Annotated in this window: 208 protein-coding genes, 5 tRNA genes, 2 pseudogenes, 1 riboswitch and 5 other annotated features (2 of these 221 cut by a window edge); of the genes and pseudogenes, 181 read left to right on the plus strand and 34 right to left on the minus strand. The window is 29.9% G+C overall.

What is annotated here, in order from left to right; genetic code table 11:
- The 4 genes from dcuC to AC4PG3_RS04410 all read left to right on the plus strand — a co-directional run.
- A protein-coding gene (gene dcuC / locus AC4PG3_RS04395) for a C4-dicarboxylate transporter DcuC (RefSeq protein ID WP_492197856.1) crosses the window boundary here: on the plus strand, positions 1–266 show its 3' end. 1,096 nt of this gene lie to the left of the window's left edge; the window shows 266 of its 1,362 coding nt (coding positions 1,097–1,362); the start codon falls outside the window, past its left edge; it ends in the stop codon at positions 264–266.
- 29 nt (positions 267–295) lie between these two features.
- Complete coding sequence (locus AC4PG3_RS04400; protein ID WP_492197857.1) at positions 296–1,603, plus strand: amidohydrolase; 1,308 nt, start codon at positions 296–298, stop codon at positions 1,601–1,603.
- A gap of 1 nt (position 1,604) precedes the next feature.
- Positions 1,605–2,750, plus strand: coding sequence for a M20 family metallopeptidase (locus tag AC4PG3_RS04405; RefSeq protein ID WP_492197858.1), 1,146 nt, complete (start codon positions 1,605–1,607; stop codon positions 2,748–2,750).
- Between the two features lie 76 nt (positions 2,751–2,826).
- On the plus strand, positions 2,827–4,050 hold the full coding sequence (locus AC4PG3_RS04410; protein WP_492197859.1) for a M20 metallopeptidase family protein: 1,224 nt from the start codon (positions 2,827–2,829) through the stop codon (positions 4,048–4,050).
- On the opposite strand, the gene AC4PG3_RS04415 is transcribed toward AC4PG3_RS04410, so the two are convergent.
- Entirely contained in the window at positions 4,024–5,046 is a 1,023-nt protein-coding gene (locus tag AC4PG3_RS04415; RefSeq protein ID WP_492197860.1) for a PLP-dependent cysteine synthase family protein, read from the minus strand. The genes AC4PG3_RS04410 and AC4PG3_RS04415 overlap by 27 nt on opposite strands.
- A gap of 242 nt (positions 5,047–5,288) precedes the next feature.
- Here AC4PG3_RS04415 and AC4PG3_RS04420 point away from each other — a divergent pair, with 242 nt between their 5' ends.
- Both AC4PG3_RS04420 and AC4PG3_RS04425 read left to right on the plus strand, forming a co-directional pair.
- Positions 5,289–5,657, plus strand: coding sequence for a hypothetical protein (locus AC4PG3_RS04420; RefSeq protein ID WP_492197861.1), 369 nt, complete (start codon positions 5,289–5,291; stop codon positions 5,655–5,657).
- A gap of 139 nt (positions 5,658–5,796) precedes the next feature.
- On the plus strand, positions 5,797–6,897 hold the full coding sequence (locus AC4PG3_RS04425) for an HD-GYP domain-containing protein (protein ID WP_492197862.1): 1,101 nt from the start codon (positions 5,797–5,799) through the stop codon (positions 6,895–6,897).
- 340 nt (positions 6,898–7,237) lie between these two features.
- Here AC4PG3_RS04425 and AC4PG3_RS04430 read toward each other — a convergent pair whose 3' ends face one another.
- The 3 genes from AC4PG3_RS04430 to AC4PG3_RS04440 form a co-directional block, all read right to left on the minus strand.
- Positions 7,238–9,223, minus strand: a complete 1,986-nt coding sequence (locus AC4PG3_RS04430) for a sigma 54-interacting transcriptional regulator (RefSeq protein ID WP_492197863.1) — start codon at positions 9,221–9,223, stop codon at positions 7,238–7,240.
- A 165-nt stretch (positions 9,224–9,388) separates the two neighbouring features.
- Positions 9,389–10,813 carry a YfcC family protein gene (locus AC4PG3_RS04435; RefSeq protein ID WP_492197864.1) on the minus strand — a complete coding sequence of 475 codons (1,425 nt, stop codon included), beginning with the start codon at positions 10,811–10,813 and terminating at the stop codon, positions 9,389–9,391.
- Positions 10,814–10,828: 15 nt separating this feature from the next.
- On the minus strand, positions 10,829–12,016 hold the full coding sequence (locus tag AC4PG3_RS04440; RefSeq protein ID WP_492197865.1) for a M20 metallopeptidase family protein: 1,188 nt from the start codon (positions 12,014–12,016) through the stop codon (positions 10,829–10,831).
- A 560-nt stretch (positions 12,017–12,576) separates the two neighbouring features.
- Between AC4PG3_RS04440 and AC4PG3_RS04445 the strand changes: the two genes are divergently transcribed.
- From AC4PG3_RS04445 to AC4PG3_RS04465, 5 genes are all read left to right on the plus strand, one after another.
- Positions 12,577–14,214, plus strand: coding sequence for an McrB family protein (locus tag AC4PG3_RS04445; RefSeq protein ID WP_492197866.1), 1,638 nt, complete (start codon positions 12,577–12,579; stop codon positions 14,212–14,214).
- Positions 14,192–16,567, plus strand: coding sequence for a DUF2357 domain-containing protein (locus AC4PG3_RS04450; protein ID WP_492197867.1), 2,376 nt, complete (start codon positions 14,192–14,194; stop codon positions 16,565–16,567). The genes AC4PG3_RS04445 and AC4PG3_RS04450 overlap by 23 nt, the downstream gene beginning before the upstream one ends.
- Positions 16,568–16,822: 255 nt before the next feature.
- Positions 16,823–17,566 (plus strand): hypothetical protein, encoded by a 744-nt coding sequence (locus tag AC4PG3_RS04455; protein ID WP_492197868.1) that lies wholly within the window; start codon positions 16,823–16,825, stop codon positions 17,564–17,566.
- Positions 17,524–17,979, plus strand: a complete 456-nt coding sequence (locus tag AC4PG3_RS04460; RefSeq protein ID WP_492197869.1) for a protein-export chaperone SecB — start codon at positions 17,524–17,526, stop codon at positions 17,977–17,979. Before AC4PG3_RS04455 ends, AC4PG3_RS04460 begins: the two co-directional genes overlap by 43 nt.
- Positions 17,972–18,706, plus strand: coding sequence for a hypothetical protein (locus AC4PG3_RS04465; RefSeq protein WP_492197870.1), 735 nt, complete (start codon positions 17,972–17,974; stop codon positions 18,704–18,706). Before AC4PG3_RS04460 ends, AC4PG3_RS04465 begins: the two co-directional genes overlap by 8 nt.
- A 161-nt stretch (positions 18,707–18,867) precedes the next feature.
- On the opposite strand, the gene tnpC (AC4PG3_RS04470) is transcribed toward AC4PG3_RS04465, so the two are convergent.
- Entirely contained in the window at positions 18,868–20,427 is a 1,560-nt protein-coding gene (gene tnpC / locus AC4PG3_RS04470; protein ID WP_492198183.1) for an IS66 family transposase, read from the minus strand.
- Positions 20,428–20,781: 354 nt separating this feature from the next.
- Between tnpC (AC4PG3_RS04470) and tnpA (AC4PG3_RS04475) the strand changes: the two genes are divergently transcribed.
- The 3 genes from tnpA (AC4PG3_RS04475) to tnpC (AC4PG3_RS04485) all read left to right on the plus strand — a co-directional run bounded on the left by tnpA (AC4PG3_RS04475) (position 20,782) and on the right by tnpC (AC4PG3_RS04485) (position 23,210).
- A complete protein-coding gene (gene tnpA, locus AC4PG3_RS04475) occupies positions 20,782–21,162 on the plus strand; it encodes an IS66 family insertion sequence element accessory protein TnpA (RefSeq protein WP_492196142.1) in 381 nt (126 codons plus the stop codon).
- A gap of 2 nt (positions 21,163–21,164) precedes the next feature.
- Positions 21,165–21,521, plus strand: a complete 357-nt coding sequence (gene tnpB / locus AC4PG3_RS04480) for an IS66 family insertion sequence element accessory protein TnpB (RefSeq protein WP_492196141.1) — start codon at positions 21,165–21,167, stop codon at positions 21,519–21,521.
- A 129-nt stretch (positions 21,522–21,650) separates the two neighbouring features.
- The gene (gene tnpC / locus AC4PG3_RS04485; RefSeq protein ID WP_492198183.1) at positions 21,651–23,210 is read left to right on the plus strand and encodes an IS66 family transposase; all 1,560 of its coding nucleotides are present in this window, start codon (positions 21,651–21,653) and stop codon (positions 23,208–23,210) included.
- 57 nt (positions 23,211–23,267) lie between these two features.
- On the opposite strand, the gene tnpB (AC4PG3_RS04490) is transcribed toward tnpC (AC4PG3_RS04485), so the two are convergent.
- Positions 23,268–23,534 (minus strand): IS66 family insertion sequence element accessory protein TnpB, encoded by a 267-nt coding sequence (tnpB, locus tag AC4PG3_RS04490; RefSeq protein WP_492197871.1) that lies wholly within the window; start codon positions 23,532–23,534, stop codon positions 23,268–23,270.
- A gap of 2 nt (positions 23,535–23,536) precedes the next feature.
- Positions 23,537–23,917: an IS66 family insertion sequence element accessory protein TnpA gene (tnpA, locus tag AC4PG3_RS04495; RefSeq protein ID WP_492196142.1), complete on the minus strand. Its 381-nt coding sequence runs from the start codon at positions 23,915–23,917 to the stop codon at positions 23,537–23,539.
- Positions 23,918–24,192: 275 nt separating this feature from the next.
- Between tnpA (AC4PG3_RS04495) and AC4PG3_RS04500 the strand changes: the two genes are divergently transcribed.
- The 9 genes from AC4PG3_RS04500 to brxL all read left to right on the plus strand — a co-directional run bounded on the left by AC4PG3_RS04500 (position 24,193) and on the right by brxL (position 38,873).
- Positions 24,193–24,402, plus strand: a complete 210-nt coding sequence (locus tag AC4PG3_RS04500; RefSeq protein ID WP_492197872.1) for a helix-turn-helix domain-containing protein — start codon at positions 24,193–24,195, stop codon at positions 24,400–24,402.
- A 10-nt stretch (positions 24,403–24,412) separates the two neighbouring features.
- On the plus strand, positions 24,413–25,012 hold the full coding sequence (locus AC4PG3_RS04505; RefSeq protein WP_492197873.1) for a DUF1819 family protein: 600 nt from the start codon (positions 24,413–24,415) through the stop codon (positions 25,010–25,012).
- A 1-nt stretch (position 25,013) separates the two neighbouring features.
- Positions 25,014–25,592 carry a DUF1788 domain-containing protein gene (locus tag AC4PG3_RS04510; RefSeq protein ID WP_492197874.1) on the plus strand — a complete coding sequence of 193 codons (579 nt, stop codon included), beginning with the start codon at positions 25,014–25,016 and terminating at the stop codon, positions 25,590–25,592.
- Positions 25,593–25,604: 12 nt separating this feature from the next.
- Positions 25,605–29,198, plus strand: a complete 3,594-nt coding sequence (gene brxC / locus AC4PG3_RS04515; protein WP_492197875.1) for a BREX system P-loop protein BrxC — start codon at positions 25,605–25,607, stop codon at positions 29,196–29,198.
- Between the two features lie 10 nt (positions 29,199–29,208).
- Positions 29,209–32,907 (plus strand): BREX-1 system adenine-specific DNA-methyltransferase PglX, encoded by a 3,699-nt coding sequence (gene pglX, locus AC4PG3_RS04520; RefSeq protein WP_492197876.1) that lies wholly within the window; start codon positions 29,209–29,211, stop codon positions 32,905–32,907.
- A 139-nt stretch (positions 32,908–33,046) separates the two neighbouring features.
- Entirely contained in the window at positions 33,047–33,715 is a 669-nt protein-coding gene (locus tag AC4PG3_RS04525; protein WP_492197877.1) for a SatD family protein, read from the plus strand.
- Positions 33,712–34,254, plus strand: coding sequence for a hypothetical protein (locus AC4PG3_RS04530; RefSeq protein ID WP_492197878.1), 543 nt, complete (start codon positions 33,712–33,714; stop codon positions 34,252–34,254). The genes AC4PG3_RS04525 and AC4PG3_RS04530 overlap by 4 nt, the downstream gene beginning before the upstream one ends.
- Positions 34,255–34,290: 36 nt before the next feature.
- Positions 34,291–36,813, plus strand: a complete 2,523-nt coding sequence (pglZ, locus tag AC4PG3_RS04535) for a BREX-1 system phosphatase PglZ type A (protein WP_492197879.1) — start codon at positions 34,291–34,293, stop codon at positions 36,811–36,813.
- A gap of 11 nt (positions 36,814–36,824) precedes the next feature.
- On the plus strand, positions 36,825–38,873 hold the full coding sequence (brxL, locus tag AC4PG3_RS04540; RefSeq protein ID WP_492197880.1) for a protease Lon-related BREX system protein BrxL: 2,049 nt from the start codon (positions 36,825–36,827) through the stop codon (positions 38,871–38,873).
- 102 nt (positions 38,874–38,975) lie between these two features.
- Here brxL and AC4PG3_RS04545 read toward each other — a convergent pair whose 3' ends face one another.
- On the minus strand, positions 38,976–39,416 hold the full coding sequence (locus AC4PG3_RS04545; protein WP_492197881.1) for a hypothetical protein: 441 nt from the start codon (positions 39,414–39,416) through the stop codon (positions 38,976–38,978).
- Positions 39,417–39,488: 72 nt separating this feature from the next.
- Between AC4PG3_RS04545 and AC4PG3_RS04550 the strand changes: the two genes are divergently transcribed.
- From AC4PG3_RS04550 to AC4PG3_RS04570, 5 genes are all read left to right on the plus strand, one after another.
- On the plus strand, positions 39,489–40,541 hold the full coding sequence (locus AC4PG3_RS04550) for a serine/threonine-protein kinase (RefSeq protein ID WP_492197882.1): 1,053 nt from the start codon (positions 39,489–39,491) through the stop codon (positions 40,539–40,541).
- Between the two features lie 88 nt (positions 40,542–40,629).
- Positions 40,630–40,986, plus strand: a complete 357-nt coding sequence (locus AC4PG3_RS04555; protein WP_492197883.1) for a hypothetical protein — start codon at positions 40,630–40,632, stop codon at positions 40,984–40,986.
- Positions 40,987–41,020: 34 nt separating this feature from the next.
- Positions 41,021–41,941 (plus strand): hypothetical protein, encoded by a 921-nt coding sequence (locus tag AC4PG3_RS04560; protein ID WP_492197884.1) that lies wholly within the window; start codon positions 41,021–41,023, stop codon positions 41,939–41,941.
- A gap of 357 nt (positions 41,942–42,298) precedes the next feature.
- The gene (locus AC4PG3_RS04565; protein ID WP_492197885.1) at positions 42,299–42,556 is read left to right on the plus strand and encodes an MFS transporter; all 258 of its coding nucleotides are present in this window, start codon (positions 42,299–42,301) and stop codon (positions 42,554–42,556) included.
- Positions 42,557–42,654: 98 nt separating this feature from the next.
- Positions 42,655–42,993 carry a cytoplasmic protein gene (locus AC4PG3_RS04570; protein WP_492197886.1) on the plus strand — a complete coding sequence of 113 codons (339 nt, stop codon included), beginning with the start codon at positions 42,655–42,657 and terminating at the stop codon, positions 42,991–42,993.
- A gap of 56 nt (positions 42,994–43,049) precedes the next feature.
- Here AC4PG3_RS04570 and AC4PG3_RS04575 read toward each other — a convergent pair whose 3' ends face one another.
- The 3 genes from AC4PG3_RS04575 to AC4PG3_RS04585 all read right to left on the minus strand — a co-directional run bounded on the left by AC4PG3_RS04575 (position 43,050) and on the right by AC4PG3_RS04585 (position 46,761).
- Positions 43,050–44,459 carry a sodium-dependent transporter gene (locus AC4PG3_RS04575; RefSeq protein WP_492197887.1) on the minus strand — a complete coding sequence of 470 codons (1,410 nt, stop codon included), beginning with the start codon at positions 44,457–44,459 and terminating at the stop codon, positions 43,050–43,052.
- 240 nt (positions 44,460–44,699) lie between these two features.
- Positions 44,700–45,602: a selenium metabolism-associated LysR family transcriptional regulator gene (locus AC4PG3_RS04580; RefSeq protein WP_492197888.1), complete on the minus strand. Its 903-nt coding sequence runs from the start codon at positions 45,600–45,602 to the stop codon at positions 44,700–44,702.
- 4 nt (positions 45,603–45,606) lie between these two features.
- Positions 45,607–46,761 (minus strand): aminotransferase class V-fold PLP-dependent enzyme, encoded by a 1,155-nt coding sequence (locus AC4PG3_RS04585; RefSeq protein WP_492197889.1) that lies wholly within the window; start codon positions 46,759–46,761, stop codon positions 45,607–45,609.
- Between the two features lie 194 nt (positions 46,762–46,955).
- Here AC4PG3_RS04585 and yedE point away from each other — a divergent pair, with 194 nt between their 5' ends.
- The 8 genes from yedE to AC4PG3_RS04625 all read left to right on the plus strand — a co-directional run bounded on the left by yedE (position 46,956) and on the right by AC4PG3_RS04625 (position 53,649).
- Positions 46,956–48,038, plus strand: coding sequence for a YedE family putative selenium transporter (gene yedE / locus AC4PG3_RS04590; protein ID WP_492197890.1), 1,083 nt, complete (start codon positions 46,956–46,958; stop codon positions 48,036–48,038).
- Positions 48,035–48,241, plus strand: a complete 207-nt coding sequence (locus AC4PG3_RS04595; RefSeq protein WP_492197891.1) for a sulfurtransferase TusA family protein — start codon at positions 48,035–48,037, stop codon at positions 48,239–48,241. Before yedE ends, AC4PG3_RS04595 begins: the two co-directional genes overlap by 4 nt.
- A gap of 2 nt (positions 48,242–48,243) precedes the next feature.
- Complete coding sequence (locus tag AC4PG3_RS04600) at positions 48,244–48,480, plus strand: putative Se/S carrier protein (protein WP_492197892.1); 237 nt, start codon at positions 48,244–48,246, stop codon at positions 48,478–48,480.
- Between the two features lie 154 nt (positions 48,481–48,634).
- A complete protein-coding gene (locus AC4PG3_RS04605; RefSeq protein WP_492197893.1) occupies positions 48,635–49,171 on the plus strand; it encodes an RNA polymerase sigma factor in 537 nt (178 codons plus the stop codon).
- Positions 49,161–49,472, plus strand: coding sequence for a hypothetical protein (locus AC4PG3_RS04610; protein ID WP_492197894.1), 312 nt, complete (start codon positions 49,161–49,163; stop codon positions 49,470–49,472). Before AC4PG3_RS04605 ends, AC4PG3_RS04610 begins: the two co-directional genes overlap by 11 nt.
- On the plus strand, positions 49,469–51,658 hold the full coding sequence (locus AC4PG3_RS04615; protein ID WP_492197895.1) for a tetratricopeptide repeat protein: 2,190 nt from the start codon (positions 49,469–49,471) through the stop codon (positions 51,656–51,658). The genes AC4PG3_RS04610 and AC4PG3_RS04615 overlap by 4 nt, the downstream gene beginning before the upstream one ends.
- 94 nt (positions 51,659–51,752) lie before the next feature.
- Entirely contained in the window at positions 51,753–52,343 is a 591-nt protein-coding gene (locus AC4PG3_RS04620; protein ID WP_492197896.1) for a PepSY domain-containing protein, read from the plus strand.
- Between the two features lie 178 nt (positions 52,344–52,521).
- A complete protein-coding gene (locus tag AC4PG3_RS04625) occupies positions 52,522–53,649 on the plus strand; it encodes a site-2 protease family protein (RefSeq protein WP_492197897.1) in 1,128 nt (375 codons plus the stop codon).
- 8 nt (positions 53,650–53,657) lie between these two features.
- Here AC4PG3_RS04625 and AC4PG3_RS04630 read toward each other — a convergent pair whose 3' ends face one another.
- Positions 53,658–54,176: a nitroreductase family protein gene (locus tag AC4PG3_RS04630; RefSeq protein ID WP_492197898.1), complete on the minus strand. Its 519-nt coding sequence runs from the start codon at positions 54,174–54,176 to the stop codon at positions 53,658–53,660.
- 271 nt (positions 54,177–54,447) lie between these two features.
- Here AC4PG3_RS04630 and AC4PG3_RS04635 point away from each other — a divergent pair, with 271 nt between their 5' ends.
- Both AC4PG3_RS04635 and AC4PG3_RS04640 read left to right on the plus strand, forming a co-directional pair.
- Positions 54,448–55,626, plus strand: a complete 1,179-nt coding sequence (locus AC4PG3_RS04635) for an IS110 family RNA-guided transposase (protein ID WP_492196428.1) — start codon at positions 54,448–54,450, stop codon at positions 55,624–55,626.
- Between the two features lie 388 nt (positions 55,627–56,014).
- Positions 56,015–57,442, plus strand: coding sequence for an NAD(P)/FAD-dependent oxidoreductase (locus AC4PG3_RS04640; RefSeq protein WP_492197899.1), 1,428 nt, complete (start codon positions 56,015–56,017; stop codon positions 57,440–57,442).
- Positions 57,443–57,473: 31 nt separating this feature from the next.
- Here AC4PG3_RS04640 and AC4PG3_RS04645 read toward each other — a convergent pair whose 3' ends face one another.
- Both AC4PG3_RS04645 and AC4PG3_RS04650 read right to left on the minus strand, forming a co-directional pair.
- Positions 57,474–59,276 carry a heme NO-binding domain-containing protein gene (locus AC4PG3_RS04645; RefSeq protein ID WP_492197900.1) on the minus strand — a complete coding sequence of 601 codons (1,803 nt, stop codon included), beginning with the start codon at positions 59,274–59,276 and terminating at the stop codon, positions 57,474–57,476.
- A gap of 241 nt (positions 59,277–59,517) precedes the next feature.
- Positions 59,518–59,709 carry an H-type small acid-soluble spore protein gene (locus tag AC4PG3_RS04650; RefSeq protein ID WP_492197901.1) on the minus strand — a complete coding sequence of 64 codons (192 nt, stop codon included), beginning with the start codon at positions 59,707–59,709 and terminating at the stop codon, positions 59,518–59,520.
- A gap of 234 nt (positions 59,710–59,943) precedes the next feature.
- Positions 59,944–60,117, plus strand: a riboswitch (cobalamin riboswitch).
- A gap of 133 nt (positions 60,118–60,250) precedes the next feature.
- Between AC4PG3_RS04650 and AC4PG3_RS04655 the strand changes: the two genes are divergently transcribed.
- The 3 genes from AC4PG3_RS04655 to AC4PG3_RS04665 are packed head-to-tail and all read left to right on the plus strand — an operon-like array spanning position 60,251 to position 63,670.
- Complete coding sequence (locus AC4PG3_RS04655; RefSeq protein WP_492197902.1) at positions 60,251–61,465, plus strand: ABC transporter substrate-binding protein; 1,215 nt, start codon at positions 60,251–60,253, stop codon at positions 61,463–61,465.
- A gap of 28 nt (positions 61,466–61,493) precedes the next feature.
- A complete protein-coding gene (locus tag AC4PG3_RS04660; protein ID WP_492197903.1) occupies positions 61,494–62,507 on the plus strand; it encodes a FecCD family ABC transporter permease in 1,014 nt (337 codons plus the stop codon).
- Positions 62,504–63,670: an ABC transporter ATP-binding protein gene (locus AC4PG3_RS04665; protein ID WP_492197904.1), complete on the plus strand. Its 1,167-nt coding sequence runs from the start codon at positions 62,504–62,506 to the stop codon at positions 63,668–63,670. The genes AC4PG3_RS04660 and AC4PG3_RS04665 overlap by 4 nt, the downstream gene beginning before the upstream one ends.
- A 77-nt stretch (positions 63,671–63,747) precedes the next feature.
- Here AC4PG3_RS04665 and AC4PG3_RS04670 read toward each other — a convergent pair whose 3' ends face one another.
- Positions 63,748–64,905, minus strand: coding sequence for an iron-containing alcohol dehydrogenase (locus AC4PG3_RS04670; RefSeq protein WP_492197905.1), 1,158 nt, complete (start codon positions 64,903–64,905; stop codon positions 63,748–63,750).
- Positions 64,906–65,153: 248 nt separating this feature from the next.
- On the opposite strand from AC4PG3_RS04670, the gene AC4PG3_RS04675 reads away from it, so the two are divergent.
- The 19 genes from AC4PG3_RS04675 (at position 65,154) to AC4PG3_RS04765 (ending at position 83,309) form a co-directional block, all read left to right on the plus strand.
- A complete protein-coding gene (locus AC4PG3_RS04675; protein WP_492197906.1) occupies positions 65,154–65,759 on the plus strand; it encodes a DNA-3-methyladenine glycosylase family protein in 606 nt (201 codons plus the stop codon).
- Between the two features lie 135 nt (positions 65,760–65,894).
- On the plus strand, positions 65,895–66,227 hold the full coding sequence (locus AC4PG3_RS04680) for a PadR family transcriptional regulator (protein WP_492197907.1): 333 nt from the start codon (positions 65,895–65,897) through the stop codon (positions 66,225–66,227).
- Positions 66,220–66,879 (plus strand): DUF2812 domain-containing protein, encoded by a 660-nt coding sequence (locus tag AC4PG3_RS04685; protein WP_492197908.1) that lies wholly within the window; start codon positions 66,220–66,222, stop codon positions 66,877–66,879. The genes AC4PG3_RS04680 and AC4PG3_RS04685 overlap by 8 nt, the downstream gene beginning before the upstream one ends.
- A gap of 69 nt (positions 66,880–66,948) precedes the next feature.
- Positions 66,949–67,197: a binding site (T-box leader), on the plus strand.
- A 59-nt stretch (positions 67,198–67,256) separates the two neighbouring features.
- Positions 67,257–68,792, plus strand: a complete 1,536-nt coding sequence (locus tag AC4PG3_RS04690) for a Na+/H+ antiporter NhaC family protein (protein ID WP_492197909.1) — start codon at positions 67,257–67,259, stop codon at positions 68,790–68,792.
- A 9-nt stretch (positions 68,793–68,801) separates the two neighbouring features.
- Positions 68,802–70,184: an argininosuccinate lyase gene (argH, locus tag AC4PG3_RS04695; RefSeq protein WP_492197910.1), complete on the plus strand. Its 1,383-nt coding sequence runs from the start codon at positions 68,802–68,804 to the stop codon at positions 70,182–70,184.
- Between the two features lie 80 nt (positions 70,185–70,264).
- Positions 70,265–71,173 carry a purine-nucleoside phosphorylase gene (locus AC4PG3_RS04700; RefSeq protein WP_492197911.1) on the plus strand — a complete coding sequence of 303 codons (909 nt, stop codon included), beginning with the start codon at positions 70,265–70,267 and terminating at the stop codon, positions 71,171–71,173.
- A 44-nt stretch (positions 71,174–71,217) separates the two neighbouring features.
- Positions 71,218–72,507, plus strand: coding sequence for an amidohydrolase (locus tag AC4PG3_RS04705; protein WP_492197912.1), 1,290 nt, complete (start codon positions 71,218–71,220; stop codon positions 72,505–72,507).
- Positions 72,508–72,545: 38 nt separating this feature from the next.
- Positions 72,546–73,598, plus strand: coding sequence for an S-methyl-5-thioribose-1-phosphate isomerase (locus tag AC4PG3_RS04710; protein WP_492197913.1), 1,053 nt, complete (start codon positions 72,546–72,548; stop codon positions 73,596–73,598).
- A 40-nt stretch (positions 73,599–73,638) separates the two neighbouring features.
- The gene (locus tag AC4PG3_RS04715; protein WP_492197914.1) at positions 73,639–74,280 is read left to right on the plus strand and encodes an L-fuculose-phosphate aldolase; all 642 of its coding nucleotides are present in this window, start codon (positions 73,639–73,641) and stop codon (positions 74,278–74,280) included.
- A gap of 241 nt (positions 74,281–74,521) precedes the next feature.
- On the plus strand, positions 74,522–75,496 hold the full coding sequence (locus AC4PG3_RS04720) for a D-2-hydroxyacid dehydrogenase (RefSeq protein WP_492197915.1): 975 nt from the start codon (positions 74,522–74,524) through the stop codon (positions 75,494–75,496).
- A gap of 75 nt (positions 75,497–75,571) precedes the next feature.
- On the plus strand, positions 75,572–77,560 hold the full coding sequence (locus tag AC4PG3_RS04725; RefSeq protein WP_492197916.1) for a methyl-accepting chemotaxis protein: 1,989 nt from the start codon (positions 75,572–75,574) through the stop codon (positions 77,558–77,560).
- Positions 77,561–78,010: 450 nt separating this feature from the next.
- Positions 78,011–79,099 carry a group II intron reverse transcriptase/maturase gene (gene ltrA, locus AC4PG3_RS04730; RefSeq protein WP_492197917.1) on the plus strand — a complete coding sequence of 363 codons (1,089 nt, stop codon included), beginning with the start codon at positions 78,011–78,013 and terminating at the stop codon, positions 79,097–79,099.
- Positions 79,029–79,322, plus strand: a complete 294-nt coding sequence (locus tag AC4PG3_RS04735) for a group II intron maturase-specific domain-containing protein (RefSeq protein WP_492197918.1) — start codon at positions 79,029–79,031, stop codon at positions 79,320–79,322. Before ltrA ends, AC4PG3_RS04735 begins: the two co-directional genes overlap by 71 nt.
- Positions 79,323–79,447: 125 nt before the next feature.
- A complete protein-coding gene (locus AC4PG3_RS04740; RefSeq protein ID WP_492197919.1) occupies positions 79,448–79,699 on the plus strand; it encodes a sugar diacid recognition domain-containing protein in 252 nt (83 codons plus the stop codon).
- Positions 79,635–79,853 (plus strand): glycerate kinase, encoded by a 219-nt coding sequence (locus tag AC4PG3_RS04745; RefSeq protein WP_492197920.1) that lies wholly within the window; start codon positions 79,635–79,637, stop codon positions 79,851–79,853. Before AC4PG3_RS04740 ends, AC4PG3_RS04745 begins: the two co-directional genes overlap by 65 nt.
- Positions 79,854–79,988: 135 nt before the next feature.
- Positions 79,989–80,411 carry a PPC domain-containing DNA-binding protein gene (locus AC4PG3_RS04750; RefSeq protein WP_492197921.1) on the plus strand — a complete coding sequence of 141 codons (423 nt, stop codon included), beginning with the start codon at positions 79,989–79,991 and terminating at the stop codon, positions 80,409–80,411.
- Positions 80,412–80,700: 289 nt separating this feature from the next.
- Positions 80,701–81,984, plus strand: coding sequence for a copper amine oxidase N-terminal domain-containing protein (locus tag AC4PG3_RS04755; protein WP_492197922.1), 1,284 nt, complete (start codon positions 80,701–80,703; stop codon positions 81,982–81,984).
- Between the two features lie 129 nt (positions 81,985–82,113).
- On the plus strand, positions 82,114–82,590 hold the full coding sequence (locus tag AC4PG3_RS04760) for a YdcF family protein (RefSeq protein ID WP_492197923.1): 477 nt from the start codon (positions 82,114–82,116) through the stop codon (positions 82,588–82,590).
- Positions 82,591–82,658: 68 nt separating this feature from the next.
- Positions 82,659–83,309 carry an HAD family hydrolase gene (locus AC4PG3_RS04765; protein WP_492197924.1) on the plus strand — a complete coding sequence of 217 codons (651 nt, stop codon included), beginning with the start codon at positions 82,659–82,661 and terminating at the stop codon, positions 83,307–83,309.
- Positions 83,310–83,347: 38 nt separating this feature from the next.
- Here AC4PG3_RS04765 and AC4PG3_RS04770 read toward each other — a convergent pair whose 3' ends face one another.
- Positions 83,348–83,716 carry a hypothetical protein gene (locus AC4PG3_RS04770; RefSeq protein WP_492197925.1) on the minus strand — a complete coding sequence of 123 codons (369 nt, stop codon included), beginning with the start codon at positions 83,714–83,716 and terminating at the stop codon, positions 83,348–83,350.
- A gap of 253 nt (positions 83,717–83,969) precedes the next feature.
- Here AC4PG3_RS04770 and AC4PG3_RS04775 point away from each other — a divergent pair, with 253 nt between their 5' ends.
- The 29 genes from AC4PG3_RS04775 to ftcD (AC4PG3_RS04915) all read left to right on the plus strand — a co-directional run bounded on the left by AC4PG3_RS04775 (position 83,970) and on the right by ftcD (AC4PG3_RS04915) (position 122,047).
- Positions 83,970–85,538, plus strand: coding sequence for a PTS transporter subunit EIIC (locus tag AC4PG3_RS04775; protein ID WP_492197926.1), 1,569 nt, complete (start codon positions 83,970–83,972; stop codon positions 85,536–85,538).
- A 2-nt stretch (positions 85,539–85,540) separates the two neighbouring features.
- Complete coding sequence (locus tag AC4PG3_RS04780) at positions 85,541–86,299, plus strand: MurR/RpiR family transcriptional regulator (RefSeq protein ID WP_492197927.1); 759 nt, start codon at positions 85,541–85,543, stop codon at positions 86,297–86,299.
- Position 86,300: 1 nt separating this feature from the next.
- Entirely contained in the window at positions 86,301–87,635 is a 1,335-nt protein-coding gene (locus AC4PG3_RS04785; RefSeq protein WP_492197928.1) for a family 4 glycosyl hydrolase, read from the plus strand.
- A gap of 11 nt (positions 87,636–87,646) precedes the next feature.
- Complete coding sequence (nagA, locus tag AC4PG3_RS04790) at positions 87,647–88,834, plus strand: N-acetylglucosamine-6-phosphate deacetylase (RefSeq protein ID WP_492197929.1); 1,188 nt, start codon at positions 87,647–87,649, stop codon at positions 88,832–88,834.
- Between the two features lie 137 nt (positions 88,835–88,971).
- Positions 88,972–90,621 (plus strand): PucR family transcriptional regulator, encoded by a 1,650-nt coding sequence (locus tag AC4PG3_RS04795; protein WP_492197930.1) that lies wholly within the window; start codon positions 88,972–88,974, stop codon positions 90,619–90,621.
- A 148-nt stretch (positions 90,622–90,769) separates the two neighbouring features.
- On the plus strand, positions 90,770–92,353 hold the full coding sequence (locus AC4PG3_RS04800; protein ID WP_492197931.1) for an OPT/YSL family transporter: 1,584 nt from the start codon (positions 90,770–90,772) through the stop codon (positions 92,351–92,353).
- 25 nt (positions 92,354–92,378) lie between these two features.
- Positions 92,379–93,452: an S-methyl thiohydantoin desulfurase family protein gene (locus tag AC4PG3_RS04805; protein ID WP_492197932.1), complete on the plus strand. Its 1,074-nt coding sequence runs from the start codon at positions 92,379–92,381 to the stop codon at positions 93,450–93,452.
- Positions 93,453–93,465: 13 nt separating this feature from the next.
- Positions 93,466–94,398 carry a DUF1177 domain-containing protein gene (locus AC4PG3_RS04810; protein WP_492197933.1) on the plus strand — a complete coding sequence of 311 codons (933 nt, stop codon included), beginning with the start codon at positions 93,466–93,468 and terminating at the stop codon, positions 94,396–94,398.
- Positions 94,399–94,408: 10 nt separating this feature from the next.
- Positions 94,409–95,125 (plus strand): AroM family protein, encoded by a 717-nt coding sequence (locus tag AC4PG3_RS04815; RefSeq protein ID WP_492197934.1) that lies wholly within the window; start codon positions 94,409–94,411, stop codon positions 95,123–95,125.
- A gap of 174 nt (positions 95,126–95,299) precedes the next feature.
- Positions 95,300–97,030: a sigma-54 interaction domain-containing protein gene (locus AC4PG3_RS04820; RefSeq protein WP_492197935.1), complete on the plus strand. Its 1,731-nt coding sequence runs from the start codon at positions 95,300–95,302 to the stop codon at positions 97,028–97,030.
- 337 nt (positions 97,031–97,367) lie between these two features.
- A complete protein-coding gene (locus AC4PG3_RS04825) occupies positions 97,368–98,768 on the plus strand; it encodes an alanine/glycine:cation symporter family protein (RefSeq protein ID WP_492197936.1) in 1,401 nt (466 codons plus the stop codon).
- Positions 98,769–98,967: 199 nt separating this feature from the next.
- On the plus strand, positions 98,968–100,029 hold the full coding sequence (locus AC4PG3_RS04830; protein WP_492197937.1) for an alanine racemase: 1,062 nt from the start codon (positions 98,968–98,970) through the stop codon (positions 100,027–100,029).
- A 30-nt stretch (positions 100,030–100,059) separates the two neighbouring features.
- On the plus strand, positions 100,060–100,959 hold the full coding sequence (gene glsA, locus AC4PG3_RS04835) for a glutaminase A (protein ID WP_492197938.1): 900 nt from the start codon (positions 100,060–100,062) through the stop codon (positions 100,957–100,959).
- Positions 100,960–101,127: 168 nt separating this feature from the next.
- Entirely contained in the window at positions 101,128–102,729 is a 1,602-nt protein-coding gene (locus AC4PG3_RS04840) for an ATP-binding protein (protein WP_492197939.1), read from the plus strand.
- On the plus strand, positions 102,722–103,396 hold the full coding sequence (locus tag AC4PG3_RS04845; protein WP_492197940.1) for a response regulator: 675 nt from the start codon (positions 102,722–102,724) through the stop codon (positions 103,394–103,396). Before AC4PG3_RS04840 ends, AC4PG3_RS04845 begins: the two co-directional genes overlap by 8 nt.
- A 160-nt stretch (positions 103,397–103,556) precedes the next feature.
- Positions 103,557–104,855, plus strand: a complete 1,299-nt coding sequence (locus AC4PG3_RS04850) for a 2-hydroxycarboxylate transporter family protein (protein ID WP_492197941.1) — start codon at positions 103,557–103,559, stop codon at positions 104,853–104,855.
- A 98-nt stretch (positions 104,856–104,953) separates the two neighbouring features.
- On the plus strand, positions 104,954–105,889 hold the full coding sequence (locus AC4PG3_RS04855; RefSeq protein ID WP_492197942.1) for an AEC family transporter: 936 nt from the start codon (positions 104,954–104,956) through the stop codon (positions 105,887–105,889).
- A 63-nt stretch (positions 105,890–105,952) separates the two neighbouring features.
- Positions 105,953–106,078, plus strand: a complete 126-nt coding sequence (locus tag AC4PG3_RS04860) for a hypothetical protein (RefSeq protein WP_492197943.1) — start codon at positions 105,953–105,955, stop codon at positions 106,076–106,078.
- Positions 106,079–106,294: 216 nt separating this feature from the next.
- A complete protein-coding gene (locus AC4PG3_RS04865; protein WP_492197944.1) occupies positions 106,295–107,671 on the plus strand; it encodes a M20 family metallopeptidase in 1,377 nt (458 codons plus the stop codon).
- 125 nt (positions 107,672–107,796) lie between these two features.
- Positions 107,797–109,056, plus strand: coding sequence for a dihydroorotase (locus AC4PG3_RS04870; RefSeq protein ID WP_492197945.1), 1,260 nt, complete (start codon positions 107,797–107,799; stop codon positions 109,054–109,056).
- A 66-nt stretch (positions 109,057–109,122) separates the two neighbouring features.
- Positions 109,123–110,052: a carbamate kinase gene (gene arcC, locus AC4PG3_RS04875; protein ID WP_492197946.1), complete on the plus strand. Its 930-nt coding sequence runs from the start codon at positions 109,123–109,125 to the stop codon at positions 110,050–110,052.
- Between the two features lie 282 nt (positions 110,053–110,334).
- Positions 110,335–111,780, plus strand: a complete 1,446-nt coding sequence (locus AC4PG3_RS04880) for a sensor domain-containing diguanylate cyclase (protein ID WP_492197947.1) — start codon at positions 110,335–110,337, stop codon at positions 111,778–111,780.
- Between the two features lie 24 nt (positions 111,781–111,804).
- Positions 111,805–113,442: an amidohydrolase gene (locus tag AC4PG3_RS04885; protein WP_492197948.1), complete on the plus strand. Its 1,638-nt coding sequence runs from the start codon at positions 111,805–111,807 to the stop codon at positions 113,440–113,442.
- Between the two features lie 182 nt (positions 113,443–113,624).
- Complete coding sequence (locus AC4PG3_RS04890; RefSeq protein ID WP_492197949.1) at positions 113,625–115,208, plus strand: N-acyl-D-amino-acid deacylase family protein; 1,584 nt, start codon at positions 113,625–113,627, stop codon at positions 115,206–115,208.
- Between the two features lie 17 nt (positions 115,209–115,225).
- The gene (locus AC4PG3_RS04895) at positions 115,226–116,548 is read left to right on the plus strand and encodes a TRAP transporter large permease subunit (RefSeq protein WP_492197950.1); all 1,323 of its coding nucleotides are present in this window, start codon (positions 115,226–115,228) and stop codon (positions 116,546–116,548) included.
- Positions 116,549–116,688: 140 nt separating this feature from the next.
- Positions 116,689–118,269, plus strand: coding sequence for a transporter substrate-binding domain-containing protein (locus tag AC4PG3_RS04900; RefSeq protein WP_492197951.1), 1,581 nt, complete (start codon positions 116,689–116,691; stop codon positions 118,267–118,269).
- A complete protein-coding gene (locus AC4PG3_RS04905; protein WP_492197952.1) occupies positions 118,259–119,602 on the plus strand; it encodes a sigma-54-dependent transcriptional regulator in 1,344 nt (447 codons plus the stop codon). The genes AC4PG3_RS04900 and AC4PG3_RS04905 overlap by 11 nt, the downstream gene beginning before the upstream one ends.
- Positions 119,603–119,892: 290 nt before the next feature.
- Positions 119,893–121,131, plus strand: a complete 1,239-nt coding sequence (gene gltS / locus AC4PG3_RS04910) for a sodium/glutamate symporter (protein WP_492197953.1) — start codon at positions 119,893–119,895, stop codon at positions 121,129–121,131.
- 16 nt (positions 121,132–121,147) lie between these two features.
- Entirely contained in the window at positions 121,148–122,047 is a 900-nt protein-coding gene (gene ftcD, locus AC4PG3_RS04915; RefSeq protein ID WP_492197954.1) for a glutamate formimidoyltransferase, read from the plus strand.
- A gap of 48 nt (positions 122,048–122,095) precedes the next feature.
- Here ftcD (AC4PG3_RS04915) and hutG read toward each other — a convergent pair whose 3' ends face one another.
- On the minus strand, positions 122,096–123,097 hold the full coding sequence (gene hutG, locus AC4PG3_RS04920; RefSeq protein WP_492197955.1) for a formimidoylglutamase: 1,002 nt from the start codon (positions 123,095–123,097) through the stop codon (positions 122,096–122,098).
- Between the two features lie 23 nt (positions 123,098–123,120).
- Entirely contained in the window at positions 123,121–123,948 is an 828-nt protein-coding gene (locus AC4PG3_RS04925) for a histidine racemase CntK family protein (protein WP_492197956.1), read from the minus strand.
- Between the two features lie 435 nt (positions 123,949–124,383).
- Between AC4PG3_RS04925 and AC4PG3_RS04930 the strand changes: the two genes are divergently transcribed.
- From AC4PG3_RS04930 to ftcD (AC4PG3_RS04950), 5 genes are all read left to right on the plus strand, one after another.
- The gene (locus AC4PG3_RS04930) at positions 124,384–125,688 is read left to right on the plus strand and encodes a Na+/H+ antiporter family protein (RefSeq protein WP_492197957.1); all 1,305 of its coding nucleotides are present in this window, start codon (positions 124,384–124,386) and stop codon (positions 125,686–125,688) included.
- Positions 125,689–125,955: 267 nt separating this feature from the next.
- The gene (hutH, locus tag AC4PG3_RS04935; RefSeq protein ID WP_492197958.1) at positions 125,956–127,485 is read left to right on the plus strand and encodes a histidine ammonia-lyase; all 1,530 of its coding nucleotides are present in this window, start codon (positions 125,956–125,958) and stop codon (positions 127,483–127,485) included.
- Between the two features lie 31 nt (positions 127,486–127,516).
- On the plus strand, positions 127,517–129,544 hold the full coding sequence (gene hutU, locus AC4PG3_RS04940) for a urocanate hydratase (RefSeq protein ID WP_492197959.1): 2,028 nt from the start codon (positions 127,517–127,519) through the stop codon (positions 129,542–129,544).
- A gap of 15 nt (positions 129,545–129,559) precedes the next feature.
- Complete coding sequence (gene hutI, locus AC4PG3_RS04945; protein WP_492197960.1) at positions 129,560–130,831, plus strand: imidazolonepropionase; 1,272 nt, start codon at positions 129,560–129,562, stop codon at positions 130,829–130,831.
- Positions 130,832–130,843: 12 nt separating this feature from the next.
- A complete protein-coding gene (gene ftcD / locus AC4PG3_RS04950; protein ID WP_492197961.1) occupies positions 130,844–131,722 on the plus strand; it encodes a glutamate formimidoyltransferase in 879 nt (292 codons plus the stop codon).
- A gap of 118 nt (positions 131,723–131,840) precedes the next feature.
- Here the strand turns inward: ftcD (AC4PG3_RS04950) and AC4PG3_RS04955 are convergent, their stop codons facing one another.
- Positions 131,841–133,511, minus strand: a complete 1,671-nt coding sequence (locus AC4PG3_RS04955) for a M14 family metallopeptidase (RefSeq protein ID WP_492197962.1) — start codon at positions 133,509–133,511, stop codon at positions 131,841–131,843.
- A 203-nt stretch (positions 133,512–133,714) separates the two neighbouring features.
- Between AC4PG3_RS04955 and AC4PG3_RS04960 the strand changes: the two genes are divergently transcribed.
- The 7 genes from AC4PG3_RS04960 (at position 133,715) to AC4PG3_RS04990 (ending at position 142,887) form a co-directional block, all read left to right on the plus strand.
- Complete coding sequence (locus AC4PG3_RS04960; protein ID WP_492197963.1) at positions 133,715–133,930, plus strand: YdbC family protein; 216 nt, start codon at positions 133,715–133,717, stop codon at positions 133,928–133,930.
- A 143-nt stretch (positions 133,931–134,073) separates the two neighbouring features.
- Positions 134,074–136,260 (plus strand): DNA helicase PcrA, encoded by a 2,187-nt coding sequence (pcrA, locus tag AC4PG3_RS04965; protein ID WP_492197964.1) that lies wholly within the window; start codon positions 134,074–134,076, stop codon positions 136,258–136,260.
- 2 nt (positions 136,261–136,262) lie between these two features.
- Complete coding sequence (gene ligA, locus AC4PG3_RS04970; RefSeq protein WP_492197965.1) at positions 136,263–138,254, plus strand: NAD-dependent DNA ligase LigA; 1,992 nt, start codon at positions 136,263–136,265, stop codon at positions 138,252–138,254.
- A 2-nt stretch (positions 138,255–138,256) separates the two neighbouring features.
- Complete coding sequence (gatC, locus tag AC4PG3_RS04975; protein WP_492197966.1) at positions 138,257–138,541, plus strand: Asp-tRNA(Asn)/Glu-tRNA(Gln) amidotransferase subunit GatC; 285 nt, start codon at positions 138,257–138,259, stop codon at positions 138,539–138,541.
- Between the two features lie 10 nt (positions 138,542–138,551).
- Complete coding sequence (gatA, locus tag AC4PG3_RS04980) at positions 138,552–139,973, plus strand: Asp-tRNA(Asn)/Glu-tRNA(Gln) amidotransferase subunit GatA (protein WP_492197967.1); 1,422 nt, start codon at positions 138,552–138,554, stop codon at positions 139,971–139,973.
- Positions 139,973–141,403 carry an Asp-tRNA(Asn)/Glu-tRNA(Gln) amidotransferase subunit GatB gene (gene gatB, locus AC4PG3_RS04985; protein ID WP_492197968.1) on the plus strand — a complete coding sequence of 477 codons (1,431 nt, stop codon included), beginning with the start codon at positions 139,973–139,975 and terminating at the stop codon, positions 141,401–141,403. The genes gatA and gatB overlap by 1 nt, the downstream gene beginning before the upstream one ends.
- A 206-nt stretch (positions 141,404–141,609) precedes the next feature.
- Positions 141,610–142,887, plus strand: a complete 1,278-nt coding sequence (locus AC4PG3_RS04990) for a dicarboxylate/amino acid:cation symporter (protein WP_492197969.1) — start codon at positions 141,610–141,612, stop codon at positions 142,885–142,887.
- Here the strand turns inward: AC4PG3_RS04990 and AC4PG3_RS04995 are convergent.
- Positions 142,874–143,035 carry a hypothetical protein gene (locus tag AC4PG3_RS04995; RefSeq protein ID WP_492197970.1) on the minus strand — a complete coding sequence of 54 codons (162 nt, stop codon included), beginning with the start codon at positions 143,033–143,035 and terminating at the stop codon, positions 142,874–142,876. The genes AC4PG3_RS04990 and AC4PG3_RS04995 overlap by 14 nt on opposite strands.
- 184 nt (positions 143,036–143,219) lie before the next feature.
- Between AC4PG3_RS04995 and AC4PG3_RS05000 the strand changes: the two genes are divergently transcribed.
- The 29 genes from AC4PG3_RS05000 (at position 143,220) to AC4PG3_RS05140 (ending at position 168,764) form a co-directional block, all read left to right on the plus strand.
- The gene (locus AC4PG3_RS05000) at positions 143,220–145,025 is read left to right on the plus strand and encodes an N-acetylmuramoyl-L-alanine amidase family protein (RefSeq protein ID WP_492197971.1); all 1,806 of its coding nucleotides are present in this window, start codon (positions 143,220–143,222) and stop codon (positions 145,023–145,025) included.
- A 46-nt stretch (positions 145,026–145,071) separates the two neighbouring features.
- On the plus strand, positions 145,072–145,596 hold the full coding sequence (locus AC4PG3_RS05005; RefSeq protein WP_492197972.1) for a DUF2179 domain-containing protein: 525 nt from the start codon (positions 145,072–145,074) through the stop codon (positions 145,594–145,596).
- Between the two features lie 67 nt (positions 145,597–145,663).
- A complete protein-coding gene (locus tag AC4PG3_RS05010; protein ID WP_492197973.1) occupies positions 145,664–146,647 on the plus strand; it encodes a GerMN domain-containing protein in 984 nt (327 codons plus the stop codon).
- Positions 146,648–146,755: 108 nt separating this feature from the next.
- Positions 146,756–147,481 (plus strand): ribonuclease PH, encoded by a 726-nt coding sequence (rph, locus tag AC4PG3_RS05015; protein ID WP_492197974.1) that lies wholly within the window; start codon positions 146,756–146,758, stop codon positions 147,479–147,481.
- Entirely contained in the window at positions 147,474–148,082 is a 609-nt protein-coding gene (locus tag AC4PG3_RS05020) for an XTP/dITP diphosphatase (RefSeq protein ID WP_492197975.1), read from the plus strand. Before rph ends, AC4PG3_RS05020 begins: the two co-directional genes overlap by 8 nt.
- A gap of 1 nt (position 148,083) precedes the next feature.
- On the plus strand, positions 148,084–148,560 hold the full coding sequence (locus AC4PG3_RS05025; RefSeq protein ID WP_492197976.1) for a metallophosphoesterase family protein: 477 nt from the start codon (positions 148,084–148,086) through the stop codon (positions 148,558–148,560).
- An 87-nt stretch (positions 148,561–148,647) separates the two neighbouring features.
- Positions 148,648–148,721: transfer RNA gene (locus AC4PG3_RS05030), tRNA-Gly, on the plus strand.
- A 24-nt stretch (positions 148,722–148,745) separates the two neighbouring features.
- Positions 148,746–148,822: transfer RNA gene (locus tag AC4PG3_RS05035), tRNA-His, on the plus strand.
- Between the two features lie 35 nt (positions 148,823–148,857).
- Positions 148,858–148,933, plus strand: a tRNA-Lys gene (locus tag AC4PG3_RS05040).
- Between the two features lie 3 nt (positions 148,934–148,936).
- A tRNA-Leu gene (locus AC4PG3_RS05045) sits at positions 148,937–149,020 on the plus strand.
- A gap of 449 nt (positions 149,021–149,469) precedes the next feature.
- Positions 149,470–150,861: an ISLre2 family transposase gene (locus AC4PG3_RS05050; protein ID WP_492196315.1), complete on the plus strand. Its 1,392-nt coding sequence runs from the start codon at positions 149,470–149,472 to the stop codon at positions 150,859–150,861.
- 79 nt (positions 150,862–150,940) lie between these two features.
- Positions 150,941–151,363, plus strand: a complete 423-nt coding sequence (locus tag AC4PG3_RS05055; RefSeq protein ID WP_492197977.1) for a hypothetical protein — start codon at positions 150,941–150,943, stop codon at positions 151,361–151,363.
- A gap of 34 nt (positions 151,364–151,397) precedes the next feature.
- Positions 151,398–151,474: transfer RNA gene (locus AC4PG3_RS05060), tRNA-Arg, on the plus strand.
- Positions 151,475–151,764: 290 nt separating this feature from the next.
- A complete protein-coding gene (locus tag AC4PG3_RS05065) occupies positions 151,765–152,970 on the plus strand; it encodes a cation:proton antiporter (protein WP_492197978.1) in 1,206 nt (401 codons plus the stop codon).
- Between the two features lie 138 nt (positions 152,971–153,108).
- On the plus strand, positions 153,109–154,284 hold the full coding sequence (locus AC4PG3_RS05070; protein ID WP_492198198.1) for a cation:proton antiporter: 1,176 nt from the start codon (positions 153,109–153,111) through the stop codon (positions 154,282–154,284).
- A 34-nt stretch (positions 154,285–154,318) separates the two neighbouring features.
- A complete protein-coding gene (locus AC4PG3_RS05075) occupies positions 154,319–154,660 on the plus strand; it encodes a P-II family nitrogen regulator (protein ID WP_492197979.1) in 342 nt (113 codons plus the stop codon).
- Positions 154,661–154,726: 66 nt separating this feature from the next.
- The gene (locus AC4PG3_RS05080) at positions 154,727–155,023 is read left to right on the plus strand and encodes a hypothetical protein (protein WP_492197980.1); all 297 of its coding nucleotides are present in this window, start codon (positions 154,727–154,729) and stop codon (positions 155,021–155,023) included.
- 85 nt (positions 155,024–155,108) lie between these two features.
- Positions 155,109–156,890, plus strand: a complete 1,782-nt coding sequence (locus AC4PG3_RS05085; protein ID WP_492197981.1) for a sigma-54-dependent Fis family transcriptional regulator — start codon at positions 155,109–155,111, stop codon at positions 156,888–156,890.
- 178 nt (positions 156,891–157,068) lie between these two features.
- Positions 157,069–158,373 (plus strand): L-cysteine desulfidase family protein, encoded by a 1,305-nt coding sequence (locus tag AC4PG3_RS05090; protein WP_492197982.1) that lies wholly within the window; start codon positions 157,069–157,071, stop codon positions 158,371–158,373.
- A 12-nt stretch (positions 158,374–158,385) separates the two neighbouring features.
- Complete coding sequence (locus AC4PG3_RS05095) at positions 158,386–159,138, plus strand: L-2-amino-thiazoline-4-carboxylic acid hydrolase (RefSeq protein ID WP_492197983.1); 753 nt, start codon at positions 158,386–158,388, stop codon at positions 159,136–159,138.
- Between the two features lie 19 nt (positions 159,139–159,157).
- Positions 159,158–160,420, plus strand: a complete 1,263-nt coding sequence (locus AC4PG3_RS05100; protein WP_492197984.1) for an NRAMP family divalent metal transporter — start codon at positions 159,158–159,160, stop codon at positions 160,418–160,420.
- Between the two features lie 57 nt (positions 160,421–160,477).
- Complete coding sequence (locus AC4PG3_RS05105) at positions 160,478–162,289, plus strand: FAD-binding protein (RefSeq protein WP_492197985.1); 1,812 nt, start codon at positions 160,478–160,480, stop codon at positions 162,287–162,289.
- An 18-nt stretch (positions 162,290–162,307) separates the two neighbouring features.
- Positions 162,308–162,625 (plus strand): 2Fe-2S iron-sulfur cluster-binding protein, encoded by a 318-nt coding sequence (locus AC4PG3_RS05110; protein ID WP_492197986.1) that lies wholly within the window; start codon positions 162,308–162,310, stop codon positions 162,623–162,625.
- A 16-nt stretch (positions 162,626–162,641) separates the two neighbouring features.
- Positions 162,642–163,808: an amidohydrolase gene (locus AC4PG3_RS05115; protein WP_492197987.1), complete on the plus strand. Its 1,167-nt coding sequence runs from the start codon at positions 162,642–162,644 to the stop codon at positions 163,806–163,808.
- A 774-nt stretch (positions 163,809–164,582) separates the two neighbouring features.
- The gene (gene proC, locus AC4PG3_RS05120) at positions 164,583–165,389 is read left to right on the plus strand and encodes a pyrroline-5-carboxylate reductase (protein WP_492197988.1); all 807 of its coding nucleotides are present in this window, start codon (positions 164,583–164,585) and stop codon (positions 165,387–165,389) included.
- Between the two features lie 101 nt (positions 165,390–165,490).
- Positions 165,491–165,847, plus strand: coding sequence for a GntR family transcriptional regulator (locus tag AC4PG3_RS05125; protein WP_492197989.1), 357 nt, complete (start codon positions 165,491–165,493; stop codon positions 165,845–165,847).
- Between the two features lie 3 nt (positions 165,848–165,850).
- On the plus strand, positions 165,851–166,546 hold the full coding sequence (locus AC4PG3_RS05130; protein ID WP_492197990.1) for an ABC transporter ATP-binding protein: 696 nt from the start codon (positions 165,851–165,853) through the stop codon (positions 166,544–166,546).
- Positions 166,547–166,557: 11 nt separating this feature from the next.
- Positions 166,558–167,418, plus strand: a complete 861-nt coding sequence (locus AC4PG3_RS05135; RefSeq protein ID WP_492197991.1) for a hypothetical protein — start codon at positions 166,558–166,560, stop codon at positions 167,416–167,418.
- Positions 167,419–167,534: 116 nt separating this feature from the next.
- Positions 167,535–168,764 carry a M48 family metallopeptidase gene (locus AC4PG3_RS05140; protein WP_492197992.1) on the plus strand — a complete coding sequence of 410 codons (1,230 nt, stop codon included), beginning with the start codon at positions 167,535–167,537 and terminating at the stop codon, positions 168,762–168,764.
- A gap of 18 nt (positions 168,765–168,782) precedes the next feature.
- On the opposite strand, the gene AC4PG3_RS05145 is transcribed toward AC4PG3_RS05140, so the two are convergent.
- The 3 genes from AC4PG3_RS05145 to AC4PG3_RS05155 form a co-directional block, all read right to left on the minus strand.
- Positions 168,783–169,019 (minus strand): hypothetical protein, encoded by a 237-nt coding sequence (locus AC4PG3_RS05145; protein ID WP_492197993.1) that lies wholly within the window; start codon positions 169,017–169,019, stop codon positions 168,783–168,785.
- An 84-nt stretch (positions 169,020–169,103) separates the two neighbouring features.
- Complete coding sequence (locus AC4PG3_RS05150; protein WP_492197994.1) at positions 169,104–169,406, minus strand: CDIF630_02480 family spore surface protein; 303 nt, start codon at positions 169,404–169,406, stop codon at positions 169,104–169,106.
- 83 nt (positions 169,407–169,489) lie between these two features.
- Positions 169,490–170,407, minus strand: a complete 918-nt coding sequence (locus AC4PG3_RS05155) for a VanW family protein (protein ID WP_492197995.1) — start codon at positions 170,405–170,407, stop codon at positions 169,490–169,492.
- A 205-nt stretch (positions 170,408–170,612) separates the two neighbouring features.
- Between AC4PG3_RS05155 and AC4PG3_RS05160 the strand changes: the two genes are divergently transcribed.
- From AC4PG3_RS05160 to AC4PG3_RS05175, 4 genes and pseudogenes are all read left to right on the plus strand, one after another.
- Positions 170,613–171,050 (plus strand): general stress protein, encoded by a 438-nt coding sequence (locus AC4PG3_RS05160; protein WP_492197996.1) that lies wholly within the window; start codon positions 170,613–170,615, stop codon positions 171,048–171,050.
- Between the two features lie 91 nt (positions 171,051–171,141).
- Complete coding sequence (locus AC4PG3_RS05165; RefSeq protein WP_492197997.1) at positions 171,142–171,624, plus strand: AI-2E family transporter; 483 nt, start codon at positions 171,142–171,144, stop codon at positions 171,622–171,624.
- A 4-nt stretch (positions 171,625–171,628) separates the two neighbouring features.
- Positions 171,629–172,222, plus strand: a complete 594-nt coding sequence (locus AC4PG3_RS05170; protein WP_492197998.1) for an HD domain-containing protein — start codon at positions 171,629–171,631, stop codon at positions 172,220–172,222.
- A 62-nt stretch (positions 172,223–172,284) separates the two neighbouring features.
- A pseudogene (locus AC4PG3_RS05175) lies at positions 172,285–172,494 on the plus strand (glutaredoxin domain-containing protein); the annotation flags it as partial.
- A gap of 62 nt (positions 172,495–172,556) precedes the next feature.
- Here AC4PG3_RS05175 and AC4PG3_RS05180 read toward each other — a convergent pair.
- Genes AC4PG3_RS05180 through AC4PG3_RS05190 form a run of 3 tightly spaced genes read right to left on the minus strand, consistent with a single transcriptional unit; the run spans position 172,557 to position 175,208 of the window.
- Positions 172,557–173,318, minus strand: coding sequence for an ABC transporter ATP-binding protein (locus AC4PG3_RS05180; protein WP_492197999.1), 762 nt, complete (start codon positions 173,316–173,318; stop codon positions 172,557–172,559).
- Complete coding sequence (locus tag AC4PG3_RS05185; protein WP_492198000.1) at positions 173,305–174,183, minus strand: ABC transporter permease; 879 nt, start codon at positions 174,181–174,183, stop codon at positions 173,305–173,307. The genes AC4PG3_RS05180 and AC4PG3_RS05185 overlap by 14 nt, the downstream gene beginning before the upstream one ends.
- A 26-nt stretch (positions 174,184–174,209) precedes the next feature.
- Entirely contained in the window at positions 174,210–175,208 is a 999-nt protein-coding gene (locus AC4PG3_RS05190) for an ABC transporter substrate-binding protein (RefSeq protein ID WP_492198001.1), read from the minus strand.
- Positions 175,209–175,297: 89 nt separating this feature from the next.
- Positions 175,298–175,532 (minus strand) — a binding site (T-box leader).
- 123 nt (positions 175,533–175,655) lie between these two features.
- On the opposite strand from AC4PG3_RS05190, the gene AC4PG3_RS05195 reads away from it, so the two are divergent.
- Complete coding sequence (locus tag AC4PG3_RS05195; protein ID WP_492198002.1) at positions 175,656–175,949, plus strand: hypothetical protein; 294 nt, start codon at positions 175,656–175,658, stop codon at positions 175,947–175,949.
- 6 nt (positions 175,950–175,955) lie between these two features.
- On the opposite strand, the gene AC4PG3_RS05200 is transcribed toward AC4PG3_RS05195, so the two are convergent.
- Positions 175,956–176,957: an ABC transporter substrate-binding protein gene (locus tag AC4PG3_RS05200; RefSeq protein WP_492198003.1), complete on the minus strand. Its 1,002-nt coding sequence runs from the start codon at positions 176,955–176,957 to the stop codon at positions 175,956–175,958.
- An 89-nt stretch (positions 176,958–177,046) separates the two neighbouring features.
- Positions 177,047–177,277: a binding site (T-box leader), on the minus strand.
- A 131-nt stretch (positions 177,278–177,408) separates the two neighbouring features.
- Between AC4PG3_RS05200 and AC4PG3_RS05205 the strand changes: the two genes are divergently transcribed.
- The 8 genes from AC4PG3_RS05205 (at position 177,409) to AC4PG3_RS05240 (ending at position 188,663) form a co-directional block, all read left to right on the plus strand.
- Positions 177,409–178,749: an ISNCY family transposase gene (locus AC4PG3_RS05205; protein WP_492196949.1), complete on the plus strand. Its 1,341-nt coding sequence runs from the start codon at positions 177,409–177,411 to the stop codon at positions 178,747–178,749.
- Between the two features lie 549 nt (positions 178,750–179,298).
- On the plus strand, positions 179,299–180,042 hold the full coding sequence (locus AC4PG3_RS05210) for a hypothetical protein (RefSeq protein ID WP_492198004.1): 744 nt from the start codon (positions 179,299–179,301) through the stop codon (positions 180,040–180,042).
- Positions 180,043–180,260: 218 nt separating this feature from the next.
- On the plus strand, positions 180,261–181,595 hold the full coding sequence (locus tag AC4PG3_RS05215; protein WP_492198005.1) for an amidohydrolase: 1,335 nt from the start codon (positions 180,261–180,263) through the stop codon (positions 181,593–181,595).
- A 69-nt stretch (positions 181,596–181,664) separates the two neighbouring features.
- Complete coding sequence (locus tag AC4PG3_RS05220; RefSeq protein WP_492198006.1) at positions 181,665–183,023, plus strand: DUF3100 domain-containing protein; 1,359 nt, start codon at positions 181,665–181,667, stop codon at positions 183,021–183,023.
- A gap of 108 nt (positions 183,024–183,131) precedes the next feature.
- A complete protein-coding gene (locus AC4PG3_RS05225) occupies positions 183,132–184,397 on the plus strand; it encodes an MFS transporter (protein ID WP_492198007.1) in 1,266 nt (421 codons plus the stop codon).
- Between the two features lie 123 nt (positions 184,398–184,520).
- Positions 184,521–185,912 (plus strand): ISLre2 family transposase, encoded by a 1,392-nt coding sequence (locus tag AC4PG3_RS05230; protein ID WP_492196315.1) that lies wholly within the window; start codon positions 184,521–184,523, stop codon positions 185,910–185,912.
- 301 nt (positions 185,913–186,213) lie between these two features.
- A complete protein-coding gene (locus AC4PG3_RS05235) occupies positions 186,214–186,753 on the plus strand; it encodes a DUF5698 domain-containing protein (protein WP_492198008.1) in 540 nt (179 codons plus the stop codon).
- A gap of 182 nt (positions 186,754–186,935) precedes the next feature.
- Entirely contained in the window at positions 186,936–188,663 is a 1,728-nt protein-coding gene (locus tag AC4PG3_RS05240; protein ID WP_492198009.1) for an ABC transporter ATP-binding protein, read from the plus strand.
- Between the two features lie 112 nt (positions 188,664–188,775).
- On the opposite strand, the gene AC4PG3_RS05245 is transcribed toward AC4PG3_RS05240, so the two are convergent.
- Complete coding sequence (locus tag AC4PG3_RS05245) at positions 188,776–189,702, minus strand: TDT family transporter (protein WP_492198010.1); 927 nt, start codon at positions 189,700–189,702, stop codon at positions 188,776–188,778.
- Positions 189,703–189,716: 14 nt separating this feature from the next.
- Complete coding sequence (locus AC4PG3_RS05250) at positions 189,717–190,187, minus strand: C-GCAxxG-C-C family (seleno)protein (protein WP_492198011.1); 471 nt, start codon at positions 190,185–190,187, stop codon at positions 189,717–189,719.
- Between the two features lie 506 nt (positions 190,188–190,693).
- On the opposite strand from AC4PG3_RS05250, the gene AC4PG3_RS05255 reads away from it, so the two are divergent.
- The 5 genes from AC4PG3_RS05255 (at position 190,694) to AC4PG3_RS05275 (ending at position 196,426) form a co-directional block, all read left to right on the plus strand.
- Positions 190,694–191,374 (plus strand): response regulator transcription factor, encoded by a 681-nt coding sequence (locus AC4PG3_RS05255; protein ID WP_492198012.1) that lies wholly within the window; start codon positions 190,694–190,696, stop codon positions 191,372–191,374.
- A complete protein-coding gene (locus AC4PG3_RS05260; RefSeq protein ID WP_492198013.1) occupies positions 191,375–192,376 on the plus strand; it encodes a sensor histidine kinase in 1,002 nt (333 codons plus the stop codon).
- Between the two features lie 111 nt (positions 192,377–192,487).
- Positions 192,488–193,255 (plus strand): ABC transporter ATP-binding protein, encoded by a 768-nt coding sequence (locus AC4PG3_RS05265; protein WP_492198014.1) that lies wholly within the window; start codon positions 192,488–192,490, stop codon positions 193,253–193,255.
- Positions 193,248–195,218: an ABC transporter permease gene (locus AC4PG3_RS05270; protein WP_492198015.1), complete on the plus strand. Its 1,971-nt coding sequence runs from the start codon at positions 193,248–193,250 to the stop codon at positions 195,216–195,218. The genes AC4PG3_RS05265 and AC4PG3_RS05270 overlap by 8 nt, the downstream gene beginning before the upstream one ends.
- A gap of 236 nt (positions 195,219–195,454) precedes the next feature.
- Positions 195,455–196,426: a hypothetical protein gene (locus AC4PG3_RS05275; RefSeq protein ID WP_492198016.1), complete on the plus strand. Its 972-nt coding sequence runs from the start codon at positions 195,455–195,457 to the stop codon at positions 196,424–196,426.
- On the opposite strand, the gene AC4PG3_RS05280 is transcribed toward AC4PG3_RS05275, so the two are convergent.
- Positions 196,423–197,088, minus strand: coding sequence for a YetF domain-containing protein (locus AC4PG3_RS05280; protein ID WP_492198017.1), 666 nt, complete (start codon positions 197,086–197,088; stop codon positions 196,423–196,425). The two genes, AC4PG3_RS05275 and AC4PG3_RS05280, sit on opposite strands and share 4 nt — an antisense overlap.
- A gap of 101 nt (positions 197,089–197,189) precedes the next feature.
- Between AC4PG3_RS05280 and thpR the strand changes: the two genes are divergently transcribed.
- The 11 genes from thpR to AC4PG3_RS05335 all read left to right on the plus strand — a co-directional run bounded on the left by thpR (position 197,190) and on the right by AC4PG3_RS05335 (position 207,302).
- On the plus strand, positions 197,190–197,720 hold the full coding sequence (gene thpR, locus AC4PG3_RS05285; protein ID WP_492198018.1) for an RNA 2',3'-cyclic phosphodiesterase: 531 nt from the start codon (positions 197,190–197,192) through the stop codon (positions 197,718–197,720).
- A gap of 194 nt (positions 197,721–197,914) precedes the next feature.
- Positions 197,915–198,838 (plus strand): aspartate carbamoyltransferase, encoded by a 924-nt coding sequence (gene pyrB / locus AC4PG3_RS05290; RefSeq protein WP_492198019.1) that lies wholly within the window; start codon positions 197,915–197,917, stop codon positions 198,836–198,838.
- Positions 198,838–199,266 (plus strand): aspartate carbamoyltransferase regulatory subunit, encoded by a 429-nt coding sequence (locus AC4PG3_RS05295; RefSeq protein ID WP_492198020.1) that lies wholly within the window; start codon positions 198,838–198,840, stop codon positions 199,264–199,266. The genes pyrB and AC4PG3_RS05295 overlap by 1 nt, the downstream gene beginning before the upstream one ends.
- Positions 199,267–199,288: 22 nt before the next feature.
- The gene (locus AC4PG3_RS05300) at positions 199,289–200,017 is read left to right on the plus strand and encodes a dihydroorotate dehydrogenase electron transfer subunit (RefSeq protein WP_492198021.1); all 729 of its coding nucleotides are present in this window, start codon (positions 199,289–199,291) and stop codon (positions 200,015–200,017) included.
- Positions 200,014–200,910, plus strand: a complete 897-nt coding sequence (locus AC4PG3_RS05305) for a dihydroorotate dehydrogenase (protein ID WP_492198022.1) — start codon at positions 200,014–200,016, stop codon at positions 200,908–200,910. Before AC4PG3_RS05300 ends, AC4PG3_RS05305 begins: the two co-directional genes overlap by 4 nt.
- 113 nt (positions 200,911–201,023) lie before the next feature.
- Positions 201,024–201,212, plus strand: a binding site (T-box leader).
- Positions 201,213–201,258: 46 nt separating this feature from the next.
- Positions 201,259–202,575, plus strand: coding sequence for a cyclic 2,3-diphosphoglycerate synthase (locus AC4PG3_RS05310; RefSeq protein ID WP_492198023.1), 1,317 nt, complete (start codon positions 201,259–201,261; stop codon positions 202,573–202,575).
- 3 nt (positions 202,576–202,578) lie between these two features.
- Positions 202,579–202,767: a binding site (T-box leader), on the plus strand.
- 42 nt (positions 202,768–202,809) lie between these two features.
- A complete protein-coding gene (locus AC4PG3_RS05315; protein ID WP_492198024.1) occupies positions 202,810–203,997 on the plus strand; it encodes a M20 metallopeptidase family protein in 1,188 nt (395 codons plus the stop codon).
- Positions 203,998–204,015: 18 nt separating this feature from the next.
- Complete coding sequence (locus AC4PG3_RS05320; protein WP_492198025.1) at positions 204,016–205,431, plus strand: YfcC family protein; 1,416 nt, start codon at positions 204,016–204,018, stop codon at positions 205,429–205,431.
- Between the two features lie 119 nt (positions 205,432–205,550).
- Complete coding sequence (locus tag AC4PG3_RS05325; protein WP_492198026.1) at positions 205,551–206,384, plus strand: YfjL-like protein; 834 nt, start codon at positions 205,551–205,553, stop codon at positions 206,382–206,384.
- 55 nt (positions 206,385–206,439) lie between these two features.
- The gene (locus AC4PG3_RS05330) at positions 206,440–206,733 is read left to right on the plus strand and encodes a hypothetical protein (RefSeq protein WP_492198027.1); all 294 of its coding nucleotides are present in this window, start codon (positions 206,440–206,442) and stop codon (positions 206,731–206,733) included.
- Positions 206,734–206,831: 98 nt separating this feature from the next.
- A complete protein-coding gene (locus AC4PG3_RS05335; protein WP_492198028.1) occupies positions 206,832–207,302 on the plus strand; it encodes a hypothetical protein in 471 nt (156 codons plus the stop codon).
- Between the two features lie 210 nt (positions 207,303–207,512).
- Here the strand turns inward: AC4PG3_RS05335 and AC4PG3_RS05340 are convergent, their stop codons facing one another.
- Together AC4PG3_RS05340 and AC4PG3_RS05345 are read right to left on the minus strand one after the other, a co-directional pair.
- Positions 207,513–208,196 (minus strand): hypothetical protein, encoded by a 684-nt coding sequence (locus AC4PG3_RS05340; RefSeq protein WP_492198029.1) that lies wholly within the window; start codon positions 208,194–208,196, stop codon positions 207,513–207,515.
- A 4-nt stretch (positions 208,197–208,200) separates the two neighbouring features.
- Positions 208,201–208,524, minus strand: coding sequence for a PadR family transcriptional regulator (locus AC4PG3_RS05345; RefSeq protein WP_492198030.1), 324 nt, complete (start codon positions 208,522–208,524; stop codon positions 208,201–208,203).
- Positions 208,525–208,757: 233 nt separating this feature from the next.
- Between AC4PG3_RS05345 and AC4PG3_RS05350 the strand changes: the two genes are divergently transcribed.
- The 4 genes from AC4PG3_RS05350 (at position 208,758) to AC4PG3_RS05365 (ending at position 213,388) form a co-directional block, all read left to right on the plus strand.
- Positions 208,758–209,693, plus strand: coding sequence for a hypothetical protein (locus AC4PG3_RS05350; protein WP_492198031.1), 936 nt, complete (start codon positions 208,758–208,760; stop codon positions 209,691–209,693).
- 111 nt (positions 209,694–209,804) lie between these two features.
- Positions 209,805–210,332, plus strand: coding sequence for an RNA polymerase sigma factor (locus AC4PG3_RS05355; RefSeq protein WP_492198032.1), 528 nt, complete (start codon positions 209,805–209,807; stop codon positions 210,330–210,332).
- Entirely contained in the window at positions 210,325–211,647 is a 1,323-nt protein-coding gene (locus AC4PG3_RS05360; protein WP_492198033.1) for a DUF4179 domain-containing protein, read from the plus strand. The genes AC4PG3_RS05355 and AC4PG3_RS05360 overlap by 8 nt, the downstream gene beginning before the upstream one ends.
- Positions 211,648–211,735: 88 nt before the next feature.
- On the plus strand, positions 211,736–213,388 hold the full coding sequence (locus AC4PG3_RS05365; RefSeq protein ID WP_492198034.1) for a putative manganese-dependent inorganic diphosphatase: 1,653 nt from the start codon (positions 211,736–211,738) through the stop codon (positions 213,386–213,388).
- Positions 213,389–213,425: 37 nt separating this feature from the next.
- On the opposite strand, the pseudogene AC4PG3_RS05370 reads toward AC4PG3_RS05365, so the two are convergent.
- Positions 213,426–213,718 (minus strand): annotated as a pseudogene (locus AC4PG3_RS05370) (zinc ribbon domain-containing protein YjdM); the annotation flags it as partial.
- Between the two features lie 238 nt (positions 213,719–213,956).
- Positions 213,957–215,393 carry a leucyl aminopeptidase gene (locus AC4PG3_RS05375; protein WP_492198035.1) on the minus strand — a complete coding sequence of 479 codons (1,437 nt, stop codon included), beginning with the start codon at positions 215,391–215,393 and terminating at the stop codon, positions 213,957–213,959.
- Positions 215,394–215,551: 158 nt separating this feature from the next.
- On the opposite strand from AC4PG3_RS05375, the gene AC4PG3_RS05380 reads away from it, so the two are divergent.
- The 18 genes from AC4PG3_RS05380 to glmL form a co-directional block, all read left to right on the plus strand.
- The gene (locus tag AC4PG3_RS05380; RefSeq protein ID WP_492198036.1) at positions 215,552–215,758 is read left to right on the plus strand and encodes a hypothetical protein; all 207 of its coding nucleotides are present in this window, start codon (positions 215,552–215,554) and stop codon (positions 215,756–215,758) included.
- Between the two features lie 10 nt (positions 215,759–215,768).
- Complete coding sequence (locus AC4PG3_RS05385) at positions 215,769–216,047, plus strand: spore coat protein (protein WP_492198037.1); 279 nt, start codon at positions 215,769–215,771, stop codon at positions 216,045–216,047.
- A 122-nt stretch (positions 216,048–216,169) separates the two neighbouring features.
- Positions 216,170–217,432, plus strand: coding sequence for an NAD(P)H-hydrate dehydratase (locus AC4PG3_RS05390; protein ID WP_492198038.1), 1,263 nt, complete (start codon positions 216,170–216,172; stop codon positions 217,430–217,432).
- A 5-nt stretch (positions 217,433–217,437) separates the two neighbouring features.
- Positions 217,438–218,025, plus strand: a complete 588-nt coding sequence (locus AC4PG3_RS05395; RefSeq protein WP_492198039.1) for a hypothetical protein — start codon at positions 217,438–217,440, stop codon at positions 218,023–218,025.
- A gap of 12 nt (positions 218,026–218,037) precedes the next feature.
- Positions 218,038–219,213 carry an alanine racemase gene (gene alr, locus AC4PG3_RS05400; protein ID WP_492198040.1) on the plus strand — a complete coding sequence of 392 codons (1,176 nt, stop codon included), beginning with the start codon at positions 218,038–218,040 and terminating at the stop codon, positions 219,211–219,213.
- A 106-nt stretch (positions 219,214–219,319) separates the two neighbouring features.
- Complete coding sequence (locus tag AC4PG3_RS05405) at positions 219,320–219,556, plus strand: CopG family ribbon-helix-helix protein (protein WP_492198041.1); 237 nt, start codon at positions 219,320–219,322, stop codon at positions 219,554–219,556.
- The gene (locus AC4PG3_RS05410; protein ID WP_492198042.1) at positions 219,553–219,906 is read left to right on the plus strand and encodes a type II toxin-antitoxin system PemK/MazF family toxin; all 354 of its coding nucleotides are present in this window, start codon (positions 219,553–219,555) and stop codon (positions 219,904–219,906) included. The genes AC4PG3_RS05405 and AC4PG3_RS05410 overlap by 4 nt, the downstream gene beginning before the upstream one ends.
- A gap of 121 nt (positions 219,907–220,027) precedes the next feature.
- On the plus strand, positions 220,028–220,495 hold the full coding sequence (locus AC4PG3_RS05415; protein ID WP_492198043.1) for a hypothetical protein: 468 nt from the start codon (positions 220,028–220,030) through the stop codon (positions 220,493–220,495).
- Between the two features lie 33 nt (positions 220,496–220,528).
- Positions 220,529–221,656 (plus strand): glycosyltransferase, encoded by a 1,128-nt coding sequence (locus AC4PG3_RS05420; protein ID WP_492198044.1) that lies wholly within the window; start codon positions 220,529–220,531, stop codon positions 221,654–221,656.
- Positions 221,653–222,138: a DUF4330 domain-containing protein gene (locus AC4PG3_RS05425; RefSeq protein WP_492198045.1), complete on the plus strand. Its 486-nt coding sequence runs from the start codon at positions 221,653–221,655 to the stop codon at positions 222,136–222,138. The genes AC4PG3_RS05420 and AC4PG3_RS05425 overlap by 4 nt, the downstream gene beginning before the upstream one ends.
- Positions 222,139–222,153: 15 nt before the next feature.
- Entirely contained in the window at positions 222,154–222,711 is a 558-nt protein-coding gene (locus AC4PG3_RS05430) for a hypothetical protein (protein ID WP_492198046.1), read from the plus strand.
- Positions 222,702–224,027 carry an O-antigen ligase family protein gene (locus tag AC4PG3_RS05435; protein ID WP_492198047.1) on the plus strand — a complete coding sequence of 442 codons (1,326 nt, stop codon included), beginning with the start codon at positions 222,702–222,704 and terminating at the stop codon, positions 224,025–224,027. The genes AC4PG3_RS05430 and AC4PG3_RS05435 overlap by 10 nt, the downstream gene beginning before the upstream one ends.
- Complete coding sequence (gene csaB / locus AC4PG3_RS05440) at positions 224,024–225,133, plus strand: polysaccharide pyruvyl transferase CsaB (RefSeq protein WP_492198048.1); 1,110 nt, start codon at positions 224,024–224,026, stop codon at positions 225,131–225,133. The genes AC4PG3_RS05435 and csaB overlap by 4 nt, the downstream gene beginning before the upstream one ends.
- Positions 225,134–225,895 carry a WecB/TagA/CpsF family glycosyltransferase gene (locus AC4PG3_RS05445; RefSeq protein WP_492198049.1) on the plus strand — a complete coding sequence of 254 codons (762 nt, stop codon included), beginning with the start codon at positions 225,134–225,136 and terminating at the stop codon, positions 225,893–225,895.
- A gap of 73 nt (positions 225,896–225,968) precedes the next feature.
- Positions 225,969–226,406, plus strand: coding sequence for a protease complex subunit PrcB family protein (locus tag AC4PG3_RS05450; RefSeq protein WP_492198050.1), 438 nt, complete (start codon positions 225,969–225,971; stop codon positions 226,404–226,406).
- Between the two features lie 47 nt (positions 226,407–226,453).
- On the plus strand, positions 226,454–228,136 hold the full coding sequence (locus AC4PG3_RS05455; RefSeq protein WP_492198051.1) for a sigma-54 interaction domain-containing protein: 1,683 nt from the start codon (positions 226,454–226,456) through the stop codon (positions 228,134–228,136).
- 233 nt (positions 228,137–228,369) lie between these two features.
- Positions 228,370–230,085, plus strand: coding sequence for an N-tau-methylurocanate hydratase (locus AC4PG3_RS05460; RefSeq protein WP_492198052.1), 1,716 nt, complete (start codon positions 228,370–228,372; stop codon positions 230,083–230,085).
- Positions 230,086–230,157: 72 nt separating this feature from the next.
- Positions 230,158–230,686, plus strand: partial view of a methylaspartate mutase accessory protein GlmL gene (gene glmL / locus AC4PG3_RS05465; protein ID WP_492198053.1) — the beginning only. Its footprint extends 845 nt past the window's final position; only the first 529 of its 1,374 coding nucleotides appear in the window; its start codon is at positions 230,158–230,160; the stop codon falls past the right edge of the window.

Raw genomic sequence — 230,686 nt, forward strand, 5'->3', positions numbered from 1 at the left:
TAATGGGTTCAGGAAATGCTCCATTCTTCGCCTTTGCATCATTAGCACCTGGAGTTGCTGAACCATTGGGGGTAGCTACAGTATTAATGGCAATGCCAATGCAATTGACAGCAGGTATAGCTAGAAGTGTATCCCCAATAACTGCAGTTATAATAGCTGTAGCAGGAGTTTCTGGTGTTGATACAGTGGAGGTAGTTAAAAGAACTGCAATTCCAATGATAGGTGGATTAATAATTATGACTATCACCACATTTATATTATTTTAATTTATTAAGAAATAGAAAGGGGAAATAGTATGTATAAAGAAATTAGAGAGTATTCAGATTCATTACAAGATGAATTAGTGAATTTTAGAAGGGATCTACACAAGTATGCAGAAACTGGATGGCTAGAAATAAGAACCACATATAAACTCTACACAGAATTATCTAAATTAGATTGTACTATTATTTGGGGAGAAGATGTTACAGACAATGATGCAAAGATGGGTTTACCTAGCCAAGAAGAGTTTGACAATGCTTACGATTTTGCAATAGAAAATGGTGTGCCTAAAGATTTTGCAGATAAAGTTAAAAATGGAAATACTGGACTAATAGCAGTATTTGAAAATGGAGAAGGTCCAACTGTAGGTATGAGATTTGATATTGATGCTCTACCGTTAGTAGAAAGTAAAAGTGAAGAACATTACCCTGCTAAAGAAGGATTTTCATCTGCAAATAGTAGATCAATGCATGCTTGTGGACATGATGGTCATGCGACAATAGGACTTGGAGTAGCTAAGACTATAGATAAATTTAAAGATAATTTTAATGGGACAATTAAATTAATCTTCCAACCAGCAGAAGAAGGAGTTCGTGGAGCAAAGTCCATAGTAGAAAAAGGGCATCTAGATGATGTAAAATACTTTTTTGCATCACATATAACTTCTGATGAGAAATATAAAGGTTTTGACTTATTCCCAGGTAGTGGAGGGGCGCTTGCTACAACTAAATTAGATGTAGAGTTCTTTGGAAAATCAACACATGCTGCAGGTTCTCCAGAAAAAGGACACAATGCAATGCTAGGACTTGCAACAACTATTATGAATATATACTCAATCCCAAGACATAGTGAAGGTGCTACAAGGGTTAATGTAGGTTTGGCCAATAGTGGTACAGGAAGAAATATAATAGCTGATTATGCGAAATTCCTAATAGAGACTCGTGGGGCTAGTACTGAAATTAATACTTATGTAAAAGACTATGCCTTAAATATAATAGAAGGTGCAGCAAAGATGCACAATCTTGAATATAAGACATTTTTAGCAGGAGAAGCAAATTCCCTTGATAGTGATGAAGAGCTTATGAATATCATAAGAGAAGTAGGTAATGAGATGGATTTAAAACCTACTCCTGAAAATAAAATGGCACTAGGTGGAAGTGAAGATGTATCCTATATGATGACAAGAGTTCAAGAAAATGGAGGACTTGCAAGTTTTATGAGAGTACTAACACCTGTAAGTGCTTCAGGACACAATATTTGCTACAATTTTGATGAGCAAGTTATAGCAAAGGCTGTGTCAGTATTTGTAGGATCAGCATATAAAGTTATGAAAGGAAATTAATATGAAAAAATTTAAATTAGATAAATTTATGGAAGATCTTAAACACTTAGTAAATATAGATAGTGGAAGTAGATATGTACCTGGATTAAACAAAATAGCGGACTACTTTACTGAAGAATTTGAAGGATTAGGTTTTAATGTAAAAAGACATGATTTAGATGAAGCAGGCCCTCTATTAGAAATCAGAAATTTCCCAGAAGAAAAAGAAGTAGATGCTCTATTTATAGGTCATATGGATACAGTTTTTCCTTATGGATCAGTTGATGACTGGAGATTTTCAATGGATGATAAAAAAGCCTATGGTCCAGGAGTTATAGATATGAAATCAGGTCTTTTAGCTATAAGAGAGATAATGAATAATATAGATAAAGAAACTCTAGAAAATGTGAAATTTTGTATTTTAATGAACCCAGATGAAGAAATAAGTTCATATAAATCTAAAACTTTAATAAAAGAAATTGCTCAGGATACTAAATTTGGTTTTATAATGGAGCCTGGAAGAGAAGGTGGAGGAGTTGTAAAACAAAGAAAGGGTTTAGCAAAGTATGAATTTGAATTCTTTGGACGTGCAGCACATTCAGGAGTAGATCCGCAAAATGGTAGAAATGCAAACTTAGAACTTGCAAGATTTATTATAGAATTAGATAAATTAGTAGATTTACCTGGTGGATTAAATTTAAATATGGGTACAATTGAAGGTGGTACAGTGCCTAATGTAGTCTCAGACTACGCCAAAGGTGTACTAGATATAAGATATGAAAAGGCAGAACAAATTGCTAGAGTACTAGAAGAATTTGAGAAGCTAAAAAAAGATGCCCTAAATAGAGACATAAAAGTAGAAATTAAACAATTAGGGGAAAGACCTCCAATGATGCCTACTGAAAAGACATTTGAGTTAATAGATTTTTATACTAATATAGCTAAAGAAAAAGGGGTAGACCTTAAATGGGTTGCAACAGGTGGAGGTTCTGATGGCAATTTCCTAGCTTTTGAAGGGGTTACCACAATAGATGCTTTAGGAGTAGTTGGTGGTGGAGGACACAGTCGTAGAGAATATCTAAATATAGACTCAGTTGAAGAGAGAATAGGATTGATGGTTTCCTTAATGAATGAAATGTATAATGTAAATATGTTTAATAAAAAATAAGAAGTATAAAAACTAGAGCTTTAAAATTAGCTCTAGTTTTTATATTTTAAGGGTATAATATTTTTAGGTGATGAAAATGATAGAAAAAATACTAAAATTAACAAATAAATATGAACAAGATACAATAGATTTAAGAAGAAAAATCCACCAAAATCCAGAGCTTTCCAATGAAGAATTCCAGACTAGTAAACTAGTAGAAGAAGAACTTCTGAAAATAGGTCTGGAAGTAAAAAGGCTAGGAGATACTGGAGTTGTTGGAATACTCAATGGAAATAGAGAAGGAAAAACCCTACTTCTTAGAGCGGATATGGATGCACTTCCTCTAGATGAAGAAAATGATTTAGAATTTAAATCTAAAAATAAGGGGGTAATGCATGCTTGCGGACATGATGTGCATGCTGCAAATCTAATTACAGTTGCCAGAATTCTAAATGAATTAAAAGATGAATGGAATGGAACTGTTAAATTTCTCTTCCAACCTGCTGAAGAAAGAGGGGGAGGTGCAAAGGCTATGATAGAACTTGGAGTATTAGAAAATCCAAAGGTAGACTTTTCCATGGCTCTTCATATAATGCCAATTAAAAAGGGGAAAGTGCTTATAAATCATGGAAATATAACAGCTTATTCAGATGGATTTAAGATAAATATAAAAGGTCAAAAAGCTCATACCAGAAAACCAGAAGAGGGAATAGATGCCATAAATATAGCTGCTCATATAGTAGTAAGTTTAAATTCTATAATAAGTAAAAGTATAAATCCCTTTGATATTTGTACATTTTCCATAGGAAAGATAAATGGTGGTACTGCTACAAATATAGTGGCAGATAATGTAGAATTAAAGGGAATGATGAGATCACTAAACTCAGAATCTCGGGATATAATGAAAGAAAAAATTCAAACTATATCCATGGGAATAGCAAATAGTTTTGGGGGAGAATGTGAATTTTCGTTTAATGAAGGATATCCTTCTGTCTACAATGATAAAAACATAACTAGAAAAATTAGCAATGCTTTTGAAATGAATTTTTTAGATTTGATTAAGGACATTGACGGTGAAACTTATGATGAAAATAGTCCAAAGGAATATATCTTAAAAGATGCAAAGCCTATAATGGCATCTGAAGACTTTGGATTTATCTCACAAAGAGTACCGTCACTTTATTATATGGTAGGAACTGGAGACTATGCACCAGGACATAATTCTAAGTTTTTTGTAGATGAAGATTGGATAAAATTTTGTACTAGAACTATGGTTTTAGGGGCTATAAATATATTAACACTTATGTGCTCTTACTCCTAATAATTCAATGTCAGTTGACAAATATTCTGGTTTGATAGGTTCTTCTTTCATTAAATCTGTACTCAAGTATTTCTTATTATCATCTGAAAAAACTGTAACTACTACGCTGTCTTTACCTAGTTTTTCTTGTACTTTTAAAGCACCTATGAAGTTTGCTCCTGAGGATATTCCTACGCCTAATCCTAATTGAGATGCTAGTTTTTGTGCCATAATTATAGCATCCCCATCATCTACAGATATTACATCATCTAGAGCATCTAAATCGATTATCTCTGGAATAAACTCATCTGAAATTCCTTGTATCCTATGTTTTCCTACCTTGTATCCAGTGCTCATAGTAGGAGAATTTGATGGTTCAAGGGGATATACTTTTATATTTGGATTTTGCTCTTTTAAATACTTTCCAATTCCCATTATGGTACCACCTGTACCAACACCGGCTACTACAGCATCTGGTTTTAAATTTATTTCTTTTAATTGATTCCATATTTCAGGGCCAGTTGTTAAATAATGTGCTTCAATATTATATTGATTTGAAAATTGGCAAGGTAAAAATATATTTTCATTTTCCTTTTGTAAGTCTTCTGTCATCTTTATACTACCTAAAAACCCACCTTGCTCTGAACTTACTAGTTCTATATTTGCCCCAAAAGATCTAATCAAATTCTTTCTTTCATCGCTCATCCAGTCAGGCATAAATATGGTTACTTTGTGACCTAGAGAAGTGCCTATTGCAGAAAAGGAAATTCCTGTATTTCCACTTGTAGCTTCTACAATGGTGTCTTCTTTTTTTATTAAATTGTTTTTATAGGATTTATCCATAATATGAAGAGCCATTCTGTCTTTAATACTTCCAGTAAGATTGTAGTGTTCAGCTTTAGAAAATATTTTTCTCATCTCACCCTTATATTTAAAGTCTATTTCAAGTAATGGTGTATTTCCTATAAGCTTTCTAAATTCATCAATAGGACTTGAGGCAAATTGATTTTTTGTCATAAAATTACCCCCTTAGTGATTTCTTATAATTTTATAATTTTTTTTATTTAAAGTCAATTATATATATATATTATGGATAATTGTAATTGGTGACAATGATTTCCAAAGTAAATTTTTATAATTCTGACATATATTTAATTTTTTTATTGGTAAATTAGCATGTAAAATCTAGAGAAGAAATTTACTATTTGAAGATTGAATGTTATAATTATTGAAAAATAGACTAAAAAAGAGGAAAATAAATGAGAAACAAACTTAAAAATATTAAATTAAGATATATCTTTCTAGGTATATTTATCCTAGGGATTATATTTATAGGAGCAAAATATAAATACAAACACACTTTTTCTACTAATCGTTGGATAAAATATCCTAGAGAGCGGGTAAAAATGGTAGATGATATGTTTAGAAAACACGACTTATTAGGTAAGAATATAGAAGAGATAAGACAGATCTTAGGAGAAGACACAAAAGATCCATATTTTAAAGAAGATGATAATATAGTCTATTATCTAGGAGATGAGAGAGGATTAATTAGTATAGATAGTGAATGGCTAGTGATTAGTTTTGAAGAAGATAGAGTAGTTGATGTGAAAATTTTGAGGGATTGATTTTATCTATTTTTAATAGATATTAAACAATATATTTGATACAATAAGAGAAGTTAAGTATATTTTATTAAAATAAATATTTATTTTAATATATAATGTTACAAATATTATAAAAACCAAAAGCTAGAGGTGTCAAATAGTGAGAAAAATTCCAATAGAATATGCAAAAGAAGGAGATATACTAGGGCGAACTCTGTATAATAACTTGGGAACTATACTTCTAAAAGAAGGGGTAAGGCTAAATGAAAGTATCATTAGAAAATTAAAAAGCGTGGGTTTTTTTAGTATATACATTAAAGATAGATATACTGATGAGATAATTGAAGAAATTATAAAACCTAAAACTATGAATAAAATTCATGAATTGCAAGAAAATTTAAAGCATATTATTATAGATTTTAACAATTCTGGGAAAGCAGATGCAAAAAAAGTAGAGAAAAATGTTTGGGATATAAATGAAATAATTAATGAAGTTCTTTATGATGTAATATTTAGTAAAAATATCTTAGAAAACCTAGTAAATATATCCATATATGATGATTATACAGTGAACCATAGTTTAAATGTAATGATGCTATCTACTGTAATAGCAAGGAATAAAAATTTCAGTATGAATGAAATAAAAAGACTAGCTATAGGGTGTATATTTCATGATATAGGAAAAACTTTTATACCAATAGAAATAATTAATAAACCAGGTAAATTAACCAAGGAAGAATTTGAAATTGTAAAAACCCATTCACAAAAAGGTTATGATTTTTTGAAAAATTATACATCTCTACCAATCACTTCTATTAATATTGCTCTATCTCATCATGAAAGAGAAGATGGTTCAGGCTATCCAAGGAATCTAAGGGGAAATGAAATTCATTTATTTAGCAAAATAGCTTCAATATGTGATGTGTTTGATGCTCTTACATCAAATAGATCTTATAGAAGAGCTGCCCCTGTAAATGAGACTATGGAATATTTATTAGCATCTGGAGGAGATGAATTTTGTTTAGAAACAATAGAAGATTTTGCAAAATCAATAAATATTTTTCCAAAAGGGACCTTAGTATCTTTAAGCGATAGACGGGAAGGTATTATATATGAAGCTAATAATGAAATTCATTCAAGACCTAAAGTAAAGATTTATGGGGAAGAAGGCAGGGAAGTAAATACTTATGTAATTGATTTAATGAGTTATAGCAATATAGTTATAGATAAGGTTTTATATAGATTTTCCTTCGAAAAATAAAAAATGTATTAATATATTGATTTATAAAATAATTGCTTTTAGATAGAAAAATCTTAGGGCAATTATTTTTTTGCTCAATCACCTCTAGTTTATAGAGCATTTGCAAGAGTTAAAACTAGATAAAATTAATGCAGCTTATAGGGTTAAGAGGAAGATATACAATAATACTTAGAATGGAGATTGATGTGGAATTAGAATCACATAAAAAGATAATTATATATGCTAAGGTATATATATGAAAATAAAATGATAGATAAGAATAAAACTAGAGTATAATGATCTTATTATTAAATCAAGTAAGGATAAAAACTAATATATAAGTAGAGTCTACAAGTTCTACTTATATATTAATAAAATTCATTCCTTTTTCGGTTAGCTTTGTACCCTGTCTACCAATTCCAATATTTACATATTCTCTATCAGATAGTTGAGTCAATATATTTCTAACTTCTCGTTCACTTAAATATATTTTATCTTTTTCTAAAAGAAGAGATATTTTTTTTCTGCCGATTTTTCTTTTTTCTATCATATGAGAGTATATTATTTTAAGTATTTCTAACTCGATTTTAGAGATTTTTTCTTTATCATTAGCATTTTCAAAAAATGGAAAGGGAAGATCATCTAAGATTATTGGATCTGATCCCATTTCACTTAAATATCTTGCAACATTCTTTAATTCTCTAACATTTCCATTCCATTTATGAGACTTTAAAGATTGAATAACATTTTTATCAATTTTTTTACCACTTCCGAATTTATAAATAAATTCTTTAAATATAAGCTCTATATCGTCTATTCTATCATTCAGAGATGGAATACTTAATGGGAAAACATTTAATCTATAGTACAAGTCCCATCTAAATTCACCATTCTCAGCTAGCTTGTAAAGATCTTGATTAGTAGCTGATATTATTCTTACATTAACTTTTATAGTTTTATTACTTCCTATTCTGACTACTTCTCCTTCTTGTAATACTCTTAATAATCTTGCTTGCATACTTAATTGTAGATCTCCTATTTCATCTAAGAATAAAGTTCCTAGATGGGCTTCTTCAAAGACTCCAGCTTTTCCACCTTTTTTTGCCCCCGTAAATGCACCTTCTTCATAACCAAAGAGTTCACTTTCTATTAAATTTTTGGGCAAAGCAGCACAGTTTATTGCAACAAAAGGAAAGTTTTTTCTATTAGATGAGTTATGTATAGATTGAGCAAATAATTCTTTTCCAGTTCCAGTTTCACCTAAAATCAAGATAGAAGCGTTAGATAAAGCCATTTTTTTAGCTATTTTTTTAGTTTCAATTATTTTCTTACTGTTACCAATGATACTATCAAATGTATATTTTGCTTCATATCCTTTGCGAGCAATTTCCTTCCGTACTTGCTCTTCAAGCTTTTGAAGCTTTGTAATATTTTCTAGCATTATAATATTACCGATTTTATTGTCAAATATTTTTAGAGGTTTTAAATTTACTATAAATTTTTCTTTTTTATAGTCTAATAACAGATTATTTATTTGAGATTGATTATCTAATTTATTTATATTAATATTTATAATTTCATTTATATTTTTTCCTACAATAACTTCTTTATTCAATCTAAGAAGAGACTTTGCTTTATTGTTTACTTTGATAATTTTACCAAAAGTATCTGTTTCTATTACTCCATCATTAGTTAAATCTAAAATAATATGCATATATGTCTTTATAAAAGTATTATTGGATATTAATGTACTGACCCCTGTTTCTTGGGGTATAATTTTTTGTTGATATTTATATAAAATATGGTCTTTTATATTTTCATTTAAGTTTAATTTACTTAGAAGGTCAACTATTGTATTCATAGTATAGACCATATGGCCTATATTATATATTTTATCTATACTTTTAGGGATAATATGTTCCTCATCAGTAGTTATCGCAATCTTTATATGTTTCTTTTCTTTTACTCCAGGATAATATGGGTGTAATTCAAATTCAAAACCTAGTGAATAGATTAATGACATAGTTTCAAAAGTTGCATCCATACCATTATTTACTAATAATGCCTTTGTTTTTTTGGGTATATTTTTCAATAAATTATAAGATTTTTTTGAGAATGTCCGTCCCATTACTATCAATTCAGTATCTTTTCGGAGATATTGTTTTACTGAATTAATCATTATAGGTGTAGATATTAGTAGAATGTCTACATTTAGGGTAGTACCATCATAGTTATTAAAGTTATATGATTTAATAACGAATTTATCTCCTAAAATTTCACTTAAAGAATCTTCATAAAACTTTCTGGTATTTTCATTTAATGCACCTATGCCTATAATTTTATTCAAATTTCATAGTCTCCTTTTTATAAATTTAGTTACATTATAACATTTTACTTTAACTAATTCATGGTATAAGTATTTTGAATAAATCTTTATTTGAAAATCCTAGCTAAGAAAAATTTCGTAGCTAGGATTCAAGTAAGAACTTTGATTTATAATTCAGTTAAATAATTAAAATGGTCCCCAATTTATTGCTACACCTATTATGGTGAAAATCCATCCAACAACAGTAATTTTTAATATAGCAGGTAATATAAATTTAAACCAACGATCAAAAGGTACTCTTGAAACTGCCAACATGGCCATTAATCCACCTAATGTTGGATAAAGAAGGTTAGTTATACCATCACCAACTTGGAAAGCTAGAGTTGCAGTCTGGCGAGTCATATTAAGTAAATCACCTAAGGGTATCATTATAGGCATAGTAGCCATGGCTTGTCCACTTCCTGAAGGAATAAAAAAGTTAATTATTGCATGAACTACACTCATCAAGACTGAAGAAACCATTGTAGGTAAATTCTGTAAAGGCATTGATAAAGCATATATGACAGTATCACTAATGTTTCCGTTAATTAAAATTATAGAAATAGCTCTTGCAAGACCTACTATTAAAGCACCAGAAGTTACTTCAGAAGCACCTTTGATCATCGTTTTGACATAATCATCTGGCTTTATCTTAGCTACAATACCTACTAGAATTGAACCTATAAAAAATGTAGTTGTAATTTCTCCTAAATACCATTTATATTTTAGTGTACCAAAGATTACTACTCCAATTGTACCCAAAAGAACAGCTATTACCGCTTTATGTGTCCCTGTCATTTTGTAATCTTCTAGCTTTTTTGAAAGGTTTAATCCTTTAGAATCAACATCTTTTACTAAACTAGCACTAGGATCAGATTTGATTTTTTTTGCATATTTTGAAATAGCAAATGCTAAAACTGCCATTGAAGATAGTGAGTAAAGAGATCTAAGCGCAAACCCAGAAAAAACAGGTAATTCTGCAATTTCATGAGCTACTCCAACAGTATAAGGATTTATAGGAGAGGTAGCAAATCCAAGACCAATACCGCCTATTGTCATAGCTGCTCCCACCATTAGATCATACCCAAGAGCAAGGGATAGTAGAATTCCAATAGGGACAATAGCAATATTATTTTCAAAACCAACAACAGCACCAAGTAGACCAAAAACAAATGTTACTATCCAAATTAAAAGAGTATCGGAGATATTTTGGCTTCGTATTTTTCTGACACTAACAGCAATTCCATTTTCTAATGCACCAGTAGTATCTATAACTTTAAAAAATGCACTAGCTATAAATACTATAACCATTATATTAGCTGAATCTACCAAACCCTGAGGAATAGATTGAAACATATCAAATATACCTACTGGAGTTTGATCTATATAGGAAAAGCCATTAGGATCAACGACTGACCTACCATTAACATCCATTCTTGCAAATTCACCTGCAGGTATAATATAAGTGAGGGCAGTAACTACAACTATTATCATAAATAATAGTATATAAGGATGTGGCATTTTTTTGTACCATTTCTCTTTGCTGTTTTCCGTAGATTTATTTTTTATCATTATATAAATTCCCCTTTATTTGATTTTATTTAGATAATCTATAGCTATTTGAGCCATAGATTCAGATAAAAGTAGTAAATTTGAATCTTCAAATCTGAATTTTGGATTATGATGAAGAATTGTTTCCTCATTTTCAGGAGTTATACCAATAAAGTAATATACTGAAGGAACTTCTTGTGCAAAATATGCAAAATCTTCTCCTCCCATATTTGCTTCTTTTTGTTTAAATACATTTTCTTCCCCAATTAATTTTGATACGGATTCTGTTGCTAACTTTACCATTTCCTTATTATTAATAAGGGGAGGAAAGCGTTTTGTATATTTAAATTTATAATTAGCTCCAAAGGGTTCAGTTGTAGATTTTAATATTTCCTCAATTTTATTTGGTATAGAATCTCTTAAATCCTTGTCAAAAGTTCTTACAGTTCCTTTTATTTCAACTTCACTTGGAATTATATTGTAGTTTTCACCTCCGTGTATAGAACAACAAGATATTACAGCAGGTTTTAAAGGATTCATTCTTCGGCTTATAATTCCTTGGATACTACAAATTGCTTGAGAGGCAATTAAAACTGGATCAATAGATAGATGGGGTAGACCTGCATGTCCACCTTTTCCGATTATTTTAAAACTAAAAACATCTGGTGATGCCATCACTGGACCTTCTTTTATATGAACTTCACCTTCTGTAAAGTCACCCCATAAATGGCAACCTATAGCAGCATCAACACTTGGATTAGTCATAATGCCTTGATCAATCATAGGTTTTGCTCCACCATCAGATTCTTCAGCAGGTTGAAAAACCAGTTTTATATTCCCATTAATATCCTCCTTCATATCATTTAGAATCATTGCTGCTCCTAAAACCCCAGCGGTATGCCCGTCATGACCACAAGCATGCATTTTTCCATTTGTTTTTGATTTGTATGGAACGTTCACATCTTCGTCAATTTCTAAAGCATCCATATCTGCTCTAAGTAGTATTGTTTTTCCTGGTTTTCCACCTCTTATCAACCCTATTACACCAGTTTTAGCAATTTTTTCTTTTACTTCTATTCCCATATTTCTCAATTCGCTTGCTACAAGTTCAGATGTTTTGTACTCTTGAAAAGCAATTTCAGGATGCATATGAATTTTATGTCTAATTTTTACAATTGCATCATAATGTTTCTTGCCAAGAGCTTTAATTGTTTTGGTAGTCATAAAAAACCTCCTTTTTTATTTAGATTTTAATTTATAAAATAGCGCAACGATATATATTGCAATTTATATGCCAAATAAAATAACTAATATTCACCATATTCAATCAAAAACACATTAAAATTCTAGCTAAAGTGGACATACATAAATACAATTTGTCCACTTTAGCTAGAATTAGACTAGTAAATTTATAATATTATTTTAAATCTTTATATGTTTTATTCCGATTAACTTTAAATTTGTTTGGTATATAAATGTAGGGATAGAGGGTTTTCTTATACTAATTTACTTATTTACACAAAAGAAAATTCACAAGATATTTAGAATAGCTTATGGCTTTGTCAACAATCTGAGTCTTGTTAGTATAAAATAATGAGATAATTTAAATTTACCATTGAAAGATACATAAAGTAGAAGAATTTACTAATATATATCCTAAGAAGGAAACTTTGTAGAATAATTTTTAGGAAAAAGAAGGAGATTTAAGGAGTTATGTCGAATTATATATGTACGATAAAATAAAGATAATAATTATAAAAATATAAAATAGGTAGTGATTTAATATGAAAGAAATAATGCATGTAATACTCAAATATAATGACAATGTATATAATATAAATACTATAGAAAAGCATAGAGAAGTAATAGATAAAAATGGAAAAGTGATATGGGGAGTTATAAAACCGACAATTAAAAGTCCTAAAATAGGCAAAGACAAAGTTAATAGAATAAAAAATCAAATTTCTGATGGGCATGATATATATGTGTTTTTAGTTACAGGAGGAGAAATAAAAGCTAAGGCTAAAGTTTTTGATATACTTTCTAACTACGAAGTTAAAGAAAAAGATTATCTTATTCCTGAGTACTATAAACAAGATATAGATAGATGTGTAGCAGGATTTTTGATTGGAGAAATGGAACATATAGATGAGTCAATAATAAACAACTTAAAAAGATATGATTCTGAAAATGGAAAAGTTGCACTTGGAAATCAAACCAATCCATTATATGTTTCTTTTAAACAAAAAAATAACCAATCACAAATAGAAATCAAAAAAATAGAGGTTACAGAGATGAGTAATAAAGACACAAAAGCTTTGCTTAATCATGTAAGCAAATATATAAATTCTAAGGGGTTTGTTTTTTCTTATGAAGATATATGTAATTTTTACCTTAGCTTAAAAACAAAACCATTCGTAATTTTAGCGGGAATAAGCGGGACTGGAAAGTCAAAGTTAGTTAAATTATTTGCTGAAGCTTTAAAATCGACAAGTGACAATGGGAGATATAGAATAATAAGCGTAAAACCAGATTGGAACGACAGCTCCGAATTATTTGGATATAAGAGCATAAATGATGAATATATTCCAGGATCATTATCAGATATCATATATGAAGCTTCAAAACCAGAAAATATAGATAAGCCATACTTTATATGTTTAGATGAAATGAATTTAGCTCGTGTAGAGTATTATCTAAGTGAATATCTAAGTATAATTGAATCGAGATCGTTTAAAGAAAACAATAGAATACAAACAGATAAAATATTTCCTAAAGAATATTTACCTTCCAACAATAAATACGCAGATTTAAGATTTCCAGAAAACTTATATATTATCGGTACAGTAAATATGGACGATACTACATTTTCTTTTAGTAAAAAAGTATTGGATAGAGCAAATACTATTGAATTTTCTGAAGTGAGATTAGAAGAACTAGATTTTGATACAGAATATAGTACCACAGTAGAAGCTAATAACAGTATATTAAAAACGAGATTTATATCTATTAGAGATGCTTTAAATAAAGACAGAGAATATGTAACTAAAACAAACTCAAAAATCATTAGAATTAATGAAATATTATCATCTGTGAATAATCATTTTGGATACAGAGTGAGAGATGAAATAATATTTTATATGTTAGAAAACAAATTAAATGATCTTTTAGATGAAGATATGGCATTAGATTATCAAATACTGCAAAAAATACTACCAACTATTAATGGGGGAGATTACTTTATCAAAGAAATACTTATAGAACTCTATAACTTTTGTAATCCTAAAGGAGAAATATCTGGAGAGCTAAATTATATAGAAGATGGAACAAATAACTTAGATACTGCTAAATATATCAATAGTGCCAAAAAGATATTGTTAATGTTAAGGAGTTTTGAAAATGGATTTGCATCGTACTGGTAAGACTGAGAAAAAAATAGAAATAGAAAGCGAAGATTTTACCTTAAATATATCTGGCGATATATGTGATGAAAAGAATAAACAACTTAAAATAAACAGAAATATTCCAGCAAGATTTCAGATTAATAAAACTATATATAGAAACTTAAAAACAAAAACAATAACTGACTTTGGAATATTAGTTGAAAACAATGGTTTTTCAATGAAACCGAGTTTCTTTGAAAATGGATTATATCAATTAACCCTTCAGATGAAAAATAGAGACAAGTATCAAGTTTATTATGGGGGAATTAATATATCAGAGGAATTTATTGAAATTGGAGATATATTAATAGGAAATATAAGATTTTCAGCAGATATTGGATATACAAATATAGATATTATAAAAAATAATAAAAAAGCATTAAGTTTCACCATAGAAGTTTTTCCTTCAAAATTAGATTATTTAAAAGATTACAGAGAAATGATCAAAGAAATAAACGAAGAAATTTCAGCATTAGCTTTTAAAACTATAGATATAACTTACTTGAATACTGCATTAAGAGATGTACCTTATCAGACTAATAATGAATTTTTGAGAATACTAGAGCATATATTTGAAAAACTTATAAGTTCATTAGAAAGAATAGAAAAAAACTTTAATCACAACATTATAAGCTATAATAGGATCAGAGATACAAAAAGAGCAAAGCGAATCTCTAATTCAACGAGATCTTATTTAAGAAATAATTCTAAACTATTAATTGAATCGGATAAAGGATTTATCAATATAAATGGAAAAAATTATTATCCAGAAAAAGTAATAGAAGAGAAAAAAGTAACTACTATCGATATATTTGAAAATAGATTTGTAAAATATATGATTCAAAGAATAATAAAAAGACTAGAAGAAATAGAAAAAATATTATTAAAAAATGAACTCAGAAAGAAACAATATATAGATTTTATACATGAAAAAAAGAAAATTCTACAATTACATTTAAATAAGTATTTCCAAAATATTAGTAACATCAATGGCAATAAAAGTATGAGCTTAGTCTTTAAAATGGGATCTGGATATAGAGAAATGTATAAGAAATATGTAATGCTTAATAAAGGACTAGATTTAGGGGATGATCTATTTAAAATAACGCCTAAAAAACTTTACTCTTTATATGAAATGTGGTGCTACATTAAGATTCACAAGATACTATCTGATTTAGGATTTGAAGTAGAGCAATATGGGATATTGGAATATAAGGATAACGGAATGAATTTGACTTTAACGCAAAATTCTCAGGCTAAAATGATATATAAAAATCATAAAAACAAACTTGAACTGTGGTACAATAAATCCTACTTTATGCCTACAACAGATCAAAGGCCAGACACTGTACTTCATATCAAAAATTTAAATGATAAATCTAATAGAACATATATATTTGATGCAAAATACAGGGTTAATGTTGATAATGGAAAAGTAGGGCCTATGATTGAAGATATAAATGTGATGCATAGATATAGAGATGCAATAGTTTCTAAAATGAGTGATGAATTCCAATATAAATATGAGACATTTGGAGCATATGTAATGTTTCCATATGGTGATGAAAAGGACTTTATAAACCATAAATTTTACAAAAGCATAGAAAAGGTAAATATAGGAGCTTTTCCCATGTTACCAGGCAGTACAACTTTGATTACAAATCATCTAAAAAATATAATAGATCAATCAGATTTAGAAGCTAAGAACAAGAGGATTTTAGTAGATGAATATGATGATTATGCTAAATTTAAATTTGAAAATGTTATGGTAGTTAATGTAAAAGATAAAAAACATTTAAAAGCATACAAAGACAATAAATTTTATCATATACCAGAAAAAAGACTTTCGAATATTAGAATAGGAGTAGACTATTTAGCATTTTATCAATCTAAAAAATCCTTTGGCGAAGAAGGTGGAATAAAGTATTTTGCTAAAATTAAAAATATAGATAGGTATAAAAGAGGAGAATGTAAATCTATTCCAGTTAGAAAAGGATCAGAAAAACAGATATATCTAAGATTTGATTTATATGATATAAAAGAGATAAGTCATATAAAACCAATTCAAGCCGGAACACAACTTGTATCTTATACAACCCTTTATCTATTAATAAATGCAGAAAATATGCATGAGTTAAAATTAAGTAGTAATTTAGAAATAGAAGTCTATAAAAAACTTAAAGATATAGCAAAGGAGAAGAATTGGACTGTCAGAAAAGAATTTAATCAATATTTAATAAACAGAAATAGAGTTGAAATTTTAGAAGGCAAAAAAGTTAGAATTAATGGTAAGTTAACGAGATTAGATGATGTTGAAAGGAGACTGTTTTAGAGAGAATATAATTGTAGAGTATTAACTAAAATAAGTTATTAAGTTACTAGCTATTACTGTGGGCTATGTAAATTCAAATTATATATAGAATTAAATAGAATAACAATAAAAGTGTTTGAAAAAAAATTCAATTAAGTATATACTGTTAATAGTATACATTTTTAAGAAATGATTATTATTAGTAGTTTTGGATAACAATATTAATATAATTAATATTAAAACTTGATAACATATGGAATTTTAGGGAGTGATGAAATGAATAAACTCATATTAAATATAGAAACATGGTTTAATTCAGATGAAAAACTAAAAATTGAATTTAAAAACCATGAAGAAAACTTTGAGAATTACTCCATAGATAGAGAACTTTTCCTATATGATGAGTATATTGTTAGAGAAAAGCTGATAAATGACTGTTTAATATCTTACTTTAAAAGAATAGAGCAATATGTAAGTGTTTATATTGAAAACTTTAAATTCCATAACTATTCAAACTTCATTGATATCACTGAAAATATTAATAATGATGAAATTAAATGTTTTTTAGAATGGTTAAAAGAAGAAAGTATAGACAATATTAAAAGACTTATTCAGGAATCAAAAAAATATAATGTAAAACACTTATACAGTGTAATTAGATATTATGATTTCTTAATTAGAAGTTCTTTAGAAAATGGAAACTATGAAGCAACTTTAGATTTTTTAGTAGAGTTTATTGATAATGTAATTGATAGAACTTTAGAGTTGTCAAATAAAGAGATATATGATCAAGTAATAAGTAGTGAAGATACCAACCCTAATGTACCTGAAGCAAATATACCTATTAATAGAGAATGTTTAATAATTAATTCTGAGGAACACTTACTAAATAATTTTGAATGTAAATTGAAGTCTGCTAATAAGCAGACTTTTCTTTTAAAAACAATAGATTTATTTAAGTTTGGGAGGAGATTAAAGTGGACAAGGTTTCAAACAAACAACATCATAATATTCAGTTAAAATCTGTAAGAGTTGTTTCAATAAATTCTTTTGTAAGTTCAGATTTTAATGATAATCATGATAAAGAAAATATTAATGTAGAAACAAGTGTAGGTAATTTTGGAGAAGTTATTAGTGAAATAAAAGGAAAGACTTTCTTAAAAACAAAGGTAAAGGGAACAAGTGAAGAAAAAACTTTTTTCGAAATAGAAATAGTATATGAAGCAATCTGTGAAGGTATAAAACCAATAGATAAGAAAGAATTTGAGTTTTTCTTAGAAGTTCAATCAATTCCAATGTTGTGGAGCTATTCAAGAGAGACTATAAATAATATTATGTTAAAGATGAACTTAAGACCTATTTTGCTACCTGTATTAAACATCACTGAAATAATGAATGAAATAAAAAAGTCAAGAGAACAACTTAATGAATAATAGCAAAATCAATGACAGTTGTAAAGTAGAATTTGAGGTCAAAGATTTCTTAGAACATGATATGAAATATTTTGATAAAAAAGCTAGAAACATAGCTTATAATGTTTATAATAATCCTAAACTCTTAAGTTTATTAAAAGAATTTTTGTTAACCTTTATAGATAACATAGATTTTGATAAGAGATATAAAAAGTGGAAAAAGGAACTTCCAGACCTTCAACTCTTACATGGGCAAGAAGTGTTAGATAACTTTTTAGATGAATTATACCAGTCGTTTAAGTCAATAAAAGCATCTCATTTGAATAAGTTTAGGGGGCTTGTTTTTGAATATTTACTAGAAATTCATTATAAAAGCATATATAGTGGGGAGAGCGATAAAATATGTTTTGGGTGCATGGTTAAAATCAATGAAAAAGACATAATATATAATTGTAATGAGGATAAGAGTAAGAGTAGAAAGACGGTGGATATAGCAGCTTATAATAGCCTTGATTCGAGATTTTATGAGCTTAAAGTAGGGCCTAAAGGTTTTGATAGACATGTGATTACTTATTTAAATATATTAAAGTATGAATTAGACAAAAATAAAGTTAGCGAAAATATTACTGTAGGTTGCATGACATTAAAATCCAAAAGCACCTTAAAAATAAAGTTTAAAGCCGAGAAGTTAAATTATAGTGAACTAGAACTTAATGGGTTTAAAGAAATACAAAATATGATTATATAGCAATGAATTTATAAATTTTTCATAGGAATATATTAAACAGAGGGCCTAATTAAAGAAAACGGGCTCTTTTTTATATTATTATATCTATTAATTGTAAGCGTTGAATAAAAGATGTATTGTATAAATATAGGGATATCGGTATGATATCCCTATAATAGTATTTATTCAGATTTACATGATTTTTGGACTAAATCATCCCAAGGCATCATTAGCTCTAGGATTTTAGGATTGGTTTTAAGATTGGATCCTGGTAATATTGACAGGATGTATTCTAAATATTTATAGGGGTTTAGTCCATTTGCTTTTGCTGTTTCTACTAGGGTGTAGACACAGGCACTTGCGTAGGCACCTTTTGGACTTCCGCAGAAGGTCCAATTTTTTCTACCTACTGTAAATGGTCTTATACTGTTTTCTGCAATATTATTGGATATGACACAGTTTCCATCTTCTAAGTAGGTTTCTAATTTTTCTTTATGATTTAGAGCATATTGTAATGCTTGTCCTATTTTAGATTTGGGAAGTACTTTATCATTATTATTTTCTACCCATAACCAAAAGGCCTCTAGAAGTGGTTTTTCTTTTTCTAGACGCTTAATTTTTCTTTTTTCTGGAGTGAGATCTTTAAACTTTCTTTCCCAATCAAAGAGTTTATTACAATATGCTATTCCTTTTGCTGGTAGACTTGCTTCTTCACTTTTTACATCTTTTGGAAGGGCATCTTTAAAGTATCTTCTAAGATGGGCCCAGCACAAACATTGGTGGATATCTTTTACCTTGTTATATCCTGAATATCCATCTGTATGGAGGTAGCCATTGAATCCTTTTAGGAAATCCTTGGCATTGTCTCCTGTTCTACCAGGTGCATATTTAAATATTCTTATTCCTCTCTTTGCATTAACTGAAGTAGAATACACCCACATATATGATTTTGTGGTATTTTTCTTACCTTCTTCATTTAATACTTGAACTGGAGTCTCATCAGCATGTAAATATTTATCTTTTAATAGTTCTTCCCTTAGCTTTTCTACTATGGGATTTAACCATTCTTCTGATGTTTTAATTATCCAGTTGGATAGGGTTGCTCTACTTATGGGAAAGCCCATCTGTTTCCAATCTTTTTCTTGCCTGTATAGTGGTACTGACTGTACAAACTTTTGATACATGGTCCAGGCTACTGATGATGCTGTGGCATAGGAATGCTGAAGTACAGGCTCGGGTGTATTTGGATTAAAGATTCCAGGTCTTCCTTCTTTTTTACATGTTCTACACTCATAATTTTCTTGATATATATTAATTACAGATATTTCTGCCGGTATGTATCTGATTTCTGATCTTACGAATTTTCTTCCTACAACTGAGAGTCTCTTTCCATCAATTGGGCAGATTTGCTGGGATTCTTCCAGCCTAAATATTTGATCTTGGCTAGGTAGGTTTTTAAACAAGTCTTTTCTCTTGTAGCCTTTTCTAGTTCTTTTAATAGGCTCTTCAAATGGAACAGGTTCTTGTATAGAGAAGTCGGCTTCTTTTTCAACTTCGTTAAATAGACCTAATTCCATATCATTAATGATTAATTGGCCGTCTATGGCAGAAGTCTTTTCTGTCTTTCTTCCATAGAGTTTCTTAATTAGGTATTCCATATTTTCATTAGCCTTTTTCAACTCTTCTCTAAGGCCTTCTATGGTTTTATTCTGTAATTCAATTGTATCTTGAAGTGTCTTTATCAAAGAGTTTTCATTCATTGGAATTTAGCCTTTCTAATATGTTTTATTTAAATATATTATATCATTTTCCTAACCTACAAACAACAAAAAAATACTTGAAACTATGTAATTTTGAGCAGTTTCAAGCATCTATATTATCCTTTTGTTATCTATCTTTTGAATGACCTTTTTTTGATCAATTGATAAACCCTCTATTAGCCATCTATATTGCTGAGGAGTAATTTCCCTAACATCTTCTGTAAGCGATCAATAATCCCATGGATTCACAAATGTTACGTAACATGAGATAATACTCTCTACAAAGTACTTTTAAAGTTAACAAAGTAACTTTGCCAACATTGAAAGTGTAGGGAGATGATTAACATTACAACTATGAAAGCTACTAAACATGAAATACTTAAGGCTCAATGGTCGGAAATCATTAAAAGGCATAGTGAAAGTGACCAGTCCATAAAAGAATGGTGTGAAGAAAATGATATTTCAAGAACCAAATTCTACTATTGGCAGCGAGTAATCAGACAAGAAGCCCTAATTAAAGCAGGAACACTAGCTGTTACAGGTCAAACTCAATTTATAGAAGTTAAGCCAAGTGAAGCTAAAGCCAATATAGTAGGATCTAAATCTAACAATAAAGGTATCTGTGCTATCTTGCGCTCAAATGGAAATGAAATTGAAATTCTAAATGGGGCAGATCCAAATACATTAGGTATAGTAATTAATTTAATTGGTAAATAATCATGAGAATTAAATTTCCGGATGATATACGAATATACATTGCCTGCGGTAAGACTGATATGAGAAAATCAATTGACGGTCTTTCCGCTATAGTATCTCAAAACTTTAAGCTAAATCCATTTGAAAATGCGCTTTTCCTCTTTTGTGGAGGTAAAAGAGATAGGATAAAAGCGTTGCTTTGGGAGGGAGATGGATTTCTTCTTCTCTACAAAAGGCTTGAAGGCGGGGTGTTTCAGTGGCCAAGAACTGAAGAAGATGTTAGGGAAATTACTCCTCAGCAATATAGATGGCTAATAGAGGGTTTATCAATTGATCAAAAAAAGGTCATTCAAAAGATAGATAACAAAAGGATAATATAGATGCTTGAAACTGCTCAAAATTACATAGTTTCAAGTATTTTTTTGTTGTTTGTAGGTTAGGAAAATGATATAATATATTTAAATAAAACATATTAGAAAGGCTAAATTCCAATGAATGAAAACTCTTTGATAAAGACACTTCAAGATACAATTGAATTACAGAATAAAACCATAGAAGGCCTTAGAGAAGAGTTGAAAAAGGCTAATGAAAATATGGAATACCTAATTAAGAAACTCTATGGAAGAAAGACAGAAAAGACTTCTGCCATAGACGGCCAATTAATCATTAATGATATGGAATTAGGTCTATTTAACGAAGTTGAAAAAGAAGCCGACTTCTCTATACAAGAACCTGTTCCATTTGAAGAGCCTATTAAAAGAACTAGAAAAGGCTACAAGAGAAAAGACTTGTTTAAAAACCTACCTAGCCAAGATCAAATATTTAGGCTGGAAGAATCCCAGCAAATCTGCCCAATTGATGGAAAGAGACTCTCAGTTGTAGGAAGAAAATTCGTAAGATCAGAAATCAGATACATACCGGCAGAAATATCTGTAATTAATATATATCAAGAAAATTATGAGTGTAGAACATGTAAAAAAGAAGGAAGACCTGGAATCTTTAATCCAAATACACCCGAGCCTGTACTTCAGCATTCCTATGCCACAGCATCATCAGTAGCCTGGACCATGTATCAAAAGTTTGTACAGTCAGTACCACTATACAGGCAAGAAAAAGATTGGAAACAGATGGGCTTTCCCATAAGTAGAGCAACCCTATCCAACTGGATAATTAAAACATCAGAAGAATGGTTAAATCCCATAGTAGAAAAGCTAAGGGAAGAACTATTAAAAGATAAATATTTACATGCTGATGAGACTCCAGTTCAAGTATTAAATGAAGAAGGTAAGAAAAATACCACAAAATCATATATGTGGGTGTATTCTACTTCAGTTAATGCAAAGAGAGGAATAAGAATATTTAAATATGCACCTGGTAGAACAGGAGACAATGCCAAGGATTTCCTAAAAGGATTCAATGGCTACCTCCATACAGATGGATATTCAGGATATAACAAGGTAAAAGATATCCACCAATGTTTGTGCTGGGCCCATCTTAGAAGATACTTTAAAGATGCCCTTCCAAAAGATGTAAAAAGTGAAGAAGCAAGTCTACCAGCAAAAGGAATAGCATATTGTAATAAACTCTTTGATTGGGAAAGAAAGTTTAAAGATCTCACTCCAGAAAAAAGAAAAATTAAGCGTCTAGAAAAAGAAAAACCACTTCTAGAGGCCTTTTGGTTATGGGTAGAAAATAATAATGATAAAGTACTTCCCAAATCTAAAATAGGACAAGCATTACAATATGCTCTAAATCATAAAGAAAAATTAGAAACCTACTTAGAAGATGGAAACTGTGTCATATCCAATAATATTGCAGAAAACAGTATAAGACCATTTACAGTAGGTAGAAAAAATTGGACCTTCTGCGGAAGTCCAAAAGGTGCCTACGCAAGTGCCTGTGTCTACACCCTAGTAGAAACAGCAAAAGCAAATGGACTAAACCCCTATAAATATTTAGAATACATCCTGTCAATATTACCAGGATCCAATCTTAAAACCAATCCTAAAATCCTAGAGCTAATGATGCCTTGGGATGATTTAGTCCAAAAATCATGTAAATCTGAATAAATACTATTATAGGGATATCATACCGATATCCCTATATTTATACAATACATCTTTTATTCAACGCTTACCATCTTCTTCAGTTCTTGGCCACTGAAACACCCCGCCTTCAAGCCTTTTGTAGAGAAGAAGAAATCCATCTCCCTCCCAAAGCAACGCTTTTATCCTATCTCTTTTACCTCCACAAAAGAGGAAAAGCGCATTTTCAAATGGATTTAGCTTAAAGTTTTGAGATACTATAGCGGAAAGACCGTCAATTGATTTTCTCATATCAGTCTTACCGCAGGCAATGTATATTCGTATATCATCCGGAAATTTAATTCTCATGATTATTTACCAATTAAATTAATTACTATACCTAATGTATTTGGATCTGCCCCATTTAGAATTTCAATTTCATTTCCATTTGAGCGCAAGATAGCACAGATACCTTTATTGTTAGATTTAGATCCTACTATATTGGCTTTAGCTTCACTTGGCTTAACTTCTATAAATTGAGTTTGACCTGTAACAGCTAGTGTTCCTGCTTTAATTAGGGCTTCTTGTCTGATTACTCGCTGCCAATAGTAGAATTTGGTTCTTGAAATATCATTTTCTTCACACCATTCTTTTATGGACTGGTCACTTTCACTATGCCTTTTAATGATTTCCGACCATTGAGCCTTAAGTATTTCATGTTTAGTAGCTTTCATAGTTGTAATGTTAATCATCTCCCTACACTTTCAATGTTGGCAAAGTTACTTTGTTAACTTTAAAAGTACTTTGTAGAGAGTATTATCTCATGTTACGTAACATTTGTGAATCCATGGGATTATTGATCGCTTACTATTAATTCATTTTTAAAGAGCAAATTTTGCAATTCCATATTCCTCATTAATAGCTACTAACCTTTGCAAAAACAAAAATAACATTTGAGAAGTCGATAGCTATATAATATAATATTATATAGCTAATATAGAAAAACTCACTAGAAAGAGGTGGTTTTATGCGTGTGAATTACAAACCTTTATGGAAATTATTGATAGATAAGGATATTAAAAAAACAAAAATGGGGGAAGCTATAGGAATTAGTACAAGTACACTATCAAAACTCAATAAAGATGAATATGTATCATTGGATGTTTTGGTTAGGATTTGCAATTATTTAAAATGTCAGCTTAGTGATATTTGTGAAGTGTTATTAGAAGAAAACTAGAGGTGAAAAGATGAAAAGTCTAGAATACAGTGCTGGAGCTGTAAGCAAAGGGTTTTGGTTTCAAGAGTTTAAAAAATATAATGAATTGCTAGTAAAAGGGCTTGAAGATAAAGAAATAAAAAAAAGACAAGAAGAAGAAAACATATTTTTAGCTCCATCAAAAGCTTATGGCAAGAAAATGATAAACGAAGTATCAAAAAGGACTAAAGCATTGCCTGAAGAAATAAAGAATATATTTAACACATTGCCAGTTTCAGATCAAAAGCTAATAAATATATTAGGACTAATGATGACAGATAGGTTATTCTTTGAATACATGTATGAAGTGTATAGAGAAAAAATCATAATAGGAAAATGGGAATTTGATAATAGCGATACACGAATATTTATCAAAAACAAATCTGAACAAAGTGAAAAAGTATTAAATTTCACATCACAAACAAAAAAAAGATTGGCAGGAGCTTATAGAACATATTTAAAAGAAGCAAATCTTTTAACAGAAGAGAATGATTCATTCATAATAAAGAAACCAATTTTAGATATTAATCTGGAAAAAGAAATGAAGAGCAAAGAACTCTATCCTTTTTTAAGAGTTTTTTTGGGGGAATAAGATGAAAACATTAGATGAAAGACTTAGAGAGATAGAAGACAGGATAAGTGATGAAAATTTCATAAAAAGCAAAGGACTTAGCAATGAAGTAGGATACTATATATTTGACTATCCAGCTAAAGAAGAATTAAGAATAAGAGATTATGTAGAAAATTTAAAGAAAAGAAATACAGAAAACTCACAAGGATATAAATTAAAAATATATGATATATATGATATCATGATAGATTTAATAGAAGAAGAAGGACTACTAGAAGATTGTATAGAAATGGAAGAAAATGAGGGATTAGATTATCTGATTTCAGCAGTAAATGATCTATTAAGAATAGATTATGATGATAATTATTTCAACAATTATATAGAAAAGAATACACCAGATAATTCAGTTGTATTTATTACAGGAGTAGGAAAAATCTTTCCATTTGTAAGATCTCATGGAATTTTAAACAAGCTTCATCTAGTATTTGATAGAGCTCCAGTAGTGCTTTTTTATCCAGGTGAATATGACGGCCAAAGTCTTGTATTATTTTCAGAATTTAAAGACGAAAACTATTATAGAGCATTTCCACTTATAATATAGGAGGAGTATATTATGATAATAAAAGATATGTTTGCAAAAGAGATTAGTAGAGATATACAAGGGGTAATCAAAGTAGGACAAGCTGATGATGAAAACATCAAGCAAGAACTAGAAGAATATGTGGTAACTAAAGAACTACAAAAACATTTCAGAGATTTTTTCAGTAATTATAAAAAAGGAATAGCTGGAAATACAGATAAAATGGGAGTATGGATATCAGGTTTCTTTGGTAGTGGTAAGTCTCACTTCCTAAAGATACTATCTTATTTATTAGAAAATAGAACAGTAGAAGGCAAAAATGCATTAGATTACTTTGTAGATGATAGAAAAATAAAAGATTCTATGGTATTAGCAGATATGGAGCTTGCTTGCAATACACCTACAGATGTAGTCTTATTTAATATAGATTCAAAAAGCAAATCAGCAGGGACCAAAGGCAAAGATAGTATATTAAATGTTTTTTTAAGAGTATTTAATGAAATGCAAGGCTTTAGCACGGATCCTCACTTAGCTGATTTAGAAAGGCAATTGACAGAAGATGGAGTATATGAAAAATTTAAAACAAGATACGAAGAATTATATAATCTAAATTGGATAGAAAACCGTCATAAATTTAAATTTTACAAAGATAAAGTAATAAAAACATTAGCAGATATAGGAGTTATGAGTGAAGAATCAGCTAGAGACTGGAGTAGAACAACCACAAGCCTTTATGAAATAAGCATAGAAAGATTTGCAAAATTAGTCAAAGACTACATAAATAAAAAAGGTGGGAATCATCATATAGTATTTTTAGTAGATGAGATAGGCCAATATATTGGAGAAAATACAGATTTAATGCTTAATTTACAGACAATAACAGAAGATTTGGGTACAGCATGTCATGGAAAGGCATGGATAGTAGTAACTAGTCAACAAGATATAGACTCAATAACAGAAGTCCAAGGAAGAGATTTTTCTAAAATTCAAGGAAGATTTGACACTAGATTAAACCTAACATCTGCCAATGTAGATGAAGTAATTAAATTGAGAATACTAGAAAAAACAGATACAGCAAAGGAAACACTATCTGTATTATATGAAAATAATGAAACTATCATTAAAAATCTACTGATATTTAATGATGGTATAGAGAAAAAGCTTTATGAAGATAGCAAAGATTTTTACAGCATTTATCCTTTTATCCCCTATCAGTTTAACTTGCTAGGAAGTGTATTGACATCTATAAGACAGCATGGGGCTAGCGGTAAACATCTTTCAGAAGGTGAACGATCTATGTTGGCCTTATTTAAAGAAAGTGCTGAAAAACTAATGGATAAAGAAGATAAGGAAATAGTTCCATTTAATATATTTTATGATGGCTTGGAAAAATTTCTAGACCATAGCCATTCAGCAGTAATAACTAGAGCATTGGAAAATGATTATATAAACCCTAGCAAACAAGAAGATAATTTCAATGTCAATGTATTAAAAACCTTATTTTTAATTAAATATGTGAAAGAAGTAGAAGCTAATCTAGAAAATATCACTACTCTTATGGTATCTAATATACATGAAGATAGAATAGAGCTTAAAGAAAAAGTAGAAAAAGCATTAAAAGTTTTAGTTAGTCAAACACTAGTACAAAAAAATGGAGACCTATATATATTCCTAACCAATGAAGAACAAGAAATAAATAGAGAAATAGATAGACAACATATAGAAACACAAATTCTTACAAAAAAGATTTCAGAGATGATATATGAAGGAATCCTATCGGATGACAGAGCTAAATATAGTAAATTTGGAAATAGATATAGTTTTGAATTCAATAGATTTGTAGATGGAGAACCCTATAGATCAACTCAATCATTTGAAATTGGAGTAGATATAATAACTCCTAACTCAGAGAAAAATGGAATAGAGAGCAGCTTAAGAATGGGAAGTCAAAGGGAAAGCATAATCTATGTAGACTTGCCAAATGATAAATCTTTTTTAGATGAAATAAGAACCGAAATGAAAATAGAAAAATATTTAAATATATCCAGCACTAGCAATATTCCAAAATTAGAGGAAATAAAAGCCCTTAAGCGAGTTGAAATGAGAGAATATCACAGTAGAGGAAGATTGTTTTTACAAGAAGCTTTAAAAGAAGCTAAGATTTACCTAAATGGAGATAAGGTACAACTAAAGAGCAAAGATTTCAAGTTTAATATACAGGAAAGCTTACAAAAGCTAATAGAAATCGTATATCATAAACTCCAATATATAGATGCTCCTATGGATGAAGTTGAGGTTAAAAAGTTATTTAAAAATAGAGATACTAGAAATATACAAATAGAAGGATTTGAAACTCCTAATACAAATGCCATAAAAGAACTACTAGACTATATAAACTTAAGAACTAAAAATCACAGCAAAATATCACTAAAAGAGATAAAAGAAAGATTTTTAAAGGCACCATATGGATTTATAGACAAAGATATAGCTTGGATAATATCTAAATTATTTTTAGATGGAAATATAAGTTTTACCTTATATGGTGAAACAGTTTCTCTATTAAATAATACAGAAGAAGAAATAATAAACTATATAACTAAAAGACAATATGTAGAAAAACTATTAATCGAAGAAAAAGAATCTATAGATGAAAAATATATAAAAAGTTTAAAAAACATAGCGTCCATATTATTTAATAGAGATATTCAATCAGAAGATACAGATATGATGATAAAAAGATTCAATGAATCTGCAAAGTATATGATAGAAGAGCTAAATCAACTAAAAGATAAATATAATACAGGAAAATATCCAGGAGGAAAAATCATACAAGAAGGTATTGATTTAATAAATGAAACAAGAGGAATTTCAAATCCTTCGGATATATTCAAAGAATTATATAAAAATGAAGATAGCTATTTAGACTTTGAAGAAGATTATCAGCCAATAAAATCCTTCTTTAAAGGTGAACAAAAGAATATATGGGAAAAATCACAACACTATATATCTATATATGGAGAAAGCAAGTCTTTTATATTAAATGAAGAAATAGAAGAAGTTATAGGGGAAATGCAAACAATACTTTCTATGTCTAGTCCATATAAACGAATAAAAGATTTGCCAGAATTAAATAGTAGATTTTTAAATCTATACAATGAAATATTAGATAAAGAACTAGAACCTGTAAAGATAGAGATAAAACAAGCAGAAGATAGGGTCATAGAAGAGCTTGAAAAGACAGGTCTAGAAGATAACTTTGGCCAAAGATATAAATCTAGTTTTAATGATCTTAATCGAAGGGCAGAAGATTGTAATAATGTAGCCATGGTAAATGGATTTAGAATAGAAGCAGACACCTTAAAAATGCGATATTTGAATGAAATAGCTAAAAAAATAGAAGAACTAGAAGAAAAAGAAAGACAAAAAGAAAAACCTATAGGAAATGGAGATCCTATTACAATAAAAAAACCAATTATAAAGAGAAAAAACATAAGTATAAAGGATATAAATCCATCAAATTCATGGAGAATAGCAACAAAAGAAGATTTAGATAAATATATAAAAACACTAAAAGAAAAACTTGAAAAAGAACTAGATGAAAATACCATATTGAATATTGAGTTTTAGGGGGATATAGATGAACAAAACAGCACTAAAGAATTTTGCTATATATTCAAGGGAAAAACTTATAAAGGATATAGAAGGCAAAGCCAGACTAATAGGTGTAACAGAAGAGGGTATAAAAGCCCCTCTTCCACAGTCTACCATAGATATGAAAATCTTCGATATAGGTAAAACAGAAACTTATAAAATAGACGGAGAAGATATAGCAAAATATGACAAACTAATAGAAGAGTTAAAAAAAAGAGAACAAAAAATCGACTACAAAATAGCATATAACACCTTAATAGAAGAAGTAGCTTATACCTGGTTCAATAGAATAATAGCCATAAGATTTATGGAAATAAATAATTATATGCCAGATAAGATGAGAATATTGTCATCAGGAAGAGAAGGTGTAAAAGAACCAGAATTTGTAACTAACTATAGAGATACAGATATAGGAATAACAGAGAAAGAATTTCAAGTACTAGACGAGTTAAAGCTAGATGGTAGTGCCAAAGCTATGGAAGAACTATTCCAGTTTATGTTTATAAAACAATCCAATGCCTTATACAAAAATCTACCAAAACTATTTGAAAAGAAAAGAGATGACTATGCAGAACTATTACTAAATATATCATATGAGGATCCACGAGGAGTAATCCGCAAATTAATAGAAGATATAGATGAAGAGCCATTTGATATAAGTAAGACTGGACAAATAGAGATAATAGGATGGTTGTATCAGTATTATAATACTGTACCCAAATCAGAAGTAGATGCCTCCAATAAAAAAGTAGATAAAAATACCTTACCACCTAAAACTCAGCTATTTACACCAGAATGGATAGTAAAATATATGGTTCAAAACTCACTAGGTAGACTATGGATAGAGAGAAAAATAGCTATGGGAACGGATAAAACTGAAGAACAATTAGCTAAAGAATATGGCTGGGTCTATTACTTACCAGAAGCAGAACAAATAGAAGAAGTAAAAATAGAATTGAAAAACATAAGAAAAGACAGAAAAGATTTAAAAGTAGAAGATATAATATTTATAGACCCTTCAATGGGAAGTGGACATATGTTGGTATATGCCTTTGAAATGCTTATGCAATTTTATCTAGAAGAAGGATATATGGAAAGAGAAGCAGTTGAGAGCATAATAGAGAATAATCTATATGGCTTAGATATAGATAAAAGAGCATACCAATTAGCTTATTTTGCCATAATGATGAAAGGGAGGCAATATAGTAGAAGAATACTTAATAAACAAATAGAAAATAATCTATATTATTTCATAGATAGTAAAGATATAAATCTAGAACAGATAGATTTTTTAGGTGGTAATATAGAAGATGAAAAATCTAGAGAAGAGATTAAGCAAGATATATTAGAAATAGTAGAATTGTTTAAAGATGGAAGAGAACTAGGTTCTATAATAAAACTAAAAAAAGAATATGATTACAATGGACTTATAGAATTTATAAAGAACTTTAAAATCAGAGAGAAAGAGCAACTTTCTATAGGAATGGAAAATATAGAAAAAACTCAAGAAGATATAATCCATATACTTAACTTATTAAAGGTATTATCAAAAAAATATAATATAGTAGTTACCAATCCTCCATACTTAGGCAGAAAGCATATGGGAGTTAATTTGACAAAGTATCTAGATAGAGAATATAAAAACACTAAGGCAGATTTGTTTGCTGTATTTATGGAAACGGGAATAGAAATGACCCGCAAATTGGGATATATCAGTATGGTAACAATGCAATCATGGATGTTTTTATCTAGTTATGAAAAATTCAGACAAAAACTATTAAAAAATACAACGATTGGGAATTTAATTCATATGGAAAACATGGTTATGAGAATAGCATTTGGCACTTCAACATTTAGCTTGCTAAAAGAAGATATTCAAGATTATAAAGGTGTATATAATCAAATAAAGTTAGAGGATATTAAAAATGATATACCAGAATTTTTTCCAATTAGAGAAAATCGCTATAGTGAAGTAAGTGAAGAAAATTTTGAATTAATACCAGGAAGTCCTATAGCTTATTGGGCACACCCTAATTTAATAAAAGCATTTGAAAATGGCAAACCGATGAATTCCATAGTCGAACCAAAAGTTGGTTTGCAAACAGGTTGTAATAATAGATTTCTTAAAAAATGGTATGAAGTAGATTTTAATAAAATCTATTTTACAGCTGATTCTATTGAGTCTTCTGTAGAATCAAAATCAAAATGGTTTCCATATAATAAAGGTGGAGCAAGACGACAGTGGTATGGAAATTATGACTATGTAGTGAACTGGGAGAACGATGGGTTTGAGATAAGAAATTTTAAAGACGATAATGGGAAAGTTAGATCTAGACCTCAAAATACAAATGTCTATTTTAAAGAATCGATAACTTGGTCCCTTATCACTAGTGGTGGGTTTAGTATTCGTTATCGTGAAAAAGGTAGCATACATGATGTTTCAGGAATGTCAGCATTTACAAAAGAGCATAATAAATTAATGTACTTGTTAGGACTAATGAGTACTAAGATATCAAATTATGCTTTTAAAATGTTAAATCCAACTATAAACTTACAAATAGGAGATTTTAATAATTTTACAGTATTAGAATCAGATGAGGATAGAACTATTGATATAGTAGAAGATACAATACGGTTGGCTAAAGAAGAATGGGATTCTTATGAGGATGCTTGGAACTTTAAAATTCACCCATTTTTAGATTTATCAAAGCAAGTAGCTATACAAAAAACAATAGAACAAGCCTACAATAACTGGAAACAATACGCTAATAATAACTTTGATAAACTTAAAGAAAACGAAGAAAAACTAAATGAAATATTCATAGAGATTTATGGATTACAAGATGAACTAACACCAGAAGTATCAGATAAAGATATCACAATAACTAAGATATTTGACCATAAAGATGAAATATATGAGGACATCAAGGGAAATAAATATATCCTAACCAAAGAAGATGTAGTTAAATCTTTTATATCCTATGGAGTAGGATGTATATTTGGAAGGTATAGCTTGGATGAAAGTGGTTTAGTCTATGCTGGTGGAGAATTTGATATTGATAGATACCATAGATTTAAACCAGTAGAAGACAATGTAGTATTAATTACAGACGAAGAATACTTTGAAGATGATTTAGCTAATAGACTTATAGAATTTGTGCGAGAGAGCTTTGGAGAAGACCACTTAGAGGAAAATCTAAAATTCATAGCAGATTCTCTTAAGGGCAAAGGAACACCTAGAGAAAAGATAAGAGATTACTTTATCAAAGATTTCTACAAAGATCATATGAAGACATATAAAAAGACACCTATATATTGGCTATATGATAGTGGAAAAATGGATGGTTTTAAAGCTCTCATCTATATGCATAGATATGATGCAGATACTACAGGTAAAGTAAGGATAGACTATCTACACAAAGTTCAAATGATGTATGAAAGAAGAATGGATTTATTAAAGGACGATATCACACACAATGAAGATGCAAAAGAAGTCGCTAAATCACAAAAAAAATTAGATAAATTGATAAAACAGGCTAAAGAATGTAAAGATTACGATGAGAAGATAGGACACATAGCCCTTTCAAGAATAGATATAGACTTAGATGATGGTGTAAAGGTAAACCATGATAAAGTGCAAATAGATGAGAAAAACAAGAAATATAAAATACTGGCTAAGATTTAGAAAGCAGGTTGTGATTTAAACTAAGAAAAGAATAAAGTTGCATATATAACTGCAATTTCTTAATAGTTGCAGATATATATGCAACTTTATAAAATCTTTGATATAATAGTATTAGCATATTATAGAAAGGGTGGACTTAGTGGCAGGTCAAATATTATTAGCCATAATTGGAGATATAATAGATTCGAGAAATATAAAAAAAAGAAATAAAATTCAAAGAGATTTAAATAAGGCTTTGAACTATCTTAATAAAGACTATGAAAAGTATATTGTATCTAAATGGACTATTACTTTGGGTGATGAATTTCAAGTATTACTAAAACCTAATTTGGAAATATTTAAGATGATAGATTATATATCTTACATAATGGATCCTGTTAAGATTAGGTTTGGATTAGGATTAGGAGAAATCTCTACAGATATTAACTATGAAAAAAGCATAGGATCAGATGGACCTGCATATTGGAGAGCAAGAGAAGCAATAGAGCTTATTCATGAAAATGACAATTATGTTAATAGCAAAATATTATTTAAAAGTGAGAAAGAAGACGAGGATATAATCAATAATCTTATATACTATACAGAGTGGATGAAAGAAAATTGGACTGATACTCAAAGAGAAATTCTATATACTCTTCTAGACAAAGATGAATATAAGGATAATTTTAAACAAAAAGATTTGGCTAAAGATATAGGAATATCTGAATCAGCCATGTCTAGACGAATCAGTTCTAGTGGTATAAGACTTTATTTATCAAGTAGAAATAGTATTGCCAAAGAGATAGTAAACAAGGGAGGGCAAGAGTGAGAAATTTGACTATTGTTTTATATATTATTTATTTTCTAGTAAGATACTATTTACCTATAAATTTTTTAAATAGAAAAATAAAAGAAGAAAAGAGATTACAAATTATTCTTGACACAGTGTTTATTGTACTTATATATTTTATTGGTGAAAGGTTAATAATTAATAATCTAGATTTTATGGGTTTTTATATAAATCAGATATTAAAGTGGATGCTATTTATTATCATCATATTAAAACCTGCCAACATGAATTTTAAAATATTTTTTGGGAAATATGCTCCGCAAAGGGAAAATAAAGATACCATTGATAGAAAAAATAGTATAGAAGGTGCAGGAGCTATGATTGGAAATCTGGAAAGACTGTTAATTGCCATTCTAATGTTTTATGGACAATATGGAGCAATAGGTTTAGTTTTTACAGCAAAATCTGTGACGAGATTTGACAAGATAAGTAAAGATCCAAGCTTTGCAGAATACTATTTGATTGGTTCTCTTTATAGTATGCTTTGGGTTTTGATATTGTATGGCTTGATTATATAAAATACTGGCTAAGATTTAGAAAGTGGGTTGTGATTTATGGCAGAATTAAATTTAAAACAAATAGAAGACAAATTAAGTAGTGAATTCAATGAAGAAAATAGGGTTATTATATTTTGGTATGATGAAAAAAAGGAATTTATAGATGATATAAATGGCTTAAATCTAGAAAATGCTAAAATTCATTATCTAACCCCTACTAATTTATTCCAAACTAAAGTGTTATTGGAAAGAAAGGACAAGGCGAGCAACTATTTAATATATGCACCTTTTAAAAAGCCAGATAATAGGGAAAATCATCTGGCTGATATAATCCTTTATTCTAAGAAGTTTTTTACAGATAGAGCTTCTCTTTTAGCTTTAGATCTAGGTGTTGATAATAAACATAAGTCAGTATTAGAAAAGCATATAAAATTCTTTAATGCAAAGGATAGGACAAATAGATTTTATGATTTAGAAGTAGATGATTATAATAGCAAAGAAGCTATAGAAGTAGCCTTATTATCAGCTGCAACTAGATTAAAGGTGTCTAACTTTGAAGAAGTTCTAAGAGTTGTATTATCTCAAAATCTATCTAAAAACAAATATATAGAAGAGTTTCGTAAGTATGATCTAGAAGAAGTATTTTGGAAATATTGCAATCTTAGTTTTTCCTATAAAGATGAAGATCCAAGCTTGATAAAGCTTTCCATAAGTCTGTTATTGACTTATGCAAGAAATCAAATGAATAAAGATTTACCTAGAAATTTAGATAAGTATATATTAAATAAACCAGGCACAGTCATGACCTTTATAGATCAGATGATGAATAGTAGTATATATAAAGAAAGCTTTAGAAAAATATCAGATGAGGTATTTAAAAGCATAGATGGACAGAAGGGTTTCAAGAATTATGAAATAGAAGATCTGATAAATATTGATATATTTAAAAGTATTGATGAATATATAATCACATGGATTGTAGATAGATTATTAGATGAAAATTTAAATGTAGAAGTCAATGGTTCAAATATATCAGACATATGTAAAAATAGGAAATTTAAACACTTTAAAGATCTATATAAAGACAAATACGATATTTTAATAAATGGATATTACTTAATTTTAAATAAGGATATTAAGTTTGAAGATAATATATTAAGTTTAGTAGCAGAATATGATAATAAGTATTACAAGATTGATAATTACTATAGAAGATTCTATTATTATCTAGATAAAGTAGAGGATAATAGTATATTTGAAGATTTGCAAACCTTGGTAGAGAATACATATATAAATAAATATTTAGATGTTATTTCTAGAGAGTTTGGTAGCAATTTAGATTATACTAAATTAAGCAAAAAATATAAATTACAAAAGGATTTTTATAATAATTTTGTAGAAGGGGAAAATGAAAGAATTATTGTAATCATATCTGATGCATTTAGATATGAAGTGGGAAAGGCACTGGTAGAAAGGTTTAAATACAACGAAAAAATAGAAGCTAAAATAGAACCTCAAATTGGGGTATTACCAAGCTATACTAGTTTAGGAATGGCCGCTCTTTTGCCTAATAAGAATATTGAAATCAGTGAAGATTATTCTGTATATGTTGATGGAAAACCCACTAGTAACTTACAGGAAAGAAATGCTATATTGCAATCTAGAAATTCTAAAAGTGACTCTATACAATATGATGAACTGATAAAGATGAAAAAAGAAGAGACAAGAGTATTTTTCTCTGGAAAAGAAGTAGTATATATATATCATAATCAAATAGATGCTAGAGGAGATAAGCTGAATACTGAAGACGAAGTCTTTATAGCTTGTCATGAAGCTATGAATGAAATAGAAGACATAATTAAAAGACTTACTAATAGCATTTCGGCAATAAGGTTTATAGTTACGGCAGATCATGGTTTTATTTATACTAGAAGCAAGAATAAAGAATCAGACAAGATAGATAAGTTTTTTGTTAAAGATGACAAGGTAAATAAAAGATTTATAATCTCAGACAATAATTATGATATATTAGGAACTAAGAATCTAATGGTATCGGATGTCTTAGGAAGTTATGATGATAGAACTATTACCATGCCTTTAACTTCCAATGTATTTAAAGCTCAAGGAGGAGGACAAAATTTTGTACATGGAGGGAGTTCACCGCAAGAAATTATTGTACCTGTAGTTAAGATAAAGACTACTAGAGGAGCTGTAGATGTAGAGGATGTAAAGATATCTTTAATAAGTATGATATCAAAGATAACCAGTTTATTAATTAAATTAGATTTTGTTCAGCAAGAACCAATTTCAGATATAATTAAGCCTGCAAATTATAGTATTAAATTTATAGATAAATCAGGAGAATTGATTTCAAATGAAGAAATTTATGTTGCTAAAAGTGGATCGAAAAATTCTTCAGATCGTATATTTAATTTGAAATTTAGGCTGAGAAATAAAAGGTATAATAAAGATGAAGAATATTACCTTACAATAACAAATATAAAAACAGGTATGGAAATCTATAGGCAACAGGTAATGATAGACATAGTTTTTGTAGATGACTTTGGATTTGATGTATAGGGGGTGCTTAAATGTCAAATTTATTGGATAGAGATGAACTACTTATTAAGCTTTTAGCTCATTTCTCTGGGAAAATTGTAAGAAAAGATTTGACTAAAGGAATAAAGGAAGGAGCAAATGTCCCAGTATATGTACTGGAATATTTGCTAGGAATGTATTGTTCTTCTCAAGATGAAGAAATTATAGAACAAGGGGTTCAAAATGTAAAAGAGATACTGTCTAGAAATTATGTAAGACCAGATGAATCACAAAAAATCATTTCAAAGCTTAGAGAAACTGGAAGCTATACAGTTATAGATAAAGTGTCAGTAAAGTTAAATTATAGGACAGATATTTACGAAGCGGAATTTTCCAACTTAGGACTTACTGGAGTTCCTATATCTAATTCTTATCCATCGGAGTACGAAAGACTTCTATCTGGGGGGATATGGTGTATTGTTCAAATGGAGTATTTTTATGATGAAGAGGATAGGCGTAGAGTGCCTTTTATTATAAATAAATTAACCCCAGTTCAGATGCCAGGGATTAATATTGATGAATTTAGAAATGCTAGATCAGAGTTTTTAACAGAAGAATGGATAGATTTAGTCTTAAGAAGTACTGGTATGGAACCAGACAAGCTAAATGAAAGAGAAAAATGGTTACATCTAGTAAGATTAGTACCATTGGTGGAAAATAATTATAATTTTTGTGAATTAGGTCCTAGAGGTACAGGAAAATCTCATGTATATAAGGAAATTTCTCCAAACTCTATATTAGTTTCAGGTGGACAAACCACTGTGGCTAATCTGTTTTATAATATGAGAACAAGACAAGTTGGTCTTGTCGGAATGTGGGACTGTGTAGCTTTTGATGAAGTTGCAGGAATTACTTTTAAAGACAAAGATGGTGTCCAAATCATGAAGGACTATATGGCTTCAGGATCTTTTGCTAGAGGAAAAGAAGAAAAAAATGCTACAGCATCCTTTGTATTTGTTGGGAATATAAATCAATCTGTAGATGTGTTACTAAAAACATCACATTTATTTGAACCTTTTCCAGAAGCAATGGGAATGGATACAGCATTTCTAGACCGTATGCATTGTTATTCTCCAGGATGGGAAATACCAAAATATAGGCCAGATTTCTTTACTGATGACTACGGTTTTATCACAGATTATTTTGCTGAAGTTATGAGAGAGTTAAGAAAAATATCATATGGAGATGCTTATGATAAATATTTCAAACTAGGAAATCAATTAAATCAAAGAGATACTATTGCAGTCAAAAAAACTATTTCTGGTATGGTAAAGCTAATATACCCTCATGGAGAATATACCAAGGATGATATCGAAGAAATATTAAGATTTTCTTTAGAAATGAGAAGACGAGTTAAAGAACAACTGAAAAAAATTGGTGGAATGGAGTTTTATGATGTAAACTTTTCATATATAGACAATGAAAGCTTTCAAGAAGAATATGTACCAGTACCAGAACAAGGTGGAGGAAGTTTAATTCCAGAAGGAATAGGAAAGCCTGGACATGTTTATCATGTAGCACGTGGTAAATCTGGAATGTTAGGTGTGTTTAAATTAGAGACACAAATGACAGCAGGAAATGGCAAATTTGAGAGAACAGGACTTGGTTCAAATTCAGAAGCAAAAGAAGCTGTAGATACTGCATATAAATATCTTAAAGCAAATAGTAAAAGTATTAGTGGAAGCATAAGTACTACAACTAAAGATTATTTAGTAAATGTTCAAGACTTAAATGGTATAGGTATGACTACGGGATTAACATTATCCACTATGATAGCGATTTGCTCTGTAGCACTGGGAAAACCTTCTATAAATAGTATGGCGATATTAGGTAATATGAGTATAGGTGGCACATTAATAAAGGTAGAAGAATTAGCTAATACACTTCAAGTATGCTTAGATAGTGGAGCTAAAAAAGTATTACTACCATTGACTTCAGCAGCAGATCTAGGTACAGTACCACCAGAACTAGTAGGTTCTTTTAATTTAATATTCTATAGCTCACCAGAAGATGCTGTATTTAAGGCATTAGGAGTTGAGTAGGTTTAAAGAGAAAATATAACAATAAAAGATATAGGCTCGCAGGTTCAAATCCTGTGAGCCTAAGAATATACTTGTCTTATAGCCTAATATTCTAGTAAATATCTACTTATATCCTAAAAGCTCAAGTCCATACTCCTCTAATATAAAATTTATTTCCATAATGTTTAGATTGTTATTTAGGGCATAGATAATGATAGAATCTCTTTGGTCCTTTGCATATAAAACACCTAATTTTGCTAATGTCAAACTTCTATTAGCTTGATCTAAATTAAAATTATTTCCTATACAAATTTTAATTAATTTATCTCTACTTGGTGATTTTTTACCATTTAGAATTTGATAGCCATAGGTTCTATAGATTGATGCATTTTTAATAATATCACTTTTACTATATCCCTTAGATTTACAAATTTCTAATATATATTCTACTAGATTGAAATTATCTTCTTGTGAATTGGAGTAATCTATATATCTATCTAATTCAGATTTGCTTTCAAATTTATTTAATATATCTAATAGTTTTTTAGTAGATTTATCTTTCATTATCTCACCTATTCTTTAATAAATTTCTTTGTGATATAATTATATCATAGATATTATGAAAGGATGAACTTTGTGAAAAATTTAAATATGGAGTATAAACTTTCTACATATATAGAAGTAGCAGAGTTATCAAAGGGTAAAATATATATAGTAAAATCTTCCCTAGATGATAAGATTTATATTAAGAAAATTTTAGAATCTAAAAATGAAATTATATATAAAAAAATTAAAGAACTATCTATAGCAAATATACCAAAGATATATGAAATTATAAACTTAGAAGATGAGTTAATAATTATCGAGGAGTATATAAATGGAAATTCACTAAATGAAATTTTAGAAAAAGAAAAAACAATTTCTAAAAATGAAGTAATTAAGTATAGTTTAGATTTAATAGATATTATAAATAAGATTCATTCTTGCGATCCACCAATAATACATAAAGATATCAATCCATCTAATATTATGATAAATAATGATGGGATATTAAAACTTATAGATTTTGACATTTCCAGAGTACATTGCAATTATAAAAATAAAGATACTCACATACTTGGGACTCATGGATATGCAGCTCCAGAGCAGTTTGGGTTTAATCAAACTGATCCTAGAACAGATATATATTCATTAGGGGTTACTATGAATATTATGCTAGTAGGCAAATTGCCAAATGAAGAGCAGTACAAAGGCAAATTGTCAAAAATTATATCTAAATGTATTGAAATAGATCCAAATAAAAGATATCAAGACATAAATGAGTTGAAAACTGAATTGCTAAAGTTGAATAAGAAATGTAATATATTAGATATTATTAATTTATACCATAAGCTACCAGGATTTAAATCTAATAATATTATATTGAAAATACTTGCTTTTTTGTGGTATTTTTTATTAGCTATGATTGTATTAGGATTCTTTTCTGATAAGTCCTCATTAGAAGATAGGATTTTAGATATAGTAATGCCTTTGTTTTTATTTGCTCTAACACTTCTTTATGGAAATTATAATAATATTAAATCTAAGCTTCCTATTTTAAATTCGAAGAATTTTTTAATAAGAATAGTTGGCTATATTTTATATACCTTCATACTTTTAATAGTAGTAGGTATTATAACTCCAGTTTAATATGTATGCTAAGAGCATACCAAAGCAAAAACTTTATCTGTTAAAATTAAATCAGATAAAGTTTTTTGTTATATTGGGAGGGGTTTATATGGATAAAAATGGTACTAAAACGAAAAAAAGTAAATTAGCATTAATATCTTGGATACTGTCATTATTGTACTTGATTTATTTGATATCATATTTTGGTGGAGAAGTAGGAAGTACTACAGGATCAGAACAAGTAGGGGCTGGAATTGCAACTGCATTGGTATTTCCACATATGTTAAGTGTTGGAATAGGATTGATTTTTAATATGCTAGGATATTTCTTAAATAAAAGGGCATTTATTCTAGTAGGTGCAATTCTTTATAGCGTTTCAATTTTGCTATTCATGATGTATTTTATGTTTGTTATAATACAGATGATTTTATCGTATGTAGCTTTTGCTAAGATGAAAAAACAGTGATACAAGAAGATTAATTTAATGGAGGCTGGTTATTTTGAAAAACTATAAAAGAGTATCTTTTATATTAGCTTTAGTATTAATTTTAACAATTATTATAGGATGCGAATCATCTGATAGTGAAAAAGATGTAAATGCAAGTGAAGTTAGTGAAAAAAATATTAGTGGAGAAGAAAAAAATAATGAAGAAATAGAAGAATCACAGGATGAAGAAATAAGTGTAGAAGAACAGATATTGTTTGATCAAAATGGAATTAAGATTACTTTAAAATCCCTAGAATTAGAAAATATATTTGGACCATCCCTTAAATTACTAGTAGAAAACAATACCCAAAAATCTATAACAGTTCAAACACGGGATTCATCTGTCAATGGATTAATGGTAGATACTATGTTTTCTTGCGATGTTGTCAGTGGAAAAAAGGCCAATGATGAAATTACTTTTAGTAGTTCTACATTGAAATTAGCAGATATAGACAAGATTAAAGATATAGATTTTAAATTTCATATATTTGACTCAGACAGTTGGGATGAAATTATAGATACTGAGACAATTAATATATCAACTTCAGTAGATCCATCATATGTACAGAAATATGATGACAGTGGATTTGTAGCTTTGGAACAAAATGGATTTAAGATTGTAATGAAAAAGTTAAATAGTGAAGATAGTTTTTGGGGAGCAGATATCTATTTGTATATAGAAAACAATAGTGACAAAGATATAACTGTCCAAGCAAGAGATGTATCTATTAATGGAATTATGGTGGATCCTATATTTTCTAGTGAAATTGTGAAAGGGAAAAAAGCTTATGATAAAATAACTTTTTTTGAAAGTGATTTAGAAGATAATGATATCACATCAATTGAGACCATGGAATTGAAATTTCATATTTTTGATTCCAAAGGATGGGATGCTATTTATGATTCATCAGAAATAGAAGTTGTATTTGAATAAAGATATTATAATATTACTATATCCTCATAAAGGATAGATAATTTTAAGCCATAGACCTAGATCTATGGCTTATTTGTAAATTTAGTATTTCTGGCCTACATTTAAAAGTACAAGAGGAGGTAATTTAAGTGAAAACAATACTTTATATTTTATTCCTACCTATTATTGTTTTAATGAAGTTGGTTAAGTTAAATAAGTAATAAAAAAGGACAAAGTAACATATATAAATAGTAAATATAATTTATCAGACCATATTGCTGACATCAGGAATATGGTCTAACTTAGTGTAGGAAACAAATCAATTTAAAAATTAAAATTAGGGTGGTATTATGTTAAAGTTCACAGGGTTAAAAATCCATGGGATTTAAAAATTTAAATTTAATAATAAAAAAATTCATATTTATAGTGTTTTTATATAGTCTCACATCATCTTCTTTCAATGGTTTTTTTGGTATATATTTAAAGGAATTAGGATATGCTGAAAGTTTTGTAGGTACAATACTTTCTTTAAGAAGATTGGCTGTAGGAATATGTACATTTTTGATTGCATTTATTGCAGAGAAAAAGCTTTTGAAGGAATATACTAAAAAAGAATTTTGTAGAATCATTTTTTGAAAAAAGAATTTCTCGGAGTGTTTAAATAGATATTTTTAAAGTGAATATATTTATAACTAGGGTATAAGATTAATAAATCTATATTAGGAGTGATAAAGATGAAAAAGATAGCCTTTTTCCCATTTAAGGGAGAAAAAATGTGTTTTATGCATGTACTTATTAATGCAGCTGATCTACATGAAAAGGGAGTAGATACTAAAATCATAGTAGAAGGTGAAGCCGTAAAACTATTAAAAACTTTAGAACAAGAGGAAAACAAAATGTACCTAAAGGTTAAAGAATTAGGACTATTTGATAGTATATGTAAGGCTTGTTCAGCCCAAATGGGAGTATTAGAATATAATGAAACTTTAGGAATTCCTATAAAGGGAAATGCAAATGGTCATCCTGCCATGTATGATTATATAAAAGATGGATATGAGATAATTACATTGTAAAAATAAAATTAGCAGAAAATATAATATTATATTTTCTGCTAATTTTATTTATCTAACTAAAGTTTCCTAGAAAATACTCCCAAAACTAATATTATTCCAATTCCAAAAATCATTAATCCAGTTTGTTCAATTGATGTTATACCAATAAATGCAACTATGGCTATTGCAACTGGAATTATATATTTAACTAAATTATACCAAGCGTTAAACAAGCTAAATTCAACAGTTCCACCATTTGTAATCTCATCTTGTAAATCTTCTTTTTTCATAAACCAACCAACAAATATTGCAATCAACATACCACCGATAGCTAAGAATATCTTATCAGTTAATATATCAAAGAAATCAAATGCTCCAACTCCAAAAATTGTGAAATCTGACATTAATCCCATTGACAATGATGAAAGGATACCAGTGAAAACCATTACTCCACCTGTAGTATAAACTGATTTCTTTCTTGACCATCTTCGTTGGTCAATAAGATATGCAACTACAACTTCAAGGAGTGAAATAGAAGAAGTTAATGCAGCTACTGTTAGGGCAACAAAGAAAACTCCGGAAAATAGGGTTCCTATTCCTCCCATTGCTGCAAATATCTGTGGTACAACTACGAATACTAGACCTGGTCCTACAGTTGGTTCTAATCCAAATGCAAACAATGCAGGGAATATTGCAATACCAGCTAATATAGCAATACTTGTATCCATTATTGTTACTATGAAAGCATTATTAGGTATATTTTCACTTTTATTTAAATAACTACCATATGTTATCATACAGCCCATACCTAAACTAAGTGAGAAGAAAGCTTGACCTAAGGCTGCAAGAATCGTCTGTCCATTTACTTTGCTAAAATCTGGTTTAAATAAAAATGATAGACCTGCTGATGCACCTGGAAGTGTAACACTTCTAATAGCAATTAAAACTAAAAGTATGAATAATGTAGGCATCAATATTTTACCAGCTTTTTCAATACCACCTGAAATACCTTTTGCTACAATTAATATGTTTATTAATAAGAAAAATAACATCCAAACTACTGGTACAATTGGATTACCAATAAAAGCATTAAAAGCATTTTCAATCTCAGCTGGGTTTGAAAGAAGTCCAGTAAATGACTTTATTACATAAGCTGATGACCATCCACCTACTACTGGATAAAAGCCCATTATAAAGAAGGCACTTAAAACTCCTAGAACCCCAGCAAATGTCCATCTTGAATTTATGGACTTGTAAGATCCAACTGCAGCAAGTTGAGTTCTACGACCAACTGCAAACTCTGCAATCATAATGCTTATACCAATTATAATTGCGAATACTAAATAGACAATAATAAATGCACTACCACCGTTTTCTCCAGCTAAATATGGAAATCTCCAAATATTACCTAGACCAACTGCTGATCCAGCTGCTGCCATTAAAAAACCAATTTGTGAACCCCAATTTTCTCGCTGCTTATTTTCCATCAACCATTCCCTCCTTTAAATGTGTTCAAATAAATCTTATAGTAATAATAATCTATAAGGGAAAATTTGTCTAGTCTGAATTTATGGATTATTGCGAAATATATGTAAATATTTTTTGAATTCAATCTGTAATGGATTTCTGTATAAAATATCCCCTTTAAAGTGTATAAGTCTATACTTATGCACTTTAAAGGGGATATATGATATGGTACTTATGAAATTGTAAAAAGACTGTTTTATCTAAATACCTTCCCAATTAATTAAAAAATTCTTAAAAACTTCAACAATAGGAGATAGGGTTCTATTTTTATGATATACAAAATAAAAACTACGTTTTAAGTCCAAATCCTTTAATCTAAGAGACTTAATTAATCCTAAAGCAATTTCATTTTTTATAGATATTTCTGAAATGAAACTAATTCCTAATTCTAATTCGATCATCTTCTTGATCATTTCATTACTATCCACTAGGGATGTTATATCTAAGTCATCAAGACTTATATTGTTGTCTAAAAGATGTTGTTCTATTAATCTTCTTGTTCCAGAACCTTCTTTTCTGAAGATAAATCTTTCTGAAAACAAGATATCCATATCTAAAGACTCATCAGTATACATTGAATAATTCTCATTATTAGGTACAGCTAATACAAGCTGGTCTTCATAAAAATCTATATATTCCAACATCCTAGAAGCATACTTTGCCCCTACTATTCCAAAGTTTTCTCTGTTTTTTAAAATATCATCTACTATGCCTTTGGAATTTTTTTGAACCACAGAAAAGGAAACTCCTGGGTACTTTTTTGTAAAGTCTCTGATTATGTAAGGTAAAATATACTGTTCAGGAATAGAACTTGCAATTATATTAATTGTACCTTCAATATTATTTGACTGTTTTATAATATTAAATCTGGCTTGTTCTCTAATATTGATGAGTTCTACAGCATATTTATAGAAGGCTTTACCAGAATGTGTTAAATTTATGGTCTTGCCCTTCCTATCCAGAAGAGTAGTTTTTAGTTCCTTTTCTAGGTTCTGAATATTATTGCTAATAGTTGGCTGGGTCAAATATAGTTCTTTAGCAGCCTTTGAAAAACTCCTATGTTTTACAACACTTAAAAAGCTTTCTAATTGATTGAATTCCAAAATACTACCTTCCTTTACTCGATATATTATTTATACAATCTATGGAATATTTTATTTCTTCCAAAGTAGTAAAATGACTCAAAGAAAATCTCACAGTGCCCCTTGGAAAAGTATCCAAAGTTTTATGGGCTGATGGTGCACAATGCAAACCACTTCTAGTCATGATGGCATACTCTTTACTTAGTTTATGGGCAACAAGACCATTATCATTGTCAATAAAATCAATAGATAGTATCCCAGTTCTGCCATTGGATGTGTCCTTACCCACAAGTTTAATATTTTTCATATTGATGATACCTTCTAAAAATTCATCAATAAGGTAGATTTCTTTTTCTCTGATATTTTTTATACCCTGATTCAATAGATATTTTAAGGCTGCATTTAGTCCATAGATACCAGGGATATTTAGTGTTCCTGCTTCGAATTTATCAGGCATATAATCTGGCTGAATCTCAGTATCAGATAGACTTCCGGTTCCTCCTTCAATAAGGGTGTTCATTTCATTGACAATTTTATCATTGACTATAAATCCACCTATTCCTTGAGGACCTAATAAACTTTTATGCCCTGTAAAACCTATAGCATCTGCATTTAGCTTTTGAAAATCAATATCTAGAAATCCTGCTGTTTGTGCACTATCTATTATAAATAATATATTATTTTCTTTACATACCTTTCCTACCTTCTCTAGTTCTAAAATAGTACCACACACATTTGAAGCATGAGACATTATCATAGCTTTGGTATTAGGTTTAATTGAATCTATTACATCATCAATATTTAATTCTCCTAATTTATTACATTGGACCCTAGTATACTCTACCTTGTCTTTAAGAGAGTTTAAAGGCCTCATAACTGCATTGTGTTCCATTGATGATACTATGACATGATCACCTTGTCTTAATAAGCCCTTTATCAATATATTCATACTCTCTGTTATATTCTTTGTAAATACAACATTTTCTGGCTTATCAAAATTAAACAGTTCACATATAAGCTCTCGAGTTTCAAAGACTGTATTTTCAGCACTATAGGATAGACTATAAGCCCCACGATTTACATTAGTTCCTATATTTAGAATATAATCCGATATACTATCTGCCACCCTAGGAGCTTTAGGAAAAGAAGTTGCCCCATTGTCTAAATAAATATATTTCATGACATTACCCCTTTTGGATATTTTAGATAAATAAATTCATAATTATATAACTATTATATTATTTAAAAAAACTTTATACAATGACTATTAGTTTTTCTTATAACATATCTGGAAATTATTAGTAAAATCTATTTTACTTTAAAAAATGACATTGTTAAACTATTGATAAACACAAATAATAGGAGGGAATATGGATGAAGGGGAAAAAAGGAATTATTTTCGCAGGAGGAATAGTAGGAATAATATCTGTACTATTAGTATATTTTGGAAATCCTGCAAACATGGGCTTTTGTATAGCTTGTTTTCTAAGAGATATAGCTGGGGGGATAGGACTACATAGAGCAGGAGTTGTCCAATATATAAGACCTGAGATTATAGGCCTTGTATTAGGTGCCTTCTTAATATCTTTTAAAAACAAGGAATTTGAATCAAGAGGTGGTTCTGCACCTTTTACTAGATTTATGTTGGGAATAGTGGTGATGATAGGAGCATTGATATTCCTTGGATGTCCTTTGAGAATGGTATTGAGACTTGGAGGAGGAGACTTAAATGCTATAGTAGGAATAGTTGGATTTGTATTTGGAATATTTATAGGGGTTCAATTCTTAAACAAAGGATTTAATCTAAAAAGAAATTATAAGATGCCTAAAATAGAAGGATATATATTTCCAGCTGTAAATGTTGGATTTTTGCTATTACTTTTATCTGCACCAGGGTTTATCTTCTTTAGCGCAGAAGGGCCAGGATCTTTTGCTGCACCTATATTTATATCACTTGCAGCAGGTCTAATAGTAGGAGTATTAGCTCAAAGAACGAGACTATGTATGGTTGGAGGCACTAGAGATATGATTCTCTTTGGAGATAATTATCTTTTACTTGGATTTATTTCAATAATACTGTCTAGCTTTATTGCAAATTTGGCCTTTGGATTCTTTAATCTTGGATTTGAAGGACAGCCTGTAGCACATACTGATGGATTATGGAACTTCTTGGGTATGGCATTAGTAGGTTGGGGATCAGTATTATTAGGAGGATGTCCTCTTAGACAACTTATTTTATCTGGAGAAGGTAATGTAGATTCTGTTGTCTCTGTAATGGGAATGATAGTAGGAGCTGCTCTAACTCATAATTTTGGATTAGCTTCAAGTCCAGCAGGTACAACTCCAAATGGAAAGATAGCTGCAATTATAGGCTTTGTATTTTTAGGTGTTATTTCCTATTTTAATTCAGATAGTTTAGTTAAAAATAATCATAAAAACAAGGAGATGGTATCATGAATAAAATAGACACATGTGGTATGAGCTGTCCTCAGCCAGTACTAATGACTAAAAAGGCATTAGAGCAAAATCCTCAAGGAGCAAATATAATAGTAGATAATAATACTGCAAAGGAAAATGTGCAAAGATTTTTAAAGCATTCAGGATACTCTGTATCAGTTAAAGAAGAGGGAGATATATTCACAATAGAGGCTAGGAAATAGAAATGGAATATATGGTTTTGTTTTTTACACACTCAGGTGCTATAAAATTCCAACGAAAATGTAAGAAGAATGATATCCAATGTGAACTCATGCCTGTACCTAGAATATTGAGTTCTAATTGCAGCATCAGTGCCAAGATTAAAATAAAAAATGGTATGGAAGATTTTATCGATGATGAGATAGAAAAGGTATTTTTAATTAAAGATAATGATAATGAGCTGATTTATGAGGCTGAATAGTCCTTATATGGGATAAAATGACTAGCTACTATATGATAGCTAGTCATTTTTATGTTATTATAGTGGCGACATGGTTTCAGATTTACAACAAATTCCTTGTATAATGCAACCTTTTTAGAAAGATATAGTCTAATAGATGTAAGGGGGAAGAAGTTTGGGAGAAAAAGAATTAATAAAGGCATTAAAAAGATGTAAAGAAGAAGCATACAGGGAACTCATAGATATTTATGGAAATAAACTCCTTAAAACTTGCTTTCTTATGATAAAAGATGAAAAAGAAGCTGAAGATATAGTACAGGATACATTTGTAAAAGTTTTTAAACATATTAAAGGATTTAAGGGAAACAGCTCACTATATACTTGGATATATAAAATACTACAAAATACTATAAGAGACAGATATCGAAATAAAATCATTACAGTACCCTATGAGGATTATAATGGTAGTGAATATAATATGGAAGAGATTATAATAGATAAAGAAAATAAAGAGATTTTAAAAGAAGAGTTAAATAAAATTAACTTTATATATAAACAAGTATTAGTACTTTTTTACTTTGATGACTTTAGTATAAAAGAAATTAGTGAGATATTAAATGAAAAGGAAGGTACTATAAAAAGTAAATTATCCAGGGGTAGGAAGATACTAGGCGAAAGTTTAAGTAAGGGAGGAAAAATAAATGAATTATAAGGATTCCATGGGAAATGAAATAAAGAATATACTTGAAGAAGAAAGTATAGATTTGAAATTATCTTCTAAGACTGTAGATAGTATTATGGGAAGTAGAAAAGTTAGTTTACTGGAGAAGGTAAATAATTTCTTAAATATGGAAATTGAAGTCCCACTAACTCCTGCCATAATAGGATTTATATTAATATTAGGAATAAGTATATTTCCTAAGGATTTTATAACTACAGAAAAAGTAGAGATAATAAATTTAAATGGTTCTCAAATCATTATGACAAGTAAGAAAGAGGTGAGTATAAAATGAAGTCAAAGATAAAGATAAAGATAAAGGTCAAGGTCTTAATAGTGTTTGTGTTCTTATCCTTGTTTTCTATACTAATTATAGCACCTATTGTAAATTTAAAAATTGCTACTTATTTAAATAATAAAGGTTCTGAGAATGCAGAGGCCTTTTATAATAATTATATGGCTAGCCCAATAAAGGTAAATGAAAAACAAGGTTTATATGGATACGCAGAAAGTTTAATAAAAGGATTTGAAAAATATCAAATCAAGTTTAGTGGTTGGGGTGGTGGTGAAAATACAGCTCCAGAAAACATGGAAAAGGCAATGGAATTATTTGAAAGTATATTGCTAAAGGATGAAAAAACAAACTACAAAGATGAATATTCTAGTAAATCATATTTAAAACTATTAGATACTAGTATAGCTACATTGGATATGGATAGATTGCTTTATTGGATAGATTGGGGAAAAGATAAGAAAAATGAGGAAATAAAATATTTGAGCAAACTCTATGAAGCCTATTATTATTTTGTACAAAAAGACTATAAAATGTCAAAAGAAATATTAGATGATTTTGATGAACAAGAAATAGATGCAAAATATTATCAATTAATGGGAGATGTGAATTTACATCTAGATAATGTAGAAAAGGCTAAGGAATATTATGAAATCCTAGGGAAAAATGATTCTCAGCTAAAAATTAGTTATTTAAGTGGTTATTTTGGAGGGAGTAATTCATTTTTAGACCAATATGATATTGAAAATCATATAGATAAATCCCAGGGAGAATATAAGGTTAGAGGAAGAGTAAGTCATAATGGCAAGGGGTTACCTTTTGTAGAGGTGTATTTAAACCAAGATATAGGAGTATTTTCCACTGGCGGAGAAATCCCTGATGCCATAACAGATGAGAATGGAGAGTTTGAGACATTAGGATTAAAACAAGGAGTTTATGAAATAGGGATTGGGCTACATCCTTCCCAACTATATAATAGGGTTTTCTTAAGAAAAGATATAAGATCCATAGAATTAAACTCAGATATAGAATTTAACTTTGATTTTGCCACACCAATGGAAATAACCAATCCTAAAGAAAAGGTTGTAATAAAAGATGGAGAAGACCTTCATATATCTTGGGGTGAAGTAATAGGAGCAGATTATTACAAGATAGAATCTATAGGTTTTACTAATCCAAAGGAAAGAGCTGGAGGATTCTCGAGGATTCCATTAAAGGATAAAAATGGAGAGGAGAAATTAAGAAATAATAGCATGAATTTTAATATAAGGAATTTAGATAGAAGAATAGGAATTATTTCCTTTGGAGGAGAAGATGAAGTAGTTAATCCAACGGGAATATTTGCTTCATTCATACCAGGAGCAGAATATCCTATAATAGTTAATGCCTATGATAGAGAAGATAATCTAATAGGTAGTAGTCTTACATTGATAAGTGATTATGAAGATCTTATCAGTGTAGAAATAGATGAAGAGTTAACAGAAGGTGAAAAACTCATATTAGATAAGAAATATGAAGAAGCTATTTCACACTACGAAGATAAATTAATTGAAAATCCAAAGGATAAGGAAGCTTTATTTTATTTAGCTAGATTTTATAGTATAGGATGGAAAAAGGGGAAAAAAGATATTCCAAAAGCACTTAAATATGCTGAAGTATATGATCAGGAGTATAGAGATTATAGTCTTTCCTTTGAAGTAATAGAATTTATGCATAATGATGAAATAAATGAAAATAAAAAATCAGTACAAAAAGTATTAGAAAGAATACCTGAGGAGGATAGGGATACAAAGTATTATAATATAAAAGCTATGTATCATATAACAGAAGGAGACTTTTTAAAGGCAAGAGAAAGTTATGAAAAGGCAACAACATATAGATCTATAAATATAGTTTATATAGATATGTATCTAGAAGACTATGAAAAGGCAATATCTACATTGAATAGTGGAGAAATAAGTCTAATGAAAATGAATACAAGAAAAGTAAATGAAGGTTTAAATAATATGGATAGTGTATCTAAAAAAGACAAAGACTTATTTAAAAAACTATTAAAAACCGCCCTAGATAACAATCTTAATATGGATGAAGAAGAAGCTTTATATAATAAGACTCTTAACTCGGTGGACAGTTTAGAATTGAAAAATGTAATAAAAGAGATAGGTAAGGAAGAATATTGGGATAGATAATATAGATAATTATTATATTCTATGGTACATTTTATTATATATTTCTAATTTCTGGAGAAACTATAGTATACAAACAAAAGAAAGGATGTAATATATGAAGAAAAAATGGATTTTGTCATTTGTATTGATTTTGGCGCTTTCTGTAACTGCTTGTACAATGGATGATGGAGATACTAAAGATAAAGAAGATCAATCTAATGTAGTAGATGAGACACCTAACTCAGACACAACAAATGAAGGAAATAATAATGTGGCATATGAGGATATAAAATTAACACCTATGGACGCCTTTGATAGCTATATGGAAAAATATCCAGGTACAAAGGTAGAGAAATTAGAATTAGATAAGGATATTGGATCATATCTTTATAAAGTAGAAGGATACAGTGAAGAAAATGAATATGAAATAGAGATAAATCCCATAACTGGAGATATTGTAGAAAAAGATACAGATGTAGATGTAAACTTAGATGAAAAAAGAGAAATTACTAAGGAGCATGTAGAAAAAGTTCAAGATATTGTAGATAAAGCTTTGAACGATGTAGGGAAAGAGGCTAAAATAGATAATTGGACTTTAGAAGTGGATAATGGAATGGTAATAGTAGAAGTAGATATAGAAAAGCAAGGATTAGAGGATGTAGAATATGTTTATGATATAGAGGGGAATTTACTAGAAACAGATTAATAAATTTAGCTTGAAAAGCAAGTAGCTTTTCAAGCTTTTTTAATGAAATTTTTTTATATATTAAATAGTAAAATTCAAATATCTGCTTAAAAAACACCTACTTTAGCTTTGACAGTCTTATTAAAATAGAGTATTATCAAGGAGCAATAATATTTATAATGATAAAGGAGATTAAAGCTTGAAAAAAACTAAGGGGAATAAGAAAACTAAACTATTTAAGTGGTATATAATAATATGTTTATTGATTGGTATATTTATGGGATTTATTAGCTCATATTATCCTAATTTATCCATTATATCTAAATTAGGAGATAATTTATTCCGTTTGAGTTTGTTCTTAATAATATTTATTTTGGCCTTTATAGTGCATATTATATTCCATGAATTAGGACATTTAATCTTTGGATTCCTAACAGGGTATAAGTTTGTATCTTTTAGAGTAGGATCTCTAACATTAGTTATAGAAGATAAGAAATTTAAAATCAAAAAGTATAACATACCTGGAACTGCAGGGCAATGTTTAATGATGCCTCCAGAAATGGAAGGTGAAAAATTTCCATTTGTTATATATAATTTAGGCGGAGTTTTAATAAATTTGATTATTTCAATACTCAGTTTTACACTTCTAAACAAATTAAATTCTCCCTATGACTTAATAGCCTTAGCTTTCTTAGTAGCTGGGATATTTGTAGTTATTACTAATGGCATTCCTTTTAAAATAGGAGGAGTTCCAAATGATGCACACAATATACTTACTATGATAAAAGATAGAGAATCTAGAATGGGTTTTTATATGCAGTTAAAGGTAAATGCCCTTCTAACATTTGGAAAGAGACTAAAGGATATAGACCTTAAAAATTTAGAATTAGACAAAATACAAGATTTATCAAATCCGTTAAATACTAGTGCTAAGCTTATAGAGTATAGTTGGTATTTAGATAAACTAGATATAAAGAAGGCTCATGAAACTTTGAATTCCTTGATTCCATGTCTTTCTAAAATAGTACCTATATATAGAAATGAAATAAATCTTGAAAGAATATTTTTAGAATTAATACAGAATAATGATAAAAAGTATATAGACAGCTTATATAGCAAAAGTCTTAAAAAATATATAAAAGCTGCTAAATTTATGATAAATAAAAAGAGATTTTTAGTAGCATATGAATTATATTATAATGAAAATGAAAAAAGAGCTTTAGAGTATTTCCAAGAATTAAAGGACCTAGCTAAGGATTACCCCGTAAGGGGAGAAGCAGAAATGGAGATTAGTATCTGTGAATGGATGTTTAAAGAAAACTGCTAAAAAGTGCACTAGAATGAATTATAGTGCACTTTTTCAAAACTAAGATCCTTTATATTGTGGGAAGGCTTTTCTTCATCAGGATATCCTATGGCAATCATAGACTCTACAGTATAATTCTCAGGTATATTTAACAGTTCTTTAACTGTATTTTCTATTGGGATTTCTTTTTTATCAAATCTATTTCTAACTTGAATCCAACAAGAACCAAGACCTAATGATTGAGATAAAAGTTGAATAACAATAGACATAATACTAGAGTCTTCTATCCATACATCTGTAGCCTTAGGGTCTGCTGCTACAATTATAGCTAAAGGAGCATTAGATATTGGAGCTGAAGAAGCACCTCTAGTTTCACCAAGTTTGGATAGTATTTTTTTATCATCTACTACTATTAATTCCCAGGGGTTAATCCTTTTTCCAGAGGGAGAAGTAAGAGCTCCTTTTAAGATATTTTCAATGACATCTTTGGGAATACTTTTATTCTTAAACTTTCTTATGCTACGTCTGTTTATTAATAAATCTAACATTTTATACCTCCTCGTATAATAAAGTTATAGTTATTAAACTATAATCTCTTTTCTATCTCACTAATCTTGTGAGATAATAGTTGTACAGATAGGGGTCGTAGTCTACCTCCTTGAAGCGTTGTCTTCCTTAAATAGGGTTACGCCTCTTCTTTACATCCATATGCGAATGAGCTGGATAGTACCTAGTTACTGAATATCTAACGAGGTTGTATTGTGTAAAGTAGAGAGGTTCTAGACTTTATCTGTTAATATTTTAAAAGCTGGTGATTTTATGTTTTATGTTGGTATTGATATTGCTAAGAAAAACCACGAAGCTTCTATTATTAATTCTAATGGTGAGCTTCTCGCTAAAAGTATTTCTTTCTCAAATTCTCAAGCTGGCTGTGCTAAATTAGCAGCTTTACTTGATAAGTTTGAAGCTGATACCTCTAAGGTAATTATTGGTATGGAAGCTACTGGTCATTATTGGGTTAGCCTGTATTCTTATCTAATTGATCTTGGATTTACTGTTTATGTTATCAATCCTATTCAATCAGATGCTTTTAGAAAAATGTATATTAGGCAAACCAAGAATGATTCTAAAGATTCTTTTATCATTGCTCAAATTATGCGTTTCGGACAGTTTTCATCCACATCTTTGGCGAATGAGGATATTATGGCTTTACGTCAATTATCTCGGTATCGCCTTGCCTTAGTAGATGAATGTTCTGATTGGAAACGCAAGTGTATTGCTCTTTTAGATCAAGTTTTTCCTGAATACTCCAAGCTCTTTTCAGATACCTTTGGAGTAACTTCTAGAGAACTTCTTTCAAAATATCCAACTCCTGAAGATATGGTATCTGTTGATACTGATACTCTTACAGTACTTTTATCAGAAGCAAGCAGAGGCCGTTTTGGTTTGTCTAAAGCTTCTGAAATACAAGAATCAGCTATTAATACTTTTGGAGTCAGTTTTGCTAAAGATGCATTTGCATTTCAAATTAAGCAAATTATTGCTCAAATTAACTTTATTGAAGAACAATTAAAAGAACTAGAAATCGAAATTTCAACCTTGCTACATCAAACCAATCAAGTTATCACAACTATTACCGGTATTGGTGATGTTCTTGGAGCCATAATCATTGGAGAAATTGGTGATATCTCACGCTTTGAAACTGCTCCTAAACTTGTTGCTTATGCTGGCCTTGATGTTGCTGTAAAACAGTCTGGTGATTTTGTTGGTACACAGACTAAAATTTCTAAACGTGGTTCTCCGTATCTTCGTAGAGCAATTTGGTTAGCAGCTACAGTAGCTGCATTTAAAGATCCGGCATTATCTGTCTATTATCAGTCACTCAAAGCACGTGGTAAACACCATTTAACTGCAGTTGGTGCAGTTGCTAGAAAAATGTGTAATATTATATTTGCTGTATTGCGTGATAATGAACCTTATGTGCCTGATATCAAGTAACAATCACTTGTATAGCTTATTTATCATCCTAAATTTTGTACACACAGTTTAGGCTTATTTGTTTTGCCTAATTTTACATAAGAATTTATGGCAGGTTCTGTCAAGGGGCTCTTTTTCCCTTGACGGGTTCTGACAGAAATTCTATAATCACAAAGGTAAAATAAATTAAATTATTTATTGACTTTTAATAGCTGGTCTATTATATGTATTACAGATATTATAACATAGATATGTTGAGATGAATAATTAAAACATTGTAAATTTTAAATAAAATAATTTATATAGGGTATCTAAAGTTATAATGAGGGTTCTTAAAAGCTTTTAAGTAAATATGTGAAATTGATAGTACATAGGATACTTAGTAAAAATAGAATTAAGGGGGATTACAATGGAGGATATAGTAATTATAGGCGGAGGAGCAATAGGAACTTCTATTGCCAGGGAATTATCTAAATATGAGCTAGATATACTATTATTAGAAAAGAATACTGAAGTTTGTCAGGAGACAACCAAGGCGAATAGTGCAATTATACATGGAGGATATGATACAAAGCCAGGAACACTAAAAGCTAAATTAAATGTTCAGGGAACATCAATGTATCCTGAATTATCTGAGGAGCTAGAATTTGACTATAAAAATATAGGATCTATGGTTTTAGGGTTTAATCAGGAAGATAAGGATATTTTACAAAAACTCTATGACAGAGGTATAGCAAACAAGGCTAAGGGATTAGAAATAATAGATGGAGATAGAGCTAGAGAAATAGAACCTCTAATATCTAAGGATGTACTTGCAGCCCTTTATTGTACCAGTGCAGGTATAGTAGATCCCTTTAACTATACATATGCTATGATGGAAAATGCAATGGAAAATGGAGTACATTTAAAGACAGAGACAGAAGTATTAGATTTAGAAGAAAGAGAAGATCATATATTAATAAAGACTAATAGTGGAGATTATAAGAGTAGATTTGTCGTAAATGCTGCAGGATTAAATTCTGATAAAGTGGCAAATATGGCAGGAGATTTTGATTTTAAAATTATTCCCACTAAGGGAGTATATAGATTACTTAGGAAAGATAGGAACTTCACTTTGAATAAGGTTTTATTTCAAACACCTTCTCAAAAGGGTAAAGGGGTCTTAGTTACTTCCACATATGAAGGAAATACTATGGTAGGCCCTACATCTGAGATAATTGGAACTATAGACCATACTCCAACAGAAGAAGAATCTTTAGAAACTATAGATAAATTAGGCAAAAGATCTGTAACAAATATAGATTTAAATAAAACCATAAGAGTATTTACAGGGATAAGAGCTAAACCTGATACTGGAGATTTTATGATATATCCATCAAAAAACATGAAGGGTATAGTTCATGTAGGAGGTATAGAATCACCAGGCCTTTCATCTGCTCCAGCCATAGGGGAATATGTAAAGGGAATATTAAATGATATAGGATTAGAATTAAATAAAAAAGAAAATTTTAATCCTAATAGAAAAAGAATTCCTAGGGTATATAGATTAGATGATCATGAAAAACAAGTTTTAACAAAAGAAGATCCTAAATTTAGCGAAAGAATATGCCGATGTGAGATTGTGTCAGAAGGAGAAATAGTAGAGGCAATAAAGAGAGGTGCTGTAACTGTAGATGGAGTAAAAAGAAGAACTAGAGCAGGTATGGGATTTTGTCAGGGGAATCATTGTGGACCCAGGGTTAGAAAGCTACTTTCTAGAGAATTAGGTATAGATGAAAAAGAGATAAAAGAAGAACTTCATGGTTCAGAGATGGTGAAGAAGTATTTAAAAAAATAAAGGCGAGGATTTCCTCGTCTTTATTTTTTATTTATAATATATAGGACTCTAAATCTTCACTAAACTGCATACTTACATTTTTAAACTCATGGATATTTTTAGTCATTTTCTTGATTTCTTCTGTATAATTTTGTATATTGGCAGATGCTTCTTCAGAGGATGCAGAGTTTTCTGTAGCAATAGCTCCCAATGATTCTATCCCTTGAGAGATAGAGTTAATATTATCAGCTTCTTTAGTGAGTTGGGCTATTAGCTCTATAATCAGCTCAGAAACTTGTTTTATGGAATTTATTGAGTCTACATTTTCTTCGGCTACAGAATTAAGTTTGAGATTTTCATTTTCCAAAACATTGTATTGATTTGAAATATCAAATACAAATTCATCTATATCTTTAATAAAGGATTCTAGATTAGAATTAATAGTTTGAACTGCACCCTTAGAGCCCTCTGCAAGATCTCTAATCTCTGTAGCAACAACACTAAAGCCTCGTCCGAACTCTCCAGCTCTTGATGCCTCAATATTTGCATTTAAGGCTAGTAGATTTGTTTGCTCTGCTATTTTTTCTACAGTGGCTACGATGTCTCGTACTTCATTGGCTCTATTTTGTAGGTCTTCTCCTCTAGATCTTACTTGAGAAAACTGTAATAAAACATCATTTAAACTACTTGTAGTAAGCTTTAAGTCTTCGAATCCTTTATTTATAACATTTACAGAGGATTCTAAATCAGTTTTACCCTGATTTTCTTTTTTTACTACTTTGTTCAAAGCTGTAATAGATCTGTTTAACTGGGATGATACTTTTTCTGTTTCATAAGCTTGATTTATAGCCCCTTCTGCAACTTGCTCAATAATAGCAGATATTTCATTTGAAGTAGAGCTCATATTACTTGAAATAGTGCCAAATTTATCAGCAAATACATTTAGTTCATCTGTAGTTCCCTTATGACCTACAAAGTCTGCTTTTATAGATTCTTTTATTTCTCTTATTTTTTCATTAATATCTTCAAAAAAATCATTTGTGGAGATATTATGAATAAAAGAAAAGTCCTTATCTTTTAATTCGTCTAAATAACTTTTAATATATTTTAATGGTTTAAACAGTCCCTTACTAAATAAGAATGGAATCATTGCAGATAGAAGCAAACTGGTTGGTATAGCTATTTTAGTAGGTGCAAATTTAAATAATAATACATTTGGAATTCCTACAAACAAAAGGGAAGCTAGAGCTATTTTCCCTTCCATATTTTTTATAAATCCTAAAGATAAAGCTTTATTTAGGATAAAATTTTTCTTATAGTAGATTTCTTCAGGAAATTTAATACTTAATTTTATAAAGTCATTTGTTTTTTCAATAGTTTCTATTGTAATTTCTTCTTCAAAATATTTACCTGCTCCTTCTAGCATCCCATAAAAATATGAAAACATTCCCCTTGATGAAGAATAGGTCATATGTGCTGTATATTTATCTACAGGTTTTATTCCTAAAATAGGTGGCTTAGCACCAGGTATTCTTTTAGTAACAACTACATGTATATCGTACATTGCTTGAAGAAAAGAATATAGATTTTTGTATCTGAAAAATGCAGGATAAACTTTTGAAAAAGTAATTACATTGTGATTTCCAATAGTTTTCCATATATCATCAGAACTTTTACCTACTTTACCTGCAATATACTCAACAATCCCTAGGGCAACTCTATCTTCAATATCTTCAGAAGGTGTAAAAAATCTATCTTTATCTATATTAAAGTGCGTTAGTGATTCATTAGTTATATTTTCTCCGTAGACTTCTCTACAAGTTTGGACCCATGCTGAAACAATAGTACCTTTCATGATAATTCACTCCTCTAATTATATAAATATCTCATAATATAATAATCGGTTAGAATGTAGGAAATTTTAATGAATATATAAAATACTTTTAAAAAATGATTAATTAAAAACAACTAGTAATAATTAAATTACTAAAATAAAAAATAAATAGTATTCACCTAAATAAATTGGCAAACACTATTTATTTTAATAAAAAGTAATTAAAAAAATATTGTACTACTAATCAAAATAGATATAAATTTTATCTAAGACCAGATCCTTTTGACTCTAATTCGTTTATAGGAACAGTCATTTTTTCACCTGTATCCATTACTGAAACAAGAGCTTCACCTTTTTGTTCGTCTACATGTTCTAACCATACTAATTGATTTTTATAAGTTACTTTCTGATTTTTATCTCCATTTAATATTTTCTGTGCTTTAAATTCTTTCATTAGTCTCCTCCTAATTTTTTTACTTCTAAATTAGTATTAGGAAAATAATATTATATATACAATATAAAAAATGACTATAAAGGTAAAAGTTTTGTAATTATAATTTTAGATAAATAATTTTACATTATAGGAATAATATGTAATATTTTAATTTTAGATTTTGATTTCTTTTAGGGAGGTAAATTTCAATTATTGACATAATAATACATTTAATATATGATTATCAATGTAAAATTTAATATTTAAGCATTAGAAGTCTACTATAGACATTAGGGAAATTGGTTAAATGCCAATACAGCCCCCGCTACTGTAAACATGGACAAGTTCTATAAGCCACTGGTTAAAACTGGGAAGGCAGAAGGAGGATGAAGTGTAAGTCAGGATACCTAACTAATGTTTCACATGATTTTCGGTGGGAAGATTTTGTCGTCGTTACTATATATTATATAAAAAGTAGCCATTGACAATTAAACTCCGAAAGGAGTTTTTTTTATTCCACTATTTAAATTTTATAATAGTTTTAATAAAAAGGAGAGTAAATATGAACAGGAAAAATTGGAAGATAAGAGGGATTATGATAATGGCCTTAATTTTATCATTATCTCTAGTAGCATGTAAAGAAGAATCAAAGGATGATATTGAAACTGGAAATGAAGTGGTTAATGAAGAAGAGTCTAATGGTGGAGAAAGTGAAAAGGTCATTGACGAAAATACAGGCCTAGTTCATGAAGGGAAATTAGAATTAAAATATGCAGAGCATTTTGCAGTAGATTATTATGAAGATGGATACAAAATTGTAACAGATGCGTCTGATAGAAAAGTACTTATAGTTCCAGAGGGAAAAGAAATCCCAGAGATGAAGGAAGAACTACCTGTAATTCAACAACCAGTAGACACTTTTGCAGTATACTCTACTATAGATCCATCATGGTTGAGACCAATTGATGAAGTAGATAGAATAGTTGCAGTAACTTATGAAGAAGAAAAATGGAAAATAGAAGATATGGCTGAAAGAGTAAAAAATGGAGATGCAAAGTATGTAGGTAAAAGTAGTGCTTTAGACTATGAATTGTTGCAATCAATAAATCCAAGTGTAAACTTATTATCTAAGTCAAGTGAAGAGAAATTATTTCCTAAGTTTGATGAATTAGGATTAAAATATTTAAGCATGGGGTCATATATTGAAGATGATCCAAGGGGAAGATTAGAGTGGACTAAATTTATAGCTGCTTTACTAGACAAAGAGGAAGAAGCGGAAGAATATTTTGAAGAAGAATTAGCTAGAATAGACGCAGTAGCTAAAAAGATTGAAGAGAGTACAGATGAGAAACCAAAAGTAACTATGGCCTATTTTTCATCTTCAAAGCAAGCATTTAGAGTTACACATGTACAAGGATATAAAGTGAAAAATATGGAGATGGCAGGAGGAGCATATCATCCAGCAGACTTAGGTGTTGAAGAAAGAGGCTCTACAGGGATGACACCAGAAGAATTTTATAAAACTATGGATGGAACAGACATATTAATATATGACAGTGTTTCTGGACATAGCATACAAAGTTTAGATGATATGTTACAAGCGGCAGATTACCTAGCTGATACAAAGGTATTTCAAGAAGGAAGGGTTTGGGGTCTAAAGAGAAACTTCTGGCAAGTGGGAGAAAAAGTAGCAGATATGACAGAAGAATATTATGATATATTCTATACTCCACATGGAGAAATAGAAGAGACAGAGTATTTTTATTTAATGAAATAAATAATATAAAAGATTAGGAGTAGATATAGTGAAAAAAATTAGAACACCAATTATTTTTCTAGTATTAATTTTACTACTTATTATATCTGTAGGTATCAATATTAGAAAAGGGTCAGTAGAATTGAATTTAAAAGATCTAATGGATACTATATTTAATGATAGGGAACTTTCTACAATGGAATCAAATATATTATTTAAAATAAGAATACCAAGAATATTAAGTGCAGTATTATTTGGAGGAGCATTGTCCATAGCTGGATTTTTGCTCCAAACTTTTTTTAAAAACCCAATAGTAGGGCCCTTTGTATTAGGTATATCTTCAGGAGCTAAATTATTTGTTGGATTTTTTATACTAACATCAGCAACATTACCATTTATAGATTTAGGACCCTTTAGATTATTTTTAGTTTCCTTTGCAGGAAGTATGTTAGCTATGCTACTAGTATTGTTTTTTGCTAAGTCAGCAGATAGTATAACTGTACTTATTGTCATAGGCATTATGATAGGTTATATTGCATCAGCTGGAACAAATTTTATGATTACATTTGCATCTGAAAATGATATTGCAAGTTTACATAATTGGTCCCAGGGTAGTTTTTCTGCTGTTACATGGGACATGTTAAAACTATCCATGTGGATAATACCTCCTACTATAATTTTTACTTTTTTCTTATCTAAACCCTTAGAAGCATATTTGCTGGGAGAAAATTATGCAAAGAGTATGGGGATAGATATAAAGATGTTTAGATTTTTATTGATCACTTTATCTAGTATGCTTTCAGCTTGTGTTACAGCGTTTGCTGGACCAATATCCTTTGTAGGTATTGCAGTACCTCATTTAACTAGATTGACAACCAAGACTTCAAACCCTAGGATATTGATACCTGCTATATTTTTATTAGGTGCTAGCTTTACTTTATTGGCAGATTATTTTGCGAGGACCCTATTTTCTCCTACAGAACTTACTATAAGTACAGTTACTTCTTTCATAGGGGCACCTTTAGTTATATGGCTTATGGCTAATAGGAGGAAGAGAGTATGAGTTTTTTACAATCGAAAAATTTAAAAGTAGGTTATTCTAAAAAAACAGTTGTAGAAGATGTTAATTTTGATTTAAAAAAAGGAGAAATACTTTGTCTACTAGGACCTAATGGAAGTGGTAAGTCTACTATATTAAAATCTATTACAGACCATTTGAGAATCTTAGGTGGATCTCTTTGTATATTAGAAAGAGAATTAAATTGTATGAAAGCAAAACAAAGAGCCAAGGAAATGTCTGTAGTTCTTACTGAGAGAATTGCTCCTGAGATGATGACAGCCCTAGAAATTGTATCCATAGGTAGATATCCTCATACTAATCACCTGGGTAAACTTAGTAAGAAAGATAGAGAAATAATAGAAGAATCTATTAATATTGTAAATGGACAAAGTTTAAAAGATAAAGAATTCAAAGCTTTAAGTGATGGTGAAAAACAAAGAATAATGATAGCTAGGGCTATCTGTCAAGAAGCGGATACAATGGTATTGGATGAGCCTACTTCCTATCTAGATATTAGATATAAGATAGAGCTTTTAAATATATTGAGTAAATTATCTATAGAAAAGAAAAAGACTATAATTATGTCTCTCCATGAAATAGATTTAGTTTCTAAAATTGCAGATAAGGTAATATTGATTAAAGATGGAAAAATATTTAAATATGGTCCACCAGAGGAAGTTATAACTGATAAGGCGATAGAGGAGGCCTATAATTTAAGCTCGGGTTGTTTTAATACTATATTGGGAAATGTTGAGCTTCCAAAATCAACTGAAAAAGCAAAAGTCTTTGTAGTTGGTGGAGGAGAAAAGGCAAATATTCTATATAGGGGTTTAAATAAGAAAAATATTGGGTTTTATAGTGGTGTATTGTTTAAAAATGATATGGCATTTAATATATCCAAGTCTTTAGCCAATGAAACCATTGTGGAAGACAGTTTTATAGATATTAGAATGGATAAAATAAATAAGGGGAAAGAGTATATAAATAAATGTAAATATGTTATTGATTTAGGTGAAAGTTTAGAAGGCATAAATAGTGGAAATAGAGAACTATTAAACTATGCTTTTGAAAATGGAATTGAGATACTTTCTTTAAGAGGAGAAGACTTAGGATTAAATGAAAAGAGATTAGATACTATATCTAAAATTATAGAAGAAATAAAATAAAATCACTTGTCAAAGTTTAATTAATTTTGACAAGTGATTTTAAATATAATAGTATTTTTAAGGTTTTAGGTGTAATATTATTCTGTTATATCATTTTCATAATATGCAGATTTATATATCATCTCTATAGCCTTAGGATCGCATGTTCTAGGATTAGTTAATGTACAAGGATCATCAAAGGCATTCTTACTCATTCTCTCTAGGACTTCCTTGAATTTATCTTCAGGAATATCTACTTCAGTTACATCTTTAAAGTTTAGAGGAATATTTAATTTCTTATTTAATTCTTTTATCTCTTCAGATAAATCTTTTATACCTAATTCTTTTTCTAATCTATCAAATTTATCTGTTGATTTTCTATTGTATTGAATTATATAGGGAAGTAATATAGCATTAGTTAGGCCGTGAGTTATTCCAAATTCTCCACCTATTTTATGTGCTAGACTATGGATTAAACCAAGAGATGCATTTGTAAAGGCCATACCTGCCATAGCAGAGGCATTATGCATATTATTTCTAGCTTCCATATTATTTCCATTGTTATAAGCTTCAACTAGATTATCAAAGACTAATCTAATAGCTTGTATAGCTAAGGCATCAGTATAAGGAGATGCTGCAGTAGATACATAAGCTTCAATGGCATGAGCAAGCACATCCATACCTGTATTGGCAGTTATATGCTTAGGCATTTTTGAAGGTATTGCAGGATCAAGTATAGCTATATCTGGTGTTATCTCTCCTGAAACTAGAGGATACTTTATATGGTTTTTGGTATCAGTTATTACAGAAAAAGCTGTGATTTCTGAAGCTGTACCACTAGTAGACGGAATGGCTACAAATTTAGCTTTATTTCTAAGTTTTGGAATTGTACCTGGTTCTATTATTTCTTCAAATTTCAAATCAGGATACTCATAAAAAGTCCACATTATTTTTGCAGCATCTAATGCGGAACCTCCACCTATTGCAACTATCCAATCAGGCTCAAAATCTATCATAACTTGAGCACCTTTTTTTACTGTTTCTATGGATGGATTTGCTTCAACACTGTCAAATATCTCAACTTCCATATTGGCTTTTTCAAGTTGTGATTTTGCTTCATCTAAAAACCCAAATTTTTTCATAGATCTTCCACCAGTTACAAGTATTGCTTTTTTACCTTCTAAACCAGATAAATATTCTAATGCATTTTCTCCAAAGACTATATCCTTTGGAATTCTAAAATAACTTAAAGGCATAATATCACTCTCCTAAAATTTCTTATCTGTAATTGTTAATTTTTTTACAACGTAGATACTACCATATAGCTAGAAAAATGTCAATACACTATCTAAAACACTGTTAAATGCTTAAGATCCCATTATTAGTCTTTAAATCTCCTGATTTTGACAAATTGGTTAAAATACGGTACTATTTATTTTAGATGAATTAGGATATCTGATATTTGTAAATGGATGCTTGGAGAATAAATAAAAAGGAGTTGCCTATGAATTACTATAAATATACTAAGAAAGAAATAAACTACTTAAAAGAAAAAGATCCAATATTAGGCAAAGAGATAGATAAAATAGGTATGATCCAAAGGGAAATAGACCAAGATATATTTTCAGCACTAATTTCCAGCATAATAAGCCAACAAATATCTACTAAAGCAGCTCTTACAGTAAAGAGTAAATTAATAGACTTAGTATGTGAAATTACCCCGAAAAATATGTATAAGTTAGAAGCAGAAGAGATACAAAAATGTGGTATGTCTATGAGAAAAGCAGATTATATAAAGGGGATATCCGATGCAGCTATTTCAAATACTATAGATTTTAATGATCTTCATAATCTACCAGATGAAGAAGTAATAAAAGAGCTTATATCACTTAAGGGTGTTGGAGAATGGACTGCCCAGATGCTACTTATACATTCCTTACAAAGACCAGATATACTCAGCTATAAAGATTTAGGTATTCGTAGAGGTATAATGAGATTATATGGTTTAGAGGATTTATCAAAGGAAGAGTTTGAAGTATATAAAAATAGATATACCCCTTATGGAACTGTGGCATCTTTGTATTTATGGGAAATATCAAGTAGAGAATAAAAATAAACAGCTTATCAATATCAAATTTGGTAAAGCTGTTTATTTTTTTATGTTGAAGATACTAATTGACACGTACTACGCAACACGATATAATAAAAGAAAACACTACTACGTATAGTGTAATAGAGGTGCTATATGAATAAAAAACAAGAACCATTAACTGAAACAGCTTTTTTAATATTGTTGTCTATGTTTGAGGCAAATCATGGCTATGGTGTTATGCAATTTGTAGAGAAGAAAACTAAAGGTAGGGTAGTTTTTGGACCAGGAACACTTTATGGAGCTATAAACAATTTACATAAAAAAGGGTGGATAGAACCGTGCCTACAAGGCCCTAATGAGAGGAAAAAGGATTATATCATCACAGATAAAGGAAAGGATCAAGTTAAGAATGAGATTTCCCGGATAAAGGAGATTTATGAAATAGGAGTGGAAATTCTAAATAATAGAGGTGGGAAAAATGATTAGGAAGTTTAAAATTTTCTTTAGTCCTATACACAGTTTAGAGCAGTGGTTAAATAAAATGTCTGATAAAGGCTATAAGCTTATTAAAACAGATGGTTTATTTTATTATTTTAAAGAATGTGAAAAAGAGAAATATGTATATGCTATAGATTATGTGGCGAATAAGTCAATTTCTGAACTTGAAAATTATGAAGATTTTTTAAAAAAATCAAATATAAGATGTATAGAAAAACCAGCAAGTATTGGGAAAGTTTCCATGGGAAATATAAGATGGAGACCATATGCAGATAAAGGTGCAAGAATAGCAACTTCTAAAGGAATGATAAAAAGAGAATTTTTAATTCTAGAAAAGGAGAATGATAAAAAACCTTTTGATATATATACAAATATACAAGACAAAATTAATGCTCTAAAGATTAGAAGAAAGCCTATTATCATGATGATATTTTTTATTGGAATAATGTTGTTAATTACTAATATAAATAATATTCCACAATATAGAGTTTCTTTGCTCAAATTTGATTTATTTCCAAAAACAAGTAAAATATTATCCTTAATTATATTTGGAATAATAGAGGTGTTACTATTTATAAATTTAATTAAATTTACTTTAAAAATTAGCCAACTTAAAAGACAAGGTAAGATACATGAATGAAGAATAAATTTAAAATTACAAAATAAAGTCCTTTACTTTTATAATACTTTAGTGTAAAATAATCAATAAAATAAAACGATGAAAAGAAAAGTAGCTTTAAAACGACTTTACAGCGAGTTCTATTTGGTGGAAGAGAACAAAGTGGATTAAAGTGAAGAGGATCTTTGAGTTTTGCACTGAAATTTAGTAGGCTGCAACAGGTTCACCTGTTATAGTGATAGAGTATAATCATATTATTTATGATGTACTTAATGAGGCTTGTATTGTGAGATACGAGTAAAATAGGATGGTAACGCGAAATATACTCTCGTTCCTAAGAATAGATTCTTAGGAGTGAGAGTTTTTTTATTTATAAAATTAAAAAAGGAGGAGATAGTATGGATTATGGATTTTTATCAGTTATACCAGTAATATTGGCTATAGGATTTGCCATAGCTTTTAAAAATGTAGTATTAGCATTATTTGTAAGTGTATTTGTAGGAGTACTTATATTAGTAGGAGGCTCGCCTATAGAAGCAGTTACCACAATGATAAAGGAATATTATTTTATGCAGCTTCAAGATTCATATAATGCTGGAGTATTAGTATTGTTAGTATTTATAGGTGGATTTATAGCTCTTATGGAAAAGTCTGGTGGAGCTGCTGCCTTTGCAACAAAGGTATCAAAGATAATAAACAACAGATTTAAAGTCCAAATTGCAGCTTGGTTAGGTGGAATTATGATATTTTTCTCAGACTTAGGTACACCTCTTATAATAGGACCTATATTTGAACCCTTATTTGATAAGCTAAGAGTTTCTAGGGAAAAATTAGCTTGGATATTAGATTCTACAGCATCTCCTATAGCAGTATTAGTTCCTTTTATTGGATGGGGCGTATATATAATGGGGCTAATTCAAAAAGAATATGATGCCCTAGGAATAGCTGAATCAGATTGGACAGCGTTTATAAAATCTATACCTTTTAATCTCTATTCAATACTTGCTATGATTATGGTTCCTATAGTTGCATACACAGGTTTTGAATTTAGTGCAATGGCTAAGGCGGAAAAGAGAATGCAGGAGACTGGAGTGAAGTACTGGGAAGGCTCGAATCCTATGAGAAAATCAGATGATGAAGAAATAGTAGAAAGCAAAGCCAGTCTTATATGGATACCTCTTTTAGTTCTTATGGTTACTATGTTTGGGATACTTATACCTCTAGGATTTCCCTTCCAAAAGGTAGCAGGTAGCGAATTTAGAACAGCCCTTAGTACAGGATACCTATTTGCAGCCATAGTATTAATGGCAATGATGGTAATAAATAAGGTAAAGACATTTGATGAAACCTTTAGTATATATTCTAAGGGGATGAGTAAAATGATGTATGTTGCAGTGATATTAGTCCTTGCATGGTCACTTAGTTCGGTTAGTAAGGCACTTGGAACTTCAGAATATATAATTAGAGTAACTCAAGGGAATATGCCAGCATGGCTACTTCCAGGAGTAGTATTTTTAATAGGTGCAGTACTTTCTTTTGCAACAGGTTCATCATGGGGAGCATTTGCTATAATGATGCCTTTAGTAATTCCTATGGCAGTAGTAATAAATTCACCAGTACACGCTTGTATCGGTGCAGTCCTTGCAGGTGGGATGTTTGGAGATCATTGTTCACCTATATCTGATACAACTATATTGTCTTCATCAGGTACAGGTTGTGACCATGTAGATCATGTCAAGACTCAGCTTCCATATGCATTATTAAATGGATTTGTATCATTTATAGGATTTATTATTGCAGGTTTTACAGGAAGTCCAATAACCCTATTAATATCTATAGTATTATTTGTTATAATGATAATGATAGCTTCTAAATTAAGGGGGTATAAAATCAAAAATACAACCATAGAAGAAATAGAGGCAATGAACAAATAGGAGGATAAGATGAAGAGTTTGTGGAGTGGAAGATTTGAAAAGGCAATGGATAATTTAGTAGCAGAGTTTAATGCATCCATTTCTAAAGACCAGATACTGTATAAATATGATATTGAAGGAAGTATAGCCCATGTTACTATGCTAGAAACTAAAGGCTTAGTATCAAAAGAAGAAAGAGATACAATAATACAGGGTTTAAAAGATATAGAAGAAGAAATTGAAAGTGGAGAGATAGAGTTTAGCTTTAGAGATGAAGATATTCATATGGCTATTGAGACAAGGCTTATAGAAAATATAGGAGATGTAGGGAGGAAACTTCATACTGGAAGAAGTAGAAATGATCAAGTAAATGTAGATGTACGAATGTATCTAAAGGATGAGATATATGAGATACTAGAATTGTTAAAGGAGTTTTCTATAGTAATAGTTGATAAGGCAGAGAAGAATATAGATAAATTGATGCCAGGTTTTACTCATCTACAACATGCTCAGCCTATAAGTATAGGATTTCATTTGATGGCATATTTTCAACAGTTTAAAAGGGATATTGAAAGGCTTGAAGATTGTTTAAAAAGAGTAGATTATAATCCACTTGGAGCAGGGGCATTGGCAGGGACTACTATTCCAATAGATAGGGAAATTACGACTAAACTACTTGGATTTAAAAATACTACAGAAAATGCAATGGATACAGTGGCAGATAGAGATTTTGTAGTTGAGTTTATTTCCTTTGCATCTATATGTATGGCACATTTAAGTAGATTTTCTGAAGAGTTTATTATATGGAATTCTCAAGAGTTTAACTTTATAGATATAGATGATAGCTTTTGTACAGGTAGTAGCATCATGCCTCAAAAGAAAAATCCAGATATGCCAGAATTAATTCGTGGTAAGACTTCAGGTATATACGGAAATCTTATGAGCATATTGACATTAATAAAAGGTCTACCAATGGCATATAATAAGGATTTTCAAGAAGACAAAAAGATATTATTTGATACGATTGCTACGGTTAAAAATTGTATTTTAATATTTTCAAATATGTTAAAACATAGTGAATTCAAATATAAAAATATTGAAAAACATATGAATGAAGGATTTTTAAATGCTACAGATTTGGCAGAATCTTTAGTAATTCAAGGAATACCATTTAGGACTGGACACGAATTAGTAGGGAAGATGGTAAAATACTGTGAAGAAAAATCCATATCTCTTGAAGATATTAAAAAAGAAGATTTAAAATCAATAGATGAGAGATTAGAGGGAATTGAATTAATAGATTTAGATAATTATTCATGTATACAAAGAAGAAAGTCTTTTGGAGGAACAGCTCCAGAGGAAGTAATAAGACAAATTAAAGTAGCTAGAGAATTTTTAAATACAATAAATTAACAAATAAAATACCTTTTAGTGCCTACTAAATGGTATTTTTATTTAATTAATTTTAAAAAGATTGTTTGGGAAAATTTCATATGATACAATCTACTCAGAAAGTTACAAATACAGCTGGAGAAACAGAGAGATTTATAATAAATAATTTTAAAAAAGGAGATGAAAAGATGAAGTATAGTTATGAATATTTTAAAAAAAGTGCAGATTACATACTTAGTAAGATTGATTTTAAGCCAGAAATTGCTTTGATATTAGGATCCTGTCTAGGAACTTTATCAGAAGAAATTGAAAACCCTATAGTTGTAGATTATAAAGATATACCAAATTTCTTAACAACTACAGTTCAGTCTCATGCTGGAAAGTTAATTTTGGGAGAATTAAATGGGAAAAAAGTTGTATGTATGTCTGGTAGATTTCACTACTATGAAGGATATGATTTTGAACAACTAGTTACTCCTATAAGGGTATTCCACCTATTAGGAGTTAAGACGGTCATTCTTACAAATGCAGCTGGGGCAGTTAACACTTCATACAAACCAGGTGACATTATGATAATAAAAGATCATATAAAGATAATGGGAGCAAGTCCAGTGAGGGGCAAAAATATTGAAGAATTTGGACCAAGATTCTTTGATATGACACAAGTTTATGATAAAGGATATAGAGAATTAGCTAAGAAAAAGGCAGGAGAGCTTGAGTTAGAGATTAAAGAAGGTGTTTATTTTTATTGTATGGGACCTCAATTTGAGAGTCCTTCAGAGATAAAATTAATAAGGACATTAGGTGGAGATGCAGTAGGTATGTCTACAGTTACAGAGGTCATAACAGCAGCACATTGTGGAATGAAAGTATTAGGGCTTTCCCTTATGACAAATATGGGGGCAGGAATCTTAGATGAGCCGATTACCACAGATGAGGTTGATGAAATTGCTGGTAAATCTGTAAAGGAATTTAAGTTATTACTTAGAGAAATAATAAAAGAAATGTAATGTGATTAATTATTAGTTAAAGTCAATAGTAGAGGATGAAGATTATGTTATTTAAAGATATTAATTTTGTTGATGAGAATTATGAGATTCAAAAACATATGAATATAGTTACTAAAGATAATAAAATAATTTATATTGGTAAAGAAGTACCAATTGATTATAGTGGAGAGGTATTTGATGGGAAAAATAAGGTTGCAGTTCCTGGATTGTTTAATACCCATTGCCATATACCTATGACAATACTTAGAGGTTATGGTGATGGTTTGCCTCTTCATAGATGGCTTCATGAAAAGATGTTTCCTTTTGAAGCAAAGCTTACTCCAGAAGATTGCTATTGGGCAGCTAAATTAGGGGCAATAGAGCTGATTAAAAGTGGAGCAGTTTCATTTTCAGATATGTATTTCAATATAGAAGATATTGTTCGTGCAACAAAAGATAGTGGTTTAAAGGCAAATATTTGCCATGGGATTTCTTCGTTTACTGAAGGGGAAAACTACAAAAACTTAAAGGGATATAGAGATACGGAAAATCTGTATGAAATTTTAAAGCAAGATCCAAATGATAGTATCCGTATTGATGTGGGACTTCATGCTGAGTATACATCAATACAGGGTCTAGTTCAAGAAGTTGCAGAGTTGGCAAAATCAAAAAATATGATTATACAAACCCATATATCTGAAACTAAAAAAGAACATGAAGAGTGTAAACAGCGTTTTGGAATGACTCCACTAGCCTACTTTGAAAAAAATGGCTTATTAGATCAGCCTCTAACAGCAGCTCATTGTGTATGGATTGAAGGAGAAGACTTTGATATCTTGAGAGATAAAGGTGTAACAGTAGCCCATTGTATTTCTAGTAATTTAAAACTTGGAAGTGGATTTGCTCCTATCAAAAAGATGATGGAAATGGGAGTTAATGTAAGTATAGGAACAGATGGAGCTTCTTCTAATAATAATTTAAATATGATAGAAGAGATGAATTTAGCAGCAATGGCCAATAAGGGAATTACAAATGATCCCCAATTTATGACAACAAAAGAAATTATGAAGTTAGCTACCTACAATGGAGCAATTTCTCAAGGAAGAAAAGATTGTGGAAAGATTAAGGTAGGAAATAGAGCTGATATTGTAGTATTTGATATAGATAAGCCACATCTACAACCTATCCATGACATATTATCAAACATTGTATTCTCAGCTCAATCAGATGATATTTGTCTTTCAATGATCGACGGGAAGATTGTATATAAAAATGGAGAACTTATTACAATGGATGTGGAAAGAGTTATTCATGAGGTAAATAATAGAAGCAAAAGAATACTAGCAGAATTATAAAAAGATTGAATATAAACTTTAAAGGAGGGGAGAAAAATATGAGAAGAGAAGATGATGGAATGGCATTTATGCTAAAATATGAAAATGTTGCATGGTATGAAAATGGAAAAGTTAGAATATTAGATAGAAGAATATATCCAACAAAGGTAGAATTTGCAAACTGTAAAACTCATCAAGAAGTAGCAAGGGCAATAACTGATATGGTAACCCAAAGTGCAGGGCCATATACTGCTGCAGGGATGGGTATGGCTTTAGCTGCTTATGAATGTAGAGATATGCCTAAAGAAAAAATGTGGGAGTATCTAGAAAAAGCTGCATATACATTATCTCATGCAAGACCAACTACAGCAAGCAGAATGTCATTAGTTACAAAGGGATGTTTGCAAGCTGCAAAAGTTGCCATAGAAGAAGGTAAAAGAGTAGATGAAGCTATATTTTTACGTACTATAGATTCTTTAAACCGCAGGTATTCTACTATGAGTACAGTAGCTAAATATTTAGTAGATATGTTCCCAAATAAAGGAAATATAATGACTCAATGTTTTGGAGAAACAATTGTGGGGACAATGCTTAGAGAAGCTAAAGCTAGAAATAAAGATGTAAAGATATTTGTTCCAGAGACTAGACCATATTTACAAGGAGCTAGATTGACAGCAAGTGTTGCTCATGGTCAAGGTTTTGATACAACAGTTATTACTGACAATATGCCAGCCTTTACAATGACTACAAAGAAAATAGATTTATTTACATCTGCTGCTGATGTAATATGCTTAGATGGACATATTGTAAACAAGATAGGCACATATCAAATAGCTATTTCAGCTAAATACCATGGAGTTCCATACTTTGTAACTGGTTTACCTGATGTAGGACATCCTACAATTTCAACAGTAACTATTGAAGAAAGAGACCCTAATTTAGTATTAGAAGCAAGAGGGGTTAAAAACACACTAGAAGGTGTTAAAGGATATTATCCATCATTTGATGCCACTCCGCCACATCTAGTAAGTGGAGTAGTTACAGATAAAGGAATATTTGCACCCTATGATTTAAATAGATATTTTGAAACGGAAGTTGAAGAGTACTATTAATTTCCAAATTTAACGTGGATGTGAAGGAAGTGAAATTAATATGTTAATGGAAAAGGAAAGACAATTAGTTGTTGACCATGGGAAAAAACTTATTACTAATGGCTTGACTACAGGATCAGGAGGAAATATCAGTGTCTTTAATAGAGAGTTAAATTTAGTAGCAATAAGCCCAAGTGGTTTAGATTATTTTGAAACAAAGCTTGAAGATATAGTTGTAGTAGACTTAGAGGGAAATGTAGTTGATGGGGATCTTAAGCCCTCAAGCGAATTAGGTATGCATTTAATATTTTATAAAAATAGAGAAGATGTAAATGGAATTGTCCACACTCATTCTAAGTTTGCAACTGCAATTTCTTGTATGGGCTGGGATTTAAAACCAGTACACTACTTGATTGGGATGGCTGGATATGATGTAAAATGTGCCAAATATGCAACATATGGTTCTCAAGAATTAGCAGAAAATGCTTTAGAAGCCATTGGTGATAGAAATGCAGTGTTGCTAGGAAATCATGGACTTATAGCATTGGGAGCTGATGTTCAAAAGGCTTTTTCTACAGCAGAGCATTTGGAATTTGTATCTGAGATATATTATTTGACAAAGACTTTAGGAGAACCAAAATTGTTAAATGTAGATCAGATGGATGAAGTTATGAAAAAGTTTAATACCTATAGATATAGATAGTTTATTAAACTCTAACATTATCTAAAAATCAAACCTTTCTAGGTATAGTAGATATAATATCTTATATCATAGAAAGATACTTTACTCATACTGAAAATGAATATTTTAATTTATAATGCCAATTCTAAGTTTAAAGTAATGACTTAGGGTTGGCATTATTTTAATATAGTGGTATCATAGTGGAAATTGAAGATTCATAGATATAAAATAATATAAATCTAGAATAGAAGGGATGGTTAACTTGAAAATTGTAATATTAGATGAATATCCATTAAATTTAGGTAAATTATCTTGGGAGGAGTTAAAACAATATGGTGATTTAGAAATATATAATGGTAAAGACCATCATGAGAATGATACTAAAAAGACTATTGAAAGAGGAAAAGATGCATATGCAGTGTTTACAAATAAGATTATAATAAACAAGGAGGTAATAGACGCTCTTCCAAACTTAAAATATATAGGTGTACTTGCTACAGGTTACAATATTATAGATGTAGAGTATGCAAACAAAAATGGAATTACAGTTACCAATGTTCCAAACTATGGAACTGATGCAGTAGCACAAATGACCTTTGCCCTGTTACTAGAAGTTACTAATCACGTAGCTTATCATAATAATAAAGTAAAGGTTGGTGAATGGTCTAAAAGAGGTGAATGGTGCTTCTGGGACTATCCACTTATGGAATTGTCAGGAAAAACAATAGGGATAATTGGATATGGAAGTATCGGTAGAAAGGTAGGAGAAATAGCAAAGTGTTTTGGAATGAATATATTAGCTACAGCTAATAATCCTAAAAAAGAACTAGAAGATGAAAAAATGAAGTATGTAAGCTTAGATGAGCTTTTACAGAACTCGGATATAATAAGTTTGCATTGCCCCCTTATAGAAAATACTAAGGATATTATAAATAAAGATTCTATAGCAAAGATGAAAGATGGAGTAATCTTGATAAACACATCTAGAGGAGGACTAATATTAGAAGAGGATTTAGTACAAGCCTTAGAAAGTCAAAAGATAAAAGCTGCGGCTCTTGATGTAGTATCAAAGGAGCCTATAGAAGATGATAATCCATTATTGAAATTTAAAAATGTAATCATAACTCCTCATATATCTTGGGCTCCTATGGAAACTAGGCATAGACTTATGAATATAGCTATAAATAATTTTAAGGGATTTATACAGGGGGAAAATACTAACCATATTTCAGAATAATTTGATAATCCTAAATCCTATTAAATTTTATTCATCATTGTCGATATATAATAGGAAAGGGGAGATTATGTGAAGTTGAAAAACAAATTAATATTATTTACAGTATTGGTGTGTTTGGTTAGTATTGTGTCAGTATCTTTTATTAACTATATGACATCTATCAAAAGTTTAGAGAAGGCCATAGATGATAGAGTACAATTAGAAACTGACAATATAGCAAAAGATATAGATAAATGGATATCTATACAGAAAAATACATTAGAAGAAGTTATCTCATCATATGTACTTATAAATAACTTTGATCTTGATTATGGGGCAGAGTATTTGAAAAAAGCTGCCAATAGGAATACAGGGAATCATTATTACATAGCATTTTCAGATCAATATTATGTACATCCTATGAAGATAAAACCAGATTATGATCCAACAGAGAGACCATGGTATACAGGAGCAATGGAAGAAGAAGACTTTTATGTTTCAAAGCCATATGTAGATAAGAGAACACAAAATATGGTAATATCCATAGCCAAATCATTTGAAACAATTGATGGAAGAGAAGGGGTAATTGCTACTGATATCCAGATGGATTATCTAACAGACTTTATATCATCTGTAAATTTAGGGAATGGTTCATATGCTTTTTTAATAGATAATGATGCAGATATAGTATCCCATACAAATGAAGAATATAGACCTACAGAGGAAGGCTTTACAAGTGTAAGTAGTATAATGGATGGAAAATTTAACACTCTTATAGGTATGAAAGATAAAGATATAACAGATAAAATGGCAAAAGATTATGATGGGGTTGAAAGACTATTTTTCTTCAAGCTATTATCTGAAACAGACTGGATAGTAGGAGTAGGGGTTCCTGAAGATTATGCACTTGGAACTATAGATAATGCAGTGAAATACACAATAATAACTGCAATATTAGCGATTTTACTTGCATCAGCCGTAGCATTATATATATCAAACTCTATTTCAAAACCAATAATAAATGCTGTGGGAATTGCAGAGAATATAGGGAATTTAAACCTAAAAGATGAAATAGATGAGAAAAAGTTAAATAGAAAAGATGAAATAGGAACCATGTATAATTCCTTTAGTATGATAATTAGTAAATTAAAGGATTTTATAAAAGAAATGGAAGCTTCTATAGATACAAATCAAGAAGTATATGAAGAGACTCTAGAGAGATTAAATTTTTTAGTAGATCAAGCAGAAGATACGTCAGCTACAACACAAGAACTATCAGCAAGTATGGAAGAAACTTCAGCATCTACTATATCCCTAGATGAATCTAGTAGAGAAATAGATAACGCAACAATTGACTTTACTGAAAAAGTAGAAGAAGCCTCAACTACAACCAATGGAATAAGCACAAAGGCAGATTCACTAAATACCCAATTTGTACAAGCTAAAGACAATACAATGGATATATATTCAAATACAAGGGATGAAATAAAAAAGGCAATAGAATCATCAAAACAAGTAGAACAGATAAATGTATTATCAAATGCAATCCTAGAAATATCTGAGCAGACTAGTCTATTGTCACTAAATGCAGCTATAGAAGCAGCAAGAGCTGGAGAAGCTGGAAAGGGATTTGCAGTAGTAGCAGATGAAATAAGAAAACTAGCAGATAACTCAAATTCTACAGTAGGAGAAATCCAGGAAGTTACTAAGGGAGTAACTAAGGTAGTAGATACTTTAGTAGACAGTACAAAAGATCTAATAGATTTCTTGGAAAAAAATGTAATAAATGACTATGAAATGATGGTAAATGCTGTAGATGAATACAAAGAAGATGGTAAAAGTTTAAACAATATAATCTCAAATCTATCAGCAACAGCAGAAGAATTATCAGCAACTATAACTCAAGTGGCTCAGTCTATAGGTGATATAAATATAACAGTAGAAGAATCTACAAAGGCTACTACAAATATAGCTGAAAAGAATATGGATATTGCACAGGCAATAAATCATATAAATGAGATAATGGAGAAGAACAAAGAAGTATCAGATAAATTACATGAGATAGTATCACAAGTAGAGTATTAAATTTAGGGCGGTCTTTTGACCGTCCTTTTTATTGTGCGCCCAGCATGGACGCAAACTAGTCGGTGAAAGTCCGATACGGGGGTTGATAGTGCCAACCGTTAGCTTAAGACAAGGGTGTCCACTGTGAGGTGGAATCTGAAGGAAGTCGGCGGCAAAACTCCGGTCTGAGGTACACGAACTACATTTGAGGCTTGACCTTGTGGATGAGGTTGCAATACAAACCAAAGTCCTAAACTATCCGAAACAGGGGAAGTAAATGTAGCAGATATATGGAGAGAAAGTTTGTATTCTTACCTGGGGAGGTCTGATAGATAAGTCATAAAAGACTACGGTCTACATGACAAACTACATAGTGATATGTAACTGAATTATCAGAAGTCAGCAGAAGTCATAGTACAAGATTAATCATGATAATCTTGGAAGGACTGAACATTAGGGAGGTGAGTAAGTTTGGCAATCTCAACAAACATGAAAAGAATACAGAAAACCAAAGATTTGGGCTGGACTGTGGAAGTAGAGATGGAAACTCAAGGTAAACAGGGAGCGTATAGTGATTTGTCGGCGAAGTCAAATCTGAAAACCAAGTCGGGATTTAATACTGAAAATCTACTCGAAAAGATTGTAGATAAGAGAAATATCTTTGAAGCATACAAAAGAGTACTAGCTAACAAAGGAAGTAGTGGAATAGATGGAATGAGAGTAGATGAACTTCTAACCTACCTGAAAGAAAACTACGAAACTTTGAAAGCAAATCTGTTAGATGGAAAATACAAAGTACAACCAGTAAAAAGAGTAGAAATACCCAAACCCAATGGAGGCATAAGACTCCTTGGAATACCAACAGTAGTAGATAGATTAATCCAGCAAGCAATAAACCAAGTGATTAATCCGATATTCGATAGAGCATTTTCAAATAATAGCTATGGATTTAGACCAGGAAGAAGTGCACACATGGCTCTAAAACAAGCTCAAACATATATAAATGAAGGATACAAACAAGTTGTAGATATGGACTTAGAAAAGTTCTTTGACAATGTAAACCATGACATATTAATGAACTTAGTATCAAGAAAGATACAAGACAAAAGAGTATTAAAATTAATAAGGAAGTATTTAAACTCAGGGATAATGTTAAATGGTATAGCAGTCAAATCAGAACAAGGAGCACCCCAAGGTGGTCCTTTAAGCCCATTACTCAGCAATATATTACTTGATGAATTAGATAAAGAATTAGAAATAAGAGGACATAAATTCTGCCGTTACGCTGATGATTGTAATATCTATGTTAAAAGCACAAGAGCAGGAGAAAGAGTCCTTAAGAGCATCACTAAATTTCTAGGAAGAAAACTAAAACTAAAAGTAAATACTGAGAAATCAGCAGTATCTCCACTAACTAAAAGAAAATTTCTAGGATACAGTTTCTACTACTCAAAAGGTAAAATTAGATTTAGAACCCATAACAAGAGTTATGAAAGACTTAAAGAAAAGATTAGAAAGATTACTAACAGAACTAGACAAATGGGTACGAAGGCGACTTAGAGCTTGTGTATGGAAAACATGGAAACTAGGTAGAACAAGATTTAAGAATCTAATGAAACTAGGAGTACCTAAATACAAGGCTTGGGAGTATGCAAATACAAGGAAAAGTTACTGGAGAACATCAATTAGTCCAATACTAAGTAAAACCATAACTAATCAAAGACTGATTAGTCATGGTTTTAAAAGTTTATCTTCACAGTATGAAAAAGCTAGACTGTCTTAATGAACCGCCGTATACCGAACGGTACGTACGGTGGTGTGAGAGGACGGAAAATAAAATAATTATTTTCCTCCTACTCGATTATATTTATGATAGAATTATATTAATATATAATTGGAGGTTTTAGTGTGAAGATAGCCAATTTTATAGCTCAAAATATAGTAGAAGAAATAAAGGAAATAATCAAGCAAGATATAAATTACTTTGATGAAAAGGGATTTATAATTGCAAGTACTGATAAAGATAGAATTGGGCAATTCCATGGGGGAGCAAAAAGAACTATGGATTTTAAAAAAGATACTATTATAAAATATGATGGAGAATATAAAGGGGGCAGGAGCAGCTGGGGGATTAGGTGCAGGACTTATAGCTTTTTGTGATGCCAATATAAATCAAGGAATAGATTTAGTTATAGACATAATTAATAGACCTATGGATCTAAAAACTGCTATAAAGGAGGTAGATAGTTTAGTTGAAAAAGCTGCAATTACAGCGATGAGGGTAGTTCAGATGTGTAGCAGGTATAAGTTATAAAGTTAAAACTATGAACACTTTAATTCAGGATATATCTACTATAACTGTAGTAGATGTTGTTACTTTAATTTTCCTGAAAAAGTTATATACTAGGGTAAGTTATGAATATAGCTATAGAGAAGGGAAGGGGATAGCATGAAATATAAAAGATTCAATGACAAATATATTTTAAAACTTGAAAAAGAAGAAGAGATAGTTGAATCATTAAAAAGATTTGCTAAAGAAGAAAAGATAAAACTAGCAAAAGTTTCTGGCATAGGAGCTGTAGATAAAGCGACAGTAGGATTATTTTTAACCTCTACTAAAAAATATTATTCTAAAGACTTAGAAGGAGATATGGAAATAGTAGCCTTAAATGGAAATATATCAACTATGAAAGGTGAAGTCTATATACACTTGCACATAGCTTTAGGCGATGATAATTTTAATATCCGTGGTGGACACTTAAACTCTGCAGTAATAAGTGGAACTGGAGAAATTATAATAGAACTTATTGAAGGAGAAGTGGATAGAAGATTTGATGAAGATGTAGGATTAAATTTATTTAAATTTGATTAGGAATATAAAGTTAAGGTGGAGAAGTCGATAATTGTCCGCCTTAACTTTTTTAATTATTAATATTGTTTATCTATAGATGAGTTTTTCTAAATTGATGATATAGTTTTTACGCAGAATACTTAGCAGTAGGCACTATAGTTATTATCTATATTGTGTTAAGATAATATTGTATTAATTTTTAATTTTGAGACAAATAATAAAGAAACAATTTGGAATAAATTTAAATTATACTAATTCTATATAAATATTAAATAGAGAAGACAAGTCTAAAAAATGATGGAGGGATAATATGAAAAAATTAAGTAGGTGTTTAATATTAACAATTTTGGTTTTGATGATCTTTACTGTAACAGTAATGGCAGAAAATAGTTCAATTAAGGTATTCATAAATGGTAAAGTTTTAGATGATGATGTCCTAATTGTAAATGACAGAACATTAGCACCTATTAGGTCTATTTCTGAAGGTCTAGGTTTTGCTGTAGAACATATAGAACAGGATGAAAGGGTAAGTATTAAGAAAAACAATAGAAATATAGAATTCACAATAGATTATAACAAAGCGAAAGTAGATGGCAGAGAAGTAGAATTAGATGTAGAGCCATTTGTGAAAGAGAGTAAGGTATTTATTCCTCTTAGATTTATTGCTGAAAATTTAGGAGACAAGGTTGTCTGGGATGAAAAGAATAAAATTGTTTTGATTGGTGAATTTTCTGGTGAAGTAGAGATTGAAAATACATTTTTATACTTTAATGATGAATATGGCTATACCTTAAACTTTCCTAATACATGGAAAGAAGAAGCAATAATAAAGACAGAAAATGGAGTTTTATATGTCTATGATAAAGAAACTGCTGAGAAATTTATGGAAGATGGAGTTGATAACTTCGGTCCTGTATTTGAAATAAGGGGTAGTGAATATCCTGTAGTAGCTGACTTGCCCTATGAAGGGGATTATCTACTTGGATATAGAGATGGAATGTATTTGGAAGTATTATTTTGTAGAGATTTTCAATTCTATCCAGAGACTCAAGATTCCTATGTAAAGATATCTAATGAAGGCAAAAAAATATTAGGTTCTTTTAAAATGGTCAATGAAGAGACTTTTGTAGAAGATGACAATAAAAATTATATTCAAGAAATAGATTTATTACATGATATATTAGATAATGATATTCCAGAAAATATATTTAATAGAGATGAAATATATACTTATAAGAATCCCTTATCTAATACAAGATTTTTATATATGAGAGAGAAAAATGATGAAGAAGTTTTAATAAAGATAGAAGCTTTATTTAATAAAGATAAAGAACTTAAACAATATCATCTAAAGAGTTATGGTTATGAGCTAGTTAAAAATAAATTAAGTCAATTTGAGGCATTAGAGTTGGCAAATAAATTTATAGATAAATATTTAGGTGAATCTATTGAAGTTATAAAGAAGCCAGATTTATATCCAAGCTTATATGAAAAAGACAAACATGAAACTTATGGAGATAAAGATGGGAACTATGTTGTAGTTGTAGATTTGGAGCATGGATTTGTAGAATACTTTAAGAGAATAGATAATTAATTAAATGGAGAATCAAATGGGAAAAATAGCATATAAATACTTGTTTTTTTAGGAATAATAGTTTTAACATCCTTTTTAATAATTCAAGGGCTTATACTAATTGAGGGTAGTAAAACAACTACACAAAAGGTGGATTATGTAGTTGTTTTAGGTGCAAGGTTATATGGAGATGTTCCTTCACCTGCTCTTTTAGAAAGATTAAAGGTGGCTAAGGATTATTTAATTAAAAATAAAGATGTGAAAGTAGTAGTTTCTGGAGGACAGGGAATAGATGAATATATACCAGAAGCAAAGGCAATGGAGAAATATTTGGTGGATAATGGTATTGAAAATAATAGGATAATTGTTGAAGATAGATCAACATCTACCTTCGAGAATTTACAGTTTAGCTTAGATAAAGTGGAAAATGTAGAAAATAATGGAAATTTAAAGGTATTAATAGCTACTAATAAATATCATATATTTAGAGCAAAATTCTTGGCGAAAAGGCTAGGGGTGAATCCATATGGACTTCCAGCTGAAATACCTCCATCAATTATTGTCCAGTCATATATTCGAGAGTATTTTGCAGTTATAAAATCCTTTATTTTTGATAAGGTAATTTAGTGAAAAAAGATTAGATATAAAGAAGAAGCAACAAGCTTTAACTTTAGGAAAGGATGTGAATGTTTAAGATGAACAAATATAAAGGTATTATTTTTGACTTAGATGGAACATTATTAAACACCATAGAAGACTTAGGAGATAGTATGAATGAAGTACTAGAGAAACTTAATTTTCCTGTTTTTACTTATGATGAGTATAAACTAAAAGTTGGTGGGGGATTTAAGGGCTTAGTAATTAATAGTTTCCCTAAAAATACTAATGAAGAGATGATAGATGAAGGGGTAAAATTGTTTGCTGATTTTTACGATAAAAATTATCTTAATAAAACTAGGCCATATGAAGGAGTAATAGACTTATTAAATACATTAAATAAAAAAGGGATAAAACTAGGTATAAATTCAAATAAGCGAAATGATTATACAAATAATTTAGTGGATAAATATTTTAATGATATCCCCTTTGTAAAGGTATATGGAGATCGTAATGGAGTCTTAAAAAAACCAGATCCTACATCTGCCTTAGAAATAGCTAAATGTATGAATTTAAAAGTAGAAGATATATTATATGTGGGAGATTCAAATGTAGATATCTTAACTGCTAAAAATGCATCTATGGATAGTGTAGGTGTACTTTGGGGATTTAGAGGTGGAGAAGAGCTATACAAATACGGTACTACTTTTATAGTGGGAAATCCAGAAGAAATACTAGATATAATATAAGAAATAAGAATAAGGTGCAGACATAAATGATCTGCACCTTATTCTTCTATATCATGATTAATTATCTCTTCGATCTTTAATGATATTTTTTCTAGGTCAAGTTTAGCTTCTTTTTTTATGCTTTTTTTAAGCATAGGTCCTATTTGATTTATATCGTCAAGTATATCTTTTAAAAGTTCTATTGCAGCTGTGGCCTCCATTATTTCTGTGGGAGTTTCAACTATATTAGAGAGTATAGAAGTTTCTGTTCTTGAAGCTATCATAGGACTCTTAATTCCATCCACATATACATATGTCCTTTTCCCAGGACCTCTATCATCTTCAATAGGCTCTAATCCGATAATTTTATCAGATCTAATAAATTTTCCATATCCCAAAGGGACTATAACATCTTTTCTAATTTCCATAAAAATCCCCTTTCAAACTTTAAATTTATTTATATATTATAAATATACCCATTTAAGATAATATTATTTTTAGATATTTATTTATATAATTAATTAATTCAAAATACAAAGCTTTCTTTAGTCATAAAAAATGACCAAAGTACAAAGTGATGGTCATAGTTTTAAAATTAGTTTAATGGTTGTTAAATGAGTATAAGTATAATAATCTATTATTAAGGATAGTTTCTAAATATTCAGAAAAGGAGATGTGGAGATGATAAGAAAGAAAAAGGCAAGTGAAAAAATTCAAAGATTTGGCCGATCCCTTTTGCTTCCAATAGCAGTAATGGCACCAGTAGGTATGGTTCTAGGACTTACAGGAGCATTGGTTCAAGGGTACATGATTGAAAGGGTGCCGTTCTTAGGGAATGCTACATTGCAAACTATTTTATTAGGCTTAAGAAGTATAGCAGGAGTAATCTTCAGCAATATTCCAATCTTATTTGCAATGGGTGTGGCATATGGTGTATCTAAGAAAGAAAAGGGAATTTCAGTATTTTCATCTATAATTTCATATTTGATTTTAAACGGCACAATAAATGTATGGCTGCAATCTACAGGTAATCTAGCTCCACCTGAACAAATGGCACAACTTGGTCAAGGTATGATTCTAGGTATTCAAACACTTAGAATTGATGTATTAGGGGGTATAATAAGCGGTTTATTAGCTGCATTTATGACTGATAAATATCATGAAAAAGAGCTTCCTGTAGCCTTTGCATTTTTTAGCGGTAAAAAATTTGTACCTATAGTTACCATTGGAGCGACTATAGTAATAGGACTTATCATACTATTTTTGTGGCAATATATAACAAAGGCACTTATCTCCATGTCATCAATTATATTGAGTGGACCTATAGGCGTATTTCTAAACATAGTAATGGTTAGATTATTAATCCCATTTGGACTTCATCATGTTTGGAGTGCTATGCTTAGATTTACAGCAGCAGGTGGAACTTATATGATAGCAGGAGAAGAGTTTGTAGGCGTGCTTCCTGCATTAAATAAAATATTATTTGAGCTAGGGCCTTCCCATAAAGCTTGGGATATGGTACCAGAATTAACTAGATTTATGGCTCAAAATCAAATGCTAGTTACTTTATTTATGATACCTGCAATAGGCCTTGCAATGTATAGATCTTCATATGCAAAAAATAAGCCTTTTGTAAAAGGTATAATAATTACAATGGTTTTAACTCCATTTTTAGGTAATATAACAGAGCCTATGGAGTTTTCCTTCTTATTTATTGCTCCATTACTATATGTATGGTATGTATTTTTAGCTGCAACAGGTAGTGTACTTCTTGCATTATTAGGAACAGCAGTTGGGTATATAAGAGGTACAATATTTGACTTTGCCATATTTGGGTTATTGTATGAAAATACGAAATGGTACAATTTATTTATAGTAGGAATTCCATTAGCTATAATTACCTATTTTTCTTTTAGCTGGGCTATTAATAAGTTTAATATAGCAACTCCAGGTAGAGAAGAAGACATGAGTTACAGTACACTTCTTCAAGAGAAAAAATATGATGAAGTTGCAAGTATAGTAATAGAAGCTATAGGTGGAAAGGAAAATATATTGAGTGTAGAAAACTGTGTAACTAGACTTAGAATAGATCTAAAGGATATGCACATAGTAGATAAGGAAAAATTAAAAGAGTCTGGAACATCTGGAATCTTCTTTCCAGCTAAAAACCATATACACATAGTATTTGGTCCAAATGTTGAGTTTGTAAAAAATGCTGTAGATAGAGAGATTAGAGGGGAGCTGGCTTAGAATTGAAACTAAGTAAATTGACAGAGAGATATGATGAATTAACAGATTTAGAAAAAAAGATAGTTGAATTTATAATAAATAATCCAAAAAAGATACAAGATTTACCTGCAAGTAGTATAGGGGATATTTTGTTTGTATCTAAGACTTCGATTATCAATCTGTCAAAGAAACTTGGTTTTGAAGGATACAGTGAGCTTAGATACTATGTAAAAGATTATTTAAAAGATAAAGAAGAAAATAAGGTAAATTTAACTTTTGATGAAATATTAGAAGGTATAAATATGGAAGTTTCAAAAACATTATCTCTGCAAAGCAAAGAAAATGTAGAAAGGATTATAAAAAAGATATTAGAATCTAGAATTATTTATATAGTAGGTAGAGGGGCTTCGGGGCCTATTGCCAATATGCTTAGTTCTAGACTTGCACTTTTAGATATAAGGGCTATATTAGTTGAAGATATAAATATTATAGATGTATTGGGAGAGTCTATAGCATCTGATGAAACAGTGATACTTATATCTCTATCAGGTGAGACAGAAAATATTGTTAAATTAGCAAAAACTGCCAGAGCTAGAAATATAGATGTAATATCTATTACGGCCTTTTCGAATAATACTTTACAAAAACTTTCTAACTATAATATGTTTTGCTTTGCAGATGATACAAGAACTAAGTATAATGATTTGATTTCAAGGGTTGGACTTCATAGTTTAGTCCAAATACTGATTTCATGTATTGAGATAGACAAAGGGAGTGTATAGATTGAATAGAAGAGAGTTGGTAGTTACAATTGTAGGGGCTGGGAGTACTAGAACCCCAGCGCTTATTGGTAGTCTAGTAAATTATAAAGAGAGATTTCCATTAAAAAAATTAATCCTATTTGATATAAATAAAGATAGAATGAATGTACAAGAGGACTATATAAGACTTACAATGGAAAAATATTGCCCTGATGTAGAACTTTTATTTACAGATGATGAGGATAAAGCTTATATAGATATAGACTATGCTTTTGTTCAAATGAGAGTTGGAGGATTTGAAATGAGAGGGAAGGATGAAAAAATTCCTCTCAACCATTGCCTTATAGGTCAAGAAACCTGTGGACCTGGAGGATTTGCCTATGGTATGCGTTCCATTGCTCCTATGGTTCATATGGTAAAAAAGATAAGAGAATACTCTCCAGATGCTTGGATACTAAATTATACAAATCCTGCAGCGATTGTGGGACTAGCTTTATCAAAAGTATTTCCACATGATGATAGACTCTTAAATATGTGTGATCAACCATATTCTATGATAAAATCATTTGCAAAGATACTAGATGTGGATATGTATGATATAGAGCCTAGATATTTTGGATTAAATCATTTTGGTTGGTTTACTAGACTTTTCAATAAAAAGACTGGAGAAGATTTAGCTCCAAAGCTTAAAAAATATTTAAAAGAGCATGAATTTCAACCATTTAATGCAGAACAAAGGGCACAATCTTGGCTAGACACTTATAAAAATGTAAATAAGATGATGGAGTTTTTTCCTGAGTATATTCCAAACACCTATTTACAGTATTATTTCTTTTCAGAGGATATAGCAAAGGCAAGTGATCCGGAACATACTAGAGCAGAAGAAGCTCAAAGAGGTCGAGAGAAAAAAGTATTAGATATATTAAAAAAGGCAAAAGATCAACAGTCTTTAGATGGAATAGATCTATTAATAGGTGAAGTTCATGGAAATATGATGGTAGAAGTTGCAGAATCCATAGCTTTTGATTTAAACAATGTATTTGTAATAATGGGAGTAAATAAAAATAAGAGCATAATTTCAAATATGCCTGAAGATTCCTTTGTAGAGGTAGCAGGTGAACTCGGAAAAGATGGAGCTAAATTATATCCTTATGGAGAAATTAAGACATTTTATAAGGGACTTATGGAAAATCAAAATTCCTATGAAAAATTAACTGTAGAGGCAGCCCTAGAAGGAGACTATATAAAGGCATTACAAGCTCTTACTTTAAATAGATCTATAGTAAATCCACAAAAGGCTAAAGCAGTATTAGATGATTTAATGGAAGCTAATAAAGATTATTGGGAGTTAAAATAGGAGTGATCAAAATGTTTCTTTATTCAAAGAGAATTTATACACCTACAGGATATAAAGAAGGATATATAAAGATAGAAGATGGAAAAATAAAAGAGATATTAGAAGAAATAGATGATAAATTTATAGATTATAGGGAAAAGATAATAATTCCAGGTTTCATAGATGTTCATGTTCATGGATGGGCTACAGGTTCATTTGTCCATGAGGGAAATAAAGAATCCTTAGAAAAGATGTCACAGCAAATGGTAAAACAAGGGGTCACATCCTATCTAGGAACTCTTGGAACTGACAGTCTTGAGAATATAAATAATAGGCTTAAAGAAGGGAAAAAAGCAATAGAAGAATATATTTCGGGAAAGGGCTCAGAAATTCTTGGAATCCATCTGGAAGGACCATTTATAAATGTAGAATACAAGGGAATGCAAAAAGGTGAGTACTGTATTGATCCTTCTATAGAAATACTAGAGGAGTTTTTTGAAAGTGGGGGCAAAGAAAATATCAAGCTTATAACCATAGCCCCAGAATTAGATGGATCTTTAGAATTTATAAAGTATTGTAAAAAGGAAGATATACAAATCTCAATAGGTCATAGTGCAGCAGAGTTTGAAGATATAAAAAGATTAAAGGACTATGGCTTAGGAGGATTTACACATACTTTTAGTGGTATGAGAGGTTTCCATCACAGAAGACTAGGAGTTGTAGGAGCTGCAATGTATTTTGATGTTATGTATTCAGAGTTTGCCAAGCAAACTGGTATGACTGTAAAGCCTGAAGCTTTTGAGATAATGTATAAACTAAAAGGACCAGAAAAGATATTTTTGACTACAGATGCAGTAGGCCTTGCCCATGTAAGGCAGCCATTTCACCACTATATAAGGGAATGTATTTTTAAACCTGATGGGGATCATCTTATTATGGAATATGATGATGGCAGGGTAGAGAGAATTTCTAAAGATGATTATGAAAAGGTAAAGAATTTAGAATTGGGATTTTTAGGATCAGTTAAAAATGTTATAAGAAATATAGATGCATCTATAGGTGATATAGTGAAAATGGCATCAGAAAATCCGGCGAAATATATAAATGTATATGATAAAAAAGGCTCTATAGAAAAGGATAAAGACGCAGATTTATTAGTAATAGATTGTGATTTCAATTTAGAAGATGTATATGTAAAAGGGATAAAACAGGAGATTTAAATAATTATAAGAGATATCTATTTAGGATATCTCTTTTTTGTGGTATATAAAATAGATAATACAGAGTTTATTTTATTTTGTGCTGTTATAGTATATAATTAATTTTAATTTAATTATTAACTACTGGGGGTATTTAAATGGATGACTTTTTAGAAAATATAGTTAACGATATTAAAGAGATGAATTTAAATTATGGACAAGACAGTATAACTGTAAAAGAAGTTTTACATTTACCATCATTTCTTAAATGCGAAATTTTAGGTGGAGATTTAGGATTAAACAATAATTGTAGTCACATGACCATACTTGAAACTCCAGAAGGAATAAATTGGTTAGAAGGTGGAGAATTCCTATTAACTGCTGGGTATGCTTTGTATAATAGTAAAAGATTGAAAGAAAATTTTATTTTAAATGCTTTTAATAATGGGGTTTCTGCTATTGGAATAAAAGAAAATAGATATTTTGGAGAAATAAGTAAAGAGTTAATTGAAGATGCAAATAAATATAATATTCCCCTTATTAAAATGCCATATAATTTGATATATACAGATACAATTTCTAGTTTTTATAATTTATTATTTTATAAAAAAAATGAACACATTCTTAATCTAAATACTATGTATAAAAAAATATTAAATTTGACTTTTGACAATAAAGATCTAAATGGAATAATCTATTCTCTATCAAATATTTCAAATTCTAATGTGTTTTTGTTTGATAGTGATTTAAAAATATTAAGCGAGAATATTATAAATCCCAAATGTTGTAAATCTATTTTAAATCTTATGCCTTTTAATAATGAAGGTGAAAATATCCTACAAAATCTTAAAGAGTTTTGTTTAAATATTAAAATAGGATATATATACATTAGTATATTTCCTATCTTGAGAAAAAATAATATCATTGCATTTTTGTATTTAATAAAAGATTCGGAACTAAATTATTTAGAAAAGAGTGCCATAGAATATGGATTACCGATTATTTCTATGAAATTAGAAAAAGAAAGGATATTCAAATTAAGCCAAACAAGATTTAATAAAACTTTAGTAGAAACAATGCTAAATAACAAAGATTTACCCAATGAGTTTTATAAGAATGTTGAAAAAGATTTAGGCTGGAATAGGGAAGGGATACTTATTGGATTTTGTATAAAAGTAGATTCTGTAAAACAAAAAAGTGATATGAATTTTAATAATATTATTTATGAAGTATTAGATGATATATTAGGATCTAACAATTATTTAGCTACAGATAGATATAATGAGATATTTGTATTTTTAAAGATACAGTCAGATGTATATTTAAAAGAAATTGTTGAAAAAATAAGAGGATCTATGAGAACTTATAAAGAAAAATTTTTAGTATCAATAGGAGTATCTGATTCACGTCATAGTTTAGAAGAAATAAAAAAGCTTTATAATGAATCTTATTTATCAGCTCTATTTTGCGATAATGACATTATATATTACAATTCATTAGATACTTTGAAATTACTATATCCTTTAAAAGATGACAAGGAAGTAAAGAATTATTATAATCGTACTATAAAAAAGCTAGAAGACCACGATAATAATTCAGGAATGAATTTAATTGAAACTATAGAAATTTTTTTCAGAAATAATATGAATAAAAAGCTTACTGCATCTAAGCTTTATATTCATGTAGAAACATTGAGATATAGACTTAGCCGCATTGAAGAAATTACAGGATACTCTTTAAATGAAGCTGAAGGAATATTTGCATTGCAAATGGGTTTAAGATTGAAAAGAATATTAAGATTAAAATAATTACCGATATTTTTATGTACATACATAAAAATATCGGTTTTTTATTATGTTTTTGTATGATTGTATATAAAAGTTCAAATTGTTATAATATTCAAAATGAGTTAGTGTAACACTGCAATGTGATATCAAACAATGAGGAGGTTATAAAATGTCAAAAAAAGTTTTTAATGAGAATGGCAGTACAAGAAAAGACAGAGTAAGTGCTTTTGAACCAGCTACGCTAATTATGGGATGTATCTTAGCAATTCTATCAGCAATTATTTGTATGCAGATTATAGGGAAAGTAGGAGTTACTCCTAATACATCTCTAATTGGGGCAATAGTAGCAATGGTAATTGCTAGGGTTCCAATACAGTCATTTATGAAATTTAGATCTCTAGAAAGACAAAACTTGCTTCAAACTACTGTTTCTGGTGCTGGTTTTTCAGCTGCAAATTGTGGATTTCTAACCTTGGCAATTTTCTTTGTATTAGGTGAAACTGGATTTATTATACCCATGGCAATAGGTTCATTAACTGGATTAGTATTTTCTATTTTTATCGTTGGTAAAATTTTTGATAGTAGCATATTTCCAGCTGAGGCTGCATGGCCTCCAGGAGTAGCAACTGCTCAAGCTATAAAAGCCGGTGATGAGGGAGGAGATAAAGGAAAGAGGCTTTTACAAGGATTAATAATTGGTGGAGTGGCAAGTTTTTTTAAACTACCTGCAGCTGGAATTGGAATTGTATTTATAGCTAATATTTTTTCAATGACAGGTTTAGGTCTAGGATTGTTAATAAGAGGATATTCTCCTTCCATATTCAATGGTTTAGATTTAGGGACAACTTATATACCTCATGGAGTAATGATAGGTGCAGGATTGATGGCACTGATACAATCTATGAAGATAATATTTAAAGGAAATAAAAAAGAAGTAGACAAAACTGTAAATTATACTAAGTCAGATGAAAATACAAAAAAGAATTTAGGTCTAGGAGTAATTCTCTTTTTATCAGGAGCATTTATATTGGCATTAGTATCTGGTATAACATCTCAACTAGGAATAGGTAAGTTAATATTATGGTTAATATGGGCAACTTTTTCAGCAACTGCAGCTATGTTGTTGGTAGGTATGGCAGCCATGCACTCAGGTTGGTTTCCTGCTTTTGCGATTACAACGATATTTATGACAATTGGAATATTTTTTGGATTCCCAATAGTACCTTTAGCTCTTCTAACAGGATATGTAAGTTCTGTTGGTCCATGTTTTGCTGATATGGGTTATGACCTTAAAGCAGGTTGGATATTAAGAGGGGAAGGTGCAGATAAAGAATATGAATTATATGGTAGAAAACAACAGGTTATTGCAGAAACAATTGGTGCTGTAATAGGAATAATAGTAGTTTTACTAAGTATGAATTTATACTTTGAATCAGATTTATTACCACCTGTTAGTAGAGTTTTTGCAACCACTGTAAGTGCTTCTGCAGATAGTTCATTAATTAGTACTTTATTAATCTGGTCAATTCCTGGAATCATAATCCAGTTAATAGGTGGTCCATCAAGGATGATTGGGGTATTATTTGCTACTGGATTACTAATTAATAATCCTATATATGGAGTAGGAGTTATGGTAGCTGTAATAGTAAGGTTGATATTTGGAACTGAATTCATGGAAATTAGAGATGCTGGTTTAATTGCTGGCGATGGTTTATATGGATTTTTTGCAGCTTTAATAAAAGCTATGATATAAAAACTTAGATTTAGAGGTGAAAACTGTGAAAGAAAATATTAAATTAGATAGAGAAATTTTGAAATATGCTTTAATTGGTGGCTGCATCCTCGGTGGTGGAGGAGGAGGATCTAGAAAAATGGGTGAAGCTATGGGAAATGTAGCTTTAGAATATGGAGACTTGGAATTGATTGATATTGAATCTATAGAAGATGATATGTTAATAGTTACTGCTTCTGCTGTTGGTGCACCTGCTGCTATAGATAAATTTATTAAACCAAAGGATTATGTTAGGACTATAGAAATATTAGAAGAAAATACAGGAGTAAAAGTTGGGGGAATTATAACAAATGAAAATGGTGGAGCAGTAACAATTAATGGCTGGATCCAAGCTTCAGTTTTAGGGATACCATTAATAGATGCTCCTTGCAACGGAAGAGCTCATCCAACAGGAACTATGGGAAGTATGGGATTAAACAATATTTCTGACTTTATATCTTATCAAGCTTTTTCTGGTGGAAATCCTGAACTAGGTAATAAGATTGAAGGTTTTGTAAAGGGAGATATTTTTAAAACATCAAGAATGGTAAGGCAAGCTGCTGTAGAGGCTGGAGGTTTAGTTGGAGTTGCAAGAAATCCTGTTCAAGCTAAGTATATTAAAGAAAAAGCTGCAATTAATGGGATTAGTCATGCTATTGATTTAGGCAAGAAATTTTATGAAGGTATGAAAACTTCACCAAAAAATGCAATAAACAATGTAGTTGATTTTTTAAATGGTGAGATAGTAGTCGAAGGAATTATATCTAATTTTGAGTTAATCACTGATGGTGGGTTTGATGTAGGTAAAGTTGTTGTAGAGGGAGTTGAAATGACTTTTTGGAATGAGTATATGACATTAGAAAAAGAAGGAAAAAGACTTTATACATTCCCAGATCTTATTATGAGTTTTGATAAAGATACAGGAACTCCTTTAACTACTGCAGAAATTAGTGAAGGTAAAAATATAGTAGTAATAGCTACTAATAAAGAAAATATTAAACTAGGAGCAGGTATGCGTGATTTAAAACTACTTAAAGAAATTGAACCTATAATAAATAAAGAAATAATAAAATATATTTAATGGAGGGGTTTAAATGTTACTAAAACAAATAATGGAAGTATATGAACACATAGATACAGCAACTGCAAATGGTCAACAAATGAAAGAGTATTTGGAGTCATATGGGGCAAAGGATGTAGAAGTGAAAACTATTAAAGGTGAAAAAGGGAAAACCGATTTTATTAGAGTTAGAATCTCAGGAAGAAATGGAAAAGCTAAAGGTAAAGATACACCAACATTAGGAATTTTAGGGAGATTGGGAGGTATTGGAGCAAGACCTGAAATGATAGGAATGGTTTCAGATGCAGATGGAGCTGTAGTAGCATTAGCTGTAGCTGCTAAGCTTCTGGATATGCAAAATAAGGGAGATTTCCTAGATGGAGATGTTATTGTTTCCACCCATATATGTCCAGATGCACCTACTCAACCACATAAACCTGTTCCATTTATGGGTTCGCCAGTAGACATGGCAACTGTAAATAAAGAAGAAGTTGATGGAGAATTAGATGCTATACTGTCTATAGATACTACAAAAGGAAATAAGGTTATAAATCACAGAGGATTTGCTATATCTCCAACAGTTAAAGAAGGATATATATTAAAAGTTAGTAATGACTTATTAGATATTATGGAAATTACCACAGGCAAACTACCAGTTGTGTTTCCTCTAAGTATTCAAGATATTACTCCTTATGGAAATGATTTATATCACATAAACAGTATATTACAACCCTCCACAGCGACCAAAGCACCTGTAGTAGGAATAGCAATTACTACTGAAGTGGCTGTTCCAGGATGTGCTACTGGTGCTAGTCATCCATTGGATTTAGAACAAGCGGCTAGATATACTTTAGAAGTTGCTAAACAGTATGGAAAGGGAAATTGTAAATTCTTTGATGAATTAGAGTTTGACAAAATAATAAAATTATATGGAAAAATGAATCATATACAAACTCTTGGAAAATAGGAGGTGTATTATGAAAAGAAAATTGGGAGCTATAACCATAGGTCAATCACCTAGAAATGATGTAATACCAGAGATGACCAAGTTTTTAGGTGAGGATATTCAGGTGTTAGAATCTGGAGCTTTAGATGGACTTAGTATAGATGAAATAGAGAAATTTTCACCACAAGAAGGGGATTATGTATTAGTTTCGAAATTAAGAGATGGTAGAAGTGTAAAATTTGCTGAAAAACCTATATTACCTCGATTACAAATATGCATTGATAAATTAGAAGAAAAAGATGTGGATATAATATTATTTATATGTACAGGGGTTTTTCCAGATATATTTAAATCAACAGTACCTTTATTATATCCACAAAAGATTATTCATAGTATAGTTCCAAATATATTGGGAAATGCTAAATTAGCAGTAATTACTCCTGATAAGGATCAAGTAGAGCAATCTAAAAACAAATGGGAAGAAACAGTATCAGATGTAGTAGTGGTTCCAGCTTCCCCTTATAAAAAAGAAGATGAATTTTTAGATGCTATTAATATTCTTAAAAAAGAAGATGAATTTTTAGATGCTATTAATATTCTTAAAAAAGAAGATATTGATATAATTGTAATGGACTGTATGGGTTATACTGGAGACATGAAAAGAAGAGTAGCAGATGCTACAGGCAAGATGGTTATCTTATCTAGAACAATTGTTGCGAGAGTAATTGGAGAGATATTGAATAATTAATCAAGTATAGTAATGGAATAAATAAGACTAGTTGTCATTTATTATATAAATCTATAATATAAAATAGAAATATAATAATCTAAATAATAATATTACAAAGAGATGCTTGTTAATGAGGCATCTCTTTTTTTATGATATAATAAATTAAAAATCTAGTAAAATGGAGAGATAAAATTGGAAACATATAGTAATAGTATGAAAGATACTATAAAAAGGTATGCACAAATACTGTCTGAAGTAGTAAAAGTAGATGTGGAAATAGTAGATGAAAAGCTAAATAGAATAGCGGGAACCGGTGAATTTAAGGCAAAAGTAAATATGAATGCATCAGAAGAAGGACATATATATAAGCAAGTTATAGAGACTAAGGAGAGAAATATAAATAGCAATCCTTCAAAACAAAGTATATGTATAGGGTGTCCAAGTATAAAGACTTGTAATCAAAAATTTGGAATAAGCACTCCTATAATACTAAATCAAAGGGTAATAGGGATAATAGGATTTGTAGCATTTACAGATGAAAAAAAGAAACATATAGAAGACAATCTCACTACCTTTTTAAATCTATCGGAACAAATATCGGAACTAATAGCCTTAAAGGAAAAGGAAGAGATAGAAAGAAAAGAGATAATGAATATTATGACAATTTTAAATAAGACCATAGATAAAATGGAAGAGGGAGTAGTAATAATAGATGAAAATCATAATATAATCAAGATAAATTATCTAGGTAAAAAAATTTTAAAAATAGAAGATATAGAAAACAAAAAAATAGATTTAGTTAAAACTGGAAATTCTATATTAGAAAAACAAGAATATATAGCAAAAATAAATGGAGAAGAATTTATAGTAAGTGGGGAAGAATATAAGATTTATTTAAATGATCTTAATTTTAATAAAATTTTTATGTTTAACAATATAGAACATTTAAAGGAAAAAATATTTAATATGACCCATAGTCAAGAAAATATTGACTTAGATAAAACCATAGGAAATAGTCAGAAAATATTAAGTATAAAGGAAAGAATTAGAATAGTGGCTCCTTCTATATCAACAGTATTAATAACTGGAGAAAGTGGAACGGGAAAGGAAATGTTAGCTAGGGCATTACACTCAGAAAGTGATAGAAAAAATCGCCGATTTGTAGCAATAAATTGTGCCTCTATACCAGATGCTCTACTGGAAAGTGAATTATTTGGATATGAAAAAGGGGCTTTCACAGGAGCAGATAATAAGGGCAAAACTGGAAAAATAGAATTTGCCAATAAAGGTACCTTATTTTTAGATGAAATTGGAGATATGCCTTTATATTTACAGGCTAAATTATTAAGGGTATTACAAGATAGAAAAGTAATAAAAGTAGGATCAAATCAAGAAATAGAAGTGGATATAAGAATTGTAGCTGCAACTAATAAAAATTTAGAAAAAATGATAAGGGAAAAAAACTTTAGAGAAGATCTGTATTATAGATTAAATGTAATTCCTATAAATATCCCTTCTTTAAGAGAACGAAAAGAAGATATAGAACTCTTAACAGACCATTTTATAAAAAAATATGTAAAAGAACTAAATAAAAACATAAGCTATATAGATCCATCAATAAGAAAGTATTTATTTAGATATGATTGGCCTGGGAACATAAGAGAGCTTGAAAATACTGTGGAATATATGGTAAATATGACAAATGACGGTATATTAGATCACAATAAACTTCCAAATAAAATAATAAACACTGAAAATAACAATTTTACTCAAGAGTTTAATCTTGAAAAAATAGAAAAGGAGACCATAGAAAAAGCTATAGAAAAATTTGGAAAAACTGTAGAGTCAAAAAAACAAATATCAAAGGAATTGGGTATAGGAATAGCCACACTATATAGAAAACTAGAAAAATACAAAATATAAATAAGTAATTTATCACTATGAGAAATCGCTTATCATTATGATAAATTGGTGTTTTGAAGTGATTAAATTGCACATTTTAGAGAAAACGTTATCTTTAAAAATATCAAAATGAGAAATATGCCAACTGTAAACCTAGGGAAAATCAGGGTTTGTAGTTGGCATAATTATTGCATATATTTATATGTATGAAATAATTATATAAAAAAATAAATCTTATAGTCATTCCGAAATCATTTATATGTAATTAAAAAGATTAGGAGGTGTTAAAATTAATAAATGGAATTTTGTAAGAAATTATTTTGGAGAATTATTATTAATAAAAAAGGAGTGTTAAAACATGTATGAAATGCTTATAAATAATCTGAACAATTGGCTTTATACTTATATTTTAATCGTATTACTAATAGGAACGGGTATATATTTTACCGTTAAGACAAAATTTGTTCAATTTAGATTACTTAAGGATGCGATGAAAGTAGTAACTGAAAAAAAAGAAGATGAAAGTTCGATTTCATCATTTGAAGCATTAATGGTATCTACAGCATCACGTGTAGGAGTAGGAAATATAGCTGGTGTATCAACTGCCATTACAATGGGAGGAGCTGGATCAGTTTTTTGGATGTGGGTAATAGCTTTATTAGGAAGTGCTACTGCTTTTATAGAAAGTACTTTAGCTCAAGTATATAAAGTTAGAGATAAAGATGGAAGTTCTTTTGGAGGTCCAGCTTATTACATAGAAGCGGCTTTAAAAAGTAGAACATTAGGAGTTTTATTTGCTGTCATGCTAATATTTACCTATATGGGTGGTTTCAATATGGTTGCAGCTTTTAATATAGCGTCAGCATTTGAAGGGTATAGTTTTTATTCAGATAGTACACCCATGGTTGTAGGTGCAGTACTTGCAGCAGTAGTAGCATTATGTATATTTGGAGGAGGAAAAAGAGTTAGTAAAATCACAGGAGTAGTAGTACCTGTAATGGCTATATCTTATATAGTAGTATCTTTGGTAATAGTGTTTTCAAACTTAAATTTAATTCCAAAAATGTTTTCAGATATATTTAGTAATGCATTTGACTTTAAAGCAGCATTTGGAGGTTTTACAGGTTCAGCAATAATGTATGGAATAAAGCGTGGACTATATTCTAATGAAGCTGGTGTAGGTTCTGCACCTAATGCAGCAGCAGCAGCAAGTGTTTCTCATCCAGTAAAACAAGGACTTGTTCAAATGTTATCTGTTTTTATAGATACAATGGTATTATGTAGTGCAACAGCATTTATGCTTTTAGCTTCAGGAGTAGCTCCAGATCCAGTACTTAAAGGTGTTCCTTATGTACAATTAGCAATAGCTACAAAATTTGGTGATTTTGGTATTTGGTTTATTACATTTGCATTATTCTGTTTTGCATTTACTTCTATATTAGGTAATTTTTACTATGCAGAGGCAAATCTTAAATATCTAAATAAAAAAACACCAGGTAAAAATATGATTTTAGTATTTAGAATAGTAGCAGTTATAATAGTTTTCTTTGGAGCTCAACTTAATTTTGCAGTAGCATGGGATACAGCTGATGTATTAATGGGGCTTATGGCTCTTATCAATATTCCAGTGATTGCTATATTAGGAAATATCTCTATAAAATGTCTTAATGATTATACAAAACAAAAATCAGAAGGAAAAAATCCTGTATTTAAGGCTGAAAGTATAAACTTAAATGAAAAAGTAGATTTCTGGAATTAATTATATTATAAGAAAAGCGTCTATCGGCGCATTAAAGGTAGCTTTTCTTGAAACTCATTTAGGTCAAAGTTCTAAATTATAAAAGATAAAAAGTAGAACTTTCCTATTCGTTATAAAAAAGAAATAGGGTTTAATTTAAAACCCTATTTCCTTACATATATTTACTATAAATTATTTAGTGAAAGAGGAGAGTATTTAAATGTATCCAAAGGTAAGAGTAGATTCTAAAAAATTAAAAAATAATATTAATACATTAAAATCTCTATGTAGAGAAAGAGGCATAGAGATTGCAGGAGTAACTAAAGTATTTGCAGGGAATTCAAAAATAGCCAAAATATTAGTTGATGGAGGTATGAAGAAATTAGCAGATTCTAGAATTGAGAATTTAAAAAATCTAAAGGATTTAAATTGTGAAAAATGGTTAATAAGGCCACCTATGAAAACACAAATAGACGATTTAATAGAATATGCAGATGTATCCCTAAACTCAGAATTAGAAATAATAGAAGAAATTGATAAAAAGGCAAGGGAAAAACAAAAGATTCATAAAGTAATACTAATGGTTGATTTAGGAGATATAAGGGAGGGCTATGTAGATTATGATGAATTAATAGATGTATCTATTAAAGTAGAAAAAATGGAAAATGTCCATTTATATGGAATAGGAGTAAATCTAACCTGTTTTTCATTTATACAATCTAGCAGGGAAAAACTAGAAGAGCTAGTCCGCATAGCTGAAAAAATAGAAAGTAAGATAAATAGACAATTAGAAATAATAAGTGGAGGAAACTCAGCTACAATAGATTTAATGTTAAGAAATGAAATTCCAAGTAGAGTAAATAATTTGAGACTTGGAGAGTCTATATTATTCGGTAAGGAAAGGGCAAAATATAAATACCTAGAAAATACAAATAAAGATGTATTTATAATAGAAGCTGAAATAATAGAAATCAAAGATAAACCATCTATGCCTTGGGGTGAAATCGGAGTAGACTCCTATGGAAATAAACCTGAGTTTACAGACATGGGAATTAGAAAAAAGGCTATTTGCGCCTTGGGAAAACAAGATTTTGACGTAGAAACTTCTAGAGTAGTTGACGAAAATATAAAAATACTAGGATCTAGCTCAGATCATTTAATGTTAGATATTACGGATTCTAAAACAAAATATAAACTAGGTGATATAATAGAAATAGAATTAGGTTATTTTTCAACTATGAGGGCATTTACATCAAAATATGTTGAAAAAAATGTATTATAAAGTACTTAATTATAATAGAAGGAGGAAGTAATGGAAAAAATATTAAAAGATACTTTAGAAAAAAATAGGGAAATAGCTAAACAGGGGAATTTAGCGGATTATATTCCTGCACTGACTAAGGCAAATAAAGAACATCTAGCTATATGTATAATAGATGGAAAAAAGGAATATAAAATAGGAGATTTTGATGTAAAGTTTACCATACAAAGTATATCAAAGGTAATAGCATTGATGTTAGCTTTAATGGATAATGGAGAAAAAATATTTGAAAAAGTAGGTTTAGAAGGTACAGCAGATCCATTTAATTCCCTATATAAATTAGACTTTCCACATATAGATAAACCGGCAAATCCTATGATGAATGTAGGAGCAATATCTACTACAGCTCAGATACATGGAGATAAGATAAATAGGATAATAGATCTTATGAAGGAAATAACTGGAAATGAAGAATTAAAATATAATGAAGAAGTATATAGATCGGAAAGTGAAACGGGAGATAAAAACAAGGCTATGGCCTATCTAATGAAATGCAGAGGGATTATAGAAGGAGACCCAGAAGAAGCACTAGATCATTACTTTAAACAATGTTCAATAGAGGTAACGGCCTATGACTTAGCTAAAATAGGATATTTCTTATCAAATGGTTGTAGAGGATTAAAATCCTACGGAAAAATGGATAGAGAAAATTTAAGTAAAAAATTACTTGCCATAATGACAATCGGAGGAATGTATGATTTCAGCGGTGAATATGCTGCAAATGTTGGTATACCTACAAAATCAGGAGTAGGTGGCGGAATAATGGGAGCGGTTCCTAGAAAAATGGGAATAGGAATATTTAGTCCTCCATTAGATAGAAATGGAAATTCCATAGCTGGAAGACATATAATGGAAGATTTATCAAAGGAATTAAATCTTAGTATATTTTAATATATAATAAAAAGCCTAATAGTCTAGAAAAAATTCTAAACTATTAGGCTTTTTTATAAATTACTTAAAATTTTCACATGTAAGGGCGCTAAATCCTTTATCTAACCACTAACCAAAAGTATAAAAAAATATGATACAATAAACTTATCAATTATCAGGAGATAAAAAATGAAAAAAACAAAATTTAGCTTAAGAACAAAAATTACATTCTTTACCACATTGATTATTATATTTTCAATAGTATTTATTTCTATGCTTTTCTATAGGTGGACTCTTGATAGTTTAAGAGATAAAATCCAAACTAACAATATGAATATGGCTATAAATATAGGGAATTATTCATATTTTGGTGATCTATTAGAATTAGGTGATGAAGAAGGAGTGATTCAAGATTACGCGCATGCTACTTTGAAGGATTCAAAGAATATAGACTTTATTGTAATCTCTGATATGAATAGTATAAGATTTTCTCATCCTAATCCAGAGAGGATAGGACAAATTTTTGTAGGCGGAGATGAAGATAGAGTAAAAGAAAATGGAGATACATATTTTACAGAAGAAGTAGGAACTCTAGGTAGATCTATAAGAGCCTTTTCACCAGTTTTCAATTCAGAAGGAGAACAAACTGGATTTGTAGTAATAGGTACATTATTAAAAAAATATATAAATATTAAAAATGATGCATTAGAAGATATCTTAATATATTCCCTAGGTGGATTATTAATTGGATTATTTGGAGCTTTTGTATTAACTCACAATATAAAACAGAGTTTATTAGGCTTAGAACCAGAGGAAATAAGCAGAATTTATACAGAAAAGTCAAGTATGCTTGAAGCTATACAGGAGGGAATTATCTCCATAGATATAAATAGAGAAATAACTACAATAAATGATTCGGCTAAGAGAATACTAAATATAAGAGAAATAGACTCAATAGGTAGAAAGGTATCCTCTATAATTCCAAACAATAAGATGGAATATGTTTTAGAAACTGGAGAGTCAGTTATAGATAAAGAGAGAACTTTAAATGGTGCACATATAGTTACAAATATTGTTCCTATAAAAAATAAAGAAAACATAGTAGGTGCTGTAGCTACTTTTAGAGATAGAACAGAGGCAACTAAATTAGCAGAAGAAATTACAGGATATGCTCAAATAGTAAATGCACTTCGAGCTAATTCACATGAATTTTTAAATAAACTTCATATAATACTTGGTCTTATACAAATTGGAGAAATAGAAGAAGCCAAAGAATTTATATTAGGTGTGAAAAGAAATCAGCAACAAATAATTTCAAATATAATGAAAAAGATAAAAGATCCAATATTAATAGGTCTTTTACTTGGGAAAGAAAGTAGAGCTAAAGAATTAGGAGTACAATTTGAGGTAAGTGAAAAGTCTTTTATAGAAGAGATTTCAGATAAAAATTTAAGAACTAAAATAATAACTATTTTAGGAAACTTAATTGAAAATGCTTTTGAAGCTACAATATATAAAAAAGGAAACAATAAAAAGGTAGTTTTAGAGATATTTGAGCAAGATAAATATATAGAAATAATTCTAGAAGATAATGGAGTTGGCATAAAAGAAAATGATGTAGAAGATATATTTAAAACAGGTTATAGTACTAAGGGAGAACATAGAGGAACAGGCCTAGCTCTTATAAGAGAAAACCTTGATAATTTATCTGGAGAGATAGATATAGACTCAAAAGTAGGAAAAGGCACAAAGATAAAAGTTGTTATTCCTAAGGGGGATGAGAATGCATAGAGTGTTAATAGTAGAAGATGATCCAATGGTGGCGAAGATAAACAAAACTTATACTGAAAAAGTGGAAGGTTTTAAAATTGTAGGAGTATGTAAAGATGAAGTTGAAACTTTAAAATTTATAAGAAAAAATCCAATAGATTTAATAATTTTAGATGTATATCTACCTAGAGGAGACGGTATTTCTATATTAAATAAATTGAGAGCAGGAAAAATTAATTGCGATGTAATAATGGTTACAGCTTCTAATGAAGTAGACAAAATAGAAGAAACTCTTAAGCTTGGAGTTATTGACTATCTAATAAAACCTTTTGAATATGAAAGGCTTAAAGAGGCATTAGAAAAATATAGAGCTAGAAAAAATTTACTAGAAGGTAAAGATAATATTACTCAAAAAGAATTAGACAAGTTATTAAATGAATCAAATAAAAAAAATAAAGAAATTGCAAAAGGACTAAACAAATACACTTTAAATAGTATTATAAATTTTTTAGAAAATAATAATATAGATTCCTTTAGTGCTGAAGAAATTTCACTTAAATTAGACATATCAAAGGTAACCATAAGAAAATATATGGACTATCTAGAGAAATCTGGATATATAGTTAAAAAAATGGAATATGGTAATCTTGGAAGGCCTAGTTATATTTATGAAAAACTAACTAAATAGTAAAAAAACTAACAATGTTTTTTTTATTTACTTAATGTTTAGAATAATGTTTAAATATTCTCTTAAATTTCTTTTTTTAATATAATGAAATCAAGTTATAGAATATATGAAAGAAATTATTTTTATACTTTTTAAATTATATTAAGGAGGAATATTTATCATGAGTGATCAAGCTATCAAGATACAATCCAATAGTAGTTATCAGATTATGGATATGCCTATTGGAGCTTTTGCCCTTATATCTACAATAATATTAGGTGCAGCTTACATGGAAGTTTTACCAGGAGGAATGGTAGGAGCTTATCCTATAATGATGGTAATGGGAGCCATTTTAAATGAGGTGGGAAATAGACTTCCTATTGTTAGAAGTTATTTAGGTGGAGGACCGATAGTTATTATATTTGGTTCTGCTGCTTTAGCAACATTCAATCTGATTCCAGAATCGGCTAGTGCTATTATGACTAGTTTTATGAAAGAGGAAGCATTTCTAAACTTTTATATTGCAGCACTTATAACTGGTAGTATTTTAGGAATGGATAGAAAATTACTTATTAAAGCTTCAGCAAGATATTTACCTGTAATTTTAGGTGGAGTTGTAATATCATTTGGTTTGACAGGATTAGTTGGTGCAATTATGGGATATGGTGCAAAAGAAGCTATACTTTATGTTTCCCTTCCTATAATGGGTGGTGGAATGGGAGCAGGAGCTGTACCTCTATCTCAAATATTTGGACAGAGTTTAAGTGTAGATCCTTCAGCTATACTATCTAGAATGGTTCCAGCTTTAGCACTTGGTAATGCGATAGCAATAGTATTTGCAGGACTTTTAAATAGAGTGACTAAGGGTAATTCAAAATTCTCTGGAGATGGGAAACTAATGGTGGATCAAGAAGAACCAGATGTAGAAAAGGAAAATAAATCTCCTATAGACTACAAATTATTAGGTATGGGACTATTATTTTCAACTACATTTTATGTATGGGGAAGTATATTGGCTAAATTTATACCAATACACTCCTATGCACTTATGATAATAAGTGTAGCTGTAGTAAAGGCATTGGGAATACTTCCGAAGAAATATGAATTAGGAGCTACTCAATGGTTTAAATTTATAATGAATAATTTGACACCAGCTCTTTTAGTGGGGATTGGAGTTGCATATACTGATTTGAATGAAGTAATAAGTGCTATTTCGCTAACATATGTAGTGTTAGTAAGTATGACTGTAATAGGTGCAATAATTGGTTCAGGATTAGTTGGTAAAATGCTAGGTTTCTACCCTGTAGAAGCTTCTATAACAGGTGGACTGTGTATGGCGAATATGGGTGGAACTGGAGATGTAGCGGTATTATCTGCTGCAGATAGAATGATTCTTATGCCATTTGCTCAAATTTCATCTCGTTTAGGTGGGGCATTTATGATGATCCTTGCAACCGCACTTTTGAGATTTTTAGCATAAAGATGAGTTTAAACAAGCCTCTTGAAGTTTCAAGGGGCTTTTATAATTTTGAAATAATCTATGATATAATAAAAGATATCTAAATTGGAGGTGAAGATTTGTTTTTAAAATCTGTAGAAACTGTATTGGTAATGATTATACTCATATCTGTAGGAATTTTTCTATCTTATTTAAAATGGATAAATAAGGATATAAAAGAATTTTTAGTTAAATTAATTTTAAAAATATCTGTACCAGCTCTTACTGTGTATAATTTCTTTGAAACACTAGATAGAGAACTAATTACAAAGTTTGGGAAATATATTATAATTATAATGATCTCAATGTCAATATTGTATTTAGTTAACTCATTTATAGCTAAAATAATACATATAAGACCTATTAGATCTGGAAGCTTTGTGGCCATGGGAGTAGTATCAAATAGTGTATTTTTTGGACTTCCTGTAAGCTTAGGTCTATTTGGAGATAAAAGTCTTCCATTTGTACTACTTTATTATATTGGAAATACTTTGATGTTTTGGGGACTATGTGGTCCTAGAATTATGAAAGATGGAGATAGAGATATAAAAAAGAGGTTTGATATTAAAAAAATATTAAATGTACCCTTAGTAACTGTGCTTATTTCTGGAACTTTACTATACTTGAATTTCATTCCACCATCCATTGTACTAAAGGTTTCTAAATATTTAAGTAGTTTTGTAACCCCACTAGCTTCTATAGTTATAGGAAAGATAATATATGATATAGATTTCAAAAAATTTAAATTTGAAAAATCTATGATAGTGGTTATATTTATGAGATTTATAGTTGCTCCAATTCTTATGTTTTCAATTACTACTTTGTTTAATCTTCCGAGTTTGGCTATTCAAGTATTTACTATTCAATCTGCAATGCCAGTTATGACACAAACTACATTAGTAGCAGAGATGTATGGAGCAGATTCTCAATATGTGGCTACAACACTATCTTTAACCACTTTGCTTAGTTTATTTTTTATCCCACTATATATGGTAATGCTTCAGTCATTTATGTAAGTTGAAAAGTATAAATTCTATTAAATCAGACATAATAATACTAAACTTTTAGGAGGTTTTATTATGGAAGATAAAAATAAATTAAATGAAGTAAATTTGGCTAATGTAAGTGAAGATGAGCTAAATAAAATAAAAGGTCTTGAAAAACAATTAGGTGAAAAATATTATCTAATAGCTTTTGAAAAATAAGAATAGAAATTTAAAACTGTCATGTTGTACAACATGACAGTTTTTTTATAATAAACATGACAGTTCTTTATTAATTTTTAATGCTTTAATATTTGAAAAAACATATAATGTAGCCTTTACTTTGAGTAATATGAGATTTAAAATTGACATATATATATAATTAAAATCAAGAGTATTTTAACCCTATAAAAGATGAAAATAAGGAGGATATTTAAAATGACAGGGATAATAGCTAAAAGGACTATAGATGAAAAGAGTTCATTACTTTCTGATTTAGCAATGAAAATTTGGAAAAATCCAGAAATAGCTTATACTGAGTATAAAGCAAGTAAATGGACTGCTGAATTCTTAGAAAAGCAAGGATTTAAGGTTGAAATCGGATATGCAGGGGTACCAACTGCAATCAAAGCTACTTGGGGTAGTGGTAAACCTGTAATTGGGTTTTTAGGAGAATATGATGCTCTACCTGGTATGAGTCAAAAGGTTTCAACAAATAAAGATCCTGTAGAAGAAGGTTCTCCAGGACAAGGCTGTGGACATAATCTTCTTGGTGTAGCTCATGTTGGTGCAGTACTTGGTATGAAAAAAGAAATGGAAGAAAGAAATCTTAAAGGAACCATAATATACTATGGTTGTCCAGGTGAAGAGGTTCTTACAGGGAAATCATTTATGGCGCGTGGAGGTGGATTTAAGGAAATAGATATATCAATAGCTTGGCATCCATTTACTAAAAACAACATTTCAATAGGAACTTCTACAGGGCTTAATTCTGCAAAGTTTCACTTTAAAGGTCGTACTGCACACGCAGGAGGAGATCCGCATAATGGTCGCAGTGCCTTAGATGCAATTGAGCTGATGAATGTTGGAGCACAGTATCTTCGTGAACATGTTACTAATGATGTACGTATACACTATATTATAACTGAAGGTGGAACTGCCCCAAATATAGTTCCTGATAAAGCTTCTTCATGGTATTATGTAAGAGCATTATCAAGAGAATCTGTTGTAGATACATACAACAGACTTGTAAAGATAGCTAAAGGTGCAGCTATGATGACTGAAACTGAAGTTGATATAGAATTTTTAGGTGGTTGCTATAATACTTTACAAAATAAGGTTCTTGTAGATCTTATTCATAATACGATGCAAGAAGTAGAATTACCGGAATGGACTGAAGAAGAGCTTAAATTTGCAGAAGAACTTAATAAGGTAAGTGCAAATTACGCTAAAATGGTAGCATCAGGAGAAATATCTGAAGGTACACATATGGATAATAGAGTGGGTCCAATTGTAAATAAAAATTCATATGGTTCTACTGATGTAGGAGATGTTCAACATATAGTTCCTGGAGTTATGTTCTATACAGCAACTCATAATATAGGTGCTGCAGGGCATAGTTGGCAAATAACTGCATGCGCTGGCAGTTCACTTGGTATTAAGGGAATGCTTTATGCTGCAAAAGTAATGGCAGTTGCTGGAATTAAAGCTCTAGAAGATCCGAGTATTATTGAAGATGCTAAAGCTGAATTTAAAGAAGTTATGAAAGGTAAGACCTATGAATGTCCAATTCCAGATGAAGTTCCTATTCCGTAATGTAATCGCTGAATCTTGTGGACATTTCTATAGAAAAAATAAATAAAAATACTTTAAAGTCGCTTTATAATAAGGCGACTTTTTTATGATATAATAAATTTAATATATGATTGCGGAGGGATATAATGATAATTAAAAATGGAAGAGTTATAAATCCGAGTACTGATTTTGATGAAATCACTGACTTAATAATAGAAGATGGAAAGATAAAAGCTATAGGTAAATTTGATGATCTAGTAGATGAGGAAGTAATAGATGCAAAAGGATGTGTAGTTGCCCCAGGATTTGTTGATATACATGTTCATTTTAGAGAACCAGGATTTACTTATAAGGAAGATATAGAGTCAGGCTCCAACTCTGCAGCAGCTGGAGGATTTACTACTGTAGTTGCCATGGCAAATACAAAGCCAATAATAGATAATGAGGATGTATTAAAATCTGTATTAGAGAAGATGGAAAAGTCTAAGATAAATGTCTATACTGTAGCAGCTATTACAAAGGGATTTGAAGGTAAAGAACTAGTAGATATGGAAAAATTATATGAATTAGGAGCTATTGGATTTAGTGATGATGGAATTCCGATAAATAACGAAGATATAATACTTAAAGCTATGCTAAAGGCAAAAGAATTAGATATTCCATTAAGCTTTCATGAGGAGAGTCCAAAGCTAATTGGAATTCCAGGAATTAATGAAGGTGAAATTTCAAAGAAGTTTAATATAAAAGGAGCTCCAAATGTATCAGAAGATGTGATGGTAGCTAGGGATAGTATGTTGGCCTTACATACTGGTGCTAAAGTAGATATACAGCATATTAGCTCAAGAAACTCTGTGGATATGGTAAGATTTATAAAGGGTCTAGGTGCAAATGTATGGGCTGAAGTTACCCCTCATCATTTTTCACTAACAGAGGATGAAGTATTAAAACATAAATCCTTAGCAAAGATGAATCCACCACTTAGAACTGAAGAGGATAGAGCGAAGATAATTGAGGGATTAAAGGATGGTACAATTGAAATTATAGCTACAGATCATGCACCCCACAGTAGAGAAGAAAAAAATGTAGATTTAGCTAAAGCTCCAAGTGGAATAATAGGTCTTGAAACATCTATTAGCTTAGGGATTACAAATTTAGTTAGAAAAGATCATCTATCATTAGTGGAATTACTTAAAAAGATGACTATTAATCCTGCTAAACTATATAATTTAGACTGTGGGACCCTAAATATAGGTTCTAATGCTGATATTGTAATATTCAAAGAAGACGAATCCTATGTAGTAGATAAATTCCAGTCTAAATCTTCAAACTCACCATTTATAGGACAAACCTTATATGGTAAGGTAAAATATACTATTTGTAGTGGAAAAATAGTTTATAAAAATTAATTGACAAATATGGTGTATTTCTGATAAAATTTTTTAGATTTAATTAAACTAAGAAAGAGGGATGAGATGAGTAAAATAGTGTTAGCACTTGGTGGAAATGCACTTGGTAATTCACCAGAAGAACAGTTGGAATTAGTTACAAATACGGCAATCTCAATAGTTGATCTTATAGAAGATGGGAACCAAGTATTAATAGTTCATGGAAATGGACCTCAAGTAGGTATGATAAACTTAGGGATGAATGTAGCATCTGAAATAAATAAAAATGTACCTAGCATTCCTCTTACTGAATGTGGAGCAATGAGTCAAGGGTATATAGGATATCATTTACAAAATGCCATAGGAAATGAATTAAGAAAGAGAAGTATAAAAAAATCTACATCTTGTATAATTACTCAAGTCTTAGTAGATAAAGATGATTCTGCTTTTAAAAATCCACAAAAATTTGTAGGTAGTTTTTATTCTAAAGAAGAAGCAGAAGAAATACAAAAGGAAAAAGGATATATTATGGTTGAGGACTCAAATAGGGGCTATAGAAGAGTAGTTCCATCTCCCAAACCTATAGAAGTGATAGAAAAAGAAATAATAAATGAACTATATAATAGTGGACACATAATAATTGCTTGTGGCGGTGGAGGAATACCTGTAGTAGAAGAAGATGGTTACTTAAGAGGAATAGACGCTGTAATAGATAAAGATTTAGCAGCAGAAAAATTAGCAGAAATAGTAGATGCAGACTATTTTATTGTTTTAACAGCTGTAAATAAAGTTGCAATTAACTTTGGCAAGGAAAACCAAAGAGATTTAGACGAGATTACTATAGATGAAGCTTATAAACTAGTTGAAGAAGGACACTTTGCACCGGGAAGTATGCTACCTAAAGTATTAGCAAGTATAGAATTTGCTAAATCCAAAGAAGGCAGAGTTTCAATTATAGGAGCCCTAGAAAATGCAAAGGAAGCTTTAGTAGGAAAAGATGGTACAATGATAAAATAAACTAAAAGAGGCTAAAAAAACAGATTATCTCTTAAAAGAGATAGTCTGTTTTTTTAGCTTAAATTTGCTATTGTAAAGATTTCTTAATATTCTACAAATAAATTTATGACTATGATATAATCTGCTTAATAGGGGTGTTAATATGAAAAAAATGCTAAACCTCATAAAGAAATATTTAAATATTTTTTAATAGTTTTGGCTTTATTGTCACTTTCATCTATATCAATTTTTTTACATAGAGAAAATTTTAATATAAGAGCAGAACTTAAAGAATTAAAAAATATGGAAAAAAGCATAATATCAAATCAGTCAGAAGTAATTTCAAAAGAAATAGAAAGTATTGTATCAGATTTAAAATTTTTAGTTGAAATGTATGAATTAAAACCCCAAGATAAAATAGAAATAGAAAATCAATGGCGTTTATTTTGTGAAAATAAAAAGATGTATGATCATATTAGATATATAGATAAATGGGGAAAAGAAAAAATTAGAGTAAACTATTATTCTAAAAATAATGAGAGTAAGTGCGTAAAAGATTGTGAATTAAAAGACAAATCTGACTTCGGTTATGTGCAAAAAACATTAAGTTTAGACAAAGGACAAGTCTATATCTCTAAACTAAATTTAAATGTGAAAAATGGGGATGTTGAAAAACCAATCAAACCTATTATTAGATTTTCTACACCAATATTTGATAGTTCTGGGAATGTAGATGGGATAATTGTAATAAATTATCTTGCCAAATATACAATTGAGGAATTTAAAGACATAAGTAAATTTAGCAACGGAGATATTTACTTACTAAATCAAGATGGATATTTTTTATATAGCAATAATCAAGAAGATGAATGGGGGTTTATGTATAAGGAGAAGAAAGATATAAGTTTTAAAAAGTATTATAGTGAAGAATGGGATAGAATTCAAAGGGGACAAAATGGATTTATAACAGATAATGGCTTGTTTATACACTCCCTAGTAAACTTAGAAGAAGTTTATAAATTAAATGAAAATAATTTCAAAGTAGATCTTATATTTTCGGAGGGAAGCTGGAGAGTTGTTTCTCTTATACCTAATGATGGGAAATTTAAAAGTTTGTTTGAAACTAATTTGTCTTTTAGAATTAATAGAATCATTAAAAAATACTTGTTTTATTTTTCAAACTTGGTCTTAGTTTCTTTAATAATTTCATTGACCATATTTTTAATAAAAAAATCATATTTAAGGACTAAATTTCTATCTGAATATGACAGCATGACTCAAACTCTAAATAGAAGGGCAGGGTTTTTAAGATTAAAGATGGATTTTGAAATACATAAAAAATATAATCGTGGATTAAGCCTATGTTTTATAGATGCCAATGGATTAAAGCAGATAAATGACTTGCTTGGACATAGTTATGGAGATGAGCTAATAACAACAACAGTAAATACAATTAAAAGCACAATAAGAGATACAGATTATATCATAAGGATTGGGGGAGATGAATTTATAATTGTACTTAATAATACAAATGGTCATCAAGCAAGAAAAATCTGGGAAAGAGTTTCAAATAAACTTGAAAAAATAAACCAAGAAGAGGATAGAAAATATAAGATAAGTGTAAGTTGTGGTATAATTGAAGTCCATGATAATGAAAATAGAACTATAGAAGAATTGATCTCTAGTGCAGATAAAAAGATGTATGAGGAGAAGAAGAGTTTCAAAAAACAATATGATATAATTAAATAAAACTTACTATAAGGGGGTTTTTTGATGATAAAATTATTTAAAAATGGTAAAATTCATACTATGGATTGTGATTTAGAAAAAGCAGATACTTTTATAGTGAAAGGTAATAAATTTGAATATGTAGGTAATCAAAAAGAAGCCTATGAGCATTTAAAGGAAATGGGAGATAATTATGAGGAAATTGATTTGGAGGACAAATTAGTGATTCCTGGTTTAAATGATTCTCATATGCACTTTATACATTTTGCTAAGGCACTACTTAGTGTAAATCTAGTAGGAACAAAGAGTATTGATGAAATTAAAACTCGATTGAAAGTTAAGGTAGATAGTAGAGATAAAGGAGATACTTCATGGCTAGAAGGAGAAGGCTGGAATCATGATTATTTTGAAGATGAAAAAAGATTTCTAAATAAATTTGACCTAGATGAGGTAAGTAAGGACATTCCTATGCTTGTAATGAGGACATGTTTTCATATTGGAGTTTTAAACACCCCTGCTTTAGAAATTTTAAATATTACTAAGGAAACTGCAGACACATACGGTGATTTAATAGAAACCTTGCCAGATGGAGAGCCAAATGGAATTATTAAGGAGAGTCTATTAGACGAAGTAAAGGCAAAGATTTCTAGTTTAACCTTTGACACTACTAAGGAGATTATTTTAAAAGCCCAAATTGAAGCTTTTAAGCAAGGACTTACTTCTTTACAAAGTGATGACTTTGGATATGTGCCTAATTTTGATTATGACTTTTTGTTTGATGTGTTAAAAGATTTAGATGAAAGTGGGAATTTAAAAGTTCGTATAGGTGAACAGTGTCTATTTGGAAACAAAGAAAAAATCCAAGAGTTTTTTGACAAGGATTATAGACATGGATGGGGAACAGATAAATACAGAGTGACTTGTATTAAAATATTGAATGATGGATCTTTAGGTGCTAGGACTGCAGCTTTGAGAAGTTCCTATAATGATGATTCTACTACTAAGGGACTAGAGATGTTTAGTCAAGAAGAATTAGATGGAATGGTATTATTATCTCATAAAAATAATTGCCCAGTAGCAATTCATGCAATTGGAGATAGAGCTATTGAAATGGCACTTAATTCAATTGAAAAGGCAAGAAAAACCTATCCGGAAAATAAACCACGTCATGGAATAGTTCACTGTCAAGTAACTGATGAAGAACTGATAAATCGATTTAAAGAACTGGATGTATTAGCCTTTATTCAACCTATATTTATTGACTATGATATGAATATTATAAATGAAAGGGTAGGAGAAAAACTGGCTAATACTTCTTATGCTTGGAAGACTATGATTGACAAAGGGGTTCATGTATCTTTTGGAACTGATTGTCCTGTAGAGCCTTTTAATACTATGCCTAATATATATACTGCAGTGACTAGAAAAAATATTACTGGGGATACAAAAAAAGTGTTCTTAGAAGATCAAAAAATAGATATGAATAATGCAATTTATGCCTATACTGTTGAAGGTGCATATGCTTCAGGTGAAGAAGAAATTAAGGGAAGTATATCTAAAGGTAAATTTGCAGACTTTATTGTATTGGACAAAGATTTATTTAATCTAAATAATGAAGAAGAGATTCTTGAGACTAAAGTATTAAAGACATTTATAGATGGTGAATTAGTATATAAAAAATAAAAAAAGAAAGGTCTTGGTAGTGAAAAAGCTACCAAGACCTTTCTTTTTTTATAAATCTATCAAATCTTTTTAAGATTCTACAATATGCATATTGTAAATTAATTGTGATTTTACTAGTAGATGTTTCATAGAATTATTATGGGCATTTTTATGAGATAAATATGGAAAGGTAGGTAAATTAAATGATTAAGGTGGATTATATACTTAAAAATGGATATATTGTCGATGGGAATAGGATTAAGCCATATAAAGGAAACATAGCTATTAGAGATAAATACATATTTGATATAAGTACAGATGATAAAAAATATGAAGGTGAAACAATCGATGTTTCAGAAAAAATTATCTCCCCAGGTTTTATTGATATACATAGCCACTCAGATATATGTTATTTAGCATCAAATAAATCCATGAGTAAAATTTATCAAGGTATAACAACAGAAATAGTGGGAAATTGTGGTATATCCTGTATTCCTCTATTGGAAAACAATATAGATGAGGTAACAAAATATTTTAATGGAAGTTTACAAATGAAATTAGACACTGACAAACTAAAGGTTAAAAATATTTTAGAATACAAAAAAGAAATGGACAAAATAGATTTACCTGTAAATCTAGGAGTACTAATAGGTCATGGAACACTTAGAGCTAGTGTGATGGGATTTGATGATAGACCTCCTACTGACTATGAAATGGATAAGATGTGTGAAATTCTATCAAAAGAACTCCAAAATGGTGCTATTGGATTATCATTAGGACTCATATATCCTCCAGGAAGCTTTTCTGAAAAAGATGAAATAGAGAAACTTGCTAAAGTAGTAAGAGAAAATGGCAAGATATTGACAGTACATATGAGAAATGAAGGAGATAAAATTTTTGATGCTGTAGATGAGATGATAGATGTAGCAAGAAATACAGGAGTGCATTTGCATATTTCTCATTTAAAACTTATAGGTAAAAAACAATGGGGTAAGTCCAATCTACTACTTGAAAAAATAGATAAAGCAAAAGAGGAAGGCTTAAAGATAACCTGTGATCAATATCCATATACTGCTACCTCAACTTCTCTATCTGCCCTTATTCCAAAATGGGCTCATGATGGGGGTACAAAAAAGATGTTAGGAAGACTAAGAAAATTTGATAGTAGATTGAATATAGATATAGCAAAAGAAATTGAAAATAGAGGAGGAGCAAGCTGTATTTCAATATCAGAAACTAAAGGATATATAAAAAACATAGAAGGCTTAAGTGTAGAAGAGATCTCTAAAAAATTAAATTTAAATCCAGTAAATACTATAAAAACTATATTACTTAAATCTAAGAATAATATATCTGCTGTATATCATTCTTTAAATAATATGGATGTATTAAATATTATGGAAAAGATGTATATATCTGTTGGAAGCGACGGATATGCTTTTAGTCTTGAAGAGAATAATACTAATCCTCATCCTAGAAGCTTTGGAACATTTCCGAAATTTTTAGAGATGGTTAAAGAGAATAATTTAATGGAAATTGAAGATGCAGTTTATAAAATGACAAAATTAAATGCTGATATATTAAGATTTAAAGATAGAGGGACATTAGAAATAGGAAAAATTGCAGATATTACAGTCTTCGATTATGATGCTATAAAGGATAATTCTACATTTACTAATTCTAGAGTAAAGCCATCTGGAATCGAACATGTTTTTATTAATGGCAAACCAGCAGTGCTTTATGGGGATGAGAAATTTTTAAATAATGGGAAAGTATTACTAAAATAGTAAAAGGGGGAGTGGAGATGGGAAAGTATGCCTTGATAAATGAGCAGTCTTTATGGGCGTTATTACCATTATTAATTTATATTGTATCTGTATTTATGGGGAAAAAGGCACTAACTGCAACATTACTAGGGATAGCAGTGGGCTTTATATTAACGGGGCAAGGGCCAATTGGAATATCTAGTTTGTTTGCATCATCTATGGGATCTTTCTTAGCATTAATAGGTTTAATTATAATGTTGGGAAGTGGACTAGGAGAGGTAATGTCAAAAACAGGTGTAAGTAACACTATAGTGAAATGGATCATTAATAAAATAGGTGTAAATAGTGAGAAAAAAGGCATACTTGCAGTAATCATATCCTCTACAGTAATATGTGGGCTCTTGGGAACACTTGCAGGAGGAAATGCTATAATTGCTCCAATAATAATTCCTGTAGTAGCTGCAGTTGGTCTTACACCTAGTACTGTAGGAGCAATATTTCAAACTTCAGGAGAAACAGGACTTATATGGGGTCCATTTACAGGACCAGTTGTAGCCCTTCTTGCTGTAACGGGGCTAAGCTATGGAAGGATGATGTTATGGGCAGCTCTACCCTTTGGTATTATATGGCTGGTTATTATATATTTTGTTGCACTAAGAATACAAAAAAATACAAAGGGAAAGGAATCATATGATAAAGATGATATAATAGATAAGGAATTTGAGATATCAAAAGAGAATAAAAGAACTACCTTAGCATTTGCAATATCTTTTATAGTGTTGATGTTATATGGGATAATAAATGGATTGGGAACAAGCTATGCAATATTTGTGATGTTATCTCTAACTATAGTGATATCTGTAGTTAGTAAACTTGGAATAGGAGATAGCTTAGAGGCTCTTAGTAAAGGTATGGGGAAGATGGCTCATATGTTTTTACTATTTATATTTTTAAATGTTTTACTAGAAGTTATAAACATAGGTGGAGGATTTGAGGCCTTAGGAGAATATCTATTAGTATTAGTTGATAAAGGGGGAAGATTCGCCCTTATGATTATAGGAAGTTTTGTTGGAGGATTTGGCGTTGATGGAGCTGCAGTAGCTCAAATACAAATAACTCATGACCTATTTGCACCAGCAGTAGAGTCCCTAAAGCTACCTATGGAAATGTGGGCGATTGCACTTATAGCAGCCTCAAGAATAACTTCATCTGTTTATCCAACAGCAAATATGGTAGGACAAATGGGTTTAGCTAGATCCAACAATATGAAGGCTATGCTATTTGGAGGCTGGGCTGTGTCAATTGCAGCTTTAGTATATATAACATTTTGGTCATTTATAGGATTGAATATATTTTTTTAGACATACTTACTAGAGTATGTCTTTTTTATCTTTACTCTTTACTATAGATATGAAAATCTTTATCTTCCATACTTTAGACAATAATACTTTATTATAGTAAAATATACTTATAGTAATTCCTTAAAGAAAGGACAATCATATTGAAAAAAAGTATTATAATAGTATTTATATTTATTATATTAAATGTTTTTGTGGTGAATGTGTATGCTGAGACTACTATTTATAGAGTTGCTGGAGATAATAAATTCCCTCCATATGAGTATGTTGATAGTGATGGAATATATAAAGGATTTAATGTAGATATTTTAAAGGCCATAAGCTTAGTGACTGATATGAATTTTATATTTACACCTATGAAATGGGAAGATGCATATAGTTCAATTGAAAATGGACAAGCTGATATAATTCAAGGTATGAAAGAATCAGAAACTAGAAAAAGGGAGTTTTTATTTTCAGATTCATTATTATTGAATTCCCAATCTATATTTGTATTGGAAGAAAATAGAAGTATATCTAATAAAAATGATCTAAAATCAAAGAAAATAGGATTAATTAAAGAAGATATTGTGTATAGGGAAATAAGCCAAATAGAGGATATAAATATTATAGAACATGACTCTTTAGAACAGGCATTAAATGCTTTACTTGATAATAAAGTAGATGCTATCATTGGAAATACATTAACAACGAATTATATATGTAAAGAATTAAATTGTATTCAAAAAGTTAAAATAGTTGGAGACGCCTTAAATGAACAAAAATATGCAATTGCAGTATCTAAGGGGAATAGGAAAGTATTAAATGAACTAAATGAAGGATTAGCTATAATCCAAGAGAGTGGGATCTATGATTCTTTATATAGAAAATGGTTTGGTACTCCTATTAAAAATACAAAGGAAAACTCTACTCTTTATCTTAAATTTGCTGTACTTACAGGCTGTTTAATAATTTTTATATTCTATATATTTAAAAGTATAAACAATAATCTAAAAAAGATAATAGAGACTAAGACTGAAGAACAAAAAGTTCTTGTTAATGAATTAAGACATTATGATAAGATGCAGTTTATGGATAAGATAATATCTTCCATGGCACATGAGATAAGAAATCCATTAACATCTATAAAGATATATGCAGGTCAAATGAAAAATAAAGTAGACAATAAAGAATTTATGCTAGCAGCTTCTGAAGATATTCCTGCTGAAATAGATAGAATAGATGGACTTATAAAGGAATTTATAGAATATACATCTCCTAGACAACCTATAATTGAAAGGATAAATCTTTATAATGAAATCTCTAATTCCATAAAATTAGTAAAATTAGAGATTAAAAATGTTAGATTAATTTTAGATATAGATAAATCCATATATATTAATTTTGATAGAAATCATTTTAAACAAATAGTCCTAAACATATTATTAAATAGTAAAGAGGCAGTTAAAGAATCAGATAATCCTACCATAGGTATTTCAACTATGGAAAAAGAAGATAAAATTGAAATTGTTTTTCAAGATAATGGATATGGGATGGAAGAAAATGATTTACAATATATTTTTGAACCTTTCTATACAACTAGGGAGATGGGCAATGGTTTAGGAATGTTTATAGTTAAGCAATTAGTAAAGGATAACAGAGGAAATATTTATGCTAAAAGTATAGTAAATAAAGGGATGAGCATAATTATTTCCATTAGAAAAGGTGATATAGATGAAAAATAAATTGCTAATAGTTGATGATGAAAGAACTATTTTAAGATCTTTAAAATTTTTATTAGAAGATGAGTATGAAATATATATAAGTGATAATTATGGACAAGCTATAGAAACTTTTAAAATGGGAAAGATGGATTTAGTGCTTCTTGATTTAAGAATAGGAGAAGATAGTGGAATAGAGTTAATGAAGGAAATTTTCAATATAAACTCTAATGCAATAATAATTATTATGACTGCTTATTCTACTATAGAAAACTCTATAAAGGCTATTAAATCTGGGGCATATTATTTTATAACTAAGCCTATAGACAATGATCAATTGTTACTTTTGTTAAAAACTGCTTCTGATAAGATGGAAATGGCAGAAAAAATTAATACTTTAGAAGGGCATTTAAAAAAGGATATTATAGGAGAGTCAAAAAAGATAAAAGAAATATTATCCATAATAGATAAAGTTAAGGATACAGATGCTACAATATTGGTTACAGGTGAAAGTGGTACTGGAAAAGAACTAATAGCACAGAAAATTCATACCTCTAGCAATCGGGCTAATGAGCCTTTTATAGCTATAAACTGTGCCGCTATGCCTGGAGAACTTTTAGAAAGTGAGTTATTTGGGTATAAAAAGGGAGCTTTCACTGGGGCCTATAAGGATAATATAGGGATAATTAGAAAAGCGGAAAAGGGGACACTTTTTTTAGATGAGATAGGAGAGTTAGATTTAAGATTGCAATCTAAACTTTTACGTTTTCTCCAAGATAAAGAAACTCGACAAATTGGTGACGATAAGACATTTAAAGTTGATGTAAGAATAATCTGCGCTACTAATAGAGATCTAAAAAAAGAAGTAGATCTAGGTAATTTTAGAGAAGATTTTTATTATAGAATAAATGTAATAAATTTAAAAGCTCCTTCACTAAGAGAAAGACTTGAGGATTTAAAACTTTTAGTACCCTATTTTATAGATAAATATAATATTTCCTTTAATAAAAATATAAAGGGAATATCCCAAGAATCTTATGAGCTTTTAAAAAATTATAGCTTTGAAGGAAATATAAGAGAGTTAGAAAATATAATACAAAGGGCAGTATTATTAAATGCTGGAGATTATATAGAAATTAATTCTCTACATCTAAACTCTAAAAACTTGATAAAAATAGAAAGTAAAGTTTCTGAAAACTATATAAAAATATATCAGGGAGAGAATATGAAAGAAATAGAAAGAAAAATTATTAAATTTAATCTTGATACTAATAACCAAAATAGGAGGCAGACAGCGGAAAGCTTAGGAATTAGTGAAAGAACTATAAGATATAAGATAAAAGAATATAAATTATAAGACAAAACTACCCTGCAAAATTTGCACTATGCAAATTTTGCAGGGTAGTTTTTGCATGTTTGTCAATTATTGTCTAAATTATAAAATTATATAATGTTAGAATATACACATTGTTTATGTTTTTAGAATTTGGCATGAATTATGCAATATAAATGCACATAAGATGATAGTAGAATATTTAGAATGTTTTACACAAATTTCATGGAAGGAGAGGATAAATTAAGTTATTTAATGAAAAGTTATAACTATCTATTATAATTAAAAAAATAATTTAAAAACAGGAGGGAACTATGGGCTTTGAAATTATTGATGGAATTACTACAATTGAGGTAAATTCAGCTGTTACTTTAGCTTTCGCTGTAACATTACTACTTTTAGGATATTTTACAAAAGATAAAATAAAAATACTAGATAAATATTGTATCCCAGCTCCAGTTATTGGCGGATTCATTTTTATGTTTATTACTTGGATAGGTTATTCAACTGATGCATTTACTTTTAACTTTCAAAATATATTTCAAGACACCTTTATGCTTGCTTTCTTTACAACAGTAGGATTAGGTGCGAGTTTCAAATTACTTAAAAAAGGTGGAAAATTATTAATCGTATATTGGGCTATAGCTGGTATAATTTCAATATTACAAAATACTATGGGAATAGTAATTTCTAAAGCTATAGGCTTAGAAGCTCCATATGGATTACTTGCAAGTGCCATTTCCATGATTGGTGGACATGGGGCAGCACTTTCTTATGGAAATACTTTTGCTGACTTAGGCTATGAGGTTGCACCATTAGTTGGAGCAGCAGCAGCTACTTTTGGTCTTATTTCTGCAGTACTTGTTGGTGGACCATTAGGGAGAAGGCTTATTGAAAAACATAATTTGAAGCCAGAAGAAGATGGAGGCTTTGATACATCTGTTACTAATGTAAATGTGGGCACAGGACAAAAATTAAGTTCACTTGATATAATGAAGAATGTATCTGCAATTATTATATGTATGGCTTTAGGAACTATTATATCTGGATGGATTAGTAAAGCAATTAATATGGGATTTCCTACTTATGTAGGAGCTATGTTTGTAGCGGTAATACTTAGAAATATAAATGAGAAAGTACATTTATACAAATTTGACTTCCCTTTAGTTGATGAAATTGGAAATGTCATGTTAAATCTTTACTTATCATTGGCTCTTATGACTTTAAAGCTTTGGGAATTATCTGGATTAATAGGTGGAGTTTTATTTGTAGTTTTATCTCAAGTAATTCTAATGGTACTATTATCTTATTTTGTAGTATTTAGAATACTAGGTAAAAATTACGATGCTGCAGTTATGTGTGCAGGATTATGTGGCCATGCTTTAGGAGCTACACCTTCTGGTATAGTTAATATGACAGCAGTAACTGAAAGATATGGAATGAGTAGAAATGCTTTTATGATAGTTCCAATAGTTGGAGCCTTTTTAGTAGATATTGTCTATCAACCACAAACAATATGGTTTATAAAGACTTTTGTTGAAAATTTAATGTAAAAAATAGGAGGAAATTATGAGAAAATTAATGGAATGTGTACCAAATTTTAGTGAAGGTAGAGACCAAGCTTTAGTAGAGAAGATTATAGATGAAGTTAGAAAAATTGAAGGTATAATTATTTTAGACTACTCATCTGATAAAGACCACAACAGAACAGTTCTTACAATGATAGGATCTCCTGAACAAGTAAAAGAAGCTGCTATAAATTCTGCAAAAAAAGCTGCTGAACTTATAGATATGAGTAAACATGAAGGTGCTCATCCAAGAATGGGAGCAACAGATGTTATTCCTTTTACACCTGTATCTAATGTAACGATAGATGAATGTATTGAAGTTGCAAATGAAGTAGGAGCTGAAATAGGAAGCTGGGGAATTCCAGTATATTTATATGAAGATGCGGCAACAACTCCTGGAAGAAAAAATCTTGCCAAAGTAAGAAAAGGTCAATATGAAGCGTTCTTTGAAAAAATTAAAGAAGAAGAGTGGAAACCAGATTTTGGACCTCAAGAAATGAATGCAAAGAGTGGATGTACAGCAGTAGGTGCAAGAGTTCCATTAGTAGCATTTAATATAAATCTGGATACTCCAGATGTAGAAATTGCAAATGCAATTGCAAAGAAAGTAAGACATATCGGTGGTGGATTAAGATATGTAAAAGGTATAGGATTGAAACTAGAAGAAAGAAATCAAACTCAAGTGTCAATGAACCTTGTAAACTATGAAAAAACAGCAGTTTACCAAGCTTTTGAAATGGTGAAAATGGAAGCAAGAAGATATGGAGTAAATGTAGTAGGTAGTGAAGTTATTGGAACTGTTCCTATGAAATCTCTAATAGATGTTGCAGAATATTATCTACAAGTAGAAAACTTTAGTATTGATCAAATACTAGAAAAAAGATTGTTAGATGAACAATAAAATATAAAAAAACTCCTAGAGGTATCTCTAGGAGTTTTTTACTTATGTTTACATAATTTTAGAAAGTGTATTTACAACTGAAAATATAATGACAGATGCAAGATTTGCAGTGGTATTATCCTGGTCAAATCTTGGTGATACTTCTGCTATATCAAAACTTATTGTCTTTTTAGAACGGAGTATATATTTAAGGAAAATCAATACCTTTTCTGGATCAAGCCCTAGTAGCTGGGGAGCACTTACCCCAGGTGCAAATGCAGATGAAAAGACATCTGAGCAAATTGTGACATACAGATGATCTTGGTCTTTTATAAAATCATCTAGCTTTTCAAGCATAGAATAATTATCACCATTTGTAATATCTCTTGCTAATATATATTTTGCTCCCAAACTTTCAGCTGACTTAAATAGATTTAAAGTATTGCTATGTTTTTGAATACCAAGACAAAAATAGGAATAATTTATATTTTCATCATTTGCAATATCTGCTATTTGTCTAAACATAGTTCCAGACGTACCACCATTAGGATAAGGTCTTAAATCAAAATGAGCATCAAAGTTTATTATACCGATATTTTTAGCATCATCTTTTTCCTTTAAATGGTTGAATACACCTTTGTAATGGCCGAAGGCAATTTCATGGCCACCTCCTAGTAATATAGGAAATAGATTTAAATCTAAAATCTTTTTTACTGCCTTGGATAAGGAGTCCTGAGCTTCTTCTAAAGTAGAATTTTCGCAAGATATATTACCTGCATCAAATAAATTTACTTCTTTAGAAAACTGACAAGGCAAATGAGAAAGCTCTTTTCTAATACTTTCAGGGCCTTTAGCTGCTCCAGTTCTTCCTCTGTTTAATTGAACGCCATAATCACATGCAAATCCTAAAAAGGCAAAGCCTAATTTTCCCTTATAGGGCTCTAAATCTTTATTATTTAAATCTAGGACTTCTACCCATTGGTGCCATCTAAAACTATCGAAGTCATCTTCGCTATCTATTCTACCTTGCCATTGTGATTTGTCTACTACACTATAATTTTTATCGAACATTTTTATCTCCTTTTTATTTCTACCTATACATATGCTATTCCTTCAGTTACAATTTCAACTTCTCCATTTAAATATAATTTATATATATTCTCATCATTATATTGTACACCAACTTTTAAATTACCGCCAGGCTGAAATATATCTTTATCAATATTTTTTTTGTTTGAAAATGATATTGCACAACCTAGGGCACAAGTACCTGAGGCACAGCTTCTTTCCCAGAATAAACTATCTGTAGCTTTTACATATACTAGTGGTTCCATAAAATTTTTATTGTAATCATAATACATTATACCAAAAGCATCATATTCTTCCTTATCCATATTTTGCTTTAAGATTTGATAAAATTTATTTTTATCATCTATTTTACTTTTGTCTACAATAAAGTGAGTTATACCGGGAAGGTCTACTCTTATAGTTTTTATAGGTGTTTTGTTATAATCAATTTCTATTTCTTTTATAGATAAAGGGAGGGGCATTTCTATTTTTGAAAGATATTTATTTGATTCTTGCAATTTCGCAACTTCGCAATTTATTAGTTCATCCATACCGGATACTTCTAAAGGGACAATATATTTATTATCCAGCTTTTTAACTTGTGGATAATTACTATAAACCATAAAAGCTGCTAGAGATCTAGTAGCATTTCCACAGAATTCTCCACCCATCATTTGAAGTCTAATTAAGGATTTATCTTGAGCAGCTTCAACAAACCCAACCTGCTCAGCATGGACGTTAGAGTAGTCCATGAGCTGGTTAGATATATCTATATGCTTGTCCCTGGGGACTTGATTTAACACAAATATAGTCATATTTTCTACTGGGTTTACCTTTACAAAATGAAGTTTCATTTAATCATCTCCTTTTAAATTTATTTTCATTATAGCAAATTAAGTGAAAATTATCATTAATAATATTATTATATATATTGCAATAAAATTAAAAGTGTGATATTATTTATATACAATAAAAAAGTCGGAAAATGGTGATAAATATGATTATTAAATATAATTATCAAAAAAATTCAATTGAATATAACATTCTAACTCACAGAAAACCTTCTGTGAGTTTTTTATATCTACTTTAGTTTGCTAACATGGGAATTTGATAGCAGAAAATAGAGTAAATAGATAATACTATCTATAAGAATTTTATATTAAGGGTATATTACTAAAACGAAGTAGATTTTAGGAGGTGGGGCTTGAAAACCTTATCAAAGTAGGAAAGGATGTGATAAGAAACTTAAAGCTTTAAAGATAATAAAAAATAAAAAAAGAGGTGGTCAAATGTTAACGAATCCAGTATTAATATCAGTAATTGTAATGGTAGCGCTTAGTTTAGTAAAAGTAAACGTTCTTATAGCTCTTATATTAGCTGCCCTTGTTGGAGGAGGTCTTGCAGGAATAGGTCTTGGAGGGACCATGGAGATATTGATAGGTGGTATGGGAGGAAATGCAGAAACGGCACTTTCTTATATCTTACTTGGTGCTTTAGCATATGCAATAGGAAAAACGGGAGCTGCAGAGATATTGGCTCTTAAAATAGGTCGTCGTATAAAAGATAAAAAAGTTATTTTTATACTTTTAATAGCAGGTATAGCTTGTCTATCACAAAACTTAATACCAGTTCATATAGCTTTTATTCCGATACTTATTCCACCATTATTAGGTGTTATGAACAGACTTAAAATAGATAGAAGAGCAGTAGCAACTGCCTTAACCTTTGGACTTAAAGCTCCATATGTAACTTTACCAGTAGGATTTGGGCTCATATTCCATACAGTTATAGCAGATGCATTAGTTGATAATGGCTTAGCTGTAGAAAATACAGAAGTGTGGAAGTCAATGATTCTTCCTGGTCTTGGTATGCTAGTAGGACTATTAGTTGCAGTTTTTATTTCTTATAGAAAACCTCGTGATTATGAGCAAACTGGAGCTATGGAAGCTGATACAGAATACACAGTAGATACAAGCCTTACTAAAGCTCACATAGGAGCATTATTAGGGGCAGTAGCTGCCTTTGTAATTCAAATAGCAGTAGGTTCTCTTCCACTTGGAGCTGTAGTTGGTTTAGCAATAATGCTAGCATTTGGAGCTTTTAGTTGGAAAGACATGGATGATGTAATGAATGGTGGTATTGGCATCATGGGCTTTATAGCTTTTGTAATGTTAGTAGCATCAGGTTATGGTGCAGTTATAAGGGCAACTGGAGGAGTAGATGCTTTAGTAGAAGCTAGTGTAGCTATTATGGGAGGAAGCAAATTAATATCTGCCTTCGTAATGCTTTTAATAGGTCTTGTAATTACAATGGGTATAGGAACATCTTTTGGTACAATTCCTATATTAGCAACTATATTTGTACCACTTGCATTAGAATTAGGATTTAGCACACCAGCTATTATTGCCTTAGTAGGTACAGCAGGAGCACTAGGAGATGCAGGATCACCTGCTTCAGATAGTACACTTGGACCTACAGCTGGACTAAATGTAGATGGACAACATGATCACATTTGGGATACTGTTGTACCAACCTTCTTACACTTTAATATACCTCTTATAATAATGGGAACAATAGCAGCATTGATACTTTAAATTTAATAATAGGCGTAGAGACTATTTAGAGAAATTTAATTTTCTCTACGCTTTTTATAATCTATATGAACTTGTATTACTTGATTTTACTAGTGAAATTTGCACAAGAAGTCAAAATAAAAGCTGAATTATAACTTGAAATTAATAAAGATTTTTCTTATAAACTATGGGAAAATCCGGATTTTTCCATAGTTTATAAGAAAAGTTATCGCCTAATGTATGGAAGCTTTTCTTGTATTTATTAACTTAAAATAATGGAGGGATTATATGCCAATGATAATGTTAGATGGAGATAGTCTGAATTTAGAAGACTTTATAAAAGTAGTAAGACACAGAGAGAAGATAGATTTACCCCAAGAAGTAAGAGATAAGATGCAAAAATCTAGAGATTTAGTAGAGAAGTATGTAGAAGAAGAAAAAGTAGTATATGGTATAACTACAGGCTTTGGTAAATTTAGTGATGTAAGTATATCAAAAGAAGATACTAAAAAATTACAAAAAAACTTAATAATGAGTCACTCATGTGGAGTTGGAACACCATTTAGTGAAGAAGAAGCTCGTGGTATAATGCTTCTAAGAGTTAATGCACTTGCAAAAGGACATTCTGGAATTAGACTTTCAACTGTTCAAACTCTTATAGATATGATAAACAAGGGAGTTACTCCAGTTATACCACAACAAGGTTCTTTAGGATCAAGTGGAGACTTAGCACCATTATCACATATGGTACTTGTAATGTTTGGAGAAGGAGAAGCTACATTTGAAGGTGTTAGAATGTCTGGTAAAGAGGCTATGGATAAAGCTGGAATAGACACTATAGAACTTACTTCAAAAGAAGGCTTAGCTTTAATAAATGGTACTCAAGTTATGACTTCAGTTGGAGCAATTACTATATATGATGCTTTAAACTTAAGTAAAATGACAGATCTTTCTGCTGGACTTACAAATGAAGCTTTAAATGGTATAGTAGATGCTTATGATTATAAAGTTCATAAAGTAAGAAAACATCTTGGTCAAATAAATACTGGTAAAAATCTTCTATCTATATTAGAAGGAAGTAGCAATACTACAAGACAAGGTGAAATAAGAGTTCAAGATGCTTATGCCCTAAGATGTACACCTCAAGTTCATGGAGCAAGTAAAGATTGTCTGCAATATGTAAAAGAAAAAGTAGAAATTGAAATGAATGCAGCTACAGATAATCCACTAATATTCCCAGATGAAGAAGAAGTAATCTCAGGTGGTAACTTCCACGGACAGCCTATGGCTATCACTTTTGACTTTATGAAAGTAGGTATTGCAGAACTTGCTAATATATCTGAGAGAAGATTAGAGAGATTAGTAAATCCAGCACTTAGTGAAGGTCTTCCAGCGTTCTTAGTAGAAGAAGGTGGAATAAACTCTGGATTTATGATAGTTCAATATGCAGCAGCAGCACTAGTTTCAGAAAATAAAACTTTAGCTCATCCAGCAAGTGTTGATTCTATACCATCATCAGCAAATCAAGAAGACCATGTATCTATGGGAACTATAGCTGCTAGACATGCTAGAGATATTTTATTTAATGCAAGAAGAGTAGTAGCTATGGAAATCCTTGCAGCTTGTCAAGCAATTGATTTAAGAGGAGACAAGGGTCTAGGTAAGGGAACAAAAGAAGTTTATGAGTTAATAAGAAAAGAAATACCAATGGTAAAAGTAGACAGAATTATGCACAAAGACATAGATAAAGTAGAAGAGATTATGAAGAGTGAAAGTCTAATAAAAGCAGCAGAAGAAAAAATTGGACAAATTTTATAATAACTTTTAATAACTATAAGGAGGAAAAAGAATGCCAACAAATGTAAATATTTCAGAAGCAATGACAATAAAATTACCAAACACATTACCACCTACTAAAGAGTTTATGCAAGGAGTAAGAAGAGCTCCAGTGAGAGAGCTTACATTAAATGAAAGAGAAATAAAATTAGCTTTAAAAAATGCCTTAAGGTATATTCCAGAAGAATTACACGAAGAATTAGCACCAGAATTCATGGATGAATTATTAACTTATGGTAGAATTTATGGATATAGATATAGACCAGAGGGAAATCTATATGGAAAGCCAATAGATGAATATAAAGGACAATGTATTGAAGGTAAAGCTTTCCAAGTAATGATAGATAATAACTTAGACTTTGATGTAGCGCTTTATCCATATGAGTTAGTAACTTATGGAGAAACAGGCCAAGTATTCCAAAACTGGATGCAATATCAATTAGTAAAAAGATATTTAGAAGAACTCAACGATGAACAAACTCTAGTAATAGCATCAGGTCACCCTATGGGATTATTTAAATCAGCTAAAAATAGTCCTAGAGTAATTATCACAAACTCTCTAATGATAGGAATGTTTGATGATCAAGCACATTGGGCAAAAGCTCAAGCAATGGGAGTAGCTAACTATGGACAAATGACTGCAGGTGGATGGATGTATATAGGACCTCAAGGGATAGTACATGGTACCTATAATACAATTATAAATGCAGGAAGAATGAAACTAGGAATTGCAGATGATAAAGACTTAAAAGGACATTTATTTGTATCATCAGGCCTTGGAGGAATGAGTGGGGCTCAAGGAAAAGCTGCAAAAATAGCAAATGCAGTATCAATAATAGCAGAAGTAGACCAATCAAGAATAAATACAAGACTAGAACAAGGTTGGATAGATGAATCATATGAAGATTTAGAAGAACTATTTAAACATACTCATAAAGCAATGGAAGAAGAAAAAGCAATGGCATTTGCATATCATGGAAATATAGTAGATCTTCTAGAATATGTAGTAGAAAATGATATACATTTAGAACTACTATCAGACCAAACATCATGCCATGCACCATATGATGGAGGATATTGTCCACAAGGATTAACATTTGATGAAAGAACAGAACTGTTAAATACAGATAAAGCTAAATTCATAAAATTAGTAGATGAAACTCTAGTTCATCACTATGAATTGATTAAAAAACTAGTAGATAAGGGAACTTACTTCTTTGACTATGGAAACAGCTTTATGAAAGCAGTATATGATGCAGGAGCAAAAGACATAGCTAAAAATGGTGTAGATGAATCAGAAGGATTCATATTCCCATCATATGTAGAAGACATAATGGGACCAATGCTATTTGACTATGGATATGGACCATTTAGATGGGTATGCTTAAGTGGAAAACATGAAGACTTAATAAAGACAGACCATGCAGCAATGGATGTAATTGACCCAGATAGAAGAGGTCAAGATAGAGATAACTATATGTGGATAAGAGATGCAGAGGAAAATGGACTTGTAGTAGGAACACAAGCAAGAATTCTTTACCAAGATGCTCTTGGTAGAAGAGATATAGCTCTAAGATTTAACGAAATGGTAAGAAATGGAGAAATAGGACCAGTAATGCTTGGAAGAGACCATCACGACACAGGAGGAACAGACTCACCATTTAGAGAAACATCCAATATTAAAGATGGTAGTAATATAATGGCAGATATGGCAACTCACTGTTTCGCAGGAAATGCAGCAAGAGGAATGAGTTTGATAGCTCTTCACAATGGTGGAGGAGTAGGAATAGGAAAATCCATAAATGGTGGATTTGGAATGGTTCTAGATGGAAGTGAAAGAGTAGATGAAATATTGAAATTATCAATACCATGGGATACAATGGTAGGAGTATCAAGAAGATCATGGGCAAGAAATGATCATGCTATAGAAACTACAATAGAATACAACCAAAAATTCCAAGGTGAAGACCATATAACTATACCTTTCGTACCAAGTGAAGACTTAGTAGATAGAGTTATGAAGGAAAAATATAAGAAGTAAAAAAAGGATGATTATATGAAAGCTACATTAGTAATAAAAAATATTGATAACTTAATCACCCTAAAGGGAGAAAATAGACCTAGGGCTGGAGAAGATTTAAAGGATATAGGTCTGATAGAAGGAGGAGTTCTTGCTGTAAAAGATGATGAAATAATCTATGTAGGCAAAGGACAGCTTCCAGATGATATAGAAATAGATGAAAATACTACAGTATTAGATGGAAAGGGAAAAACTATAACTCCAGGGTTAATAGATTCTCATACCCACCTAGTACATGGTGGATCTAGAGAAAATGAACTAGATATGAAACTAAAGGGAGTAGAGTATTTAGATATCTTAGCTGCAGGTGGTGGAATTCATAGTACTATGAATTCTACCAAAAATGCCAGCTTTGATGAGCTATATGAAAAAGCTAAGAAGAGTTTAGATACTATGCTATCCTTCGGAGTTACAACAGTAGAAGGTAAATCGGGATATGGTATAGAGGACTTTGATACTGAATTAAGGCAATTAGAAGTAAATCATAAATTAAATGAAGACCATCCAGTTGATGTTGTTTCCACATTTATGGGAGCACATTCTATACCGAAGCAATATGAAGATGATCCTGAAAAATTTGTAGATAGAATTATAAATGAAATGCTTCCAGTGGTAGAGGAAAAAAATCTTGCGGAATTTTGCGATGTATTTTGTGAAGAGGGAGTATTTAGTGTAGATCAATCTAGAAGAATACTCTTAGCAGCAAGGGAACATGGTATGAAACTTAAAATTCATGCAGATGAAATAGTTACTTTAGGTGGAGCAGAACTTGCAGCAGAAATAGGATGTGTATCTGCAGATCATTTACTTGCAGCAAGTGATAAGGGTTTAGAATCATTAGCTAATTCTAACACAATTGCAAATCTTCTTCCGGGAACAGCTTTTAATCTTGGAGCAGAATTTGCAAATGCTAGAAAGATGATAGATATGGGAGTACCTGTAGCAATTTCTACGGATTATAATCCCGGAAGTTGCCCAACTGAGAATCTTCAGTTTATCATGACTTTATCTTCACTAAAAATGAGGATGACACCAGAAGAAGTCATAACAGGTGTAACTATAAATGGTGCAGCTTCTTTAGATATAGCTGATAAAGTAGGAAGTCTGCAAAAAGGTAAAAAGGCAGATATAGCTATATTTGATGCACCAAACTTACCATATATAATTTATCACTTTGGTATAAACCATATAGATAAGGTAATTAAAAATGGTAAAGTAGTGTTTTCTAAACAAGAACTAGCATACTAGAGGAGGAAGAAAATGAAAGTCCTATTAGCAGAAGTAAATATAAGTGAAGGAACAGATTTAGATAAGATAAATCAAGTAAAAGAAGCTCTAATGGAAAATGGAGATCTTGAATTAATCGAGGTAAATTCAGATAAGGATCATAATAGATCAGTATTTACCTATAAAGGTACACCAGAAGCTGTACTTGAAGGAACAAAAAGACTAAGTAAAAAGGCGATTGAGCTTATAGATATGTCAGTTCATAAGGGAAGTCACCCAAGAATGGGAGCAATAGATGTAGTTCCATTTATTCCAGTAAAAAATATGACTACTGAAGAAGCCGTAGAAATATCAAAAGAATATGGTAAATATCTAGGAAGTCTTGGAGTACCAGTGTATTTTTATGAAGAAGCAGCTACTAGAGCCGATAGAAAATCTTTAGTTAAGATAAGAAAAGGTCAATATGAAGCTCTAGAAGAAAAAATGAAAGATGAAAATTGGAAACCAGATGAAGGACCATTTGAATTTAATGCAAAAAGTGGAGCAACAGTTACAGGTTCAAGATTTGCTCTAATCGCATTTAATATAAACCTAGATACTCAAGATATAGATTCAGCTAAAAAAGTAGTTAAAGCTATAAGAGGAGCAAAAGGTGGATATAAAAATGTAAGGGCAATAGCACTTGATATTCCAGATAAAAAACAAGTTCAAATCTCAATGAATTTAGTAAACTATGAAGAAACTCCAATTCATAGAGTATATGAAACTATAAAATCAGAACTATCTAGATACAATATAAATATAGTGAATTCAGAATTAGTAGGACCAGTTCCAGTGTATGCATTAAAAGAATTATTATCCTTCTATATAAAATTAGAAGATAATTTCTCAATGGAACAAATTTATATGTAATTAAAAGCCTTGTTGGTTTCCCAACAAGGCTTTTAAAATTCTAGAACTTCTTACTCAACAAAGACCCTCTAAGAAACTAGAAGGTCTTAAAATTATATATTGATTTTTAAATTTAATACTAGTCCATATCTACAATATGAGTATCTAAAATTTTAGAACTTAAATATCTATATACAGGCACTTCGTCTTTTGTGCCAACTTTTATGACATTATATTTTACAAAACTATCTTCTGCATCTGGCTCAAGTGCCATTGCGATAAGATTTGCATTTGGTTGAGCCATGGTAAATACATAGCTACCTTTTTCAAATTTTTTCGTCTTTATACTTAAATCTACATTTACAGTATTTCTATAATGTCCTTCATAATATTTATCTTCAACCTGAGAATCTGTAACAGTATATGTTTCAACAGGAATCTCAATATCTTTATTTAATCTTCTAACACTTACTCCAGAATTAGCTAATTTTTCTGCAACCTCCTTGTAAGCACTAGGTACAATATAGGCTGTAGGCCTTACTCTTTCTACTACAGGAGTAGCTAGAGTTGAGCTATAAAACTTAGTTTTAAGATCTATAATTTCTCCAGTATCTACATCTACAATTTTAAGAGTAGAGTTGCCCATAGGCTTATTTTGACTAGAAATTACTAATTTATCATCTTTATTTGCAACTTTTCCTAATTCAACTACCTTAGCACGGGCTTTTTGAATAGTTTCTTTTACTAATTTGGCATTTTCAGCTGTGGTTGTAAGAATTTCTTCTGTAGTAGCCATATGAGCTGCAACTCTTCTGCCAAAGTTTTCCTTTGCAATTCCTATACCACGGGATTCAACTAGGAAACTAAAGCTAGTTTGTAGTCCATATGCATTCCTACCTATTCTAGGAGACACTCCAGCTTCGTTTATATGGAAACCATCACTTTTTTTACTAGAAGTGTAATAGTGAGAAGAGGTAAAACCTTTTTCTTCAAGTTTGTTATGGACATTTTCTACAAATAGAGAATTTGAAAGTTCTCTAACTTCTTTAGGTATATTTAAATTTTTAGCAGAAGATATAAGTATATCGTAATAAGAAAGGGATCCTTTTTTACCTACATCTCTAAAGGAATAATCTACACCATATTCATGAGCATCAATTACAACTTCAGGCATGAACCTATTAAATGCTTTGTGAATATTAATAGTCTCAATTAAATCGTATTTTATATGATCTCTATTAGAGTCAATTTTCGTTGCGGTTTGTCTTTGGAAATAATATGAGCCATCTACATTAAATCTAGGTACAACTATAACGGTTATTTTATCCAAAACATCCTTACCAAGCTGACCAGTTGCAAGCTCGTTTATAATAGCTAAAGCTGATTCCCCAGCAGCTGGTTCATTTCCATGAATTTGAGCTTGTAACCAAACTATTGGTTTGTCCATAGAATTTATATATGCATCCTCTGTATAAGAAGGATTGCTAAATATAACCATAGGCATATCTCTTCCTTCTTGAGATTTTCCAATGATTTCTACATTCATATTTTTACTTTTTGCCTGGAGATCATAAATATAATCTAGCATTTCTTCTTGAGAGGTAAATTCATTTTCTGAATCTAAAAAAGCGGGAGTTGGTATTTCTTCTTTTGGCTCAGGATAATACTTTTCTATTATCTCTTTAGGTTGTTCATAACTGAAATCTGCAGTATAAGGTTGTGCAAAACCAAGGATACCAAATGATAAGATTAATGCCAGTGATAAGACTAAGGTGATAGTTTTTTTTAAGATTTTTTTCCTATAATCCATAAAAACCCTCCTCTTAATTTAAATAAAAATTAATCAATATATAATCTATTTAATTATAGCAATAGAGAAAAAGAGAGTCAAGAATTTTCTGAAAACAATACATTATATGATAAAATATTACATAAAAGTCTTTCGAATTTATTTGGTGTTCACAAAGTCTGAAATATGAAGTAAAATGTATTTAAAACTACTAGGAGGATACGATGGCAAATATAAAATATGAAATCACAGAAAAAATAGCAGTACTTTCAGAAAGAGGAGACTGGACTAAAGAATTAAATAAAGTAAGCTGGAATGACAGAGCAGCTAAGTTTGATATAAGGGATTGGAATCACGATGAAGGAAAAATGGGAAAGGGAGTTACTCTAACAGAAGAAGAGGCGAGTGTTTTACTTGAAGCTTTAGAAAAGTCTTTGTAAGAATAGCTTCTACTCTATATTATATAATCAGTAGTATTTATATCCCAAAAAGTAGCAATCTTAAGATTGTTACTTTTTTCATGGAAAAAAACACTCCATTACTATATAATATAAACAGATGAAATACTTAGGATGGTGAAAAAATGGATTATTTAGAAGGATTAAATCCTAGACAAAAAGAAGCGGTTCTTCATACAGAAGGACCTTTATTAATTATGGCCGGTGCTGGTTCAGGAAAGACTAGAGTAGTTACCCATAGAATAGCTTATTTGATAAAAGATAAGCAAGTGTATCCAAGCAATATATTAGCTATTACATTTACAAATAAAGCTGCAAATGAGATGAAAGAAAGATTGGCTCAGCTGTTAGATGAAAATGTGGATAGTATGTGGATGGGAACTTTTCACTCTGTTTGTGTGAGAATGTTAAGAAGAGATATAGACAAAATAGGATATGACAGAAGTTTTACCATATATGATAGAGACGATCAGATAACGCTTATGAAGGAATGTATTAAAGAGATAAATTTAGACAAGGATATGTATAAGGAAAGAACTGTACTATCCAGAATAAGTGGGTTTAAAGATGAGCAAATGGATCCTGATGAATATATTAATTCGAATTATGGAGATTATTATGAGAGAAATATAGGGGAACTATATGCCTTATATGAAAAAAAGCTTAAGAAGTATAATGCCTTAGATTTTGATGATCTAATAATAAAGACGGTTAAATTACTTAGAGAAAATAAGGATATACTTGGGTATTACCAAGACAAATTTAGGTATGTATTTGTAGATGAGTACCAAGATACGAATAAAATTCAATATGAATTTACAAAATTATTATCTGCTAAATACAAGAATATATGTGTTGTTGGAGATTCGGATCAATCGATTTATTCATGGAGACAGGCTGATATTACCAATATATTAAACTTTGAAAAAGATTTTGAAGGGTCTAAAGTAATCCTTTTGGAGCAAAACTATAGGTCTACAAAAAACATACTAAATGTGGCAAATAAAGTCATAGAAAACAATATGGAAAGAAAAGATAAAAACCTATGGACAGATAATCCAGAAGGTAGTGATGTAATCTATGAGCAAGCAGGTTCATCAGATGAAGAGGCCTATTTTGTAGCGAATAAGATAAATCACTTATTATACAAAGGATATAAACCTAAGGATATAGGTATCCTATATAGGACCAATGCTCAATCCCGTAGTTTTGAGGAAAGGTTTATGAGAGAAGAGTTACCATATAAAATAGTAGGAGGACTTAGATTCTATGATAGAAAGGAAGTAAAAGATATTATAGCCTATTTAAAGGTAATTCAAAATCCAGCTGACAATATTTCTCTAAAAAGAATTATAAATACTCCAAAAAGAGGAATAGGAAATGCAACTATTGAAAAAATAGAAGAATATGCTACTTCTGTGGGGGAGTCCATATATGAAAGTCTGCTAGAGATAGATAATATAGATTCCTTATCTCAAAGAGCAAAAAATAGCATCAAACCATTTATTCAAATGATGAATACTCTAATTGCAAAAAAAGAAATCTTAGGGCTTAAAGAGTTTATAGAGACACTTATCTATGAGTCAGGATATATAGCTGATTTAGAGAAAGATAAATCTATAGAATCAAAGACTAGAATAGATAATATCATGGAATTACTAGCTGTGGCAGTTAGTTTTCAAAATTCTGCTGAAGATAATTCTTTGGAAGAGTTTTTAGCCTCCATTTCCTTGCTCTCAGATATGGACAAAACCGAAGATACAGACAATGTCATAACTATGATGACAGTTCATAGTGCCAAAGGACTAGAATTCCCTGTAGTATTTTTAGTTGGAATGGAAGAAGGGTTATTTCCTATTTCAAGAGCATTTGATAATGAAGATGATATGGAAGAAGAGAGAAGACTTTGCTATGTAGCACTTACAAGGGCTGAAAAAGAATTGTTTATTACAAATGCACAGTTTAGAACTCTTTATGGTAGGACAAATGCAACTATGCCATCTAGATTTATTGGTGAGATGGGAGATTTAATAGATAAAAAAGAAGATATAAAACCTCAAAGAGATTTAAGAAGAGAAAAATTAGTAGAAGTAAAAGACTTTACCTTTACTCCACCACAAAAGCCAAAGGTGAGAAATACTAATCTAGATCCTAGATTAGGAGATAAGGTAAGCCATAAAAAATGGGGAATAGGTACTATTACTCAAATAAAAGACAGAGATGGAGACAAGGAATTAGTTATAGCCTTTAATGGCAGTCTAAAAAGATTATTATTATCCATTGCACCTATTGAAATAATTAGGGAGGCTTAGATATGGAGAAAGAAAATCGTATAAAAGAACTTATAGATATAATAGATGATTTAAACTATCATTATTATACTTTAGATGAACCTAAATTAAGCGATAGAGAGTATGATGCTCTTTATAATGAGCTAGAAAAATTAGAAAAAGAAACGGGAATAAATCTTCCATATTCTCCAACTAGGAGAGTAGGAGGAGTAGTTTTAGATAAATTTCAAAAACACACCCATTTATCTAGACTTTGGAGTTTAGATAAAAGTCAAAATGTAGGGGAGTTAAAAAGTTGGGATACTAGAGTTAGAAGGCTTATAGACCAGTATAATTCTACTAATCCAGATAAACTTCCAGAACCAGTATATATAATGGAATATAAATTTGATGGGTTAACTATAAATTTAACTTATAATAATGGTGAACTAATACAAGGAGCTACAAGGGGAAATGGTATAATAGGGGAAGAGATAATAGAACAGATTAAAACTATAAAAAATATTCCTCTTAGAATAGATTTTAAAGAACCTATAGAGATTCAAGGTGAGGGGCTTATGCCTTTATCTGCTCTTCGAGAGTATAATAAGACAGCATATGAACCCCTTAAAAACCCTAGAAATGCTGCAGCAGGAGCATTGAGAAATTTAGATCCAAAGATAACAGAAAAGAGAAATCTTATAGGGTATTTTTATAATGTAGGATATATTGAAGGGAAAAGTTTTGAAACTCATAGAGAAGTATTAGAATTTTTAAGAAAAAATAGACTTCCAGTATTTCAATATCAAGAAAAATTTGATGATATAGATGATTTGATCATTGAAATAGAGAGATTAGATGAAGAGAGAAAGACCCTAGATGTATTAACTGATGGTTTAGTTATAAAGATAGATGATATTAGAACGAGAGAAGTTTTAGGATATACAAATAAGTTTCCTAGATGGGCTATAGCATATAAATTTGAGGCAGAAGAAACCAGTACTAGACTCCTAGATGTAGTTTGGAATGTAGGAAGAAGTGCAAAAGTTACTCCAAGTGCTATATTAGAACCTGTAGATATAGGTGGAGTGACAGTGAGTAGGGCGACTTTAAATAATTACGATGATATAGAGAGAAAAGGTGTTAGGATAAACTCGAGAGTATTAATAAGAAGGTCAAATGATGTAATACCAGAAATATTAGGGACTTTACCTACGGAGGAAGAGACAATAGAAATAGAAAAGCCAACTCATTGTCCAGCTTGTAGTAGTGAATTATATCAAAATGGTGTTCATATATTTTGTCCGAATTCTTTGTCTTGTAAACCTCAGCTTGTATCTAGAATGGTTCATTTTGCAAGCCGTGATGCTATGGATATAGAGGGTTTTAGTGAAAAAACTGCAGAAAAACTTTTAGAAGAATTGAATTTAACGGATTTACCAGAGATATATGAATTAAAATATGAGGATTTAATAAATCTGGAAGGATTTAAAGAAAAAAAGACTAACAATCTCCTAAATGCTATAAAAAAGAGTAAAGATGTAGAATTATCTAGTTTTATATATGCTCTAGGCATTAGTAATGTAGGTATAAAGACAGCTAGAGATCTTGCTCATAGATTTAAATATTTAGAAGGAATTTCGAAGGCTACTTATGAAGAATTAATAGAAGTAGATGATATAGGAGATATTATAGCTAAGAGCATATTAGAGTTTTTCTATGATGATGAAATACAAAAGGCAATAGAAAAACTTCTTTCAGAAGGTGTAAGACCATACTTTGAAGAAGATGAGAAAAAGGAATCCTTTTTTACAGATAGGACTGTGGTAATTACAGGAACTATAGAAGACTTTTCAAGAAAGGAAATTAAGGATATAATAAATATATCAGGAGGAAAAGTAACAGGATCTGTAAGTAGTAAAACTGATTATATAATAGTTGGTGAAAATCCAGGTTCGAAATATAATAAGGCAATAGAACTTGGGATTGATGTAATAGATGAAGAAAGGCTTAAAGAGATTTTAAAGGAGGGTTAACTGTGATTGATAGAAAAAAAGTAATGGAGCTTGCAAGTCTTGCAAAGTTTAGAATAGAAGCAGACAAGGTTGATGAGTTTAAAGACTATTTAAATGATATGGTTAATAGTTTAGAAAAAATAGAAGGTCTAAATCTTGATGATGTAGAAATAAATTACCATGTAAATGGTGATAGGAATTTTTTAGCTAAAGACGAAGTTAAAGAAAGTCTTTCTAGAGAAGAAGCATTAAAAAATACTGTTGAGTCTCAATATGGATATTTTAAAATATTAAAAGTAGTAGATTAGGAGGGGAAAAATGAATATTACAAGATTAAAAGTTTCGGAAATAAAAGAGAAGTTAAATAATAAAGAAATTTCTTGTAGAGAAATAGTAGAAGCCTATTTTAAAAACATAGAAGAAAAGGAAAAAGAGATAAATGCTTTTATAAGCTTAGATAGAGAACAAGCCTTAAAAGATGCTGAAACAATAGATCAAAAAATAAAAAATAATGAGAAATTAGGAATTCTTGCAGGAGTTATAGTATCTCTTAAAGACAATATAATGACTAAAGATTTTAAAACTACAGCAGGATCTAAATTTTTAGAAAACTTTGTTTCTCCATATAATGCTACAGTTGTGGAAAAAATAAAGCAAGAAGATGGAATTATAATAGGTAAAAATAATATGGATGAATTTGCCATGGGGAGTACAAATGAAACTTCTTATTTTGAGGCAGTTAAAAACCCAATTGATACTACTTTAGTGACAGGAGGATCTTCTGGTGGAACTGCAGCAGCTGTAGCTGCAAGTGAAGCAATGATAGCTCTAGGTTCAGATACAGGAGGTTCTGTAAGACAGCCTGCAAGCTATTGTAATGTAGTAGGATTTAAGCCTAGCTATGGAAGAATATCTAGATATGGACTTATATCTATGGTAGATTCTATGGATCAAATGGGAATAGTCTCTAAGGATGTAAAAGATGCAATTGAGATGTTTGAAGTAATTTCAGGAAAAGATGAATTCGACCCTAGTACAAAAGAAATGGATTTAGACTTGGAGAATTTAAATGGGTCTATAGATGGAGTTAAAATAGGAATAGTAAAAGAATTTATTTCACAAGAAATGGATAAAAAAGTAAGAGAAGAATTAGAAAAATCTATAGAGAAACTAAAAGAAAATGGAGCTATCATAGAGGAAGTTTCAATACCAAATATAGAATATGCTTTAGAAACTTATAGAATTATAATGAGTTCAGATGTAAGTACGAATCTAGCTAGATTTGATGGGCTTAGATATGGATATAGAGCTAAAGATTATACTACTCTAGATGAATTATATATAAACTCAAGGACAGATGCCCTTGGAGATGAAGTCAAGAGAAGAATACTTCTTGGAACACATTTACTTAGCAATGGAGAAGTAGATTATTATAAAAAGGCCTTGAAACTTAGAAGTTTGCTAATTAAAGACTTTGATAGTGTATTTGAAAAGGTAGATATACTACTTAGTCCAACGTCTCCTATATTACCATTTAAAATAGGAGAAAACTTAGATCCTAAGGACTATTATAATGAGGCGATATTTAGCGTTCCTGTAAATATTGCAGGGCTTTGTGCAATTTCTATACCTGCTTCAAAGGAAGAAAGAATCACTGTAGGGATTCAGTTTATAGGAAATAGATTTAAAGAAACAGATATTTTAAATGCTGCTTTAGCTTATGAAGGGATGGTGAAATAATGTCATATAAAACCATAATAGGATTAGAAATACATGTAGAATTGATGACTAAATCAAAGATATTTTGTAATTGTACCAATGAATTTGGAGGAGAGGCAAACACTCACTGTTGTCCAATTTGCTTAGGGCTTCCAGGTGCAATTCCAATACTAAATAAGGAAGCTTTAGAATTGGGAATAAAAGCAGGCTTAGCTTTTAATTGCGATATAGCTAAATTTACTAAAATGGATAGAAAAAACTATTTTTATTCTGATTTAGTAAAAGGGTATCAAATTTCTCAAGATGAATTTCCAATATGTGCAGAGGGATATGTGGAATTAGAGCTGGAAGAAGGATCTAAAAAGGTTCATTTACAAAGAATACACATAGAAGAAGACACTGGAAAATCTCTTCATACACAAGAAGGAGATACTTTACTTGACTACAATAGATCCGGAGTACCTTTAATTGAAATAGTAAGTAAACCTGATATGAACTCATCAAAAGAAGCTAGACTCTTTTTAGAAACATTGAGAGATACCTTAAGATATATAGAAGTATCTGATGTAAAGATGGAAGAAGGTTCTCTAAGATGTGATGTGAACATAAACATTAAAGATACAGAGACAGGTAAAAAGACTAATATAACTGAGATAAAAAATCTAAATTCTTTTAGGGCAGTAGAAAAAGCTATAGAATTTGAAGAAAATAGACATATAGAATTATTAAAAAAAGGTCAAACTACTCAAAAGGAAACTAGAAGATGGGATGAAGTCCTAGGTGAAACAGTTATAATGAGACAAAAAGGTGGAGCAGAAAATTATAGATTTCATTTAGATGGAGATATTCCACCTGTAGAGATAACTAATGAATGGATAGAAGAGTTGAGATCATCTCTTCCAGAATTGCCTGGAGATAAGAAAAAGCGATTTATTGATGAATATAATTTATCTTCTTATGAAGCAGGAGTCTTAACTCAATCTAGAGATATATCAGATTTTTATGAAGAAACAATAGGGTATATAGATGACACAAAACTAGTTAGTAATTGGATAATGGGAGATGTATTAAGACGCTTAAAAGAAGAAGAAAGAGAAATTGATTCTCTTAAATTTAGCGCTAAAGATTTAGGTAGTCTTCTAAAATTGGTGAAAGAAGAAAAGATAAACAATAATACTGGTAAAAAAGTCCTAAGAGAAATGTTTGAAACAGGCAAAAATCCAGAGGATATTGTAAAAGAAAAAGGATTAATCCAAATAAATGATGAAGATGAATTAAAAAATATTATAGAATCTACACTAGATGAAAACCCTAAATCTATAGAAGACTATAAAAATGGAAAAGATAGAGCTGTAGGATTTTTAATGGGACAAATTATGAAAAAGACAAAGGGAAAAGCCAATCCTCAATTGGTAAAAGAAATGTTAACAGAAATGATACAAAAGAGATAGATGCTTAGGCATCTATTTTTTTTACTGTAATACACTAAATCCATCATATAAATAATTGAGAGAAAATGTACGATAATAATTAAAATTATAATGGAAGCAAATTTTCTATGAGAAATAAACTAAATTCGCAATTTTGCGAATTGACAAATAATTCCTCTTGCCCTATAATATATGTAAAGTTAAAATATATTAGAGGGGGGATTATTTTGAAAAAGAAGATAGGTTTAACAACCAAAATCCTTATTGCTCTTGTACTTGGTATCGTTACAGGAATTATTGTTTATAATCTTCCAAGTGGAACATTTAAGGATGTTATTTTAATTGATGGAGTATTTCAATTAGTAGGACAGATTTTCTTAAGAGCTATTATGATGATAGTTGTACCTTTGGTGTTTATATCTCTTGTAAATGGTGCAGCTAGTATGGGAGATATCAAAAAACTAGGTCGTGTGGGAGTGAAGACTGTAGGGTTTTATATGACTACTACAGCTATAGCTATAATAATATCTTTGGCTATCGGATTTTTAATTAAACCAGGTATAGGATTAGATATGGGCGCTATAGAAGCTGTTGAAACTGCTGCAAAGGACAAAGTGCCATTAGTACAAATACTTTATGAAATGATTCCAAGAAATCCAATTCAAGCTATGGCAGATGGAAATATGTTACAGATCATAACCTTTGCAATTTTAACAGGAATAGGACTATCTTTGATAGGAGAAAAGGGGAAATCAGTACTTAAACTATTTGAAGAATTAAATGAATTGGTAATGAAACTAGTATCTATTGTAATGATATTTGCACCTATAGGGGTATTTGGACTTATAGCAAAGACTTTTGCAACCGTAGGATATGATGCTTTGATTCCACTTTCCAAATATATCATAGCAGTATATATAGGGCTTATAATTCATGCAACTCTAGTATATGGAAGTCTATTTAAAGTATTTTCTGGGCTTTCAGTAGTTACATTTTACAAAAAGTTTTTCCCGGCTATGTCAGTAGCTTTTTCAACTGCAAGTAGTGGTGCTACTATTCCAGTTTCTATAGATATTGCTGAGCATAAATTAGGTGTTTCAAAAGATATATGTTCATTTACAATTCCCCTGGGAGCCACTATAAATATGGATGGTACTGCTATAATGCAGGGAGTTGCAACTTTTTTTGTAGCGCAAGTTTATAATGTACCTTTGACTTTCAGCATGTTGCTTACAGTAGTCTTAACAGCCACATTGGCATCAATAGGTACAGCAGGGGTTCCTGGAGCAGGAGCATTGATGCTTGCTATGGTATTGCAATCTGTAGGCTTACCATTAGAAGGTATAGGACTTATAATGGGAGTGGATAGATTAGTAGATATGGCAAGAACAGCTATAAATGTCACAGGTGATGCAGCTTGTACAACTATTATAGCCAAATCAGAAGGAGAACTAAACGAAGAAATTTTTAACAGTGAAATAGATTCAAAGCCTAAGAGTGTATAGAATTATGAGAGGATTTATTTCCTCTCTTTTTTTGTTTTTCTTCGAAATAAGGACAATCTTTAATAGGAGTTTCTGAAGGAGAGGTTACTTCTTTTAAAGTACATAAGCCATCATTTTCATAAGTACAATTTTCTGAACAAAATATCATAAAAAAGCCTCCTTATTTGTGTTATTTATATCATTACCTAAATAAAAAAAAATATCAAAATTTCTGTTACAATGCTATTACATTATTATTACAAAACCGTAGATTAGTTGAATCGAATTTAGATAAATGATATAAATATCTTAAGAGGATTTAAAAGGATTTCTTGACAGTATAGGAGGGCAATATGAAAAAAACAAAGATAGTTTTATTTTTTATGGTTTTAATATTATTTTTAAGTTCGGGAAGTTTTGCAGATGAATACGGAAATATTATAGTAAATATGAATGGTGGGGATATAGAGGTAAGAAAAGTCCCTATAATCTTAGATGGAGAAGCCCTGGTGTCAGATGTTCCTTCTTTTATCCTAGTAGATAGAACTATGGTTCCTATAAGAATGGTTGCAGAAAATTATGGTGCAAATGTAGATTGGGAGCAAAAGACTAAGACTGCTACAATTACATATGAAGATAAAAAAATAGATCTCACTATTGATAGTCCTAAAGCAAGTATAAATGGTGAATCAAAGATATTAGATAAAAATTCTATTCCTAGATTGATTGGATTTTCGGAGGAATATGCAAGTACAATGGTGCCTTTAGCTTTTATTTCTGAAGTTTTAGGATATGAGGTAGGATATGATGAAAAAGAGAGGATTCCATATATAAATTCTCAACCAAAAGATGAAGAAGAAGTCGAAGAAGAGGATTTAGAAGAACCAGAAGAAATAGAAAATCCAGAGCAAAAGCCAGAAGAAGTTGAGGCTAAAGTCAAGATAGAGAAAATCAAAGTGGAAGAAGTAGATGGTAAAAAAGCTATTGTAGTATATGGACAAGATATTGGAAAATACAATACTATGAATTTAAGTAATCCTGAAAGATATGTCATAGACTTTTTAGATGCCAGCTTGGAAAATGGAACTTATTTTGAAGAAGATGCAAAGGCAGGGTTTATAAATAGATATAGAGTTTCTCAATTTGTTCCTGATAGTAATTATAAAAATGATGAGAAGATAGTAAGACTTGTATTAGATATAAAATCTGGAACTGTAAATCCTAAGTTTAAGATCACCACTGAAAAAGATAAACTTATAATATGCCCAGAGGAAAACTCTTGGAAAAACATAAGGTATTTTAAAGAGGGAACCGATAGATTTTTAGAGATACAAAATAAAGAAGAAACAAATTATGCTACTAAATATTTTGAAAAAACCAATATGCTTCAAGTAGAGATTCCATCCAGTGCAGAAGATCTAAAAGAGGGAAAGATAATAATAAAAGATGGTTTAATAGATAATATAGATATAATTAAAAATACAAATTCTACAGTATTATTTATAAAATTTAAAAAGAGTGTGAAACATTTAGTTTTATCAAATAAAAAAGATGATAAGATACTATTAAAATTTAAAAGAGATTCAAATATAGAGGTAAATGATAGAACAATAGTAATAGATCCTGGACATGGTGGAATAAAACCAGGAGCTATAAAAAGTGGAGTTAAAGAAAAAGATATAAATTTAGAAATATCACTAAAGGCTAGAAAAGTGCTAGAAGATTTAGGTTATAATGTTCTAATGACTAGGGAGGATGATAGCCACATAGGTATATATGAAAGAGTAGATTTTGCAAATAATAGTAATGCAGACTTATTTATAAGCTTTCATGCTAATTCCTATAAGGATCCTGCTATAAAGGGAGTACAAGTCTTATATTGCCCTGCTTATAAAGGAGATAAGGATGGGGTAGATCAGTATCCTTTTGCTAAATCTATAATGGATTCCTATCTTCATGGTACAGGAGCAGTAGATAAAGGAATAATACAAAGAACAGATTTACCAGTAGTTAGAGAAACAAATATGCCTGCTGTATTGTTAGAAGTAGGATTTATGACAAATGAAGAAGAATTATCATTAATAAGAGATGATAAATATCAAGATAAAATTGTTGATTCTGTTGCAAAAGGTATAGAAAATTATTTTGAAATATATTAAGATGTAGGAAGGGAGACCTTCCTACTTTTTTTGAAAGGAGAATCATATGGAACTTTTACTTGGGTATGCATTTATTTTTTTTGCTAGGGTAGTCGATGTGTCTTTGTCAACTATAAGAATGTTGATGGTAGTTCAAGGAAGAAAATTACAAGCAGCATTTATAGGTTTTTTTGAGATTATTATATATATTACAGCTTTAAATAAGGTTGTAAGTGGGCTAGATAATCCATTTAATTTGCTTGCATATGGACTTGGATTTGCCTGTGGTAATTATGTAGGGATAACACTTGAAAGTTTTATTGCCCTTGGAAATCTTGGTGCCCAGATAATACTAAAAACTGATGAAAATGAAGAATTAATAAACTTATTAAGAGAAAATAAATTTGGAGTAACAGTGATGGAAGGATATGGAAAGGAAGGACCTAGAGAGATATTAAGTGTAGCATTAAATAGAAAAGATTTAAAAAAGCTTAAAAATTTAGTATACGAATTAGAACCTAATGCATTTATAACAGTAAGCAGTATAAATCCTGTAAGTGGTGGATATTTTTATTCGGTAAAAAAGAAATAGTTATATAAGCATAGTATATTCTTCCTCCTAATATAATATATTAGTAATAGTATAGGAGGGAGAATATATGGTGAATAAAAGAATACTTATATTTGGATTAATTGCAATTTTAGGTATTACAGCTGTTAAACTAGGGACAAATTTAATTAAGGAAAACATGACATCTTTAGATGATGGAGAAATCGAAGTCATTAGGTCAGACATAAATGATATAGAAGTAGTAGAAGATGATGATTTACGGAAAACTGTATTTTATTTTAAAAATGGTGAAGGGTATTTAGTACCAGTTATGAAGAGGATTCCATGGGCAGAAGGAATTGCAAAGACTACACTTTTAAACATGGTAGACACTAATGAATTAAGGGAGTCTATGGCACATACAGATTTACTTCCTTTAATACCAGCAGGAACTAAGATAAAGGGTATGACTGTTGACAATGAAACTGGTTTGTGTAAAGTTGACTTTTCCAAGGAAATAAAAAATGTAGAGTCTAAAGAAGATGAAGAAAACATGATAAAAGGAATAGTATATACATTAACTGAATTTCCAACCATCAACAAAGTACAATTAATGGTTGAAGGGGAAGCTGTAGATAGATTAAATCATGATGTAGTGATTGGAGAATCTCTAAGTAGGGAGGATATAAATTTAATTAGTGATAAAGATGATTTTAGTTCCAAGGTAGTTGTATATTATATGGATTCTGATAATGATTATTTTGTACCAGTAACTATACCTACTTTAGCACCAGTTTCTAATGTATACACTGCTTTAGATGAATTATTTCAAGGACCACCTGAGGGAAGTAATTTAAGATCTAATATTCCTAATTCTGTAGAACTACAAGGTGTGGAAATAAAAGAGGGGATAGCCTTTGTAGATATAAATATAGAGGATGAATCCTACTTAAATGATGAAACAGTATTAAATGGAATGATGAAGAATATAGGTCTAACACTAAAGGAATTTGGAGATGTGGAAAGTGTTGAACTACTAGTAGAAGGTGAGATTATAAACACAAGTGTACCTGTATTTGCAAATGAATATTAAATTAAAGGAGATTCTCTAAATATTAGAGGATCTTTTTATATTTTTTCATTTTTATTTTTTGGTGTTTTTTGATAGAATAGTACTAGTGTTAAGATTGGAGAGATTAAAATGAGAATAGATAAAAGAGAATATGATGAAATTAGAAGGGTAAATATTACAAGAAATTATTTATTACATCCTCAAGGCTCTGTACTTATGGAGATGGGAAATACAAAAATAATATGTACTGCAATGATAGATGAAAAAGTACCATATTTCTTAAAGGGAACAGGTTCAGGTTGGATAACTGCAGAATATTCTATGCTACCTGGGGCAACTGGAGCAAGAAAGGTAAGGAATTCATCAAGGGGTAAAATAGATGGTAGGACTCAAGAGATTCAAAGACTTATAGGTAGAAGTTTAAGGTCTATAATAGATTTATCTAAATTAGGTGAAAGAACTATATGGATAGATTGTGATGTAATACAGGCAGATGGTGGAACTAGGACAGCATCAATTACAGGTGCATTTGTAGCTGTAGTGGATGCCCTAAATAAATTAAAAGAAGAAGGAAAAATAGATTCCATACCTATAACAAATTATATAGCAGCTATAAGTGTAGGATTGTGTGAAGAGGGAGAGTTATTAGATCTTTGCTATGAAGAAGACTCAAAGGCAATAGTAGATATGAATATTGTAATGACAGAGGATAAAAAGATAGTAGAAATCCAAGGAACAGGAGAAAAGCATAGTTTTTCTAGAGAACAATTAAATAAACTCCTAGATTTAGGAGAAAAGGGAAATATGGAGTTGATAGAAATTCAAAAAGAAGCTTTAGGAGATAGAGATGAATAGAAAAATTGTAATATCTACTAATAATGAAAATAAATTAAAAGAAATAAAAAAGATATTAGAGGATTTGCCTATAGAAGTATTATCTAAGAGAGATCTAGGTTTGGAAGATTTTGATGTAGTAGAAGATGGGAAAACTTTAGAGGAAAACAGTATAAAAAAAGCTAAAGCCTTAAAAACTAGGACGGATTATATGGTTATGGCAGATGATTCAGGACTCTTTGTAGATTCTTTAAATGGAGAGCCTGGTGTATATTCTGCTAGATATGCTGGAGTAGATGGAGATGATTTGGCAAATAATGAAAAATTACTTAAAAATATGAAAAATGTTCCTATGGAAAAGAGAAGAGCTCATTTTGAGGCAGTGATAGCTCTAATTACAGAAGAAGATGAACTTATTACAGTAAGTGGAAGATGCCATGGAAATATATCTTTTTCTCAAATGGGGGATAATGGTTTTGGATATGACCCCCTATTTATTCCAAATGGATATAGAAATAGCTTTGCAGAACTAGATGGGAAGATTAAAAATGAGATAAGCCATAGAGCAAAAGCCTTGGAAGGAATAAAGCAAAGATTAGAACAACTGTTAGAGGAAGAGTGATATGAGAATATTAGTTATTAGTGATACCCATGGTATAAATGAAGATATCATAGAGGCTATTATGAAGGATAAAAAAGCTGATATGATGATACACCTAGGAGATTATACAAAGGATGGAGAAAAGATAGCTAAGATACTAGATCTTCCTTTTGTAATAGTTAAGGGTAATGGAGACTACAATTCAAATTATCCTGAGGATAGACTTATAGAGATAGAAGATAAAAAGATATTTTTAACACATGGACATAAATATAATATAAAATCTAGTTTAGATAATATATATTATAAGGCCTTAGAGCTAGGAGCAGATATAGCTCTATTTGGCCATAGCCATATAGCTTTAAATATTAAAGAAGGAAATATTATAATAATGAATCCTGGTAGCCCCTCTCTTCCTAGAGATATCAATAGAGTTAGAAGTTATGGAATTATTGAAATAGGAGGAGAAATCCATACAAGTATAATAGAAATAAAATAAAAAAAATAATTTTAAAAATTGTATTGACAACTTTACCATTACCTGCTATAATTTTATATTGTTGGTAGCAAAACTTCGTATTAATTTGCGGGTGTAGCTCAGTGGTAGAGCCCCAGCCTTCCAAGCTGGTTGCGAGGGTTCGATCCCCTTCACCCGCTCCAAGAGTTACTAACAACTTTATTATGGTGGGTGTGGCCTAGTTGGTTAGGGCGCCAGATTGTGGCTCTGGAGGTCGTGGGTTCGAATCCCATCATCCACCCCATAATATAATATGCTTTATTAACATTTAGTTTATATGATCCATTAGCTCAGCCGGTAGAGCACCTGACTTTTAATCAGGGTGTCCGGGGTTCGAATCCCCGATGGATCACCACATGCGGGAGTGGCGGAATTGGCAGACGCGCTAGACTTAGGATCTAGTGTCATTGACGTGGGGGTTCAAGTCCTCTTTCCCGCACCAAATCAAAATTGGCTTAGGCCAATTTTTTTTATGCCTATTTTTAATTTAAAATAAATTCTGAATATTAATAATCGAATAGGGTATAAATTATCACAGAATAAAAATTGGGGTGTATTAAGATAAAAATTCCGCTATTTGTAAAGACTATGGATAAAGGGGCAAGTGGAGGGATACATCCATATATGTAAAATAGCTGAAGCGGATGGATTGATCTATAATATTATAGATAGTACTAGGAGGAGATATAGTATATAAAATTATTTTATATAAATAAAAACATGCTTTCAAGGGCATGGAGTGAAGGTATGGATGCTTTTTCTAAAGCACCTACTGTCATCTTAGTGTAAAATTACATTGGGGAAAATAATCAAAAATAAAATAAGAGCATTCCAAGATATGATAGTATATAGGTGTCCAAACCAAATACACATATAAAAGGAGATGCTCTTATGAATACAATTATACAACAAATTGTAGAAAAAATCATTGAAAGTACAAATAAAAACTTAGAAATAGTATTAAAAGAAGGAAAAGGAATATCAGACTTTGCAATAAATATAAAAAATACACTAAATGAAGTAGGAGTAGATCTAGTTTCTGGGGCGTTAGAAGAAATAGATAAAAGGGTAAAAGAAGATATTAATAGAAAACAAGACTGGATTGTAAAAAGTAAAGATAATGTAAAAAGTTTAGGGACAATATTTGGAGAAGTTAAATACAAAAGGACATATTATGAAAATAAGAAAACAGGTGAATACAAATATTTATCAGATGAAATGCTAGGAATAAAAGCACATGATAAGATAGATACATTAATGAAATCAAAGCTTGTAGAAGAATCAATAGATTCCTCTTACAGAAAAAGTGGAATTCAAGCTAGTGACAATCTAGATATAACAGGTCAAACAGTAATGAATACAATTAGAGAACTTGATGTTGTAGAAAACAATGTAATTCCAATAAAGAAAAGAAATAATGAAATAAAGCTTTTATACATTGAAGCTGATGAAGATCATGTAGCTCTTCAAGTAGGTAAATGTATAGAACCAAAGCTTGTTTATGTTCATGAAGGAAGAGAAAAAGTAAGTAAAGATAGATACAGATTGATAAATAAGAGAGTATTTAGTGGAGTATATAAATCAAGTGAAGATCTATGGCTGGAAGTAGCTGATTACATAGATGAAGCTTATGATATGGATAAAATAGAAAAGATATATCTTTCAGGAGATGGTGCAAGCTGGATAAAACAAGGAGTAGGATGGATAAATAAGTCTGTATATGTATTAGATAGATTTCATTTATCCAAGTATGTAAAGAAAGCTACAGCTCATTTACCACATATAACACATCCCCTATGGAATTATATAAATAGATTAGAGATAGAAAATGTTAAAGAGCTTTTTAAAATAATATTAGAAGAAACAGAAACAGATACAAAGAAAGAATCAGTTAAAGATTCAAAGAGATATATTTTAAACAACTGGGAAGGGATTAAAAATCAGTATAACGATGATTATATAGGCTGCAGTGCAGAAGGTCACATAAGTCATATATTATCAGATAGACTAAGTTCTAGACCTCTTGGATGGTGTGAAGTTGGAGTCAATCAAATGTCAAGATTGAGGGCTTTTAAGGCTAACGGTGGAAATGTATATGAACTATTTAATCAGAGAAGAAAACAGCAGTTAAAAAAAGAAAGAATACTAAAATTAGAAAAGAGAAATATTAGTAAAAAAATAATATCTAAAACAGCAAATGAGGTTATTGGTAACATACCTCTATTAGCTGATGGTAGAAATACTGGCTTAAACACTATACTTAAGTCCTTTAGAGGAGCCTAAGTTTAATACATAAATATATGAAGATGCTTTTATTTATAAAACCCAAAGTAACTTGACACTATCTACTGTCATAGAAAGCGTGACAAAAACTCTAAAAGATGGTATAATGCTTGCTATAGGAATAGGACCTACTCTTATGTCAGTAGGAGTATTGGGACTTATAATTGCAGAGTTTACTCCAGTATTTGATATAGTTGGATATATATTCTATCCATTTACACTTTTGCTAAGGGTTCCAGAACCATTACTTGCAGCTAAGGCGAGTGCACTTAGTATAGCAGAGATGTTTTTACCTGCTTTACTTGTAACAGAAGCACCACTTATAACTAGATTTTTAATAGCAGTAATAAGTGTATCTGAAATATTATTTTTCTCGGCTTCTATACCTTGTATAATGGCTACAGAAATACCACTTACATTTAAAGACTATATAATTATTTGGGCAGAAAGAGTTATTATATCTATAATAATAACAGTCCCTATACTTTATTTAATATTTTAAAAGATGAGAGAGTATTTATACTCTCTCAAAACATGCACCCGTAGCTCAATTGGATAGAGCACCTGGCTTCGGACCAGGGTGTTGGGGGTTCGAATCCTCTCGGGTGTGCCAAATCAAGTTTTAATCTATGAATCTTACTGTTATCACAAGCTTCTCTAGAATTTTTCTATTCTATTATAATTTTATTTTTCTTTTTAATATATTGAAAAACCTTATATTTTTTATTCCAATAAACACTTTATTTATCTTTATTATATTTAGTGCTGTTATCTAAATAATTGTTTGTGTGGAAATACTGAAGTAATATATTTATTTTATATATAATATTACATAAACTTGATTATTACTTTAATATAGCCTATAATGATGTAGCATATAAAAACTTTGGAGGTATGATATATTTGGATTTGCTTTTTAAGCTAAGTGTTGTTATATTTGTAGGAATTTTAGGAGGTAGATTAGCAAACTTCTTTAGACTTCCCAGTGTTTCAGGCTATATAATAGGGGGGCTTCTAATAGGACCATCATTTATACATATAATTAGAGCAGGAGATGTATCTAATTTAAGTATTATAAATGAAATAGCTTTAGGAGCAATTGCTTTTAGTATAGGAAATGAATTTTTGCTAAAAGATATAAAAAAAATCGGTAAAAATGTTTTAATAATAACAATAGGAGAAGTACTAGGTGCAGTATTATTAGTGTTTTTAACTAGTTATTTTGTATTTAAACAAAGTTTTGAGTTTAGTTTAGTGATTGCAAGTATGTCTGCTGCCACAGCACCTGCAGGAATATTAATGGTAATAAGAGAATTAAGGGCAAAGGGACCTTTAGTAAATACTATATTACCAGTAGTAGCAATAGATGATGCTTTAGGAATTATGGTTTTTGGTGTATCACTATCTATTGCAAAACTTATGTCTGGAGTAGGGAGTTTTTCTATTTTTAAAATAATAGCAACTCCTCTAATAGAAATTGTTGGTTCCTTGTTATTGGGCTTTATATTAGGGTTCTTACTAAGTTACCTTGGATCAAGGGCTAAAGGTAGAGATGAACTATTATCTATGGCAGTAGGATTTATTTTTGCAGCGACTGGAATTGCAAACGTGTTAAACTTATCTCCTCTACTTACATGTATGATGATGGGTGGAGTTTTGGTAAACTTAATGAAAAAGTCTAATAGAGTATTTAATTTAGTCGCAGATATAACACCACCTATTTACTTGCTTTTCTTTACACTAGCTGGAGCCAGTTTAAATTTAGGGGTATTATCTAAAGTAGGACTTCTAGGAATTGGATATATAATAGCTCGAGGGGCTGGGAAAATTATTGGAGCAACTATAGGTGCTAAATATGTAAAGGCTGAAGAAAGTGTTGTAAAATATTTAGGTATGAGCTTATTGACGCAGGGAGGTATATCGATAGGTTTGTCTATGGTAGTAAGTAGAGAATTACCTCAATTTAGTGAATCAGTAATAACGGTAATATTATTTAGTGTATTAATCTATGAAGTCGTAGGTCCTATATTAGCTAAAATTGCAATTCAAAAATCAGGTGAAGAAGGTAAAGCATTAAAAAAGCCGGATTTAAAGGTGGAAAAAGCTTAATACTTGAAACCAAATAGAAACAATCTCTAATTAATAAATTAAAAAATATTTTTATTCTATACTTGAAGATTATACAAGTTAGCTGTATAATAGTATGGTTAAAGATATAAAATATTAATGGAGATGATTGTTTTGGATGTGCTTTTAAAAATTAGTATAATTATTTTTGTAGGACTTATAGGTGGAAGAGTTGCAAGTCTTTTTAAACTGCCGAATGTTTCGGGATATATAGTAGGGGGACTTTTAATAGGGCCTTCTTTACTAAACATTATAAAGGCAGGAGAAGCCCATCAATTAGGAATTATAAATGATATTGCTCTAGGAGCAATTGCATTTAGTATAGGAAATGAGTTTTTGATAAAAGAAATAAAAAAAGTTGGGAAAAATATTTTTATAATAACCTTAGCTCAAGTAATAGGTACTATGATTTTGGTTTTCTTTACTATGTATAGTTTATTTAAACAACCCTTTACCTTCAGTTTGGTTATATCAAGTATGGCAGCAGCTACAGCACCGGCAGGAGTACTATTAGTAATTAGAGAATTAAAGGCAAAGGGACCTTTGGTAAATACAATTTTACCTGTAGTAGCTATAGATGATGCACTAGGACTTATGGCTTTTGGTATCTCGCTTTCTATTGCTAAGATGATGATGGGGTCAGCAGATATATCATTTATTCAAATGATTTTAGCTCCTTTATTAGAAATCGTAGGATCCTTAGGTCTAGGTCTTATCTTAGGACTATTACTTAGTTTCATAGCTCCTAAGACTAAAAGCAGGGATGAGTTATTGTCTGTAGTAGTTGGATTTATAATACTTGGAAGTAGTTTGGCAAATATGTTACATCTATCATCATTACTTACAAATATGATGATAGGATCAGTAGTGGTAAATGTGGTACAGAAATCCAAAAGAATATTCGATTTAGTATCAGATATGACACCACCTATTTATTTAATGTTTTTTACACTTGCAGGTGCAGGTTTAGATATAAAGGCATTATCAAGTGTAGGTTTAATAGGAATAGCCTATATAATTGCAAGAGCCTTAGGAAAAGTAGTCGGCGCAGGTATTGGTGCTAAAATGGTAAAAGCGGAACCTAATGTAGTGAAGTATTTAGGTATGAGCTTACTTCCCTTAGGTGGGATATCAATAGGACTATCTATAATCGTTAGTAACGATCTTCCTCAATTTGGAGAGAGCATAGTTACAATTGTACTATTTAGTGTATTAGTATTTGAAATATTTGGACCTATATTTACTAAAATTGGGATAGTAAACTCAGGTGAGGAAAATGGAGCTTTGAAAAAATAGACTTAATACTATAAATATGGAAGGGTGAGTAAATATGATAAATGTATTATTTGTTGTACTAAACGATCCAGATTGTCTTGAGGATGTATTAGATAAGTTTGTAGAAATTGGTGTCAAAGGAGCGACTATATTAGATAGTCAAGGTATGGGTTCTGCAATTACTAATAGCGGACATGGTAAAGAACCTTTTTTTGGAGCAATAAGAGATTATATAAATAACTCTAGGCCTTATAATAAGACTATATTTACAGTAATCGAAGATGAAGAACTTTTAAAAACTACTATAAAAGCTACAAAAGAAATTTTAGGAGATATAAATAAACCAGGAGTAGGGATGATGTTTACTTTACCAGTTGGAAATATATATGGAATGTAGATTTTTTTCATAAAATTTATATAAGGAACATATTATCTAAGTAAAGATATATACAGGAGGGATAATATGTTTGATGATTTTATGAATATGGAGAGCTTAACTACATTTGCAGGACTTACTACGTCAGTAATACTTATTGTGCAGTTTACAAAGTCTATAGTTAAAAGGAGGTTTGGAGATGCCTCTGTTAGAATATATTCTTTTATAATTGCTCTTTTATTGATTTTTATATTTGCAAATAATGGTACTAATCCAAAAGAGATAATAATAACGATTATAAACGCTATAATGGTTACAATAGCGAGCATGGGTGGGTATGAATTAATAGCAGACCCTAGGGCTCAAAAGACAATGAGAAAATAGGAGCATATGCTCCTATTTTTTCATTTATTATGATACTATATACATAGATAAACTAAATAAAGATTTAAATTAGAGGGTGATTATTTTGTCTTATTTAAGACTTATTCAAACAAAGATACAAAGTTTATCAGAAACAGTAGCTCAAGCTCTAAATGTAGAGGTAGCAGTGGCAGATAAAAATTTAACCAGAATAATAGGTACAGGAGATTTTTATGGGAAAATTGATGAGGCTTGCTCAGAAGACTCTTTGTTTGCCAGGGTTTTAAAATATGGAGAGCCCATAATTAATTTAGAGACAAATAAACATTGTATTGGATGTTCAAATCAAAAAAACTGTAGAGAGTCTGCAAATATATCCTATCCCATAAAAGAAAAAGATGAAGTAATAGGAGTTTTAAGTTTTGCTTCATTTGATGTAGAACAAGCTGATATCATGAGATTTAAAAAAGATGAATATTTTAATATGTTGAAAGAAACCGCAAGTATTATAGAACAAGAAATAGACAATATCCATATTATTAATGAGTTAAAAAGAGATATAACTGAGGTAAGTGAAATAATAAATTGTCTAAATAAAGGGATTATGATTTTAAACTCTAGGAAAGAAATAATCCATATAAATAGTACTGCTTTAGAAATATTAAATATAAATATATCAGAAGAAAAGATAATAGAAAGAAATATAAAAGACTTTATAGAGGGTATAAATCTTCAAGAGACTGCAAATATTGATACAGTAGGATGCTGGAATATAAAAGGTGAGAAGGTAAGAGTAATCTATAATATAAATAAAATAAAAATAGGTGAAAAAGAGTTTTCACTTATGATAAGCTTTGAATTTATAAGAGATATAATAAACTTAGCAAAGACATATGTAAATAAAGAAAAAATTTATTTTGAAAATATAATAGGGAATAGCAAGTCTTTTTTAAAAGCCATAAACAAATCAAAAATTGCTGCGTTTACTGATTCTACTATACTTATTCAAGGAGATAGTGGTACAGGAAAAGAATTGTTTGCAAGATCTATACACAACGAAAGTACCAGAAAGAAGGGGCCTTTTGTAGCAATAAACTGTGCCAGCATGCCAGAGAATTTGATTGAGTCTGAACTATTTGGCTATGAGAAGGGAGCTTTTACAGGAGCAAATGCTAATGGAAAGAAGGGGCTAATAGAATTGGCAAATAACGGAACAATTTTTTTAGATGAAATAGGGGATTTACCTATTTATATGCAAACTAAATTATTGAGAGTACTACAAGAAAGAAGTATTCAAAGATTAGGGGGAGAAAAGCCTATAGATATAAATATAAGAGTTATATCTGCAACCAATAAAGATTTAAAAGCAATGGTATCAAATGGAGAATTTAGATTAGATCTTTTTTATAGATTAAATGTAATTCCTATAAATTTACCTCCTCTAAGAGAACGAGAAGATGATGTATTTTTGTGTGCAAAACATATCATAAAAAAGCTTTGCTATATGATGAATAGAGAAGAAAAACGGTTATCTAAAGAAGTAGAAGATATATTTAATAAATACTCTTGGCCAGGCAATATTAGAGAACTTGAAAATGTGCTTGAGCATGGAATATGTTTTTCTAATAATGAATATATACAACCAAAAGATTTGCCGGATTATATTATGGAGGGAATTGATTTAAATAGTTCCAAAGATATAATTCCTAAAATCAATTTAGAAGATAATAAAACTTTAGAAGATTTAAAACTTGAATATGAAAAAGATATTATAAAACAACTTCTATTAGAGTTTGGAGATACTGTAGAAGGAAAAAAAATAGTTGCTAAAAAGTTAAACATAGGTCTAACTACTTTATATAGAAAAATAAATACTTATTATAGTTGATTTTCGATTTCCGAAAATGGATTTTCATACATGAAAAACATGGAACTTGTTCTATGTTTCTTTTTTTGCCAGAATTAATACAAACCTCTTAATATACCCTTATTTTATTTTAAAATAATAATTTAAATTTTGGCATGATATTTGCTATAGATAATATATAGAAAGAGAGGAGATAAATATGGATGCGATGGCAATGAAAAAAAATGAACTCGAAGAAAAATTACTTAAAAGCCTTATAAACGGAGTAAAGCCAGCTTTAGGTTGTACTGAACCAGTTGCAGTAGGATTAGCTACATCGAAGGCTTATGAAGAAGTAAAGGGAGAAGTAAAAAATATAAAAGTTGATGTAAGTGCAAATATTTTCAAAAATGGTATGGGAGTAGGAATCCCTGGTACAAAAGAAATAGGTTTAGTATTTGCAGCAGCCCTAGGAGTTACATGTGGAGATCCTTCATTAGGATTAGAAGTATTTAGAAATGTAGATAAAAATACAATAGATAAAGCTCAAGAGCTAATAGATAAAAATTTAGTAGAAGTTAATTTAGAGACAGAAAAAGGTAATTTTTATATAGAGGCTGAAGTTGTTACAGAAAAAGGTACAGGTATATGTATAATAAAAGATAGCCATACAAATATTGTATATGTAGAATCTGATGGTAATGTTTTATTTGAAAAAGAGACTAAACAAAAGCAAGATGCATTTAGTAATGAGTATCTAAAAGATATAACTCTAAGTGATATTAGAAATTTTGTAGAGAATATATCTTTTGATGATATCAAGTTTTTACTTGAAGGTGTCAAATTAAACATGGACATGGCTGAAGTAGGATTAAAAGAAAAGTCAGGACCAGGTTTAGGAGCAGCAATGAATTTATTAATGGATGAAGGGGTGATGCAAAAAGATATTATAAATAGAGCTAGAGTTTATACATCTGCAGCTTGTGATGCTAGGATGGCAGGAGTAAATATGCCAGTTATGAGCAGTGCAGGAAGTGGAAACCATGGTATTACAGCTATAATTCCTCCCACTATAATATGTGAACATTTAGATTGCGGAGATGAAAAATTAGCCAGAACACTTGCATTTAGTCATCTGACTACCGCTTATATTAAGATATTCACAGGAGGACTATCTCCAGTATGTGGTTGTGCTGTAGCAGCAGGGATAGGAGCGTCAGCTTCAATTACATGGGCACTGGGAGGAACAGATGAACAAATAACAGGGGCAATTAAAAACATGGTAGGAACACTTGCAGGAATGGTTTGTGATGGAGCTAAAGGTGGTTGTGCATTTAAATTATCTACGGCAGCTTCAGAGGCGATCATTCAGGCGAAACTTGCGATGAACAATGTAATAATAGGAGAGCTAGATGGTATAGTAAGTCCAGATGCTGAAAATACTATCAAAAATTTAGGACATTTTTGCAGCGCGGGAATGGAGCCAGCAGACAGAGAAATATTAAAAATTATGATAAACAAATAAGGGGAGAGATAAATGAAAAAAGAACTAGTTAGATCCAAACTATCGGCGAAAGAGCATTCAGTACTTTTTGCATTTATAGTAAAAAATGCTTTGGATATCATAGGAAGAGAAGTGGAAGAAGCCATAGAAAATGGTGTAATAAAATATGGAGAGCAAAGAGGAAGAAGAATGGCTGGAAGAGTTTTAAAAGATGGGGAAGATCTAAGTGCTTTAAACTATCTAGTATATGGTGAGTGGATCCCGTATGAAGCATCTGAAATGGATATTAAATTTCCAAATTTAGATCCTGAATTAAATATGGTGGCACATAAATGCTCCTGGTATGACTGCTGGAATGAGAGGGATATGTTAGAAGAAGGTAAGTATTATTGTAAACATGTAGATTCAGCTCTAGCTAGAGGTTTTAGGGAAGATTTAAATTTAGACTTAATAGCTAATCGAACAGAAGGTTCAGAGAAATGTAACTTTTATTTTAGAGAAGAAAAATTAAATAAAGAAGACTTTGAAGAAATAAATAGAAGAAAGAAGATATTAAATGGTTTAGCAGTAAAACCTTGGGACTATCATATTGCACATATTTTTAATGCCATGCAAGATAGTTTGATAAAATATCATGGACAATTAGGAAAAAAAGTAATAGATACAAGCTTAAAAGATTATAAAAAAGAATTTGGTAAAGAAACTTTAGAAATATTAATGGAATTTAAGGATGTTGACTTCGAATCTATAGAAGATTACGAAGGTAATAAAAATAGGTTCCAATGACTACTTAGGAGGAAGAATAATGAAAAATGATGACAAAACAATTGTAAGAGAATTTAATATGCCTGAGGGAAGTATATTTAAAAAATTAGCCTATATTATGTCATTTCTTGGGGCTGGTTCAGTATTAATGTCAGCGGTAATGGGACCAGGAACATTAGCCTCAGTAGCAACTGCGGGAGCAGATTTTGGATATAGTTTGCTGTGGATTATAGTTTTAAGTGGTATAATGTCAGGATTTGTAGCCTATGTAGGTGGAAAAGTAGCAGCGGTAAAAAAGGTAAATGTGTTCGAGTTTATTTCCCAAGAAATAAACCCAATATTTGCCAAAGGCTTATTGACTATAGTATTAGCTACATGGTATATGGTAATATTTTCTCAAGGTGTGGCAATGTTGGATTTAGTTAAATACATTTCAGGACTAGATGGGACAGCAGCGCTAATAATATTTGCATTAATAGTAATATTAGCAGGATATGTCTTTACAAAAGGTAAAAACAATACAATCAAGTTAGCATCGGCAATGGTAACAATTACAGCGGTATTATACTTAGTTAATCTCATATATGTGAAGCCTGATGTTAGTTCAGTAGCTTCGGGATTAGTTCCTAATCTTCCTACAACTGCTAGTGCAATGGTAATAGCTGCAATTATTGGAGGATCATCACCAGGAACATCAGCATTGTGGTATTCATTTAGTGTTAAAGATAGTAAATTTACAAGTCCAAAAAATTTAAAATATATAGCATGGGATCAAATTTATTTCACATTAACATTTACTATATTTAGCATAGGTGCATATCTATCAGCTGCAGAAGTACTTCACCCAGCAGGAGTTGAAGTATCATCAGCACTAGATGCGGCAAAAAGTTTAGAGCCTATAGCAGGTTCATTTGCTAAGTGGGTATTTTCAGTAGGATTCTTCGGAGCACTATTTACAACTATTGGTGGTATGAGTACTATAGGTTCATATGGTATAACAAGTTTATTGAACTTAGGAGAAAGCTTAGACGATAAAAAAGTTAAAAATATAGTTTGGATAGGAATTTTTGTAGTATTGCTAGGAGGATTGTCAGCTGGGGCAGCTATGAAAATTTTAGTAAACTTCATAGGATTACTAAATTTAGGTGGATTTATTATAATATTAACTTTAACTTATTATACAAGTAGTAAAAAGTATTTTGGTGAGTATAGAAATAAGTGGTATACAACATTGATGTGTATAGTTATAACATTATTTAACTTTTACTCAGTAATAACTTATATCAAAAGATTTTTAGGATAAGATATCAATAATATAGAGAGGCCTTGGCTTCTCTATATTATATAAGGAGGTTTATTAATGATAAGTAGGATTGTAGAAGTAGATGTTTTATCAGTAGGAGGTTCTGGAGCAGGAGTTATGTCTGCTATATCAGCAAAAAGAGCTGGCGCTGAAAAGGTTATGGTGGTATCAAAAGGGAAAATAGGACAAAGTGGAAATGCTATAATGGCTGGGGGAGGTTTCTCAATAGACGGAGAAAGTGCATATAATGTATTAGAAATAAAAAATGCTGATCCAAATTTTACAAAGGATATACTTTTTGAGAATATAATTAAGGAGTCATATTTCATAAGTGATCAGAATTTAGTGCAACAATATGTAGACGATAGTCCTAAAGTAGTAAAAGAACTACTAGAATGGGGAGAAAAAGCGAATCAAAAATTCTTATTTTCACCACCATCAACTTGGATATCAGCAGGAATTTCATGGACTAAATCATTAAGACAAGGATTAAGAGAGGAAACAGGCATAGATATAATGGAAGATGTAATGGTTGTAGAATTATTAGTATCTTCTAATAAGGTGGTAGGTGCTATAGGAGTAAATATTTATACTGGTGAGATTATACAGTTTAATGCTAAAACTGTAATATTAGGCACTGGAGGCTTTCAACCTTGCTCCTTAAAGAATACTGTAACAGATATGACAGGAGATGGAATAGGGATGGCCTATAGAGTGGGGGCACAAATATCCGATATGGAATTTCTTTTAGCGTTTGCAACAGCACTTTATCCAAGCGAGGTTAAAGGATCCATTTATCCATTTGTTATGGAGTTCAATATGAAGGATATAGATTATATAGTATTAGATAAAGATGAAAATGAAATAGAGATACCAGATGATATAGTGCAAATATCAAGAAGGAAAAAATTAAGTAAGCTAACAAGTATGTATTATTGGGGACAAGCTATAGAAGATGGCTTAGGAACAAAAGAAAATGGAGTTTATTTGGATTACAGTGGAAATGATAAACAAAAGTTAGAAAACTCTATAAATAATTTCTTTGAAAGATTCTCTAAATGGCATAAGTATGGATATTATAAAGGGGAATCTATGGAAAAAGTAAAAGAAAAGATGCTTTCAGATGGGAAGATAGAAGTGGGATTAGGATATGAATATAGCATGGGAGGAATTGTAGTTAATGAAGATATGGAGACTACAGTTGAAGGATTATATGCAGCGGGAGAAGTAACTAGTGGTGTGTTTGGAGCTAATAGAGTAAGAGATGGATTAACAGAAATGTTATGTCAAGGGTATAGAGCGGGAATAAATGCTGCAGAATATAGCAAAAAATCTCAAAATGTTAGTTTAGATACATCAGATATAGAAAGACAAGTTGGATATATAATGAAACCATTTTCTGGAGATGGAAATATAAGTTCTATAGAAATTCATGATGAGATTGAGAAAATCTGTGATCAAGGATTTGGCATGATAAGAGATGAAAGCAAATTACAGAATGCACTTGATAAATTAGAAATAATAAAAAGAGATAAATTTCCAAATATAAAATTGAGTAGCAACAGTAGAGCATATAATTATGAATGGATTGATTATCTACAAGTTCAAAATTTAATGATTTGTGCAGAGATAGGAATTAAATCAGCATTAATGAGAAAAGAAAGTAGAGGATGTCACATAAGACAAGATTATCCTAAAGTAGATAACGAAAACTATATGCATAAAATAATTAGTGAGAAAGATGGAGATAAAATGAAATTATGGATTAGAAAACCAATAGTTACTAAAATTCCTTTACCTACTAAAAATAATAATAATATAATGTCCTATTTACTTGATAAAGATATAAATTATAATACAAAATATTAATTAATGAGGAGCGTGTTTATGAATATTCAGATTTATAGATATGATAGCACTGAAAATAAAGATGCTTATTATGATGAGTTTGAGATAGAAATGCCTAAGGACAAAAATATTACGATTATGGATTTATTAGATCATATTACATTAGAAATAGATCCAACAATAAGTTACTACAAACATAGTGTATGTAATCATGGTATTTGTGGGAGATGTCTTTTATTAGTAAATGGTAGGCCAAAGTTGTCATGTACATGTATTGCAAATGGCTATGATAAAATAAAATTAGATCCTATGAAAAATAGAAAAGTTATTAAAGATTTAGTTACAGAATCTTTATAAAATAGGAGGAATTTTTATGAAGGGAATAAAACAGAGTGTTTTAAATATTGAAGATTATATTATTGAATTAAGAAGATACTTTCACATGTATCCAGAATTAAGCTGGCAAGAAGTAAATACATCTAAAAAGATAAAGGAAGAATTGGATAACATGAATATCCCATATAAAGTGGTAGAGGATACGGGGATAATAGCTACCATTAATGGAATGGGAGCAGGCAAAACAATAGGGCTAAGAGCAGATATGGATGCATTAGCTATCGCTGAAGGAAATGACATATCTTATTGTTCTACAAATCAAGGTATAATGCATGCTTGTGGTCATGATGGACATATTGCTATGCTTTTAGGAGCAGCTAAAATATTGCAAGAAAAAAGCAATGAGCTTTCAGGCAAAGTAATATTGTTATTTCAACCAGCTGAGGAAGTTATAGAAGGTGCAAAAACATTTTTAAAGAGCAGAGAATTAGAAGAAATAGATAAAATATTTTCTATCCATTTATGGTCAGATCTAGCTAGTGGAAAGATATCATTGGAACCAGGGGCAAGAATGGCTTCTGCAGATAAATTTAAAATAACTGTAGAAGGGAAATCTGGGCATGGATCAGCTCCTCATCAAGGAGTAGATGCTCTAGTAATATCGTCATCAATAGTAATGAATCTACAATTAATTATAAGTAGAATGACGAGTCCTTTAGAGCCAGTGGTTCTAAGTATAGGAAAAATAGAATCTGGTGAAAATTATAATATAATAGCAAGAAATGCAGTTTTAGAAGGTACAGTCAGAACATTTAATAATTCTGTAAGAAAAGATATAGAATATAGTATAGAAAAAGTTGCAAGAGGAGTAGCAGATAGTTTTGGTGCAAAGGTAAAAGTAGAATATATTCACGGGACTTCTCCAGTTATCAATAGTGAAGAGGCATCAAAAGTAGCATCTATAGCAGCAGAAAAAGCTATGGGAAAAGACGCAATAGTAAAAATGGAAAAAGTTATGGGTGGAGAAGATTTTGCTTTATTATTAGAAGAATATGGTGGTGCATTGCTCTTTGTTGGAACTAGAAATGAGGAAGTAGGCTCCCATCATCCACATCATAATCAAAGATTTAATATTGATGAGAGTACATTAAAATATGGTGTAGAAGTTTTCGTTAGAATAGTAGATGAATATTTGAGTAATTAAGAGAATATAGAAACTTGTGCTTTAGAGATAGAGTTACTAGCTTAGATAAATAGTAAAATAATCTTCGTATGAAAATCCTCCATGTAAAGGTAAACTTAACTTAACCAGGAGGATTTTGTTGTGAGAAGAAAAAAATTAGATAGGAAAATATTAACACAATTGCATTAATAGAAGAAGTTGATTAACAAAACAGTTAAAGTTATTAAAGATGTACTAAAGATTTAACCTTAAACTTAATAGTATATATATTGATAGTAGAATTACATTATTATTTAGATTATAAATATGATGAAAACTACGGTAAAAAAATTTGATACCAAAATTCAAATAAATAAGTTGTATTTAGATTTATTTGTGAATTTATACAATTGAGAAATAATAAGATATATCAAAAAGGCCAGCATCAAAAAATACAATGGAAGCCTTCAGGTCAAGTATGGTCATATAAAGTGAAATCCTATATAAAGATATTAAAAGACAACAAAACATTTGAAAGTATTTCTAAAAAAACTCATTAGATATTGCTCAAATGGAGAAATTATAATTATAAAGAGGATATATATTTATTGGATATGTTAAAATAAATAAGACAAATATATTCGTATATAAATTTAAATGTAGTGAGGATGATAACTTTAATATTTAAAATAGATATACTAGAAAATATAGCTAGCGACTTAATGAATGAATAACTATTGTTGAACTTTAGATATTTTATTGATACAATTTTTATTAAAGTTTGCAAAAAGTTTAATAAACAAAGGAGAGGTGTAGATGAAAAAAAATATAGGATTTATAGGCTGTGGTAATATGGCTCAGGCTATGATAAATGGAATTATAAAGTCCAGATTAGTAGAGTCTGAAAATGTAATTGCATCTGCAAATACTAAGGCTACTTTAGATAAAGTAAAAGAAAAATATAATATTACAATTACTTTAGAAAATAAAGAAGTTGCAAAAGAATCAGATTTTATAATATTGGCAATAAAACCTTATATGTATGAAAAAATTTTAAATGAGATAAAAGATAATATTAAAAAAGATGCAGTAGTAATATCTATAGGAGCAGGGATAAGTTTAGATTTTCTAAAAAATAGTTTAAACGAAGGCACAAAATATATAAAGACTATGCCAAATACGCCTGCTATGGTAGGTGAAGGTATGAGTGCTCTATCTCCTGGAGAGAATTTGGAAGAATCAGATATAGAAGGTGTCATGAAAATATTTAATAGCTTTGGAAAAACAGAAATAATAGAAGAAAATTTAATGGATGGATTTACAGCTCTATGCGGGTCATCACCTGCATATATATATATGATTATAGAGGCTATGGCAGATGCAGGAGTGCTAGAAGGAATTCCTAGGGATAAAGCTTATACCATGGCGGCCCAAGCTGTATTAGGTGGAGCTAAGATGGTCTTAGATACTGGATTGCATCCAGGGAGATTAAAAGATAATGTTTGCTCACCAGGTGGAACTACAATAGAAGCAGTAACCAATTTAGAAGCTAACGGCCTTAGAAATACTATGATTCAAGCTGTAAGAGCATGTGCAAATAAGAGTAGGGAAATGGGGAAATAAAATAAGCCGAAAGGCTTATTTTTTTATATTAAAATCCTTGACAGACATAGGATGATAGTGTACTATGTAATTAATACAACGATACAAACGGAGGTGTTAAAATGAATTTTGATAATAACTTGCCTATTTATATTCAAATTATGAATTATATAAAGAGACAGATAGTTATAGGGGAGTTGAGGGAGGGAGAAAAATTGGAGTCTGTTAGAGAAATGGCTACTAAGTTAAAAGTAAATCCAAATACTATTCAAAGAAGTTATGGAGAATTAGAAAGAGAAGATTTAGTCTTTACCCAAAGAGGAATGGGAACTTTTGTTACAGAAGATAAAAAGAAGATAGATAGTCTAAAAAATGATATGGCAAATACTTATGTTGATAGCTTTATACAAGACATGAAGTCTATAGGGTATGGTAAGAGAGAAATTATAGATTTGATAGAAGATAAAGAGGAGGCTTAATAGATGGAAAATATAATAGAAATCAAAGGATTATCAAAGTACTACTTAAGAAATAAAGCTTTAAATAATCTAGATTTAAATATTAAAAAGGGTAAAGTTGTAGGAATACTAGGACCAAATGGTAGTGGAAAGACTACATTAATAAAAATAATGACAGGTATCTTAAGGCAGACTAAGGGTGAAGTGCTAATAGATGGAAAAAATCCAGGAGTCTATACAAAATCCATAGTGTCATATTTACCAGATAGAAATTTTTTATATAAATGGATGGATATAAGTGAGGCTATAGGGTTTTACAAGGATTTTTATAAAGATTTTGATGAAGAAAAATCTCTTGAATTACTAGATTTTATGAAATTAAATAAAGATATGAAATTGTCCTCTTTATCCAAAGGAATGATGGAAAAATTAAATCTTCTTTTAGTTTTATCTAGAAGAGCAAAGGTTTATATATTAGACGAGCCTATAGCAGGGGTAGATCCTGTAGCTAGAGATCAAATTTTAGATGCAATTATTAAAAATTATAATGAAGATAGTACAATGATTATAACTACTCATTTGGTTAGAGATATGGAAAATATCTTTGAAGATGTTATATTTCTAAAGGATGGTATAGTAGAATTAGAAGGAAATGCTGAGGTTTTAAGGGAAGAAAAGAAGATGCAAATAGATGAATTATATAAAGAAATATTTGGGTAGGAGGATTAAATATGAGAAAATATATGAAATATGAAATTAAAGGAACTTATAAATTTGTACTAGGGATTTTGGCAATAATTCTCCTAGCATCTACAATAATACAATTTAATATATCTAAAGATATGAATTCCATGGTTATTGGAGAAAGTATGAAAGGCTTTGGAATCACAAGATTCCTATTAATAATATCACCATTTATAATATTTGGAGCATTTTTAACTTTATTCTTTTATATAATAGGGTCATTTAGAAAAGAATTATATGAAGATAGGGGATATCTTACATTTACTCTACCACTTAGTGGGAATCAAATCCTAGGAAGTAAGTTAGTTGTAGCACTACTTTGGTTTATTATAATAGGGATCTCAATACTTTTATACAATCTATTACTTGGAGTAATTTTATTTAGAGGTGATCTAGAATTTGTATTAAAAGAAATAACTCGAATCATAAATAGTGGAATTATAAATAGTGGAATGATAAGTGCAAGTATAATGGGTTTATTATCATCTGTAATGACTCTAATCTTAATTTATTTTTCAATTGCAATAAGTAAGATAAGTATAAAAAATAAAAAAATAGGAAGTCTATGGTTTATCTTGTTTTTAATTGTTGCTGGCTTAGTAAACTACTTTAATTTGAAAATGGTAAATGCTTTACCATATTATATAAACTTAGCAAATTTTGATATTGCCAGTTTACATGAGCTTAGTATTATGTCCCATATAAATGAGAATATAAATTCAGGAATTGTATTTGGTACTAATTATAATGCATATATAAATATGGCAAGTATTTTATTTCAACTGGTAATATCTATATTAGCATTTTTATCTACAGGATATTTAATAGAAAAGCGAATAGAATTATAATGGGATAAGAGATCTGGTGTCTTGTCTCGCCCTTGTAAATATCACTTTTTTGTAATAAAACTATATTTTTATAATAAATATAATAATAGAACATAATTTAATAAGAAGGTGATATATTGGACAGGAGATTGAAGCTTGTTATAATAGTAATTTTTTTAGCTTTGTTTATATTTATAGGATTTATGTTTTTAAGTGAATATAGGAACATGGAAAAGCTGAGAACCGATTATCCTGACCTTCCAGAAATAAGCTATCAATATCGTAAAGATAGTTTAAATATTTGGGCTATTAGATTGGTCTTGAGTTTTTTGATTCCCCTATTGTTTTTAACTACAGGTCTATCTCAAAAGATAAGCTTATTTGCAAGTAGAGGAAGAGGGCTTATTTTATCAGGAATAGTTTATGGATTTATTTTTTTAGGATTGATGTTTTTAATTAATCTACCTTTAAACTATTATTCTTCTTTTTTTCTAAGACATAAATATGGTCTTACTGATCAAAGTCTTTTGAGATGGTTAGAACTAAGTCTTAAAGGATTTTTAATAAATAATCTACCTATTATTTTACTTATATGGATACCTTATTCAATTATCTATAGTAGCCCTAAAACTTGGTGGTTACAAATTGGATTGCTTATTATTCCTATTATAATATTTGTAGTATTTATATCTCCATTTGTAATAGACCCAATCTTAAATGATTATATGTCCATAGAAGATAAAGAATTAGAGATGGAAATAAATAAACTTTTTGAGAAAGCTGATATAAAGGACGCAAAGATATATGTAGTAGATAAAAGTAAAGATACGAAAACTATGAATGCCTATATGACAGGTATTTATAAATCCAAGCGGATAGTCCTTTGGGATACTACTATAAATAATTTAGATAGAGATGAAGTGCTAAGTATTACTGCTCATGAAATAGGTCATTATGTAAAGGGACACATTTGGAAGAATATTTTATTTGGCAGTGTAGGAAGTATTTTAATCCTTTTCTTAATATATATAGGTAGCAATTGGATACTTTATAGATCCTATGGAAGATTTGGATTTAAAAATATATTTAATTATGCTTCCCTACCCTTATTTATTTTTTTACTTAATTTATATAATTTCGTTGGAAGTCCAATTTCAAATTATGTAACTAGAGCTAAAGAAGTAGAAGCAGATAGATATGAGATAAATTTAACCCATGATAGGGAATCGGCTGTAAGTGCTATGGAAAAATTATATGAAACAAGTTTAGGAATTCCAAGACCTTCTAAACTATATAAGCTATGGTATCACACACATCCCACATTAGAAGAGCGAGTAAACTTTTACAGAAATGAACCCTTTGACTAGTCAAAGGGTTTTAAAATACTAATTATATTTACTTACTAGACTATCTAATAGCTCAGAGGTAAGTGAATTTACATTTTCTATATTTTTATTTAAATCATCTATTTTTTTAGCTAATTCTTTATCTTTAACTTGGGCCAAGTCATTAGAATTAATTAACATAGATAAGCTATTTGTATACTCCATACTTGAAAGATTATTTTTTTCTAAGTTTTTAACTTGATTTATCATTTCACCCATTGCATTTTTATTTTTCATGTATCTCATCCTCTCAAAGATTATGTTATTATTATGAGAAGATTAGCAATAAATATCCAAATAAAATGTAGTCCTTTAAAAGGACTACATTTTATTTTCATCATCTACCCAATCTTTAGCTTCTACAACTGCATCATAAGTTGGTATAGCTACTTTGGAATCGGGTATTTTACATTGAGTTTTATAATATACATCTGTTGCAGTATTTTCTAATTTAGGGTCATTTTTCCTTTTTTGATCTACACCTTCATTGATAGGAATGCCATTTTTACCAATTTTAGAGTAATTTTTGACTCTTTCATAATTCTCTAAATCATCAGAAGGATTACAAGTCATATCTACATGATCATCGTGATAATTGTTGAAATTCTTTTTATTTTTATCCATTTATAATACCTCCTTAAGGATAATTTTTTCTATACAATATTCATACCCAATTAATTTTAAATTAATACATAAATCTATTTAGATTAGTTTATCTCAATTAATTCAGGGAGTGGTGAGTAATTACTTATACTCATCTCACGCTCATAGCTGGAACCATCTTTATTTTTTACTGTTATAGAAGATTTTACCCATGCGCCATTTAAACCTTTAATTAAAGTATTCATTTCACCTTGTTTTAAATCTTCATTTTTAATATATTTTATAGAAGGCTGTTTTAAATCTTTTATTTCATGATTCCAGGTAATTTCTGGTGGTCTATATTTACCATAAAATCCAATATATAGTCTATTGTCTATTAATTTAGACCATATAAGTATATTTGATTCACTAGTATTTTTAAATTTAAAGTCTTTTATTCCATAAGATACAGTGGCATCTTGGCCATAGGGAACATAATTAATAGGCATAGAATGACTATGTCTTTCTACTATTTCTAAATTAGAGAAAACAGCTAAATTGTATAATGTAGTTGCAATTTTACAAACCCCACCTCCAGTTGTCATAACAATATTCCCTCCAATATAGGATGCACCTTTTTTAAATCCTTGTTTTTCACTATAAGGACCTAGTACTTTATTTTGTGAAAAAGTTTTACCAGGTTTAATTGTTTCTCCTTTAATCATTTTACTTGCAAGGTCTACATTGAAGGATTCTCCAGGAAGTGGATTGTTTAAAACTGCACAGTATGCAGATATTAAATAGGGAGTATCGTATTTGTTTTTTGCCTTCAAGAAATCTTTATCATTTTTCCAAGGAAGATTTTCTACTTTTCCAGATATATCAGGAATATCATAATTTTTATTTATATTATCCATCAATATTTCTATATTACTATAATTGACCCTTTCTTTTTTAGGTATTAAATTTTCAAATATAGATGGAATATATATTGTATTTAAGGATATACTCACTGCCAACAGTAGAGAAATAGGATTTTTCAAAACTTTACCTCCAATAATCTTATAATGAATAGGAAAATTATCTCTTTTCCTACTTTATAATTTGGTGTTTTTCTTATTATTGTTCTTATTTTCTTCTTTTTAAAATATATTATTCATAATACATAAAAAACATATATCTCTCAATGTTTATGGGATAATATATGGGGTAAAATTATATTAAAATATAAGAAAAGGAGTGTTAAAGTTGAAGTCTAAAACTATAGAAATTTATTATGACGAGTATCAGGTAATAGAAAGAGTAAATCAATTAAAAGATTTAGACTATAGTGATGAGGATATGTATATTATAGTAAATAATAGTGAAGATTATGATATAGAAGAATTAGAGGATATAACTGATGTGGAAGTGAAAGACGAAGAGACTACATTAGATGCTTTTAAAAATTTAATCATAGGTAGTGAATCACTCCTTGATATATTTGCTGAATTAGATTTAGATGAAGAAGACAGAGATTTGTACTATAGAAGCCTTGAAAACGGAGATATACTTTTGTATGTGGATCACAAATATGACATTGGTGAAGAAGTAGAGGATATAGAAGGAGACTCATATCTAGAGGAATTATATGATGATATAGAAGATGATGAGGATAATATAGAAGATGATGAATATATAGATTAGATAAAGATACCTTAAGGTATCTTTAATCAATTAAATGAACTTATAAATTTATTATTTATAATAAACTTAAATACAATATTAGGAGAATACAATGAAGGATAAGAATAATATTTTAAATCAAATAATAAAGGATACAGGCAAGGGAATAAGAGGATATATCAAAGCTCAGTTGACCTTAATGTTTATAACATTTATAATTCTTAGTATAGGTTTTAATATAATAGATATCAGATTTAGTATATTAATAGCTCTAGCTATATCAGCCCTAGATATTTTACCTGTTATTGGGTCCGGTATTGTAATGCTTCCTTGGGCTTTAATTAATTTTATTTTAGGAAATATAGAATTAGCCAAAGGATTAGCTATTTTATATGTGATATTACTTATAGCTAGACAAATCATTGAGCCATATGTATTGGGGAAGAATATAGGAGTTAGACCATTATATACATTTATAGCTACTATATTAGGGTCTATTATATTTGGACCCATGGGAATTATAATAGGTCCTCTAGTAGCTGTGATAATTACTTCAATTTTAAGATCTAAGGATAATTATAAAAACAGGAGATGATCATTTGATTAGTGAAAGACTTAAAAAAGACATAGAATTTATTGTGGAATTAGATAGGATGAAGACTATTCTAAGACAGACTAGTATTATAGGAAAAGACCAAAGAGAAGATGATGCACAGCATTCTTGGCATATATCACTTATGGCAATGGTATTATATGAATATGCAAATAAGGAAGTAGATACTTTTAAAGTAATAAAGATGCTTTTAACCCATGATTTAGTAGAACTCTATGCAGGAGATACTTTTTGCTATGATAAAGTGGGAAATAGTGATAAGAGGGAGAGAGAGTTAGAAGCGGCTAAAAAGATTTATGGTATGCTAGATGAGGACAAGGGCAAAGAGTTAAGAGCTCTTTGGGATGAATTTGAAGAGAGGAAGACGCCAGAAGCCTTGTTTGCTGTAAGTATGGATAGGATACAACCTATGCTTAGTAATTACTATAATGAAGGTGGAACTTGGAAAAAATATGAAGTTTCCAAATCAGATATTTATAAGAGAATTTCTCCAGTTGAAAAATCTTCAGATGAACTTTGGGAATTTATGACAAACTTAATAGAAGATGCTAGAAATAGAAATTTAATAGTCAAAGATTAAGAAAGGAAGATATAATGAAAAATATAATAATGTTTGGAAGTGGAAATTGACCGAATTGTAAACCAGCGAAAGAGTTTCTTTCACAAAAGGGAGTAGAGTTTGAGTATATCAATATAGATGAAAGTATAAAGAATTTAAAAATGTTTATCAATGTAAGGGAAAAGTTTGATGCATTTGATAAGATAAGAGAAGAAAATAGGGTAGGCTTACCCTGTATCGTAGTAAATGAAGGAGAAAGAATCATATTTGATCCTAAAGAATTAGACTTATAAAAATCCGATATTCAGTAAAAAAAGAGACTGGCTTCAATATTAAATTGAGCTCAGTCTCTTTTTTATGCAGCTATATTAAGCTTTTCTCTATAAATTCTCATAAGTTCTTCTTCCGTTACATCTTTACTTGGTTTATCTAGTACCACCTGACCCTTATCAAGCATGATTATTCTATCTGAATATTCTACTGCATCTCTCATATTGTGAGAGATCATTATAGTGGTGATTTTATGTTTTTTTATTAAATTTCTTGTCTTTTCCATTACTACATGGGAAGTCTTAGGATCAAGAGCAGCAGTATGTTCATCAAGTAATAATAGGTCAGGTAATTTCATAGTAGCCATTAAGAGGGATAGAGATTGTCTTTGACCTCCAGATAGATACTTTACCTTTGTCTTTAGTTGATTTTCAAGGCCTAGGTCTAAATCTTTTAGAAGTTCTATAAATTGGGGGATCCTTGATTTCTTCAGCAATCTTTTTAATGTAAATTTTTCTCCCTTTTTATCTCCTAAGCTCATATTTTCTAAAATAGTAAGGGAAGGGGAGACGCCAAATGATGGATTTTGATATACTCTTCCAATATATTTTGATCTTTTTTCTTCTTTTAAATTAGATATGTCTTTTCCGTTTAAGATTAAATTTAGATTATCAGCTTCAATACTACCACCAATTATATTTAAAAGAGTACTTTTACCACATCCATTAGGTCCTATTATAGCTGTACATTTATTTTTCTCTATTTCCAAATTAAAATTATTAAATACATTTATTTCATTTTCAGTATTAGAATTATAATTTTTAGTTAAATTTTTAATTTGTAGCATTTTTCTTCCCATCCTTTCTATTTTTGTTTCCAAATATATTTGGAGCAAAATTATTATAAGATATGAATACTATTACTATAATTGCACTTATTGCTTTTAAATCTGTAGGTTCTAGACCTAAATCTATTGCTATACCGCCTATTAATTTATATATAATAGCTCCTATTATTGCTCTAGTTGTATTTTTTATAAAACTTGAATTTTTCATAAAAGTGTCACCTATTATAATAGATGCAAGAGCAACGACTACAATAGAATTACCCATGGTAATATCTGCAAACCCATTATATTGAGCCATCAAAGCACCACTTAAACTTACTAGTCCGTTAGCTATCATAAGACCCATTATCTTGAATTTATTACTACTTGCTCCAAGAGATTTTACAAGGGATTCACTATCTCCAGTGGCAATCAGAAGGTAACCCATTTCTGTTTTTAAAAATAAGTCTAATATTATCTTTACTATTAAAACTATTATTACTAATATCAATAGAGTAGGACCAAATTCAAATATGGATGTATAGTTAAATAGGGGAAAGTTGGCCTTACCATTAATCCTTAAGTTTACAGAATATAGTGTAGTCATGGTTAAAATACCAGCTAGTAAAGGTTTTATTTTTAGTTTTGTAAATAATATTGAGGTAAATAATCCACCGATAGAGCCAAAGAAGAAAGCAGCTAAAGTGCTTTCTATTGGGCCCCATCCTTGGGATATAAATCTTGCAAATATAAAGGCCCCAAGGGGAAAAGTTCCTTCTACTGAGAGATCTGCTATATCAAGTATTTTATAGGTAATAAATACTCCCATTGCTAAAATTCCAAATATCAGTCCTTGTTCTATAGAAGTAAGGATTAATGCATTCATTTTCTAACACTCCAGTCTTTATTTCATTATTTCATTTCTGCGTTTTTAAATATATCTAAATTAGGATCTAAATTTAATTCTTTTAAAGTTTTTTCATTTACTGAGATAATAGTCGTATCTGCCAGTTCAACAGGAATTTCAGATACAGGCTTTTTATTTACTAATATTTCATGAGCCATTTTTGCGGTTTGCTTTCCAAGTTCATAATAGCTTAAACCATTTGAAATTAAGAGACCACCATTTACTTGACCTTCTTCAGCAGATACTGAAATCATTCCATTTTCAACAAGCTTTGAAGATACTAACTCTACACTTGAAGCTATCATATTGTCTGTAAGTGCATATAGTGCATCTACCTTAGATAGTAAAGAATCAAGGGCTTGAGGGATTTCATTTACATTTGATACTCCCATTGTTACAACCTCTAATCCTTCATTTGGTGCAAGTTTTTTTATCTCTTCAATTTGAATTTCAGAATTAGGTTCACTTGTATTATATAAAATTCCTATTTTTTCTATACTAGGATCAATTGCCTTAAACATCTTTAGTTGAGATTCAGTAGGTGCCATATCACTAGTCCCTGTTACATTTCCTCCAACAGTAGCCCAAGACTTAACTATTTCAGATTCTACAGGATCAGTTACTGCACTAAATAATATAGGAATATCAGTTGTAGCTTGCTTTGCACTTTGAGCAGCCGGTGTAGCAATTGCATATATTAAGTCTACTTCATCCTTTACAAACTTTTGAGCTATACTTATAGAATTAGGAATATCTCCCTGAGCATTTTGATAAACTACTTTAGCGTCAATTCCAAGTTCTTTTAAGCCATCTTCAAATCCAAGTCGTGCATTATCAAGAGAAACATGCTCTACTAATTGACTTACACCTATCACATATTTTTCTTGGGAGTTAGCTTCAATATTTTTATCATTTGCATCTGCAACCTTTGAATCTTGACTACAAGCCACTAAATTTAAAACAATTACAATCATTAATCCAACTAACAAAATCTTCTTTTTCATAATTATTCCTCCTAATTTTTATTGTTGATTGAATGTATTAGAGAAATAAAAAAATCTCTCGTCCTACAAATATAGCTAAAAGCTACACTTATAGGGACGAAAGATTTATATCCGTGGTACCACCCTAATTATGACAAAGTCATCACTCAATCAGACCTAACAGTCTTATCCCTTGTAACGATGGGCTTTCGGATTCATCTACTTGAAATCTTTAAACGAATCTGCTTAGGAGTGAATATTATATATCCTCTTGATGTTGGCTCTCACCATTTCCAACTCTCTGAGATCAAGTCAAGATATTTTTCTCTCCATCAAAGCATTTATTTATTATAATACATAGTATTACTTTAACGGAGAAATGTCAACCTTTTTTTAAAATAAATATTAGGAAAATTTAGAAATAATATTTATTTCTTTGGGTATATTATTTTAAAAGGTGGTGTATTTATGAGTATAGCAGCAAATAATAATTTAATTGTATTAGGACTTATAGTATTTATTGTTTTAATTATAATCCAAGTTTTTTTATCCACTAGAAAAAATATGGTTACAGGACTTATTATGCCTTTGATTTTTTTAATCACAGTAGGATATAATTTTTACATAGAAAGATTTACAGATAATCCATATCCTACTATGAAAAGCGGCATATATCAAACTCTAGGATTTAGCGGATTTTTAGTATCTTTAGTTATACTTTTTATTAGTAGAATGCTAATAAAAAGATATAGAAAAAATTGATACTTATTAATCTATAATATTGGCATTTTTAAAAATCTCTAAATCAGAGTTTATACCTAAAGACTCTAATGTCTTCATATTTAAAGTTGTAACAGGATTTTCACCAGTACCAACTGGAATCTCAGATACAGGCTTTTTATCTACTAATATTTCTTTAGCCATATTTGCAGTTTGCTTTCCAAGTTCAAAATAGCTTATACCATTTGCAATCAAAGCTCCATTTTTTACATGAGAATCTTCTGCTGACACTGTTATTATTCCATTTTCAGTGGCTATTCTAGATATAAGTTCCATAGAAGAGGCTACCATATTATCTGTAATATTGTATAGTGCATCTACTTTTTTTACTATTGATTCCATAGCTTGAGGTACCTCATTTATATTACTCAATCCAATTGTAAGTACTTCTAAACCTTCATTAGCTGCAATTTCTTCAGCCTTTTTTATTTGAATTTCAGAATTGCCTTCGCCAGTATTAAATAGAATTCCTATGGTATTTATTTCTGGATCTATTTTTTTAAACATCTTTATCTGCTCTTCCATAGGCGCCATATCACTAGTCCCTGTTACATTTCCACCAACATTGTCCCAAGATTCAACTACTCCAGATTTTACAGGATCAGTTACTGCACTAAATAATATAGGAATATCACTAGTAGCTTGTTTTGCACTTTGAGCAGCAGGTGTGGCAATTGCATATATTAAGTCTACTTCATCCTTTACAAACTTTTGAGCGATGCTTATAGTGTTTGGGATATCACCTTGGGCATTTTGATAAACTATTTCAGAATCTATGCCAAGTTCTTTTAAACCTTCTTCAAATCCAAGTCTTGCATCGTCTAGGGCAGGATGCTCAGCCAATTGACTTATTGCGATTACAAATTTTTCTTGAGAATTATCTTGGGTATTTTTATCATTTGTATCTGCAACCTTTGAATCTTGACTACAAGCTACTAAATTTAAAACAATTACAATCATTAATCCAACTAACAAAATCTTCTTTTTCATAATTATTCCTCCTAATTTTTATTGTTGATTGAATGTATTAGAGAAATAAAAAAATCTCTCGTCCTACAAATATAGCTAAAAGCTACACTTATAGGGACGAAAGATTTATATCCGTGGTACCACCCTAATTATGACAAAGTCATCACTCAATCAGACCTAACAGTCTTATCCCCTATAACGATGGGCTTTCGGATTTCTCTACTTTAATTTCAAGAAAACAGCTTAGGAGTGTATATACGATATCTTATTATAGTTGGATTTCACCTGTCCCAACTCTCTGAGTATAATTCAGACATCCTTCTCTCCTGCAATGCTTTTATGTGTTGAGTAGTATCTTAATACTTTTAAAGATAATTGTCAATACCTTTTTTAAAAAATGTAGTTATTCTATGATAATGTCATATTAAAATTATTCTGATAAAATGTCAGTATGAGAAAGGAAATATTTAATATGACACAAAAAGAAATCTCTAGGCTTAGAGTCATCAATCAAACTATTGATGAAGTATTAACTATTCGTGAAGCTGCTGAACTTTTGAACTTAAGTGAACGGCAAGTATTAAGGTTAAAGAAGGGAGTTAAGAGTGAAGGACCTGGGTTCATTATCCATAAAAATAGAGGTAGAAAGCCAAAGCATGCTACAACGGATGATATTAAGAATTTAATTGTTAAACTGAAACAAACAAAGTACAAAGAAGCTAATTTTAATCATTTTCATGAGTTAATAGAAGAACATGAAAGTATAATAATTAGTTATCCTACTGTGCATAGAATTTTAACTAAGGCTGGTATTAAAAGCCCTAAAAAACATCGTAAGCGAAGGGTTCACTATCGCAGAAAAAGAAAACCTCAAAAAGGAATGTTGGTTCAAATTGATGCTTCGCCACATAAGTGGATTATTGGTGGTGATTCTTTTGATATTCATGGTGCTATTGATGATGCTACTGGCGAAATTCTAGCTCTTTATTTTACTCCTAATGAGTGTATGGAAGGGTATTTTGAGATAGTTAGACAAATAGTTTCTAATCATGGTATTCCTACTAGTCTTTATTGCGATCGTCATGCAGTATTTGTGCCTCGTAATTATGATAAATTATCTATTGAGGATCAATTAGAAGGAAAAACTGTTAATTTAACTCAGTTTGGTAGGGCTATGGAGGAGTTAGGTATTAATACTATCAAGGCATATTCTCCACAAGCTAAGGGCCGAATTGAAAGGCTATGGGGTACTCTTCAAAGTAGATTACCTGTAGAATTTAAAATACATGGTATTAAAACTATTGAACAGGCTAATTCTTTTTTATCTGAGTTTATGATTAAGTACAACAAAAAATTTGGGGTTTCTCCTGAAGATAGTACTTCTGCATTTAGAAGTTTAGATTCTAGTATTAATCTTGATTATATTCTTTGTATTAAACAAGAGCGCACTATTATTGAAGGTTCTGCTTTTTCTTATGGTGGAAAGTATTATCAAATTGTGAAAAATGATAAAAAATCTAGTGCATTACCAAAAGCTAAATTAACCGTTTTGACTAGCGATAAAATTGGAGTGAAAGCTATGTATTCAGGTCTAGTTTACGATACAAGAGAGTTGAAGGAACGACCTAAAAAGGCAATTTCTCATCATCCTAAGGAAAAGATTTGTAAAGCTAAACCATCTAAAAATCATCCTTGGAGGGTAGATTTAGATAAAAAAACCATACCCTATAGAGAGAACAGTCTGTATGAACCAGATACAGAGATCGATGAGATCTTAAAAGGATTGTTCAACTCCACTAGGGCATGGGGGTAAAGAGATTTACTCTTTAGAATATCATACTTCATTTTAAGGCTCTTTTTCAAGGGTTTATTTTCTTATGCCTATTTTAAATTGGAAATTCATAAATACAAGTATTTAATCGTTTATGCCGCGAAAGCCTATTGATATGGGGTAGACCCCTCTGGTAAAATCTTGAGGCGGAAATACCGACTGCTACAGATTATTTTCGACATAGATGGGTGTCCAGAGGGGTTAGGGGCCCCATGTCAATAGGAGCGTGGAATAAATGCGATTCTTCTAAATACTAATAGTGACATTTTCATTGAATAAAGCTTTATACTTTTAGGTGACATTTTCACTGACTATTGACATACCTTTTTTAAAAAATGTAGTTATTCTATGATAATGTCATATTAAAATTATTCTGATAAAATGTCAGTATGAGAAAGGAAATATTTAATATGACACAAAAAGAAATCTCTGGACTTAGAGTCTACAGGAGCATACAATTGGAGTTAAAGGATAATTTTAAAATTGGGAAATAAGAAAATGGGTACATATAATATAAGGTAGGTGATTAAAATGTTTAAAAAGATTTTCACAAGTATTATGCTAATCTTATTATTTTCTGCTCCTTTAGTATCCTGTAGTAAAGCTAATGATGATGGGAATATTCAAACAGATTTACAAGATGCTCAGGATAAAATAAAAATTTTAAATGAACAATACAATGATGCTGAAAAAAGAAATAAGGCATTAGAAAAAGAAAAGGAAGAACTAGAAAAGCAAATAAAAAATTTAGAAGGTTCTAATCATACAGGTACATCTATTAATCTAGTAGACTTTTCATTAAATGTTATGGAGACCATAAAAAATAATGATATGGATGCTTTATCTTCCTATGTTCATCCTAGTAAGGGACTTAGATTTACTCCATACTCATATATAGATATTCAAAATGACAAAGTGTTTACTCCTGAAGAAGTAGCAGGATTAAATGAAAACAATACTGTGTATAATTGGGGTCATTATGATGGAATTGGAGATCCTATAGATTTAAAATTCTCTGATTACTATAATGAATTTGTCTATAATCAAGATTTTTTAAATTCCCATATGATAGGAAATGATATAGCTATAGGTACTGGAAACTCTTTAGATAATGTAAATGATGTATATCCCAATGGGAGCTTTGTAGAGTATCATTTTACAGGATTTGATTCTCAATTTTCAGGTATAGACTGGGAAAGTCTAACTTTGGTGTTTGAAGAAGAAAATGGGGATTGGTATTTAGTAGGTATAATTCACGAACAATGGACAATTTAAAAATAAATGGGGAGAAATAAAACATGCTATAGTAGGTGGCCTTTTGCATTGGATAATGCCATAAGCAAAGAGTCAACTAGCATAAAATGATGGTAAGAGTAGTTTAAACTACTCTTATCATCTTTTTTTATGCTAGAGTTATATTTATCCTGGTAATATTATTTAATGAAAACTCATATGGTTTAAAAAGGGAAAAAATTAGATAGGGGGATATTATTATGAAAAAGACGAAACAAGAGTTAAAAAAAATGGCAATTGATGCTATTGATAAAAGAAGTGAAGAAATATTTGCTATAGGTGATTCTATTTATAATGAGCCTGAATTAGGTTATAAGGAATTTAAAACAGCGGAAAAAGTTAGACAAGCATTTGAATCTATGGGTATACCATATGAGGATAAAATTGCTATTACTGGGCTGAAAGGACTTATTAAAGGGAAAAAATCTAAATACAATGTTGCTATAATGGGAGAATTAGATTCAGTAGTATCCGCAAAACATCCCCATAGTGATCCCAAAACAGGAGCTGCACATTGTTGCGGACATAATTGCATGATTGCTGGAATTATTGGAGTTGCTTATGCTTTAAAAGATACAAATATAATGGAAAGTCTAGCTGGAGATGTTACTATAATGGCTATTCCTGCAGAGGAATTCGTTGAAATAGGATATAGAAATGAACTAATTAATAAAGGAGAAATTAGTTTCTTAGGAGGGAAACAAGAATTTATTAAATTAGGGGCTTTTGATGACATAGACATAGCTTTAATGCAGCATACATTTTCTAGTGAAGAAGAGGGGAATACAATTAAGGCTGCTGCTGGAGATTCTGGGAACGGATTTATTGGACAAGAAATTCAATTTATTGGGAAAGAGTCCCATGCAGGTGGCGCTCCACATGAGGGAATAAATGCATTAAATGCAGCTACTATTGCTTTAACAGCTATTAATGCCCAAAGAGAAACTTTTAAAGAAGAAGATTATATAAGAGTTCATCCAATTATAACTAAGGGAGGAGATCTAGTAAATGTAATTCCAGCTGATGTTCGATTGGAAAACTATATTAGAGGATCTAGTGTAGAAGCTATATTAAATGCTACAGAAAAAGTAACTCGATCTTGGCATGCAGGGGCAGATGCAATTGGTGCCAAATGTATTGTAAATTCACTTCCAGGTTATTTTCCAATTAAACCAGATAAAAATTTACAAGAGATTATGTATCAAAACTTAATTCTACTATTTGGTAATGAGCAGGTTATAAAGAATGGCAAGCATGGATGTGGTAGTTCAGATGTTGGGGATGTTTCTAGCATTATTCCTACATTACAGGGGAGAATTGGTGGAGCTTCTGGCAACTTCCATTCAGATGATTATCGACTGGTAGATAGAAATATTGCTTATCTAGGGGCAGCTAAAGCTCTGGCATTAAGTGTAATTGATTTATTATATGAGGATGGAGAAGTAGCTGAAAAAGTAATTGAAGAATTTGTCCCAGTATATACTAAAGAACAATATTTAGAGGAATGGGGAAGAGTAGGAGAAAAGTTTAGATAAAAAATACAACAATATACTTAGAGTAACAATCAAAAACTGATTTGAACATACTAAATGAGGAGGATTGAAATGAAACAAAAAAGTTTATTTTATGATTTTAAAATTCACATTATCTGCTTTATTTTAGTTGTAATTTCAGATTTTATTGGTATTAGACCCGTTGTTTTAGGACCGATTAAGTTTTCATTGTTACCAATGCTATATGCTTTAATCCTTGGGATCATGCTCTCACAAATTAAATTTTTAAAAATATTAAATCGTCAGGATATGGAAATAGCATCACCTTATATAGGAATTAGTGTAATGTACTTAACTGCTTATATGGGAAGCACTATTGGACCTAATCTTAGTTTAGTTGCTACTGCAGGGCCTGCTTTAATTCTTCAGGAGCTGGGGAATTTGGGAACAATATTTGTCTCAATGACAATTGCAGTTTTAATATTTAAAATGGACAGAACTTGTATTGGAAGTACATTTTCTACATCAAGAGAAGGTTCATTAGCAATTATAGGCGACTTATATGGACTTGATAGTCCTGAGGGAAGAGGAGTAATGGGTTCTTATATAACAGGAACATTATTAGGAACCATATTCAATGGGATTTTAGCATCTTTATTTTTAAATATTTCTTGGTTTCTTCCAGAGGCTTTAGCAATGGCTAGTGGTACTGGTTCTGCATCTATGATGAGTGCTGCAATTGCACCAGTTGTAGAAGCTTTCCCTGAAAAGGCAGATGCTTTAACAGCTCTTTCTGCATCAAGTCAAGTATTAACTAGTATTGATGGAATGTATATGTCCTTATTTGTAGCAATTCCTCTTACTGAATGGATGTATAGAAGGTTTAAAGGTAGAGATACTGTTGAAGCAGAAATAAATATAAAAACTAAAGAAACTGAGGTAAATAGACAGAGTATAGAAAATTCTGATTTAGACATACGAAAAGTAGAGATTACAAGAGAACATAGATGGGTGACTAGAATTAAAGTACTTATTTATTCGGGGATATTTGCTTTAATTGCAAATTGGTTAAGCTCTTTAAGGAAAGATACTATTGTAACTCCTATTGAAGCATTACCTGGTATGTTATGGCTTTTCGGAATAGTTATAATTGGAAATATCATAAAAGATTTTTTAGATAAACATAAAATTAAGCTGCCAACTATAATATATATATCTTTATTTGCTACTATTATAAGTATACCAGGTCTATTTCCTACTGCAAATATTATGAATTCAGCAATTAAAAAAATTGGATTATTACCATTATGTACTCCTATTTTAGCATATGCAGGTATTGCTACTGGAAAGGATATGGCAGAATTTAAAAAGCAAGGATTTAAAATTATTATTGTAACACTATTTGCATTAGCAGGTACTTATATTGGCTCTGCAATTATAGCTAATATCGTACTAAAGATAACAGTTTAATATCAAGCTAAGATTATGATATAATTATATATTGAAACAAAAATGATAACACTCATGTATATTTACAAAATAGAATATATATGAGTGTCTTCTTGAGGAGATGCTATTATGAAGAACAGACTTAATAAAAGAAATATTTTTTATGGTTGGATTATAGTAGCTGCTGGTTTTGTTATCATGAGCAGTGCCATGGGTATTGTTTTTAATTGTGCAAGTCTTTTTCTAAAACCAGTCAGTGAAGAACTTGGGTTTACCCGTCAAGAAGTGAATTTAACTATAACCATTAGATTTCTATGTCAAATGATAATAGCATTTTTCTCAGGTAAGATTTTTGCGAAGTATAATATAAAAAGATTAATGCAGATATCAGCTATAGTATTGCCTATATCATATTTTTGTTATTCTTTTTCTAATACATTGATTACATATTATGCTATTACTTTTGTAGTAAGTATTTCTGTTGTACTATTAACTATTTTACCTCTATCTTTAATTATAAGTAACTGGTTTTATGAACGACGGGGTTTTGCTATTGGAGTAACATTCATGGGTAGTGGGGTTGGAGGAATGATTTTTAATTTCTTAGCAGGACTATGGATAACATCATTTGGTTGGCGTACTACTTATCAAATATTAGCAATATTGATTTTTTTTGCTGTAGTTCCATGTGCTTTTTTTCTAATTCATATTCATCCTAGAGATGTTGGCTTGTCTCCATTGGGGGAGACAAGTAAAAATAATATAAAGTGTAGTAAAAGGAAAGAGGAAGGAATGCTGCTTACGGAAGCTATTAAAACCATTCATTTTTGGGCTATATCATTGTGTGCAGTATCAGTATCAATGTGCAATAATACATTAATGATGAATGTTTCTCCACATTTAACTGATATTGGTTATTCTACTAGATTTAGCGCAAATATAGTAGCCATGTCTATGGGATCTCTAGCTATATTTAAAGTAGTATTAGGACAGTTATATGATAAATTAGGTCTACGTAAGGCTACTACTATTTCTTGTCTTGCAACTCTATTTGGACTTGTAGGACTGATTTTTGCCAATTATTATATTGCTTTTATTGTAATAGTCATATGTGTAGGGCTTGGATGTTCATCTGGAACAATGGCAAATCCAATAATTGCCCAAAAGGTATTTGGACGACGGGATTATAGTTCAATATATGGTGTATTAACTGCATTTACTGGTATTGGAGGTATTGTGGCACCTATAATAAATGGTTATATATTTGATACAACAGGAAGTTATAATTTAGGTTTTATAATAATGATTGGATTGATTTCAATAATAACAGGTATTTATCAGCTGATTTTTTCAAAAGAAGTAAAGAAAATAGATAAAGCTGATATAACTATATAAATTTAGGATATCTTAGTGTAAAATTACATTGGGGAAAATAATCAAAAATAAAATAAGAGCATTCCAAGATATGATAGTATATAGGTGTCCAAACCAAATACACATATAAAAGGAGATGCTCTTATGAATACAATTATACAACAAATTGTAGAAAAAATCATTGAAAGTACAAATAAAAACTTAGAAATAGTATTAAAAGAAGGAAAAGGAATATCAGACTTTGCAATAAATATAAAAAATACACTAAATGAAGTAGGAGTAGATCTAGTTTCTGGGGCGTTAGAAGAAATAGATAAAAGGGTAAAAGAAGATATTAATAGAAAACAAGACTGGATTGTAAAAAGTAAAGATAATGTAAAAAGTTTAGGGACAATATTTGGAGAAGTTAAATACAAAAGGACATATTATGAAAATAAGAAAACAGGTGAATACAAATATTTATCAGATGAAATGCTAGGAATAAAAGCACATGATAAGATAGATACATTAATGAAATCAAAGCTTGTAGAAGAATCAATAGATTCCTCTTACAGAAAAAGTGGAATTCAAGCTAGTGACAATCTAGATATAACAGGTCAAACAGTAATGAATACAATTAGAGAACTTGATGTTGTAGAAAACAATGTAATTCCAATAAAGAAAAGAAATAATGAAATAAAGCTTTTATACATTGAAGCTGATGAAGATCATGTAGCTCTTCAAGTAGGTAAATGTATAGAACCAAAGCTTGTTTATGTTCATGAAGGAAGAGAAAAAGTAAGTAAAGATAGATACAGATTGATAAATAAGAGAGTATTTAGTGGAGTATATAAATCAAGTGAAGATCTATGGCTGGAAGTAGCTGATTACATAGATGAAGCTTATGATATGGATAAAATAGAAAAGATATATCTTTCAGGAGATGGTGCAAGCTGGATAAAACAAGGAGTAGGATGGATAAATAAGTCTGTATATGTATTAGATAGATTTCATTTATCCAAGTATGTAAAGAAAGCTACAGCTCATTTACCACATATAACACATCCCCTATGGAATTATATAAATAGATTAGAGATAGAAAATGTTAAAGAGCTTTTTAAAATAATATTAGAAGAAACAGAAACAGATACAAAGAAAGAATCAGTTAAAGATTCAAAGAGATATATTTTAAACAACTGGGAAGGGATTAAAAATCAGTATAACGATGATTATATAGGCTGCAGTGCAGAAGGTCACATAAGTCATATATTATCAGATAGACTAAGTTCTAGACCTCTTGGATGGTGTGAAGTTGGAGTCAATCAAATGTCAAGATTGAGGGCTTTTAAGGCTAACGGTGGAAATGTATATGAACTATTTAATCAGAGAAGAAAACAGCAGTTAAAAAAAGAAAGAATACTAAAATTAGAAAAGAGAAATATTAGTAAAAAAATAATATCTAAAACAGCAAATGAGGTTATTGGTAACATACCTCTATTAGCTGATGGTAGAAATACTGGCTTAAACACTATACTTAAGTCCTTTAGAGGAGCCTAAGTTTAATACATAAATATATGAAGATGCTTTTATTTATAAAACCCAAAGTAACTTGACACTATCTTAGGATATTTATGTAGTTGACAAAAATAAATATATAGTGTATAATTATTCAGTTAGATTAATAGTTTTAAAATAAAAAATGAAATGTTTTGTGTACCACTATGTCTTGAAGGAATTAGATTAGAATCATAAAATTTTAGCATAAATTATTTAAATATAGGACTAATTAATAGCTAACTGCCATAGAATATATATGGTGGTTTTTTAGTGAGTAAAAATAGAAAGGAAGATGTAATGAATGGAAACAAGTATGATAATAGGACTTATTGTCATGTTTTTAGTAACAGCTTTTACTAATATACTATCTACATTAAAGACAATATTGATGTCAAAAAATATTATGAACCCGGTTTATTTATTTGTATTTTTAGATGCTATAATATTTGCAACTATTGTAAGCAAGGTAACAAATTCTGAAGGGATTCAATATACTATAGCTTTCGCACTTGGAAAGACATTAGGAGTATATCTAGGTGGTAAGATCGAAGATAAACTTGCTTTAGGGATATGTGAAGTAGATTTATTTGTAAACGATAGTATAAAAGCAAGAGATATAGCACAAAGAATTAGAGAAACTGGATATACAGTAAATAATTTTTTAGTAGGTGGAAATAATGAAACACAAAGACACCAAATAGAAGTTGTTATAAATAGAAAAGAAATTAAAATTCTGGAAGAGCTTATTAAGGAATTTGATGTATCAAGTCCTACTTTAAAGATTAAGACTTTAAATAAAGTAGATGGTAAAATCACAACTACAAAATTAGAACAAGCTTAAACTTTCCATAAAAGACTAGTCTTTTATGGATATTTTAATTTAAAATATAAACTTAAATTTCAGTTAAAATATAAATACTGTAAATAATTGTAAAAAATGCTATAATTATAGAAATAAAGGGTAGATTTAAAAAGTACATCTTGTAAATTTAAAAAATTATATTAAAGAAAAGGAGAGATCATTTGTTAAAGAGATTTATAGCATATTATAAACCACATAAGAAGTTGTTTTTTATAGATATGTTTTTTGCATTTTTAATATCTATTGCAGATTTAGTTTTCCCAATATTTACTAGGAAAATGATAAATGAAATTATCCCGGAAGGAAGAATGGATTTACTCCTACAGTGGTCATTAATTATGGCAGCTTTATTTTTACTTAGATTTATAAGTTTTTATATAGTTGCATATTGGGGACATTTACTTGGAGTTAAAATAGAAAGGGATATGAGAAGTGATGTTTTTACACATTTACAGACTTTGCCTTTTAGTTATTATGATAAAAATAAGACTGGACACATTATGTCTAGAATAGTAAATGATTTAAGAGATATCACAGAATTAGCACACCATGGACCGGAAGATTTATTTATTTCCCTTGTAATGCTTTTAGGTTCTTTTATAATATTAATGACTATTGAGTGGAGATTAACTTTAATTTTATTTTTATTTATACCTCTTATGTTCATATATGTGATGAATAAGAGAAAAAAGATGTCAGAATCCTTTAGAGAAGTGAGAAAGAAGATAGCAGATGTAAATTCCCAGCTTGAAAATAGTATATCAGGTACTAGAGTTGCAAAGAGCTTTACAAATGAAGAATATGAGATAGAAAAGTTTAACGAGGGAAATTATGCCTTTAGCAATGCAAGAAGAGAAGCCTATAAGGTAATGGCTGAATTCACTTCAGTAATGGGAATTATGACTAATATATTAAATCTTTTAGTAATAAGTATAGGTGGATATTTTGTACATTTAGAAATATTAAATTTTGGAGATTTATTTTCCTTTACCCTATATGTTAACTTTTTTATGCAACCATTAAAGAGACTTACCCAATTTACTGAACAATTTCAGGATGGAATGACAGGATTTAAGAGGTTTTTAGAGATAATGGATACTAAGTCAGATATAGTGGATAAAAAAGATGCTATAGATTTAAAAAATGTGGAAGGAAAAATCGAATTTAAAGATGTATCCTTTAGCTATAGTGATGATGAAGATACTATACTTAGAAATTTAAATATAAGTATAGAACCAGGTAAGACTGTAGCCTTAGTAGGGCCATCAGGTGCGGGAAAAACTACTTTATGTCATTTGATTCCTAGATTTTATGAGACTAAAGAGGGAAGTATATTTATAGATAGAAAAAATATAAAAGATATAAAATTAAAAAGTCTTAGAAGAAATATAGGTTTAGTACAGCAAGATGTGTTTTTATTTACTGGAACAATTAAAGAAAATATACTCTATGGAAATCCATCTGCAAGTGATGAAGAAGTAATAGAAGCAGCTAAAAATGCAAGTATACATGAATTTATAATGTCGCTTCCACAAGACTATGACACATATATTGGAGAAAAGGGAGTTAGACTTTCTGGAGGTCAAAAACAAAGAATTTCTATTTCTAGATTGTTTTTAAAAAATCCTCCAATATTGATTTTAGATGAAGCAACTTCAGCTTTAGATAATGAAACAGAGGTACTAATCCAGAAATCTCTAGAAAATTTATCTAAAGGAAGGACTACTCTAGTAATAGCCCATAGACTATCTACTATAAAAAATGCAGATGAAATAATAGTCCTTACAAAAAAGGGGATAGAAGAAAAAGGATCCCATGAAGAATTATTAAATAAAAAAGGTATATATGAAAAATTATATAATTCACAATTTAAAAACTTAATAGAATAAAATTTAGACTGTGGAATTTCCCACTAGTTTATAAAAAAGCACCTAAAAATCTATATAGATTTTTAGGTGCTTTTAATTATTTATTTTAATATTTTTATGTTTTCAAATATAGTTAATTTAAAACTTTTTTATCATCCCTACTTTTAACAAAAAATAGTAAATATCTTATAGATACATAAATAACTAGAACAATAGCCAATAATTCAGAAATCTGAACTATTATTTTCATAAAATTATATCCATTACTCATCAAAAATTTATGTGATAATTTAAATGCAATGGAGCTTATTACATATGGAAAAGTAAAAGCTGCATATGTTGGATAAAATTTTAATTTTAATAAAGATATCATATTTATAGATACATATATATAATTTATCATAGCAACTGCTAACATTATATATACCATCATAGGGTTTATTTGCTCAAATGCAGACAAATAACCTGCCAAACATAAGCTCATGGGAGCTGTGAATATTGCAATAGTTGGACGTACTGGTTCTGGTATTTTTTTTAATGTATTCATTCTATATATAACAACAGGCAATACTAAAATATATAGAGTTAAACCTACATAAAATAAAACTTGTCCAATCAATCTTTTATCCATAGCTGGAGATGTAACACTTGCTACAACTATACCTACAAATACTACAAACCAGCTTGAAAAAACAGTTTGTAATTTAAAATTCATTACAAATCGCTTTAAAAATAATAACATAATTAGTATATGAGCAAAAATAGCTCCATACCAAATATAAAGTGAAAAACTAATATATGGTTTTATATATACTGATAAAAGCATTAAAGCCATAGTCGATGTTGGGAAAATACTACATACTACGGGATTTTTTAACTCTTCTTTTACACTTTTTGTATCGAATATCAATTTAAGCAAAAACATAAAAAATGTTATTCCAGAAAATACTCCACATATATATCTTATATTTTCCCCATAGGGCAATAATAAATTTCCTAAAGCTGCAAATGCTAATGATAGTCCACTAATAGCTAGGGGAGTGTTTTTTATAAGCTTCATTGATGTATCCCCCCTTATTTAATAATTGATGTGCCTAATTCTCTTAATATAATTTCTGCTGTCTTTGCAGCCATCTCACCTGTAAATGATATACATTGGTTTTTATGTTCTCCACTTGCCATATCCATACCTTTTGTTTGAACACTACAGCATAGTACACGATGATTATTTCTAAAACTTTCTTGAACTTCATTAGCTAATTTTAAACAATTTTGACTTTTAGGATCTGTTGGAGATGATGGTTCAGTTCTACCAAAAAAATACCCCATACATATAACTGCTCCAGAAACAGCTCCACATATACATTTAGATTTTCCTACTCCTACTGGAAAACCTGATGCTGCAGATATTAACTCTTTAGGCATATCTGGCGCTAAATTCTTTCTAATAGATGCCACTACAGCTTCTGAACAATAAAATCCTCCACTCCTAAATAATTCCTCTGCATCAGTTTTTACTTTTTCCACATAACTTTCTTTTAACATTTTACTCCTCCTCAAATTTTATTAGTCAAAGACTATTTTATGATAAATGTCAAAAAGACACTTATTAACTTGAACAGTATTATTTGCAATACAAATATATGCAAATAACTATTCAGTCTCTAAGTGTCTTGATATCCATATGAATATTAGAGGAGAAAGATTTTAGTTATATGCATACTTGTATTTTGCAATTAAGCACACGGCTCTTAAATTTTTCAAATCAAATATTGTACAAACATTTAAATATCATTATATTTACCACCTTGTTTTAAAAATCTATTTGATAGTTTTTTTACTTATTAACTCAACATAACATTTCTCAAATATTATGTTAACACTCATATAATAACAGCAATTAGTATAATAATCAAATGAAAATTTAATAGTAATTTTCAATATTAATTTATTAGGGGGATGGTATGCTTTCAAAAGATTATATATAATAAGAGTAGTTGTTTAGTAGTAATTATGGATATAATATTATCAAATAAAATAAGGATAAGTAGGTGAACAAATTGTATAAAGTTTTAATTGTAGAAGATGATATGGTTATAGCAAAATCTATTGCCAAGTATCTAAGTAAGTGGGACTATAAAGTAAAGTATATTGAAGATTTTAGAAATGTAATTGAAGAATTTACAGATTTTGATCCTCAACTAGTGCTTTTAGATATATCTTTGCCTTTTTACAATGGTTATCATTGGTGTAGTGAAATAAGGAAAATCTCAAAGGTACCTATCATATTTGTTTCTTCTGCCAGTGACAATATGAATATAGTCATGGCAATGGATATTGGGGGCGATGATTTTATTGTTAAACCATTTGATTTAAGTGTTTTAGTTGCAAAGGTAAATGCTTTAATAAGAAGGACTTACTCATTTCAAGGACAAGTACATGTATTAGAAAGAAATGGCGTAGTATTAAATTTAAATGATATTTGTATTACTTATGAAAATAAAAAAATAGAATTGACAAAAAATGACTTTAAAATTTTGCAAATACTTATGGAAAATCCAGGAAAAGTAGTATCTAGAAATGATATTATGACTAGGTTGTGGGAAAGTGATAGCTTTATTGATGACAATACATTAACTGTAAATGTGACAAGGCTTAGGAAAAAGTTAGAAGACATAGGTATTTATGATTTTATTATAACAAAAAAAGGTCTAGGATATTTGGTGAAATAAATGGAAGATAAAAGAAGAATTTTAATTTATTATTTAAAAGAAAAATTTGTATCTATATGGATTTACATAGGATTTGCATTGATTTTTTCTATAGTTTTTTATCTTTATTCACTACCCTTGGAGACGATACTCTATGCTACTTTATTGTGTGGATTTTTTACTTTTATACTTTTTATATATGACTTTTATAAATACTATGAAAAGCATAAGGCTTTATTACATATTAAACACAATATTACAGCAACCCTTTCTAATCTACCAGTGCCTAAAACATTAGAAGAAATAGATTATCAAGATTTAATAACTACTTTGTATAGGGATAAAATAGAATTAATTTCAATTTTAGATAAGCAAAGTACAGAGGTTATAGAATATTTTACTCTATGGACACATCAAATAAAAACTCCTCTATCTGCAGCTAATTTACTATTACAATCTGAGGAAGATAATATTAAAGAAGAATTATCAAATCAACTTTTTGAAATAGAAGAGTATGTAGACATGGCTTTACAGTATCTTAGACTAGAGAGTATGACCTCGGATTTGAAATTAGAAGAATATTGTCTTTTAGATATAGTAAGAAAATCTATAAAGTCCTATGCTAAGATTTTTATATATAAAAAAATAAAGTTAAATCTAGAAGAAATGGATACCAAGGTGATAAGTGATGAAAAATGGCTATTATTTGTATTAAAACAAATTCTTTCTAATTCCCTAAAATATACTTTTAAGGGAGAAATAAGTATATTTATGGAAAAAGAAAAAACATTAGTTATAAAAGATACAGGTATAGGAATTAGTCAGGAAGATGTTCCCAGGATTTTTGAAAGGGGGTTTACAGGATATAATGGAAGGATGAACAAAAAGTCCACAGGCATAGGCTTATATCTTTGTAAAAATGTCTTAGATAAATTAGGTCATAGGATTAATATTTCATCTAAAGTAGGCAAAGGAACTAAGGTTAAAATAGACTTATCTTCTACTGAATTAGAAATAGAATAACATAACTTACAAGAAAGTAAGGTTAGAAAAAGAAATGTAAGCCAAAGTTAAGGCAAAGCATTTCTTTTTTTATTATACTTAGTATATACTAAAAAAGTTGGAGGAATAAAAATGGAAATATTAACAGTAAAAAACTTAAAGAAAATATATACTACAAGATTTGGTGGTAATCAAGTAGAAGCTTTATCGGATATTTCTTTTTCAGTAGAAGAAGGGGAATATGTTGCAATTATGGGGGAATCAGGCTCAGGAAAAACTACATTGTTAAATATATTAGCTTCCCTAGATAAGCCTACTAGTGGAGAGATGCTTTTAAGAGGAAAAAAAGTTTTAACCATGAAAGAAAGTCAGCTTGCATCCTTTAGACGAGAACATTTAGGTTTTGTATTTCAAGACTTTAATCTGTTAGATACTTTTTCTTTGGAAGATAATATTTTCTTACCCTTAGTTTTGTCTGGAAAAGAATATAAGGATATGAAAAATAGACTTACTCCAATAGCTAGAGATCTTGGCATAGATGAATTATTAAGCAAATTTCCCTATGAAGTTTCAGGAGGTCAAAAGCAAAGGACGGCAGTGGCAAGGGCACTTATTACAAATCCGGAGATCATATTAGCAGATGAGCCTACGGGAGCATTAGATTCTAAATCTTCAGGGCAATTATTAGACATATTTTCTCAGATTAACAAAAAAGGCCAGACTATTTTAATGGTAACACATAGTACAAAGGCTGCAAGTCATGCCAGTAGAGTATTGTTTATAAAAGATGGCGAGATATTCCATCAAATATATAAAGGTGAATTATCAAATGAAGAAATGTTTGAAAAAATATCTCATACATTAACTCTTTTAGCATCAGGGGGGAAAAAAGATGAATAAAAACTTATATTCCAAACTTGGGAGAAATAATATAAGAAAGAATAAAAATACTTATTTTCCCTATATATTATCATCAATAGTTATAGTTTCTATGTTTTATATGCTATTAACCATAGCCAATAGAGTTGGATATGCTGATTTTTATGGAGATGCTTCTATGAAAAGTATATTGTTCTTTGGGGTAATTATCATAGGAATATTTTCTGTATTATTTATATTTTATACTAATAGTTTTCTATTAAAGAGAAGGACAAAGGAACTGGGCTTATATAGTGTATTAGGAATGGAAAAGAAACATATAGGAAAAGTAGTTTTTTATGAAATTATATATTCAGGAGTTTTTTCAATATTATCTGGAATAGTAGTAGGTGTAATATTTAGTAAATTAATGTTTGCAGTTTTATTAAATATTTTAAACTTAGATACATCTATTCCCTTAGATATATCTTGGACTTCAATGGGAATTACAATTATACTCTTTGCATTAATTTTTATTGTAGTAATTATATTCAATGTAATTAAAATTCATAGAATAAATCCTATTGAATTGATTACAGGAGGAAAGAAAGGGGAAAGGGAACCTAAATCAAATTGGTTTTTAGGATTAATAGGATTATTATCCCTTGGAGCTGGATATTATTTAGCACTGACCATAGAAAACCCTTTAACTGCAATAAGCATATTTTTTATAGCAGTTTTATTAGTAGGGGCAGGAACATACTTTATATTCACTTCAGTAAGCATAATAGTTATAAAACTACTTAGAAAAAATAAGAATTTTTATTATAAGAAAAATAATTTTATTTCAGTTTCCAATATGATTTATAGAATGAAACAAAATGCAGTAGGTCTTGCTAATATAGCTATACTTAGTACAGCAGTATTACTTACTATTTCTACAACAATCTCACTATATGTGGGAATGGAAGATGTAATGAAAACAAGATATCCTAGAGAAGTAATTACAAGTTTTGTATATGAGGGTCAGAATTTAAAAGAAATAGACAAAGTAATAGGAGAGCATGCACAGGATAAAGATTTAAAAACGAAGGATTCATTAAAATATTACAGTATGGGATTTTTGGCATATTTAAAGGACAATAATTTAGTAAAGGAACATGAAAATATATCCTTAGAAGATGTTTATGATATTAATATATATACTTTAGATGATTATAATAAAACACATGAATCTAATATAAAATTAGATAAGGATGAAGTACTACTTAATAGTGAGGACACTTCATTTAACTATGAAAGTATAGGAATTTTTGGAAAAGAATATAAGGTAAAGGAAGAACTAGAAGCAATAAAATTTTCATCAAATCCTGTATATAATACACTAAATATAGTAGTATCTGATATTGAAGAAATGACTTCTCTAATATCTATGATAAAAGAAGTAGACAATGAAGATAGAGAAAACTTTATATACTATAACTATAAATTTGATATTGAAGGACAATTAGAAAACAAAATCAGTTTTGGTTCTACCTTAAGAAGTAAATTAAATGAATCAATAGAAAGGGTAGCAGTAGTAGAAGATAGATATACATCAAGACAAAGCTTTTTATCCATATATGGAAGTTTGTTTTTTATAGGTATATTCCTAGGTACTTTATTTATGGTGACTACTGTATTAATTATATACTATAAACAAATATCTGAAGGATATGATGATAGAGACAGATTTGATATACTTCAAAAAGTTGGAATGAGCAAGAGTGAAGTGAAGAAGACAATTAAAAGTCAGACACTTATAGTGTTTTTCTTGCCCTTAATAACAGCTATTATCCATATTATGGTAGCATTTCCGCTGGTAAGTAAAATACTTGCCGTACTAAATCTAACTAATACGAAATTATTTTTAAGCTTTACAGGGATTGTAATACTAGTATTTGCAATATCTTATGGAATTGTATATAGATGGACGGCTAGGGTGTATTATAAGATTGTAAATTAAGTTTCAAATTCATAGATAATGAAAAAAATCAAGCTGCTATATGCTTACTAAATATATAGTAGCTTGATTTACTATTTCATAGGCTTTATTTGTTCTATAAATTATAAAATCAATTTAAATTTAAGTTTTTATTTGAGTTTTAATAAAATACATCTCCATATTTTGCTAATGAAAACATGGACATACTTTTAGTATAATTAGACTTATCAAAAATATCTAATTATAAGGAGATGAATATGGACATAAAAAGAACTGGATGTATAGTACTTACTGGATTAGGAATTATAAGCTTTGTTTTGTTTTCAGGTGAAGATAATCATTATGAATATATCTTACAAAGAGAAGATATAAGAGATGCTCTAGCAATAGAGGGTGTAAATGAAATAGTAGTTTCAACTGGACAAGCTATGGCAAAAATTAAAGATTTCAATGAAATACAAGAAATTAAAGAAAATTTAGATCCAAACAAACAAGAAGTAGTACATAATAATGAAACTCAAAAGTCAGTTAATGAAAAAAATAATATTATAGATGAAAAAGATGCTACATTAGCAGTAAATACACAAGATAACCAAGACTCTATTCCAAATTTTAATAAATATGTTTTAGATGTAATAAAAACTTATTCTTTAGGAGCTGGAAAATACCCATATTTATTAAATAATGATTTTAAAAACTATAATGGAGTAACAGAAGATCTATATTATAAAGGAGAAATATTATTAAAGGCTAATCCTAGTGGAGATAGGGCAAGTAATTGTACTGGGATTACTTTTGAAGTATTCTTTAAGGCAATGCAGAAGAGAAACAAGGATTTAGGATTATCTATGGATAACTTTAATGGTATGAGCAAAGATCAATTATTTGACTTTGCACTCACTTGGTTTGTGGCAATGGGAGATAAATCAGAGAGTAATCTTGCTGTAGCTATTGAAAAATATGGATTAGGAAATAGAATATATAGTTTAGAAGAACTCAGACCTGGAGATTTCATGGATTTTTCAAGGGAAAATAATACAGGACATACGGCTATATTTATAAATTGGATAAGACAAGAGGGAAAGATAATTGGATTTAAATATTGGTCCAGCCAAGGTTCAACTAATGGCATAAGTTATAAAGAGGAATATTTTAATATAAGAGATAAAAATGGGAATAAATATGGCAATGTGATCATAGATAAGCTCCATATTGGGCGAGTGAATTAATTTTTAACAATATAAAGGGATCCATCATTTTGAATTTCAGCATAAAATACTTGATCTATATTATTTATGTTTTGTGATTTTAACTGTGTATTTAACCACTCAGTACTTAGACCTAGTTCTTTTAGATTTTCATAAACTAAATGGGAATCTCTTATTATTTGTGAAGGTAAATATTTAGGTTGTAGGATGGGTATATCCATATCAGCTTTGTTTGGATTCAAATAGGATTCTTTTTTTAGGACACTGAGTTTGCCATTTGGCTCTAGAATAGCATAATCTACTTCCAAGACAGAAAATATATTTTGTTCTCTAAGCATTATAGAAAGATCTTCTAAACTTATTCTAGTTTTTTTCATAGAATCTTTTTCAAATACTCCTTTTCGAATAAGAATAACTGGTTGTCCATCAATTAATACTTTCAGCTTTTCAAATTTTAAGGTAATATATGCTAAACATGCAGTTAAGGCACACCATAGTATTAAACTTAACATTTTCTCAAAAACTGAACTCTCACTGGTAGATATTATATCTGCAGCCAATGATCCAATAGTAATACCTGTGACATAGTGGAAAAATGTCATTTGACTCATCTGTTTTTTACCAAGAAGTCTAGTTAAAATAAGTAAGCTTAAAAATGCTAAGGTAGTTCTTAAGAAAATCATTATATCCCTCCATAAGTATATTATCTCTATACTTTGGATATTTATTATATATTTAGGATATTAGGTAAAAATATAATAAAATAAAAAAAGAGGTGATACTAATGAGATTATTTATTGGAATAAACTTTAATGAGGAAATAAAAAATAAAATAGTAAATATAATAAATGATTTTAAAAAATATAGTCTAGAAGGAAGATTTATAAAAAAAGAACATATTCATCTTACAATAGAGTTTTTAGGAGAAATAGATGAATTAGATGTGGAAAAGATAAAAACTGCAATGGATAAGGTTTCGGTTTCTCACATTTCTTTAAGATTAGATAAAATAGGTAGTTTTAAAGGTAGGAATGGAGATATATATTGGATAGGATTAGAGGAGAATAAAGAACTGTTAGATATAAAGTCTCAAATTTATAATATGTTAAAGGATGACTTTCAATTGGATAAAAGAAAATATACTCCTCATTTAACAATTGGTAGAAATATAAAAATAAACAAGAATTCTGATGTTAATTTATTATTGGAAGAAAAAGAAAAAATTTCAATTCCAGTATATCAGATAGATTTAATGCAGTCTGAACAGGTAAGTGGGAAATTATCTTATAAGACAATTTATACTAAAAAACTATAAATTATTTAAAAAACAATTGTAGACTTTTAAAAAAATATATGATATCATTATAAAAAAATATATACCTTTAAACTAATCCTGTGAGATTAGTAAGGATAGCATATAAATTACCTAGCATACTTATGCCTTCCTTTATGGAAGGCATTTTTTTTAGAGCTATTCCTTAAAGGTCTAAAGACTAAGGAGGAAAGAACATGTTAAAAGGAAGACATTTAATAGACCCAAAAGACTTTAGCATTGAAGAATTAGAAGAGATATTTCAATTTGCAGAGGAAATAATAGAAAAGCCAGAGGAATATATTAATTTATGCAAAGGAAAAATTTTAGGAAGTTTGTTTTTTGAACCTAGCACCAGAACTAGACTTAGTTTTGAAAGTGCAATGTATAGACTCGGTGGAGAAGTAGTAGGGTTTTCAGAGGCAGGATCTAGCTCCGTATCTAAAGGAGAATCCCTTGCAGATACTATAAGGACTGTTGCAAACTATACAGATATTATTACCATGAGACATCCAAAGGAAGGGGCTCCCAAGTATAGCTCGAATTACTGTGAAGTACCATTAATCAATGCAGGAGACGGAGGACATCAGCATCCGACACAGACACTTACAGATCTTTTAACTATAAAAATAGCTAAAAACAAATTGTCAGATATGACCATAGGCTTATGTGGAGATTTAAAATTTGGTCGTACTGTTCATTCTCTTATAAAAGCAATGTCCAGATATGAAAATATAAAATTCATACTTATTTCTCCGGAGGAGCTACAAATCCCAGAATATATAAAAACAGAAATATTAAATAAAAATAGTATTGAATATATTGAAGTTGAAAGATTAGAAGAAGTTATAGATGAACTTGATGTACTTTATATGACTAGAGTACAGAAAGAAAGATTTTTCAACGAGGCAGACTATGTAAGACTTAAAGATAGTTATATATTAAATAATGAAAAATTAGTTTATGCCAAAGAAGATTTAATAATACTACATCCTCTACCAAGGGTAAATGAAATAAGCATGGAAGTAGATGAAGATCCCCGTGCTTGGTACTTTAGACAAGCTAAATATGGTATGTTTGTTAGAATGGCGCTTATAGCTAAATTATTGGGGGTTAGATAATGTTGAATATAAACAGTATTGAAAGAGGAATAGTAATTGATCATATTAAACCAGGATATGGAATTATAATATTTAAATACTTAAAATTAGATAAGGCAGACTTTACTGTGGCACTTATAATGAATGCAGTAAGCCAAAAATATGGTCGTAAAGATATAATAAAAATTGAAAATGAAATAGATATAGATCTTACTATGTTAGGATTTATAGATGCAAATATGACAGTAAATATAATAGAAGATGAAAATATTTCTCAAAAGATAAATCTTTCCCTACCAGATAGGGTAGAGGGAATTATGGAATGTAAAAATCCTAGATGTATAACCTCAAACGAGAGAGCTATTACCCACAAATTTGTATTAATTGATGAAGAAGATGGAACTTATAAATGTGAATATTGTGATCAGATATATTCTTTAGAAGAATAATGTGAAAAAGGAGAGGAATATGATGAAACAAGGTTATACAGATGGAATCATTTGCGAAAATAAAGAAATAAGTCCAAATATATATGAAATAATATTAGAAGGAGAATTTGAAGGTAAGCCAGGTCAGTTTTATATGCTTAGGGGTTGGAATGGATTAGATCCATTTTTGCCCAGACCAATAAGCATTGCAGACTTAGACAATGGAAGATTAAAACTCCTTTACGAAGTAAGAGGTAGAGGTACTCATATAATTTCAAAGCTTAAAAAGGGAGACAAACTTTCACTTTTAGGGCCATTGGGAAATAGCTTTGATTTAGAAGAGAAGAAGAAGATAGCTCTAATATCTGGAGGAATAGGAATAGCCCCCATGTTGTATTTATCCAAAAATCTAGATGCAAATGTAGATATTTATAGCGGATTTAGAAATAATGTATATTTTTTAGATCAATTTGAACCATATACAGATAATAGATTTATATCTACAGAAGATGGGTCGGAAGGGCATAAAGGTTTTATAACTCAAATTTTTAACCCACTAGATTATGATTTAGTGTATACTTGTGGTCCTACTCCTATGATGAATGTTGTAGTAAATATGTGTAGGGGAAAAGTTCCTGTATATGTATCTATGGAAAGTCGTATGGCGTGTGGTATAGGAGCTTGTCTAGGTTGTACAATTGAAACAATAAATGGAATGGAAAGAGTTTGTAAAGAGGGACCAGTATTCAAGGGAGAGGAGATAGTTATATGAATAAAGTAAATATATGTGGAGTGGAATTTAAAAATCCAGTAATTGCTGCCTCTGGTACCTTTGGATTTGGGAGAGAGTTTGAAGAATATTTTAATATAGAAGATTTAGGTGGGATTTCCACTAAAGGTTTGACTCTAAATAGAAGAGATGGAAATAAGGGAATAAGAATATATGAAACTCCTTCAGGGCTTATGAATAGTATAGGACTTCAAAATCCTGGTGTAGAAGGATTCATAAAAGAGGAGCTACCCTTTTTAGAAAAAAAAGATACTGTAATACTTGCTAATTTAGGTGGAAGTACTATTGATGAATATTTAGAAGGAATAGAACTATTAAATTCAACTTCTGTGGATATTATTGAGTTAAATATATCTTGCCCCAATGTGAAAGAAGGGGGTATGGCATTTGGTATAAAATGTGATTCAGCAGAAGAAATAGTAAAAAAGGCTAAAGAAGTCTGTAAAAAACCTATGATTGTAAAACTATCTCCAAATGCTGAAAATATCAAGGAGATGGCATATTCTTGTGTAAAAGCGGGAGCAGATGGATTATCTCTAGTGAATACTTTTAATGCTTTAGCCATAGATATAATAAATAGAAAACCAATATTTAATAATACAACTGCAGGCTTATCAGGTCCTTGTATTAAACCAATAGCTCTTAGAATGGTAAAAGAAGTAAAAGATGTAGTAGATGTACCTATATTAGGCATGGGAGGTATAAGCACTTGGCAAGATGCCATAGAATTTATAATGGCTGGAGCATGGGCTATACAAATAGGAAGCGCTAACTTTATAAAACCAGATATTTCTCTAGATATACTAAAGGGAATAGAAGAGTTTATGAAAAAAGAGGGAATAAAAGATTTAAAAGAGATAAGAGGAATAATTTAAAATATTAAAAATTGTTCTTGCAATTTGAAAAAGTTTGATATATAATCATTAATAATTCAAATTTGGAATATAATATACTATATAAAATTTTATATAAAACTAAAAAACAAATATTAAATCTTGTGATTGGAAGAGTAAATAGGAGAAGTTTCCAGCGAGTTAGAGTAGAGTGTGAGTCTAACAAACAGAACTTATTGAAAAGGACCCATGAAGATTGTCGGTTAAAGGCCGTTAAAAATTAGAGTGGAAATAATTTATTATTTCAATTAGAGTGGTACCGCGAATATCCCTTCGTCTCTTAATAGAGACGAGGGGTTTTTATTTTACCTAAAATTAGGAGGAAAAGTTATGGAAAAGATAAATATACTTATTATGGGAGCAGCAGGTAGAGATTTTCATGTATTCAATACTTATTTTAGAGATAATGAAACTTATAATGTAGTAGGATTTACAGCTACACAGATACCAAATATAGATGGAAGAAAATACCCAACAGAATTGGCAGGAAATCTCTATCCAGAAGGAATTTCCATATATTCAGAAGAAGATCTAGAAAAATTAATAAAAGAAAAAGAAGTTAAACAAGTCATATTTGCATATAGTGACATTCTTCACAAAGATGTAATGCATAAAGCTTCAACTGTATTGGCAGCAGGGGCAGATTTTAGACTAATGGGGTCTGAAAATACAAGTATCAAATCTAACAAACCTATTATATCAGTTTGTGCAGTTAGAACTGGAGTAGGAAAAAGCCAAACAACAAGAAAGGTATCTCAGATTTTAAAGGATATGGGAAAAAAAGTAGTAGCAATTCGTCATCCTATGCCTTACGGAGATCTCAAGGAACAAATTTGTCAAAGATTTGCCACTTATAAAGATTTAGATAAACATAAATGTACAATAGAGGAAAGAGAAGAATACGAGCCACATATAGATAATGATATTATAGTTTATTCTGGTGTAGACTATGAAGTAATTTTAAGAGAAGCAGAAAAAGAAGCAGATGTAATACTTTGGGATGGTGGCAATAATGACTTTCCATTTTATAAATCCGATTTAAATATAGTCTTAGTGGATCCACTAAGAGCTGGTCATGAAATTGCATATCATCCAGGGGAAACAAATTTAAAGATGGCAGATGTAGTAATTATAAACAAAATAGACTCAGCAGATAAAAAAGACGTGGATAAGGTAAGAGAAAATATAGAAAAATACAATAAAGATGCAAAGATAATAGAAGCAGCTTCTCCTATATCTGTTGAAAATGGTGAAAAGATAAAGGGCAAAAAAGTTTTAGTGATAGAAGATGGTCCTACATTAACTCATGGTGGAATGAAATATGGTGCAGGAATGGTTGCAGCTAAAAAATATGGAGCTAAGGAAATTGTAGATGCAAAGCCTTATGCCATAGGAACTATTAAAGAAACCTATGAGAAGTATAATCATTTAGAGACCATATTACCAGCTATGGGATATGGAGATAAGCAGACAAAAGAGTTAGAAAAAGTTATAAATAGTGTGGATTGCGATGTAGTAGTATCAGGTACACCTATAGATATCACTAGAATTTTGGATACTGATAAGGAAATAGTAAGAGTAGGATATAGTTTACAGGAAATAGGAAATCCAAATTTACAGGAAATACTCAAAGATTTCAATAATTAAATATTAGATCTTGTGATTGGAAGAGTAAATAGGCGAAGTTTTCAGCGAGTTAGAGTAGAGTGTGAGTCTAACAAACAGTGCCTATTGAAAAGGACCCATGAAGATTGTCGGTTGAAGACCGTTAAAAATTAGAGTGGAAATAATTTATTATTTCAATTAGAGTGGTACCGCGAATATCCCTTCGTCTCTTAATAGAGATGAAGGGATATTTTTATTTATAAGGGAGGAAGTAAATTGATAAAAAATTTTGATTTAATTATAAAAGATGTAGGAGAGATAAAAGAAGAGATAATTGAATGGAGAAGAGACTTTCATAAACATCCAGAGGTAGGATTTGATTTACAGAGGACCTCTAAAAAAGTTACTGAACTACTTAAATCTTGGGGAATCAAAATATTAACTGATGAAAAAAGTACAGGTATAGTAGCAATAATAGAGGGAACTGGAGAAAAAACTGTAGCTCTTAGGGCGGATATGGATGCCCTTCCTATAAATGAAGAAAATGAAGTGGAGTATAAATCACAAATAGAGAATAAAATGCATGCCTGTGGTCATGATGGTCACACTGCAATGCTCCTAGGTGCAGCAAAAATTTTAAGTGAACACAAAGATAAAATCAAAGGAAATATAAAATTCATATTTCAACCTGCAGAAGAAGGACCATCACCAGGTGGAGCAAAGCCTATGATAGAAGAAGGGGCTCTTGATAATGTGGATGCTATTTTTGGAATGCATTTAACTACAGAAGAGCCAACAGGAACTTTGGGAGTAAAGTTTGGAGGTGCAATGGCCTCAACCGATGTATTTGAAATTATATTAATTGGAAAAGGAGGTCATGCAGGTAGTCCACATAAGGCCGTAGATCCAATAGCCATGGCAGCTAAAGTAATAACAGAGATTCAATACATGACAAGTAGACAAATAGACCCATTAGAGCCTCTAGTAGTATCTGTAGGAAGTATACATGGGGGAATGGCAAATAATGTTATAGCAGATAATTGTAAGATTTCTGGAACAATTAGAACTTTTAATGATGAATTGAGAAAAGATATTAAAGAAAAAATAAAAAATATTGTAAAAAACATAACAAGTATATCAGGTGGAGACTATAAACTAAATATCATTGACGGTCTACCACCACTAATAAATGATGATAGTATGTCGGAGTTTTCATTAAAAGTGGGGGAAGAAGTTCTAGGTAAAGAAAATGTACTTTTAATAGAAAAAGCAACCATGGGAGCAGAGGATTTTGCATACTATGTCCAAAATATACCTGGAGCATATATGTGGCTAGGTGCAAGAAATGAAGAAAAAGGCCTTGTAAATATGATGCATCATCCAAAGTTCGACTTTGACGAGGATAGTCTTATTATAGGAGCAAAAATGCATGTTAATTTAGCTTTGAATTTCTTAGAAAATTAAAATAAAGGGGATGTAAATATGTCAGAAAAAATTAAAGAAAAAAAACGAGAATTCCCACATATGTTTGTATTATTATTTGTAGTTATTATAGTAGCGACTATTTTAACCTTTATAGTTCCAGCAGGAAGCTATGAAAGAGTAGTAAATGAAGCAACTGGGAGGGAAGTAATAGATCCTAATTCTTTTACATATATAGATAAAACACCAGTTGATCCTTTTAAGATGCTCCTATCCATGGTAGAAGGTCTTATACAGGCTGCAGGTATCTCTATGTTAATATTTATAGCATATGCTACCTTGTTTGTAGTAGAAAGAACTGGCACAATGGATGCAAGTATTGCCCAGATGGTAAGAAAAACTCAAAATAGCCCTAAAACTGCAACTTTTACCATAAGTTTAATAATGATACTGCTATCTATATGGGCTTCCACAGGAACATTATCCTATGAAGAGATAATAGCTTTTATACCAATATTTATAACTCTAAGTATTGCTCTAGGATATGATCCTCTAGTAGGACTTGGGATATCCTATTTACCAGTAGGAGTAGGATTTGCTTCAGCTACTGTAAATCCATTTTCAGTAGGAGTAGCTCAAGGGATTGCAGAACTACCTCTATTTTCAGGCTTAACTCTTAGAATTATAGTATTAGTAATAATGACAGGTATATCTATAGCTTATGTACTTTGGTATGGAAATAGAGTCAAAAAAGACCCTACAAAGAGCTTAGTTAAAGATTTAGACTTTAGTGAGTTTTCAATGAATGATGAACGAATGAGTACTACATTTACTCCAAAGAGAAAGGCATCCCTAGCAGTATTATTTATAGGAATAGGAGTTATGGTATATGGACTACTTACACTTGGATGGTATATAAATGAAGTCTCTGCTGTATTTTTGGGAATAGCTGTATTTACTGCAATTGTAAATAAATGGAATCCAAATAAGTTTGCAAATGAATTTGTAAATGGATTATCTAAAGCGGTATTGCCTGCTCTAACTGTAGGCCTTGCAAGAGGGATATTAGTTGTAATAAGCAAAGGAAATATCCTAGATACTATAATTCATAGTGCCTCCAATTTTTTAAATCAGTTAAGTCTTTATGCCAGTGGAATAGGAATGCTAATATTACAAACTGTATTAAATTTCTTTATACCATCAGGTAGTGGGCAAGCAGCTACAACAATGCCTATAATGGTACCTTTAGCAGATTTAATAGGTATGAATAGACAAATTGCAGTACTTATATTCCAATTTGGTGATGGATATTCAAACCTTTTATGGCCTACAAGCTTTGTACTAATAGCATGCACTATAGGTAAAATTCCTTTAAACAAATACTATAAATGGTTTTTACCCTTATTTTTGATATTTGTAGTATTACAAATAGTATTTATATTTACTGCAATAAATATAGGATATGGACCATTCTAAATGTATATAAAAATAATCTTGAGCTGCTTGTTTTTGACGAGCAGCTTTTAAAATTGTGATAGAATATATAATAAGAAATATTTATTTTATGGCATTAATACTATAAAAGGAGGGAAAAAATGAAAAAATCAACTAAAATTGCTTTAAGAATAATAGCATTTATATTAATAGGAGGAATACTATGGTTTGTAAATGGACTATTTGGAAATCCTATTTCAAAATTTTTAGCAAATAGGAGTGCAAAAGAGTATATTGAAGAAAACTATTTAAATATGGGGCTTGAGGTGGGAGATGCAACATATAACTTTAAAAATGGGAATTACTATATCAATGTAAATTCACCTACCAGCATAGACACACATTTTTCACTAGATATATCTGCAAGGGGAGAAGTCCTTTGGGATAGCTATGAAGGAGATGTATCAGGTAAATTTAATACTTGGAAGAGAATTAATAAAGAATATAGAGACATGGTAGAAAATGTGTTTGGATATGATGACTTTCCATATGAAAGTGATATAGACTATGGAATTCTTAAATTAAGAGAAAAAGAATCTCCTGAACCATTTGGTCCTATTTATGGATTAAGTCTAGAAGCATTAGAAATCGATAAAAACTATGATATAAAAGAACTAGCTAAAACATCAGGTCATATAGTATTATATGTAGAAGACAAAGAAATAAATTCAAATAGGGCAAGTGAGATATTACTAGATATAAAAGGTATTTTTGATAGAAAAAATATCCCGTTTTATGCAATAGATTTTTCCTTAGAAGAACCAAGGACTGAAGATAAGAAATCATATGAGGATAGGGATATTTTTGATGTGAATGAATTTTTATACAGTGATATCTATAAAGAGAATTTAAATAAACGACTGGAAAAAGCAGCACAAGATCTAGATGATTATTATGAGATGGAAGATGCAAAAAAAGATAAATTTAATTATTAGTATATTACTTTATTTAGGGTATACTTATAAAAAATATTAAATAGAGGGTGATTTGATGAAAAATAGAGTATCTAAGAGATTAAAATTATCAGCTTTAATTTTTCTTATGTTATTTGTATTAGTAGGATGTATACCAGGAGATGGCAGTTACTCACTAAATGATCCTGCAGGACTATTTTCAGGGATATGGCATGGCTGGATAGCTCCTATATCTTTAGTATTATCAATATTTAATAAATCTATCAGCATTTATGAACCTGTTAATACTGGATTTTGGTATGATTTCGGGTTTTATATGGCCATCATAAGTGGCTTTGGTGGATTATCTTTGGCTAGAAAGAAGAAATAAAATGAACGAAGAAGTGAACAAAAGGGATAGGAAACTTTGTTCACTTTATGATGTAATATGATAGATATAAATGTGCGGAGATAGTAAGGGGGAATACAATGATATATATAAAGTTTATTTTATTATTTACTATTGCTCATATTGTTTCATATACTGTTGCTGGTGTTATTGCATTAAAATTTAGTAAAGATATTTATGATAGTAAAAAAAGGCTATGTGATTTTTTAAATGATATGGCAGACCCAAAAGAAAGAAAACATGTTGAGAAGTATTTTTTACTTGCACAAATTATAAGAGGTGTTTTAATGTCTATAGTTTTATTACCATTATATGGTGCTATAAAAAATCTTATAATTATTAGACAATTTTTCTTTTTTGTTAGTTTAATGTTTGTCTATACCCATATTTCATCAGCATCACCCTTTATGGATAACATTGAAGGACAGGTATACTTTAAAAAAGAATATTTGATAAAAAAGTCTTTCTTTAAATTTCAATTTGAAATGATAATGTATGCTGTTTTATTTGGAATTATAATGACATTATTTTTGAATTTCTATATATCATAAATTGGATAATAGGAACACCAATTTCTTTAATTTTACTATGGTTTAGTTTTACATATCCAGTTAAGTATTATTTAAGTAAGTATAGAGTCATTAATGGCAAAGGTTGATAAATATCACTTGTAAACTATGACATAAATAATTACAAAATCGATGAGCATTTATATTATGTTCATCGATTTATTTTTAGAGTTATTATTTAAATTAAATACATTATTTTAAGTCTTCTATATAGTTCTGTTTATTTTTGGACAATCTATAAATATTTTTTGTATTAAAATATTTTGAAATTAAATACACTAATCCTGATATTGAGAGTACATATTTAACATCTATTGTACTTGTATACTGGTTATTATCTATAGGATATATAGTAATTGATAGTATCAAAAATAAGAATATTAAAATAAAAGAAGGCAATTTCTTCTTAAATCCTTTTTCTGTACTAAATAATGGGGTTACTATCCCTTCGGTTACAAACATAATTAATACTGCACCAACATAAAAAATATACAACTTTGGGTTTACATTCCATGATAATCCACCATAAGCCCCATATGCTAATCCAGCAAACCAAATAAAGAAATATCCGGATAGCTTAGATAAAAAGTTTAAAAAGATTTCTATTTTACATGGTCCACTACTATTATTTATAATTTCATTAGTAAAATGTTTTACATTATTTCCTATGGATTCTTCTAAATTTGAATCTCTCAAATTTAATTCTTGTGCCATTCCTATCAAGTCTCTTCTAATTACTTGTGAATCATAAGAATTAACCTTAAACATACTCATGCCTTTCATAATATCCTTAATAACTTTATTGTCATCTTGATTTAATTGATTTGACTGCTTTTCATTTTCTTTTTTTAATAAGGTTACCTCATTTTCAAACATATTTTCAATCCTCCTTCAATACTTTGTCAACAGCTATCTTTACATCATTCCATGCAAATTCAAATTCTCTTAAAAATTCTTTGCCAATATCAGTGAGAAAATAATATTTCCTCTTTGGACCAAGTGGAGATTCTTTATAGACAGATGATATTATTTTTCTTTTTTCAAGTCGTACTAAAATAGGATAAGTTGAACCTTCTTTAACATCATAAAACCCAAAGTCTTGTAATCTTGTTACTATTTCATATCCGTATGTTTCTTCTATGCTTATTATTTTAACTATGCATCCCTCAAGAGTCCCACGCATTAATTGAGACTTATCAATCATATTATCACCTACCTTGCAGTACATAATAGTCAACTATATTGTACTACAAGGTAGTAGGTTTTTCAATAAGATTTATATGTTTTTTATATATAAGTAAGTTAGTAGAATTTATTCATATAATATTTTGAATATTACAATATTGTAGAGTATAATAACATTAATAGGAAGGTCTACAAAAATATTTAAATAATAAACAATAAGAGAAAAATATTTAAATTTTTTAGGAGGGGAATATGCTTACATATATAAATCAAGAAATATTAGAATTAAAAGAAAAATTAAGACAAAATAAAAAGTTTGAATCTTTAAAGCAAGCAAAAGAAGAAGAACTTTCTAAAAAGAAAATACAAAAACAAGAATTAAAACAGATTGTAGATAAGGAAAGAAAGGATATTGAAAAACTTGAAAATTGGAGTATTTCTTCTATATTTTCAACATTACTAGGAGACAAGGAAGAAAAGCTTGACAAAGAAAAAGAGGAATATCTTGTAGCAAAGCTTAAATATGAGGATTTCACTAGTAAAATTTATGAATTAGAAAAAGAGTTAGATGATATAAATAGAAAATTAATAAATAATGATGAAGTAAATAGAAGATATGAAGAAATAATAAAAGAAAAAGAAAATTTAATAATAGAAGAAGGGGGAAGACAGGGAATTCAATTAAAAAATCAACTTATAAATATGGACGAACTCAAAGTGGATATAAAAGAAGTAAAAGAAGCTATCGATGCTGGTGAGGAAACATTAAATTCTCTAAAAAGGGTAAGAGAAAAACTTCAAAGTGCACAAAATTGGGGTGTTTGGGATATGCTTGGAGGAGGACTTATTTCTAATATAGGAAAGCATTCAGCAATAGATGATGCAAATAATATGGCAAAAGATGTTCAAGAGCAATTAAGATCTTTTAAGAAGGAATTATCAGATGTAAATGAATTTACGGATATTGAAGTAAACTTATCTTCCTTTGCTTCCTTTGCAGATTTTTTCCTCGATGGAATATTTGCAGATTGGTTTGTACAATCAAAGATAAATGATTCTTTAGATAATGTAAATGAGACTATGAGAAAAATAGAAGGAATAATTACAGATTTAAATCATAATTTGAAGGAACTAGAAAATAGGATAAGGAAATCAGAATTAGAAGTTAAGGATATTTTAGAATCGTAACTCTATTTATAAAAATCTACACAAAAAGATTACTAAGATATTAAATATCTTAGTAATCTTTTTTTATGAACTTTTTTAGTGATAGAATACTCTTATATAGAGAGAGGTGATATGGTGGAAGTAAAACTTCTAATTAAACAAGCAAAAAAAGGAGATAAGGAAGCATTACTTCAATTGGTAATGGCTCAAAATATAGATTATTATAAATTAGCATATGTATACATGAAAAATGAAGATGATGCCTTAGATGCAATTCAGGATATGATAGTAATTCTATATGAAAATATACATAAGCTCAAAAAAGAAGAAGTTTTCTATAGCTGGAGTAAGACAATATTGGTTAACTGTTGTAAAAACTTATTGAGAAAAAGGAAAAAGGTTATTTCTTTAGAAGGCATAGAAGAAGAAGTAATCTATGAATCAAATGAAAACTGTGAAGACAAAATATTATTAGAAAAATATCTATCTAGTTTGAGTTTAAAACATAGTGAAGTAATTAAATTAAAATACTTCCTAGACTTAGATTACAAAACCATAGGAGAAATACTAAAGATTCCCCTTGGTACAGTAAAATCCAGAATAAGTATTGGAATGAAGAATTTAAAAGAATTGATGGGAGGGGACTATTTAAATGGATAATTTGGAAAGGTTATTAAATGATAAGAAAAATGAATTAGATAAATTAGACATACCAGAAGAAATGGAAACTAAACTGAGAAATAGCCTAAATAATATACCCAATCGAAAAAGGAGAATTAATATTAGAGGGAAGGTTGCTGCATTAATTATTGCAGTATTAATCATAGGATACAATGTAGATACATTGGCTTATTATGGAAAACAGTTGATTGGATATGAAAATGTTATGAGTGGTACATTAAAGGAGTTAAATAAACTAGAGAAGGGGCAGATTATAGATAAATCCTATATACTTAAAAATGGAGTGGAAGTTATTTTAGATGGGGTTATGTTAGATGATAATAATCTAGTAGCTTTTTATACAATTAAAAATGAATTAGGTGATACAAAAGATATAGATGTGAGAATAAATATGGAAGATAGATTTGGAAAGACTTATGCTGGAGGCGGTAGTGGCTTAATAAATCAGGACAATACAGAGATAAATTGGGTCATGACCTATGATAAGCCTATGTTTTTAAAAAGAAATATGAGACTAAAGATACATTCAAGTGATAGTGGTGAAATAGGAGAGATAAATTTTAGATTAGATAGGAATAAGGCTATGGGTCATACTTTGAAAATAAATATTAATAAAGATATAGAGGTTGATCAGAAACAGATAAGAATTGAATCTTTGATAGCATCTCCAATATCTACAGTTATAAAAGGGAAAATACAGGATATAAAGGACTTAGTTATTGAAGAGATAAAAGGCGAAAGATTTATGTTTGAAGACATAGGATTATCATTAATTGTAAATGGAAAAGAGATTCCAATGATATCTTCTAGTATAGGTACAGATATTAAGGGAAGTAAATTTGATATATCTTTTGATGCTCTACCTGAAGATGCAAAAGAAATCGAGATAAAACTAAATTCTTTCGGAGGGAATCATGAGGCTAAAGAAAAAATAGATCTTACTAAGGGTGATATAAATAAACATATTGAAGTATTAGGCCAGGAGATAATTATTAATAAAGTATATGAATCAGAAGGCAATACCCATGTAAATATAACTACAGATGAAGATCTAACTTTGTCTAAAGTATTTTTAAATATAGATGGAGAAAAGATAGGAGTAGAAAAAACTCTTACTGGAAGCTATGAAAAGATAGTGGAATATGACGAAACTCAAGAAGAAGATAAAGTAGCAATAAAACATACTAGAACTATTGAATTTAAAGGAACAGGAGAAAAACTAGAGTTAGACATTCAAAGAATAAGATATAAGAAACTATATGATGATACTATATATAAGTATAGTATAAAATAACATATATATTATGATATAATAGAAGCAAAATTGTACAGGGGAAATTTCCAGGGCAATAATTATAATATTAATATAAAAGGAGAATTTTATGAAAGACACAGTATATATAATGGGGCATAAAAACCCAGATTCAGATTCCATATGTGCAGCACTAGCTTATGGAGAATATAAAAATAAGACTCAAGATATGGATGCTATTTCTGTAAGGCTTGGTGATATAAGTAAAGAGACTAAATTTATACTAGACTATTTTAAAATAGAAGCACCAGAATTAATGGAAACAGTAAGGCTAAGTGTGAAAGACTTGAACTTTGACAAAATAGCTCCAGTAAGCCCAGATATATCTTTGGGAATGGCTCTTAGCTTAATGAATCAAAATAGTGTGAATAGCTTACCAGTTATAGATCATAATGAACAATTAATAGGGGTAGTGACTTTATCAGATATAATGCAAAACCATATAGATGTATGGGATAATAGAATTTTAGGAAAGTCTAACACTTCAATTGAAAATATAATAGATACTCTATCAGGTAAACCTATAGTAATTCCAAAAGAGAAAAAAGAATTTAATGGAAAAATCCTAGTACTTGCTATGGATAAGGAAGTCCTAGGAGAATACATTGAAGATAAGGACATAGTCATATGTGGTAATAGAGTAGATATACAAAAACTTGCATTAGATAGTAGTATTTCTCTGATGATAGTAACAGGCAAGGGAGAAATAAAAAAAGAAATCCATGATTTAGGAAAAGAAAGAGATATTACAATTATTTCTACTCCTCACGATACATTTACCGCATCTAGACTGATAACTCAGAGTATACCTATAGAATATGTAATGACCAAAAAAGATTTGATTTCATTTTCTTTAGAGGACCTTGTAGATGATGTAAAGGAAAATATGTCTAAAACTAGATATAGAGCATACCCTGTAGTAGATGGAAAGAACAGGGTCATCGGATCTATATCTAGATATCATTTGATATCTAGTATGAAGAAAAAGGTAATATTAGTGGATCATAATGAAAGAAGTCAGTCTATAGATGGATTGGAAGAGGCAGAAATACTTGAAATAATAGATCATCATAGAGTTGCAGATGTATTCACAGGAAGCCCGATTTACTTTAGAAATGAACCGGTAGGAAGTACATCTACTATTATAGCCTCTATATATTTTGAAAATGGGATAAGACCTACTAAAAAAATAGCAGGTATATTAGCAGCAGGAATAATATCAGATACACTTTTATTTAAATCTCCTACTACAACCCAAACAGACAAGATTATATTAAACAGACTAGCTAAGATTGCAGATATAGATATAGAAAGCTTTGCCATAAAGATGTTCAAAGCAGGAACTTCACTAGAAGGTTTAAGTCCAAGTGAAATATTAAATCAAGATTTTAAAGAATTTACAATAGATGAAAACACTATAGGAATATCACAAGTTTATACAATGGACCCTACTAGTCTAAGTGAAATGAAAAAAAGATTACTCCTCTTAATGGAGGAAAAAGCAAAAGAAAATAAATATTCTATATTTGTTTTAATGCTTACAGATATATATAATGAAGGATCTGAAATGATAGTAGCAGGGGAGAATAAAGGATTAGTAGGAAGAGCCTTTAATAAATCTATGGACAAGGATTCATTTTATGTGCCTGGAGTATTGTCTAGGAAAAAACAAGTAGTACCACCTATTACAGAAATAATTTCTAATATGAATGATGTAAATTAATAAATATAAAAGCTAGGCCATGGCCTAGCTTTTATATTTATGCTTTTTTGACAAATTCAGATTTAAGTTTCATAGCACCAAATCCATCAATTTTACAATCAATATCATGGTCTTCATCAACTAACTTTATGTTTTTTACTTTAGTTCCTTTTTTACAGGCATTGAACTACCTTTAACCTTTAAATCTTTTATTACAATTATTGAATCGCCATCATTTAAAATACTTCCATGGGCATCTTTGTAAATTTTTTCTTCTTGAATATTTTTAGATTCTGATTCTAATGTCCACTCATGAAAACATTCAGGGCAAACTAGAAAAAGTCCATCTTCATATGTATATTCTGAATTGCACTTTGGGCAATTTGGTAAATAGACAAGTTTTCATCTCCTTTTATTATTTAATAATGGCTATATAGTAACATAGTTTTTATTTATTGACAAATTTCAGTATTATAATCAAAATCAAATTAATTCATTTATACTATATAATAGGGCTGTAAACTTAGATATAATTCATAGTATAAATAAATGGTAGAGTATATACTCTACCATTTACTTATATTTATATTTACATATTTTTAACTAGATAATAAAGAGTTTTTACATGAATTCCTGTAGCGCCTTTAGGAAGATATCCCAGTGGTTTATCTATATATGCAGTTCCTGCTATATCCAAATGTACCCAAGGTGTCTTATCTACAAATTCCTCTAAGAAAAGTCCAGCAGTTATAGTACCTGCACCTCTTCCACCAACATTTTTCAGGTCGCCAAATTCTCCCTTTATAAGATCTCTATATTCATCATTAGAAGGAAGTTGCCATATATTTTCACCTGCCATATTTGCAGCTTCTTTTACTTCTTTCATTAATTCATCATTATTTGTAATAGCACCAGAATTAATATTGCCAAGAGCAACTACACAGGCGCCAGTAAGAGTTGCAAGATCTATAATTTTATTTGCTTTAACCTCTTTAGTAGCATACCATAGTGCATCTGCAAGTGTAAGTCTACCTTCAGCATCTGTATTTAGAACTTCTATAGTCTTTCCAGACATAGATCCTATTATATCACCAGGTTTATACGCTCCTCCAGATATAAGATTTTCACAAGCCGCAACTATCCCAACTACATTTTTCTTTAATTTTGATTTAGCAATTGACTTTAAAGCACCTATAACTGTTGCAGAACCAGCCATATCAGTAAACATTGTATCCATACTTGAAGTTGGCTTTAGAGAATACCCACCAGAGTCATAAGTAAGACCTTTACCTACAAGAGCTAATTTTTCAGTAGAATCAGGATCTCCATTATACTCCATAACTATAAATTTAGGTTCTTTCTCTGAACCTTCTGTTACAGCCAAAAAGGCTTTCATACCCATATTTTCTATTTCTTTTTTCTCATATATTGTTACATTTACTCCTAATTCAGATAAATTATCTTTAGCAGATTTTGCTAAGATCTCAGGGTACATATTCATAGCTCTCTCATTTACAAGTTCCCTAGTTAAAAATATACCTTCCATAAGATTCTTTGTCTCAGATATAGCTTCTAAAGCTTCTTCTTTGTTATTTTTAGGTACATTTAAATATACCTTTTCTAAACTTGGTTTAGTCCTTTTTTCTGAAAGATATTTTTCGAAAGTATATTCAGATTGTGATAGTCCCTCTGATATAGCTAGAACAATATCCTTTAAGGATAAGTTATTTAAACTTTCTATTTCTATACTTATACTTTCAATTTTAGCTTTCATAAGCTGTTTTCCAGCATTATAAAATGCTTTTCTTAAGCCATTTAAGTTTAATTCTTCTTCTTTTCCTACTCCTAAGAATAAGCTGCTATTGCCTTTAATATCTAAATCTAAATAAGTTTCTCCTAATTTTCCTGAGAATAATTCTTTTTCTTTTAGATATTTAAACAGCTCATTATTATTCTCAAGGCTATCTTGGTCTTTTTTTATTATGAAAATTTTTACATTTCCACCTTTTTCTAATATAAATTCCATAAAGCACCTCACATTTTTATTTTAAGTATAATTATATCAGAATATAAATTTTATTTACAGTATTTAAAATAATTATATTTTAAAGTAAAAATATAAAAGAATAATTATAGTCAATTAGGTCAAAATAATATTGCAAAAATAATTAAGGAGGAGATTTAATGGCGCTTAAAAACAGTATAAATTTAAAAAATATTACTCAACAAGAGCTTAATTCTGTAAAAGAAATAGCATCTGGTCATATGACAATGAGCAAAAAATTTGATTTATATGCAAATCAAGTTCAAGATCCACAGTTTAAGCAAATGTTTAAACAAGCAAGTATGGATGCACAAACTACTGGAACAAATTTAACAAATTCACTATAGGAGGGATAAAATGAAAGAACAAGATATGGTAAATGATATACTTTCAGGTACTAAGGCGAGTATAAATTCATATACTACAGCAATAGCAGAATGTAAAAATCAAGAATTAAGATCAACTTTACAAACACTTAGAAATGAAGCTGAACAAATGCAATATCAACTATATCAAATGGCCGCACAAAAAGGATACTATACTCCAGCACCTAAGGCTAATCCACAAGATGTAAGTCAAATTAAATCAAGTTTAACAGCATCTATGAGCTCCCAATCAAATATTAATCCTAGCTAGATGAAGAAAAAATAAAGCTCTTAAGAAAAACTTAAGAGCTTTATTTTCAATTAAATTGAAATAATAGATTAAAGGGTCTATAATATTAATAATAAATGATAACAAATTAAAGGGGAAATTATATGTCTATAGGAATAGATATAATAAGAATAGAAAGAATAAAAAAAATAATCTATAGGAATAGAGAAAAGTTTTATAAAAAAATTTTTACAAATAATGAAATCCAATATATTGAAAAAAAACAACATAATAGTCAAACAGTATCAGGATTATTTTCCTCTAAAGAAGCTATAAGTAAGGTTTTAGGCAGTGGAATAGGAGAGATAAACTGGCAAGATATTGAGATACTACATAATAGTAATGGTAAACCATTTTTAAATTTAAATACAAAATTAAAAGAGAAATTACAGGAATTAAATTTGAAAAACATAGAAATATCTATAACTCATGAAAGAGAATATGCCATAGCTATTGCCATAGGATATGAAAAGACTGATACAGATTTTTTAAAAGAAATATTTATAGACAATTCCCTTAAAGACATAATTTTTAAAAGACAAGATGATACTCATAAAGGGGATTATGGAAGAGCCTTAATAATAGGTGGAAGTCGAGGAATGACAGGGTCTATATTTTTATCTTCTAGAGCATGTATGAGAAGTGGTGCAGGACTTACATATACACTGGTACCAGAAATGCTTGAAACTATAGTATCGATTAAACTTACAGAAGAAATAATAAAAACTGCAAAGGATAGCAATCAGGGATATTTTAAAGAAGAATCTTTACAAGATATACTAAAATCAATTGAAAATAAGGATGCTATAGCTATAGGACCTGGAATGGGAAATAATCCTTACAATATTCATATTTTAGATAATCTTATAAAAAATATAGAAGTTCCATTAGTAATAGATGCTGATGGGATAAATGCACTTGCTTTAAATAAAGATATATTAGATAATAAAAAAAATGAAATAGTAATTACTCCTCACCCTGGAGAATTATCTAGACTTATAGGAACATCCATAGAAGAAATACAGAAAAATAGGATTTTCTATTCTAAATATATAAGTGAAAAATATAATATAATAGTAGTACTTAAAGGAAATCATACTATAGTATGTAGTAAAGATGACATATATATAAACTATACTGGTAATCCAGGAATGGCTACAGCAGGCAGTGGAGATGTGCTAACAGGTATTATTACCTCTTTCATAGCTCAAGGAGTAAATCCATTTGATGCAAGTAAGCTAGGAGTTTATATACATGGTCTAGCAGGGGATTTTGCAAAGAAAGAAAAAGGAGAGTATGGAATAATAGCTAGGGATATTTTGGAAAATATACCCTATATAATTAAAATGATTATAGAAAAAGGATGATTTATTTGAAGAGAATTCTATTGTTTATAATGATTATTATGTTTTTTGTTGTGTCCTGTACTATAGATAAAGAAGCTAGAGTTATGAAAAAACTTGAAAAAGAATTAAAAGACTATGGAGGATATGAAACTAATACAGAGATAAAAATCATTACAGATAATAAGGAATCTCTATACACTATAGATGAAAGCTATATAATGGATGATATAAGTTTAAATATAATTAAACCAGAAGAAAGCAATGGAATAACTATAAAATATAAGGATGAAAATATTTTTTTAGAAAACTCATCCATATCTCAATCAATATCTCTAAAATCAATTAAAAGTCTAAATAAAGACTTGATAATTGGAGAGCTTTTTAGGGATTTAAATACCATAAACTCTATTGAGGAAGAAAAAGTAGAAGGAATAAATTGTTATAAAATAAAAACTAATCTAAAAGAAAAAAATAAATATAATAATGAAAAAATAATATATTTAAAGAAAAAAGATTTTAGCCCTCTAATTATGAAGATACTTGATGAAGATGGCAAAGAACGAGTAATAATAAAATATAATAATTTCAACTTTGTAAAGGATGAAAATATTTGAGGAGATAGAAAAATGGAAAATTTAAATGAAATACGACCTGTGGCATTAGAAATAAATCTTGATAATTTAATTTATAATATAAAATCCCTTAGAAATTCTTTAAAAAAAGATACACTTATAATGGCAATTGTAAAAGCAGATGGATATGGACATGGTGCTACAACTGTATCTAAAACTTTTTTAGAAAATGGAGCTGATAGACTAGGTGTTTCAATTTTAGCTGAAGCCATAGAGCTTAGAGAATCTGGAATAGATGAACCTATTTTAATCTTAAATTATACCTCTCCTAGTCAATATGAAAAAGTTTTAGAATATAATTTAATTCAAAACATCTATAGTTATGAAGAGGCTGAAAGACTGTCAAAGATTGCTTGTGATATGGATAAATTGGCTATAATACATATAAAGATTGATACAGGAATGGGTAGAATAGGATTTTTGCCTAATGAGAAATCTATAGAAGAAATAAAAAAAATAAATAATTTGGAAAATATAAAAATTGAAGGGATATTTACTCACTTTTCTAGTTCTGATGAAAAGGATAAAACTTATACAAAAAATCAATTTGAAAAATTTAAATATATAGTAGATACACTGGAAAAGGATGGAGTAAATATTGAGATAAAACATGCTTCAAACTCAGCTGCCATACTAGATTTACCAGAATACGATCTAGATATGGTAAGGCCTGGTATAATCCTGTATGGATATTATCCCTCAGATGAAGTATCTAAAGAGAGAATTGATATAAAACCTGCTATGACATTAAAGGCAAGTATATCAAATATAAAAAAAGTACCAAAAGATACTAGTATCAGCTATAATAGAATATTTACAACTAAAAGAGAATCATTGATAGGAACTCTTCCTATAGGTTATGGAGATGGATACTCTAGAATGTTATCAGAAAAAGCAGAAGTAGCTATCAATGGTAAGAGAGTTCCTGTAGTAGGAAAAATATGTATGGATCAATTGATGGTAGATTTAAGCCATTTAAAGAATGTGGATATGAGAGACAAAGCTGTATTGTTTGGATATGAAAAGGAAATATATCCTTCTGTAGAAGAAATTGCCAAACATTTAGGTACTTCTAATTATGAGGTGATTTGTATGATGAGTAGAAGGTTACCAAGAGTTTATATGAAGAATAGCAAGATTTTTCATGTCGTGGATTATATTTTAGATTAATCAGAAAATAATCACCTAACAGTTGACATCAATTAGTATCTCAATATATAATTGTTATATACTGTTTTGTAGGCTTGTGATTTTCTAAGAAATGGGGGTGGAATTTATGATTGGAATAGATAAAAAAGTGCCTATGATATATAATGATAATTCTGATAAGAGCACCAAATCTATTATACTCTATTTTAAAAATAAATGGGTTCAAGATATCTGTGAAAAGTTAAGTAACGGATACAAAGAAATGAGTCAAATAAATTTAACTCTTGCAGAAATGGGTTTAGAACAAGATATAAATGATTTAGATGAGTACGAATCACGATTGCTGGGGTGTGATCAATTGTGATGGTCAAAAGAGGAGATATATTTTATGCTGATTTAAGTCCTGTGGTAGGTTCAGAGCAGGGAGGGGTAAGGCCAGTATTAGTTATACAAAACAATATAGGAAATAAATATAGCCCTACAATAATAATAGCCGCAATTACCTCGCAAATAAATAAGGCAAAGCTTCCAACTCATGTAGAGATAACCGGACAAGAGTTTGGTCTTCCAAAGGATTCGGTAGTGCTTTTAGAACAAATAAGAACTATAGATAAAAAGCGACTTAGAGAAAAAATAGGAAGATTCGATGAAGAGATGATGAGATATATTGATGATGCACTAAAGATAAGTATAGGTCTTGTATCTCTAAAGTAAGTTTAAATTAATACATATAAAAAAATAAGCATTAATTAATGCTTATTTTTTATTGGTTTTATAGTATAATAGAAAACGACAGATTCTATTATACTAATTTAAAAAATGAAAGGATGATAAGGTGAATAAAAAGCTAAAGACAATATTTATAAGTGTAAGTGCGGGAATTATACTTCTAGGTTCAAGTATAGCATTTTCAGAGCCAGGTTCTGAAGATGATCCTTTAGTTACTCTTAGCTATGTAAATGATAAGATTGATGATATAAAAGAATACATAGATATAAAACTTAAAAATTCATCTAAAGATGAGACTACAACAGATAGCTTAACTGTAGTAGAATTATCTGAAGGAGAGAAACTAATAGCTGAATCTGGTACTGAGATAATTCTAAGAGGAGGTAAGTCTACGGCCTATGGAGTTAAAGTGGATAGAGGCTTAACTGATATTACAGAAGGTATAGATATAGATAATGAAGAAGACCTTCTACCAGTTAATCATTTATTAATAGTACCAAGAGATGATGGAAGAGGAGTTTATGCTAAAACTGATTCTATATTTATGGTAAAAGGCGCATATGAAATAAGATAGAATTTAAGATTGGAAAGAGAGAGGAGGGACTATATGAAAGTGCTTCATCTTATAAGTGGAGGAGATACAGGAGGAGCTAAGACACATATTATCTCACTTATAAAGGGACTAGATAAAATTATAGAACCAAAGGTTATATGCTTCATGAAAGGTGATTTTTATGAAGATACTAAAAAGGCAGGTATAGATATAGACGTTTATAGTCAAAAAAATAGATTTGATCTTTCTGTTGTCAAAAGATTAGTAAATTTAATTAAAAGCAAAAACTATAATATACTTCATTGTCATGGAGCAAGGGCAAATTTTATTGGAATGTTTTTAAAAAATAAGATAGATATACCTATGATAACTACTATTCATAGTGATTATAAATTAGATTTTAAAGACAATTTCTATAAAAACATAGTGTTTACTACTTTAAATACTATAGCTTTGAAGAAATTTGATTATTATATAGGTATTTCTGATGAGTTTAAGGAGATGTTAATTAATAGAGGTTTTAAAGAGGATAAAATATATACAGCTTATAATGGTATAGATTTTAATGAGGACATCTATTTTGTTTCAAAAGAAGAATTTTTTAATAGATACAATATAAATTCTGAAGGAAAGACAGTAGTTGGCATATTGGCAAGACTTGATCAGGTCAAAGATCATTCTACATTTATAAAGGCAGCTAATTTAATATTAAAGGATAGAAATGATGTTATATTTCTTATAGCAGGAGATGGGTTTGAAGAAAACAGATTAAAAGATATGGTTAAGGAGTTTAAAATAGAAGATAGTGTATATTTTTTAAATTATATAAAGGATCCATATTCCTTCTTTAATGCGATTGATATAAATGTACTAACATCCTTGAGTGAAAGTTTTCCATATGTAATATTAGAAGGAGCTAGGATGAAAAAGACAATTATATCTACAAAGGTAGGTGGGTTGGAGATCCTAATTGATGATGGATACAATGGATATTTAATAGATGTAGGAGATGAATTACAGCTAAGGGATAAGTTGAACTTGCTTATATGTGATAAAGACAAAATAAAGACAATGGGAGACAAATTATATAGTGATGTCAAAGAAAAGTTTTCTTCAGATTCTATGGCACAAAGACATGTAGAGATTTATAGAGAAATAATAGAAAGAGGAGACAAAAGATGAAATTAATAGATAAAAAAGGAAAGTTATTTGGGTTAATAAATATTATAGATTTAACAACAATATTAGTATTAGGACTTTTAATATTTGGAGGAGTAAAAAGACTTAAATCTCAGCCAATAGTAGTAGACGAAGTAACTGATGCAGTTATCACTTATCAAGTAGAAGATGTTAGAATGGCTACTGTGGAAAATGTAGTTAAAGGTGACCCGCTGTATCACTATGATAAGGGAGGATATATAGGAGAAATAGAAGAAGTAGAATATACATCATATAAAGAACCTTTAGAATATAATGGGGAATGGATAGATGCTCCTATTCCTGAAAAATATGTAGTAACTTTTAAAGTAAAGGCAAATGTAAAAGATAATCCAGATGTCATATTAGTTGGTGGAGAGCAAACTAGAGTAGGAACTCAATATAGAATGAAGAATAAAAAAATAGCATTCTTTGGGACAGTCATGGACATAGAGGTAGTCGAATAGTCAAGGGGTGGTAAAATGTATAACAGTGTTGTAGTAGGAGGACTAGTAAAGATATGGAATTTGTTTTCTAATTCATATGGAGAAAGTCTTTTGAAAAAAATGATAGACAAGCCAAAGAACTTTTTTTCATATCTATTTAAATACTCCAGAATAAGTCATATACTTACATCCAAAGATAGTTTGATACTTAAAAGTACATTCTATAAAATATGTAATAATATATTTCTATTTGTAGATAGATTATTTAAAAGTATTTATAAATTTGTCACAGATAAATCTAATGGAAGTTTAGTATATAAAAATATAAATAGTTTATTTAAGGATAATGGAGAAGTCATAAAAACTATTTCAATATTTGTAGCATCAATTTTTATAGGAATTATATTAAATAGTATATTTATATTTAATATGGATTCAAAAGAAAAGTATATAATATCTCTTGTTTTTATAATTATTGGAGCGTTAATTGCAAAGCTTTCAAGTAATTATAAAGCTATATTAGATAATTCTTTTATATGGAGGTTTATATCAAGTTTATTTATGATTGATGAAGGAGGAGACAAATGGTGGTAGAAATTAAAAAAAGGAAAGCCTTTATCATACCAATAGTACTTGGACTTGTTTTTTCAGTATTTTACCATTTACTTCCTTTAAAATACTTTGGTGCCGGTGTAGTAGGGATTATAGGTATAGTACTAGCTTTGTATGATGTAAAATTGGGACTTATGGCTGGAGTGTTTTTAGTGCCATTTTTACCAGATATGTTGAGCTTATTGTATATGTTTTTTTTAGTAGGGGTATTTTTATTTGAAAGAATAGTAAAGAATAAATATCCATTAACCCTTAAAGAAATAGATATACCAATAATTTTATTTGTATTTGTTATGATTATTTCAACATTTACTTCCATAAATCCAGGAGGAAGTTTTAGAGATTTAGCCCTACATTTAGGAGGATTAAGTTTTTTATTTGTAATATCAAATTCAGTTAAAAGTAAAAAGGATTTAAATATAATCATTACTATGATGGTATTTTCCGCATTTTTAGTAGCTCTATATGGACTATATCAATATGTAGTTGGGGTAGAAGTAGAAAGTGCTTGGCTAGATGTGGAGAACAATCCTGGTATAAGAACTAGGGTATACTCCGTCTTTCATAATCCAAATATACTTGCAGAATATTTAATTATGACTATACCTCTTTGTATATCTTTATTTTGGTTTAGCAAAAAGCCCCATAAAAAAGTTATATTTTTGGGCATGTCTTTAGTTATGATTCTTTCTTTGATATTTACAATGTCAAGAGGAGGTTGGTTAGGGTTTGCATTTTCTGCCCTTATATTTATCCTCTTAATAGAAAAGAGATTGCTATTAACTTTAATACCTTTATCTATAGGAGCTATATATTTGCTTCCTGAAACTATTTTAAATAGGATTTTAAGTATTGGAAACTTACAGGATTCTTCTAATGCTTATAGAATTAAGATGTGGGAAATTACAGGAGATATTATAAGAGATCATCCCATTGCAGGAGTAGGGTTTGGACATATTCCATTTAAACAGACCTTTGAGACATATATAAGAACAATGCCCACCTTCCATGCACACAATACTTATTTGCAAACTGCTGCAGAGACAGGGATCACTGGTTTAATAGTATTTTTGTTTTTCTTGTTTATTTTGTTTAAATACGCTATAAATAATCTTGTAAAATCAGATGATAATTATATAAGAGTAATTACAGCAGGGGTACTATCAGGATTGGGAGCAGTACTTGCCCATGGTGGTGTAGAAAATATTCTCTATCTACCTAGAATAATATTTACTTTTTGGATAATGGTAAGCTTTATCTTGACTTTATTTAGAATCCATAAGGGAGAATCACGATGAATATAGATAGAAAAATACTTTTATCTGGGTACTATGGTTTTGACAATAGTGGAGATGATGCCATATTAAAGGCCATAGTAAAGGATATAAAAAATGAGGATAAAAATATAGATATAACTGTATTATCAAACAACCCTAAAAGTACTAGATCCATATACAAAGTAGAAGCTGTAAATAGATTTAAATTGAAAGAAGTTCTAAATGCAATCAAATCTACTTCTCTTTTGATTAGTGGTGGAGGGAGTCTACTTCAAGATGTAACAAGTAGTAGATCCCTATGGTACTATCTGATGATTATGTATGTGTCCAAATTTTACAAAAAGAAGATAATGGTATATGCAAATGGTATAGGACCAATTAATAAAAAATTTAATAGATATTTAACTAAAAGGATATTAAATAAAGTTGATTTAATTACTTTAAGAGATGAGGATTCTAAAAACTATTTAGAGAATATGGGGATTACTAATCAAAATATACTAGTAACAGCAGATCCTGTATTTACCTTAGATCCTTCAAATGAGGACAGGATAAGGCAGATTTTTATAGATGAAAACATACCCTTAGATAAGAGTTATATAGGTATATCCATAAGAAAGTGGAAAAACTCAGAAGGTTTGGAAGATGTAATTTCCAAGGTTATAGATTATATACTAGAAAAATACGATACAAATATAATTTTAATTCCCATGCATCATCCTGAAGATTTGAAAATTAGCTTAAATGTTAAAAATAAAGTTAAGAACAATAATTGTTATACTCTTAAAAATAAATATAGCGTAGAAGACATAATGGGGGTAATAAAAAAGCTTGATTTGATTGTAGCCATGAGATTACATTCCTTAATTTATGCTGCTACTCAAGAAATCCCTATGGTTGGAATAGTGTATGATCCTAAAGTCGAAGGAATATTAAAGTCCTTTGATATAAATTATATGTGCCCAGTGGAAAATTTAAAATTTCAAGAGCTTATATATAATATAGATAGAGTGTGGGCAAACAAAGATGAAATTAAGAACAGTCTAAAAAAACAAGATGAAAAGTTTAAACAGAAGGCTCTATCAAATGTGTCCATGGCCTTAGAATTATTAGAATTGGGTGATTAAATGAAAAAGATCAATATATTTGGAGTAAAAGTCGATAATACTACTCTTTTAGAAACTGTAGATAAATTAGAAGGGTTTTTGAGAGAGGAAAAACTACATGTTATATACACTCCAAATACTGAAATTATAATGGCAGCGAAAGAAGATGCAAATTTAAAAAATATACTAAACAAAGGAGATTTAATTTTACCAGATGGTATAGGTTTAATTTATGGGTCAAAAATTAGAAAGTTTCCTTTGAAAGAAAGAGTTACGGGTTTTGATACTTCTATAGAAGTATTAAAGCTTGCAAATCAATATTCTTATAGTATATATCTACTTGGAGGAGAAGAGGGAATTTCAAAAAAGGCAGGAGAGCATATAGAAAAGAACTATCCTAATATAAAAGTCTGTGGACATCACAATGGATTTTTTAAAGGAAGCCATATTGGAATAATGAACTCTGATGAAGAAAAAGAAATAATTAATGAAATAAACTCTTCTAAAGCAGATATAGTATTTGTAGGATTAGGATTTCCTAAGCAAGAGATTTGGATAAATGAAAACAAAGATAAAATACAGGCTAAAGTTATAATTGGAAATGGTGGAGTTATGGACGTATTAGCTGGTAAGGCTAAAAGAGCACCAGAAATCTATCAAAAGCTTGGATTAGAATGGTTTTATAGACTTATAAAAAATCCATCTAGAATAAAAAGGCAAATGGCTTTACCAAAGTTTATGATAAGCATTTTAAGTAATAAAGACTCAGTAAGCCCTGAATAAAAATATTACTCACATAATCCTCCTTCTATAGGAATATTAATATTAATAAGAATATAGAATTGGAGGGTTTAAAATGAAAAAATATGGAATATTAGGACTGATTATTGTAATTATTCTGGGAATCTTTATAGTACCTAAGTTTATGGGGAATGGAGAAAATATTGTTAAATTTAAACAAGTAGATGAAGAAGATATCCCAGAAAAAATAATGGAGATGCTTCCTGAGTATGTTATGGAAGAAAGGGCTCTTACTTGTAAGTATAGAGATGATGTTTATGTTATAGTTACAAGAGGAGAGAAAAAATCAAAGGGATTTTTTGTAGATATAGATAAGATAGTAAGAGAAGATTATGAAGAGGATAAATTTAGTTTAATAGTTTATTCCCAATTTATAGATCCAAAGCCTCAAGAAGCACTACCTCAAGAATATGACTATCCAGTGATTATAGTAAAGACAAATTTAAAAGATATGCCTGAAGAAGTACATTTAGAGATAGACTATATAGATTAAATTTATATACAATCATAAATAAACTTCAAAAGATAAAAGGTGATTAGATGAACATAGAAGAATTTAAACAGTTTATAATCGAATTTACTCCTCTAAGTATTATAGTTGATAAGGAAGATAATATTTTGTGGGAAAGTCCTAAACTAAAAGAAAAATTTTATAAAGAAAAATTTTTTGATTTAGATATTAAAATGATTAAAAAATCAGGTCAAGAAAAGGTTAAAATACATGGCATAAACTATATGGGGAAATTTAAAAAGGTGTCCTTTGAAGATGAAGAATATTATTTAATATACTATAAAGATATTAGCACTTTGGAAAATAAAGATTTAAAAATAGAATTTTTAGAAGAAATTATAGAAAAAATAAGTGATGGAATAGTGGCAAGTGACTCTGAAGGTAAAATAATAATTTACAATAATGCCATGGAGAAATTAGAAGATAAGAGATCTAAAGATGTAGTGGGAGGATATCTTTGGGATGCCTATGGATATATTGGAGAAGAAAAATCTGAACATAGACAGGTATATTATAACGGAGAACCTATTATAAACCAATATAAGGCCCATGCATATAAAAATGGAGTACCTAGATATGTGCGATATAGTACATATCCATTCCATAAGGAAGATAATAAAATAGGTGTTTACACCATAAGTAAAAATGAAACCAAACTCCACAATCTTTTAGCAGAAACTATAGAATTAAAAAGGCAGACACTGAAAGAGGAAAAGGGAAATAAAGAATTAACTTATAAATCAAATGGAACTAGATTCACATTTGCAGACATTATAGGCTCTAGCGATCAAATGAAAAAAGTTATAAATGAGGCAGAGTCCATAGCTTGGCTAGATAATAATGTGTTAATAGTTGGGCAAACAGGTACAGGAAAGGAAATGTTTGCTCAAAGTATACATAATCACAGCAAAAGAAGAGATGAGCCTTTTATAGGGTTAAATTGTTCCGCTATACCTGAAAACTTACTTGAAAGTATATTATTTGGAACTGTCACAGGTGCATTTACTGGAGCTGTTGAAAGCGATGGATTATTTAAGGAAGCTGGAAGTGGCACTTTGTTTTTAGATGAGCTTAATTCAATGCCAATGAATATGCAGACTAAACTCTTGAGAGTAATTCAGGAAAAAATGGTTAGACCTGTAGGTGGAAAAGTCACATATCCTGTCAATTGTAGAATTATTTCAGCCATGAATGAAAAGCCCATAGACTTAATCGAGAATGGAAAACTTAGGGGAGATTTATTTTATAGAATAGGAGGCTTTCAACTTTTTATACCTCCTGTGATTGAAAGAAGGAAAGATATATTTGATCTTTCAGATTATTTCATGAGAGGATTCAATCAATCTATGAATAGAAATATAATTGGATTGTCAGCTTCCTTGAAAAAAATGATGTTAACTCATTCATGGCCAGGAAATGTAAGAGAAATACATCATTTTATTGAAAACTTAATGGTAAGAGCAAATGAAGAAGATGAATATTTAAGTATAGAACATATACCAAGCTATATAAAAAAGAAGATGAGGTATGCTAAAGTTCCATCAATTGGAGATATAGAATCCCTTACTACTACTTTAAATAATATTGAAAAAGATATTATTTTAGAGACTTTAGAAAAAAATGATTGGAATATATCTCAAAGTGCCAGAGATTTAGGGATTATTCGACAAAGTTTGATATATAGAATCAAAAAATTGAATATAGAAAAATAAAGGGTGTATAAAATTTATACGATGTATAAATTTTATACACCCTTCGCTTTACCAAGGCATAGAGGTTTATGTATAAATTTTATACATAGATAAATCTGAATAAAGAATTATAAAATGCGGAAACTTGCAATTATGGAACTTTTTGAAAACTTCGAAACTTGGCACGGTATTTGCAATATATATTAGCGTAAGAGAAAAATAAAAAAATTTATATAAAAGAAAGGGGCAGTAAAATGGGCAAAGCAGAAGTTTTATATGAAGTTAAAGCTCAAAGAGGCGACAAATTAAGATGTAAAGGTTGGAGACAAGAAACAATTTTAAGAATGCTTGAAAATAATATGGAGAATGCAGAAATTCCAGAGTTGTTAGTAATTTATGGTGGTAATGGTAAATGTGCCAGAAACTGGGAATCATATCATGCAATAGTTAAATCATTAAAAGAATTAGAAAATGATGAAACTTTAGTAGTACAATCTGGTATGCCAGTAGCAGTATTTAAAACTCACGAAAGAGCACCATCAGTAGTTATGGCAACTACAAATATTATGAAAGCTGATTGGGAAACATTCTATGATTTACAAGATAAAAACTTAACAATATTTGCACAATATACAGCAGCTCCTTGGGAGTACATAGGAACACAAGGTGTAATCCAAGGTACATTTGAAACTTTATCAGCAATAGCAATTAAAAGATACAACAATGATTTAACAGGAAGAATCCTTCTAACTGCAGGAGCAGGAGGAATGGGTGGAAACCAAACTTGGGCTATGAAGATGCATGGTGGAGTTGCAATCGTAGTAGATGCAGATGAAAGGGTATTACAAAGACGTGTAGAAAAAGACTACATGGATGTAATAGTTCATACATTTGATGAAGCAAGAAAACTAGCAGAAGACTCAATAGCTAAAGGAGAAGTATTAGGTATAGGTCTAGTAGGAAATGCTGCAGATGTATACGAAGAAGCTCTAGCAAAAGGATTTATGCCAGACATAATAACTGAAATGTGTCCATGTCATGACCCAATATCCTATATACCATCAGGATACACTGGAGAAGAAGCAGATGAATACAGAGGAAGAGACAGAGAAGCTTATCTAAAAGATGCTAGGGAAACAATGAAGAGACAATTAAGAGTAATGAATAAGTTCTATGCAAAAGGTGTAGAAGTATTTGAATATGGTACAAGTATAAGAAAAGAGTGTAGAGACGCAGGAATGTCAGAAGAAGAAGCAATGACAATACCAGGATTCGTAGCAGAATATATAAGACCATTATTCTGTGAAGGTAGAGGACCTTTCAGATGGACTTGTATATCTGGAGATCCAGAAGATCTTAAGAAAACAGATGATCTTGCATTAGAAATTTGTAAAGGAGATCCACTAGTAGAAAGATGGATTAAATTAGCAAGAGCAAATCTTCCAATAGAAGGTCTACCAGCAAGAATTTGTTACATGGGCTTTGGACAAAGAAGAAGATTTGGTCTAGCAGTAAACGAATTAATCAGAAAAGGTGAGCTTAAAGGACCAGTTGCATTCTCAAGAGATAATCTTGACTCAGGTTCAATAGTAAACCCAACATTTGAATCAGAAAAAATGAAAGATGGCGGAGATTTAATCTCAGACTGGCCAATGTTAAATGGTCTATTAAACTGTGCTGCAATGTGTGACTTAATAGCTATTCAAGCTAACTACTCAATGGGTGAAGCAGTTCATACAGGAGTTACTATGATAGCAGATGGTACAGATGAAGGAGCATTTAGACTTGATAAAGCTCTAACAGTAGACTCAGGAATAGGAGTAATAAGACACGCTCAAGCAGGATATGAAATAGCAAGAGATGTAGCAAATGGAAAAGGAAAATTAACAGATGAAGGTATAAAAGTACCACTATGGTGGGAACCAGCTGACAAAGTAACATTTGGTCCAGAGGGAATGTATGTAAGATAAGATAAATAAAAAATTCTCGAGGGAATCACCATTTAAGGGGATTCCCTCGAGGTGAATAGAGGTGAAAGTATAATGGATTGCTATTTATTGATAGACTTTGGTAGCACTTATACCAAACTCACATTAGTAGATATAGAAAATGCCAAGATATTGGCTAAATCTAGCGCTAATACAACTATAGATACAAGCATATTAGATGGTTATGAAGAAGCCTACAATAAACTTATTAATAATTGCAGGGAAGATATAAACATAATAGAAAAATACGCTTGTTCATCAGCTGGAGGAGGCCTAAAAATGGTAGTAATAGGTCTTACTCCAGCTTTTACTGTAGAAGCTGGAAAGAAATCTGCTTTAGGGGCAGGAGCAAGAGTTTTAGATACATTTAATTACTTTTTAAAAGAGGAAGATATTGAAGAAATTAAAAGTTTAGACCCTGATATAATCCTTCTTACAGGTGGAGAGGAAGGGGGTAATAAAAAATATATTATTCATAATTCACAGATGATTGGAAAGATGGAAAAAAACATTCCAATAGTTGTAGCAGGAAATTCTTATGCTAATGAAGATGTGGCGAGAAATTTAGAAAATGGGAAAAAGG

This window comes from Tissierella sp. QWL-11 (assembly GCF_058683765.1).

Excerpts from the sequence above, each read along its gene's own strand:
- AC4PG3_RS04775 (WP_492197926.1), top strand. The coding sequence starts at position 83,970 with ATGATAAGAAAGAAAAAGGCAAGTGAAAAAATTCAAAGATTTGGCCGA.
- AC4PG3_RS04640 (WP_492197899.1), top strand. The coding sequence starts at position 56,015 with ATGGAGGATATAGTAATTATAGGCGGAGGAGCAATAGGAACTTCTATT.
- AC4PG3_RS05095 (WP_492197983.1), top strand. The coding sequence starts at position 158,386 with ATGAAAAAAGAACTAGTTAGATCCAAACTATCGGCGAAAGAGCATTCA.
- yedE (WP_492197890.1), top strand. The coding sequence starts at position 46,956 with ATGAAGGGGAAAAAAGGAATTATTTTCGCAGGAGGAATAGTAGGAATA.
- AC4PG3_RS05295 (WP_492198020.1), top strand. The coding sequence starts at position 198,838 with ATGTTGAATATAAACAGTATTGAAAGAGGAATAGTAATTGATCATATT.
- AC4PG3_RS04895 (WP_492197950.1), top strand. The coding sequence starts at position 115,226 with ATGGGAAAGTATGCCTTGATAAATGAGCAGTCTTTATGGGCGTTATTA.
- AC4PG3_RS05325 (WP_492198026.1), top strand. The coding sequence starts at position 205,551 with ATGAAAAAATCAACTAAAATTGCTTTAAGAATAATAGCATTTATATTA.
- glsA (WP_492197938.1), top strand. The coding sequence starts at position 100,060 with ATGGAAAAAATATTAAAAGATACTTTAGAAAAAAATAGGGAAATAGCT.
- AC4PG3_RS04845 (WP_492197940.1), top strand. The coding sequence starts at position 102,722 with ATGCATAGAGTGTTAATAGTAGAAGATGATCCAATGGTGGCGAAGATA.
- AC4PG3_RS04670 (WP_492197905.1), bottom strand. The coding sequence starts at position 64,905 with ATGCCTTTAAGTTATTTTAGAATTCCAAAGGATATAGTCTTTGGAGAA.
- pcrA (WP_492197964.1), top strand. The coding sequence starts at position 134,074 with ATGGATTATTTAGAAGGATTAAATCCTAGACAAAAAGAAGCGGTTCTT.
- rph (WP_492197974.1), top strand. The coding sequence starts at position 146,756 with ATGAGAATAGATAAAAGAGAATATGATGAAATTAGAAGGGTAAATATT.
- AC4PG3_RS04415 (WP_492197860.1), bottom strand. The coding sequence starts at position 5,046 with ATGACAAAAAATCAATTTGCCTCAAGTCCTATTGATGAATTTAGAAAG.
- AC4PG3_RS05200 (WP_492198003.1), bottom strand. The coding sequence starts at position 176,957 with ATGAAAAAGAAGATTTTGTTAGTTGGATTAATGATTGTAATTGTTTTA.
- AC4PG3_RS04995 (WP_492197970.1), bottom strand. The coding sequence starts at position 143,035 with ATGATATTTTGTTCAGAAAATTGTACTTATGAAAATGATGGCTTATGT.
- tnpB (WP_492197871.1), bottom strand. The coding sequence starts at position 23,534 with ATGAGAATTAAATTTCCGGATGATATACGAATATACATTGCCTGCGGT.
- AC4PG3_RS05210 (WP_492198004.1), top strand. The coding sequence starts at position 179,299 with ATGTTTAAAAAGATTTTCACAAGTATTATGCTAATCTTATTATTTTCT.
- AC4PG3_RS05360 (WP_492198033.1), top strand. The coding sequence starts at position 210,325 with ATGGATAATTTGGAAAGGTTATTAAATGATAAGAAAAATGAATTAGAT.
- AC4PG3_RS04870 (WP_492197945.1), top strand. The coding sequence starts at position 107,797 with ATGATAATTAAAAATGGAAGAGTTATAAATCCGAGTACTGATTTTGAT.
- AC4PG3_RS05230 (WP_492196315.1), top strand. The coding sequence starts at position 184,521 with ATGAATACAATTATACAACAAATTGTAGAAAAAATCATTGAAAGTACA.
- AC4PG3_RS05365 (WP_492198034.1), top strand. The coding sequence starts at position 211,736 with ATGAAAGACACAGTATATATAATGGGGCATAAAAACCCAGATTCAGAT.
- pglZ (WP_492197879.1), top strand. The coding sequence starts at position 34,291 with ATGGCAGAATTAAATTTAAAACAAATAGAAGACAAATTAAGTAGTGAA.
- AC4PG3_RS04890 (WP_492197949.1), top strand. The coding sequence starts at position 113,625 with ATGATTAAGGTGGATTATATACTTAAAAATGGATATATTGTCGATGGG.
- nagA (WP_492197929.1), top strand. The coding sequence starts at position 87,647 with ATGTTTCTTTATTCAAAGAGAATTTATACACCTACAGGATATAAAGAA.
- AC4PG3_RS05345 (WP_492198030.1), bottom strand. The coding sequence starts at position 208,524 with ATGATTGATAAGTCTCAATTAATGCGTGGGACTCTTGAGGGATGCATA.
- AC4PG3_RS05460 (WP_492198052.1), top strand. The coding sequence starts at position 228,370 with ATGGGCAAAGCAGAAGTTTTATATGAAGTTAAAGCTCAAAGAGGCGAC.
- AC4PG3_RS04610 (WP_492197894.1), top strand. The coding sequence starts at position 49,161 with ATGAATTATAAGGATTCCATGGGAAATGAAATAAAGAATATACTTGAA.
- ftcD (WP_492197954.1), top strand. The coding sequence starts at position 121,148 with ATGAGAAAATTAATGGAATGTGTACCAAATTTTAGTGAAGGTAGAGAC.
- AC4PG3_RS05220 (WP_492198006.1), top strand. The coding sequence starts at position 181,665 with ATGAAACAAAAAAGTTTATTTTATGATTTTAAAATTCACATTATCTGC.
- AC4PG3_RS05435 (WP_492198047.1), top strand. The coding sequence starts at position 222,702 with ATGGTGGTAGAAATTAAAAAAAGGAAAGCCTTTATCATACCAATAGTA.
- AC4PG3_RS04865 (WP_492197944.1), top strand. The coding sequence starts at position 106,295 with ATGACAGGGATAATAGCTAAAAGGACTATAGATGAAAAGAGTTCATTA.
- AC4PG3_RS04925 (WP_492197956.1), bottom strand. The coding sequence starts at position 123,948 with ATGAAACTTCATTTTGTAAAGGTAAACCCAGTAGAAAATATGACTATA.
- AC4PG3_RS04465 (WP_492197870.1), top strand. The coding sequence starts at position 17,972 with ATGAATAATAGCAAAATCAATGACAGTTGTAAAGTAGAATTTGAGGTC.
- AC4PG3_RS05050 (WP_492196315.1), top strand. The coding sequence starts at position 149,470 with ATGAATACAATTATACAACAAATTGTAGAAAAAATCATTGAAAGTACA.
- AC4PG3_RS05100 (WP_492197984.1), top strand. The coding sequence starts at position 159,158 with ATGAAAAATGATGACAAAACAATTGTAAGAGAATTTAATATGCCTGAG.
- AC4PG3_RS04570 (WP_492197886.1), top strand. The coding sequence starts at position 42,655 with ATGAAAAAGATAGCCTTTTTCCCATTTAAGGGAGAAAAAATGTGTTTT.
- AC4PG3_RS04755 (WP_492197922.1), top strand. The coding sequence starts at position 80,701 with ATGAAAAAATTAAGTAGGTGTTTAATATTAACAATTTTGGTTTTGATG.
- AC4PG3_RS04905 (WP_492197952.1), top strand. The coding sequence starts at position 118,259 with ATGAAAAATAAATTGCTAATAGTTGATGATGAAAGAACTATTTTAAGA.
- AC4PG3_RS05430 (WP_492198046.1), top strand. The coding sequence starts at position 222,154 with ATGTATAACAGTGTTGTAGTAGGAGGACTAGTAAAGATATGGAATTTG.
- AC4PG3_RS04810 (WP_492197933.1), top strand. The coding sequence starts at position 93,466 with ATGTTACTAAAACAAATAATGGAAGTATATGAACACATAGATACAGCA.
- AC4PG3_RS04500 (WP_492197872.1), top strand. The coding sequence starts at position 24,193 with ATGCGTGTGAATTACAAACCTTTATGGAAATTATTGATAGATAAGGAT.
- AC4PG3_RS05115 (WP_492197987.1), top strand. The coding sequence starts at position 162,642 with ATGAAGGGAATAAAACAGAGTGTTTTAAATATTGAAGATTATATTATT.
- AC4PG3_RS05445 (WP_492198049.1), top strand. The coding sequence starts at position 225,134 with ATGAAAAAGATCAATATATTTGGAGTAAAAGTCGATAATACTACTCTT.
- AC4PG3_RS05150 (WP_492197994.1), bottom strand. The coding sequence starts at position 169,406 with ATGGATAAAAATAAAAAGAATTTCAACAATTATCACGATGATCATGTA.
- hutI (WP_492197960.1), top strand. The coding sequence starts at position 129,560 with ATGAAAGCTACATTAGTAATAAAAAATATTGATAACTTAATCACCCTA.
- AC4PG3_RS04595 (WP_492197891.1), top strand. The coding sequence starts at position 48,035 with ATGAATAAAATAGACACATGTGGTATGAGCTGTCCTCAGCCAGTACTA.
- AC4PG3_RS04635 (WP_492196428.1), top strand. The coding sequence starts at position 54,448 with ATGTTTTATGTTGGTATTGATATTGCTAAGAAAAACCACGAAGCTTCT.
- AC4PG3_RS04825 (WP_492197936.1), top strand. The coding sequence starts at position 97,368 with ATGTATGAAATGCTTATAAATAATCTGAACAATTGGCTTTATACTTAT.
- AC4PG3_RS04710 (WP_492197913.1), top strand. The coding sequence starts at position 72,546 with ATGAGAAGAGAAGATGATGGAATGGCATTTATGCTAAAATATGAAAAT.
- AC4PG3_RS04575 (WP_492197887.1), bottom strand. The coding sequence starts at position 44,459 with ATGGAAAATAAGCAGCGAGAAAATTGGGGTTCACAAATTGGTTTTTTA.
- AC4PG3_RS05305 (WP_492198022.1), top strand. The coding sequence starts at position 200,014 with ATGAATAAAGTAAATATATGTGGAGTGGAATTTAAAAATCCAGTAATT.
- AC4PG3_RS04765 (WP_492197924.1), top strand. The coding sequence starts at position 82,659 with ATGAACAAATATAAAGGTATTATTTTTGACTTAGATGGAACATTATTA.
- tnpB (WP_492196141.1), top strand. The coding sequence starts at position 21,165 with ATGAGAATTAAATTTCCGGATGATATACGAATATACATTGCCTGCGGT.
- AC4PG3_RS05420 (WP_492198044.1), top strand. The coding sequence starts at position 220,529 with ATGAAAGTGCTTCATCTTATAAGTGGAGGAGATACAGGAGGAGCTAAG.
- argH (WP_492197910.1), top strand. The coding sequence starts at position 68,802 with ATGAAGAGTTTGTGGAGTGGAAGATTTGAAAAGGCAATGGATAATTTA.
- AC4PG3_RS05080 (WP_492197980.1), top strand. The coding sequence starts at position 154,727 with ATGTTTGATGATTTTATGAATATGGAGAGCTTAACTACATTTGCAGGA.
- AC4PG3_RS04630 (WP_492197898.1), bottom strand. The coding sequence starts at position 54,176 with ATGTTAGATTTATTAATAAACAGACGTAGCATAAGAAAGTTTAAGAAT.
- alr (WP_492198040.1), top strand. The coding sequence starts at position 218,038 with ATGGAAAATTTAAATGAAATACGACCTGTGGCATTAGAAATAAATCTT.
- AC4PG3_RS04690 (WP_492197909.1), top strand. The coding sequence starts at position 67,257 with ATGGATTATGGATTTTTATCAGTTATACCAGTAATATTGGCTATAGGA.
- AC4PG3_RS04850 (WP_492197941.1), top strand. The coding sequence starts at position 103,557 with ATGAGTGATCAAGCTATCAAGATACAATCCAATAGTAGTTATCAGATT.
- AC4PG3_RS04685 (WP_492197908.1), top strand. The coding sequence starts at position 66,220 with ATGATTAGGAAGTTTAAAATTTTCTTTAGTCCTATACACAGTTTAGAG.
- AC4PG3_RS05280 (WP_492198017.1), bottom strand. The coding sequence starts at position 197,088 with ATGATTTTCTTAAGAACTACCTTAGCATTTTTAAGCTTACTTATTTTA.
- AC4PG3_RS05190 (WP_492198001.1), bottom strand. The coding sequence starts at position 175,208 with ATGAAAAAGAAGATTTTGTTAGTTGGATTAATGATTGTAATTGTTTTA.
- AC4PG3_RS04680 (WP_492197907.1), top strand. The coding sequence starts at position 65,895 with ATGAATAAAAAACAAGAACCATTAACTGAAACAGCTTTTTTAATATTG.
- ftcD (WP_492197961.1), top strand. The coding sequence starts at position 130,844 with ATGAAAGTCCTATTAGCAGAAGTAAATATAAGTGAAGGAACAGATTTA.
- AC4PG3_RS04770 (WP_492197925.1), bottom strand. The coding sequence starts at position 83,716 with ATGGAAATTAGAAAAGATGTTATAGTCCCTTTGGGATATGGAAAATTT.
- AC4PG3_RS05135 (WP_492197991.1), top strand. The coding sequence starts at position 166,558 with ATGAGAAAATATATGAAATATGAAATTAAAGGAACTTATAAATTTGTA.
- AC4PG3_RS05275 (WP_492198016.1), top strand. The coding sequence starts at position 195,455 with ATGGACATAAAAAGAACTGGATGTATAGTACTTACTGGATTAGGAATT.
- AC4PG3_RS04815 (WP_492197934.1), top strand. The coding sequence starts at position 94,409 with ATGAAAAGAAAATTGGGAGCTATAACCATAGGTCAATCACCTAGAAAT.
- AC4PG3_RS05195 (WP_492198002.1), top strand. The coding sequence starts at position 175,656 with ATGAGTATAGCAGCAAATAATAATTTAATTGTATTAGGACTTATAGTA.
- AC4PG3_RS04645 (WP_492197900.1), bottom strand. The coding sequence starts at position 59,276 with ATGAAAGGTACTATTGTTTCAGCATGGGTCCAAACTTGTAGAGAAGTC.
- AC4PG3_RS04735 (WP_492197918.1), top strand. The coding sequence starts at position 79,029 with ATGAAAGACTTAAAGAAAAGATTAGAAAGATTACTAACAGAACTAGAC.
- AC4PG3_RS05250 (WP_492198011.1), bottom strand. The coding sequence starts at position 190,187 with ATGTTAAAAGAAAGTTATGTGGAAAAAGTAAAAACTGATGCAGAGGAA.
- AC4PG3_RS05455 (WP_492198051.1), top strand. The coding sequence starts at position 226,454 with ATGAACATAGAAGAATTTAAACAGTTTATAATCGAATTTACTCCTCTA.
- AC4PG3_RS04750 (WP_492197921.1), top strand. The coding sequence starts at position 79,989 with ATGAAATATAAAAGATTCAATGACAAATATATTTTAAAACTTGAAAAA.
- AC4PG3_RS05215 (WP_492198005.1), top strand. The coding sequence starts at position 180,261 with ATGAAAAAGACGAAACAAGAGTTAAAAAAAATGGCAATTGATGCTATT.
- AC4PG3_RS04585 (WP_492197889.1), bottom strand. The coding sequence starts at position 46,761 with ATGAAATATATTTATTTAGACAATGGGGCAACTTCTTTTCCTAAAGCT.
- AC4PG3_RS04420 (WP_492197861.1), top strand. The coding sequence starts at position 5,289 with ATGAGAAACAAACTTAAAAATATTAAATTAAGATATATCTTTCTAGGT.
- brxC (WP_492197875.1), top strand. The coding sequence starts at position 25,605 with ATGATAATAAAAGATATGTTTGCAAAAGAGATTAGTAGAGATATACAA.
- AC4PG3_RS05145 (WP_492197993.1), bottom strand. The coding sequence starts at position 169,019 with ATGAAAAATAAAAATGCAATGGGTGAAATGATAAATCAAGTTAAAAAC.
- AC4PG3_RS05355 (WP_492198032.1), top strand. The coding sequence starts at position 209,805 with ATGGTGGAAGTAAAACTTCTAATTAAACAAGCAAAAAAAGGAGATAAG.
- AC4PG3_RS05010 (WP_492197973.1), top strand. The coding sequence starts at position 145,664 with ATGGTGAATAAAAGAATACTTATATTTGGATTAATTGCAATTTTAGGT.
- AC4PG3_RS04795 (WP_492197930.1), top strand. The coding sequence starts at position 88,972 with ATGGATGACTTTTTAGAAAATATAGTTAACGATATTAAAGAGATGAAT.
- AC4PG3_RS04655 (WP_492197902.1), top strand. The coding sequence starts at position 60,251 with ATGAACAGGAAAAATTGGAAGATAAGAGGGATTATGATAATGGCCTTA.
- AC4PG3_RS05125 (WP_492197989.1), top strand. The coding sequence starts at position 165,491 with ATGAATTTTGATAATAACTTGCCTATTTATATTCAAATTATGAATTAT.
- AC4PG3_RS05245 (WP_492198010.1), bottom strand. The coding sequence starts at position 189,702 with ATGAAGCTTATAAAAAACACTCCCCTAGCTATTAGTGGACTATCATTA.
- AC4PG3_RS04510 (WP_492197874.1), top strand. The coding sequence starts at position 25,014 with ATGAAAACATTAGATGAAAGACTTAGAGAGATAGAAGACAGGATAAGT.
- AC4PG3_RS05165 (WP_492197997.1), top strand. The coding sequence starts at position 171,142 with ATGAAGGATAAGAATAATATTTTAAATCAAATAATAAAGGATACAGGC.
- AC4PG3_RS05390 (WP_492198038.1), top strand. The coding sequence starts at position 216,170 with ATGTCTATAGGAATAGATATAATAAGAATAGAAAGAATAAAAAAAATA.
- AC4PG3_RS04665 (WP_492197904.1), top strand. The coding sequence starts at position 62,504 with ATGAGTTTTTTACAATCGAAAAATTTAAAAGTAGGTTATTCTAAAAAA.
- AC4PG3_RS05225 (WP_492198007.1), top strand. The coding sequence starts at position 183,132 with ATGAAGAACAGACTTAATAAAAGAAATATTTTTTATGGTTGGATTATA.
- AC4PG3_RS04400 (WP_492197857.1), top strand. The coding sequence starts at position 296 with ATGTATAAAGAAATTAGAGAGTATTCAGATTCATTACAAGATGAATTA.
- AC4PG3_RS04885 (WP_492197948.1), top strand. The coding sequence starts at position 111,805 with ATGATAAAATTATTTAAAAATGGTAAAATTCATACTATGGATTGTGAT.
- proC (WP_492197988.1), top strand. The coding sequence starts at position 164,583 with ATGAAAAAAAATATAGGATTTATAGGCTGTGGTAATATGGCTCAGGCT.
- AC4PG3_RS04600 (WP_492197892.1), top strand. The coding sequence starts at position 48,244 with ATGGAATATATGGTTTTGTTTTTTACACACTCAGGTGCTATAAAATTC.
- AC4PG3_RS04555 (WP_492197883.1), top strand. The coding sequence starts at position 40,630 with ATGGATAAAAATGGTACTAAAACGAAAAAAAGTAAATTAGCATTAATA.
- AC4PG3_RS04545 (WP_492197881.1), bottom strand. The coding sequence starts at position 39,416 with ATGAAAGATAAATCTACTAAAAAACTATTAGATATATTAAATAAATTT.
- AC4PG3_RS04745 (WP_492197920.1), top strand. The coding sequence starts at position 79,635 with ATGGAGAATATAAAGGGGGCAGGAGCAGCTGGGGGATTAGGTGCAGGA.
- AC4PG3_RS04800 (WP_492197931.1), top strand. The coding sequence starts at position 90,770 with ATGTCAAAAAAAGTTTTTAATGAGAATGGCAGTACAAGAAAAGACAGA.
- hutH (WP_492197958.1), top strand. The coding sequence starts at position 125,956 with ATGCCAATGATAATGTTAGATGGAGATAGTCTGAATTTAGAAGACTTT.
- AC4PG3_RS05075 (WP_492197979.1), top strand. The coding sequence starts at position 154,319 with ATGATAAATGTATTATTTGTTGTACTAAACGATCCAGATTGTCTTGAG.
- AC4PG3_RS05205 (WP_492196949.1), top strand. The coding sequence starts at position 177,409 with ATGACACAAAAAGAAATCTCTAGGCTTAGAGTCATCAATCAAACTATT.
- arcC (WP_492197946.1), top strand. The coding sequence starts at position 109,123 with ATGAGTAAAATAGTGTTAGCACTTGGTGGAAATGCACTTGGTAATTCA.
- AC4PG3_RS04455 (WP_492197868.1), top strand. The coding sequence starts at position 16,823 with ATGAATAAACTCATATTAAATATAGAAACATGGTTTAATTCAGATGAA.
- AC4PG3_RS04930 (WP_492197957.1), top strand. The coding sequence starts at position 124,384 with ATGTTAACGAATCCAGTATTAATATCAGTAATTGTAATGGTAGCGCTT.
- AC4PG3_RS04715 (WP_492197914.1), top strand. The coding sequence starts at position 73,639 with ATGTTAATGGAAAAGGAAAGACAATTAGTTGTTGACCATGGGAAAAAA.
- hutG (WP_492197955.1), bottom strand. The coding sequence starts at position 123,097 with ATGTTCGATAAAAATTATAGTGTAGTAGACAAATCACAATGGCAAGGT.
- AC4PG3_RS05025 (WP_492197976.1), top strand. The coding sequence starts at position 148,084 with ATGAGAATATTAGTTATTAGTGATACCCATGGTATAAATGAAGATATC.
- AC4PG3_RS05235 (WP_492198008.1), top strand. The coding sequence starts at position 186,214 with ATGGAAACAAGTATGATAATAGGACTTATTGTCATGTTTTTAGTAACA.
- AC4PG3_RS04505 (WP_492197873.1), top strand. The coding sequence starts at position 24,413 with ATGAAAAGTCTAGAATACAGTGCTGGAGCTGTAAGCAAAGGGTTTTGG.
- AC4PG3_RS04440 (WP_492197865.1), bottom strand. The coding sequence starts at position 12,016 with ATGACTACCAAAACAATTAAAGCTCTTGGCAAGAAACATTATGATGCA.
- AC4PG3_RS04675 (WP_492197906.1), top strand. The coding sequence starts at position 65,154 with ATGAATTACTATAAATATACTAAGAAAGAAATAAACTACTTAAAAGAA.
- AC4PG3_RS05310 (WP_492198023.1), top strand. The coding sequence starts at position 201,259 with ATGGAAAAGATAAATATACTTATTATGGGAGCAGCAGGTAGAGATTTT.
- AC4PG3_RS05380 (WP_492198036.1), top strand. The coding sequence starts at position 215,552 with ATGGCGCTTAAAAACAGTATAAATTTAAAAAATATTACTCAACAAGAG.
- AC4PG3_RS05000 (WP_492197971.1), top strand. The coding sequence starts at position 143,220 with ATGAAAAAAACAAAGATAGTTTTATTTTTTATGGTTTTAATATTATTT.
- AC4PG3_RS05180 (WP_492197999.1), bottom strand. The coding sequence starts at position 173,318 with ATGCTACAAATTAAAAATTTAACTAAAAATTATAATTCTAATACTGAA.
- AC4PG3_RS05450 (WP_492198050.1), top strand. The coding sequence starts at position 225,969 with ATGAAAAAATATGGAATATTAGGACTGATTATTGTAATTATTCTGGGA.
- AC4PG3_RS04445 (WP_492197866.1), top strand. The coding sequence starts at position 12,577 with ATGAAAGAAATAATGCATGTAATACTCAAATATAATGACAATGTATAT.
- AC4PG3_RS04960 (WP_492197963.1), top strand. The coding sequence starts at position 133,715 with ATGGCAAATATAAAATATGAAATCACAGAAAAAATAGCAGTACTTTCA.
- AC4PG3_RS04450 (WP_492197867.1), top strand. The coding sequence starts at position 14,192 with ATGGATTTGCATCGTACTGGTAAGACTGAGAAAAAAATAGAAATAGAA.
- AC4PG3_RS04650 (WP_492197901.1), bottom strand. The coding sequence starts at position 59,709 with ATGAAAGAATTTAAAGCACAGAAAATATTAAATGGAGATAAAAATCAG.
- AC4PG3_RS05105 (WP_492197985.1), top strand. The coding sequence starts at position 160,478 with ATGATAAGTAGGATTGTAGAAGTAGATGTTTTATCAGTAGGAGGTTCT.
- AC4PG3_RS04860 (WP_492197943.1), top strand. The coding sequence starts at position 105,953 with ATGGAAGATAAAAATAAATTAAATGAAGTAAATTTGGCTAATGTAAGT.
- ligA (WP_492197965.1), top strand. The coding sequence starts at position 136,263 with ATGGAGAAAGAAAATCGTATAAAAGAACTTATAGATATAATAGATGAT.
- AC4PG3_RS04840 (WP_492197939.1), top strand. The coding sequence starts at position 101,128 with ATGAAAAAAACAAAATTTAGCTTAAGAACAAAAATTACATTCTTTACC.
- AC4PG3_RS04615 (WP_492197895.1), top strand. The coding sequence starts at position 49,469 with ATGAAGTCAAAGATAAAGATAAAGATAAAGGTCAAGGTCTTAATAGTG.
- AC4PG3_RS05110 (WP_492197986.1), top strand. The coding sequence starts at position 162,308 with ATGAATATTCAGATTTATAGATATGATAGCACTGAAAATAAAGATGCT.
- AC4PG3_RS04620 (WP_492197896.1), top strand. The coding sequence starts at position 51,753 with ATGAAGAAAAAATGGATTTTGTCATTTGTATTGATTTTGGCGCTTTCT.
- AC4PG3_RS05185 (WP_492198000.1), bottom strand. The coding sequence starts at position 174,183 with ATGAATGCATTAATCCTTACTTCTATAGAACAAGGACTGATATTTGGA.
- AC4PG3_RS05090 (WP_492197982.1), top strand. The coding sequence starts at position 157,069 with ATGGATGCGATGGCAATGAAAAAAAATGAACTCGAAGAAAAATTACTT.
- AC4PG3_RS05130 (WP_492197990.1), top strand. The coding sequence starts at position 165,851 with ATGGAAAATATAATAGAAATCAAAGGATTATCAAAGTACTACTTAAGA.
- AC4PG3_RS04700 (WP_492197911.1), top strand. The coding sequence starts at position 70,265 with ATGATACAATCTACTCAGAAAGTTACAAATACAGCTGGAGAAACAGAG.
- gltS (WP_492197953.1), top strand. The coding sequence starts at position 119,893 with ATGGGCTTTGAAATTATTGATGGAATTACTACAATTGAGGTAAATTCA.
- AC4PG3_RS04435 (WP_492197864.1), bottom strand. The coding sequence starts at position 10,813 with ATGATAAAAAATAAATCTACGGAAAACAGCAAAGAGAAATGGTACAAA.
- AC4PG3_RS05405 (WP_492198041.1), top strand. The coding sequence starts at position 219,320 with ATGATTGGAATAGATAAAAAAGTGCCTATGATATATAATGATAATTCT.
- gatA (WP_492197967.1), top strand. The coding sequence starts at position 138,552 with ATGAATATTACAAGATTAAAAGTTTCGGAAATAAAAGAGAAGTTAAAT.
- AC4PG3_RS05340 (WP_492198029.1), bottom strand. The coding sequence starts at position 208,196 with ATGTTTGAAAATGAGGTAACCTTATTAAAAAAAGAAAATGAAAAGCAG.
- AC4PG3_RS05335 (WP_492198028.1), top strand. The coding sequence starts at position 206,832 with ATGATATATATAAAGTTTATTTTATTATTTACTATTGCTCATATTGTT.
- AC4PG3_RS05300 (WP_492198021.1), top strand. The coding sequence starts at position 199,289 with ATGAAACAAGGTTATACAGATGGAATCATTTGCGAAAATAAAGAAATA.
- AC4PG3_RS04880 (WP_492197947.1), top strand. The coding sequence starts at position 110,335 with ATGGAAAAAAGCATAATATCAAATCAGTCAGAAGTAATTTCAAAAGAA.
- AC4PG3_RS04565 (WP_492197885.1), top strand. The coding sequence starts at position 42,299 with ATGGGATTTAAAAATTTAAATTTAATAATAAAAAAATTCATATTTATA.
- csaB (WP_492198048.1), top strand. The coding sequence starts at position 224,024 with ATGAATATAGATAGAAAAATACTTTTATCTGGGTACTATGGTTTTGAC.
- AC4PG3_RS04830 (WP_492197937.1), top strand. The coding sequence starts at position 98,968 with ATGTATCCAAAGGTAAGAGTAGATTCTAAAAAATTAAAAAATAATATT.
- AC4PG3_RS05385 (WP_492198037.1), top strand. The coding sequence starts at position 215,769 with ATGAAAGAACAAGATATGGTAAATGATATACTTTCAGGTACTAAGGCG.
- tnpA (WP_492196142.1), bottom strand. The coding sequence starts at position 23,917 with ATGATTAACATTACAACTATGAAAGCTACTAAACATGAAATACTTAAG.
- thpR (WP_492198018.1), top strand. The coding sequence starts at position 197,190 with ATGAGATTATTTATTGGAATAAACTTTAATGAGGAAATAAAAAATAAA.
- AC4PG3_RS05020 (WP_492197975.1), top strand. The coding sequence starts at position 147,474 with ATGAATAGAAAAATTGTAATATCTACTAATAATGAAAATAAATTAAAA.
- AC4PG3_RS05425 (WP_492198045.1), top strand. The coding sequence starts at position 221,653 with ATGAAATTAATAGATAAAAAAGGAAAGTTATTTGGGTTAATAAATATT.
- gatB (WP_492197968.1), top strand. The coding sequence starts at position 139,973 with ATGTCATATAAAACCATAATAGGATTAGAAATACATGTAGAATTGATG.
- AC4PG3_RS05375 (WP_492198035.1), bottom strand. The coding sequence starts at position 215,393 with ATGGAATTTATATTAGAAAAAGGTGGAAATGTAAAAATTTTCATAATA.
- AC4PG3_RS05330 (WP_492198027.1), top strand. The coding sequence starts at position 206,440 with ATGAAAAATAGAGTATCTAAGAGATTAAAATTATCAGCTTTAATTTTT.
- AC4PG3_RS04410 (WP_492197859.1), top strand. The coding sequence starts at position 2,827 with ATGATAGAAAAAATACTAAAATTAACAAATAAATATGAACAAGATACA.
- brxL (WP_492197880.1), top strand. The coding sequence starts at position 36,825 with ATGTCAAATTTATTGGATAGAGATGAACTACTTATTAAGCTTTTAGCT.
- AC4PG3_RS05005 (WP_492197972.1), top strand. The coding sequence starts at position 145,072 with ATGGAACTTTTACTTGGGTATGCATTTATTTTTTTTGCTAGGGTAGTC.
- AC4PG3_RS05350 (WP_492198031.1), top strand. The coding sequence starts at position 208,758 with ATGCTTACATATATAAATCAAGAAATATTAGAATTAAAAGAAAAATTA.
- hutU (WP_492197959.1), top strand. The coding sequence starts at position 127,517 with ATGCCAACAAATGTAAATATTTCAGAAGCAATGACAATAAAATTACCA.
- AC4PG3_RS04705 (WP_492197912.1), top strand. The coding sequence starts at position 71,218 with ATGTTATTTAAAGATATTAATTTTGTTGATGAGAATTATGAGATTCAA.
- AC4PG3_RS05270 (WP_492198015.1), top strand. The coding sequence starts at position 193,248 with ATGAATAAAAACTTATATTCCAAACTTGGGAGAAATAATATAAGAAAG.
- tnpA (WP_492196142.1), top strand. The coding sequence starts at position 20,782 with ATGATTAACATTACAACTATGAAAGCTACTAAACATGAAATACTTAAG.
- AC4PG3_RS05265 (WP_492198014.1), top strand. The coding sequence starts at position 192,488 with ATGGAAATATTAACAGTAAAAAACTTAAAGAAAATATATACTACAAGA.
- pyrB (WP_492198019.1), top strand. The coding sequence starts at position 197,915 with ATGTTAAAAGGAAGACATTTAATAGACCCAAAAGACTTTAGCATTGAA.
- pglX (WP_492197876.1), top strand. The coding sequence starts at position 29,209 with ATGAACAAAACAGCACTAAAGAATTTTGCTATATATTCAAGGGAAAAA.
- AC4PG3_RS05320 (WP_492198025.1), top strand. The coding sequence starts at position 204,016 with ATGTCAGAAAAAATTAAAGAAAAAAAACGAGAATTCCCACATATGTTT.
- AC4PG3_RS04955 (WP_492197962.1), bottom strand. The coding sequence starts at position 133,511 with ATGGATTATAGGAAAAAAATCTTAAAAAAAACTATCACCTTAGTCTTA.
- AC4PG3_RS04405 (WP_492197858.1), top strand. The coding sequence starts at position 1,605 with ATGAAAAAATTTAAATTAGATAAATTTATGGAAGATCTTAAACACTTA.
- AC4PG3_RS05260 (WP_492198013.1), top strand. The coding sequence starts at position 191,375 with ATGGAAGATAAAAGAAGAATTTTAATTTATTATTTAAAAGAAAAATTT.